Consider the following 230686-nt stretch of genomic DNA (forward strand, 5'->3'; position numbering starts at 1 on the left):
TCTCCATTAATGGCTTGTTGAACCAGTCCTATATCATAATTCATCTCTTCTCTCCCCCCTTTCACCAATTAGAGAAATTTCAGCGGGGCAAAAGTTTCAAAACAAGAAAATTCTTATGCAGATTTTGAAATATGAAAACCGATCCGTTCTCTATCACTTCTATAAGCCGCTGACTTCTGCATCACTTTTGATATTGGGGTATAATGAGAACAGCATAGCAATCTGAAGAACCGAATTTCGACTGTAAATGCCACATTCGGTGAGGGCACCGAACGGCCCTCCCCAGCCTGTTTTACACATTTGACCGGTTTTTTCGAAACGTATTTAAAACTAACTTCGTCCGAGGAAAAATTACTAAAAGAAGAGGTGAAAATGATGAGAAAGCCGGAAGGAGACAAAGTAATGGAGATTATGGTGTCCTATGAAAAAGAAGGGCTGGATAAAGGGTTGGAGCAGGGGTTGGAGCAGGGAAAAGAAATGAACAAAATCGAAACGGCGACGGCCATGCTGAAAAAGGATATGGATGTTCCTCTCATTGCAGAAATCACAGGACTCCCGCCCGAAGACATTCTGCGGTTAAAAGAAAAATAAACACTCTTCTATTCCGCTGCCATTATCGTGCAGCGTTTTTTATCCATCCATTTCCCGCCCGCAGAAATGGGTGGAACACTGCATGGAATTAAGACCGGTAATCGTCTGCCATAACGTCCTGAATAAAAGAAATGAATGTAAGCTGAGGGATCATCCTCGTTACCGTCTGTAAAAAATTTGTTGTCTCCCTGTTTGATGTCCGTCGTGGATCCCATCTCCCCTCCAACCATGTACTGTTTATGAGCTGCATTCATGACTGAGGTCGCAAAACGGCTTATTGCCGGAACGGCCGCATCCACAGAGAGAGGCGCGGAAGCACTCTATTTCTTCATGACCATCTGTAATGTTTAACGGTCCCCGGACATACATCACATCTCCAGAGTCCACTTCAACTGTCGTTTCATCGTTTGGCTGTTCGTTATCCGCCCCATCTTTTCTTACATATTCGAGGGCTCCGCTTGGACATGTTTCCACCACGTCAGCAATTTCACCGGCTGCCGCACCATCTGCATTCACCCAAGGACGTTCTTCTACATCAAAAACCTCCGGCAGCCCTTTCACGCATCGGGCGGCATGGATGCAGCGTTTGGGATGAAACAGCACGTCGATCTTTTCTCCCGTGTACCGTTTAGACGTATTATCCATTACACGCTTCCTCCTCTTTATAAAGTGTCTTATGATGAAGGGTTCCCTGTTTTTTTACAATACAGACGTTTTGACATATGTTTGGTTTAATTTTAAACTGACCGTAACAAAAGATAGAAAAGGTGACAACATGCCTAAAACAGTCGATGATTCATCCTACTTGACTTCTAAAGATAAACGGCTCGGGCTTTTACTATGGTTTCGTTTATCCCGATTCTTTAACCAGAGCATCCGCCGGAGTAATCAGCACCTAAAAGAATGGGAACTATCCGCCTCCCAATTTGATATTTTGGTTCAAGTTAAGACACACAAGCGCTTAACCCAAAAGAAACTCGGAGAAAAAATGCTGGTCACAAAAGGCAATATCACGCAGTCGATCACCAAATTGGAACATAGAGGGCTGGTGCAGAGAGAGCGGGACCGGAAGACAAAATATCTCTCCTTAACAGAAAAAGGACAGCGGCTTTATGAAGAAGTTGTTCCCGAGCAGGAACAATTTCAGGCGTCCCAGTTTTCCAATTTAACCCGGGAGGAACAAGTCCAGCTTCTGGAACTGCTGAAAAAACTCGGTCCTCTGAAGTGATACAGCCTGTCTCTATCCACCCCGCAGCGTCTCTTTTTTATGGTGGTGTAATCGGCACTGCAAGAGAGGCTCTTTTTTAGTACCGATTACGCCCCCTCAGCTTCTTTCCTTCCAGCATCCAGGAACGCATAAGCCGGAATCGTTCAAAACTCTCTTCATCCACCGAATCGTCCCGGACGCCAAGCAGGGCCGCCCCGAATTCCTTTGCTCGTCAGAAGAATATGTGGTATTCAAAATGTCTTCCCCGTCTTCATCCGCAAGCTAATACACTTCTTTTTTGCCGCTGTGATGATGGATGACAGTAGTATAAATACCGTCACGGTTGTTAAAAGTCATATTTTCCCAACTCCCGGGAATTCTTCTTCATGCATTCTCATGTTAGACCTTCTCCTGTAGTCGTTACGTTGTATCTCGGCTGTGAAAGGACAGATGTGATATCCCTTAAAAATACTCAGGTGTAAACTGTGTCGTACTCCGCGTCGTGTCAATCGGCCGGACAGATGCTTCAATTTCTTCCCGTTTTGGTTCCAGGGCAGGAGGAAGTGCCAGTTTTTCTCCTAATGTTTCGTAAGGTTCATCGTCCATAAACCCAGGGCCGTCCGTTGCAAATTCAAACAATATCTGCGGAGCCACTTTCACGTACAGGGACTCAAAATAAAAACGGTTCACGTACCCGGAGTTGGGGAGTCCGGTTTCCGACATCCGGTTGATCCACTCTTCCAAAGCGCTTCTGTCCTTTACGCGGAAGGCGGCGTGGTGCACTGCACCGTACCCTTGACGTGCCTCGGGAAGCGTATCGTTAAATTTAACAATAACCTGTCCCCCGTTTCCCCCGTCTCCTACTTCAAACAAGTGGAAGGAATCTTCTGTGTCGATTTCGTTAAATAGAAGGATTTTCTCCATCATTTCTTTAAAATAGTCGATATTATTAACGCGCACGTGCAACGGTCCGAGCCCCGTGATTCCGTATTCTTTCGGCACCGGTCCGTGCTGCCATGGAATACCTGGACGAACCCCTTCGATTCCTTCGTCTGACACCAATTCGTACGCTTGATCATCAAAATCCACAAATGGAAGCACTTTTTTGCCGAACCTTTTCTGAATCCCCTCATGTGTCACGTCATAATGATCGAAACGTTTCACCCAGTACTCCAGCGCCTCATCACTCGGCACACGAAAAGAAGTCCTCGATATTTCATTCGTTCCGTGGGTGCCCGCCGGTACGCCCGGAAAGTCAAAGAATGTCATATCCGTGCCTGGATTTCCTTCATCGTCGGAAAAGAATAAATGGTACGTTTGAATATCATCCTGATTCACTGTTTTCTTTATTAGACGCATACCGAGGACATACGTGAAAAACTCGTAATTTTTTTCGGCACTGCTTGTGATGGCTGTTACGTGGTGGATTCCCAGTAGTTCGTTCATTCCACACCCTCCTGTTTATTAGTAAAATGCGTGTCATACCACTCTATCGCTGCTTTCACTTCTGTTTCCAGTAACTCATGTCCTCCATCCGTCAGATGAAGCTCCACTTCGGCTCTTGTGTTTCCTGGAATTTTTTCCATTCCATCGATACCCCGGGCAGCACCATAGAATCAACGGCCCCCGCACTGATGAATATATTCATCCCCAATAGATCCGGCAGGGGGCATTTCTTCGCGGCACAGCAGGGTGGAACAGAACCTCTCCTTTTAAAGCCTGTTCATGCTGCATCAACAAGTTACAAGCTATATTTGTCCCATTCGAGTAACCACGGGCTATAACATCCTCACGGTGAAAGTCATGCTGCTTCGATGCTTCCTGGAGAAAATCGTATCATTCATGCGTTTTCGTCACTAAGTCCGCTTCAACCATCGAACCATCCGCCAGTCAGTGAAAATAGCGCCATTCTCCGTTTTCCTTCACGGTTCTTTATCTTGACACATTTTTCAGTTTAAAGCTAAACTGATTATAACAAAATGAAACACAATCCACAATAACCTTGGAAGAAGGAGATAGCATGAGCCTGAAAGGTAGTCACCACGTATCCTCCCTACAGATAAGGACCCGGCGCGTCTCGGAGAAACCCTTGCTCTGCCCCCGTTTTTGGAATCAAAACGAGAAGAAATCGAAGCTAAACTAAAACCATTGCACACTCGTTAAATAAGTGTCTGAATAGGCTGAAAACCCCGTATCCTTAGAATGCTCCAGGATACGGGGTTTCTCTTTCTTGACCGGAACGCGCCTGTCTGCGGGGATTATCTCTCCCTTTTTACATAAGTACGCGCTTCAAGGAGGGTGCTGCGCCATGTGTTTTTTCCTTCATAGCGGGGCTCTTCTGCTTCGGTGGTGACAGCGTCATAGATCCGCTGCTTCGCGTCTTCCGGCAGTGCGCTCGAGGAAACGGCTGCGGCCTGTTTCAGAAGCTCGAGGCTGTTGTTGATAACAACCACCGGTTCTCCGACTGTTTCGTCGAAGGAATCCAGCGCGTCCACCACGGTACCAAGGACGACCAACGCCCGCTGCACCGCTTCTTCGATCCTGCCTTCTGCTGCGTGTTCCTCTACTTTTTCAAGCACCTGGTGTGCGCCTTCAAGTGCCATGGGAACGTCTCCGGCGGCGATGCTTCCATCCTGAACCCGCGCATCGATATAAGCCTGCACTTGTTTTTGGGCGGAAACAAGAGGTTCTTTGTTTTGATGAAAAAGCGCGAAAATACGGCTTCTGATTTCCGGATACTCCGATGCAGCGCTGCGCAGCAGATTTCGAAGATCGACCTGATCAAACGACGCGAGTGCTGTTTCCACATCGGGCCCCTCCGGATCCGGAACCGGCTCCTCTTCTTCTTTTTCTTCGCCGAGGGCAATCAGCGCCGCAGCGGTATGTTCGCAGTATCCGTCATTCTCAAGGCAGTCGCAGAACGTGCGCACGACCTCCAGAGAGTCGTCCAGCACCACGTCCACACTGACATTTCCGGCCACTTCCACGACAAAGTGGTGGCGGTACGGCTCGCTGATTTTGGTCACTTCATCTTCAGCCATGTACATCATACCGCGCGAAAACGTATCCTCGTTTATCTCCTCTTCCATATCGAACAAATGCATGAATGCTGCCTCCCCAATCATTGTCATCTCGTGTTCCACAAACGTGAATGATTCATGAATACGGATGGCAGGCGCCGCTATCAAGTCCGCCTGTTTGAGCCCGCTCATATTTTTTTATTCCATTTTCTGTTTACTCAATCCTGCCGGTACTTCGCTCTGGAAATACGGATAAGCCTCGGCCCGCTGCCATATTCCATCTGTTTTATGTAAACCCGGTGGAAACTACACCAAATCGCTCCTCATATCTTTGAATTCTGTATCGTTTATCATGTCCCCTCCTCGTCCTCTTCTCCCTTTCATTTTAACAAAAAAAGTCCCGGTAGTTTTCACGGAATGTTTGGAACGACGAACAAAAGGAAACAGGGTATTACCTGTATTATAGAAAAAGGAGAGCTGTATCTTATCACTGCTGGCATTTCTACTACCATTTTTATTGTTTCCGCTCTCATATCCGCTTTTTGTGCGGTCCGATTGTCCACGTACGCCAACCTAATCAGCCAGCACACAAAAATAGGCGGTCTTGTAGCCGGCACCATGCTGCTGGCAGCCGCCACTTCGCTTCCGGAACTGACCGCAACGGTTTCTGCCGGTATCATTGGGAATGCTGATATTGCCGTGGGGAATGGACTCGGAAGTATTATTTTTAATATCTTCTTTTTGTTTCTGCTGGATGTTCATTTCCGTCACCACCGCCTGTTCTTGAACGTCTCGGATCATCACCTTTATACCGGTGTAATCGGCCTGCTGTTATGCGCCATCACAAGCGGCGGGATGATTCTCCATCTCCCGCTTTCTCTTTTCTGGATCAGTCTCATCAGTATACTGGTCGCAATGGTGTATGCTGCCGGGATGTGGTACATTTCACAAAAACAAAGCGTCACGTCAGTACCATCTACTACCTCTTCCGGCGTTGAAACGATACATGTTCCCCGCACGATTCAAAAATTCATCTTCTTTGCCGCTGTGATTTTCGTTTCAGGCAGCATGTTGTCGATATCAGGAGATAGTATGGCTGGGACAACAGGAATCAGTGCTACAGCCGTAGGCAGTATTTTGGTCGCGACGGCAACGTCCATTCCGGATGCTGTCAGCGTTTATGTTGCCCTCCGATTAGCCAACGTGAACCTCGCTGTCGGCACCATTCTCGGCAGTAACGCCTTTAATGTGCTCATGACAGCCATCGGAGATCTCTTTTATACAAACGGAAGTATCTGGAAGAACACGAGTGATCAAACCATCATTATTGCTGTGGCCGGCTTTGTACTGACTGGTATTGTAATGGCCATTATCAAAAGGGATCATACCAGAAATACGCTCACGTATGTCGTGCCGTCACTGATCATCGTCGCGAGCTACATTGTCGTTATTACTTCGATTTTATTCTATAGTGAAAGTAGTTAAAACATACGGCAGGACCGCTCCTACACAGAGGAAGGCTTATTTGGGGGAAGAAGCTTCGAAGTAAACGTCATCGTCATGTCCCTCGTTCTCCACCATATTCATGATGCAGCAGACATTCTGCGGCAGCTGTTTCGCGTGTTACGACAAGGCGGGCGGCTGCTGATCGTTGATTTTGATAAAGACGAGACGATGGATCAGCATGACCATATCCACAAGACGCTCTCCCATGACGAGCTGACAGCGTTACTTACCGAATCCGGCTTCTCCTCCACAAACATCAGAACATTCCATCACGGAAAGGGCCTATTTAACGAACAGGACGCCTCCCTGTTTCTCGCGGACAGTGTTAAAGAATAAACGGCGGAAAAAGAGACTCTTACGAAAAGAGTCTCTGCATCGCTTTGGCGATTTCATGTATCGTATCTTCGGCCTGCGGGTAGCCGCCGATTTTATCAATATACCCGTGATCCATGCCCTGGTACTGGATACGCGTGACAGGTACCCCGGCAGCGGCAAGCTTTTCGGCATACGCTTCCTCTTCCAGCCGGAGAAAATCATATTCGGCGCTGAAGATGAGCGCCGGAGCCATCCCGCTCACATCCTCCGCTGCCAGCGGGGATACATAAGGGGTGTCCGGGTCTGTTCCCTGCAGATACGAGGAACGGAACAACGGTCCCAATGCCTCTAAGGCACGTATTCTCTGTTCGACAAGCTCCGGGTGATAGTTTATCTGATAACGGTCCAAGCTCCATGTGTAATGCTTTGACTCGGCGTATGTCAGATGAACGACCGGATACAGCAGTGCCTGAAACGCGATCATTCCGGTGCCGCGTTCGTTATCCAAGAGCGCACATACGGCAGCCAGGTTACCGCCGGCGCTGTCTCCGGATACCGTTAACCGGTTCTGATCCGCCCCCAGTTCCCCGGCACGGGCATGCACCCATTCCACCGCGGCAAAACTATCGGTCACCGCCGCCGGATAAGGGTGCTCGGGAGCCAGCCGGTAATCCACCGCCACGACGACCGCTCCGGCTTTTTCCGCCAGCGCTTTACACGGATTCGCTACGGCCTCCACACTGCCGCCGATGAACCCGCCTCCGAAAAAATACACGACAACCGGACGGGGCCCTTCTTCCTGCGGAGTATACACCACCGCGGGAATCATTCGATGTTCGGCAGGTATCGAGATATGTTTCTCTGATACCGTTCCTCTCGTCACGTCTTGATTCGGCCGGCCCATGTTCTCCCGTATCGTCTCAATAGAAGGTACTTCCTCATTCTCCCTATCCGGCATATGCTCCGCATCGGCAAGCACCCGCGGATCGAGATCCCCTGTTCGGTCGAGATCCGGAATCCCTTTGTATACCTCATTCACTCCATGGACCTTCTGCTTTTCTGTCATCTCTGCCAACCGCTGCACCATCGTTTCATAAGATGCCATACGTGTGTCCTCCCTCTTTTGGTTTCTTCTGCCGCTTAGAATATTCCCCGTGCTACCGACAGAAGAAACATCACGCGGCACCGGTCCCCAGGACCAACCCGAATCATTACAGCTTGATAGGTATCGGAACATTCCATACAGCATCTGCCATTCTTTCATGCTATGATTAAATCAACGCAGGTAATCTCCCATTTTTCAAAAGGATGGTCCTTCTTATGACAAAGAAACGCTGGATGTTTTTCCTTCTGATGACAACTGCCGCAGCGATTGCGGGAAAAAGCTATTACGATACCAACGTGTTCCTAACGAAGTACGTCACGTTCACAACCAGGAAACTACCGGCGGATAAATCAATCCGACTGCTCCAAATCAGCGACATACATAATAAACAGTTCGGCCGGCATAACAAACGGCTTATCAACGCGGCCATGGAAGCCGAGCCGGACATGATTGCCGTCACAGGTGATCTCATCGATGAAGACACACCCAGTATCACGCCTATGCTGCACCTGATGGAAGCGTTGACTGGTGTAACGAAAAACATTTATTTTGTTACCGGCAACCATGATTGGGAGCATCCAGAGGTAAAGTCCTTTCTCCACGGCCTGAAAGAACGCGGCATCACGGTTCTGGATAACAGGAACACAATGGTCGAGGTGAACGGCGCCGTCATTAAACTTGCCGGCATCGAGGACCATTACACGAACCGCCACAATCTAAGCCGGGCGTTCCAGGGAATAGACGAGGAGTATTATACTCTTCTGCTCTCCCACGCACCGCTTGTCTTCCAAAACGAAAAAGCCTCCCGTGCCGACCTTATTTTAAGCGGGCACACCCACGGCGGCCAGATACGGTTTCCCTTTATTGGCGGCGTGGTCTCTCCCGGTGAAGGTCTGTTTCCAAGCTATGAACAGGGTACGCATTTTTTCGCCTCCGGCAGCTGGATTTACATCTGCAAAGGTCTCGGAACGAGTACGATACCCGTTCGGTTTATGAATCAGAGCCAGATGACGGTGGTTACCATCGAAGGAGAAGAACAATAGATATAACAGCACTTGACGATAAGCCGGGAAAGAAAAACACTCGGCGGCAGGATAAAGAGAAGCACTTTGAGGGAGAGGCGGAGGGGATCAGGTTCGGAGGCTTTTCAGGTATTCGATGTCTGCTTCATGATGAAGAGACCGTTCCGATAACTTTTCGAGCGTACGCTGCTGACTTCCTATGAACGCCTCAAGTTTTTCATAACTTTCCGGAATACTCATGAGTTTTTTCTCTATGCGCTGCTGTCCTTCTTTTAATTCTTCACGCACATATCCTATTTCTTCTTTTAATTCTGTACGCACATATCCTATTTCTTCTTTCCATTCAATGCGTACTCCGCCTATTTCATCCTTTAATTCTGTGCGTGTTCCACTCATTTCATCTTTTAATTCGGTATGCATCCCGCTCATTTCACTTTTTAACTCGTGGTGCACACCTGCGATATCGTCTTTGAGCTCCATGCGCACACCTGTGATATCGTCTTTTAACTCTGTACGCACATCCGCGATGTCGCTTTTCACCTCGTTACGGACACTACCCATTTCTTCTTTTAATTCTATACGCGCACTCCCTATTTCATCCTTGAACTCCATGCGTAGATTCTCATTATCATCTTTGAATTCCGTACGCACATCCGTTATCTCTTCTTTTAATTCGTTCTTCGTGCTTGTGATGTCTGCTTTCAATCCAGCTTCCATCGTTGACATGCCGGTTCTTACCGCAGAAAGTTCATTCAGAATACGGTACAGCATTTCTTCCATCTTTCGTCTTCCCTTCTTCTTGAAGTTATCCGTATTATACCACACCCCGGATACAAAAATAGAAATTCTTTTTATGTCTGCCGCATCACCGGTATCCGTGCTATCATACAATCAACGCAGGTCATTTTCTATTTTTCAACAAGGATGGTCCTTTTTATGACAAAGAAACGCTGGCTGCTCCTGATTCTGGTCATTGCCGCCGTGGCCATCGGGGCAAAAAGTTATTACGACACGAATGTTTTCCACACCGAGCATGTGACGTTTACAACCGGGGAAATCCCGGCTGATACATCGATCCGCATGCTCCAGATCAGCGATGTACATAATAAACAATTCGGAGGGGACAATCAGACCCTTATCCACGCCGCAGAGAACGCAGATCCGGATATGATTGTGGTCACAGGCGATCTCGTCGATAAGGGAACCTCCAGCATGGAGCCGATGCTGCAGCTGATGGGATCTCTGACCAATGTGACGGAGAAGATTTATTTTGTCACGGGCAATCATGAATACGATAACCCCCACACTCAACCTCTACTTCAAGGTTTGAAAAAACGCGGCATCACGATCCTCGACAACACGAACAGGCAGGTCGAAGTGAACGGTGCCATCATCAACCTCGCCGGTATCGATGACCATTACACGAACCACGACAACGTAACCAGTGCGTTCCAGGGCATCAACGAGGAGCATTACACGATTCTCTTGTCCCACGCACCGCTTGTCGTCCGGGATGAAACGTCCGGGCGTGCCGACCTTGTCTTAAGCGGCCATACCCACGGCGGTCAGGTCCGTTTTCCTATCATCGGGGGACTCATCTCACCAGGTGAAAAACTGTTCCCGACATATGATAAAGGAACGTATTCCTTCGCGTCCGGCAGCCATCTCTACATCGACAGCGGCCTCGGCACCAGCGTCCTGCCGATCCGCTTTCTAAATCAAAGCCAGATGACCGTCGTGACGGTGGAAGGACAAACGTAAAGAAGACATTCTGATAATGGATGGCCGCGGCACTTGCACTAAGGGGCTCAAGGTTATTGATCAATGATATACATAATGGAAGACGTGAAAAAAATAAACGAATGGGAGACTGGTTATGCCGATGCTGACACTGCTGATTGTTGTCTTTGTGCTCTTCTTTTTATTCGCTACTATAGTGATAGTCAGCAGTAAAGAAGAAAAACACAGGAAACCAAAAATCGTTTCGACCCTGGCCATCGCGTGTGTCCTTGCCATATTTCCAACAGCGGTGCTTGCTCTTTTTCTATTTGCTATGCTCGGCTCGTCCGTCTTCGTCCAACAGCTATTTTCATTGGATGTCAGCTTTCAACAGATCCTGACAATCACCGTCTGTCTCTTTATCTATTGGTATACCGTCGACAGTATCATTGAGAAAATCGTCCAACACGTGATGGGCCCCGCCATGCTGCATCGTGTGGTAGTACTGCTCACACGGATTTTTGCGTTTTACACGATAGGTGCCATAACCGGAATCAACCAAACAAGCAGCCTGCTCATCGCAGCCGCCGTATCATTGCTCCTCTTGCTGATCGAGCTGATTTTTGCTGACAAAGAGCAGAAAATTCCCTCCTAATCCAATGCCACATCTCTTCCTCCTCTTTCCTTTTATGTGTTAATATTTCCTTTGATTCATATCTTTTGAGAACACGAGCTTTTGGAGGGAAAATGGGAGGGATTTTTTTGCAAAAAGTGATAGAATGGATGTTTGGTAAACCCGATAAGAGCAGCACTGTTTCACACATAAGTTATTGGATGTTTATAATAGGGTACATAACGATACTCATTCTAGCCGTGCTGTCTCCCGTTCATTGGGCGGCTGTGCTTTTCGGGGCTGTATTACTTCCTGTTTTCTTTCGACTTGTCAACAGATTGAACCGTCTTATACGCCAACATATCAACATGAAGGTATTTTTCATCACAGCGTCGGTATTCAATTTTCTTCTCGCCATCGGTATAACGGCATTTCTGTACTTTTATGCTGATAATGTAACCGTAAATGCCAATAAGAGAATGACAAATGGTACCGTTACAGTATCCATTGGTACGCTCCGGGGGAATTATGGTGTAACGGAAGTCGGGACAACTGAAGGAGGAGGAACGCTTTTCATTCCCTATACAGCATCGGTTGGCGAAGGAACCATCACCTTGTCCGCTGAAACAGAGGACCAGGTATTATGGGAACAGGAAATCTCCGACTCCCGGGACGGAACCATGCAGATCCAGGGATTCATCACAGACGGCTCGTTTGATATACAAGTCGCCGCCGAAGAAGCAAGCGGGGTCTCCGTTGAACTCAGGAACCCTTAGATCACAGGGACAAACGGCCTTGTCCCTGACAAAAAGGGGAGAAAGGGAAAAGGATTAATTTCAATTAAATTACGCCGACTCCTGGATCATTAGTTACTGCATGTAAAGGAGTATTTATTGTACGGATGAATAAAAAACGTGATTATTATCCAATCCCTGCCAAGCTGCTTTCGGAAACCATTCCGAAATAAGAATCTGCTGCCGGCTGACATCCGCCGTCTTTTATTTTTTTGAAAAAAGAAAAAATTCCTTGCTTTTCCCGGATGGAACAGCTATCCTTAAGGAGAACAAAAGTTCCCGAACAAAAGTGGAACAATTTTTGGAACATATATCTGCCCCTTACTCCTTCGAAAAAAATGCAGGGAGAGGTGAATTATATGGAAGAAAAGCTGGAAGAAGAGCTGGAAGAAGCACTAGAAGAACTTAAGATTTCATGCAGGGTACAGGGATATGTAAAAGGTATGGATGTGGGTAAATACATGGAAAATCAAAAGGTGAAAAAAGAAATCGCTGAGAAAATGCTGAAAAAAGACATGGATGTGGAAACGATAGCTGAAGTGACCGGCCTCACAACAGAAGACGTGCTTCGATTAAAACAATAAAAGCGTTATAAACACTTAAAAAGATGGATGAAACCCTTGATATAGTTCACAAAGTAATCTTCCTATATATGTGAAATACGTTATATCTCCCTATACTATATTATTTCTGTCAGAAGCGGTGTACTGACCACCTCAGTGTGACGGAACATTGAACCATTCCCAGAGAGAATTCCGATGCAATGGTAGAAGACAGCACTATTCCACCAAAATCTTTTTGGCTGTTTTATTGTGAATTTCACCATCCGGACCGACATTGATCACCCAAACCTGTACCCTGTCGCCTTCAGCAAGATCACGGAATGCATCGGCACTTCCAGTAAACTCCGTATCTTCATTTACGTTGACGGTGTAAACAGGATAAGATGCATCCGGATTCCTATCCTCTTTTGGGTACACTACTTCTATACTATTTTCATTAACCTTCTCAATGTCGCCGGTATAGTCGGACTCTTCCTTTCCACAACCAAATAACGAAAGCAGGAATACGAAGCAGAAAGCCACCATTATTTTATTCATGTTTCTCTGCCCCCTTTATGAGTATAAACAGCCCGAAACCTTTTTCGCTATAATACAGTATTCCCGCAACCTTAAATAAGACCCCCGTCTCTTTGCGGACGCAAAAGAGACGGGGGTGTTAAAAGTGTCAGCCGAACCGCTGATGGATAAACCTAGTTATTCAATGATGCGTATTTTTGTATCATTTCCGCTCTATTCCTGCTTGTGCAGTTCGAGTTCAAGGTTCACTTTCACATCTTCCCCGACAAGAACGCCGCCGGTTTCCACTGCGGCATTCCACGTGAGTCCGAATTCTTTGCGGTTAATCGTTGTTTCGCCGCTGAAGCCAGCGACCATGTTCCCGCTGATCGGATCCTTACTCTGCCCTTCAAAGGTGACATCCAACGTCACTTCTTTTGTCGTACCGAGCATGGTAAGATCGCCTGTGACATCAAAACGGTCATCCTTTTTCTTCTGAATATCTTTCCCAACGAATGTGATGGTTGGATAGTTCTCCACATCGAAAAAGTCACCCGATTTCAAATGGCCGTCCCGATTTTCATCGTTCGTATTAATACTCGCAGCATCAATGGACGCTTCGATTTCGGCATTCTCTAAATCGTCCACATCCGCTTTTAACGTACCCTCGAAGGTGTCAAATGCGCCTTTCGCTTTTGAAATCATCATATGCTTCACGGAGAATCCAATTTCACTATGTACAGGATCGATAGACCACACTATTTTTGCCATACCTGATTCCTCCTCATTACATTATCTTTAATTCAATATAAATGTAGCATGAACAGACGGATCAAGTAAACTAAAACATACTAAAAAATTCGATAAATCAGAAAATATATGCACAGTGTCCCTTTACGCGATGAAACGACTGCGTCACTTTTGTTCGTCCACCGCGTCTCTTATTACCTTCATCCCGTATTCCATGTCCCTCAGAGACGAACTGGTGAAAGACAGCCTGGCATATTGATTGTGGTAATAGCTGTAGATGAAGCCTGGATTTATTAAGACGCCCCTGTCGACAAGCGCAGAAAACAGCCTCCGAACGTTTATGTCATCTGCAAACCGCACCCAGATGAACATGCCTCCTTCGGGAATCTCCCAGGTTGCAGCATCAGCTATGTATGTCTCCAAAAGTTGGGCCAGCGTGTCTCGTCTGTCCCGAAGTTCTTTTCTCAGCGTGTTCATATGCTCATCGTATTTTCCTGTTTCAAGAAAATCATACATGGCAAGCTGCGGGAGATAACTGGTGCCGTAGTCCAGCTGCATCCGCAGATCACTCAGCTTCTCCATGACATCTGCCGGGCCTGTCATCCAGCCGACTCTAAGCGTCGGCGCCATCGTCTTGGAAAAACTCCCAATAAACAGCGTATGCCCGTTGTGATCGAAAGATGCGATGGGTGGCTGCGGCTCCTGGTCGATCCATAAATCCCGGAAGATATCATCTTCTATAACAGGCATTTGATAGTCCCGCGAAAGCTCCACCAACTCTTTTCGGCTTTGGCCATCCAGCGTGGTCGTTACCGGGTTTTGAAACGTCGGATTGACGTATAACATAGACGATCCCTTGTTTCTGCACAAATCGTCACGCAGGTACTCCGTATCCAGCCTCTGCTTCTTAAACGGAATGCTTTTCAGTTTCATACCGGATGTTCGAAAAACATGCAGGGAATGAACATACGAAATCTGCGGTGTGTAGACGGTGGACCCCATCTGCAGTAAACCAAGCGTTATTAACTGCAGCGCCTGCAGAGCTCCGGATACCGGTAGTATAGTGTCCGGACTGGAAGCAATTCCCCGCTCCTTCAAATAGGACGAGACCGCTTTTCTGTATCTATAGTCCCCCGTGCCGTCATCATATCCATAATGATGATACGTCGTCTCCAGCGAGCGGAGCGATTCATCAAATAAACGCTTGGGAAACAGCTCCTCGTGAAGCTCCCCCTTGCCTAATTGTATGATCGAATCATCCAGCTCCAGCTTATTTATTTTTCTCACGATGTCGTGGTTCGTTGGATGAAGACTGTACTTTGAAAAGTCCGTCCAGTTGACGAAGCGCTGTGATAAGGTGGAGGCATCATAGTCCGAAACGTACGTCCCGCTGCCTGTTTTGGATTCTATGATTCCTCTCTCTTTCAACACATCCAGCGCATGAATCACCGTGCTCCGGTTCACCCCGAATGCAGCGGCCAGCTCCCTTTGGGTCGGAAGTTTCCGCCCGGCGGACCACTCCCCTTCTGCTGCTTTCTTTTCTATGCAATTCACAATATCCTTATACGTCGTTGACCGGTTATTCATTTTTTCACCCTTGATTGGTTGGCATGGCTTTCATGGAAATGGTTGATTCCAATGCTTCGTACGTATTTTATCATAAGAGCTGTAAGATCAAATATACTTTCCAATCGTAAGGATGACGAACAAATGCCTCTTCGTGTACTATCCGCCTATGCAGCAGCGATTATTCTATGGGCTTCCGCGTTTCCAGCTATACGCGTGGGATTGGAATCGTTTGACCCGTTCCATTTATCGATGCTACGGCTGCTGATTGGTTCCACCGCCCTGGTCATCGCTGCCGCAGTCACCAAAATGAAACTTCCGGAACGAAAAGACCTTCCCGCCATTTTGATGCTCGGATTCCTGGGCTTTTCCGTCTATCACACGTTTCTTAGTATCGGAGAAAAAACCGTCAGTGCCGGAGCAGCGAGTTTCCTCGTATCGACCACGCCGCTCCTTTCCGCGCTGCTTGCCAGGCTTTTCTTAAAAGAAACCTTTGGTACATACGGATGGACCGGTTCTGTCACGGCATTATTCGGAGTATTTCTTATCTCTCTCGATGCATGGGGAAGTTTTACCTTAGAATGGGGGGTGCTGATGATTGTAACAGCGGCTCTGGGGGAGAGTGTTTATTTTGTGCTGCAATCGAACTATCTGACGAAGTATGGATTCATCCCATTTACGACGTACACCATCTGGGCCGGAACCCTCTTCATGCTGGTTTCCGCCCCCGGCGCCGCGGAAGCTGTGCAGCAGGCCTCCATGGAAAGTTTACTCACCGTTTTGTATCTCGGACTGTTCCCAACCGTGATTCCTTACTTCGCCATCGCATACGCCACATCAAAACAAGGCGCATCGGAAGCCACCAGTTCCTTGTACCTCACCCCTGTCCTGGCCACCATCATCTCCTGGGTGTGGATAGGCGAAACGCCCGCCCTTCTATCGATCGCGGGCGGTGTGATCGTTTTAGCCGGTGTTTCCCTTGCCGGTTTGTACAAAGAGAAAAACAAAAGATGATTCATCAATGATTCAAGCTTTATCTGAAACTGCATCGCCATGCTCCTGGTCGTATTTGCGTGCACCGGCTACCAATAGGATGATTCCTGCAATAAGAAAAGGAGGGTAAAGATAAAAGATAGTAAATGCCGCAAATGCATTATGGGCATGTAATGCATACATAACGGCAATCGTCCAACCAAGAAACGGACCTATCAAAAATATAAGACAAATCCCCCACGACAACCATTTCCTCTATGTTCGAATAAAAAGGACGCACTATTCAATTAGCGCGTCCATTTCTGGAGGAATTCTTTTAATTGTCTAAAGTCTTTAGTAAAGTGTAAAAATACGTTGCGTCACCCGTATTAAAGTAGTTATACCATGCCTCAAGGGTGTCTTCAGCAAATACATCTAATTTCTCTAATACTATTCCAGCGAAAAGTAAACCACCTGCTGAACTGCCTGTAATCAACTCACCATCCGCAATTGCTTTCACGTCTTTATAATATTGCTGCCCATTATAATTTGAAGATACCATGTTAAGGTATTCAAGACTATTGCTGGTGTGAATACGTCCGTCCAATACTCCGGCTTCGGCAAGAGCAGTTGTCGCCCCACATATTGCAGCAACGATTGCCCCACATTCTAACAATTCCACCGCCTTTTCAATAATCGGAGTATGCTTTTGATCATCCCAAGTATCTGCTCCTGGTAACAATAAAACTGCGGAAGGCTCAGCAATAATTTCATCAACAGTTATGTCAGGCGCAACTGTTAACCCCCCCATTGTGGTTATGGGGTCCTTTGTAGAGCCCACAGTTTTCACTGAAACATGGGGACTTTGCTTTTTAAAGTATCTCCCGGAGTGCAGTTCGGCCGTCACATATCCAAGTTCCCAATCTGATAAAGTTTCCAACACGTAATAGTAAACGTTAAACATGATATCCCCTTCCTGGACAACCACTGTCAAATGCATTTCTTATTCCGTTCTTGCGCCCTTTAACAGACTAAGAACAACGTTGGTCGCTGCCCTTACTTTATAAACCTTTTTTAATCTTCAACATGGAATTAGCGTTTACCTGAAATTCATATGATACTTTAATTTCTTCAACGGAACATCCATTATTAGTAAGGTGATCCAGCAACGTATCTAAATGCCTATATCTTTTCCCTTCCAAATCAACTAAGGGAAAAATGCGGATTTCCTCTTTAGAAACTCTTAATAACTCATTTATTGTTTCGATATGAAATGGATAATCTAATCGGTCCGCATACATAAATAAAAAGTGAGCGGAAAGAAGAACATCAAACTCTCCATCTTTAAACGGCATGGAAGGTAAGGTGACGGGAACGTATCGTTCGCCAAAGTTCCTCATATCATTAGAACATTCCTCTAATGCGCTTAAGCGGTATCTTCTAAGGCCATCTATGTCTTTGAAATAGTCCCAAATATAATTCTTTTTTGCTTTTTTCATGTGTTCCATCGCATGTTCGATATCTTGTAGTCCTTTATTTTCAAGTTCTTCTCCTGCATGATCGTATGCAATATCACATGCAGTGACATCTAATCCATTTTTTTGTCCCATTGCAGTAAAAGAACATGCTCCTGCAGGACAATCAAGTATTCTTTTTCCTCTCAGTTCTTCCACCGAAAGAGAAAACATATCCAAATACTCTTCGTAGGTTCTCCCAATAAAAACGATTTTCTCTAAGTCTAACTTTGTACTCTGCTCAACTCTGCTCATCTATACTCACCTCTATTCAAGATTATACTCATAGTAGCATAAGCATCGTCCTAAAAACACCCATCCTTGAATGAGGGAATAGAGAAATCAGAAAACCGCAGGGCGGCATGAATTATTGCATGAGACGGATGAGTTTAATAATTTCTTTATCCTCCCCGGGGTTGATTCTTATTGTTTCTGTATTGTCGATAATCTCTGTATAAACTTCTCTGCCGGCGGGATTCTTACCGTCCCAGCGTAACGGCACATTATACTTATTAATCGTGCCGTCCCCATTACTGCTGTAGGTAACGGATCCGTCCACCAGGCGGGCTCCCGATAACTGCACCACATCTTCCGGGTACACCGCGCTCGTTTCATCGTCAGGGTTCAACGGCTCCCCCGATGAAATATGCTGGACGTACAAAGCCTCTATCTCCTGATTCGCGCCCAGCTGCCGCCACACGCGGGCGTATTCGATTTCTTCCGAAGAAAACTCCGACAGGGCATCGTCTTCTTCCCTCTCAGGCTGTTCGGCAGCTTCTTCCGCTGCATCCATAGAAGCTTCTGCATCAACATTCTCTGATTCTGCGGCGGCCGGCTCCTGCTGCTCTGTTGTTTCGTTATTATCTTCGTTCTCATTGCTGCTTCCTGCCTCGTCGCTGCATGCCATAAGCAGGAATGCCGTTGGAAGCAGGATCGTTCCTGCTATGACTAATTTTCTCATTTCCATACACCTCGTCCTGATTTGTGCTGGTTTATCGTTGACCACTCAGTCCCTTCAGGTATCTTTCAAAGGAATAAACGACTCAATTCAACATAGCCAGAAGAAGGAGAAGAATGATAAGCCAGCTTCTTTTACTCAGGTCCTTAATCTTTGTCTTAATCCTTTCATTTCCTATTTTAACATATCCTCCCTTAACTTTTTGAATTTCTTTATCATGAGGTTCTTTCATTAAGCCGCCTCCTCCATAAACATAGACCACAGCATCAATACACCATCTTCCACTTACAATTATTTCAAACTTTTCTCTTTGGAACAATAAGATATTCCATCTCATACTGCATGGACAATGGGCAACTGCCGATGTATCTGATCCTTACTTCTTCGGAAAAGGGGAAAATCCGAAGAGATACTCCAACTAAAGCTACTGTTCTTTACGGCGCCTTTTACCATAACAAAACATAGGTGCCCCCTCCACTTTTAACGGATGGGGCACCTATGTTTTTGATCTGTGAGACGTTATTCTTCTACTTTCGACAGTTCGATGATTTCGCATTGATACTCTTCATTTAATTGCCATATAAGTCCATGATTCATCCAAAACGCACCGGTGGCCGTTGTACCATCAGAGGAGTAATAGCGAGCGTTTTCGTCCAGACCTTTTACCTTCACCTGAACCGGATGAGGACCGAAAGATAAGCCATTTTCCAACAGGAATACAACAGAACGACTGCCATCTTCACTCACGTACTGCATGATTTCCGTTTCTTTCTTTGGATGAGTTGCCGTCAAGCGGTAAGCAAGGCCTTCCTGAATCACCGGCCGGATGTGTTTGTAAAAAGTAATCCAGCGGTCGGCCTCTTCCTTTTCTTCCTTCGTCCATTCATGCAGATTCCCACCAATACCAAGACCGCCCATCATAGCGGAATGAAACCGGTATTTCAACGGAACCGTGCGCTGATTCAGCCAGTTAGGGGCATCGGTGACCCAGCACATCATGGTTTTCTGGTGATAGGCGTAGGAACACCCGCGCTGAATGGAAAGCCGGTCCCGGGCATCGGTGTTATCGCTGGTCCAGAACTGGTCCGTCCGCTGCAGAACACCGAGATCAATGCGGCCGCCTCCTCCGGAACAGGTTTCCACCAGCACGTGCGGATACGCATTCTTAATGTAGTCAAACACGTCATAAAGGCCTTCGACATGTTCATGCCATAACTGCTTTTGCTCCTGCACACCCGCGCCTATCCGGCCAACTTCAGACAACGAGCGGTTCATGTCCCATTTAATAAAGGAAATATCATGGCTTCCCAGGAGCTTGTCGAGCATATTTTTGACATAAGTACGTACATCTTCCCGGCCGAACTGAAGCACCAATTGATTGCGGGCTGTCGTCTGATCCTTTGTCGCAAAATGATACACCCACTCCGGATGCTCCTGGAACAAGCGGCTGTCTTCGTTCACCATTTCCGGCTCCAGCCAGATACCAAAATCCATCCCCTTTTCTTTGACATAGGAAATCAATGGATCGAGGCCGTTCGGAAATTTATCCTGATTCACTTCCCAGTCTCCAAGACTGGATTGATCCGAGTTTCGTTTACCAAACCATCCGTCGTCCACAACGAAACGTTCACACCCTATAGCTGCTGCTTCATCTGCCAATGCTTTTTGGTTTTCTTCAGAAACATCAAAGTACGTGGCTTCCCAGGAGTTATATAACACTTTTCGTTCTGCTTCCCTGTGCAGCTCCGGCATTATATGTTTCCTCTGAAAACGGTGCGCCTGATGGCTCATACCCGTAAAGCCTTTCGAGGTATACCCGAGATAAAACACCGGTGTTTGAAACGACTCCCCCGATTGAAGCACCTTCATAAAATCAAAATCATTAATGCCTCCGCACACATGAATAAATCCATGGGCATCCTTTTCTACATGAAGATCCCAGTTTCCGGAATAAGCGAGGTGGCCGAACCAGACATCTCCACTGTCTTCTCCAGCTCCTTGATCAATCGCAAACCACGGGTTCGCGTGGTGGGACGTGTTTCCGCGGCGGCTGTCGATCGTTTTCCTTCCTTCCCGGATCTTTTCCTGAATAAGCTGAAACTCCCCCACCCATTTCCCTGCAAGATGGGAGAGGTTATACCACGCGGCAGGCGGCAGAGAAACCTGCATGGAACGGGCCGCTTCTATATATAATGCTTCTCCTTTTATGTTTGTAATGGTCTGACTTCTGGCAATCATGTCATCCTGTTCAAAGACATCATACGTTACGTCCACTTGATACCTGCCGAGGGAATCCTGGAGCTTGATAACAACCTGCTGCTTCCCTGAATCTTCGGCGCCTATATCCAGACCGGCATATTCCCACTTAAACCCTCGTTCTCCCGATGCAGAAGATGCTTTAAGAGTGGGTTCTGTATATACCATTTCTCCCCACGGAATATAATCATACCCCATCACCCCGCGCGTTGCCTCAAAAGAGGAGGGAGAAAAGACAATGGACTGCAGCGCCTCGTAATCCGCTTTTTCCGGAAGCTTTTCCCCCCAATAGACATGTTGCAGGTGACCATGTTTATGAATATCAATAACATACGCCGTCTCTTTGGTTTCCAGTACCAGACGCTGTTCGTTCTTTAACTGAAAAATACCCATTTGCTCCACTCCCCATTTAATTTTCGCGATGTTGCACCAGCAGCATACTCCCGAGAGCCGGAAGCACCATCCGCTCCTGAAAATATTCACCTGTTGCTGGTTCCGTCCACGTTCCAGGTGGGAGTGTTATTTCACCGGCTTTTTCTGTATCGTGATTCATGATAGAAATAAAATCCTCCGACTTTCCTTCACGGCGGACCATCTCCACGTTCTTCGGTGTCTCCATTACTGATACACCAGCATCTTCAAACATATCGCGGTACAGCGTGTAAAGGAAATCCGTATTTACTCCGCATCCAATATAATAAACCTTTCCTTCTCCAACGCTGTGTTTCGTAATAGCTGCCCGCTCATCCACCCATCCGTCCCGGTAAACGGCAAGCGTTTCCGCTGTATCAGGTACCAAATAATCACACCATACGTGTGCCTCCGCTTTTTCACCTGCTACAGCCCCTTTTACTCCTTCAATAACAGCACTATTATTCTCACGGATCGATTCGTATTCATGTATTTCCGCTCCAACCAGTGCAGCAAGAGACCCTGGAAGTGTCTTTTCCGTCACAATATTATCAGCGTCTTTCACCCCGGTCCGATACGTAAATACAACTGTTCCGCCGGAGCGGACGTAATATTCGAGCTTCTCCTGAAATCCAGGCTTTGTCAAAAAGTAGAGCGGAACAATGATCAGGCGGTACCTGGAGATATCTGCATCCTCCCGGATCATATCCACCGGTACGTTCCACGCGAAAGCCGGCTCATAAAACCGCAACGCTTCCTGCGCATAATCAAACTGATCGGACTGAGGCTGAATCTTCCATGCCCATTCGTTTTCCGGATCGTGGTAAAAGCCGATGTCAGCCGTTACCTCCGCTGCTATCCAGCGGTCTCCGACTGTTTCCAGAGACTCTATCACTTCTTTTGTTTCATCAAACTTTCGGCGCGGAACACCGTCATGGTCCAAAATCCCGTGACAAAACTGCTCCGTCCCAAACCGTGCTGCACGCCAGCGAAAATAAACAATCGCCTCTGCCCCACGGGAAATCGCCTGGTACGTCCACAGCTTCAAATGCCCGGGGCGCGGGAGGTAGCCGATTTGACTCCAGCCCTGGGCACCGGACAGCTGTTCCATGACCCAGTAGCCGGTTCCCTGTTTTGTACCACGGCACAAATCAAGCTGGCGGGCTATTGCGGCCGGAGGTATCGGCTCCGCCAGCCCTCCCCAGACCGGATAATTATCAAACGAAATGAAGTCCAGGCTCTCTGCCATTTTTTTCTGATCCAGGGCCAGACCGGAATAGACAAAATTATGTGTGATAAACTGAGAATCAGGAATCCAGGTACGAAGCGCATTCACCTGTAATTGATTATAGAAGTCGTAAGCATCCGCACAGAACCGATCAAAATCCAGCAGCAGGCTTGGATTGTGTTCCTGATAGACCGGAAGAGGAACAGGGATCTGCTCCCAGCTGGTGTACACCTGGCTCCAGAATACCGTTCCCCATCGTTTATTCATGTTCTCCAACGTGCCGTACTTTCTTTCAAGCCACTCCCGGAATGCACGCGCGTCTTCCTCCCCGTAACTTCTGTCGGAAGCTTCATGACCGTATTCATTATCCACCTGCCAGCCTATAAGGGCAGGATGATGACGAAAATGCCGTCCCATCGCTTCTACAATCTGACGGGTCTTCTCTTGATAGGTTCGGCTGTTCACCGTGTAATGGCGTCTGGCACCAAAAGAAACGGTTCTGCCGCTTTTATCGACCGGCAGAATATCCGGATACGCTTCGACCATCCACGCCGGCGGAGTTGCAGTCGGTGTACCCAGTACTACAGCAATACCAGCTTCATCAAAACGATCCATCACATCGTCAAAGAGGCTGAAATCATAACTCCCTTCTTCCGGCTCCATGAGAGACCAGCCGAATTCTGCCATCCGGACGACATTGATCCCCAGTGTCTTCATTAACTGTATATCTTTATCCCATTGCGTCGCCGGCCACTGCTCTGGATAGTAATCGACTCCTATATACACATTCAACCCCCTGTAAACGGACCTGAAACCCCTGCGTTTTTTTACGATTGGCGGAGCTGCAGGTCGCTATTTAAATAAACTTTCTTCGGAACCTTTCGCTCTTCCTGAATCCGCTCAAGCACAAGATCTACTGCCGTTTCCCCCATGAGCTCCGTATAAATTTTAACGGAACTGAGAGGAGGAAAGAGATATTTGGAAACCGTGATATCATTGATTCCGATCAGGCTGACGTCATCAGGAACGTTTAAACCCGATTCATGCAGGGCACGCAGACAACCGACAGCCATCGGATCATTCGCTACATAAAAGGCACCCGGGAGCTCTTCTCCCAGCGTGCGTATTGCTTTTTCCATCTGCTGGTACCCGGAGTCTACGGAAAAATCGGCGACAAAAATGAATTTCTCCTGGAGCAGACCAAGTTCAGCCATATAAGATCTGTAATACCGCTCCCTTAAATCTGTCATCGGTTCTGTTGTATCTTTGAATGTTTCATAGCCGCCGATAAACCCAATTTCTTTATATCCCTGTTTCACGTAGTGATCGATAATCATCTTAGAAATACGCTCGAAATCTACCAACACAGCGTCGGATGCTGTTTCATCGGGATTTGAATCGACAAACACTATCTTTTTCTCCAACCTTTTAAGCGCTTGAACCTGATCTTGATTAAAGTGGCCGACCGCAATAATCCCTTCCACATCTGTTTCAATCTGCTCCAATTCGTCTTCTCCGTATTTCACCAATTTCACATTCGACATGTCGGCTCTTTTTTCAATACCAAAGCGGATAGCCATGTAATAGATATCATCGAGTTCTTCCTGATCATCCACCCAATGCAGAAAAGCAATGGTACGAACCTCCGTCTTTTTTCCACGGACTTTTTGATAGGACAGTTCTTCTGCCGCTTCAAATATTCGTTTCTTCGTCGTATCTGCCACGGATAGAGCTTTATCATAGTTCAGTACTCTTGATACGGTGGAGGGAGATACTCCTGCTCGGTCTGCTATTTCCTTGATCGTGGCCATGTTTTCTCCTTTCCATGCATCAGCATTTACCCGAGATCCGGCTCCGAAACAAGGGAAACCGATGGTGTGGAATGTCCCTCAAGTTCCAGGACCTGTATTTTATTATCTCCCTTCTGGAGCAACGGACCTGGAAGATACAAGGTCTTTTGAGGACCTATTTCCCAGTAGCGCCCCAGGTTGAACCCATTAATCAGGACATTTCCCTTTTTCCATCCATCTAACCGGACAAAGGTGTCAGCCGGGGTCTCCACGGAAAAGCTCCCTTCAAAAAATTTAGGGAACCGTTCATCTTTCTGATGGTGAAAGTCCAGCACGGGATCTTCCAGCTCAATGGAGTACATGTCCCAGTCAAACGTGTACCTGTTTCCAATCCACACGTTTTGAATAAGCCCTTTTCTCTCGGATAAATACTTTCCATAATTGACTCTTCCCATATTCTCTATAAAGATTTCGAAGGTGTTGCTCTCCTCTGGAAAAAAGAGATCCACCACTTTTTTTGTATCGTTTCGGTAGTACGTATATTGATACACTCCGTTAATATAGAGAAAGGCGCGGTCCTGCATCGCATCCAGCTCTACCGAAAACATCCCTTTCCCTTCAAACGTCGTGCGGTAAAGGACAAATCCGTAAGACTGATCCAATTCTTCCATCGTTAATGGAGTGACGTTCTCTCTCCTGGCAGCAATGCTGGGAAGGGTGTCAAACAGACTCACGGACTGGGACAGTTCGACCTTACGTTCCGAAAGCCGGGCAGGTTTTTCTTCGGGAATCTTTTCGATGTCCTGTCCTTCTTCCGCCAGGATACGCTGTACCGTTCTGAATTTTTCCGTGACCTCTCCGGACTCGGTCAGCAACGCATCATAATCGTAGCTCGTAATCGTTGGTTCATATGTGTCATAGTGATTGGCCCCGTTGTAAAATTGAAAATTAGTCCCGCCGTGAAACATGTAAACATTCATGGATGCGCCCAGGTTCAGCATCCGTTTCAATACATCGCCGGTGCTTGCCGCATCACGTGTATGATGCGGGTAGCCCCACGCGTCAAACCAGCCGATCCAGTATTCCATACACATGCGGGGTTCACCGGGTTTCCACTCTTCCAGTTCCTGAAACGCTTCGTCGGGCCGGGAGCCGAAGTTTAACGTCGTCCACTCGTCACGAAGGGAACCCGGTTTGATCATATCCGGGCCGTCTGACGTAAACAGCAGCTCCCGTATGCCATGCTCATGATACATGCGGCGGATGGCTTCTAAATACGCTTTGTCATCCCCGTATGCTCCGTACTCATTCTCTATTTGAAAGGCAATCACCGGGCCTCCCTCTGAGTACTGATATGTCTTGAGTACCGGAAGCAGATGATCATAATACTCCTTCAAATGGGATAAAAACACCGGATCCGAGCAGCGGAAGCGCAGATCAGGATCTTTCAGCAGCCATGCGGGAAGGCCGCCCATCTCCCATTCTGCGCAAATATAAGGCGAAGGACGTAAAATCACATACAGTCCAATCTCCTGCGCCAGCTGCATGAATCTTTCTACATTACGCATCCCTTCCAAGGTGAACCTTCCTTTTTTCGGCTCGTGAAAGTTCCACGGAATGTACGTCTCCACTGTATTGAATCCGCCTGCTTTTAACTTTTCCAGACGATCCCGCCAGTGTCCCTCTACGATGCGGAAGTAATGAATGCTTCCGGAAATGATGCGCACCGGTTTCCCGTCTAAATACAAACTTCCTTCTTTTGTTTCAAGCATGTGTCAAACACCCTTCCTACTTCACAGCACTTCCCAGCATGCCGGAAATAAAATGCTTCTGCAGTATAAGAAATACAATAATAATTGGAACTGTAGCTAAAGAGATTCCCATCATCATCTGGCCGTAGTCCGTATAGGAAACCCCGTTCAACGTAGACAGCGCTACCGGGAAGGTATACATTTCCTCCGAACGTATAGCGACAAGCGGCCACATAAAGTTATTCCACTGATACATAAACAAAAAGATAGACGTTGCCGCAAGAGCCGGCTTCATAGATGGAAGAACAATCTTTAAAAAGATTTTAAACTCGTGCGCTCCATCCAACCGGGCGGATTCAAGCAGCGAATCCGGAAAGGCTAAAAAGTTCTGCCGCATGAGAAAAATAGCAAACGGATAGCACAACTGCGGCGCGATCAGCGCGAAATACGTATCCAACAAACCGTAAGCAGCCATCATTTGAAACAACGGAATAATCGTCGCCTGGTATGGAATCATCATAGAAAGGATCATGATAATAAAAATCGTGTTCTGCCCTTTAAACCTGAATTTTGCAAAGGCATAGGCAGCCGCCGTACTCACAATGAGCGCAATCACTACGTACATCCCTGCTACAAAAAGGGAATTGAACATGACACGCCAGATCCCCACTGAATTATTCAGATTCACCAGATTCTCCATGAACTGACCACCGAACGTGAGGGTAGGCGGACTTGAAATCATTTTATCCGATGTATTCGTCGAGCCGACAATCATCCAATAAAACGGGAAAACGGAAATAATCAAAAATACGGTTAACAGCGTATACATTCCCAGTTTTGCCAGCAATCGCTGTTTAGTAGTGGACTGTTTCATGATTTATCCCCCGTAATTTTAAATTGGCCGTATGAAAGGATTGCTACTAAAACAACCACAACATACGCTACAGCACTGCCATAGCTGAAATCAAAGTACTCAAAACCGTTTTCATAAATGTACAGGCCTAGTGTCATGGTTGAATTTCCCGGACCGCCGCCTGTCAGGTTAAACGGTTCATCAAAAAGCTGCAGCGTTCCGATCGTTGAAAGAATCCCTGCAAAAAGAATAATAGGTTTTAAACTTGGAACCGTAATAGAAAAGAACTGGCGGATTTTCCCCGCCCCATCAATGGAAGCAGCTTCATACATTTCTTCAGGAACATTCTGTAATCCCGCCAGGAAAATGATCATGTTGTATCCGACCCAGCGCCACGTCATCGCCAGTACTATCGAAAATTTTGCCCACGCGGAATCAGACAACCACGGAACCCCGTTCAATCCGATGAAACGGAGCAGTTCATTAAACAGCCCGTTATCCTGCATCATGATAGAAAATAAAAGCGAATAGGCGACAAGAGAAGTGACCGCCGGCAGGAAAAATGAAACCCTGAACAGTGCCTTCAACCTAAGCAATTGACTATTCAGCACACTGGCAAGAATCAGTGCCAGTATAAGCATGAGCGGCACCTGTAAAATAAATATAATGAAGGTATTGGACAATGCCGTCCAAAAAATACTGTCATTTAAAAGACGTGTATAGTTGGACAGTCCTGCAAACGTATACGTCCCATTTTCCTGTTGGTGAAAACTTAAATAAAGAGAAGCAATAATCGGATACGCCGTAAAGATTAAAAATAATATTACTGCAGGTGCAATAAAATAATACGGAGCTTTTGTCTGTTTCATCATTCACCCAGCCTTTTGCGCAGATTGTGAAATGGAAGAGAATAAAGGGCAGGAATTCACGCCCTTTATTCTCTAATCTCTTAATTGTTAATCCGGTTCGAAAGACGGTCTTGCGCACTTTCAAGCGCTTGTTCTACATCCGTCCCTTCAGCTGCTTCAGACTGGGCTGTTTCCGCCTCATCACGAGCCAGACTGTAGTCACCGGTATAGTTAGCCGGTGGAATCTCATCCATCATGCCGGCAAACGTTTCCCAAATCTGCTGATCGTTGAAATAAGGAACGGACTCGGTAAACGCCTCTTCATCGTAAATCGTATTCAGCGAAGGAAACAGACCACCTTCCATTGCTGTCAGCTGTACATCTTCAGAGGTAGAAAAGAATTCCATAAATTCATACGCCAGGTCCGGGTTCTCTGTATCAGCATTAATCATAAAGTTACTTCCCCCAAGGTTCGCGGCCCGATTGCCACCTTCTTCAAAGGCAGGCAGAGGGAATACACCCCAATTTCCTTCCAGATCCGGCGCCTGTTCTGTCAACGAACCCGAAAGCCACGCTCCGCTTGGTGCCGTAGCAACCTCCCCGGAAGCCAAGCCGCCAAGCCAGGCATCCCAGCCGACTAAATTCTCATTCAACCCTTCTTCATCAAGCGTCTGAACAACTTCCATCGCCCGAACGGATTCCTCCGATGTTAAATTGATGTTATCTTCCTCATCAAAATAGAACGTTCCCTGCTGATTCAGCATCATGCGGTAAACACCATCATCATTATTAATATCGATTCCTGTCATCGCCACATCAAGTTCATCACGCAGAACGTGCCCTGCTTCGATAAAATCATCCCACGTTTCGATCTCATCCGCGTTAATCCCAGCTTCTTCAAACAAATCCGTCCGGTAGAAAACCCCGCCCGGACCCGCATCAAAAGGAACGCCGTAGGTGCTTCCATCTAAAGTGAGCAGCTCGTTCTTAAATTCAGGAAACTTATCACTATGCGCTTCTTGAAATCCATACTCATCTAAAGCAAGAAAAGCATCTGAAAAATTATTCAAATATCCCTGCACGCGATCGTCTTCAATCAGCATAATATCCGGAAGACCTTCCCCTTGCGCCTGAAGCCCTGTGGTGATTTGTTCGTAAACATCAGGAGTACCCTGCTCCCTGATATCCAGTTCAAATCCCGGATTCTCTTCCGCGAACCGTTCCGCTGCTTCTTCCATCACAGGGATGTTTATATTCCATGCCCAGGCCGTCAGTGTCTTCGTAGAATCGCCGCCATCCCCATCAGAACTCGAACCTTCGCCGCCATTCCCACTGCAGGCCCCAAGAACCATCGCCGATGTCGATAAAGCCAGTATTAATTTTTTCAAATTACATCCTCCCCCTTACAATAATGAAAGCCCTTTCAACTATTATAGTAAACACATTGCGTAAATATGTCAATTAAATTTAGTAAATGTTTTATTTTATTTTTTACCTTGTCCACTCTGCATCACTTCCACGGACAAAAAAATGGATGAAACCACAACATTAGTGGCTTCATCCATCTCAGGAGTTTTATTGTGTTTATGATCCGTCAGGAAGCTCGTTATCACAGGAAGCGTGCAGACCGGCGTGGTGTACTGGTTTTACAACCTTCTCGTCCACGCCGGTGGACGGGGGCAACGTGCAGACTATTACCGGGAACGCCATGTTCACAGACCGCACAGCAGACGGATTTTTCCTCGACCCCTTCAGCCGAGCCCCCGCTTTTCGCACATCGCTGGGCTTTCCGGTCGGTATTTTCGCTTGCGATGAATCAGAAGGAGCCGTAATCAGAGTAAGTATCGGATACTCCGCCTTTCTTGTCGGTCCGCCGATTCTGGGGTTATTTGGAGAAGTCATGGGGCTGCTGCCTGCTTTTGTTTTTGTCCTTGTCGGACTCTTCCTGGCTGGGATCGCTTCTTCGTCTGTAAAAAAACGGCTTGAATAAGTCCTGCCGGCTTTACGGAACAGCTTCATGACGTATCAGCTATGCCAGGCCTGCTTGTGTGTTACTTTTCTTAATAAACCAGCGACCCATCATCAAATTTTCTTTCTCGGGGTTCTATGGTATACTTTTAGAAAAGCCGGCATATACTAGTACCATTTCTAATGAAGGTGGTATCAGCATGTGCAGAGATGAGGAGGATAAGTCTTTGTCCATCCCAACAATCAAGCCGATGAAAGTTAACTTTGACAGTGAAGAAGAACGTCAAAATTTTATTGACTGGGCGGAAGGAAAAAATAAAAAAGAACCTGAAAACATGGAAGAAGTCCGCAAAGGTGTGAAAAAAGCAAGAGAAATGAGAAAATGCGGTAATTTTAACGTCTAATGCATCTTGATCTCATTTCTAATATGCCAGCTGACACCGTTCAATCCTTTTCTTGTTCAAGCCCCAATAATTTTATAGAATCATTTTTAAAAGAAAATGCCCTCAGCTATCATCAGCAAAACCTTGCCAAAACGCATACTGTTCAGAATGACAGCGGCCATTTTATTGGCTTTTTCACCTTGTTTTCTGACTATATCCCCATACCAAAATCTAAATTAAAAAAAGAAGACTGGACAGTGCAATCAATTATAGGAAAGCAAATGTACCCAGCCATCAGAATTCATGCGATAGGCATTGATCATGCCTTTCAAGGAAACAATCACGGGAAGTGGCTAATGTATATCGCACTTGATATATGCAGAGAAATCTCTGAGTCTGTGGGAGTGGTGTTTGTATCCGTTGAATCCTTCACAAATACTATCGATTTTTATAAAAAGTGTGGATTTACCTATTTAAACAGAATGAGCCGGGATCTTCATAATATGGTTCTGAAGATTGATGATCTAAAAGACAACACCACTTTATAAATTGTAAAGCTGCCACTACGGGCAACCTTTTTTGTTTGCATACTTCTATACTTTATCTTGCAATCTTCTTAACTTCTATTTTTCACTAAACAATTAGTGAAAATCAGTTCTTGCAACCATTTTTTTCACATGTGATTCTAGCACTTGTATTAACCCAATGGCTTAAATGCTCTCTAGTATTACTTCCACAACCAGTTGTACCACCTTTTGATCCACTGTGCACAATTCCAGTAGGTTCATGTTTAACCGGCATATTTTCACCTCCATAATACAAGATTAGATATTTTTAACCTATTTCCCTAAAAAGCAACATGTAAACAATCTTTTACAAATCTTCAACATGTGAATTTAAGCGTTTAGACTACTTCTGCTTTTAAACCTATAAATTAAATCTGTGACTGCCGTTCATACACCCGCTTCATCATCTCGAGCATCATCATTTCCTTGAACTCGTCATCATCCATAATCTTGGAAAAAATGTTTTGGTCTTTATCCATACGTTCAATCCATTTGTTGATGAACTCTTTCTCGAAAGCGTACTGATAGTTGTCCATGGAGTTGGAACGGGCCTTCTGGGCCAGGTCCATATCGTTATACATTTCTTCCTCCACGGCTTCCATGGAAAGGCGGTCACTATCATCAAAATCTGTCGCGAAGCGTTCGTTTAAACGTTCGATGATAGAAGATAGATTATCCTTGTCGTCTTCGGACTTTTTGCTGCCGGATGCGACGTGGCCGCCTACAGCATAGTCTCCTCCGCTTTCCAGTGTAATCATACCTTCCTGCTGTTTCTGCAGCCGGTAGAAAGCCAGTTCCACTTCATTGCTGTCGATATGAAAGGTTTCGCGGTCTCCGTTGTCACGCTGGATTTTCTTGAGAAAGAAACGCCCAAAAGTGTGGAGCTTGTGCAGATCCAGATCCTGAAATGGAATGATCTGGGACAGGAAAGAATATAAACGTACAAACTTATTCAGTTGATCGCGGAAAAGTTCCTGTTCTTCTTCCGTTTTTTGATCAAAGCGTTCCACCGCTGGATCCAGCAGCCCGTGCAGACGGCGCTGATCCACCACCCGTTCAATATTAAAGTCCGGCTTGAAATAAAGCTGGCAGAAAGCATCTACTTCCGAATCTGTATACACCTGAGCTTCCTCAAGATCATCCACGAGATCATAAAGCATGTTAGGATCTGTTGTTTCATCGATCATTGTTTTTTCATAATACGGCTGAAACGCTTCCTGTATATCTTCCGCTTTATTGGCGAAATCCAGCACAAACGTATCTTCTTTTCCCGGGCATGTCCTGTTCAACCGGGACAAGGTCTGAATAGCTTTCACACCATGTAATTTTTTGTCGACATACATCGTGTGAAGTAGGGGTTGATCGAAACCGGTCTGGAACTTTTCAGCCACAATCATAACTTCGAATTCTTCTTCAAACCGGCGCGGCACTTCACTTTCCGGGAATTGATTCATTCCGGCTTCGGTATATTCCTGCGCGTATTCATCCTGAACCGTGCCGGAAAAGGCGACAAGCGGTTTGACATCTGTATATCCTTTTTCCCGGATGTATTTTTCAAACGCTTCTTTATAACGGACAGCATGTAGTCGGGACGACGTGACGACCATTGCTTTGGCATTTCCCTGAATTTTGTGCTGGGTGATGCGGCGGAAATGTTCAATCATGACTTCCGCTTTTTGAGAAATATTATGCGGGTGAAGGCTGACAAATCGAGCAATAGCCCGGGAAGCTTTTTTCTTATCCACTTCCGGATCATCTTCTATCTGCCTGGACAGATGGAAAAAGGTTTCATAGGTTGTGTAGTTTTCAAGAACATCCAGTATGAATCCTTCTTCTATGGCCTGGCGCATCGAGTACAGATGAAACGGTTCGGGAAGCTGCTCCACGTCTCTTGGTGTACCAAACATTTCAAGTGTTTTCTTTTTAGGTGTAGCCGTAAACAGCCGTAAACGCATAAAAACTTAAATGGCTCTGTTTCCCATGAGCCTGCATCGTCCGCAGCATTTCATCTTCAGCGTCCCGCTCCGATGGATCTTTTTCTTCCGCCTGTTCCAAACCGTTTGCACTCAGCACTTCTTTCATCGATTTGGCTGATTCACCCGTCTGGGAGCTGTGAGCCTCATCAATAATGACAGCGTAGCGGCTTCCTTTCAGATTTTCTGCTTTGTCCAGGATGTAAGGGAATTTCTGCAGCGTCGTAATAATAATTCTGGTGCCGGCTTCCAATGCACGCGCCAGTTCCTTGGAGTGGTTTTCAATTTTTGCAACGACACCCTGCTTGTGTTCAAACTGATAAATCTTATCCTGCAGCTGCCGGTCAAGCACTTTTCGATCGGTAATAACGATGACAGAATCAAACAAGGGATGATCCGTCTCATCATGCAGATTGGACAGACGGTACGACAGCCAGGCGATGGAATTCGATTTGCCGCTTCCTGCCGAATGCTGCACAAGGTAATTGGTGTCTAATCAAAACGAGTGAGGATGTGAAAGGGATGCTGGCAATGCCTGATATTAAGCATATCAAAAACTTACGAAATGAAAAATCCTTTTCTATTAATGCCATTACAAAACGAACTGGGATCAGCTGGATAACAGCCAAAAAATATGCCGATCAAGACCACCTTCCTTCGGAAGCTACTCCCCGAAAACGAGGAATGATGTACGATGAGAAATGGGGAGAAATCGTTTCAGACTGGTTATTTGAAGACCGAGCTTTACAGAAGAAGTTAAGAAGAAATAATAAAGGAATCTATTTGGACTTGAAAAAAGAAGGATTTCCAGGATCGTACCGAACGGTGTGTCACTTTATTGCCGACTGGAAAGATACGCATGGCCTGGAATCGGAAAATGGCGGAAAAGCGTTCGAGCGATTAAATCATCCTCCTGCGGATGCTCAGGTGGACTTCGGCCTCACCGAGGCCGTTCAGGATGGAAAGTTCAAAGATATTCACTGCTTAATCATGAGTCTTCCTTATAGTAATGGGGGATATGCTGTTCCGCTGCCGAGCGAAAACCAAGAATGTTTTCTCGAGGGACTCAAAACGCTTTTTGAACAGCTTGGCGCTGTGCCACGAAAAATACGAATTGATAACCTGGCTGCAGCTGTCGTCAAAGCGCGGGGAACCCATGGAGAAACAGTATTCACAGAATCTTTTGAACATTTCGCTCTTCACTATGGTTTTGAACCCGAAGCCTGTAATGCCAGGAGAGGAAACGAAAAAGGACATGTGGAGAACAAGGTAGGGTATATACGATATAACTTCTTTACTCCTTCCCCGACTATACGGGATCTTAAGCATCTCCGAGAGATGTTGTGGGACAAGACAAAAAAAGATCAGGAACGATGCCATTATAAGAAAGAGCAGCCCATTGCTGACCTCCTCGCAGAGGAACGAAAATATTGCTTAGCTTTACCTGAAGAGCCTTACCCTGTTTTCAAACAAACGACCGCAAAAGCCAATAAATATGGAGAAATAACCCTGGATAATGAATTAATCCATGTTCCGAATACCCATCATCACAGCTACATTCATTTGATAACATACTGGGATCGATTTACGGTTCTTTCTCCTCACGGAGAAGTACTCGGGGAAGGGTATCGCCCTTACATGAATCATAAGAGAGAGATCCCTTGGCAGCCGATATTGAAAAACTGGTATCAAAAGCCGCGTTCCATTCCCTATTCACGATATTTCAATTATTTGCCCGGACGCATAGCGTCCTATCTAAGTATTGAATCCAAGGAATGGAGAAAAGAACGAGTGAAAAGTATCTTAGCGTTTCTTTCGACTCATACCATGGAAGAAATCAATGAAATGTTTTACGAGTTGATCCCTCATGATAACGCGGAAGAAACAAGCGGGCCCCATCATCCTTACGATGTGAACTGGGATAAATATGATTCCCTTCAACCAGGCCATGTGGCTTCTACAGAGGAGGATCAGCATGAGTGACCGCCTGAAAGAAATGTGCAAATCGCTTCGTTTAGCTTATGTAGCCGACATTTATAAGACAATCCCCTTTGAAGATGAGTACGGCGGACGACTTTTACCACTTATGCCATCTTTTTTACCACCTTTTGCGGATAAATGTACCACTTTATGCGATTCTTTTTACCACTCTTCGAAAAACGGGTGAAACCAGTCTTTTTATGGTTTCACCCGTTTTCATTATTATTTTCTAAAAGAGAGTGTTGTTCTCTTCCTGTTCTTTTTCTTGTTGGACGCCGAAACGTTCTCGCATAGATATCTTTCCGTCAATGAAAATGTCATACGAATCATGGATAATACGGTCGAGAATGGCTTCTGCCAAGGTGCCGTCTCCCAGTTTTTCATACCATCCATCAATGTCGAATTGGGAACAAAAGATCGTAGATTGTTTAGCCTGACGCCTGGCATTAATGATTTCCAGCAGAAGAGCTGCTTCTTCATTGGTCAAAGCATGAAGCAGCCATTCATCAAGGATCAGTAGATCCACCTTCAACAGTTTTTTCATCAATTTAACGCAGCTGTCATTCTGCTGATATTTGGCTACTTTAAATGATTCTAATAAGTCAGGCAGTCGTGTATACTGAACCTGAAAAAACTGGCGGCATGCCTGTACTCCAAGAGCTGTAGCTATCCATGTTTTCCCGGACCCGGATACTCCTTTTAATATAACGTTTCGGCCATCCAGAAGATAGTTCCCCGCGGCTAAACGGAGCAGTAAATGTTCATCCAACTTCCGATCCTCATAATATAAAATATCTTCTATCGAAGCTTCTTCTGGAAAGCCAGCTTGTTTCAGAAGGCGGTGTAATTTGTTATTTTTACGTTGGGATTCCTCATGATCAATCAAAATGCCTAATAGCGTGTCAAAATCCATCTCTCTGTTTTCTTTCCTTAAGAGAAGCGTTTCATAGGCTTCCGCCATGCCTGATAGTTTTAGGGTTTTTAGTTTATTGATATTCTGCTGGTTCATTTACGTTTCCCTCCAAAGTAAGAAGCACCGCGGGTAAAACCGTGTTTCGCATCAACTTCTTGATTTTTCTGCGTTAACGTTTTCTGCTTGGTTTCTCTTTTATTGTTTCTGATTAAGGTCTGGATACTCTTGACCGTGGGTCGGTTTGTAACGTGACACGCCATGTGACAAGCTTGTTCTATCTCTTGAACGGAATAGTTGCGTTCCAGTTTCTTTAAGGCAAAAATGGACTTCATAGCTTGTTTTTCGATGGTGTAACTGTCCAGCAGATATGTCACAACCCGGAGGGTATACTCTCCTATTTTCGCTGCCCAGTCCAATGCTTCGGCCGGTGTTTGTTCGGCATACTGTTTATGATGAGCCGGCATGTGATCAGCCAGGGTGGAATATTGACCGTATTTCCCATATAATGTTGGATGAGAGGCTATTCTCATGTGATGAAAATACACTTCTACCACCGTGTCAGAAGCTCTTACATCGACCTGCTTACCAATATAGTCATAGGGAACAGAATAAAACATACTCTTCACTGAGATATGGTAATCGGGCTGAACCTTGGCCGTCCGCCATTCAGCCATCTGATATGGCTTAGCGGGAAGAGGGGAAAGGGCGAATTTCTCCTCCTCCATAAACGCTGACCATCTCGATCCTTCTTTTTTTGTAAAAGGACGATGATTAAACGCTTCAAGCTTTTGGTGAATCTCTTGATTCAACTCTTCCAACGTAAAACATTGACTGTTTCGTAAAGAAGCAATGATCCACGTGGAAACGGTATTAACGGAGCTTTCCACACTGGCTTTATCCTTTGGTGCCCTTACTCGGGCCGGCATAATAACAGATTGGTAATGACGTGCCATGTCTTCATATGTTTGGTTTAACACCAACTCTTTGAACGTGTGTTTGGTGACGCCGGTTTTCAGATTATCGGGAACGATGATTTGAGTCACCCCTCCCATGTAGGTAAATGCGCGCTGATGGAGCTTAATCCAAGCTGCTAAGTCCATGGATAAAGAACCCTCTACATACGAAAGCTGAGAACAAGGAAGTGTCGCTACAAATACATAGACTTTGATTTTTTCTCCCGTATCAGGGTCGGTGATAAACAACGTGGATCCGGCCCAATCCACCTCCAATGCTTCTCCCGGTTTTCGACGAATCCGCATCGTTGCTTTATATTTTTGGGCAAAGCGGTGATAGTGTTCGGTAAATGTCCGGTAGGCATAAGGGATCCTGCCCTGAGCCTGTGCTTCTCTCTTATATTCCTCGTGAAGCAGAGTCAAGGTTACATTCGGTTTAGCCAATTCAGCATACAAGTAGTCAAAATCAATCACGTGCCGTCCTGAAGCTTCTAATTTTTTCTCGGGATAAAGAAAGTCTTCAATCCATGGATCCGTCATCTCCTCATCTAATGGACACTTCAACCCCCGTTTTTCCGCAAGTCGGATGACTTCCGTCACCTTTTGCCGGGAGTGATGAGTCATAGCGGCAATGCTTCGTAAACTCCTTTCTTCTTCACCTTGTAATTCCAGTATTCGACGATAAGGAAACATAAAAAACCTCCTGTATTCCTAATGTCATGCCGTAAGGCATGCCCACTAAGTATACAGGAGGCAGTGGAATGGTAAAGACAAATGCAGAGAGTGGTAAAATACGCTGCATTCGTTGGTAAAAAAGATTGCATTGGTGGTACAAATCAAATGCCGTACTCAGAAGATCCAGAGCAATATTTAGAAACTCTTTTTCAGCAGGAATTTGACTACCGTGAAACAGCAAAAGGAGAGCGTCTTATCAAGAAGGCAAAATTCCTTCATGAAAAAGAGCTACAGGATTTTAAATGGGGGGACCAAATCAGATTTCCGCCGCATCTTGATCAGGAGGCTCTGACAGCACTGCATTTTGTCAAAAGAAAAGAGAATCTTGTATTAACGGGGTCTCCCGGCACTGGGAAAACGCACATCGCTACCGGAGTTGGACGAGAAGCGTGTAGAATGGGATATGAAGTACGCTTTTACCGCGTTGCAGATTTAGTGGATCAACTGGAAAAAGCCTGGCGGGAAGGCAAATTTCAAACCTTTCGAAACAAATTCAACAAGGTGGATATGATTATTTTAGATGAGATGGGCTATATTCCTTTCAGCAAGGATGGTGCCGAACTATTATTTCAATTGATTACAGACTGGTATGAACAAAAAAGCCTGGTGATTACGTCCAATCTGGAGTTCAGTCAGTGGAACAGAGTGTTCGTTGATGCGAGACTAACGGCAGCTTTAGTGGATCGGGTGATCCACCACGCTCACATATTAAGTTTTACGGGAGATAGTTATCGTGTGACACATGCATTATCCAATTCTTAATTGTTTCAAAAGGGCTGGCAGCCTTCTAAACTTTCGGCTGCAATATTCTTAAATTCTTGATTGCAAAACACACCAGGACCACGGGGGCCTTGCTACGTATATGCTTTATCATTCGCCGTTGCCTTCGTCCCATCACCAGCCTGGGTTTGACTTTGATGAGCAAGTGCTTCAAGTCGCGGTTCATACATTGGCTTCGATTATTGTCGAAGAACAACAGTAAAAAAAAACAGTCTGAGCTTGAAAGCTTGGGCTGTCTTTTTTCATTTATCCCCATTGTTTTTTAATCTCAAAACATGAAGAATACTTCTTATATTGAGATTAAAACAAGCAATTTCCGATAATAATGGGTATGTTAACTAATTAAAAATATCCGCTTCATTTGCCTGCTTGAATCCTTATCCATAAAGATTTTTTCTCAACCTACTTCTTGCGGAAATCGTTTTTCACGTTCAAGATTTTGCTCTTCTATACTTATACGAGCGTAACCAACATTTTTATCTGACATCTTCATCACCTTTACTAGTGATCGATATTTTTCATAAAAGTAATAACTTCAAACGCTGCAAATGTTGCATTAAATGTTTCATAAAGTAAATCTGCAAATTCTATTAAATATAGTTTCCAAGTGTTGTTTCCATTTTTAAAATTGATTAATTGATTATCGGGCTCATATATATAAGAGTGGTGACCAATACTGTTCCTAATAGAATTATCTAATACGTTTTCAATATCAAATACATCAATAAACAAATTTTCTTCTGTGAAATATTTCACTTTGTTTCCCTTATTTTTTACTTTTTGATGATAATCACCTATATCAGTTATGTTAGTAAATTGAGCTTGCATATTTGGTTCAAATGCATTTCTATCACTTCTCTTAATGATATTTTGTATACCTAAAAATACTGGTAACAAAGAACAAAGCGTTTCAAATGCTTCAATATAATAGTTTTTTATATTGTCGAAGTTCGTTGTCAAAATTCCTTTTTGCTCTTTTACATTTTGAATATTATTTTCGCTAAAGACATTAGATAGTATTACAGGCAACAAATAATGATAGTATTCTGCAAAGTTTTTAAGTAAGCTAATAATATTTTCATCAGCATAATTGATAAGTTCATTTAAATCTTTCTTCAAATTTATAATCTCGTCACGATTTTGATTTTTTGTCTGTTCTAATAGAACTTTTAGCTTCTTTAAATCGTTCATACGTTCATTGTAGGAAAGAAAAGGTTTGAAAGGATAATACACCACGTTATTCATAACTTCCTTATAATCAATCTTCAACATCTCCCCCATGAGTACAGGTTTAACGAATCCGTAAAGTAATAACTGGCGATTTAAATATTTATAATTCTCATTCTTATAGAGTTCCCATAGCCTCATTACTATCACTACATTACTGTCAAATTGCTCAGTCAATAGACTGGAAAACACAGACTTTTTTTGTTTAATTTCATGACTTGCAGGGTCTAGCATAAAAGGAGAAAAAAACGTTGAAGGATCTTCAAGTTGGAACTCCTTGATTTTATCTGTAAAAAATTCTGTGCCTAATTGCAGAACATGAGTCGGAGATTCGTCATCAGTAATATCACACCAATTTGCATTATTACTTTTAAATTCTTGGATAAACCCTTGCTTTAAATCTTCGTTCCATATCAAATGACCACTTATTGTTACTTTGCACTCAGGACAACTGTAAACAAAAGGATTTATTTTTATATAGCCGCCTTGTACTTTAAGCCTTACTACGTTTTTGCAAACTTCACATTCAAGATTTATATTTTGGTTCATTATGTTTCCTGCTTTCTATTTTTTATTATTTAAATGAACCATTCTTGTGAATCAGTTAAAGAGTTGAATTAATAGTATTTTGATTTTATTTCTTTAGGCTATACTTAAAAGGTCTTTTAAATCTTAAAAAAGGAAGCGTTCGTTTTTTAGCTTTCATTTTTTATCCAAACGAACACTTTTACAGACATATCATTAAAAATTTTTAATATACAATCTTACATCTTCGTCTAACGAGATGACAATTTTCTATTCATGCTCTAAGTAAAATACGGTTACGCTTTTGTCATAGTTTTGTCGGCAATAATCTAATTTATTTTCCAATGCAGAAGGAAGAAAATGATTCTCTGGTACATTCTGAAATCCAAAGCTTCCATAAAACGATTGTAACCCTTGAAAAGGAATGCAATATACTTCTTCCCAATTCTGTTTTTTAGCTTCCTCCACCAATGCTTGGACCAGCATGGAAGCTAGTCCTTTACCACGAAAAGACGATAAATACTTCCTATTTCCATTTTGCACCCCTCTATGGGAACTAACCGACCTACTCCTGCATAAGCATCGTTTTCTAAAACAATCATAACTACTTCATACAAACATGGTAAACACAAAAAACTAACTAGGACTTTTGATAATAAAAAGGAAGCGCAATTTTGGACTCTAGAGAATGAATTAGAGAAGGGAAATGGTAAACAAATTGCAAATAAATCTACAACTTTTGCTGACTATTTCGATCATTGTGTATTTGGCAAGAGAAAAATGCATATCGTGTCCCCGTCAACCACTCTGCTAAATTTTTCCGTTGTTTTCACACGTTCATTTTCCGTGGATACAGTTTCTTTTTCTTCTGCTTTATCTTTAGTATCGCCTAGCGCTGTCGTACTAGACGTTTTGTCTGTTCTTTTCTTATTTTTTTGTGATGTGACTAGCGGTTTCCTTCGATGCTACGGTTTTCTTATTTGTTCCACCATCGTTGCCTTTAACCTTTGTTTTTTCAGGTTAAGATTCTTTCGAAGCTTTAGATTCTTTGTCGGTATTAACAACTTCTTTTTACGCGGTATCCGTTTCTTTTATTTATTCTGGAGCAGTCATTCCAAACAAAATAAAGGACAGTATGATTAAAGCCGGATAAATGGCAAATATCTTTTTCCGTTTTCACCTCCTTAGGCAACCAACATAGAAGGCCTGCCGTTACCTACATTTTTAGAATGCCACAAACACGCATCGGTGAAATACAACCTTCATCATCTTGAAGTATTTCATACAGATAGAGGTAGTGAGTTTAAAAATCAACTCATCGACCAGGCCCTCGAAACCTTTGGCATTGAACGCTCATTGAGTGAAAAAGGAACACCCTACGACAACGCCGTAGCAGAAGCTACGTTTAAGACTATCAAAACGGAGTTTGTCCACGGTTCTAGCTTCTCTAACCAATACGAACTTGATCTTGAACTATTTGATTATGTTCATTGGTTCAATCATATTCGCATTCATGGATCACTAGATTATTTAACGCCAGCTGAATACAAGTCTAAGCACCTTTAAATATTTGTCCAGTTTAGTGTTGACATACCAACCTTGCCGTTAACACAAACTTATTGGCGGTACCTTTACCTATTACTATATAATATCTTCATATGCTATATTATATAGTTCGCATAAGTACTTATCTACTTCTGTTTTTTCCAAATTAATTAAGGTTTGTTTTTCAGTATCACTTAACTCTGGATATGAAAAATTAATTAAATAATTCTTAGCTGTTGAAAAATATCCATTATTGTATGGCTTGCTCGTTTTCTTTATATAGTACCAAAAAAGCGACGATTCCATAATTTTTTTTAAAACGTATAGAGTAATTTCATCAGAACAAAATAGTCCGTAACCACAATAAAAAATTAAATCTGTACTTTCACTGATTATTGCTATAGGTTGGTTAGCCATATAGGGTATTAAAAGTTTTTTTTCTTTTGGGTTGTTCAAGCCTTGTGTGCGACCATAGGAATACCAAGTAGGGTAATTACCTTTGCCTTTGTCCCTATTATCTAGTATGTTTTTGTGAGCTTTTAGAAAGTGCAAGCAATTGGGATAATTTTCTTCCATTTCTTCTTGTTTTATGACAACAACTGAGTTGTTGTCATCTAATTTATAAGGGAAAATCGCCTTTTCTAAATATCTCTCTAATTCCTCTTCATTCTTCATTATATTTGGTTTAGCCATGTTTACACATACGGACTTTTCTATTTTAAAATTTTCATTATAATACGTTCTATAGTAATATTTATCATCTTCATCATATGGGGTAAAGATAAATAAATCATTTTTTAAAGTGGCTATGCCATTTTTTATTAAAAAATCCCCTAACCTATTTTTTTGTGCTTCAATCTTTTTTATGTTCATTAGCTCATTTTGATCTCCGAAATTCCAACCTTTTTTATAATCATTCAGTTCAGAATATCGATTACTATAAAATTTTGTATTTCTCAAATCTTTTTCGCCATAATAGGGCGCATAATACAATTTATCATTTTGAGCCTCCTTATTTATTATAGAAATGCAAGTATAACTTGTGATCCTTTTAAACATTTGCTCTTCTTTAAAGTCAATTATGCTCATTTCATATTTATTTTCTAATAAAAGTTTTCTTAACTCTCTTCCATTTAGGCTTTTTAAAAATGTATTTACTGAAATAAATCCCAACTTCCCATTTGAGTTTAGGATACTTAAACCTAATTCATAAAATGGAATATATAAATCTGGTAATCCTACACTTGCTGTTCTCCAATACTTAAGTGAATCTTTAACTTCTTGACTGATATTTTTAGTCCTAACATAAGGAGGATTGCCAAGTACAACATCAAATCCACTGATTATTTCCTCAAAAATATCATCCCATAACAAATTCAAGGAATTTCCTTGTATCAAATTAAATTGCAAATTTGTTTTTTCATTATTTCGTAGTGCTAATAAAGAAAAAAGCATTTTAGTTTTTTCAATATTATGCTTGCTAATATCTACTCCATAAATATAGTTAGAGAATATCTCTTTGAAAGATAATTTATATTTATCATGCAAAAACAAGGCAGCAGATGCCAAAAAAGATCCACATCCACATGCAGGATCGCAAACTTTTGGAGTTCTTTTGCCAACAATAGTTTGAGAAAGAATATAGTCTTTTATTTTTGAAGGTGTATATACAACACCATTTTCCTTTTTTTCTTTCTCAGGAACAATTAACTCAAATAGCTCTACTAAAGTATCCAACTCTAATGTTATTTTGTTATTACTAAGCCATTCTTCTATTACAAAAACATTTTCTTCAGAAATTGATTCTAGATACCAATAATAAAAGTCAGAGTTTTTGTAATCGATTTTGTTCTGTTTCAAGTATACATATATAAGAGTGGCTTCTAGATTAATAATACCGATACTATCTTTTAAGTTTTTCATAGCTATTTTTATATTCATATTTCAGCCTCCAAATTAAATCAAATAGGAGTATTTCTGTTAGGGGAAAATGTGGTTTTTGAACAAAAAAGAGCCCCCTTGGTATAGTACGGAGTACCCGATGAAAAATCATCGACCTCGAATCCAAGAAACCAAGAAGGACTCACTATACATTATACGCAAAACAAAAAACTCACGCAAATAACCCCGAACACTCTCATAATTGGCATTGATATCGCGAAAACCAAACAGGTGGCTCGGGCCTTTGATGACCGCGGCTTTGAGTTTGGGAAGCGACTCATCTTCACCAATGACAGGAAAGGATTCGAAACATTTCTCAACTGAGCAGCCAGGCATCAGGAAGAGCATCAAAAGATAAACATCATCGTCGGCATGGAACCCACCGGGCATTACTGGCTCCCTTTGGCTTACTATGCAGACGAACGGGGGCGTTCCCTGGCCCTGGTGAATCCCATGCATACCAAGCGACTGAAGGAAATTGATGATAATTCACCAAGCAAAAACGATACCAAAGATGCCCAAAGTTATTGCGCAACAGGTAATAGACGGGAGGTACGCTGTCCCCAATCTTCTCGAAGGAATCTATGCTGAACTGCGGGAAGGCATCAAATGACGAGATCAACTCGTTCAGTTTCTGGCTCAAGTAGAAGGACGCATTTTATAAATTGGAAGAAGCGCTACTTCCCGGAGTTTGACAGCGTATTTAAGCAGTGGAATAGAATTATGGCTTCAGCCCCCTGCGGGTGGTTCCTCTGCCTCAGTTGCCAAACACATCACTTCAATATTTATAATAAATAGTCGTGATAAATCTCTAGGTAAGAGCTAAGACTCTTCTCCTGTGTAACTCTATCATATACTACATCGGAACGGACTTGTCTTGTTATGCAGAGTCGGCCGCTCCTATCCAGTCCCCACCTCACAATAGGCATGCTTCTTTATCTATATAATAAGTCAACTCTATTTACTCGTGAATAATTACTGAGAAACTCAACCTCATTTGATTCTAACCCATATAATTCGTTAGTAATATTATCGAGCTTCTCCCACAGTCTTGTTAATCTAGAATAAGTAACTCTTCTTTCTCTTACACTCTCTTGATGATATTTTCCCTGCAAATTTTTAATTTGATCATGCAAATCAGATAATAATTGTGTGTTACCTGAATTTTTTAAATTGTAGTAAGGAAACAAAGTAGGAACTAAAAATTGTTTATTAAACTTGTAGTTATCATTTTGCTGTGGATTTGCTTCTATCTTTGCCATCGCTGAAAATGAATTAGAGTTTATAATACAGGCCACTGCTTTTTTAAAATCAACCGACTCGCCTTCTATCAAAATCTGCCATATATTAGCGTTATCAGCAAACTCGTTTCCATTTACATAAGAAGCAAAAGTATCACGTGCGGTCATAGGTACCATGATTTTGTCTTTATTAAACAAATGATGATTTTGAATTCTCTTAAATCCATGCCATTGTTCAGGATCATTAATATATTGCCTATTATCCTTAATTAATTTCTCATTTTTCATTAAATATTCATATGCACATCTATAGTTATTTGCTAACTCACTAATACTTAATAAATCATTATTACTCTGACCTTTATAAGGAAAAAACAAATATGTATCTGGATTGAGGATTTTGAAGCAATAAAAATTTTCATTTAATATGACTTTTCTCATTAGTGATTCTTCGATTTCAACAGACTCATTAAAACCGTTAGTTCCAAATAAAATTCCATTACTCACCTTACAATCTTTCAAAACATACATTTTTTTCCACAAAGGTTGAATACCAGTGTTTATTTCAATGCCTGGTATATTTCCAAATTCAATATTACCTATATTTTTTAATCTTTCTTTGATGTTTGCAAGTAAGAAAGTATCGTAAGACCATGTTCTTTCTTTCAATGTTTCTGCATTTATAGTTGTTTTTTTCATAGCTGCTTCGTACAATTCATCTTTTTCTAAACCTCTTTGAACATCTAATCTTTTATTAGGTAGAAAATAGCTATATGTAACTTCCTCATTAACACTTTTGTTAACCTTTAAGTAAGCAATATAGGTGGCTCTATCTTTAAAAATTGCAGTACTTTTAAAATCAACAATCTCTTCTAGAAAATTGTTGTCAGCTAATGTTTCTCTTATCTTTTTTCCATATTCAGTTTTAAAAAAGCGCTTTTGCATGATGAAACCCAATTTCCCATGTTCTCTTAAAAAATTAATGGACCTTGCTATAAAATAAATAGATAAATCCGTTTTACCGTCTCCAACAAAATATTTGTTTTTTATATAATGATACATGTGTGGGTATAGGTTCACAAGATGTTTAGGTTCGACATATGGAGGATTTCCTATTATGTAGTTGAACCCCCCTTTATCAAATACATCTTTGAAAAAATATTTGATTTCTAATGGTTTTGTTTTATACAGTTCTTCCTCAGGTATATCATCCAAATCGAAAAAATCATTTTCCACTAGAGCATTACCGTCCACCATGTTAAGATCAATTTCTTTTAATATTTTTTCTCCAAGCACTCCTACTTCTTCTAGAAGTGGAAGTGGATTATTATCTATAATTTTTAAAGCTAAAGTCATTTTTGTAACTTCTAATGCTGTTTCATCAATATCAAGTCCATATAAACAATTTTTCATAATTTCTCTTTTAGCATCCACTTTTAAATAGGTTCCATTCAAGTCATTAACAAACCAACTTAAATACTCTGATTCTATTGAATTGTTATTAAATAACTCAACTAATTTTGATTCTAATAAGTTAAAAGCAGAAACTAAAAATGTTCCACTTCCACAAGCTGGTTCGAGAATTTTGTTATCTAATAATTCTTTTGCGGAAGTCACACTATTTAAATCCAATGTTTTTTTTACAATATAATTGACTAAATATTTTGGAGTACTAATTCCGCCATTAGTCTTTTGATAAAGATCTTTGTATATTTCCTTAACTTCACCATTAACTACTTCAATTTTTGTGCTTAAGAATCTTTCATAAATTTCAGCAATTAAGGTAACCGGTATTACATCGAATTTATATGGAGAAGGATAGTATAGCTTTTCTATATATTGATTGAATATATAGTCATCAACATGTAACCTTTGAAAGATTTTATCTTTTTCAAACATAGCTCCATCATAGTGTTCATAAAAATCAGCATAGCAACTACTTTTAAAATTCACCCAAAAACCTTTTTCTAAATAAGATTCTAGTAATCCTTGCTTTTCAATTCCTTTAGATTCAGCTACTCTAATAAATATTATTCTATCTAATATCAGTTGTGCATAATAATTTAAATCACCATAATCTTTGTCATTTCCTAGTTCTGGGTTATTAGTTAGTAAATTAGATGCCAGCTCAAAGCGGAAATTAGATAATATTTGCATAAATTTGTTGTCCAAAGTATTACTGCCTTCGAATCCCTGTTTATCATATAACTGCATAAGAGATCCATTATATATAGAGTTTTTATCTAGCAATTGATATAAAAAGTCAAAATTATTTATGTAATCTTCGAGACTAAGAAATTCAGCACCAATATTAGCTTCTTGATTAATATTAGGTTCAAATCTACAATCATACACTACAAACTCTCGAAAATTAGTTGCAAATGAACATGGGAGGTCTGAGCTATATCCATATGATTTGACTTGAAAAGCTACTTCCTTGTCATGTATTAAATCCGCATTTAAGTCTTTAGCATCTAGAAATGCTTTAGTTACTTTGCCATTAACCATTTTATAATCAGGTTTTGTATGAGTTGAATCAATTAATTTCAATTTTTCTTTTTGGCTATTATCTAAATGTTTCTCTTGTACTATTTGATTGGTGCTCCCAACATCCCAACCAAAAATCTCTAGCATTTTATTAATATAAAACCTTACTGTCTCTTCAGTCACGTCTTCAATGTTTATAACTTCTGAATTGGTATTTCGTTTAAAATCTTTAATTAATTCATTTAATTTATTCATAGTTTCTTCCTTTGAATTCAGCATCCTCACCTCATTCTTAACAAATAAAAGTTGACATACGTTAAATTTCAGATTACCGTTTATTTCTTTTTGTTGTTCATTTTAGCAGAATATTTGTGTTTAGTATAATTTTGAATTTCCATGAAGCTGATTTACATGGATCCCGTGTTCATAAGCGATCTGACTCATTTGTATTTGGCAAGAGAAAAATGCATAAAACGGCAAAACATTTATGTAGCCACTCGCTTGCATCCTTTTTACCTGTGCTTCAATGCGGTCGATTCCTTCAGCCGATGACTGTCACCATCGAATAATACCAGGTGAGAGTGGTGGATCAACCGATCCACGACGGCCTCTGTTAAAATGGGATCTCCAAAGACATGGTTCCATTCTCCGAACTGAAGGTTCGTTGTAATGATGATACTTCGCTTTTCATAACACAGCGATATGACTTGGAATAACAGCTCGGCTCCCTGCTTATGCAGAGGGATATACCCCAGCTCATCCAGGATCAATAGATCAAGTTTCTCGATCTTTTTGAACAGTTTGCTTCATACGCCTTTCTCGTTAGCGTCTAATAGTTCATTGATTAAGGAAGCCACGGTATAAAATTTCACGTGTTTTCCCTGGTGCTGGATAACGTTCAATCCTATGAGTGTGGCAAGGTACGTCTTCCCCGCACCAACACCTCCATAAAAAATGACATTCTCCTGATGTTCCATGAATCTACCGTTATATAAAGTGTCTTGGTCAAGATCCGCCCCCATACGTACCTCCTTACAAACGAAAGGTTTGCCGGACGCCTTTGGCAGGGTTGCCGCCTTTAATAATAGGTTGATTTTACGCTCTTCCCACTGTTCAATTTCTTTTTCAAACAGCTGAAGGAGAAATTCCTCGTGTGTTTCTGCTTGAATGTCTTGATAGTGAGCTCGTACCCAGCTGAGCTTCAAGCTTTTGGCATAGGCCTGGATTTTTTCATGCATGGCTGCTGCCCCCTTTCACCTGGAAAAAAGCATCATACTGCTTCATGCCTCGGTGAGCCTCCGGCATGGAGGGAAGCTGCTGCGGAACATCAACGGTTTCTCTGTAGCCACGTCCATGCATCTGCTGATGATACACCTGTTGAATCGCATCAGCCGAAGGGTGCCCCTGTTTCGAAGCCGTTTTCAATGCTTGAACCGCTTTGTCCATTTGTTGATCTTTCATGATGGTCGCTAAAAACTTCAAGGCTTCTTTCTTTTCGGAAAGCGTGCAGTCTTCGAGATACGCTCGCCACGGTTTCGGCAGTTGATCAAAAAACGTCGTATACTTAAGGGCTGTAGGCCGTTTGGCCATGAGAGACAAGTAAGGCACCCAGTCTATGGATTCTGTTTCTCCACCATACAATCGTTGATGAGAAACAATAACGTCGTCATCCTGAAAAATGATAATGCGGTTATACGAAATGCCCACCAAGACCCTTTGACTGGCGAATCGCGGCGATGTGGAATATTTCTTTTGGTCCACCGTGACAAATCCATATTTGTCAGCTTTCAACGACTCATATCTCATGGTGTCATAAGGAGTCGAAGGCAGGTAGTATAGCGAGTCGAGATCTTTTTGGTGCAGCTCGGCAATAGACGTTCCATGTTTGTAATGCGGGCGTTCCCGGTCCCCTTCCACTTCCTCCCATAACGCATCATTGAGAGCTTCTAGGTCATACACTGTCCGTTCTGGAAGGAAAAAGTTGTTCCTCACATATTTCACCATGGCTTCGACGTGTCCTTTCTCATTCCCGGACACAGGATTACAAAATTCATACTTAAATCCATAGTGAAGAGCAAAAGTGCGAAACCTCTCCGTCAATTCTCTTTCGCCACGCGGTAGTATTTTCTTAACGGCTGGTGAAAGATTATCAAAACGAATCGTATTCGGGACGCCGTCGATATGATGGAAAAACCGTTTTAAGCCTTCCAGAAAGCAGTCCTGATTCTGCGATTCGAAAACCTGCGTATAACAGCCGCCGCTGCCGGGAAAAGATAGGATGAGATACGGAAGATCAACGATCTTACCTTCGCGGGAGAAAAGACCTTCCCCAAAGTCTACCTGTGCTGTTCCTGGTTTATTTTCTAACGGTAGAGCTGCATCTTCGCTTTCTTCTACTAGTTCCATTTTTCTTCGGGAAACGTAATGGCGAACACTTCGCTCTGAACCTTTGAAACCATCCTTTTTTAACAATTGCCACATACGTGTGGCGGTCCTTCTGTACTTTTTCTTTTTCTTCCTATCCTCTTGAATCCAGGCATCAATGGTCGGTTTCACGGGATCCATGACCGGTGACGGCTGCTTCTTTTTCGAGGCGGTTGACGTTTGGAAATCTTCTTTGTCCGCGTATTTTTTCACGGTCCGATAATCCGCCTTCGTTCTTCTTGCCACATCAGCGTAGCTGTACCCTTTATTATTTACTTCCTCCTTGATATACTCCATACAAGTCACTGCTAACATCTCCTAGATGACCTCCTGTCCTTATAGGTTGCTTAACAGGAAGTCTATTGATTTTGGGGATGGCTAGCAAGTGGCTTTTTTTGTTTTTCACTTCCTTAGGCAACCAACATAGAAGGCCTGCCGTTACCTACATTTTTATAATGCCATAAACACTCATTGGCTTTTCTTCTTTCAAGATTTCCAACACGATTTGTGATTTGAATTCAGGAGTATATCGTTAACGTCTCATATACCTATCTTAACATCTCCTTTTTTCGTGTCTAAAATCTTGGATCCATTATAGAAGTCCGGGTAGGGATAGAAGTAGCCCTGGACCAGGATATGTTTTATAACGGGAGGTTTATGGAAAATCAGGAGAATGTCATCTTTTATGGAGGCGTAGGTGCCGGAAAAACGTACCTCTCTATGCTCATAGGGTTAAATGTTATCCAGAATCAGGGGAAACACGTGAAGTTTTACACGGTCGCTTCGTTGGTCAACGAACGATTAAACGCCAACGAAAAAGGACCCTTGAGCAAAGTGTTTAAAAAGATTGAGAAACTTGATTTATTGATTCTGGATGAGCTGGGGTATATCCCTTTGCATAAGCAGGGAGCTGATCTATTATTTCAAGTCATCAGTCTGTGTTATGAAAAGCGAAGTATCATCATCACAACGAATCTTCAGTTTGGAGAATGGAACCATGTCTTTGGAGATTCCATCTTAACAGAAGCTGTCGTGGATCGTCTGATTCACCATTCTCATCTCGTATTATTTGATGGCGACAGCCATCGGCTGAAAGAGTCTATGGCTTTTCAGCATACGTAAGATGCAGGGAAGCAAGTGGCTACATAAATGCTTTGCCGTTTTATGCATTTTTCTCTTGCCAAATACAGTCCTGGAATCCATTGATGGCGTAATACCCACTTTTTATGGTTGTGGATATGCGCTGCGACGTCACATTGGGAGCAATGATTGGGCATTTCAATAGGTAGTAAATCTGCAACCCTACGGTTGTCGTCGGATTTAAATAATTGATGTAAGTGGAAATCTTTTAACTCTAAAGTTGCATAATTAATAGAAAAAATTCCATGTATGTTTATAAAAAGACAGAACTCCCAAATCTGCGGTACGATGGATGCGCTGACAAACACGTACACAGAGGGGTTCTGTCATATGTCTATTCTAGCACAGTCATCATCTATCGACAATTTCTTAGACCAAATAAATGTATCGCTTCATGTGTCAAAACCGGCATACCAGCATCTTTCCCATCTCCTGCAGGGTATGATTCAAGAGCGGCGGAATGGAAGTATGACCGTACTACGGAACAGCAGTTTCTGGCAGCGCCATCTCCCATCGATAACGCGATTTTTTCAATATGGACAGTGGAACGAGCAGGGCGTTCAGCGAAAGCTGCAGAAGTCTATCTATCAACAGGTTCAGCAGATGTCCTCTTCCGAGGATCCCTTGATGCTTATCATCGATGACAGCATCTGTCCAAAAACCAAGCCTTCGTCCCAGGCCATGGAACCGACAGAAGGAGCTTCGTATCCCTTTGAGCGTAAACAGGGGAAGCCTGTTTACGCTCATCAATGGGTAACGACGATGATAGGAGCCCGCGACTCCTATCTTCCTTATGCCATGACACCTTATGGGAAAGAAGAATATTCGAAACTTGATATGACCCGGAACCATATAGATCAAATACCGGACGGTACGCGGGACGTCTATGTCCTGACAGGCAGCTGGTATGCTTCCAATCCTTGATTGACTACATTCAAGAACGTGGATGGCATTTCATCGGAGGTCTGAAAAGCAACCGTGTTCTGCTGGATGGCCGTATTCCTCAACCCGTCAAGGAATAGGCGCATCAAAAGGAAGACCAGCTATCCTGCATCGTCACCGTTGGAGACGTTTTTTACTGCGTTTATCGCTGTGCCGGAGCTTTGAAAGGCGGACTTCAGGGAAAGATGCTGGCGTGTCCATCTTATGATAAACAGGGAGCTAATCATCGGTTCGCTTTTCTTCTACACAGATTCCAGCTTCACCACCCAACTGATCCTGCATTTTTACGCCGAGCACCGGGACATTGAAACCTTTTTAAAATCTAGCAATACATTATTTTTCTGCAATTTGCTTGCTAATTATTTATACACAATAAATATTAGTATAATAAAGTAGAGTGATATTTTTCTTAAATGTGACTTCAATGTTATTAGTTAAATCCATATTTTCTTTCTCTTAATTCAAAAGCTTCTTTCCCGCCTTCTAGAATTTCACATACATGAGATTTAATCCCTTTAGATAGTAATTTATTTGTGTTTTCTTCATTTATGAAGTCACACTCTAAGGCCCCAGTAAAATATTCAAATCTCCGATTTTCATTTTCTTTTAATTGAGGGTCTTGATTGGCAACTATTACATTTTCTGCATCTGTCAACACCACTAGATTTGCGTTGTGTGTAACTATAATAATCTGTCTTTCTAAACTTTTTTTTCGTATAAAGTTAACTAAATCTTGTGAAATAGTCCGGTTATCAAGATTATCTTCTGGTTGATCAATAAGAATTGGATGATTCTCATTATTTATATCGAGAAAGAGTTCAAGTAAGACTAATCCCCTTTTACCTGGCGACATTTCTGAAATTATATCGTGGTCTTTATACAAATCAAATTTCACTTCAATATACGGCTCAAATAAAGCATGAATTAAACTTCTTTTGTTGTAATTCTTTTTTAACTTATTTTCAGTGATCTCTAAAGTAGTATCGAAAAGATATTTAATTTTATTTATGTGATTTTGTTCTTCAAATATAAACCTTTCTTCATCGTTGAAAATATTCATTTCGTAATTTCGGTCGAAAATATTATCTATCTTACCTTTTCTCATAAATTGACTTAAGAATTTTTCATTAAAGTTCTCTTTATTAAAAGTAAGATAGGCATAAACATTAATACCATTTAAACTTTCAATGCTCTGGAAATAACTAGCGATACTTTTTTGTATATCCATATATTCCTTTTTTGAATTAATTATTGTCTCACATAACTTAATTATATTTTCCTCTAGTAAGCCTAATTCATCTTCTAGAGAAGTTATTTTATTAACATACTCATTTTGTTTCTCCAAATTCTTTCTAAGTTGCTCTATTTCTTCGCGGTTGTTCATTTTTTCTATTAAAGGATGTAGTTCTTCATTTACTTGTTTAAGTTTTTCATCATAATCATTTCCTTTTTGACTGTATTTATTTTTCTCTTCAATTAACTTTAAATTTGCCATACTAAAAGATTCACCGATATTTTCCTGTAAATTTTTAATAATGAACATTATATTTTGATCATTTTCATCATATATTTCATTATTGTTTAAACTTTCATTAACTTGTTCATTAATAGATTGTAATTTCTTTGAGAGATTAGATATTTTATTTTGGGATGCTTCTAGATTCTTCAAACCTTCTTGTAAAGATTTTTTAGCTGTTTGTACTTGCTCAACTTTCAGCTCTTCTTCTTCGGTTAATTTAGATTGTTTCACCTTTTCTTGTAATTCACTATTTAATCTATTAACTTCTTTCTCAATTGATTTTTTATCTCCTATTTCTTCTATTGAATTATTTATTTCACTGCGCTTTTGGAGACTTTCAAATAAGTTTGTTATATTTTGTTCAATCTTATTTCTAGTTACTGTTAGTAATTCGTTCTTTTCCTTTAAGAATCTATAATGGTTTTCATCTTCTAGAAGAATTGATTTAATTTTTTCTTGCAACACTTCATTTGAAGAATCTTCGGACAATGAATTTATATACATTTGAGGAAGATAAGTAACCTTCCCACTGTTATTTTCAGAGTTTGTGTTGCTATTTTCTTCATTTCTCCATGTAACATTGAAAGGTTGTTCATTTATAAAAGTTTTAGTATACGGGTTTTTCCATAAATAATCTTTTTCTCTTAGATTAACTTCTTCTTCAGAAATTGCTTGAGCTATTTTATATAACAAAAGTGATTTACCTGAGGATTTTCCTCCTATTATAGTATTCAAACCAGGGTTAAATTCTATATCTGTTTCATTGAACAATGAACATGAATTGTCTTGAAAATTAACTTTAGATATTATATTATAATTGTTTTTGTTTTCAGGATGATGCGGTTGAATAACTACTCTTTGTTCAGGTTCATGTACTAGTTGTTTCAATCCTCTAAAAGTAGTCTCCGCCTTTATCCATGTATGTCTACCATAGTTTGGTTTACCCATACTCTCTAAAGAATGCGCATCCGAACCATGTACACAAGGCATTAGCTTTCCACATTGCTCTATTGTTTCACTATAATTATTTTTCCCTAAGAAAAAATTCTTATCTTGTGGATTGCCACTGAATATAAAATCTGCGAAACGATATATCTCTCTTCTAGTTGCAACAAATTGATTATCACGTATGCCAGAATTACCGTCTTCAGAACTATTCGGAACAATCGTTATATAATTATTTTTAAATATAGTGGAATGTCTTTTAAATATGTTTTTTATATTCTCCATTGATACCTTGAACTGTTCCATACCACATCTTAAAGCTGTTTCTTCGGAATCTTTTTCACTTACAAAATTTTCACCTAATTTGATCAAGTCGCTTTTTTCACATTTATATTTTCTATGATTATATTCGAATTCTAGTTCTCTCAAGAATTTATCTTCGATATCATCTGTACTTACCTCAGAATTGAAGATTACATGAAAATTCACTGGTCGATCTCTAGTAGTTGAAATATTCAATCTAAGTTCAATGTTGGGAAGAATTAATTCTATGTTATTTAAAAATCCATCTTCTTTATATTTTTTTACTTCTTTATATCCATCAATAGAATAATAATCTGTTATTCCTACAGCTTTTATATCTTCTAAATCATTTAATCTATCAATATAACTGTCCCAATCATTATTAAATTCATTGTGTAAGATTGAATATGGTGAGTGAATATGTAAATCCCATCGATTCCATGTTGAGCCTTGTGTGTTTAGTGATCCTGTCATATTATTCACCTCGTTAAGAAAGTTTTATTGCTTAAGGATCTATTAAAAATTTTTATATTATATTCCTACCCATTCGGTATGTTATATTCAATTGCCACCTGTTATCCGGAATAGCCGTGTCATTCAGCACCCGATACATGTGCAACATGGAGTTGTCCCAGGACCGGATTTCTCCATCATTCGTTCCACCTATTTTTTTCTTGTAGTTGTCCAGGATTGTCGACACTAGCTTATCCTGGTCCACATGATGCATAAAATCCTTCTTGCTTGCTTCATAGACGATCATATCTTTCTCTCCAATGCTGCGTGGTTAAGCCTATGATCATGGTCGTTTTGTATGATTATGTGCCTATTCTAACACATCCTTCCATTGATGGAAGAGGATTTTTCGAGAAATTTGGAGAAAATTAGTACAAGTTGGTATGTTCTTATTTTTCTTTTATAATAGAAACACAGGAGGGATAGGAGATGAGTATAGGTTGCTGCGCGCGTTTTCAATACATGAACCTATTCGGGAAGTCTGCCTGGGTGCTGCTTCTTCTTCTTGGTACCAGCGTGCTTTGGTATGTTGGGTTGTCGCTTCTGCCGGAAAACCTTGGTTTTTTGCTGTTCGTGTTTACTCCCTTTCTACTCGGCGGCCTGATAACTGGTTTGGTTTTGTATGGGTTGGCGCTGGGTGTGGTGAGGTTGTTGGAGTGTCAGAAGAAGTGAAGCATCGCGCGATGGGTGCCTTCTAACGTAGAACAACCTGCCTCTGTTCGTATATCTCAGTCGAATTAAACAAATACCGTTTAATTTTTCTGCGGTTCACCGATACAAAAAAGCCCTCGTTCAAGGGCTTTTTTTAACGTTACGCTGCTTTTGATGTGTGATGCTCTTTCGGCTTGCGGCCGATTTTTTCTTTCGAAGTGACAACAATGGTTAAATGTATCTAAAATTGAAGGTCTACATTCGTACATGGTTTTCTATTATGATGAAAACCCTGAAGAGAGGTATTGCTCCTGTTTGGATTGGCGCTGGGTGTGGTAAAGGGGTGGAGTAACTGAAGTTTCTACCAATAAAGTAGGAGGATGTTAGGTATGCGGCAGGAAATAGCGGGTATTAAGATTCCGGATTCGCAGCTGGCGAAGGATGCGGCGGATATTCTGCGGGAGAAGAACAATGATCTGCTGTGGAATCATTCCAATCGTGTGTTTTTGTTCGGTGCCGTTCAGGGGCAGCAGGCGGCGCAGCCTTATGATCTGGAACTTCTGTATGTGAGTGCGTTATTCCATGATCTGGGGCTGACCAAAGAATACAGCAGCCCGGATTTGCGTTTTGAAGTGGATGGCGCGAATGCGGCGAGAAGTTTTCTGCAGCAGTATCAGATCCCGGAGGAGTCGTTGAATCTGGTATGGGATGCGATTGCTCTGCATACGACGATCGGGATTACAGAACATAAGACGCCGCAGGTTTCTCTGCTTTATTCCGCGGTCGGCCTGGATGTGATGGGAGACAACTTTGATCAGTTCCCGGCGGAGCAGCGGGAAGAGATTGTCGAGGCGTTCCCTCGTAATAACTTTAAACAGGAGATCATCCCTGCGTTTTATGAAGGGTTCAAGCACAAGCCGGAAACGACCTTCGGCAATATTAAAGCAGACGTCATCTCCCACTACCAGCCTGAGTACAAGCACAAGAATTTCTGCGAATGCATTATCCACTCCCCGTGGTCGGAATAAAGAACAGAATCCTCTTCTATTTCAACGAAGCTGACAAACAAAAAATCACGTTCCACCGCAGCGTAACTGCCTGGAACGTGATTGCATACATACCTCTCTTCCATATTCCAATGGTTCATCCCCTAACGAAACCTTTTCCCAGATTACTTCTCTCATATTTATTTGTATAATTATAAATAGTGGGACTTCCGTAACTATTGCAATTATTGTTGCAATTCAAGGATTTTTAAGGTATTCTCTAGTAACTTGGAAAAAAACTGGAGACGGCGGTCAACGATTGGCGAAATTAAATAGTTATATCTAAAGAAACTACTGATTTTTCCCTTCTTTTTGGAAGCGTTTTCTTTAAGGAGAAATGACTTTAAGGGGGTGAACGAAATATTAATAAATCTACATATTACTTTGAGCACTAAAAGCTATTAATAAGAGAGGAGAAAAAATTATGAAAAAAGTATCTGGATTAGCATTATTGTTGTACTTAATCTTTAGCACCAGCTCATTTGTTTCAGCCTCAGACTCTTATGAAGTTGATTACGATAATTATGAACCTGGCGTAACTGTTGAAGAAAATGATGATTCCCCGACTGGCTATTATGCAACATTTATTTATGAAGATGAGACTGCAGCAGCAACAAAGGTGGAACTGTATAGCAATACATTCCTTCACTTTACACGAGAAGATGGATTTGAAAATCCATACCAACCGAAGGAATATGAAGCAGGTATGTTTCCTGCTGGAGGTAATGATGAAACTACTTATAATCAGTCCATGGAAAAGCTTGATGATAATTTGTGGGGAGCAAGAGTACCTTTGTCCAGCGGTGCTTTCACTTACAATTTCCGCATCACCAATCCAGATGGGACTACAACCGATAGATTGGATGATCCAAACAATTCGACGCTAACAAATACGGCGACAAATATTTCGAGCCTGTCCAGTATGGTCTATGTACCGTATAATTCGGATACAATGGGAACCGGAGAATGGCTGGATCGCTCGGTAGAGCTTCCAAACACAGACAATGCCGGCACAGTGGAAACTGTATCTTATACAGGAGCTGCTGGTGATGATCGCGGGCTGGCTGTTTATCTACCTGAAGGGTATGATCCGAACCGTGAGGAACCATACAAAGTGCTTTACATGTCCCACGGTGCGTCCGGTGATGATTATGGAAATGAGCTGCGTTGGATGAACGAAGGGGCAGTAGCAAACATTACGGATAATATGATTGCGGATGGAAAAACAGAGCCTTTTGTTGTAGTAACAATGAATAATCAAGACTTCGAATGGGACTTTGATAAAATCGAAGAAGACCAGTTTGAACATATTATGCCTTATGTTGAAACCAACTATAATGTAGGTAATACACCTGAAAACCGTGCTTATGCTGGTTTATCAATGGGTGGTATCACTACGAATCGAATGTATTTTAATCACGCAGACAAATTTTCATATTTTGGTATATGGAGTTATGCAGTTACTGAGGATGAACTGAAAAATATCAATACTCACAGCAACTTGGAGGATCCTTCCGTCATGATTGGAACAGGTATCTGGGATTTTGGCCTTGAACCTGTGAAAAATTTAAGTGAGGTATTAAATGAACAAGAAATCGATCACGATTATCTCGAGGTTCCTGGTGCGCATGATTGGGAGACCTGGCAATTGCTTTATACTGCTTTTGTAGAGGATCATCTGTGGAAAAGTGAGCAGGGAAATCAGGGTAACAACGGTGGTGACGATCAGAATGGAAGCGCTCAGGCTTTTGAAGATGTAAACAGTGATTATTGGGCACAGCCGTATATCAACAATCTTTATGAAGCAGGAATTGTAAAGGGCCATACAGACGGTACATTCGGTCCTTCTGAAGATGTAACAAGAGCCCAGTTTGCTGTCATGCTCAGCCGCATGCTCGGTCTAGATGTCTCAAGCGCGGAACAGACTTTTGAAGACGTACCGGCATGGGCAGCAGACGAAGTGAACGCATTGTATGACGTCGGCATCGTTACCGGAAAAACAGACGGCAGCTTTCAACCGCAGTCTTCTATTACAAGAGAACAAATGGCAGCGATGGTGGTGCGTGCTTACGAATACGAGGGCTCCACTGCAGAAACAGCTGATGTTTCCTACGAAGACAGCGAGAGTATCAGTAGTTACGCCCAAAGTGCTGTGGAAAAAGCAGCTTCTCTGAATCTGATGAACGGGACAGACGACAACCTCTTTCAACCAAAAGCAGAAAGCACCCGTGCACAAGCAGCGAAAGTCGTTTCTATGCTGTATGATACCCTCAATTAGAACAATTGCCATGGTGCATTGATAGAAAAAGCTGCCGATTATCTTAGTGATAAATCGGCAGCTTTTTTTTGGTGAGAAAGCAACAACTATTAGCTGCCTGTAAAAGTGGATTTGCTATATATCTACTCTAGTACAGTCATCATCTATCGATCATTTCTCAGACCAAATAAATGTATCTCTTTCTTTCACATCTTCTGCAGGGCATGATTCAAGAGCGGCGGAAGTGTCGTTCAAGGGCTTTTTTCACGTTACGCTGTTTTTGCTGTTGGCTGTTCTTTCGGTTTGCGGCCGATTTTTTCTTTCAAAGCGGGAACGAAACGGTCGAGTCCGATGGCACCGGCATTGCCTTTTCCAATGAGGATGAGGATGGCGGGAATCAACATCACCGGGTTGGTCGACACGGTACCTGCCAGCAGAAACGCCATGTTCATCGTACCGCCGAAGAATGCGGCCGTGGTTGTGAACAAGCCGACAATTAAGCCGGCACCTACCAGGACTTCGCCCCACATCACGAGGAAGCCAAAAACGTTGGCGTTCGGAACAGCGATGTGTTCCAGGAAGGCTGTGTACCAGGGATAAGCCGGAGCCGCTCCTCCCCCCTGCATGACGGGTTCAGCAACAGCTCCCTGCAGAAATCCGCCGGGGTTAAAGCCGTCTGTGATTTTTCCAAGTCCCGACGTGAGCCACGTCCATCCTACATACAAGCGGGCCGCGAGAAATAATACCGCTGCAATCATCGATTCCCTCAAAAAACGAATAAACATATTTATTCCTCCTTATGTGAAATCATTCACATTTAATATACTTTCATTATATCGCATTCTGCTGGTTTGTGAATACTTTCACATAAATGGACACAAAGTATTCATAACTCTGTATATCAGAGCCGGTCTGCTGGTAACCTGGTGAACAGTAGAACATGGATGGTATGTTTTTCATTTTCGTCTTATAATGAGCCTGGGAGAGGCACAATGTTCCCTTTCGTTTTGATTGGTATGGATCCAGCGCTGTGAATACAGCATTCATCCGCGGATTGATGCTGACACTGCCCTTTCCTTTTGCCAACGGAGACGTTCAAAAATTATGTACTATTAAGAAAATTTCAGGTCGAGGTGAAAAAACACCTCGGGAAAATACCTTGCGTGAAGCCGCAAAGAACTGCGCGTCTCATATGCAGCGGGGATTATTTCCTTCATTTTTCAGTTGATCTGTATCCAGGGTCCAGAAACAGAGATTAGGCGTCACGTCGTGGCAGCGGATAGAATCCGTTGTAGAGCTGCTCCCATAGCGGTTCGGGGAGGTGATACTTCGTCGGCTCATTTGGATCGAAGGTGGCGTTGATTTCCTGGTCGCGGCCCTCCTGGATTTTCCGGACAAACTGATAGTCGAGCAGCAGCTCCCGTCCGAGGCAGACTAATTCGGTGCCGGTCTCAAGAGCCTTCAGCGCATCCTCCGCTGTGAAAATGGAGCCAATACCGATTAATGGCATACGGCCGTCGATCCAGTCGTGGATCAATTGAATCCGTTTCTGTCCTGCATACGAACCTTCCCGTGTCTCAGCATGAATATCCATCAGGGATACGTGCAAATAGTCGAGTGGCTGCCCGGCTAATTGATTAATCAACTCTTTTGTTAAATCCATCGTTATTCCCGGGGATTCGGCTTCTTCCGGGGAGAAGCGGTAGCCGACAATGAAATCGTCGCCCCCATGCTCTTTCGCTGCGTCGGTTACTTCTTTCACCACAGCGAGAGGGAATTTAAATGGATCGGCCCATTCATCGTCCCGGCGATTATAATACGGGGAGACAAACTGCTGAATCAGGTAATGGTTGGCGCCGTGAATTTCCACGCCGTCAAAGCCGGCCTGAGCGGCACGTCTGGTGGCTTCCCCAAACGCCTGGATCGTTTCTTCAATTTCTTCTTGTGTGATTGGACGGGCCTGATGCTTTTGCGGCTCGCCAAAGCTTGCCAGCTCCATTTCGCTTGGCGCAGCCACATCACCGCCCGGGGTCAATGCCGGGAGGGACTGGGCCCCGCCGTGGTGAATCTGGGCCACAGCTTTTGCGCCATGTTTTTTCATCGCAGAGGCCTGCTCGCGAAGCCCTTCAATGTCTGAATCCCTGGCGATGGACGGCTGCCCGGGGAAGGCTTTGCCTAACGCTGTTACGTTGCTTGCTGCGGTGATGGCGAGCCCCACGTCCTCCGACCGTTTCTCGATATACGGGATCTCGCGGTCAGAAATGGTACCGTCTTCGTTAGAGGACACGTGGGTCAGTGGTGCCAGGACGAAGCGGTTTCTTAAGGTGACTCCATTCGGCAATGGTAACGGTTGAAATAGCGGGGTAAATTTATCATTCATGGTGTACATCCTCCTTCTGCCAATAGACTATAGCATGAGGCAACAGGGCTTCGCGAGCATACTGCTTATCATCGTCCGAATACAGCGAACGTACCAAAGCACTTGGTTGGCGGTAAGATACGTGTCTATTCAGCGAGAGACGATACCGTCATGTACATACAGATCATCATTGCGATTTTTGTCGTAATGATTGTTCTTATGTCGAGTCATCGCTTATTTATGGCTGGCTTTCCTTTCCTATGTTTCAATGTTTGTAGAAATGAAATCCGTTTTCGAACTGGAATGGATGGTTTAATATGAGATTGCTGGGTATTATCGTAGAGAAAATAGGCTTAGGTTTGTTCATTATTTATCAAATAATTTATTTGGCTCAAGGCACACCTGATGATTTTCCTGCGTACTTTTTATGGGTAATAGCTGGGATTGTTCTTGCAGGTGTATTGATTCAGTTTATTGATTTTGTCACGAAAAAGGTTAAAAATAAGTAACACACCTTATTTTTGAAAGCTTTTTGATTGTCTTTCTATAATGGACCCATAGGAAAGATAGAAAGTGAGTACGAGTTGCTGCGCATGTTTTAAGCGCATGAACGTTTTCGGGCAGTCTGCCTGGGTACTGCTTCTGTTTCTTGTCACCAGCGTGCTTTGGTTTTTTGGACTTCCGCTTCTTCTTCCGGAAGGAACCATTATGCTGGCTGCTGCTCATTGCACTGGCGGTGGGAAGGTGATTGTTTGCAGGCATCGATTAAAGACAACCTTATCCGTTGCCCTTTCATTCGTGGCACTTCATTTTATGGATATTACCATTACAAATAATCGGACAGAGATAGGTTGACTATACATATGCTTTTTATCCAGGAGGTCTTATTGTGATTAAAGGGTTATATGAAGCCCATTTACCAGTAAGCGACTTAAAGCGTTCGATAGATTTCTACACTGATCTTGGGCTTGAACTTGAACATATCGTGGAAGATAGACTCGCATTTTTGTGGATTGAAAAGGATAAAAGAGTTCCGTAAGCTGGCTCGAAAATAAAGGATGTCCACTCCGGGAGGCTTTTGGATTTGAACCAGTTGAACCTTTTGTGATGCCGAATAAGGATTATACACATGTCAAAATTCATTTTAATGACCTTGACAATAATAGTTTAGAACTTATTCGTAAAATGGATAATCCCAAATAACTCGCAGAACGGATGTATTTGAGTCATTGGGAAGAATTAAATAAATAACGTGGTTTTTCCCGTATGTTCTTCTTCCTATAAACTCGCCCTGGATACTGCCGGGTGATGCAGCCATGTGGAGTAGTAGATAATATCAACCAGATTAGTGTGAATACAATCTTACACTCCCTTTTCCCTTTAACTATAAATTATTTAAACAAGTAATAAGACCCTGGGTTCAAACACCAGGGCCATTCTTATCGCTTTATACTCTATATACCATGCAGCTTTACCCGAACAGACTGTTGACGACGACCAACATAATAAGAGAAACAAACCAAACGACAGTAGTTGGTATGGACCAAACAAGCAACTGCTCCTTCACATTCTTAATGCCGAGCATTCTGTTCACAACCCAGAACAAGCTGTCATTGAAGTAGGAGAAAATCGTCGAACCTAAGGTAGCTGCAATGGCAGCAAACACCATATTCACATCCATGTTTGCAATAATGGGGGCAGAAATCGATGCTCCTGTGATCATGGCAACAGTGCCGCTGCCTTGTATAAGGCGGACGGCAGTAGCTATGAAAAATGGAATTAAAACAGGTGGCAATGGAGTGGATGCAATCTGTTCTCCGATAAAATCTCCACTTCCGCTTTCTCTTAGTACTTGCCCAAGGGCGCCACCTGCACCTGTAACCAGTAGTATAATCCCGGCCGTCTGCATTCCTTCTTCCATCCGTTCCATAGCATCCGTTTGCCTCAATTTATTGAAAAGTCCATATATCGCAATAATCAGCCCAATGGCCACAGCTACAACTGGAGAACCAAAGAATGCTGCATAATCAGCAAATATACCTTCTATTCCCACTCCATCGAGGGTGGTGTTCATAAATATTAGGATGATAGGAATCACGATAGGAGCAACTGATATACCAAAACCGGGAAGGTTTTTTGATTCTTGAAGGTCATAATATTCTTCCAGGTTTGCTGGTGATTCGGGACGGACGAAATCTAATCCATCTTCTGTCGGCACTTGATGGATACGCTTCCCAATCCATTTTGCATAGAATACGCCGGAAATTATAATAGGAATTCCAAAGACAAGTCCCCATAACAACATCAGGCCTACGTCTATTTCAAAAATTCCAGCTACCCCAAGCGGCCCCGGAGTTGGAGGTACAGCATGGTGAGTAGCTGTAAGACCTACACCCAAAGCTACACCTAAACTGACAACCGATTTACCCGTTTTTGATGATAGCGCTTTCACTAAAGGCATTAATATAACAAAAGCGGAGTCCACAAATATCGGTATGGATACAACGTAACCCGCTAATGCCATCGCCCATTCTTCCTTCTTTCTGCCCAGCCACTTGATAAAAGTGTACGCCATCCGTTCTGCTGCACCTGAGACTTCGAGTACTCTCCCCATCATAACACCAAGACCGATGACAATACCAATCGTACTTAGAGTGTCTCCAAATCCAAATGTAATAGCTTCTATAACATCAGGGGGATTCATTCCACCAATGAGTCCTGTAATCGATGCAGCAATTAAAAGAGCTACAAACGCATGAATTTTTGTCTTCAGCACCAGCATAATTAAAACAAATATCCCGAGTATGAGACCAACAATCATTTGAGTACCTGACACTTCCATTTTCTCACCTCTCCCTTTTTATTAATTTTATATAGGAAAATCAAAAGCGGAAATGGAATCGTTATTCCGCTTTTGATTTAACCTCATTCCTTCACATTTCTTATTTAGGTTACTGCGCTTTTGAAATGTGGAGCATATTTAGCTGCTAGTTTAATGCATTCTTCCATGCTTACCGAGCTTGCAATACCTTCTCCAGCGATATCAAACGCTGTTCCATGGTCTACAGAGGTACGTAGAAACGGTAAATCATTAGTAATGGATATCGTTCTCTCAAAATCAGTCATTTTGGCGGCAATGTGCCCTTGGTCGTGATACAACGATAGGACAGCATCATATTTTCCTTGTAGAGCCTGATGAAAAACAGAATCCGCAGGCACTGGACCTTCTACGTCCAATCCATCCTGTTTGGCTTTCTCAATTCCAGGTGTGATTTCATCTACCTCTTCCATACCGAACAATCCATTTTCTCCACTATGAGGATTCAACCCTGCAACGGCCATCTTTCTGTTTTCAACACCTATTCTTTTCAATGCATTATCACATCGTTTTAAATAATCGTGTACTCGTTCTGACGTCATTTGATCAATGGCACCTTTTAATGATAGATGGCGGGTCAAGAAAAAGATACGAAGATTACGTACTTCAAACATTGTTAGAGGGTCATTAATATCTGTCATATCAGCCAGTATTTCGGTGTGACCAATATGAGGAACTTCTGCTTGCCTCAGAGATTCCTTATTAATGGGAGTAGTAGCAATGACATCTGCTTTTTTATCCTGAGCAAGTTCCACTGCTTTTGTTATATACTCATAGGATGCCCATCCACATTGAGCCTGCACTTCTCCATATTTCCAGGACGGAGTATCTACGTTGTTTAAATTGATAACATCTACCTGTCCAAACTTATAGTCTGCTTCTTCTGGATCAGCTATTTCGTTAATTTTAAGATTTACCTCTGTTGCATCCACAGCCTTTTGTAAAATATCTGTCTGACCAATAACGAACGGTTTTCCTGCTTCATAAACATCCTGCTGATTTAATGCCTTCACTGTTATTTCAGGCCCTATGCCGGCTGGATCACCCATTGGTATAGCAATTGCTGCTTTTTGTATCATGGTTATTTCCTCCTCTTTCCATTAATGTTGTCTGTAAAAATTTCAGCGATTTATACATGGCCGTATCATCTCCTATCATTCCCCCTTTAGTAATAACGGGAAGGCCATGAAAATATCCTCCAGCCAGTTGTCCATAGGCGGCAAGGGGCAGCACTTCATCTTTCAGCTCAATGCCGTTTGCCCGGGCAAAAGCACAGATAGAAGCCGTTACATCACCACCGCTGGAAAAACAGGCTGTTTTTGATAGGTCATTGTCCTGCATAATTTTTCTGAAGATGTTGCCCAACCCATCAGCTATTCGCTTCGCAAGTGCGTCTTCGCTGTATCCTTCCTTTGACGACTGTTTTTTTAAATCAATCAATCCAAACCCTGGTTTATGGGTTGTAATGATAAGAATTTCACTGGTGTGCAGCTGCTGGCCGGCTTGGGCAGCAACATGTTCTACTTCTTCTATCCACGTATCCGTGTAACTTGCAAGCATCTCTGCATCTGCATGTATTACTTGAGCTCCCATTTTTTCTGTAACGTACTCCAACTGCCTTCCTGTTAAAGCCGTGGCACTACCGACAAATGCTAAAACGGGATTCTTTTCCTGATATTTTTCATGAGAGAGCTGTTTCACATAATTTGCCGTCAACGGTCCTGGATCAACTGGAAAAAGGAAAGGACCGTCAATGTTTTTCATGGCTCCTGCTATTGTTTCGATATCCTTATTCGAAACAGCATCACAACATATAATGCGTGCCCCATTGTTTATTTTGTCTGTTAATACCTTGGTGGCGTGTTCTGCTGACTTCAATAAATCATCTAGATAGATAGAGTCGACCTTATAATCGCTTTGATTTGCTATAATACCGGGAACCCAGGATTGAGTTAACGGCTTTACAGGATCGGCAGCAACGTCGGTATTTTCTAAAGCAACATTCTCGACCAACATGTAGCCACCCGAAACAATCCTTGAGGAATCCGGAAACGAAGGAGCTATTACAGCAACTGCATTATTTTTCTGCTGTAGAATTGTATCGATTTCCGCTCCGACATTTCCACGAAGTGTACTGTCCATTCGTTTGGACAACACTTCTGCTCCCCATGTATCAAGCTCAGCAAGAGCAGCTTCAACTCGGTGTTTTGCTCTGTTTTCTTCCATGTACCTGCTGTCCGTATCCATTATAATCGCATCATAAGGTTCTTCCGGAATACCAGCACTGTACATGATGGTCGACGTTCGGAAACCTTGTTTAGATAATCGAACTCCCGACGCATTCGCCCCGGTTAAATCATCGGCTATCATTCCAATCTTCATCCTCCCACCCTCCTTTACCATCAGCAAGCATTACATTCTCATGGTACAAATCAATGGATTCTGTGTTGCGTAATCCATCATCTGAAATAATTCCATCCAGTTTATTCAAAGGGCTGACATGAGCAAAAGATTTTTGGCCGAATTTACTGGAATCTGCCAGAAGCCACGTTTTGGAAGCGGATTCCATCATGAGCTGTTTAATTCGAGCCTTTTCCAGTGTCGGAGCTGTAACACCTGCTGTATCCACGGAATGTGCACCAAGAAAAAACTGATCGACATGCAAAGATGCTATCAGATCCTGGGTATACGTACCGAACATTGCCCCTACATCCCTCTGCAGTTCGCCGCCTGCCACAATGACATCGACAGGGCTGTAGAGTAGTTCAGCAGCAATAAGAATATCATTAGTGATAATTCTGAGATTCTCTTTTTCCTTTAGACACTTTGCCAGTTCCAGCGTTGTAGTGCCGGAATCAAGAATAATGGTGGCATGAGGATGAACCAGCCCCGCTGCTTTGGAAGCGATTATTTTTTTCTCTTCCTTATTAGCACTTTCTTTTTGAATGTAGGGGGTCTCTTCTTTTTCACTATCTGTAGTAACAGCACCGCCGTGGGTACGAATGATTTCGCCATCCTTTTCTAGTTGAGTCAAATCCCGGCGGATGGTCATCGTCGATACATCAAAAAAATCGGTAAGATTCTCGATATCCAGTCTTTTCTTCTGATTTAACATTTCAATAATCTTTGCTCTTCGTTCATCTACGTTCACTATCTTTCTCCTATTGTTTATTTTTATCATTATGTGAGTTAATTATGTTCTATTCAAACAATTTTGTCAATGAAATGTGTTTAAATCGAACATTAAGTCCAATAAAAGCCGTTCTTCCACTTCTATCATATAAATCAGTTTGGGAGACACAGGACAATTTTTTATCAGAAGTTCTATGCTAAAATAAATATGAAATAAAAGTGCATGAGTAGTTTTCTTAAAATTTCTTTATGGATATTGCGGGCATTCGAAAAACATGCAGGAGGCTTTACACTGAGCTCTGAAGAGATACATCAACATTTAAGGAGAAGATGTTCATGCCGTGTTTTTGCGAAAAAAATGATAGAACGGAATTACGAGTGGAAGCGGATGTTGCCGCAGATCCTGTGTGGTGCCACCGTTGTTCGTGTAATCTGGAATTGGAGGACCTTCCCCTTTCCAAGAAATTAAGGACAGAATTGATGAATTGGGTGCTTCGGTACGGGGAATGGATCGATTGGGACCATGACGACCGGTTGGTTCCGGGAGGTTTGGTGCTGGAGACGGCCCATAATAAAGAAGGGAAACGATTAACGGAACGCATGCAGCAGGAGCTGGGAGCGGATTTTCGTGTCGTATTCCGGTCTTCCGTATTCGGCTGGCTGATGTACAGAAAGCCGGTACCGGCTGAAGCAGTGTACAGTCTTTATGGTATTCTTCCCATCTACCCACCTTGGTTGTTGAGTATGTAGATTTTTAAAATAACAAAACAGAGGAGAAAAGGTCATGGATATTACGATCAGACAGGAGACCCTTGCAGATTACAACGCCACGGAAACTTTGGTAAAACGGGCATTTGGGGATGAGACCTACAGCGATCCGACGGAGCACGTGCTCGTTGAGAACCTGCGGGAGTCAGAGGCATTTATTCCGGAATTGTCGCTTGTGGCGCTCGACAGCGGCAAGCACATCGTCGGTCACATTCTGCTCTCGCGGATCACTATTGAGGATAACGGGTCCGCTGTGGATTCGCTGGCGCTTGCGCCTGTGTCGGTGGCGCCGGAACGTCAGAATCAGGGCATCGGCACGCAGTTGATGCGTGATGCGCTGAGACGGGCCCGAGAACTTGGGTTTTCGTCGGTCGTGGTGCTCGGGCATCCGGAGTATTACGCCAAATTCGGCTTCGAGCGGGCGAACCACTGGGACATTCAAGCGCCGTTTGAGGTACCGCCCGAAGCCTTTATGGTGCTGGAGCTAACAGAACATGCCCTGGACAAGGCGCAGGGCGGCGTCGTGCAGTACTCCTGGCCTTTTTGGGAGGAATAAAAAAACGCGCAGCCACGCTGATGAATCGGCGGCTGCGCTGTCAATATCGGCGCTTTTTTTCATATATCAGCGGTTTCGGTTGTGGAATCGGCGGTTGCTTCGATTTTATCGGCGGTTCGGCGCAACTTATCGGCGACTTTCCAATCCCGGCTGCTTCGTCTAGCTTCCCAGCGTCATCCCGCCGTCGACCACAATCTCTGTTCCCGTGCAGTACGAACTTTCATCCGAGGCTAGAAATGCAGCAGCGCTGGCGATTTCCTCCGGCTGGCCGATGCGTCCGAGCGGAACCGATTGGTACGCATCCGGAACTCCCTGGCCTTCGGTGGCCATTTCGGTCTCGATCCCTCCTGGATGAATCATGTTAACCCGGATACCTTTCTGCCCCATTTCCACAGCCGCAGCTTTGGACATCGCAACAACCGATGCTTTTGTCGCCGCGTAGGCGGACGATTGAGGGATGGGCGCAAACGCCGAGACGGATACATTGTTAATGATGGACCCTTTCTGCTGTTTCTCCATATACGGGGTAACGGCCTGCATCCCCATGAATACGCCGAGCTGGTTCACATTGATCATGTGCTGATAATCCTCCGGGGTGAGGTCCGTGAATGGTTTGCGCGTCAGGGCTCCGGCATTATTGACGAGCACATCGATGGTACCGAATGCCTTGACCACCTCGTCCACTGCCGCTTTCCACTCGGATTCCTGCGTGACATCCAACTGCACCGGATACGCGTGATCCTCTCCTATTTCCGCCGCCACCTCACGTGCGCTGTCATAATTCCGTGCACCGATCACGACTCTGGCCCCGAGCGTGGCAAGATGCTCCGCGATCACTTTTCCCTGACCACGATTCGCGCCTGTTATAAGAATCACTTGATTTGTTACATCCGGCATTGTTTCTCTCCTTCCACCCTGCCTTCTGACACAAGGTTACGCAACTTGATTATGCCTCATCATAACACGCCGGCACACCACAAAGCGATGTATGGAAGAAGCCGCCGGTAATGCGGTTGATGACCCTGCGCATCCAAATAAAATTGGATGTTTTTTTATTGTATCGGCGGTCTGCTGTGACATACCGGCGCCATTTTGGTTTTATCGGCGTTCAACGATTTTTCCGATGCAGCCTGCGAAAAGCCTTTTTGTCCCGCGGCATACATCATGCCCTATTCTTCGTTCTTATGATGAATGATCCTTTCAACCTCTTCCACGATGTACCTAGCCCCCGCGATGGTACAAAAGATAACAGTGAAAATGAGTGTAATGAGCAAGGCATGGGTCGTTAAATGATAGCTGGATTCAGCAGAATCATACCCTATATTAGATAGGATAGGAGACACTATGAATATTGTTGCAAAAAATAAAATGACAGTGGCCAAAGCCGCATAGCCAAATGCCTTCATACCTTTCAACTCCTTTAAAAAATGGAAGCGTACCTGGTTACAGGAAAAGTAAGAATAAATATGATATAATCAGCATACACTATACACATCATCTCTGTACAAGAGGGGCTTGTGTATATGGCAAAGAATGCAAAGGGTGATAAAACAATGACCACTCTTCATCTAAAAGATATGGAAAGCCGGGTACATAAAAGTTCTAAAGAAAATCAAGACACAATAAACCATGTCACTGCTCAAATCAAGAATAAAAATTTACGGCAAGGACGCGTCCGCCCAAAAGATTCCGCAGAAACTCGGATTCTTAATAGGTTTAACCGGAAATAGATGAATTCTGTGAACTTATTAATTCAGAAGTAGATGCAGGCATCAATTATAAATAGTTATTCATTCAGCTGGTTATAATCTCATATCTCTCCAGAAAATCTATAACTCCGGTAATATCCATTTCGTGAGCAGCGTGCATACATCGTTGTAAAATACTTGGCAAATAAACTGAATATTTGGAAGAAAACCATTCATCTTCTTTGATGTATGGGAATAAATCATCAGGCTGCCACTTCTGCTTTTTAATATCATACAGCTGATCAAGAATTTCCTGCTTATCGGATCTTAGTTCAATTCTGCCAAGTTGGTCAATTGAACTTACAGATATGTCTTTGGCTCGCAACATCCATACCAGCGTCTGCACAATGGTGGAACCGGTATACGTTTCAAATAGAAGGTTTTCAGCGCCCTCTGCTTCCCATATAACCCGCTGTTTAATGTTCAAATTTAACATGTGATATTTTTTCCTCATGTCGTTTAGAGTGTCATTGGCATCTTCATTCACATAAGTGAAGGTTTCATTTGAACAAAGAATAGCAAAGGCTTTCTCCGCAATTTTTGGATGAGTTTTAGCAGCGCCGCTTGTGAATTTCGGCGGTTTTCCATTTACAGCAGTACTCACATATATTTTATTTTTCTTTTCGTCGATCTCTTGGATTGTCCACAAGTTTCCAGCTAATATAATATTATCACCTGGATTGTACATAGGATCTTTATCAATACTCCCTATTTTTTTCGCGCCTTGTCTCACTTCATATTCTTCGGAAGTTTTAAAAGCGGAATAAAACTCATGATGTCTCAGGATTCGTTCTCCCTCCAGTCCAACGATCATTTCATTACTTCCGTGAATAATTTCTATGTATTCTTCCGTCACCATGCTCTCCAGCATTACATTAATATATTCTTCTTCTATATCCTGAAAAATCTCGATATAGGCTATCAACTCTTTTAAAGCAGATGAGGTCATCCCGTTCTTTTCCTGGAGTATAGACAATATTTGATGAAATAATATATCAAAAGGCAGATGATATCCTATTGCGGGCTCTACCCATTTCTCTAAATTCAATTCCATCACAGCTAGAGATTGGAGCAGGCTGTCCTCACTTGTCGTATACATTTGTAGTATTTGATTTGTGTTAATTTTTCTCCCGGACCGTCCCAAGCGTTGCTTTAAAGAAGAAACGGTAAACGTGTTATCCAGTTGAATAATTATATCTACTGATCCTATATCAATGCCCAGTTCAAGAGAACTAGTGGCAACTATGCTCTTAGGTGATTGGGATTCTGACATAACTTTTTCCACATGCTCCCGTTCTGCTTTATCAATAGAAGAATGATGAGCATAATAAGGTTTTGTTTGATTTTCTTGATCTGACAATCTATTTAACATATGCGTTGCTTCTTCTACTTCCCCACGACTATTACAAAATATGATAGCTTTCATCGTTTTTGTGAGCTTTCGTATATCTTCGAACAATGCAAGAGGTTTCTTCCCAGATTCTTTTGATTCAAGATGTATTAAGTTATATAATAATTTTTTATCACTTTCGGCAGATTCTATCATTTCTACTTTTTCGGTTTGTTCCGGGTTCACCCAGTTTTTGACTAACTCGGAATTATTGATGGTTGCAGATAATCCTATTATTCTGGGCCGCTGAATGGCGTATGCCTGCATGCGGTATAACAAAGAACGAAGCTGCACTCCTCGCTCTTTATCGATAAAAGCATGAATCTCATCTATCACAATGAAGGAAACGTTTTGAAACATTTTCTGAAGCAGCTCTGTACGATTGATGAACAGGCTCTCGATAGATTCCGGAGTTATCTGCAAAATGCCGGCAGGTTTTTTTGTCATTTTTCTTTTTTGACTTTGAGAAACATCTCCATGCCAGCGGTGAATCGGGATATAGCTATCTTCACAAAGCTTCTCTATTCTCTCAAATTGATTGTTGATTAAAGCCTTTAATGGAGAAATATATATTATCTTTAATTGTTCAACTGCTTCTCTCTCTACCAGAGAAATAGCAGGAAAAAATGCTGCTTCTGTTTTACCTGAAGCCGTGCCTGAGGAAATAATTACGTCTTTATCACTGTTCATCACTACGGGAATTGTTTTGTCTTGAACGGGATAAAAGTTGGTCCACTGTTCTTCCCATATCTTTCGTTGAATATTCTCCGAAAGCAATTGGAATGTATTCATAGTTCCTCCTAAGATTGTGAAAAACGATTCATAATGTCATCATTAGATGATGGTGTATCCTGATTTTCCTCAAGGTCTGCTGGCTCATGCTTGGTTTCTTCTACTTGTTCCCTTGTATTAGATATGGATTTATTATCTTTAGAATCAACGTTTTGTCCAAATATTTCATTCCTATCAAAATCCGGATTTTGATTCATAATATTTAAGCCATCAATAAAGCGTTTTACAATGTGCCCCACGGTTGTGAACTTTTCAGCTCCCGGGACGGAAAATTCTTTTATAATAAAACCTTTTAAGTCTTCTTCTGTCACATCCGAAACATAATTAAAATGGTGAGCATGAATCTCATTTATCTTTTGCAAAAGTACTAGAATTTCTTCGTGCTTCAATGGAGATAGTTGAATTACCGGCTGTGATAAATCACGAAATTGCTCTGTTTCATATTTATTTACTTCCAGGCGCCTCTTTAATGCTCCGTAGCTGTAGAGACCCTTCCGTTCATCTGTAAGAAATTCTTTCGTTCCGCTAAAGGTTATATAAAGTCCTTCCAAACTTCCTTGCAGCGCATCATTAAACATATTCAAGATCGTTTCATAATTTTTCTCCCGTGCCTGAGCATGGTTTATTTTATAAAGATTAATGGCTTCATCGAAATTAAGAATCAAACCTGAATATCCAATTTCTTTTACGAATTGAGACAATACTTTTAGATAGGAATAGTAATTACTATCATCAATAATATCGCTGACTGAGAGATCTTTCTTCGCTTCCGTTTTATTAGGATACTCTCCTCGAAGCCATCTTAAAGCATTCCGGCGATCTTCCTGGTTATCTTCGACATAACCTTTATAATAAACTGATATAATCTTTGCAAAGTCGAATCCACCTGTTAATTCATCCATTTCAGAAACAAGTTTCGTTATTTTTTCTTCGACTTCTCTCACAAAGGCTCTATTTGAAAAATCTATCCCATCATAACCACGTTCTTGTACAACTTCCATTTGAATCGTATTGATCCACTTTTCAAGAATGACCGACAATGCGTTCCCCTCAGGAGAAGTAGATGTTGCCAAATTTGACATTAATTCTGAATATAAATTAAGAGCCATGCCGTTTCTTCCATAAAGTCTTTTTTCCGGCGAAAAATCCGCACTGGTAACTACAAACTTTTGTTGAAAACCTACTTGTTGAATAAGTCCTTGAATAAAACTTTTACCGCTGCCAAAATCACCAATGAAAAACTTTACAATGGAAGCTCCTTCTTTTACATTTTCCAAATCACTGAGTATTTGATTGGCTTCCTCTGCTCTTCCCACCATGATGTGATGGATACCTCTGCGTGGCACAACTCCACTTGAAAGAGAGTCTATGACTGCCGATGAGTCCCGCTTCTTAATTTTCATGCTGCCATTCCTCCTTCATTTCATTTAATAGATCAGAATAGTCTTCCATTATCACGATTGAAGAGGTACCTAGTTCTACGATATTGTCCTCTAAATGTTCGTTAGATTTTTCATTAATACCTGCTATAAACACATTCAGCATTTGATTGTTCTGCTTGATGAATGATTCTGCATCAGCGATGTCCAGAACATCATTATGAAAGAGGTTGAAGAACTGCAATTCTTCGTATAACAAGGAAGAAAAGAATGCTTTCATATCTTCCGCCTCTGATTCATCATCGTTAACATCAAACATAGTTTGAAAAGCAGGCTCAGTTTCATTATTGGATGGAACCCCGCTGTTTTCAGTGCTTGAGTAAGAAACTGCAGACTGAAAAGTGTTTGTTGCTTCTTCCTCTTTACGTTCTTCCCCCTCCATTTCTTCCACAGTGTTTACTAGATCGGTCGTATCCGAAACGGTTTTACTAATCAATGCAGCATCAAACGTTACTTCAGCTTTATCCTCATTAGGGGTTTCCGTTTCTGTATTGTTTTCACTTGGCTTAGCAGGTATTGCGCTCCCTTGTTCCTCCTTCGTTTTTTGTTCTTTTAATGAAGAAGAAAAGGATGTTTTCATATCTTCCGCCTCTGCTTCGTCATCGTTAACATCAAACATAGTTTGAAAAGCAGGCTCAGTTTCATTATTGGATGGAACCCCGCTGTTTTCAGTGCTTGAGTAAGAAACTGCAGACTGAAAAGTGTTTGTTGCTTCTTCCTCTTTACGTTCTTCCCCCTCCATTTCTTCCACAGTGTTTACTAGATCGGTCGTATCCGAAACGGTTTTACTAATCAATGCAGCATCAAACGTTACTCCAGCTTTATCTTCATTAGGGGTTTCCGTTTCTGTATTGTTTTCACTTGGCTTAGCAGGTATTGCGCTCCCTTGTTCCTCCTTCGTTTTTTGTTGAACAACTTGAAATCGGTCTTCCTCTTCTTCGTAATCACCTGTGATAAAGTTTGATTCCATATTTTCTTTCAACCCGCTCGGTAAATTTTCTTCTTCTACTTTTATTTGCCTGTTTACTCCATTCATCTTTCTTGTAATATTCTCTGAAAGTCGAAATAGGTTGGTTATTTCTTCATTCAATGCATTTTTAATACTAAAGGAAGTCACATAAATATGAGTGTCATCTACGTCCCTTTCAACAACGGCAGAAGTAAATAATCGTCGAATCTCTCTGGTTTGATTAATCTCAAACCACTCATTAAGCAGTGTGCTGTTATTTTCTTGATGAATGGATTGAAGCATTAGAATACTTTTTTTAAATGTCTTGTAAATTTTATTTTTATGTTCTTGAAAGAATTTTGTCTCTTTATAATTGTAAATATATTTGTGCCATATGTTCATTGAAATTTTGTCTGCTTCTTTATGCTGCAATTCATTGTACAATTTCGGCACTCTATAAAAGGCTTGATTATCCTCCCATACGTCAGCCAATTCCGGTTCCTTTAATTCATAAAGCATATCCGCTATCCAGGTAGAGAAATATTTTTCAAGTTTGGGATGAAGCTCTTTATAATTTTCGAGTAAATGAACCATCATAGAGACATTAAATGCCGCTTTGCTGTTAAATGAATAGTTAATAAGTTCATAACCAAACAGTATTATATAGCTCAAGTCCACTTCCATAAAATTTAATTTTAGTGCTTCCTGTCTCCAATAAATGTACCACTTAAATTGCTTTTCATTAAGATGATCAAAGGTAGTCCAATAGGCTTGAAGGGGTATCTCTTTACATTGCTGCTGTGTTCTATTGTTATATTTTACTGATTTTTTTATGAATTCGTTTGAAGAGGTATGATAGGTAATGGTAATACCCTTTGATGACGAAGAGTTTCTATTTTCTTTTTGTGCTTGCTGCACAGATTGAATAATTGAAGCAGGTGTCTCGAGGTGATTGTATGTTGGTAAAATGATATCAGTTTCAGAATAAAAAATAGATGGATGTCTTACTACTGGTTTTTCTCGGTTTCTCTTTTCTTTCTTCATTGATACTTTCTTCTTAGAGTTTTGTCTTTCCAATCTTTTTAGTAAAAGTTCAGGATCTGTATGGTATGATTTATATAAGGTTACGATGTTGTCATTTCTCAGACATTTTTTTCTCCATCTATGTATGTATATCATGTCTATCCACCCTAATATCATAGGGATAAATGAAAGTTGGAGCATTGTAAGTAAAAGGTATATGGTGCCTCTTATATATTTTTCATAGTAAAAACAATGCACTCCTATAAATCCTAAAAAGATGGAAAATACGTATCCTATCCAAGCCGGCCTTTGCAATCAAATCACTTCCCGGAATTATATTTTCATTATTATCTGTGTTTATCTAAAGCTCCATCTAGTCCTAAATCATGAATATAATTTATTCTGATTTTAACACATTGCCTTTCCTTGAAAGAGGGTAAATAAAAGAATACATAGAAAATTGAGATATATTATTGCCATCGTGCCCGTATCACCGAATTCAAAAATCGTTTGCGGCGATTTTCTTATTCATATCCAATGCCGGAATTGTCTTTATTCAGCACACTCGCCTTCTCCATCGTTAAAGTGTTCGAGCAAGTTTGGAGGAACGGACTCGAAGACCAGTAACTCACGATTTAATTAATGAGAATATACTTACATATAGGTGGAGGTGACCCTGATGCATTCTAGGTTCAAGCACAAGAAATGGACCATCGGGAATCTAACGGATATTATCGATTCTAAACATCAAGGCGTCTATGCTTATCCTCCTGACTCGGAAAAAGAACGGGAGGAAACCCGTCGTCTGATGCATGATTTTATGAAAAAAGATAGAAAAAGCCGCCGGTGAAGCGGTTGATGACCCTGTGCATCCAAATAAAATTGGATGTTTTTTTATTGCATCAGCGGTTGAAGGAAGTTTATCGGCGCCACGGCGGTCAGGTTACATCCTGTTCTCCTCCACTACGCAATGCGGCGGGATGTTGGTGCTGAGCCATACGCCGCTGCCGGCGCGGAAAAAGGTGACGCCTGCTTTTTCGGCAGCAGCGGTGTCGATGGTCAGCAGTACCGCCTGCCCGCGCCGCTGTCCGGCGATCTGGGCAAAGTCTTCGTTTTCGCTCAAATGCACGTAGCGTCGGTTTCTCCGGGTGATGCCCTGCCCGCGGATGGCGGGTAGGGCATCAGCATGCGTGCCGTGCAGAAGGTACGGGGGAGGCGTCTCTTTGTCGTGCGGCTCCACATCCACGGAGTGGCCGTACCTTGCGCGAATGTGACCGGACACGATTTCAAACCGCTGTTTGTCGCTGTCGGCTGCGATGGTGTGAATCTCTTCCTTCGTTGCACGCGGAAAAGATCCCTTGCGGCGGAGCGCATGCACCACGTCCTCCAGCGGCGTAAATCCTTGATGATCCAGGGTAATGCCAAAGGCCTCCGGTTCATGCCGCAGCATGAGGCTCAGCACCTTGCTGTACCGTTTTTTCTCTTTTTGCTGCATCTTTTATCCTCCTGTTATCAGCGGGGTGACAAGCAATCAGCGGTTGCCGCCGGAATATCGGCGCTTTTTTCATTATATCAGTGGTGCTCAGGAATTTATCGGCGGTTTGGGGCCATTTATCGGCGCCTGAGCCTCAGATATCAGCGCCTCGATGCTGCTGTTCCCCTTTTTCTCCCCGATAACACTTCGACCAGCACCTGCAGCAGGACAAACACAAGGGCTGCAGCAGCACCGAGCAGTGTTCCGGCCCATACCGGTCCAGAGACAAAAATCAGGCTGATACTTCCTGCAGCAGCGCCCGCTCCGGTGTGAAGAAGCACCCCGAGGCCCCTATTTGCTCCTGTACCTCTATGAATCCAGAAAGAGATGGGGATCCCCAGTATCAAAAAGACCGGGCACGAATAGACGAGCAGCAATCCATACGTAAGGGCACTATTGGCTCCGGACTGCAGCAGGCTGTGCAGGCCGCTTCCCATCGCTGCAAACACAAATGGAGCAAGGAACGCGGATAACAGAATACTATATATACTCATTACGCCACTCCTAACTTGTTCGTTGGTGCTGAGTAACAAAGCGGAGGCTGCGCGCCTCCGCTTTGTGTGTATTCCATGCCATGCCTTATGAATCCTGCTGTTTTTCAAACCTCAAATCAAAAAATTGATTCGTGTTGTTGAAGCAGATGTTTCGGATGATATTCTCCCACTGCGGGTCGTTGTCAGGGAGTTCTCCGTTTTCGATCCAGCCGCCTATCAGACTGCACAAGATTCTTCGGAAATAATCGTGTCTCGTGTAGGACAGGAAACTGCGGGAGTCTGTCAGCATGCCGTTAAACGCGCCGAGCTGGCCGATGTTGGCGGCGGTCTGCAGCTGTTTTTTGATGCCTTCGACATGGTCATGGAACCACCAGGCTGCACCGAGCTGAACTTTGCCGGCCAGACCTTCTTCGGAAAAAGAAGAGCCGATGGTGCTCAGCACGTCGAAGTCTTTGCTGTTCACCGAATATAGGATGGTTTTTGGCAGCTTCCTGTCTGTATTCAAGTCGTTGAGCAGGTGCGTCAGGTGCTCGGCGGTATTCAATTCATTAATCGCGTCGAACCCGGCGTTTTTCCCGATTTCCTTTGTTCCGCGTTGATTGGCGTCGCGCAGCACGCCGATGTGAAGCTGCATGACCCAGTTGTGTTCATGATAGTGCCTGGCTAGAAAGCTCATGATCCAGGAGAACCATTGGTGCTGCTGTTTTTCGCTGATGGACTGTCCGCTTCGAAGACGCTCGAAAATGGCTTCGGCTTCTTCTTTCGTGCAGTCCGCCCAGACTAGCTGTACGATGTCGTGGTCGGAGGAACGGCATCCTCTTTCATGGAAAAAGGTAATCCGTTCAAGCAGCGCCTGCTTAAGCGCGGCTGCACTTGATATAGTGCTCTGCGTCACGCTTTCCAACTGGTCGACCCATTCATTAAACGCCGTTCCGGTTTTGAACACGTTGTCCGGTCGGAACGTAGGCAGTACCGATACATCGAACGACTCATGTTCTGCCAGGAGGTCGTGGTACGCGAGAGAATCGACCGGGTCGTCGGTCGTGCCGATCATCTGCACGTTTTCCAGTTGAATAACGTCCCGCGGCGCGAGCGCGTTCTGCTCGAGTTTTCGCTGCACTTCTTCCCATATGCCTGGAGCATTGGATGCGTTTAATTCGCGGTCGACACCGAAGTACCGCTTCAGTTCCATGTGGGACCAGTGGTACAGTTGATTCCCGAGCAGGTTCGGCATGACAGACGCGTAAGCCTCGAATTTCTCATAGGGGGAGGCATCCCCGGTGATGAAACGTTCTTCGATGCCGTACATTCTCATCGCCCGCCACTTGTAATGGTCTCCGGTGAACCAGACTTCAGACAAATTGGCAAACGGTTCATTTTCCCATATTTCTTTTGCAGGCAGATGACAGTGATAATCCAGAATCGGCAGTCCTTCTGCTGCGTTTTTGTACAATTGATAGCCTTTGTCGTTATGAATCAAAAAGTGGTCATTCATAAAAGATTTCATTTAAACACCTCCGATGGTGGGTTACAGCAGGCCGAACAGATCCGGCAGAAATAGACTCAGCTGCGGGAAGAATGTGATGATCAGCAGCATCACAATAAGAATCACGAAATAGGGCACCAGTGTTTTAATGACTTTTTCAAAATTGGCTTTTGCCACGCTCGTCCCGACAAACAACACACTCCCAATCGGCGGGGTAATGCTTCCGATACACAGATTAAAGGCGATGATGATACCAAAGTGAACCGGGTCCACGCCAAGGTCCGCCGCCACCGGGAAGAAAATCGGGGTGAAAATAAGAATCGCCGGTGTCACATCCATAAAGGTTCCCATAAACAACAGGAGCAGATTCATGATCAGCAAAATAATAATCGGATTATCGCTGATAGAGAGCATCACGTTACTAATGCCGCTCGGAATCTCAAGGTACGACATCATTAAGGAAAACAAAGACGAACTAATAATTAAAAACAGGATCATCCCGGTCACTTCAAATGTTTCTTTAAAAATAACATCAATCTGTTTGATGCTGATTTCCCGGTATATCAGGGATAATACTGTTGCATACACAACCGCGACCGCAGCGCCTTCCGTTGCGGTGAAGACACCGCCGACAATGCCGCCAATCACAAGAACAATAAGCAGAAGACTTGGAACAGCATCCAGTACGATAAATGTTTTATCTTTCCAGCTTATTTTTTCGGAAACCGCGTAGCCGTTGCGTTTGGCAATGAAATAAGCGATGGTCATAACCACCAGTCCCCACAAAATCCCGGGGATGTATCCGGCAATAAACAGCGCCGCAATCGAGGTCCCACCGCTTACAAGGGAATACACAATCAACATCGAGCTCGGCGGAATCAGAAGTCCTGCCGGGGCCGAGGCAATGTTGGCGGACGCTATATAATTGACGGGGTAGTTCTGCCTTTTGGCCATAGGGGTTATAATTTTACCCATCGCAGCTGCGGCAGCCACACTCGAGCCCGAGATCGAGCCAAACAACATATTCCCGACCACGTTCGTGTGGGCCAGCGTACCGGGCAGCCGGCCGACAAATAGTTTCGCCAGGTTTATGAGCTTAAAGGCGATACCACCGTTATTCATGATGATACCGGCCAGCACAAACAATGGAATGGAGAGAATCGTGAAATTATCCACACCTACCGCCAGCTGCTGCGCCGCGGTTGTTAAGCTCTGATCAAAGGGAAGAATCCACAGCATAGTGAATATGGCGCTTAACGCTGTCGCAAGCGCTATAGGTGTTCCTATCAATAGTAAAACAATTAAAGAGCCGAATAGTAGAGTTGCAGCGAGTGCTGTCGTCATTCATTTCCCTCCATTTCCTCCATGGTACCGGCGGGCATTGCCAGGTACCACAGCGAATAAAAAGCGATAAACAATCCTGCTAATGGCAGGGCCAGATAGACATACATCATGCTTATACCAAGCGCGGCAGATGTCTCCTGGTTGGTATACGTGATCAGAATAATTCCTCCGATGATGAGAGAACCAGTGCTGAGCAGGAACCAAAAGACCTGAATCAGTTTGAAAATCACACGCTGCATACGCTCCGTGAAGCGTTGAAGCAGTACCGTGATGGCGATATGTTTTTGCTGCCCGAACACATAAGCTGTCGTAAAGAGCGCAAACCATATTAATAAGAAACGAACCATTTCCTCACTAATGGTGCTTGGTACATCCAGAAAGTATCTGGTAAATACCTGATAGATGGACAGCACAGTCATCGTTACAAGCAGCAGTACATTGATACCAAAAAGAAGTTTATCTACGGATTGTTTGACCATCTGCATATTACTTCACCTCATTTATGGTTTGATAAATGTCAGAGGTGGCGGGGTCGTTTTTGAACTGTTCATGCATAGGCTGCACCGCTTCAATAAAGGCCTGTTTGTCCACTTCCTGGAAGTTCACGTTCATTTCTTGTTTGGCGGTTTCTTTTGCATCATTGACCGCTTTCTGCCACAGCTCTCTATGATGGTTGGTGGACGTTGACGCAGCCTCCTGCAGAATCCGGCGGTGTTCGTCTGACAGCTGATTATAGGTTTTATCACTGATGATCAGCATGTCCGGTACGATGGAGTGTTCGGTGTAGAAATAATTCTTGGCGACTTCCCCGTGATTGCTGCTTGTCAGGGCCGTGGCGTTGTTTTCCGCGCCGCCGATCACACCGGACTGCAGGGCGGTATACACCTGACTGTAACTCATCGGAGTCGGTACGCCGCCCATCGCGTTAATCATCTGAACGCTCGTTTGACTGGCCTGAACCCTGATTTTCAACCCTTGCATGTCTTCGGGACTTTGAACCTGCCGGTCGGCGGTATACACATTCCGTACACCGCCGCTGTAGTACGACAGCCCCCGGAAGCCGCTGTCTATCGTTTTGTTATACAGTTCTTCGGTGATAGCAGAGCTGGTCATCACTCGGTGAAACTGCTCTTTGTTCTCAAACAGATACGGCAGGCTGAAAATCGCGTACGAAGGCTCAAAGCTTTCGAGACTGCTCACACTGACTTTGGCGATATCTACGGTGCCGATCTGGGTTCTTTCGATGACTTCCCGTTCCGACCCAAGGTTGCCGTTAGGATATATTTTTAAATGCAGTTCATTGTTTGTTTTCTCCTCTACTTCCTCTTTCAGTACTTCCATCGCCTTGTGAATGGGATGGCTCGTAGGGTGGCTGTGTGCCAGTATTAACGTAGACGTATCCTTTTCCCCCTGTGCGGTCTGGCAGGCGGAAAGAACAATTACAAGAAGGATGATTTTAATTCCTGCTAACCATTTCATGGTGGACGGCCCCTTTCTCCTCTCAGCAAATGCTGTGATGTATGATGCGCGGATATGTACTTCCAACCCGAAATCTAAAACGCTTTCAAACGACATAATGAAAAAAGACACATGCCGCGCTCAGGCGGGGAAAGGGCTGCATCCACCTTCTTTCCCGCCTGCCCGGCATGACAGCACGCGGCCGCCTTAGTTGATCTTAAGCGCCTGCTCCTGTGAATCCAGTGCCAGCTCGGCTGCTTTGAAAATGTGAGCCTGCGTCATCGCCTTTTCGGTTTGATTCAGGCAGTCCAGAATCATTTCGCCAAAGAATGGATAGCCGATTTGACCGGACACATTCTCGTATCTCTCTTCTTTGTCATTGACAACGTAAACATGATCTTCTTCCGCGGATTTCGCAATGTCCACGTACTTTCTCAGCTCAATATAGCCTTTTGTTCCAAGGATAATGGTTCTGCCGTCGCCCCACGTTCCAAGGCCGTCCGGTGTGAGCCAATCGACGCGGAAATAATTGGACGCTCCATTGTCTGCTGTAAGCGTGGCATCGCCGAAGTCTTCGAATTCAGGATAGTCTTTATGCGCGTAGTTCCCTACTTTGCTGTGGATGACTTTGGCGTCGTCGGCCCCCGCGTAGAACAGAAACTGCTCCACCTGGTGGCTGGCAATGTCGCAGAGGATGCCGCCGTAATGTTCTCTCTGCCAGAACCATTCGGGTCTTGAAGCAATGTTACTGCGGTGCGGACCTGTTCCTAGTACCTGCACCACGTCGCCGATTTCGCCGCTTTTGATAAGGTCGCCGGCATAGACGGCGCTTTCCACGTGCAGTCTTTCGCTGTAATACACAAACCAGCGCAGTCCGGTCTCGTCGACTTTCTTCCGCGCTCTATCCAGCTGCTCTTTCGTCGTGAACGGTGTTTTGTCCGTGAAATAATGCTTTCCGGCATCCAGCACTCTCAAACCGAGGTCGCCGCGCTGGGATGGAATTTTCGCCCCGGCTATCATTTGAATCTCAGCGTCGTTCAGTACACTTTCTTCAGAATCCGCTTTTTTTACTTCAGGATGCTCCTGAATAAACGCTTCCACTTTTTCACTGTCTTCATCGTACACCGCGGTCAATTGCGCTCCTGCTTCTTTCAGCCCGTTGCTCATGCCGTAAATGTGCCCGTGGTCGAGGCCGACGATTCCAACCTTGAACTCCCCGTCCTGCACTACTTTTTCGCTTTTGCCTTTTGGAGCATAATTCATTCCATCGTTGTTACTCATTTTTGCGTTCCCTCCTTCGTTGTATTATTCGTAGTCACCGTGTACAGAAATCTCATTATTCTGGAAATTGTCGACGCTGTTTTGTTTCTCATAAAAATGCGGTGCATGGTTCAGCAGGCTCTCTCTGGAGTAGAAGCTGCTGTCTTTGGTGAGCGGCAGCGTTACATGTTTCTTTTCTGTCGCGGCTTCGTAAATCGCCATGATGATTTCCAGTGTTTTGCGTCCTTCTTCTCCGGTAACAAGAGGAGCCTTGTTCCCTTTCACGGCCTGTATGACGTCGTGAATCTGGCCGGTGTGGCCTTCATACCGCAGTGGTTCGAGCTGATTATAGGTCTCAGTGATCGACTGCTGGAGTGTTTCGTTCGTCTCCGGAAAGCCGTTTTCGAGCTGGGTATAGGCTTTTACATCAAATGGGACTTCCAGCTTTGCTTTGTCTCCCTGGAATATCAGCTTCTGTTCTTCTCCGTGATGCACTGCAGAGCTTGTTACCTGCGACAGTCCTCCGTCCTCGTGGCGGAATATAGCAATCGACAGGTCTTCTACTTCTGCGTTGGTGTGGGCGGTGTTGGACATAAATGCCGATATTTCAGCCGGTGCGCCGCGGAGCCACTGGAAAATATCGATATGATGGACCGCGTGATTCAGCGTGCAGCCGCCGCCTTCTTTCTCCCAGGTTCCTCTCCACCACAAGTCGTAGTAGTTGAACCCTCTCCACCAGTGCGAATCAATCTGCGTGTGATTAATGCTTCCAATGGTCTCGTCGGAGAGCAGTTTCGACAGTTTCATCATCGGATTCTTGAAGCGGTTCTGCGCGATGACCGACAGAATGACGTCATATTTTTCGCTCGCCTCCAGCATCCGGTCGCATTCTTCGAGGGAAGAAGCCATCGGTTTCTCCACCAGCACATGTGTGCGGTGCTCCATCGCTTTAATTGCTATATCGCTGTGGGTAAACGGTGGTGTGCAGATGGATACGAGATCCAGTTCTTCGTTTTCCAGCATCTTCTCGTAATCTGTGTACACTGATGCGTTCAGTTCATATTTTTTATTAATCGTTTCCGCTTTGTCTTCATACAAATCGCATAAAGCCGCGATTTGAATCTCTTCATCCACTTCCAAATACCCCTCTACATGCGACGAACTAATCGCCCCGACACCTATAACACCAACTTTAAGCATTGTTACCCTCCTGATAATTAGAGAATGTATTTTTTAAAATACTAACATACTTGTATACAAGTAGCTAGTTTTTTTTAAAAATAGTCCGGGAATTTTTCTTCTATCTTCTCAATATCAATCGTCAGCCGGCTTAAGTGGTCTTTCATCACAGTAATTCCCTTTTCCTCATCTTTCTCCTTAATGGAGTTAAATATTTCTTCATGCTGGTTGATTAAGAGCTGCCAGTTCACTGAAGATATTAAGCTGAGCATCCGGATTCGGTTGTAGTTCACCATAGAGTTCTCAATAATACTCCAGGAATAAAATTTGTCCACGCCGGCGAACAAGATTTCATGAAACTCCTGGTCAAGATCAAATAATTGAACGTATTCCGGGGAATCCACGTATTCTCTCTGCTTTGCCAGGTTTTTTTCCATCATGAACATATAATATTCATCGAACTGCTGCAGCGCCAGTTTCACGATGGCAAGCTCCAGATTTTCTCTGATAAACACCGACTCTTCGACGAGTTTCTTGTTGATAAGAGACACGTACGTCCCTCTTTGGGGATAAACTTCAATCAATCTTTCTTCTGATAGTTTTAAGAAAGCTTCTCTTACCGGTGTCCGGCTCACATTCAGGTGATCGGATACGACATTTTCCGTAATCCGCTGGCCGGGCTTATAGATTAATTTCATGATGTCGCTTTTTAACTTGTCATAGACATAACTTCTAACGGAGACATTCTGTGCGGAGTTGTTTTCCATAACCTTCTATTATCCACCTTACTTCTTTTTGTACCAGTATACAGAAACATCATAGACGATAAAACAGGCGTTTCGGATAAACCGGCCCGTTTATTCCTGGTCTGCCTTATTTCAGAAGATGTGAAAACAGGAATAAAATGAAATCAACTATAGATACTTGTATACAAGTATGTTAGCATAAAAGCCATAATTAGTTCAAGCAAAGGCAGGTGACGGTCAATGGAAATGGGGTTCCGCTGGTTCGGAGGGAATAATGACAGCATCTCTCTGGCAGACATCCGGCAGATACCAAATACAACCCAGATTGTATGGGCTCTGCATCAGAAAGAAGCCGGGGAAGTGTGGCAGAGAGATGAAATCGCGGAAGAAGTAAAGAACATCACATCCAAAGGATTCAAGGCTGACGTCGTCGAAAGCGTCAACGTACATGAAGATATTAAGCTCGGCCTTCCTTCCAGAGAACAATACATCGAAAATTATAAAGTAACGCTGCAGAATTTGGCGGCCGAAGGGGTAAAAACGGTCTGCTATAATTTCATGCCTGTATTTGACTGGATACGAACCGACCTTCACAAAGAATTAAACGACGGATCGACCGCTTTGTTTTATGAAAACGAACAGGTGGAACACGCCACGCCGGAAGATATTATTAACAAGGTGCTGGCGAACCCGGAGTTTACGATGCCGGGCTGGGAGCCTTCGCGGCTGCATCACATTTCATCTACCATCAAACAGTACGAGCACGTCACGGAAGAAATGCTGCAGGAGAACCTGAAGTATTTTCTCGAAAAGGTTATTCCTACGTGTGAAGAGTGTAATATTGCGCTTGCGGTGCATCCCGACGATCCGCCGTGGGAAGTTTTCAATCTGCCCCGCATCGTGTCGAATTATGAGCATCTGGAGACGATTACCGGCATGGTGGACAGCACATATAACGGGCTGACCCTGTGCAGCGGAGCACTCGGATCCTCAAGCGGCAATGATATACCTCAAATGATTTACGATTTCCAGGATAGAATACACTTTGCCCACGTGAGAAACGTGCAGCGCTTTGATAATGGAGACTTTATTGAAACGTCGCACCGCGAAGACGACGGATCGGTCCCTGTTCTTGATATTTTAAAAGCCTATCATGATATCGGTTTTCAGGGTGTTATACGTCCCGATCACGGCAGACACCTCTGGAAGGAAAACAGCCGTCCGGGCTACGGCCTTTATGACCGGTCTCTTGGCATTATGTATCTGCACGGCAGCTGGGACACGTTAAACAAAAACTGATTCCACGCGGAAAAAAGGAGGAAAATCATGTATCACGAAACACTGAACGGGAAAGTAGCAGTTATTACAGGAGGAGGCGGCGTTCTCTGCGGCAAAATGGCGGAAACGCTGGCAGCGCAGGGAATGAAAGTCGTCGTTCTCAGCAGAAAAGAAGAAAACGCGCAGAAGACCGTCGATCAGATCATCGAGCAAGGCGGGGAAGCGGTTGCCTTTGCCTGCGATGTGACGAAAAAGCAGGACATTGAAGAAACGAACAAAAAAATCCAGCAGCATTATGACAAATACCACGTTCTCATTAACGGCGCCGGCGGAAATCACCCGGAAGCCAAAACCACCAATGAAGAGTTCAGTATGAAGGACGTCGAAGATGCAGAAACCAGTTCTTTTTTCGATGTCACCGAAGAAGGCATGGATCACGTATTCCGGGTGAACTTCACTGGCGCGGTCCTGGCCACACAGGTCTTTCTTCCGCATATGATCCACGATGAAAAAAGCACGGTCATCAACATTTCATCCATGAGCGCCCCAAGCCCGATGACCAAGGTTCCTGGCTACAGCGCAGCCAAAGCCGCGGTCGAGAATTTCACGCAGTGGTTTGCTGTGCATATGGCGAAAGAAAACATCCGCTGTAATGCGATAGCTCCCGGCTTTTTTCTCACCAAGCAGAATTATTCTCTGCTGATGGATGAGAATGATCAAATGACTCCCCGTTCCCAAAAAATCATGAATCAGACGCCGATGGGCCGCTTCGGACAGCCCGATGACTTATCCGGCACGCTTCTGTGGCTCGCAGATCCCGCCTACTCCACATTCATCACCGGCGTCACCGTACCGGTCGATGGCGGATTCATGGCCTACTCCGGGGTATAAAAAATTGATTATGCAAAAGGTCAGACTACAGGCAGAACGCCTGATATCTGACCTTTTTTTATTAATAATACGGATAGCGTGGATACGGGTAAACATAGTACGGTTCGTGGTACGGCAGGGACTGCGGCTGGGCGGGTTGGTTGTTTTGCTGCATGGTGCCCTGGACCTGCTGTTGCTGCTGCTGGGCGCATGCATCGGTTGGTCCGATGATGATCGTCTCGCCCTGCAGCGGCGCGATCGCTTCCTCCCAGGTATCGGGGTCGATGCAGTACGTTTGGGCCATCACATCCGCCGGCGTTTTCGAGAGCAGGTCGGAGTAGAGAATGTATTCGGGGTACGGCGCGTCAAAAATGGCGAGAAGATGGGTGTTATTTTCCTCCGCGATCTCCCAGTGCCACCAGCCCTGCGGAAGATTGCCCACTTCCCCCGGTGTGATCCGGAACGTGGTGATTTCATTGGTGAACGGATTGATCAGCGAAATCCGCGCGGCCCCGGATATGCAGTACACGAGTTCCGACGCGTTCTGATGATAATGCGGTTCCACCACGTGCGCATTGCTCAGATAAATGTCGAGCAGCGACACATCCCCCAGCGTATTCAGATTATCCCGACCCAGCCTGTTAATGTAGTTCTGCGCATTCCGCGTGAACAGACGATTCGTATTCAGATTGAAAAAATACTGCGGTTCCGCCGCCGGATGCTCGGTATACGGATCTCTCATCATATCAATACCCTCCTGTTTTTTTATCACGTTATGTGAAACAAAAGAGAATGTGACACCCGCCTACCGCCGCGTGCATTGACCTGCATTTGGTTTATGATATCATAAACGTAAAGAAATTCCATCGAATCGTATTCCTTTTTCATGAGCTCACTTCGAAAGGATGATACCGGTGACCGTTCCCATGCTGTTTATTTATATCTTGATTGGTTTAATCGGAAGTTGGATTTACTACATCGTGGCGAAAGTGAAAAACGAGAAATCGGGTGTGGTCGATTCCGGAAAAGCGCTGAACTATTACCGGTTGAGTTACCGCAGAAGACTGCGCCGCTCATTATGGACCCTGCCGGCTGGTATCGTCATCATCGCTGGATTATACTTCGTCCCCGTCATGACAACAAACGTCTACATCGCTCTCGCCGCCATTTTCATCATTGCCTCCGCCATTGAAATCGGGTACACCTATATCAAATGGAAAAAAACAAGTATTGCATCAGAGTAATAGAAAACAGGAGGCCGCACCTTGGTGGAGAGTATAAGAACTGTCATTATCGTACTTGGTTCCTTTATTATCATGACCGGTCTCGTGAGGAAACTCGCTGACATCATCGGAAACCAACTGGATTTCTACGGTCTGCTGCAGCAGGCATGGTATAAGGTGAAAAAGAAATAAGACCTGAGTGTTTCACCATACGAAAAACATTACGGCCGCTGTGTCTGTGGAGACATGCGGCTGATTTTTTAGATCAAGCAGATTTTATCCCTGTATTTTCTCCTACTTACGTTTAGCTGTACTTTTCTCCAATAAACGTCGTTATGACTCATGCCCAGTTACGTTTGATCGGCCACCAGCTGCCTCAAACTGTCTTATGAACCGTTTAACGTTACGTTTGCGGTATGGCGCCGCCGACTTTTGGCCGCATGACGGGCACTCGACAAGAAAACGGCCGGGAGCACGCCGGCAACCGCCTCGTTCCTCTGCCATACATGCCGTTCCGGGGCAGATACACGCCAAACGTTGTCGAATACATGCCAAACACACCCCAATACAAGCCGGCGCCCCTGGTACCAGCCAAACTCGCGCCTTTACATGCCGAATCACCCCAAATACATGCCAAACCGACCTCTTTACCAGCCAACTCCACTCCACTCAACCAAGAACGGAGCACATCCCGGACAAGATGCGCGAATTGTTCATAGGTCGAAGCCACCCACCGGCGACAACAGCTGTTTAAGCTCCGACGGCTCCACATACGTTTTCGAAAAAGCGAGCAGCACCTTCCGACATTCTTCCCGCATACACCACCCCTCCTTTTCTATCACGTAGTACACGCCACTCTCTACACGGGATAAACAGAACGACAACTATTTAAGTTTATTGTATAATTTAAGTAGTTTGAAAGGAGGTTGTATGCTGTTTGAAAGGTAAAACACTAAATGGATTAATGAGACATTTAAGAGATAAACATGGAATTAATATAAGAGGCAGTAGAAATAAAAAAGACCTGCTGAATATGGGATACTACCATGGTTATAAAGGATACCGTTTCATTCGTCGGTCTCAAGATGAAATTCCTTACACTGATTTTGACCAAGTAGTCAGCGTGTATGAATTCGATGCTAATTTAAAAGCGATATTGTACCCAAAGTTAATGTTCATTGAAACCGCTATTAAAAACCGCACATTAGATACTTTAATTAACTATGGACCAGTTGATTTTGAATCTGTTTTCTCTCATTTCTTAAATGACTACAAAAGTGAAGATACCGGGAACCGAAAATACAGAGAAAAAATGAAAAAAAGATTGGATTTACGAAATAAAATTCATCAAGCTATAAGTTTAAACTATAATGAGGGAAAACCGGTTATACAACACTTCTTTCACAGCAATAAACCTATTCCGTTATGGGCAATCTTTGAAGTTATCAGCATGGGAGAGTTTGGCTTTTTCTTACAGTGCTTGAACCTCGAAACCAGAAAAGAAATAGCAAAGGTATGAATGTACATACAACATCTCATAATCAAAATGGAAGAATCATGGAAGACGTTATTTTCTTAATAAAAGATCTTCGAAATGCAGTAGCTCATAATTCTGTCATTTTCGATTGCAGGTTTAAAAAAGCTGATCCTCCATCTAAAGTGACGGAATATCTTCAAACTCAAACAACTATTTCAAATATTACATTCAATCATATTGTTGATTACTTTATTATTTTGGTGGTGTTATTAAGAAAAGTAGGAGTTACTAGAACAGAATGTTAACGATTTGTTCGAATACTTTTTGAAGAATCCGAGAAATTAAGAAATTCAGTTCCAGTTTCCGTACACACTTCTATTATGGGGTCAGATTTTAGAAATAAAATAAAAACATTAAAGAATACAATATAGTTTCTGCTTTACGAATAAATGAAAATGTAGTAACATAAAATATAATCAATAGCGGTGTACAGCTTCGGCGTGCACTTAAGGGGATTGGATGCGTCCAATCCCCTTTTTCATTTAAGCAATGTTCATTCTTTTAAATCACTTCCAATCTAATATGAGCCAATCCTTCCCTTCACATTTCAAATCAAGCCGACTACATGCCAAACCCACCCCGTTACCAGCCAACTCCACTCGACCCAGCCAAGAACAGAGCACATCAAAAAACCGGCTGGAGCGCGTCCAGCCGGTTTGATCCATCAATCGTTACAGGTGTTATTTATACAGCGGCGCTTTACTGAAATGCTCGATCTTTTCTTTCACAATATTCTTGACCCGGTTGTTGCACGGGATGAGGACTTTCCGGAGAGAGTTTTCAAGCGGCGATTCCGAGAAAGTTTTCTTTCCCTCTTCGATGTAGCGGACATTCAGTTCGGTCCCAATATTTATTTTCGCAATCCCGTAATGAATAAGCTCCTGAATGTCATCGTAAGACACGCCCGTGCCGCCGTGGAGAACGAGCGGTACCTCTACCCGTTCACTGATTTCCTGAAGAACCGCGAAGTTCAGTTTGGATTTGGAACGGTACTGGCCGTGGGAAGAACCGATGGAGATCGCTAAGGCGTCTACCTTTGTCTGTTCGTAAAAATACGCTGCATCGTTGGACTTCGTAAAGTCTACGTCTTCTTTCAGACTGACCCCGTCTTCCGTTCCGCCGATAGCTCCTACTTCCGCCTCCACAGAGACATTGTACGGTCTGGCAAAATCCACAACTTCTTTTGTTACTGCAATGTTTTCTTCCAGAGGAAGATCGGAGCCGTCTATCATCACTGAGGTGAATCCAGCTTGGACCGCTTTTTTAATAAAATTCACATCGCTGTTATGGTCCAGGTGCAGCGCAACTTTCACATTCGATTTCGCGGCGAGCGTCTCCACCATCGCTTTGATAAGATCGAGGCCGATATAGTTTGCTGTTCCGTGCGAGATCTGAATGCTGATCGGAGAATGCTGTTCTTCCGCGGCTTCTATAAAAGATGGCAGCATTTCCATGCAGTGCAGATTAAAGGACCCGACAGCATACCCTTCTTTTTTCGCTTCGTTTAAGATTTCATGTAATGGTACTAACATTGATACAATCTCTCCTTTTTTAGTTGTTATAGCGGATAGAGTCTTTATTTGTTTTCATCAGCCCGTCGATTTTGGCGGCGTAATATTCGCTTGCTTCGTCATCTCCGGTTTTCCAGGCGTTGGTTTGTTTTTTCGTATAGGCTTCCATCAGCTTACCGTGGGGATAGCCGGGTTTTTCATAAAACCCAACGCTCTCTTCCCATACCTCTATTGCTTCAGAAACTTTTCCTGTTTGAAAGAGCACCGCTCCCAGCTGATTCAGTTTCTCTACCCTGGTGTCCGGTTCCGTGTCACTCTCCAGCGAATGCTGCAGGTCTTTGATCTCCTGTTCTTTTTCCTCCATATTGATTTCCGGGTATGCCGTTTTTTCCTCTTCCTGTTTTCCACCTTTCAACCATTGCATCAGTCCCATGCTTATCCCTCCTGATTAGAATAATTCCAGGAACCATCCGAGCAGAATGCCTATCGTGATGACGTCGGAGTCACTGAACGTGACATTATCAATACCGTAGCCGCCCAGCACCGTTACAAACACCGCCGGCAGCAGGGTAATGAATAAACCATGAGCCAATCCTCCGATAATCGTCCCCCGGATGCCGCCGACAGCATTGGCGAAGATGCCGGCTGTACCTCCTGCGAAAAAGTTGGTCATCATTCCTGGTATAATTAACGCCAAGCCAACGAGCGGGAAGAAAAGGAGTCCTATGATGGTTCCAACGGTGGTTGCCAAAAATCCGATGATGACCGCGTTCGGCGCGTAAGGAAATAGAACCGGGCAGTCCAGCGCGGGTTTTGCGTTCGGTACAATTTTAATGGCAATTCCCCGGAATGCCGGAACAATTTCAGCCAGCAGCAGACGAACCCCTGACAGTACGACATACACACCGGCGACAAACTGAATAGCCTGCAAAAATGCATACACAAAATAGTTCGTTCCATCTGTGAATTCTGAAGCGATTTCAGGTCCGGCAACAATGGTTGGTATGAGATATACCGGAACCATAAGCACCATCATAGATAAATAGGTATCCTGCATGAATTCAAAGCTTCTTGGAAGCGTGAAGTTTTCTGTGGAGCTGTTTTTGTTGCCGACCACTTTTGCCACGCCGGCCTGAACGATATAGCCGAATGTACAGTAGTGGGCAAGAGCAAGATCATCTGTCCCCGTGACTTTTCGTACGATCGGCTGGGCGATAGCAGGCATGATAACGGCCATAATACCGGCAATCAAGCCGCCTGAAATAACTAATAGGGGTCCCCGCAGTCCTCCCATGTATCCTACTAGTGCAAAAACAGTTGCCATCCAAAGAGAAGCCTGCCCTGTTAAGAATATATATTTCAATCTTGTGAATCTTGCGATAATAATGTTTACAACAAACGCTATCACCATGATTAAGGCTGTTTCCTGTCCGACCATCTGCTGGGCGATACCCGCGATGGCGTTCACATCTGTTACGGTTCCCTGGATGTTAAAGCCTTCTTGAAATACGTTTCCCAAAAAGCCCAATGTCCCGGTGAGAATCTCTGTCCCGGCGATGAGGACCAGAAATCCAAGAAGGGTTTTCATCGTCCCGGTAATGATCTGCCCCGGTGATTTTTTTAAGGCTATCAGCCCTACCATGGCCACCAACGCAACGATGATAGAAGCCTGACCCAAAATATCATTTACAATGAATTGTATAATCTGCATCTTACCGCTCCCCTTTCAGTGTTTAAAGTTTTTCAAGCTCCGGCAGCAATTTGTCCCGTATTTCGTTTTTGTCCACCATCCGCTGCAGATAAATGATTGGAATCTGGATGTCATACTGCTTAAACTGTGACTCGAAATTCGCCCCGGTTACAATGACGTCCGCCGGGGTGGAGCTGGCGGTTGAAATATCACAATGAGATAATTTGGCTTCAATATTCTGTTCTTTCAATACATCTTCCACGTTCATTTCGCACGCAAAGCTGCTTCCAAGTCCAGCTCCACATACCATCAATATTTCAGGTTTTTTACTCATCGCTATCCCTTCTTTCTCCTGGAATTAAATGCTGATACTTTGCTGCCTGCGCGAGTTCTTCATCCAGCCCCTCTTTCTTGCGCACATTTTCAAGAGGAACGGCGCAAGGACTTCCGTCTTTCCATCCCGCCATAAATGAATACGTCTCTTCTTCCAGTTTCTTTCGGACAAAATCGCCTAAACGTGCAGCACAAAGCTGATCTTCCATGTTGGGATCTCCGCAGCGCTGCGTGTACCCGGGAATCGACTGCCGGATTCTCTCACCAAGCAGAGGCTCGAGTTCCTCACTTATTTTTGAAATCACGCCCTGATCTCCGTTTTTGTATTCGTCCGGCTGGAAGGCGGATTCTGTACAGAGAATAATGACGGAGTCTCTCCCTGCCTGTTTTTCTTGTGAGATACGTGCTGCTATATCGTTGATACTGAAATCGTATTCAGGAAGCAGCAGAATGTCGGCGTTACCTGCGATGCCGGATGCCAGCGTTAACTGACCCGACATCCCTCCGAACGTTTCCATAATGAAGACCCGGCCGCCCAGGTTTCTCCCGGTCTGTCTCAGACGAATAATCTGCTGTTGAATATACTCGACAGCGGTCTTGTGGCCGATCGTATAGTCGGTTCCCTCTACATCATTATCGATTGTCATAGGGACATGGATCACGTTGACACCGCTCTCTTTCAGTTTCAAAGCGCCTTTGGCCGAACCATCGCCTCCAAATACAATCAGAACGTCCACCTGCTGCTCCATTAACGCCTGCTTGACCTGAAGAGGACCTGTTTCTGTTTTCATTAAGTCGGTTCTTCCGCTTCTCAGGAACAAATCGCCGCTGTTATACCAGGAAATCAAGTCTTCTTTGGTAAACGAGAAAGGAGTCTCATTCACTATCCCTTCGAATCCGCCGTGATAGCCTATATAATCGAGATCAACACTGATCATCATGCGGATCGCGGCGTTCACACCGGAAGCATCCCCACCGCTTGTTATCACCGCTGCTTTCAACATTCATCCCCCCTTTTTTATAGTAAACTCGCTTCTTTAATAGTTTGTAAAATATCTTCGCTATCTCCTGTCATAAAGGTGCTTTTGGAATTCTCTTCATTTAAAGCGGTTACCAATTGACGCAGGGCCCGTAAATGAGTCTCGGCATCGGTGCTTCCAAGACAGAACACGAGCTGGACCGGATCATTGGCTTCATGTCCAAAATGAACGGGTGTTGATAACCTTACGAAACTCAAACATAACTCATTTACTCCTTCTTCCGGCCTGGCATGGGGCATTGCCACCCCTTTATCCAACACAACATACGGCCCGTTTTCTGTTACCATTTGAATCATGGCGTCAATATACTTCGGTTCTACCATGTGATGCTTGAGCAATGGCCTGCTTCCGATTCGAATGGCATCCATCCAATCTTCAGCCGGCACATCCAGTTGAATGAATTCAGACTTAAGAACGTTTTCCAACACAGGACCAGACTTCCTTTCTTGCTTTTTTATGAGTAGTTCCGATATCTTCTGTTGATCCCTTTCCTCTATCATTGGGTTAATGGTGATAGAAGGTATGCTGCTTTCTTCAACCGGTGTCGTTGAAAATATAAAGTCCGCCCCTTCCGTACTGCGTGCCTGCTGAAGCTTGTGATACGGAATCACTTCCGTTACCATAATTTCAGGAAACAGGCGCTTCAATCTGCTCTTCATCAATTGCACGGTTCCGATGCCGCTTCCGCAGACGAGTATCACCTTGGTCAGCGTACGGGACTCTCTGCGTTCGATGGCGGCTGCGAAGTGCAGGGTGAGAAAACAGATTTCATCAATATTAAATGAAATCCCGAATTCTTCTTCTATTTCATTTAGATTCCAAGTGATCCATTGGGAGAGACGATCATATTCATCTTCGATCTGATGTTTCATAGGATTGTTCAGACCGAGCTGGAACCTTAAACGGTAAATGGCAGGTTTTAGATGAATGATTAACCCCTGGTCCAGCTGCGTATCATCCATAAAATCAATCCCGCTTTGAAAACTGATTTTTGCTATTAACCGCTGCACCAGCTGCTGTAATTTGTGATCTTCCTGATCATCTATATGACGCAGGGTCTTAGAGCTCAAAAGATGCAGCGTAATAAACGAAGCCTCTTCCTCACAGATGAAGTCATCCGCGAATTCTTCCATGACAGCAATAATCTGCTTTCCTGTTTGGAATTCTTCATATTTCTTCAACTCTTCTATTTCGTAAGGCGGAAGCTGAACTGTTTTGTTCTGCTTCAACCGCTGCAGCGACAACACACTATGAATAATAATCCCCTGAAGCGCAAAGTCCGTAAGCTCCGGCATTTTCCATTGAAGCAGCCTGGTAATTTTGTACCGCAGAAGCAGAATGTCATGTTCCGGGATATTCAAATGTTCCAGCAGCCATTCGAATGTTTTGTCGTCTCCGAACTGATTCGATAACTCTTTATAAGACCGGCGGATATTCAACTCCCGGCCGTCCAGAATAAATCCTTTATTGCTTTTATACTGAATGCCCACCTGGTGGCTTTCGAGATAATCTTCGAGTTTCCGCAGGTCATCCAGGACGGTTCTTCTGGTGACATGCATAATGTCAGATAACGTTTTAGAAGTAACAGGCTGTTCATACTGAAAAAGGATTCCCAGTATGGTTATCATCCGCTCCAACGGTGATAACCGGATGGTATATTCACCAGCTTGCTGCAGCCACTGCTTCACCTCCTTTTTCTCCGGAGCATTGATCTTCAGCATCACCCCCTGCGACTTATCTCGTTCCACCTTCGATTTGTACTGAGTGATAAAATACTCTACTTCATTCACATCATTGCGGATCGTTCTCTCGCTGACGCTGTAGAAACCGGCCAGTTCGTGAAGCTTAATGTGTGATTCTTTCTCGAGAAGCAGTTGCATGAGACTGCGCTGTCTTTCATTTAACATGGTGAGCTCACCTCTTGATTTATATTCTAAACAAAAACAGTCCGGCATAGATGAGAAATCGCTTACAAAATAAAAACGGAAATATTTCATATCTTTTCGTGGAAAAAATCGAGGTGCCGGTAGACCGTTTTTTCTCATAGTCTACCATGAGGGAACTTAGAAATAGTAGAAACAAAACGCAGCAAATTCATGATCACCGACATCGGCAGGAAACCCGAAGGCATCATAAAAATCATCCGGCTTTCCAAGTTATGCTTCAGCAGGTTTGGTTCAAAGGGGAAAAAACAATAGGACCGGCTTATAGAAGCGCTTCACATGCTGGTTTTGTCATTTTCTTAGATGGTTCATGATCCCATCTTTTGCTATGTAACTACAGAACGGATCCCGAACCGTCCTATTTTTCTTCATACTTACGTTTAACTACTCCTGATTACCATAAACGTCATTATGACTCATGCTGAGTTCCGTTTGACCAGCCACCAGCTGTCTCAAACTGTCTTATGAAGAGTTTAACTTTACGTTTGCACTGTGCTGCCGCCGACTTTTGGCCGCATGATGGGCATTGGACAAGAAAACGGCCGGGAGCACGCCGGCAACCGCTTTGTTCTTCGGCGTTACATGCCGATTGCGGGCAGATACATGCTGAATTTTGTCGAATACATGCCAAGTAAGACCAAATACAAGCCGCCGCCCCGGGTACCTGCCAAACTTGCGGATTTACATGCCGAATCAATGCGAATACATGCCAAATCCATCTCTTTACGAGCGAAAAAGCAAGCCGGCTGAACCAAGGATCAGCCGGCTTGCTTTATATGACGAGCGAACTCTAAATGTCTCAGCTTGTCACTGCTGCATGGACGCTTTCATTTCTTCGACGCTTTCCACCTCAAAACCGAGGTCGGCAAGCATTCTGTGATCTTCTGCATTGTTCTGCCCTTCGGTGGTTAAGTAGTCTCCGATAAAAATGGAGTTCGCGGCATAGAGCGCCAGCGGCTGCAGGGAACGGAGATTTTCTTCGCGTCCTCCGGCGACGCGGATTTCTTTGGACGGATTGATAAAGCGGAACAGCGCCAGTACTTTCAGGCAGTACAACGGATTCAGTTCATGGACGCCTTCGAGCGGTGTGCCGTCAATGGCGTGCAGAAAGTTGACTGGAATCGAATCCGCATCGAGCTCTTTTAAACTCTCCGCCATATCCACCAGATCCTGTTTTGATTCCTTCATGCCTGCAATGACTCCCGAGCACGGGGACATCCCGGCGTGTTTTGCGGTATCAACGGTGTCTACTCTGTCTTCATAGGTATGAGACGTGGTGATGGCGGAATGGTTGTTTTCCGATGTATTCACATTATGATTATAGCGGTCCACGCCGGCTTCCTTGAGACGCCGGGCCTGTTCCGGTTTTAACAGCCCGAGACAGGCACATATTTTCATGCCGTACGTGTTTTTTATGTCTGTGACAGCCTCCACGAGATGATCGATATCTTTATTTGCGGGGCCGCGTCCGCTTGCCACGATACAGTACGTGCCGATATTCTGCTCATACGCGCGTTTGGCTCCTTCCAGCAGCGTCTCTTTCGTGACCATACTGTACGTATCCACCGGAGCGGTCGACACAGCGGACTGCGCACAGTACCCGCAGTTTTCCGGGCAGAGCCCTGATTTGGCATTCAAGATCATATTCAGCTTCACTTTTTTCCCGAAATGCTTTTTCCTGATGTGAAAGGCTGCATGCATGAGCGGCAGTATGTCGTCATCCGGGCAGTCCAGTACCGCCAGGCTTTCCGCTGGACTCAGACTGCCGCCCTCCAATACCTTATCCGCAAGTTCCATCCACTGATTCATCGTATGTCCTCCATTCTTCATGTATATTGTAAACCTAATATACTATAAGGTTTACAATATAACAATACGAACAGCTGGAAAAATAGCTGCAGTGTGATACGAGAATTTTCTTTTATGAGCCGGGTTCCTTCGTTTACATGCCGTTTCCAGGCAGGTACATGCCAAACATTGTCGAATACATGCCAAGCACGCCCAAATACAATCCGGCGCTCCGGGTACCTGCCAAACTTGCGGATTTACATGCCGAATCAAGCTGAATACATGCCAAAACCACCCCTTTACAAGCGGAGCAGGTCACATGAAAAAACCGGCTGATTCAACCGTTCAGCCGGTTTTTTGTTCTTTTTTCTGTATATCATGGGTTTTCCTGTTATAATTGGAAGGGAATTTGAAACACATCAAAAAGGAGAGGCAGGATATGGGTCTTTTTACGTTTATCTTTCTCTGGATTCTTTTTTTCACTATTCTATATTTTGTAGTGAAGGGCGCGGTGAAAAATGGGATGGATCACTCCCACACCCATCGAATAATGCAGGAGTATATTGATGCCGCCATCCCGGATCAAGCGGACCGAAAGCCCGTTGATCACGAAACCTTCATCAGAATCCACAATTTCTCAAAAAAACAGAACATCCCGATCAACGAAATCATCCACACCCCGTTTGAGAACATATATTTGATGAAAAGCGGAGAAGAAAACCATTTCGTCCACGTCGGAGAACGCGTGACGCTGATCGACGAGGACGATGTGAAAGACGAATGGAAACAATGGATGGAGCGTCTGTAATGAAAACCGTGTGGAAAACAATCATCTGTATCACCGGAATCTACTGTCTGGCACACCTTCTTTTTGGATTCGACACCAATCAAACGATTGCCGTATTTGGATATGATACAGGAGTTACATTCAGTCTGTTTACCAGAATCACAGGAGCCATTTTCTTTGGAAGTTTATTCGTTCCTGCATCGACATAATGTTTATTTCTTCTAAAAATAATGAAGGAGAGAGTTCTCATTGGGACGTTACGTTTGAAATTCATCACGGATTGTTACCATAGAAACCTTTCACCAGTTCATCCATCACCCGGTTCGTGCGCAGTGCTGTTTCTCCGGTGCTTGGGGCTGTCGTTCCTTTGCCGGTCAGCTCTTCCACCACCGCCTGAATCAAGTAGCGCTGAATGGGCTGCGGCTGTTCGATGATATAGTTCTTCGTTTTTGTTTCGGTCCTCAGTGTTACCGGTTCTTCATCAAACGAGGAGAAGATAATTTCGCCTTTTGTACCGACGATCCGGTTCACGTCTTCTTTCTTATAGGAAGAAAAATTCCAGATGCCGGTGCCGGCCGCGCCGTTTTCAAACAGGAACGCGCCGCTTACGGTGTCTTCGACCGGATAGGCGCCGGCCTGATTACGGGCAAATCCGGTGACATCGCGAACCGGTCCGAGCAGGTAGTCGAACAGGTCGAGGGTATGCGACGCGAGGTCGAAAAACAGGCCGCCCCCGCTCACCTCCGGCTGCAGGCGCCACGGCCATTCTCCGTTCTCGTCTTTTTCGGCAAGCGGCTGCGTGTGCTGCATCGTGACAAAACGGACGTCGCCGATCGCACCGGCGTCCAGCAGTTCTTTCACCTTGAGAAAACGCGGGAGCGTGCGCCGGTAGTACGCAACGTACAGCGGCACCTGCTTTTCGGCGCAGAACGCTGCCATTTCTTCGCATTCCAGGGTATTAAGTGCCATCGGCTTTTCGACATACACCGGCTTGCCCGCCTCCGCCGCCATCATTGTGTATTCTTTATGAAAACCAGGCGGTGTGGCGATGTAAACGGCATTTACGTTCTCGTCCTGAATCAGATCTTCTGCCTTATCATACCACACCGGCACTCCGTGGCGCTCCGCGTAGTCCCGCGCAAGCTCCCCGTTTCGCCGCATAACGGCAACCAGCGAACTGTCCTCAACCATATTAAACGCCGGACCGCTTTTCACTTCCGTTACATCGCCGCAGCCAACGATGCCCCAACGCACATCCTTCATAAGCTCCCTCTCCCTTATTAAAAAATTATAATCCTATTTATGTTTTCTATGAAAAGCGGCATAAGGAGACAAAACCTTATACCGCCTGATTCCTTTATTCTATCTAATAAAAACATCGGTCGAAACACCGAATGGCATCCTGCACGCAGCATTCCAACCCGTATTCGTCGTAGGACCTGCATGATTCGAGGCATTTGTTTAACCGCCGGCTGCATTCCAGCAGGCACTCCCGCCTGGATTTACAGCCATGACCATGATAGCCCAGTTTGCCCAGGTTATCTTCACATCCGCATTGCGGCCTGCGCCTGTGATGGTGACAACAGCACTGTTCTCTCACGATCTGTCACCCCCTTTCCCAGCAGAATATGCCGGTGGGAAAGGGAGTGCTTGTATTCTTTCATCAGGAAAGTGAAATCTATAAATGAAACGTTGCCGGCTCCCTGATGTCATTCTATTCCAACATCACTGCGGTATCTATTAGTTAATGACGGGAGACGTGATCCCGGCAACAATGATAAGAAGGGATATAGAAGCAGTGATGGCCGGTTTCAGTGATGCCGTATCGTCTTTGACTAAAGTAGAAATTGCATAAACCAGGGAAAAAACAAATACAAACGGCCAGATAAACCAAGTCCAATAATAAAAAGTCCCTATCCCCTGCATTAAACTAATCAACAACTAATTTTCTCCCCCCTCTTTTATGTACGAAACGCAGCCCCTTTTTATTCTCCTTCCCCGCGGAAGGCTTTCGGGTGGTTAAAAAGGTAGTGATCGAGCAGCGCATACAGGATTCCTGCCGCTGCAAAAAAGAACACCGCGCTACTGCTGTTCAAGTCGTACTGCTCTCTGAATGGTTCATAAGCGCCGTTAAAATACCACCATCCGCTTAGCCCGCTGATCAGACCGTACGAGAGGATACGGATCATCAACCGGTTGGTGGTTTTATTTATCAAGAGCGTCAGCGGCAGAAAGGTAACAGGATACACGAGAACCGACGTGAACCAGATCATCAGAGGAAAAACGCCACCGATATGATAGGTTGTTGTAACCTTACTCCCCTCCACCAGTTCTACAGCAAAACCGGCTCCGAGGCAAAGCAGCGCAAATGGAATCCACATGATAAGACTGTGCCGCAGTATTCTTTTCATCGTAATCCCCCTTGTTCATTTTCCCATTTTATCACAGAAATTGTCTTTGTCTCGTGATAAAATAAGGTAGGAAAAATCGTTAAATGAGGAGGAAAAGCTTGAAAAAACGGAAAAAACTCATGACGTTTTCTATGATAAGCATAGCAGTAATATTCGCCGGCTTTTTTTCTTTTATTCTATTCAATCCCCCATTAGTTAAAGGATCGGTTGGTTCGTTAAACAACTACCATGCCCTAGTCATAGCAATCGGCAATAAAGGGTTCAGCGACTTACATATTAATGACGTATCGGTCAATGGTAATGAAGAACCATCAAATGTCAAAGTGCAGGTCAGTAATCCGTTAAAGGGATTTATTGTAAAGGACACTTTTAATCAAGAGGCTGAAGAATTTAACATACACGATGTGGAAAATGTGACCATCAAGACGAATACATCCCCTGCTGAACAACGGGAAAAAGTAAATAATGACACAACATCAACGGATGATAAAAGTTATGGAATGAGTGTTGTTCATAACAAAGAGATCGAAAACGTAACCATAACATACAATTATTTAGGAATATCTTTTGACAAAACTCTGAGAGTGAATGAGTGAAGTTGAATCTATGAGGCATTGGTTTCATAGGACTGATATGTACAACGGTACCTCCATAGAAAGGCTGGATAAGATGCACGAAACTGAGTGGGATATCCAAGAAGTGAAGCGTTCAAAAAAGCTGGAGTTAGTCCAGCACAATCTTGTGATGCTGCTGTTATTCGTATGGTTTGTTCAGTATGTTCACAACGGTGCCTCGGCTTCTGTACTTCTTGGTTTATGCAGCGTGCTTTTATGGATTACAGCAATCCCTTCCCTGTACAAGCTAAAGAGAGGAAAGGCATTCGGAACAAAGTCAAGCCGGATCGTTCAGAATTTTGACAGGCATCTTAAGGGCGGGAAGCGGTGGAAGCGGAGAACAATGATAGAGGCTTGCTTTATCATTTTTATCAGCACTGTTTTCACCGTGCTTTTGTTTGTGATGGATGTTGACTCTGTAAGATTAGATTCTCCTATCGATATTTTCCCATTTATCGGAGGCTGGGCAGGTTTTAATGTAGTAGAGATGATAAGATTGAATAATCTATGAGGATTGGACGTGCTGTCCCTTCCTCTTTTCTAATTGTTATGAGCCGGGTTTTCTGAAATACATGCCGTTTCCAGGCAGATACACGCCAAACGTTGTCGAATACATGCCAAGTCAGCACAAATACAAGCTCGCGGCCCCGGCACCTGCCAAACTCGCGCATTTACATGCCGAATCAAGCCAAATACATGCCAAATCCACCCCTTTACATGCTGTCTAATAAATTTATCTGCGGTTTCGGCCCATTTATCAGCGTCCGCCTCTTTTTCGGGAGCTCGCTTCAAACGAGCAGCGATCCGCGGAATCCGCGGCCTCCGTAGTAGGACTCGGCGCCATTGTGATAAACGAAAACATGCCCGAAGCGGCGGTCGCAGAATAGTGCCCCGCCGCGTTCCCTGATATCAGCGGGTGTCTGCACCCAGCTCGATGTTTTCACATCAAATTCGCCGAGCTGCTGCAGCGCGCGGTACGCGTCTTCGGTGAGCATATCGATGCCCATCTCCTCCGCCATCTCCACGGCACTGTTCTCCGGCTTGTATTTTTTTCTCGACTCCAGCGCCTTTCGGTCATAACAGACACTGCGGCGGCCCGCCGGACTCTCCGCCGCGCAGTCGGCAAACACGTAGCCGCCCCTCTCTTCGTCGTACCAGACAACATCCGGTTCGCCGCCCGTCTGCTCCATCTGATAAAGCGATTCCCATTTTGAAGGATCCTTCTGAAGCTTTGCCTCAACTTCTTTCCAATCCAGCCCCTCATGCCGGTGCATATGTTTCTCAAAACGATGTTGCAGCACCGCAGGCAATTCTTCCAGGGACACCTCATTACTGTTGTTTCTATCTCCTTCAGCCATCGACGCTCCTCCCTTTTCTAACTCATAGTTTCATTGTAGAGTACCTTCACAGAAAAATCTAGAACAACAGCCGCGATGCGTAGATGACGATGGTGACGGTGACGCTGCTGAGCAGGGTGGAGATGAGCACGGCCTGCGCGGCGTATTCCTGGTAATTGTCATACATGAGCGCGAACTGGGCGCTGTTTCGTGACATCGGGAAGGCGCTTGCGATAAAGAGAGCCTGCGCGATCGTACCGTCTATGCCAAAGAGCGAAATGACAGCAAGCGCGGTCAGCGGCGCGACGATGAGCCTTCCGGTAAGTCCCAGAAAAAAAGCGGCAGAAAAGTTCTCCAGCTTCGGATAGGCGACCTGCGCGCCGAGCGTGAGAAGCGCTACGGCGAGAAACGCGTCGGCGATGTTTTCAAGCGGTGTCCAGATGAAGCCCGGGATCGGAATCTGAAAGCCGTAAAACAGAAAACCGAGCACGAGCGCATACAGAATCGGGGTCTTCAGAATTTCTTTGAAGTTCATCGTGCCTTTTCCCTCGGTGGACGCCGCGTTCATGAGACCGTAGGTATACGTCATAATGTTTTGAAACATCATGACCATAATCTGCACCGATGCGCCGACCGGATTCGCCTGGAAGACAAGCTGGCTGACCGGCAGACCGAAATTGCCGGAATTGTTCAGCACAACACTGTTTTTGAACGTCGCAGACAGCTTTTTGTCCATTTTCATTCCTTTTGCCGTCACATGGGCAAGCGCGCCGAGCAGCAGGAACTGAATCAAAAGAAACCCGCCGATTTCAAGCAGCAGCGACGGTGTCATGTCGTTTTGATAAATGTTCACAAAAATAACCGTCGGGAGAAGCAGGTATGTCAGCAGCCGCGATAATGTTTTCATGTCGAACTGAAGCAGGCGGTGCAGCAGAGCGCCCACCCCCAGTAAAAAGAAAACAGGAAATATAATTTGAAGCAGAATCTGAAATAATACCGCCATGTGCTATCATCCGTTCCGGTTGCAGGGTTCAGAGTGAGGTTCGTTCCTCCTTCTCTTATCTTACAACGCTTCCTCAGCGACATGCTATCCCTTTCATGTAAAAAAAGGAATAGTCCCTGTACGTGTAGAAGAGTCTTGGAAAATATATATGGGATGGGGGAATAACCATGCGTCGCTTCGGATTGTGCAATACATTTACAGCTGTAGACGGAGAACGCGATACACTGGCAGGACTGCTGCTGGAAGCTTCGAAGGAAATGAAAAAGCTGGAGGAGTGCGAGTTATACATTATCAATTCCGATGACAATAACCCGGACGTCCTCTACGTATTTGAAGTGTGGTCCAGCGAAGAAGCGCATCAGGCTTCGTTATCGATGGACGTCAACCAAACGTTAATCAAAAAAGCACGGCCGATCCTGTCCGGAGTCGAGAAAACAGGCCCGTTCACTCCCCTGGGCGGCAAGGGAATATCCGCTTCATCACTGGAAAGCTGAAAAAACGGCTCTCTCATCAAAAAAACCGGCTGATCGAGTCAGCCGGTTCTCACCTATATTTGCGGTTCTTTCAATACATCGGCGGCTTCAGCGGATATATCGGCGGAAGGTCTTCTTTTATCAGTGCTTGGGCGATACCGGTCCTCTGACAATATCAGTGCTCGACCGGTGTGAGCAGTTTGTGCAGGACGGCGGCGTCGCGCAGAAACTGCTCCGGGTCGTCGTCCTGCACGAATTCGAGCATGGCATAGCGGTCCCCGCTGTCTGGAATCTGCTGAAAATAGGCGCGCCATTCCTCCTGCCCGTCCTCGAGCGGGTACCGGGTCGTGCCGCGCCAGAAGAAGACGTGCACGTGTCGGAGCCACGGTTTCACGGTTTCAATGGAAGCAAGTCTTTCCTCCAGCGACAGACCAACCGCCGGCTGCCAGTAAAGCTGGACGTTCGGGTGTTGAAGCTCTTCCATCAGATGCCGGGCGCTGTCCGCAGTATCGGTAAGCGTGCCTCCGTGATACTCAAGATGCACGCCGATCCCTTTTTCTTTCGCAAGCGAAGCAGCGTCCTGGATATCGCGGATGACCTGCTGCCGCTCCTCCGGCTCTATGTCGTCCGAGCCTTTCACGCCGGCCCAGATCCGGATGGACGGAGCACCCAGGGCGGAGGCCGTGTCCAGCACCGTACGAAACGGATCAGCATTTTCCACCCCGGCCTTGTAGTAGGATCCGTAAGAGGAAACCTCCAGCCCGGCTTCTTTTGTTTTCTCCGCCGTACGGGCGGCAGCCGACGTGTCACCGGGCGGGACGTGCACATCACCGCCCCATTCAATACTGTGAAGTTCGGCCTGCGAGGCCAGTTCTATGATCTCATCCACCGACTTCTCCCGAAACGTCACGGAACACACTCCTGTTTTCCACATCGCTTTACTCCTCCAATCTCGATCTCAGTGTCGCTTCTGTCTTCCCGTCATACACAATCTCCGCTGATCCACCGGAGGGACGGATCATGTCCGGCACTTCATCCGGCATATTGCTGCCGGCATACACGGCGGTGCCGTACCAGACCGGACCGTCCTCTCCGGAGAGACGTGACACGGCGGCAGGCAGTACGGCCGGCGCGGCATACAGCAGGTTCGTATTCGGCTCGGTCCGGCCCGCTTCCAGAAGACGTTCCCCGCTTAAGTCCGCGACCACACTGATGCCCGCGGGCAGCTCAACAGACAGGACGTGATCGTTCTCTTCTATGTCCGGCTGTATATCCGGAAGCGGCTTTTGTCCGTCCACATCGATCGGCACCGAAAAGCCTCCATCTCTGGCATCAAGCGGCCGCCGGGCATGAATCCGGTGCACCCGCACCTGCCACGGCCACGCCGCCAGCAGCCACGTTTCCACGTCAACATCACGCCACGGCTTCCAGTGCGAATACAGCACGCCGTCCTCCCAATCGGTCACCTCGGTCCGCCGCCGTCCGCGGTAATACCCATCCTCTTCGCTGAAGGCAAGCATCGAATCAAACGCCCCCTGCTCCGGGCCGAACACTCCCTTAGGCACGTGAAATCCAAACCGGGTCGAGTAGGCGAACTTCGCGTACTTGCTGTCATTGTGGGCGTGTTCGCTGGACAAGTACTGCCCCGACACAAGACTGAACACATGACTGCCTTCCCTCATCATCGTCATCCGCGGCGCGGCAAGCTTTTTCACCCGCTCAAGCTGCGGCATCGGCTTTTCCTCCGCCTGCCAGAACGCATGCTCTTCCGGGAGCGCCAACACAAGAAATGTTTTCAGCGCCCAGTACGGCGACCCGGGGGAATTATAATTTTCAGCCATGATCAGGTTCGGATACACGTACCCAATCGTGAGCAGCCCATCGCCAGAGAAAACCGGCTGCTCCATCCACCACCGTATATGCCGCATGATAAGCCCTTTTGCCACACCAACGTCCACCTCCGGAAGCTCCGCATACACACACGCACTCCAAAACGACACCTGCGCAAAACGATACGTCAAGCTGCGCCCGAACGGCAACGCCGAGCCATCATCTGAAAACCAATAAATAAAATCATCGGCAAAACGCGCTGCGCGCTTTTTATACAGTTCCGCCCGCTCCGGATCCTTATCTTTCTGCAGCGCCGCATACAACAGACCATAAAAGTGGAAGCCAAACGATATATAATAGTCCCACTGCTCCACCGGTCCATCCGAGTACCAGCCGTCCCCTTGATAACAGGACTCGATGAAATCAAACGATTCCTGCTGTTTCTCCTCATCGATCGGCAGGCCGACCGCGTCAAATCCTGTATTCACGAGTATACGGAAAAAATGCCAGTTATTGTCCACTACATCGTATTGATTAATCTGGTCGAGCCACTGATAAAGATTATGCCGCTCCGTTTCCGTAAGCGGTGTCCACAGTTTTCCCGGAATCATGGCAAGACCAAACCCGATTGCCGCCATCTCCACCAGCCGCTGATCAATGCCGTGCACCCAGCCCCAGAATTCAGGGTGCTCCGGATTGGTTCCGTTTTTGATTCCTTCCAGATGGCGCTCCCAGTAATCGTTCCACACTCCGCCGGCCGCAGCCGGAACAAGACCCCACAGCACCCGCGAGAACGCTTCCATCTCCGCGATATCAGCCCCGAAATGGGCACTCGTCGCACCGAGCGGTATCCTTGCTTTCCCTTCGCTGAAGTATGGGTCCAGCGGTTCAAGGATACGCTCCAGCAGCTCTTCCATATCCCGGCGCGACTGTATTTTGTTTTCTTTCATTTGCTTCACCTCATTTGTCTTTTCGGTATTGTTTCGGCGGCATTCCGCTGAATTTCCTGAATAATTTGGCAAAATAACTCGTGTTATCATACCCGATGGATAGGGCGATATCATCTACGGTATGGTTGGTATACAAAAGATCATGCGCCGCCTGTTCCATCTTTTTCTTCGTCGTGTATTCTACAAAGGTCTCCCCGGTTTCCTGCTTAAAGATCCGGCTGAAGTGGCTTGGATTGAGATGGAGGTGGTTGGCCGCGCCTTCCATCGTGATTTTCTGGTCCAGATGGGTCTCCACGTACTTTTTCGCTTCCCAGATTTCCCGGCGGTCCGAGCTTTCCCGGAGATGGGCGGCGAGCATCATCTTCTTTTTGATATAGGCGTCCAGGTACGCACGCAGTTCGCCGATATGACGCAGCGCATGGATCTCGCTGTACAGCACGGACGACGGCTTGTCGCTGTAGTGCTGCAGCGACTGATATTTGAGATCGATATCGATCAGGATTTTGTGAATCCAGCTTTTCACCTGTTCGGGATTCCATGCCTTATCCCTTATCTCGTTCATCCATGACTGCAGCCAGTTCTCTGCAGCTTGTGCGTCTTCTTCGGTAATCATTTTCTTCACGTCATATAATGCTGTCGTATAATGCATGAAAATATCATCATGACCGGATTTCAATGTCAGCTGATCCACGGTGAAAACACCCGGTTCCGTAATGTAAAACCATCCGCCGCCCGACGGGGCTACCTGCTCAAGCGACGTCCGCAGTTCCTCCCAGCTTCCGGCATGCTCTCCTGTCACAAAGACAAGCGACTGCCCGGTTTCGCGCTGGACGTACCGTTGTATCTTCGTCAGCTGCATCGAGACTTCCTCTGCCGTCATACCGCGGTGATAAGGAAAAAACCAGTACATCTCACCAGGGGAAGCGATCACGTAATCGCCATACCCTTCCTCAAACATGGCATGGCCGGCCGCCTCGACGATGGATTCCGTCCCCTCTTCCTGCACCTCGAGAAACCTCCCGGCCACCGGCACGTAACGGGTGGTATCAAACGAGAGAGACAGAACATCCGACCGTTCTTCCGTACCTTGCAGGAACGAGTGAATCCACTCTTTTTTCAGCGGCTTTTTCGAATACTCCACGAAAGTCTGGAGTGCATCGATATGCGTCCGGTCCGCCTGCTGTTCTTCCAGCTTCTTTTTCAGCTGCTGCACGGCTTCAAGCAGCATGCCGGGTTCCAGGGTTTCTTTTAAAATGTAATCCCCAACGTACAGCCGCAGCGCCTTTCTCGCATACTCGAAATCATCGTGGCACGTAATGATGATGGATTCGAGTGCCGGATTGACGGCGCGTACCTTTTCAATCAACTCGAGACCATCCATCCCGGGCATGCTGATATCGGTGATGACCATATCCGGCATATCTTCACGGGCCGATGTCCATGCCTCCATCCCTGTTGCACATCGGGCCGTTACCTCAAGTCCGTGTTCTTCCCAGGGTACGCATTGATACATAAACTCAAGCATCTGGTAATTATCTTCTGCCAGCAGTACTTTCATCACCCATCAACCCCCTTTGACTTCTTGGAAAACGCATGAATACCGTGGTCCCTTCCCTCTCTTTACTGTCGAGGTCCATAAACAGGGCAGTTCCATACGTTAATTTCATTCGATCATATACATTTTTCAACCCAATGCCGAACATGCTGTTTTTCTGATTCATATAATCGCGGACGATATCCTCTTTGTTTACAAACAGTGCCCGCTTGATTCCTGACAGTTTCTCCGGTTCCAGCCCTTTGCCGTTGTCGGTCACCTCGATGCAGAGCATGGCGCCTTCGGTCCACGTCCGGATCCGGATACGGCCCGGCGCAGCGGGAAGGCCATGATAGCATGCATTTTCAATGACAGGCTGCAGAATGAACTGCGGGACTTTTTCTCCCAAGGTGTCGGCGTCCAGTTCCTGCTCGAGCTCCACCGGATACTTTCTCATCGGATTAATCAGCTTTACGTACTCGTCCAGCTGTTTGGACTCTTCCTCGAGCGTCACCCATTCCGATCCGCGGTAAATCGCGCGCAGCAGTGTACTGAGCGAAGTGATCAGCTTCGCGTTTTCGGTGCTGCCGTCTTTGAGCATCTGAATCCGGATCGTATTTAAAATATTAAATAAAAAATGCGGCTGAATCTTCGACTGCAGCACTTCCATTTCCGCTTTGCGTTTCATCGCCTGCTCGGTTTTGGTCTCCTGGATCGTTTCCTGGATCCGGTCAAGCATATGGTCAAACGACGTCGACAGTCTCCCGATTTCATCGTTTCGCTGCAATTCGTTGCGCATGTCAAGATGTCCCTGCTCTACTTTTTCCGCCGTGTACACAAGACGCTGAATCGGCCGGAAAAAGCGGTGGATCACAAACAGCATAATCAGGATAAACAGCAGAAACGCACCTGCCTGGATGAAGAAATTCTGCTGGTAGGCCCGGTCGAGACTGCTTGCGGCCTGCTGGTACGGCACGTAACTGACAAGACTCCAGTCGCGCTGCTCGAATCCCTGTCTGACGAGCACGTGGTCTTTCCCTTCTTCCATAGATGTGATGAAGGTTTCCGCTCCGTTGTGCTCTTGATCTCCATAAGGAAATTCCTGCCCCGGCACGTAGTCTTCATTTCCATACAACACTCTTCCTTCACGGTCCAAAAGAAGATTACGGCGTCCCACGTCTTCATCTGCCAAAAGCGCCCGGTCCAGCTCAGTACGACTGATACGTGCGAATAAATAAGCCGTCGTCTCGCCGTTATAGTCCGTCAACCGGCGCGCAAGCAGCAGCGGAGAATTCACAGACTCTTCGGAAAATGTACTCTCTCCGAGCAGAGCGGCAGGTCCGAGCCAGCGCACCTGAAAGGAGGAGAATTCCTCCATCTGGCTTTGAAAATCTTTATAAAGCGGCTTCTCCTCCGTAAAAGCCGGTTTCCAGCCGGATCCCGACATCACCTGCTGTTCATCCGCACTTACAATCGATAGCGAAATATTATGATTTCTCGCTAATGAACCGAGGCGGTTATTGATTTCAAGAATCTGCCTCGCCCCCAGTTTGTCATTGCGGAGGTTTGAAATCATCGGCTGAATATCATTATTGAATGTGGCATCATTCATCGTCTGAATGACGTTATCCATCAAGTTGGAGACATTCGCCTCTGTCAGTTCCGATGCATTCTCTTCACTCTGGATCAGCCGCTCCCGTAAAATCTGGGAACTGGAAATGTTCAGATTGATAACACTGAATACCATCGGCAGCAGCATACAGATGACAACCCAGATGAACAGTTTCTGTTTAAAAGAAAAACTGTTGCGGAACCAACTCACGACCCTTTTCATACGGATACCCCTCTGCCTCCTGTTCAGGAAAATGAAAACGTTATCTTTATTATACCTGTTTGCGGCGGGTAATGGACATGCAATTTCAATAATTGATAGAATTCTTTCCTGCCGCTGTGATTAATGAAATGCTCCCTTGTCATCACCGGGCGTAGCTGAACAGGGTCATAGCGGATCTGCATGCCATCTGCAGCAATAACTCCCGCTTCCTCTTCTTTCCAGGGCAGATCCCCTAGAATAAACTGTTCCGTGACACCGTTCGGAGGGGTTTCAAGTTCATAGGCATCCAGGATTTCAAGCACAGGCTTCTCTTTTTTGTACCAGCTGAACGTCCGGTGAAAGGAGGTCAACCCCGAAACGGGGTACGTATCTTTGAGCTCGAGCCCGTAAAGAAGAAGTGATTCGTCCTGCACCGTCTTTGTCTGCACGGCTTTTCTATCCCTGCCTTGTGTCTGCCAGCTTCCGTTTATCACCGGCAGGGAGTGGCCGAGGGCGTGATTCGTGATAAACGTGTACCTTTTCTCGTCAAAATACCCTTTTTGGTATAACCCCGCTCCCAGATCTTTCAGAAACGTCTCCCCGTTTTTCATCATGATCATGTGGCCGACGTCATTGTGGTTATGCGGTTCATCGTTATGCCCGCCTTTTGCCGCGAATGCATAGTGATCTTCTCCCGAACGAAAGCGGGACACCACCCACTGGGAAGCATCCATCACTTCGTCTTTTTCTTCCCACTCCCTGCCCTCGAGCGTTTCATCCAGCCATATCCACTCGCGCAGAAGCGGCGCCCACCGCGCGCAGTGATCAGCCGTATAGGGCTTGCGGAGATGGTAATCGGGAACCGTTACATCTGAGAAGCATTGGTGCAGGTAATGGCTCAATCCAAGAGGTACCGACTGCTCCGGCACGCAGTCCGAAAAAGGAATCACTTTATTACGGTATAAAAACGCGTTCTGCTGAAAACGCGCAATCTGATGGACTTTCTCCTTTTGGAACAGGTCGATCCGCCCTTGCGTTTCTGCAAGCAGCAGATCGGCAAAATACACGAAAAATCCAAAGCCGTACTGCCAGTATTGGCAGCCTTCCAGGCACACGCCGTCTTCGTTGAATCCGCTCAGAAAATAGTCCATCGTCCGTATATTCCGCTCAAGGATGGCATCCAGCACCTCCCCGTCCTCCAGCAGATGCATCGCAGCTGATCCGACCGAACCGGCACACACAGCCGCCCAGTTATGATCCACGGTCTCCCAGTGATGTGTATGCGAAAGAAAAGGGTGCAGCACCCGTTTCTGCACCTCTTCTTCGATTCTCCGGCAGAGCGGTTCTCCCAGGCTTGTCCCAAGGATGCTTTTTATTTCGCTCAGCGCAAACCCTGTCTCTGCTGCGAACAGATCGATTGTATACGGATCGTCGTCTTTGATATGGGCGGGCAGACACCACGTGTATTCTGAGCATACTGCTTTTATTTCTTCCCGGAGACCTTTCTCAAACGGCTCTTTCTCCGGATGAAGCAGGGTCATCAAGGCAAACGTGTTCAACCGGTGCCTTCTATGAAAATAAACGGCTTCGTATTCCTTACGGGACCCGGTCTCTTCAAACAACCGGAATAAATCATCGGTTAACGGCGGTGTTCCGCGGTTAATGAGTTGTTCGGCTTCGCTTTCCACTTCTGCGGCAGGTGCCTGCCAGGCCGGATAGAACGGACGCTCGTTCCACCATTTTCTCTCCAGTACGTTAGATGGCAGAAGCCGTTCTCCCTTTTTTCGTGAAAACAGCATGGTTCACCTTCTCTCTAAACAGGAGGAAGGATCAGGGTCGTATGGACCCTCATCCTTCGTTTTGTTATTCTGCGTTATTATCGATAATCTCCTGTGCTGCTTCGTCCGCATTCTGTATCGTCGTCTCCAGATCCTGTTCCCCGAGAAGGAAGGCGTCCGTTTCGCTCATGTAGGCGTCTTCCACCTCTCCGATATAGGTTGGAGGGATGTTAAGCGGTGCAGCTTCCGATGTTTCCAGCACGTTGATAAGAGATTCCGTGTCGACTTTGTCCGGAGCAGCACCTGCCTGAACAAGGTTATCGACGACTTCCTGCAGATCAGCGTCCTTGTAGGCCGGCAAATATTTTCCCTGTTCCTGGATACCTTCGGTCGTGTACCAGCGGATGAATTCAAACGCTGCGTCCTTGTTCTTGGAGCCGGAATAAACGGAAAGGAAATCAGCACCGGCCGGCGTCGTAACCGGATCTCCCTCTTCCGCTTTCGGGTACGGAGCAAACGAGACATTGAACGGTGACGGACTGCCGTCAATACCGCCTGCTTCACTGATCATCCAGCTTCCCGTCAAGATACTTGCCGCAGACTCGTTGAAAAACTGATCCCGGTACGACAGTTCCTGGGATATTGTGTTGTCATACGGCACGGCGGATCCATCTTCATGACCCCGCTGCCTGATTTCAAGCGACTGTCTTATCTTCTCGCTGTCGATATTGGACGTCGTTCCGTCATCTTTGACAAGGTTGCTGTTTTCCGGCTGGTTGAATGCTGCCAGTTTGACGTAATCGACCCACGTATGGAAGTACGTGCCATACATCTTATTGGCGCCTTCGCCTTCAGACAACTGGTCGGCATAATCCATGAAGTCGCTCCACGTCCATTCGGTCGGAAGTTCCAGATTATTTTCGTCCAGTTTATCCTGGTTCATCATGACAAAGTGCATATTATATTTTCCCGGCAGCGCATAACGCTCACCGTCCACGGCTGTATTGACACGGTAATCTTCATCAAAATTGAACCCTGCTTCATCAATATAACTATTCAGTGGTTCAAACATGCCTTGGCTCACCCGCTGGGCATAGTTGGAGGCATCGTTGACCATGATGACATCGAGCTGGTCCCCTGACGCTGCAGCGAGGTCAATCTGCTGCATCGTTTCGTTGGCATCATTGTTTTCCGGTGTCACCGACTCCACGTTAATGTTCGGATGATCTTCCTCAAATGAGGCAATCACGTCGTCCCAGTTGTCCTGTTCTTCATTGTACCAATGGTGGAGACGAATCGTGACTTCCTCCCCGGAAGATCCGCCATCCCCGCCGTCTGATGAATCAGAAGCTTCCTGATCTCCGCCTCCGGAACATGCCGCCAGTGTCGCAAGTAGAAATGTCCCCGACAGTGTTAACAGTGATTTTTTCATTATAATTCCCCCTTCATTATAGTTAAAAGGTTACCCTTTTACTCCCCCTCGTGCGATTCCTTCAATAACGTATTTCTGGCCGATGATGAAAATAATGATCAGCGGCAGAATGGCCGACACCGACCCTGCCATAATCAAACTGTATAACTCCCCGCTGCTCGTCGAGAAACGCTCAATCGCCAGCTGAATCGTTGACAAATCGTCCGACCGCAGAAAGATAAGCGGCCCCTGATAGTCGTTCCACGTCCAGATAAACCGGAGAATGGCGTAGGTCGAAATCGCTGGAATCATCATCGGCACAACAACTTTGTAAAAGATCGTAAAATGCGAAGCTCCGTCCATTTTCGCCGCATCAATGTAGTCATCCTGAATACTGGAGAAAAACTGCCTCAATAGAAACGTTCCAAGCACACTGAAACTGTTCAGCAAAATCAACCCAAGGTGCGTGTCAAACAGGTTGAGCACCCGGTACATCATGAACTGCGGCACAAGGATAGCCTGCGCCGGAATCAAAAAGGTAGCAAGCACGATCAGAAACAGCGCATCTCTTCCTTTAAAGTGAATTTTGGAAAATCCGTACGCCGCCAGCGCGGAAACGGTTACAGAAAGCAGCGTTGTCAGCACCGTTACTTTGATGGAGTTCCAGTAGTACAAAATGAAAGGCTGCTCCCCGAACCACACGCGGCGGTAATTGTCCCATTTCCAGTCCGACGGTATCCATTCAATCGGATACGAAAACACATTCGTTTCTGCCTTCAGGGACGCGGACAGCATCCAGATAAACGGCATCAGAAACAACAGTCCGATCGCGAACATAATAATGGTAATGATAACTTTTTTCGTATTCAGCCTGCGCAGACGATTCACTATCTTTCACCCCCTTAATAATTCACCCATTTTTTCTGCCCGATCCACTGAATGGCTGTGATGACAAGCAACATACCGAGGAGGGTAATCGCAATCGCCGACGCATAACCGGACTTCAGATTTTCAAAGGCCTGCTCATACAGGTAATACACAATCACCGACGTGGAATATCCCGGGCCGCCTTCGGTCAGCACGACAATCAGTTCAAACGATTTGAAACTGTAAATGATTCCTGTGATTAAAAGGAAAAATGTTGTCGGCGACAGCATCGGTACGGTGATGTTTTTGAATTTCACCCAGGCCGACGCGCCGTCTATATCCGCTGCTTCGTACAGATCCATCGGGATATTCTGTAGTCCGGCAAGATAGATAATGAGATTAAACCCGATCGACGTCCACACCGTGATGATAATAACTGACACCAGCGCCCAGCTGGAGTCAGCCAGCCATCTCGGCGGATTGTCGATGCCGACCGACATGAGGAATTCATTAATCGGGCCGTACGACGGGTGGAACAAAAGCTGGAATACAATGGCGATCGCTACGATACTGGAGATATAAGGCATGAAATAAATAACCTTGAAAAATCCCTTAAAGTACACATTTTTGTTAATAACGACAGCGAGCACGAGCGACAACGCCATCGTCAGCGGAACGGCCAGAATCAGCCAGATGTTGTTCACCACCGACTGGATGAACGGTTCATCCTGCACCATCGTTTTAAAATTCTCCAGCCCTACAAAATCTGCGCTCTGAAACCCACTGATAAAGACCCAGTCCGTAAAGCTGACAGCCAGCGCGATAAAAATAGGAATAATGATTAAAACAGTTGTTCCGATCAACATCGGTGCCACGAACATATAGCCCGCGAAGTTTTCTTTGAACTTCGTGCTTTTGAAGCGGCCCAACTGTTGTTTCTTCGTATTGCTTTGATATGCTGTGGTAGCTTCATTCTCTGCCACATCCATCACCCCCCCATGCTTTAGTAAGCGGTTTCAACTATAGATATATTGTATGCGTTTTCAACGCTGGAGACATGGAACAGATTTGACTGAAATGAAAAGAATTTTGCTTTTTGCGGAAAAGGTGTTTTTCTGAAGGTTAGTCATTTAGTGGACACTATCGCATTTTTTCGCGCGGTTAGTGGTTACACCCCTGCCCCTGGGAACCTCTAATCCTGTTTTTTCATATCTTAGTGTCCGGTAAACCTTCCTTTTTGGACACTATCATTTTCTTTCACATAACCAGTGTCCATAACCGTAGTGGATTGCATTGTTCTGCACCAACCATAAAAAGCCGGCCCGGTATGGCAGCGCGGGCCGGCTTTTTATTTACGGATATCTGGATCTGTCTCTGCTGCCTGTTTTTTTCTATTCCTTTTTATATAGATGGCGATGAAGATAATAAGCATGAAAAGAAATACCGCCAGTAGGTAATAGTCGGTCCATGACTGTTCCCCGAAGAAAAACGAAAAAAAGAAAGATGTCCCGACTATGGCGAGAATCACCCAATACATACCGTGCGCCTCCCTTTTTTACCTATAGTATAGCATAGAAAACCTACGACCGTTCCCGTGCGCTGTTTTTCAAGCAGAATTTTATATTATATCGACGGTTGTTTGTGGTTTATCGACGTGAACGTGACACCCCTTCCATTTAACATGGTCTTTCTCCGCGGAGTCAGTCAAATTATTTTCAGAATAAGCAAAATAATTATATGAAAGCGCATACAAAACAACGTACAATGATAACCGATATGGACACCTATAGAAAGGAGGATCGTACGTCAACGCAGCATTATAATGAAAAAAAGGGGTTTTGAATTTAATGATTGGAAAAAAACAGCTGGCATCCGCCGCTCTTCTTCTCGTTTTACCGGGACTTGCCACCATGACAACAGGTGACGAAGCACTGGCGGATGAAGAAAGAGAAACCATTACCATCAATGGGAATGATGTCGATGAAGATCACCGGTTCAAAGGATTCGGCACGGTTTCTGCCAATAACACGACACGGTTGATGATGGACTACAAGGAGGAAAATCCAGAAGCATACTGGGAGATTATGCATCAATTGTTTGATCCCGAAACCGGTGCGGGGCTTGCCCATGTAAAAGTGGAACTGGGGGCGGATGTGAACTCTTCGTCCGGAACAGAGCCTGCCACCAAACGTTATGAGGATGAACCTGCCAATGTCCTGCGCGGAGCTGGATTTCAGTTCGCCGCCGATGCGAAATCGATCAATGAAAATATTACAACCGAAATCCTGCGCTGGGGAGAACCGCGGTGGACGTGGGAAGGCGTGGCCAATCAAAATTATGAAAAAAGATACCAATGGTACAAAGACACGATGGATGCCGTGGAAGAAGAATACGGCTTCAAACTCGATTATGTCGGTGTGACGCAGAATGAACGGGCCCAGAACGGCAACGGAAGAATTGACGAGGAATGGCTGCAGTATTTCACTTCTTCTTTAAAAGAGGAAGCCAATTATGAGGAGGATTACGAGGACATCAAACTTGTCGCCGCCGATGGATATCGTGATACATCTTCCATCAGCCAGACCCTTCTCGATCATGAGAACCTGCGGGAAGATATCGATGTGATCAGTACCCACTATGAAATTTCCGGTTCGGATGCATTAACAGAACTTCAGAACACCCTGGAAGATAACGGAAAAGAACCAAAAGACATCTGGATCTCCGAAGGTGTTGCCCCGATGGTGAACGCACGCTACCGGGAAAACATGGAGCCGCAGTACAACGGGCTCGGCGGACAGTACGGTATCGTGGATGTCACGTCCCGCATCATTTCCGCCTACTCCTGGGAAGGAGCCGGCGAGAATCCGCTGAACGCGGTATCTTTTGATTTCCAGCCTTCCGTGAGTGCTTTCTACGAAGGTGCGTCGTACAATCCAAAACATTTAATCAGCGCGAAAGACCCCTGGTCCGGTTTTTATGAAACAGACGGCGGTCTGCAGGGCGTGCGCCATGTTATGAACTTTGTCGAGCATGACGACCGCTCCACAGAGAAAAATGAGCGCTGGCAGTACGTGCAGGGCGCGACGACGAGTAACGGAGAATTTTTTGACGGCGGTATCGAAGTCGATACGGCCACGCGTAATCATATGACGCTGAAAGACCCGGAAACCGGCGACTACTCCACTATTTTCGCCAACAATACAGAAGATACCCGGCGCTACACGATTCAGGCGGAACAGTTAAATGGAAAGGAAAATGCCCCGGTTCATGTCTGGGAAACAAAAGGTTCAGAGGATGGCAGAGCGATTGATGAAAACTGGTTCCAGCACAAAGAAACAATCACACCCGAAGACGGACAGTACAGCATTAATGTAGAACCTTACTCGATTGTAACCATCTCCACATTGGACAAGCAGGCGGAGGTGGAAGGTTTCGAATATGAATCGGATCCGGTTGATACCTCTGAAGACACGATTCTTTCTCTTCCCTACGAGGATGATTTTGAATATGACGAGTACGGCACCGATGAAGAAGGAAGAGATTACATGGAACGCCGCGGCGGCACCCCGCGTTATACCACCGATCAAACCGGGGCATTTGAGGTCGTAAAAGAAGCGACGAAACCAAAAGAACAGGGCAGCGCTGAGCGGGTGGAACGTACGATTCCGCAGGCGGACGAGCACGGCAGCATGATGCAGCAGAAGATAACACCTGACATTATTGGTGCGGAATGGGCTGTCTGGGGTGGCACAGACGGCGCAAAGACCGACCGCAATCCGACAACCAATATCGGGGACCACCGCTGGGCGAACTATAAAGCCTCGTATGATTTTCTGCTCGACACCCACACCCCGAAAGCGGAGGACAGAAGCAATTATGCCTTGATCGGCGTCCGTCAGGTGAAAGCGGGCGGTGGTGATTCCCAGGCTCCGTATAATGCGAAAGTGTATGAGGATGGAAGCTATGAAATACTGAAAATGGGAAGCGTCGTTAAAGAAGGAACGGTCGACGGCTTCGACAGCAGCAAGTGGCACAATATAGCCCTGGAAGCCAAAGAAAATACGTTCACGCTGTATCTCGATGAAAAAGAAATCGCGAGCTACACCGATGAAGAAAAAACAGTCATGGCCGGACGGGTATCGCTTGGCTCCGGTTATTATGAAACACTCTTTGACAACCTGAAAGTCGAACCGCTGGACGGCTATGCCTATGAATCAGACAAAATAGACAACGCACAGGGACATGTCTACGATTCGAAAGAGGAAGCCCAAAGTAACGAAGACGACGTGAATCCAATCGGTTACGTGGGCGACTGGACCTACAGCCGTACCGGCTATGATCATTTCAACCGTACATTGATGACTACAGAAACCGATGTTCCGGTCTGGAACGGCGTGGACATTGACCACCAGGATACAACCGACACCCAGGGCACGTTAAATAAAGTCTACTATTCCGGAGACTGGTCCTCCAATGGATCAAATGCCTGGGGGTCCGGCGGAGAATCGTTTGAAATTACGTTTGAAGGAAATGAAATCCGGTTGTACGGCATCACAAATCCTTCCAACGGAACCGCCGATGTCTATCTTGACGGCGAACCGGCCGGAGAGGCAGATTACCTGAACAACAGCGAAAAAGAGCAGATGGTCTGGTCGGCAGAAAATCTGGAAGAAACCGAGCATACGTTGAAAGTTGTTGCAAACGACGGGTATGCGAGCTTCACCCACGCTGAGGTGGAAACATCGGAAGAGCGTCCGCTTACCACAAAGGACACCCTGGCTCCCGATGATTTCACGGCCGTATCAGAAGAATCAGCGATTGACGGGAACGATAACACTGTATATGCCTACCGTGAAGGGGAAAATGACTGGGGCGCCAACAGCACCAATGCGTGGGCAAATTTTGACGACAACCCGTACATTCTTGTCCATTTCACCGGAACCGGCATTGACTATTTAGCGGGCACCGGCGAAGAAACCGCCTATCAGGTGGAACTCGACGGCGAAGACATGGGGAGTCACACCGTCGACTCCGACACCGGCATCCGCTATTCCGTGCGCAACCTCGAAGAAGGACAACACACGTTGAAGGTGTCGCTTGGAGACAATGAAGCCAAAGAAACGTATATGGATTACCGCGGCGTCAATATTTACAGCACCCCGGATACAGAAGAACAAACAAACAGCATGGTGTTTGATTTTGAAGGTACAGGCTTTAACCTGTTCGGTGCCACGCCGGATGCGTTAATTGACGTGTACGTGGACGGCACCCTGATGGAGGAAGATCACCGGATTCATGCTACCGGCGCGAGGCAGACGTCCTACGTACTGCGGGGGCTCGAAAACAAAACCCACAGCGCCGAAATCGTCGTGAAAGGCGGAAGCTTTGTGCTGGACGGCATGGATGTGATTACTGGAGAAAATAACATCAGCGTCGATAAATCCTCGCTGCAGGAATTGTTTGACGCCCAGCAGGACAGAAACCATAAAGACTATACAAAAGACAGCTGGAAAACGTTCCATAAAACCAGGCAGAACGCAAAGCAGATACTGAAAAATCCGAACTCCACCCTGATTGAAGTCCATGCTGCAGAGAATTCCCTGCAGCAGGCCGTAGATGGACTGGTGGAAGCATAGGAACCGGGTCAGATCTCCGCTCCTCTTTTGAGGGGCGGAGGTCTTTTTTTGTGAGGGAGGATGCTGCATGTTATCGGCGCGAAGCTTTCTTTAAAACATGATATCATTGCGCACGAGAAAGCGGCCGTTGAAGGTCATCGGCACCCCTTCGCCGTTTCGTTCCGCGTGTATATGCAGATGGGGTTCGCTCGTGTTGCCGGTGACTCCGATTGGATCGCCTTCCTGCATGTGGGCAAGAAGCAATAATAGAACATGTGATTTCGCTCGATTTCGACAACGTTTCGCTTGCTTTCGACACGGTTTCGCCCGCAATCAACATAGATTCGCTCGTAACCTGCCTCATTGCGCCCGCATTCAGTGTGCTTTACTTCTATGTTAAAATAAAACATCAGCTAACGACAACGCAGCCGAGGAGTGAACCGTAATGGAGAAAAAAGACGTAGCAAGCCTGCGCCGGCAGTTCAAAGTGGACAATGATACCCTTACGATTTCCGAGATTTTTCATGTTTATATTATGAGAGACACGTCCGAGATCTATCATCACCAGAGTCAGCCGTTTGAGATGCTCGACCGCGAGCAGCAGGAACTTTTCATGAACAATTTCAAGAAAGTCCTGACCGGACAGCTCGATGAAAAATTGTTCGAGTTGAAGTTTCAGCGGGATGTGGAGAATTCCAGCCAGTTGATTCTGCATAAAGGGCTCTTAAGCACGGAGACCGAAGACTGGAAAGAACAGATGCTTCATATGACGCAGAAGATGATGGACAACCACACGTATGACAAAGATATCGTCATCACCTTTATCCGCGCGGAATACGCCATCCCGGCGGGGCGTCGGAGCGCAGACAGTGAGGAAGGCGGGACGGATACGATGTATTCCAACCCTTTTATTCTATGCAGCATCAACCAGACTGAAGAGCCGAAGCGGGAAATGCAGTTCGATTATATCGAAAAAGAATTCAAGTATAACGTTGCGACCGATCCGGTGATTGATCTCGAGCATCCGATGTCGGGATTTCTTTTTCCATCCATCACAGACGGGGCGGCTGATGTGAACCGTGTTCTCTATGCGGCAGGAAAAGCCAATGACCCTGATTACCGGTTCACCGAAGAGGTGTTAAATGGAGAAACGATCGTAACGGCTAAAGAAGATAAAGCCGTGTTTGAGGAAGTGATCAAAGACGTCACAGGCGGACAAGTCAGCCCTTCCACCCTCGCCAATGTGTACGGGGAGATTCACCGCGTCGTGGAAGAAAATGAAGAAGAAACCGCGCCGACTCTCGACTACAAAGACGTCGGACAGGTGTTGAAACAAAGCGGTGAAGATGTTGATCCCGAACAAGTGAAGACAGCGTTTCAGCGGGCTGTGGATAATGACACCCACGAACTGAAAGCAAGCAGTGTCGTCCCGAAATACAACTCAAAGTCAATCAAGATTAACACTAAAATTGCCAACATTTCCATCAGCCCGCAGGATCTCGAGTACGTCCGGCAGGTTAATTACAATGGGAAACGCTGTATTATGATTGAAGTGGAAGAAGACGCGGAAGTCGACGGGTTAAAAATGCTTCCGGAATCTTTTAATCCGTAATCCGCTTACAGCCAGACCCTTAACCCCTCCAGTACGTGCCCTATCACTTCCATAATCAGAGATCCTCTCTCCCTCTCTTTGCGGAGGGTCTTCTGCCCCTCCACCGTTATCATATAATACACCGCTCCGCTGGTCTGCTTCTGGTCGTCATACCAATAGGAACGTATCTGTTTTTTTTCTTCAAGCTTTTGCAGCTTACGATCCAGGTTTCTTTCGTTAAACCGGTTCATTGATTTCAACCGGAGACGCCTGGCCAGTTCCCTGCTCTGCATATCCTCGTGATACAGAAGCTCCAGAATGAGTGTGTTGCGGTTCGACTTACGTGCCACTATGTCTTTCCTCCTCTTTTACATCCGGTTTATGCTGAAACGCCTTCGGGTGGTTGAAAAGATAATGATCAAGAAGCGCGTACAGGATACCTGCTGCTCCAAAGGACAGAACCGCGGTCATGCTTCTCAGGTCATAAGCATCGATAAAAGGGGCGTAGGCGCCGGTAAAATACCAATATCCTCCCAATGCTCCGGCAGCCGTGTACATCAACATCCGCGGTATCACACGGTTCATAGTCCTGTTAACAATAAGCGTAAGCGGCAGAAAGGTGAAAGGATATCCGAGAATCGCAGCGAACCAGAGGATCACAATAAAACCTCTGCCGGGATAAGCCGACGTCCCTATTTTCGAACCTTCTGCCAGCTCAACAGCAAAGCCTGCTCCAAGACAAAGCAGCGCAAAAGGAATCCACATCATAAAACCCTGCCGTAAGATGTTCAACGTGTGCCTCCCTTTTTTTCTAGTTCCATACTATTTTATCACAAGACTGATCACATCTGGAATTTGGCTTTTGATCAATCTATATCTATTATAGATATAATGACTCTTTTATAGGGGTGAAAGAATGAAGTTTTCCAAAGCGACCAATTATGCGCTGCATACAGTCCTGTATTTTGTGGTGACCGACCCAAAAAACAGCAGCTGGGTGTACAGCCGCTGGCGGAGAAAATGGAGATTTCGCCGACGTATCTGTCCAAAATTTTAACCCAGCTCGTTAAAGCGGGTTTGGTGGAATCGGCGTCCGGAGCCAAAGGGGGATACCGTCTGCCGCGCGGATGGGAAGATATATCGTTTCTTGATATCATTCATGCCGTGGAAGGACCTGTCTCCCTTTTTGACGGCTGCCTGAATGATAACCCGGACTGCATGGTAAAGCAGGTGATGGTATCAGCCGAAGATACAATGGAAGAAGAACTGAAACAGAAGACATTAGCGGATTTTGCGGAACAAGTGCCGGCCGCTCTCTAAGCTGGTGCTGACTTTTTTCTGCTTATACAGGGTAAAAAAAGCTCCATCCGTGTTGAAAACGGATGGAGCTTTTTGTCTGTTCTATTATTCTGCCGGCTGCAGGTCTTCGATGGATTCGATATCCATATATGTTGGTACGGCAAGACCTGTTTTGGCGCCTTCCAGGTTAGCACCGAGATCTACAATATTATCTTTGTGTTCTTCATAGAAGGTGCCGTGTGTTTCCGGCATCCAAGCTGCTGTTGATCCGTCCACATCTCCATTGGCAACTGCCTCAAACACGACAGATGGATCCACTGGTGTGAGCGTTACGTCATACCCTTTCTGCTCCAGTGCCAGTTTAACAACGGCTGAGGATGCGCGCTCGGAATCCCACGGAGTAAGTGCCAGTTCAACTTCCTCACCGTCTACGGATTCCACGCCGTTGATCCATTCATCTACTTTATCCTGGTTGTTATCCACCCACTCCTGGGCTACTGTCTCAATATCCTTTTCCTGGGCTTCAAGAAGGAAGGATTCCGAATCCTCCAGTGTCCATTCGAAACGGTCCAGGATTTTGTAAACTCCCGGCATATCTTCTTCCAGTTTCGTTCTTGCTAACGTTCTGATTTCTTCGGCTTCCCCATACACGTTCTGCGGATCTTCCAGATACTTCAGATCAAACTGGGCAAACTTATAGTGTGGGTTCCAACCGGTAATCACAATAGGTTCTTCATTATCATATCTTGTTCTGAGTTCCGACAGCATAGCTGCGGTTGAAGAAGCATTCTGCTCCCAGCCGGCAAGACTGTCATACTCGGAGAGGGCATCGTCTGTAGATTGTGTAATTCCTGCTCCCGGCTCGATACCGGTAATTGTGTATTCCACGGCTTCTCCTACATTTGCAGAAGATTCTGTCTGATCACCGGAACTTTCGCCGGATTCTTCTCCTGAGCTGCCGCTTCCTTCTCCTGAACCTTCACTGCCGCTTTCTCCTGATTCATCCTGACCACATGCAGCCGTCAACATCGTTAACGACATACCTGCTGTTAAAGCTATTTTCTTCCAATTTTTCTTGAACATCTTGTACTTCCACTCCTTCTGCGCTGTTTTAACTTTTGAAGTTATCCATATCGACCTTTTTTAATGTCTCTGTTAACAGCTGATTTAATTCTACTCGATTGCTTATTTTTCCTCAAACGGTATATATCATAATTTTCGGACATATAGAGCTCTTAATGCAGACTTTACAAAATTTTAATAGAGTATCTATAAATATCTTCTTTATAGTCGTTATATGTATTTTAAAATCCATTTTTGCGAAAGGGAGACGATTCTTTTTACCCATGTTCATGGTAAAAAGGAATCAATAAAACACGTAATTACTCCAGTGCGTCGTATATTCTTTGGTTCTTTTTTCATTTAATGCGTCCCGCGACGCCAACGCGTTATAATGAAATTATCCTGAGCCGATACGGAGGTCGCTATGATAGTTCATTATCACCTGGGCGCGGTTAGCGTCATCATCCTGCTGTTCGCTGTCGTCCATTACCTTTACAGCAGACAGATGAAAAAAACAGCCTTGATTGTCCACAATCTGCTTCGGCTCTTTTATCTCGCAGCTATTATGACAGGGTTCCTGCTTCTTGGTCTCGTTCCCGTTAACCTTGGAGGTCTCGGCAAACTGGCGCTCGGCATCATCAGCATCGGACTGATCGAAATCTATTTCAGTCATTATAAAAAAAATGACGCCCCAAGACCCTTTCTCGTCGTCGTCCTTGTTATTCTCACACTGACCGTTCTCACCGGAATGCTGCTGCCGCAGGGAATTTCCCTGTAAATCAAAAAGGCTGTTCCTTTTGTGATGAACACACGGAACAGCCTTTTTCATCAGATTTTCTGTTATGTGGGGAACAGGCTGCGAAAGGGAACATGTCAGCGCAGTCTGACGTTCTGCAATGCTTTCTGATGACGGAGGATGTCGCGCAGTTGCTGTATCTCAGTTTCGCCTGCGAAGAAATGTTTCGGCACGACAACAGCCCGCTCCTTCGTAAGGTATAACTGAAAAAAGTCACGGCGCTCACGTACTCCGTGAAGCCGGCGCCATTCCATAAAGGGCTGCTCCTTCGTCCTTTTTTCATAAAAGCCGTCCTGCTGGAATATGTACGTTACCCCGTCCTCCATCATGGAGTTACTTTGATTTTGTTTTTTCAATTTATATTTTATGATCATCCATCCTGTAAGCATGCCCGCCGCTTCAACCAAAAGGGTGATGGCAGCCGTACCTATCACTCCCATCGCAAACTGCAGGTGAAATACGATGTAAATGGGAATGAAAGCAATGACGCCGATGACCACCATTTTTCTCATCGTATGAAGACGAAAATGCTGCAGCGCATCGTGAAAGCCGAGCCTCCCCTCTGCTGTGACGGTGGATTCTTCTGTGGTATCCATAGTTGTTACTCCTTTGCTCGTTGTATTCGTGTTTCGCTCGAAAACGTTGGGTTTCCGCCCGCTTTCGACATGGTTTCGCTCGTTTTCGACAGGAATCCGCCCGAAACAGCCGTTTTTTCGCTGGAAACGTCCGAGCTGGTTACATTCAACTAATCGTATTTATACGTTTTTTGGTGCCATAAACAAGAACAATCCCGAACCACTACAGAAAAAATGACTCAGACCCTGTATCCAGAACTATCCCCTCATATTTACATTCAATCATTCCTATGATAATTTTTCCATAATCTATTTTCTTTTCAGATAGGAGGAAGAGTATAATACCCTTCTTCTTTGTCTTAAACGGGAAACAAAAGTATGGAGGAAAAGGAGTATCAAATTGAACTGGCATGAGTGGAAGCCCTATGAATACCCCGGCACAAATTTTGCGAGAATCTTTTGTCTGGCAGTTATTGCTTGCGGCATCCAGGTGATTCTCGATCATGTTATGCCTTTTCTGCATGAATACTATACCACCATGTATCATGGTGCTGAATTTGTACCTGAAGGGTTTCCTACTGGATTTGATATTTATTATACTGAACTTCCTCATGTATTGCTGGCTTATCTCTTTTTTATCGTACCATTTTCGATGTATGCTTTTACGATAAAGAAGACTAAACTCTTTCAAAGTATATTCTTTACAGTGACGTCCCTTGCTCTTTTGTCCTTGCACGATTACAATATAGTGATTTCTTATTTAGGGCTGTCAGAAACCATCCATCTGTTTAGAAATGCTTATATATCACTGCCTGTCATGGCCGCACTGCATTACTTTTTACCACAGCCCAATCCCGTTTTCTCCCCTGAAACCAAGAAAAACATACATAGTAAAAAGAGCCCTCAAACAGAATAACATCCTTTTACAGTAAAAGGGAAAGCACACCCTGCTGCTAAGAGTGTGCTTTCACGCTATACTCCCAATCTCTATGTCATCAGGGGAAAATCTTTCAAACCAAGTGGCTCAGTCACATTCAAGATCTCGTCTAACATATCACTGCCATTGTATTCACAACCATCCCAACATGGTTTATCCGTTGCTTGAATCCCTTGTTTTTCATCAAAATTTGAATGGTCATTCGAACGTTCAGCGAATGTTTCTGCTTCCTTTAAAGCATGGTTCAGCGGGCTGTCACTGCTCTCCCCGGCCAAGCTTTCTTGAGCAGCTTTATTATATTCATTCTCCGAAACATTTGAGAAGAAAAAGTCCGTTTTTTTGCCGCCATATGATATACCGATACCAACCAAATTTCCGTCCTCTTTATAACCCGCTCTACCTTCTATTAAAGCACTGACTGTTTGCGGGTCCATTTTGTCACCGTTGTTATGGATAAATGTATAGTCTGACGAAAATGAGAAAGAATCCTTTTGGACATGAGATAGCTGTAATTGTTCAACAGACACTTTTTTAAATTCATCTTCAGGCAGATCTACTTCGTACAATTCTTGTGCTGACGCACTGCCGCTAAAAGTTCCGCCAAGAACTAAAGTAAACACAGCACAAAGTAAAAGTTTAGATTGTCTAGTAAATAACACTATGTTTCCCTCCTCTCGGGTTATATGTAAAATTCCATATACGGCTTTTCTTCTTTATAATAATCCAATCTATCCTGCAGGGTTCCTGTATGAAATTCAAACTTGTGCCCATCCGGATCCGTAAAGTAGATGGATTTCTTATCCCTCTCCTCCCTTTCGCGTCCCGGTAAAATCGTGACACCCAGATCCAGAAGCTTTTTGTACACCCTCTCAAAATCGGCCTCTTCAATGGAGAAGGCGATATGAGTATAAGACGCGTGAATGTCACCGCGGGGGATATTTTCTTCCACATTCAATGCGAGCCACATTCCGTTCAAGTCGAAATAAGCAGTGTGTCTGCCTTTTACCAGCAATGTTGCCTCAAACACGTTTTGATAAAAACGAATGGACTTCTCCAGGTCAGACACTGAAAATAAAAAATGATTCAGACCCTTTATATACACTATCTCTATTGCTTCTAATAAGTCATGAATACGCATATGATTTTTCATTTTACTCACCTTTCGTTTCCCCCAGACCAGCATTTATAGTTCCTTTTAGTATAGCTGATCAGAGAGGGATTAGTAACGAAAAAGTGCTAACTCTAATCTAGCAGTTACACCATAACGCTTTCTTAACAAAAACCCCTACTATTTAGGCAGGGGTTTTTAGCATCTAATATTTAATTTTCCTGTTTTTCAGGCTGCTCTCCGTGCTCTTTCCCAAAATTCTCCATCATATCTATGATAGGTAATAACTGCTTACCTTTTTCTGTTAAACCGTAAATAACTTTTGGAGGCACTTCAGGATAAGCAGTCCTATTTATAATACCGTCTTTTTCTAATTCTCTTAGTTGTTTTGTTAATGAACCTTGGGAGATACTTTCAAGAAATTTTTTAATCTGATTATATCTTCTATCTTTTTCCTTCAAATACCATATAATTAAATTTTTATAACGTCCTGAAATAATATTTTGTGTATAAGCGATACCATAGATGTCTCTGTGTTCTTCTATAACCTTTTTATCAAATCCATAGTTACAAATCTTAACCATCAAAAAGCCCCCCACTGTACAATAGTACAATATTTAGTACTATGTCTTTTTTTATTGCCTTCTTCCATAGATATGCTAACAACTTTAATATAGTGTATATCAAAAATAATAAAAATGAAAGAAGGATAAATATGAACGAAACAATTTCGTTATTACAAAATCATAGTTCAGTGAGAAGTTTTAAAAATAAAAAATTATCAGAAGAACAAGTTAACCATATATTTAAAGCTGCAAATCAAGCATCTTCATTCAGTTTGTTGCAAGCAGTATCCATAATTCGTATTACAGATGAAAAAGCGCGAAAAGAAATTATGAAATTATGTGGGGATCAACAATATATTCAAGACGCTTCGGAATTTTGGATATTCTGTTCTGATTTTAATCGTAATCACCAAATTGCTCCACATGTCGATATCTCTTATACAGAGTTCCTACAAATAGGCGCTGTAGACGCTGGGTTAATGTCACAAAATGCTATGGTAGCTGCTGAATCAATGGGACTTGGTGGTGTATATATCGGTGCTGTTAGATTAAATATCGAAGAATTAACAGAATATCTTGAATTACCAGAGTATGTTATTCCAATTGTTGGGTTATGTATCGGTTACCCAGCTGAAGAAAAAAGTGACTTAAAACCACGTCTTCCTCAGTCAATCGTAATGCATACAAACAAATATGAACCATTTAATTTAGAAGATATTGAAAAATATGATGAAGAGATGAGAAATTACTATGAAAATAGACCAATTAGAGCACCATTCACCGCTAGGAAAGTCAAAGGTTGGAGCGATCATATCGATGATCATTTAGAAAGAAGCATACTACCTAACATGCTTCGCTTCTTAAACAAGCAAGGTTATGCCAAAAAATAGAGATGATAGATAGAATGTTAGAAATTCAATTACTAAATGAAATTTGCACTGCAATTTAGTAGTTGGTTATGGTGGAGAATTTAAATCTTGGAGATTTTAAAATGGATTATTATGTGAATTTGGACTATCCATATAATATAGCTGGTATTTAAAAGCACCCGATGTCGTCAGTCATGGTTTTGTGGACTAGTATATGTAACAGAAACATTCAATACGTTTTTAATATCTATTGAATATATGTTTACCGTTTGATAAACATATGATTCAGAATAATTCTTTATATACAAATTCTTTAGGAGGAACAATAATGAGGTTTGGAATTATAGGTGCAGGGCCAATTGGGTCAATTATTTCGAAAAAATTAGTTAATAATGGACATGATGTCAAAATTGCAGATGCACGAGAAATTGAACGTTTAGAAGGAAAAGAGCTTGGCGGAACACCTGTTCATGTAGAAGATGCAATTACAAATATTGATGTTCTTATCACTTCTCTCCCTGTAAAAGCAATGCCAAGCATTCGGCACATCATCGATCAAGTCGGGGAGGAAGTGATCATTGTAGATACTTCAAATTATTATCCTCATAGAGACGGCAAAATTGAAGAAATTGAGAACGGGATGGTTGAAAGTGTTTGGGTTTCACATCAATTAGGCAGACCTATCATTAAAGCTTTTAATAACTTATTAGCCCATACTTTAGAAAATGAAGGAACATCCGAACATTCTAGTGGACGAATTGCTATTTCAGTTGCTGGTAATGACCTATCACAAAAACAAGTAATCATGGACGTAGTAAACGAGCTAGGCTTTGACACAGTAGATAGTGGTTCTTTAAGTGATTCTTGGAGACAACAGCCGGGAACTCCTGCTTACTGCACGGAGCTAACAAAAAATGAACTGACGGAAGCGTTGAAAAAGGCAAACAAAGAAAAAGCACCATTACTACGAGACAAGGCGATGGAGCGGTTTGCAGAACTCTTTGCAGAAAACAAGGAAGGGGAAGTATCACATAAGGATATTGTGAATATTAACAGAGAAATATACAATTCATAAAAACAAAAGGTGCACTCAATCAGAGCGCACCTTTTTGTGTATCCATTTATTCTCATAACTTGTGTAGATATATGTTTACCTATTTCTTTTTTTCCTCCAAATAAGCATGAATATTATTGGTAATTCTGAGAACTTACAAAAATCCTTCCAGTTCGATCTCAATTTTTTTCAAAAACAGAATCTAAGTATGACTTTTTTCCACTAACCTGACCATTCGCTTAAGTACATTCTTTCACAAGGTTACCTAAAAATGAAGACCGTTACACAGTATATGTTTACTACGTAATATAAGAGTTACTCAATAATCTGGCCTTATAACGGAATCAAGCGATTTTTAAAATTTGACGGTTTGTCAAGCTAAGTGTAGCACTTCCTCCTCAAACGCTTCGTGGGCGGTTTTTCAGCCCAAACATTTTCTCGGACGTCCGTTGATAAGGGCTGGTGCTCGTTCCAGCTCTTTTTCGGTAACCTGGGCTACATCACTTGCTTTGGGAAAGAATTCGCGAAGGAGGCCTTTTGCCTATTCATTGCCCCCTCGCTGCCAGGATGAATAAGGATCGGCAAAATAAACATCGATGCTGCATTCCTGCTCGATTGTTGGATAACAGGCGAATTCTTTTCCCCCGGTCCACCGTGGCCGTTTGAAAAGCCTGTTCCTGAGTACAAGTGGACGGTGGTGCCGAAGGCCCCCTAAGGAATAAAACATTATCAAATTAATAAATGAATTTCAATGTGAAGAAAGAGTATATACTTTTCTTTTAAAATAACGGTCATTTCATCGCATAAATCGTAAGAGGTTTTATAAATACTGGCGTTCACCGGTTTGTGCTGCTTTTTCTACTGCATCAAGAAGCTGATGAAGTTTTACCGCATCCGCAAAACCAGGAGTTAGGGATGTTCCTTCTTGTATATCTTTAGCAAACTTACTGTGCGCCTGAGCGACATTCAGCACTAACCCTGCATCGTTTTTAAGGGAATCTGGTATCCAGTAATAAGTATCTGGGATTGTTAATTCATGAAGCTCTTGATCCGTAGGGCCTGCACCTAGTACTTGGTGTGATCCAAATTGAATGGAACCAGGCGCATTGAGTACGATTGTGCCCTTGTCTCCGAAAATTTCAAGAGTAAGCCCTGTTTGGTGCTTAACCCCTCCTTGTACATGAACGCTGGCTGCTGCGCCGTTGGTTAATTTTCCTGTAATCATTATTTGATCATCTGTCGTTTTTTCAATGACTTTTTGGACATCCGTCAATTCGACTTCAGGGAATTGTTGCGCTGTGACGGCTGACAGTTCTTTAAATTCACCAAGCATATAGGTGAAGGCATCAAGATTATGGCCGCCAACAATCGTGAGCAAGTTTCCTCCTATCTTCCGATCAAATAAGTACGCAGTAGCCTTGTCAGCCACTCCACCCATTGCATCAATAGACATCTTTAAGTTGGCTGACAAAACGTTTCCAACATAGTCTTCCGCCAATAAATCTTTCACATAATTGATGGCTGGTGCCTGTCTTGCCTGCAATCCAATCGCATTGGGCAATTGCCGGGAATCCACCCATTCCTGCATTTCAAGCGCTTCCGTTGTATTTGAGCCCAGAGGCCATTCACAATAAATCGGTTTGCCGGCAGGAATAATAGCTTTTACTGCATCATAATGTTCCTTTACGTTGATGCTGACGACTGCCATATCCACATCGGAATGTTGAGCCAAATCCTCCACTTTATCAAAAGCATGAGTTGCCTTGAAGGCCTCAGCGCTTTTCTTGGCACTGTCCATATTGCTGGTTCCAACTGCTTTAAGCTCAAGCTCATTCAGGTGCTCCATTGCTGGAATATGTGTCCCTCTAGCCCATCCGTTATTAATTGATCCGCCTATAATACCTGCTCGTACTTTTTTGTCCATGAGAAACAACTCCTTTTTCATAATCAACGCTGTAAACCATTGAAATCTTTTTTCCATTTCCAAAAAACAAACGACGTTATTTGGTTATCTTCGCGGACGATCTTTTTGTGAAGCGCTCGAGCGCTATCATCGATGCCTCCCCATTTTCTTCCGTTAAGCCGTAAACTTCCACAAAATCAGGGAAAAATAAATGCCGGAGCCCGGTGCATTCTTCTTCGATTTGATAAAGAACCGCAAGTGCCTCCTGGTAGTCCGTTGGTAAATAGTCTCCCAGTACGGTGCTGATGCGGCGTATCCTTTTTTTAAAGGGCAGCCCTTCCCACCCTCCGCCGTCACAGCTTCTGCGAAACGTTCCGCTTCAAAGGCAGGATACACCCTCTGAACGTTGGCTCCGAACGAAAATAAAAATTGTTTGTTGAAGCCATATTTTATTACATCAGCCACCTGACATCTCTCCTTATGCATTAAAATATTCCTTATACAGATTTCCCAGTCCGTAAGAACCAGATAGCTTTTCTTTTCAACAAGCAAACGATTGTAATTTCTTATTCCAGGTGTCGGGAAGTCTGCATCTATTTAGGAATGCTTATATATCATTGTCTATCGTAACCGCCTTGTATTCCTTTTTCCACAACCAAACACAATCCCTTTACAGCAGCATTAAAAACACACCCTGCTTCTAAGGGTGTGTTTTTAAGCTCTTGGCATAGTCCCCATTTATCTTCCCTGCTCATATACTAATCACAAAGAGGTTACTAATAATGCGGTGAGTTATTCTAAAGCTTTAAAAAATTCTGTTGCATGTGCTCGGGTCAATTCTCCATCCGCATCATAACGTTCTGTTTCCGTTTCCCCTTCGACACGTCCTGTTGTTATATCGTTCTCATACATCCACTCAATCGCTCGTTCTTGCCCGTATTCATTTCCATTCATATGGGCGAGTACTTCCGCTACCGTTCCACGCGTAACTGAATTGTTCCTTGCTGACTCGTTTGTGTACCCATTTAATGGAGGCCCTTTCTCTTCTAAAGCGTTATAGATACCGTCCGCCCAATGACCATCCGGAGAGCCAACTTCCGATTCCCCGTAAAATTCCAATAGCATTTTCGCAAACTGCGCCTCTGTTAACGCATTACTCGGACGAAACGTTCCATCGTCATACCCATCAATCAGACCCCTTTGATCTGCCCATGAAAGTGATTCAAAAGCCCAGTGACTATCCGACACATCCGTATATGACATTGTTTGCTTGTTCTCTTCTTTCTCTCCGCTTTCCGTCACTTCCTGGATTTTATTTCGGATTTCGGTGTTATCGAATACCCCGTTAAATGACTCACTCCCTTCTCCTGTGGCAAAGACAGGAACAGCATTACCAGTGTGACCCCCTGTACTGCTTTCGCTGCGGACATTCGAGTCAACAACACCAACTTTATATTCTTCGGCTATCAGACTGCCGATTTCCCAGCCTACTTCGTGAATCGGGCGGATGCTGCCTTCCTCGTTTTCGATTCTTTCAAGTAATGAGGCTACTTGTTCTTCAGAGATTTCCATGTTGGCATATTCAGAGAACACGTTTCTAATGCTTTCCTCGGTAAACGTTCCCGTCTCATCATCCATTTCGAGTTCCTGTGCCATATACTCCGGAGACACATCAATATCTCGAAGGCTTTCGACGTCCATCGGTTCCGTCATGGACATCCCCATCGTGTCATGATCAGAAACCACAAGGACAAGGGTGTCACCCCGTTCTTCCGCCCAATTGGTGACCTGCTCCACAGTACGATCGAATTCCATGGTTTCCTGCCAAACACCGGTGGCGTCTGCAGCATGAGCGGCATGATCAATGCGGGCTCCTTCCACCATCAGGAAAAACCCTTCGTCATCCTGTGAAAGGACATCCAGGCTTTTGCTTGTCATTTCTTCAAGAGAAGGTTCTTCGCTATCCACGTTATCCCGGTCTGTTTTGTAATTCATGTAAGAATCGTTGAAAAGACCAAGAAGTTTATCCGGCGTTCCAGCCTCGTTCAGGCTTTCTTCATCTGTGACATACTCATAGCCGTCCTCCACAAATTCTTGGGTTAAATCCGTGCCGTCCTGGGCTTCAGCTGAGAAATAATCTCCGCCGCCTCCCAGCATCACGTCATACTGAGCTTCGTACTGCTGGCGGGCAATATCCGCCTGGCCGCTTCTATCAGAAACACTTGCGGTAAAAGCGGCAGGTGTGGCATCCGTTACGGTATTTGTTGAAATAACCCCTACCTTTTTTCCATCCTTTTGATATTGATCCAGTATGCTTTCGACCTCATCACCATCTTCATCAACGCCGATGCCACCGTTATACGTCTTAGAGCCGGTGGCAATAGCTGTACCGGCAGCGGCAGAATCCGTTACGGCGTTATCATCTGAATAGGTCCTCATCATACCCACATCATCCAGGGATTCCATAAACAAATCCGTATCTTTACCGCCTTCAAGGTTTCGGGCAATTTCCATTGGACCGGCGGAAAGACCGTCTCCAATCATGACAATGACATTTTCCGGACTGCTGTTTTCTCCGGAAGAAGGCACCCCGGATGATTCATCAGCTTCGGTTAGATTTGAATACCCCAGTATACCCCCTGCTGCAACTACAACGGATGTCAAAGCAGTCATCCACTTTGTCTGTGCTTTCATTTTTACATCCTCCCCCCTCATTATTTGCTGAATGTTTGAAATTTTCCTTAATTTTAAGAAGGATTTCCCGCCCTTGTCAATTGGAACAGATGGAAAACAATAAGTTCTGTTCAGCTGATTTAATGAAGAAAACGCTTTCAAAAAATTCGCATCAAACTCCTTTCTAAAGGAATACTATACTAATCATAAAGGTTAGACGTCCAACAACGCAACATTTTTTTTGGAGACGGTTTCTCAACCTACATGCAACACTTCCTGCTCAAACGCTTCGTGAGCGGTTTTTCAGGCCCTCGTGCGTTTTTTCTTTCGATAACGGGTTCCAGTGATGTTTTGTAAGCGTAAAAAGGTGCTGCCCTTTTGGAGCGACAGCATCTCACATTTACATTCAACCATTCCTATGATAATTTTTCCAGAGACTATTTTCTTTTTTCAGAGGAGTGTGCTGATACATTGGAGCGGATAGTACTAAAAAGCAGTCTTTATGGATTTGTCACCGGCTTATGTGTAATGATTCTTTTCACCCCTTATAAGCACGTGGATAGAAATGCCCCGTCCCCTGGTGTAACCGTGACGGAAACAACCACCTCCAACCTCGGTGAATATGTCTTACTGCTGCTTAAAGGCGGCATTATTTCTGCTATCATTTTTGTGCTGATTGGTTTCGTCCTCGTAAAAAGGAAAGAAAGCAATGAATAAGGATAACACAATCAAAGAGAGCCCGCTGTGATACATAACAAGGATGGAGATGAGCATGTTGTTTTCCGCTCGAAAACGTTGGGTTTCCGCCCGATTTCGACATGGTTTCGCCCGATTTCGACAGGAATTCGCTCGAAACAGACGCTTTTTCGCTGGAAACGATTCATAACTAAGCTGGCTCTGTCGTTCAGCTGCCCCTGCAGGGCCCCGGACGCATTCCTCCTCTTAAAAAACTCCTGTGCTTGCTCAGCACAGGAGCGTTACCGGTTATTCCGGGATATACGGCAGGTCGCCGTTGTTTGGGATGTTGATGACGTGGGTGTCGGTGTAGGCGAGCAGGCCTTCTTCGCCGTATTCGCGCCCGATGCCGGACTGTTTCACACCGCCGAATGGGTACCGGACATCGAGCCCCTGGACAGCCGCGGTGTTGATCATGGTGGTCCCGGCCTGAATGCGGCGCGCGACCTTCACTGCATGTTCTTCTTCACCCCATACCGAGCTCGTCAACCCGTAGATACTGCTGTTGGCGAGTTCAATACCGTGTTCATCTCCGTCAAACGGCAGGATCGGTACGGTCGGTCCGAATTGCTCTTTTTCCACAATCGGATCCTCGTGATCCACGCCAAGTACCATCGTCGGCTGCATAAAATACCCTTCATGGAATACATCCTCATCCAGAATGGTGCCAAGCTTTATGACCTCGGCGCCGTTATTTTCCGCCTGATCCAGCAGGTTCTGCACGTGATCGACCTGCTGTTTGTTATTGATCGGCCCGATCGTGACGTTTTCGTCAACCGGGTCACCGACTCTGATCCATTGATCCGCCGCTTCTTTGTACTTTTTGACAAATTGATCGTAAATCGAGCGGTCCACATAGATCCGCTTGGCAATCATGCAGATCTGACCGGCGGTGAGAAAATTGGAAATGACCATGCGGCGCATCGCCCGCTCATCGTTCACATCAAAGTCGCTCAGTACGACGGCGGCATCATTTCCGCCCAGTTCAAGCGTCATATTCTTGATTGTATCGGCGGCTGCTTTCATAATATGTTTGGCTGTTTCTGTCCCGCCGGTGAATGCAATCTTCGCCACTTTTGGATTGGAGGTTAATTCCTTCCCAACATCGGCATCCCCGTGAACAAGGTTCAACACCCCGTCCGGCATTTCTTCGGCGATCATTTCCGTCACTTTGGTCACTGCAAGCGGAGCGTAAGGACTTGGCTTGAGCACCATCGTGTTACCGGCGAGCAAAGCCGGCGCGATTTTTATGGTGGATAGAGACAGCGGATAGTTCCAGGGCGAAATAGCGGAAACGACACCGATGCCGTCGCGGGCGATGATGGTTCTGCCGTTTTCGTCTTCGTTCACTTCGCTTTTCAGCACGTCTTCCACGTTGTCACACGCGAATTCCATCCACGCGAGCGACACGCCGATTTCGCCTTCCGCATCATACAACGGCTTCCCGTGTTCTCTCGATAACAGTTCCTTGATCGCCGGCGTGGTATCTTTTATCTTTTGAATCGCTTTTCTCATCCGCTGAATCCGATCGTTCACCGGACGGTTCGTCCAATCGAGAAACGCGTCATCCGCTGCATCAATTGCACGGACGGCATCCTCTTCTGTATTGACGGGGGAAAACCCGGCCGTCTGCTTTGGATGAGCAGGATTTTCCCGCGTTTCATACGTCTCGGCTTTTATTTTTTCTCCATTGATAACTCCATCTACGGTCAATTCCTGTTCATACATAGGGGAGTCCCTCCTTTTTTATTTAAAGCAAAGCCAGCGTGTATGCTGTGGGGATTTTTCTCAGACGCTCGTTGAGGAAGGTATAAGCTGCATCCGGTTCCTGTTCCTTTATCAATGCCATGACGTAGCTTTCCAATCCCCGTTCTGCTTCTATGTCTTCGGGTGGGCTGTCACCATGTCCTTCCACGTACACGGCACGCCGTGCAACGGCAGAAAGTGTCTTTTCGAATGTAATGGTGTGCTGCCAGTCATCTCCGAAATCATACTGGTAGGTGATGTCTGTGTAATCCGGCAGTATGTCTTTCAGTGGAGTGATATGTTCCAGTCGTACTTCCGATTTGCCGGTATCCATAACATCCAGCATATCCAGCGCGCCGTCCATGACAATGGTCATGGGTTCCTGTCCATTTCTGCCTGCAAAAAATTGATGAAGATGCGAGTCCTTCCATTCAAATACGACCTGGATGACCTGATGGAGATGTTCAAACGTAAATGTGGCAGGCACATACACCCGTCTCCAAACGTTATGTTTCTTCAATGGCAGCTCAATATGCAGCTGATACAGCTCCACATCGAGTACCTCCGCCGTGTCATACATCCGGCCAAGGCACTCCACCATCCGCTCCGCCGGGAAAAATGCGTCCTGTTCTCCTTCCGATTGTATCATCCGGGCTGCCTTCATGCTGAGAGGTCGTTGGATTTTTCGGTTTTCTTCGATATAGGACCCCTCAAATTCCACGTCCACCGCCGCACGATTCATTTTCCCAATCCAACGTTGATCCGATGCTTTCGAGATAACTAAGCCGCCGCCCTCTGACATATAGCGCTCCAGCACGTCTTCCCGGACTCCTTCCATCCGCAGAACCTCTCGTATCGCTTCAGCCATCAGGTCCGGCATTTCCGAAAAATCTTCATCTTCCACCTCGCCGATAACAATCGGATATCTCGATTCATCATTCATTAGCAAAACAGCAGGACGGTCCCCTATCATGATCACATTCGCATGCCACCCCGTAAGAAGGTCGGAACGGTCCCGGGGTTTGTCCGCCGCAGCCAGATCTTCATCCTTTATCTCCATTTCTTCACGCAGTGCTTTCGTGCACTGAATCAGCATAGGATCCCTCCATCTATGAAATGGGTACTACCCGTATATGGATGTAGAATATTCAAGGTTCTGTGTTTCCTTTTCTACATTTATATCACATTTCCCTTTAACCAATCATAGATAACGTGTTCAGTGATTTTTGTAAGCATCAAAAAAGTGCTGCCCTCTTCGAGTGACAGCACCTCACAACTACTTAAAATTTGCCACTTTATTTGAAATGAAATAGGCTGAAGTGGCAATCAACAGCCCCATCATTATAGGGAAAGAACCTAAACGAGTCCCAAAAGTTATTTCTTGACTTGAAAAACTTCCCCCACTCGAGAAATCAGGAGTAAACATAGATGTTAGTATCGTGCCCGATAAAATCTGAAACACGACGTATAGCAGCCCAAAACTAACTATAAACACCAAATATTTTTTCATATTTGCCCTCCCCCTTCAATTTCCATACCTTATACTGATTTGATTGTAACAAAAAAGGACAGCACCTTAAACGTTACTATGAAGTTGTCCTAATTAAACTGCTTTCTTTCAAAATTAAATGGCCACTAAGATTTAGTTCTTGAATTGGGAACGGCATTTCCTGAGAAAAAAGATATTCCGGGACATTGCCGGATCACCTATTCCGTATTCCCTAACTTACTAATCGCTTTCTCCCTAAACTCACCATCTTCCACCATCGCGTTTAAGAAATCATGAAAGACTTTCCGTATCCACAACAATTCATACCGCTTTTCATCTTGAACAAACACGGAAAGAGCTGCCGAGTCTTGACCATCCGTTTGATACATCGCTGAAGTCAGTGTAAACGCTGTTGATCCTCCCTTAAACCACCGCCGCTTTCCGCTCTCGTTTGCTCTTCCAAGAATGCGGTCAACCAATTCCTTGTCATTATCCGATAAATCATCCGATTCGCCTGCCCTCATCATAAACGCTGCGTATTGTTCTGTCGTGGAAGAAGGTAATTTATCCATCAAAACACGCTGAACAGTCATATCGTTAATGGTCGACAATTCCTTGAGATAGGGACCTGCCTTTTTGTTTAACACGTTATGTAACATCGTATTGGACAAGTTCTCGAATTCGTTTTGATTCATCTCTTTTATCGTCTGAGCCATCTGTGCTTTCTTCCAGCCATACTCAACTTTTAAATAGGCAGGAATCAACATTGCTGAACTAAAAGCATAAATCGCTGAATGAGGATGGAGACTGTACTTTGTAAGAGTGTGATTAATACGATCTGCACCTAACTCATGAAAAAGAAAGTCCGTACACGCATTTGAACTAAACTGCATCATACCCTGTGCGATTTGAAACAGATTGACCTCATCCCCTATATTATTCTCTGTCTTCCATCTTGGATGAGCTCCTCCATCCGTATTCTCGAAATAGAGGTCATCAAGATCCTCTACTTTAACCTTCTTATCAAGCACGACTTTCTTTTCTTTTACCGCTTCAACCAAGGTGAAAAGGTAAATCAATTTAACAGTACTTGCAAGCGGCATTTCTTTATCTTCATTGAAGGTGAGCAACTTACTCTTATTTTCCAATAAAGTTACTGAGCAGGCGTCTCGGTGTTCTTCAATATAGGTGAGAAGGTCTTCTTTTGTTTTTGATAAGTGTTTCATTTTTACTACATACACCATAATGGTTGGAATAATGATTAAAAGCATCAACACTCCGACGATTATTACTAAAAGTAATTTCATCGTATACTCCTTTTAAAAAACGCTTCTGTGCTCAGCACGGGAGCGTAATGATACAGCTTCAGAGTTTCACTTGAGCTTTTCCAGACGTTCATCTAATGCTTTCCTGTCTTCCTTATCTTCGGCGGTCGCAAGCCCCTTTTCATACAAAACCTGTGCTTTATGATAATTCATCCTTCCTAACTGAACAACTACCGGGCTGAATAAATTCCTTTAAGACGGAGCCCGGGAAACCTCCCGCGCTCCGTTTTTTTATAAAAAATTTTTCTGTGTGAAGAATTCTCACATTCGATGGGTGAAGTCTGAATATCCGCGGAAATCCAGGAGATTATTCGTGAACACCTGTCATGGAGTGATGTGAAGCGGAAACTGATACGAATACGACTATTAAACAGAGGAAAATCAAGATTATTTATTAGCCTTTTCAACCAAAGAAAATCGCGGGTTTTTAGATAATATACACAATGACGAGGGGGAGAAGTAACCTTATAATATCTGTCAGAAAAGTTAATAAAATTGAAGATAAAATGCTGAAAGAAAGGCTGGGTATCAGTTTTGATTATGATTTATTTTACGGAGGGGGCTTTTTATACATAAAAAAATAGCAGCTTTCAAGCAGGTTTTGGATTTCTATGCAATGTTAAAAAGAAGGAGCATATAGAAAAATACCATTGATTCTATCTAAGGGGAAATGCTTAAAATGGTTGATACAACCCAAAACATACAGTCCAGCGGTTTTAACCAAGAAAATTTAACACCACAAAAACATCGAACGCTCGATAGGGTTTCTTACCTGTTACTGCTTATTGGAGCTGCTGTAGCCATCAATGCTTTTATGCTGGGAGCAAGCGTCATTGTCCCGGATGGGGAATTGAATTTAGTGCAGGGAACTTTAGCTGCTGTCGTGGGATTAACGATTGCAACCATTGCTATGAGTATCAACGGACGTCCAGGTCATAAATATGGAATTCCTTTTGTTGTACAGTTACGGACATCTTTTGGAATGACAGGAGCAAAAATTCCCGGTCTTATTCGGGCGGCGCCTGCAGTCTTTTGGTATGGTATACAAAGTTGGATAGGTGCATCAGCTATGAACGCTGTATCCATCGAACTCATGGCTTACGATAATATCGTTTTATATTTTATTACCTTTCAAATTCTACAAATTGTTCTTACGGCCACTGGTTTTAAAGGGGTCAAATGGTTGGAGAACATTGGTGCCATCGGCTTAATCATAGGGCTTGGATATATGTTCTATGTCGTTTATACAAACTTTAATGCTGAAGTGGGACAGCTGATAACTACTGAAGGGACCTGGGGATTAGCCTTTTGGGGAGGTGTTACCGCGTTTTTGGCAAATTTTAATACGGTGGCACTGAACATTAGCGATTTAACCCGGCAGGTAGATACTAAAGCAACACCTACTTTAATGTCTATTTTACACTGGGTTGGTTTTGTTCCTATTACAACGTTCATGGGAGTTATTGGAATTATGGTAGCTGGAGCGACAGGCTCCTGGGATCCTGTCACAGTCTTTGTGGAGGTAATGCCTAACAGCACTGTACTTATTGTTCTATTATTCTTTATTGCCCTGGCGCAAGTAACAACGAACGTCGTCAACAATGCCATTCCTGCAACGTATGTCATTATGGATGTTTTTAGAGCACCATATGTGAAAACATCGATTGGCATTGGGATCCTGGCGGTACTTACGTTTCCTTGGATCATTCAAACCTCGGATGTATTTCAACTTTTTGTGCAAATCTATTCAGGATTTTTGGGACCAATATTTGCTGTTATGATTGTTGACTATTACATTGTCCGCAGACGAAACTTAAATATAGAAGAGCTCTACAACAGCAATGGATTTTACAAAGGTATTAACTGGCCGGGAATCATAGCAATTATCGTTGGAGCACTTGTTGGCTTTACCGTTGTTGAGATTGCATGGTTTATCAGTTTAGTTCCAGCTGGATTATCTTATTATTTACTCATGAGGTACCTGCCAATTAATAAAAACTTTTTAAAAGATTCCATATTTGAGGATAAGTCAGATGGGTGGATGAATGGAACAGAAAAAACAAAATCAAAAAATCTATAATATGGAATAGAATGGGTCATGAAAATCACTATCCTTTCTATAAGTTGGTAGTGACTTTCATGGCCTTTTTTTGGTGCAAACCTAACAGCTGCCAATTTCCGGGCTCCAAATAATTAAGCAGGCCGACTAGGTTGAAACCACAGGAGTCCAGGACGAGAAGCGACAATACCGGCTGACTCATTTAAAGCAGTCTGACCCTATCCCGATTTCGCGGCGTTTTTTCAGGTTTATTTTCACAAAAGAAAAAGGGCGGCAGTGAAGGAGCAGGATCTCAGGAATCCGCCCCTTTTCCCCGCTTCAATCAAACACTTTTCTCAGCTCTCTTTTCCAGCCGGGTCACTGATTCGATATGGTTCGTCTGCGGAAACATGTCAACGGGCTGCACTTCTTTGGCCGCGTACCCGCCGTCTTCGAGAATCTTGAGGTCCCGGGCGAGTGTCGCCGGGTTGCAGGAGACGTAGATGATTTTTTCCGGCTGCATGTCGATCATGGTCTGTAGAAGCTTTTCGTCGCAGCCTTTGCGGGGCGGGTCGACGACGAAGACATCGGGCTGGAGACCGTTTGCTTGGTGCCACCAGGGAACGAGTTCTTCGGCTTCTCCGACGGCAAAGGTGGTGATGTCGTCGAGCTTGTTCAGCTCGGCGTTTCGTTTGGCATCGGTGACTGCTTCCGGAATGGATTCGACGCCGTAGACGTGACGGGCCTTTCGCGCGAGAAAGAGAGAAATCGTGCCGATGCCGCAGTAGGCGTCGATGACGGTTTCGTTACCGCGCAGGTCGGCGTATTCCAGTGCTTTGTCGTAGAGTGCTTTCGTCTGCTCCGGATTCACCTGGTAAAAGGAACGCGCCGATATGGCGAAAGAGATGCCTCCGATCGTGTCGTAAATGTGTTCGTTCCCCCAGATGAGGGTTGTTTTTTCTCCGTAAATGGCATTGGTCCGTTTCGTGTTGATGTTCTGCATGATCGAGGTGACGTTTGGCATCGCTTCGGTGATATCGCGGACGATATCCTTTTTGTGCGGCAGGTCGGGGCCGTTGGTCACGAGCACGATCATAAGCTCTCCGGTGGTATGGGCCTGGCGCGTAACGACGTGGCGGAGCGTGCCGCGGGCGTTTTCCTCGTCATAAGCTTTGATGTTGTGCTGATCAGCGATGCGTTTGACGGTCTGCACCGCTTCATCGTTCGCTTCTTTCTGGATGATACAGCTTTCCATGTCCATGATGCGGTGCGACCGTTTCTGAAAAAAGCCGGCTTTCAGATGACCGTCGCTGCGTGTGCCGACCGGGACCTGGGCTTTGTTGCGGTAACGCCACGGGTCTTCCATGCCGATCGCCCGATGAACGGGGATGTTATCGATCCCGCCGATACGGGTGATGGCGTCCTGCACCTGTTTGTGTTTGAACCGGAGCTGGGCGTCGTAAGTCATGTGCTGCAGCTGACAGCCGCCACATTGGTAATAGATCGGGCACGGTGCTTCGGTACGTTCGCTGCTTTCTTCGATCCGCTCTATAATCCGTCCGAAGCCGTAGCCTTTTTTCGTTTTGAGGACTTTGATCTGCGCGGTTTCGCCGGGGAGGCCGTACGGGACGAAGAGCGCGTACCCGTCCACCTTCGCGACACCGTCCCCTTCATGGGTAAGGTCCTCGATCACCGCGGTGATAACGTCATTTTTCTGTACCGGCGCATCCGTGTGCTGCTTCTTTGCCATAATAGTTGATCCTTTCTCTCGATGAATCTGTGCTGTCCGCTATTTTAACACATATGGAAGAGGGCTGGCTCGATGGGGATTCGCTCGAAATAATGTGGTTTTCGCTCGAAACGGGAGTCATATCGCCCGCTTTCGACATGATTTCGCCCGCAATCGACAAACATTCGCCCGATTAAACATACTGCCGCCTCCCCTCTTCCCTGATTTTCAATCCAGCAGAATCTTGTATTTCACCGCCCGACCGGATCCAGATGCAGGATAAGACAGAGAGCCTAGCAGCCGCTTCACGGTAGAAGGAGATGAAATATGGAGAAAAGAGGCCGCTTCCTGATTGGAGATACTGGGGTGAATAAGAAATGCGTAATCCTGCAGTGCCTGGTGGTGGGCATTTTTCGAGGTATACCCGCAGTGTGGACACAGCCAGTTTCCGTGGATGCGCTGCATGACCGTTTTGCCGCAGGCCTGGCAGAACACGCCTTTCACCAGATCCGAAGAGGGGATATGATGGCGGTGCAGCGGGTTCTGCGGAGATTCAGAGTTTGCAGCAAGGAGAAGACGGGTAAGTTCGCGGACATCCGCATCGGATAAGACGGGAGCTGGATAGTGACGGTGCAGCTCATGAATTTTATCAGGCAGCAGGTAAGCGGGGATCACTTGGGGATACATGCCGGCGGTGCCGTTTTTACGTTTCAACACGGATCGTGGATGAGCCATAACAATAAGGGTCTTTATAGGAAGAGAAGGTATCTGATTCCGCTCAAGCCACCAGCCCATCTGCATTTTATGTCTGTTTGATTGATGAACCGGATGCTGAAATGCTTCTTCTTTTTCATTATCGAACCGGATCAGCTGATGGAATTCAGCGTCCAAGGTGAGAATACCGGTGATGTTTTTAACTTCAACGAGGATGATGCATGAGGTCGTGAGGAGGAGTGTATCAATCTGAAAAGAGCGCGTGCCGTCGTGCAGGCGGAGGTTATGGAGAATACGCCAATCCTCGTTCAGAAATCCGAGATGGTAGTCTATCGACTGTTCTCCTTTGAAACCGGCCCTCCACCTGGCAAGTTCATTTTCCACTTCGGCTCGTTTCGGATGAAGAGCTGGAAGACGCCGGTCGAGCGCCTGAAGTTTCTGGAGATAAAGAGGCATGGTTCGGGGTTTTTCAATCAAGCACATCACGTTCCTTTCGTTTCGCCGGCTAATGTTCATTTCCGCTTGCAATCGACATGGTTTCGCCCGCTTTCGACACGATTTCGCCCGAATCCACCGGCAAATCGCCCGTTACGCCTACTAATCCGCATACACCGATCCGAGCTGCTTTCTTATTATAATAAAAATATCAAAATTGTTCCAATCTTTTTTTTCAGGTATGATGGACAAAAGGAGGTATTTGTCATGCAGTATCGGAGACTTGGAAACAGTGGACTCAAAGTGAGTGAAATCGGGCTCGGCAGCTGGCTTACGTACGGATCCACCGTGGAGGACAACAACGCGGCCGATATTATCCGCACCGCCTATGAACGCGGGATTAATTTTTTTGATACCGCTAACGTGTACAACCGCGGGGAAGCGGAAAAAGTCGTAGGGCGCACTCTCCGCGAATTCGAGCGCGACAGCTATGTACTGGCGACGAAGGTCTATTTTCCAATGGGAGACGGCCCGAATGACAAAGGCTTGTCCCGCAAACATATTATGGAGCAGTGCGATGCCAGTTTGAAACGGCTCGGTGTGGACTATATCGATCTCTATCAGTGCCACCGTTTTGACACCGAAACGCCCGTCGAAGAAACGTTGATGGCGCTCGATGACCTCGTCCGGCAGGGCAAAGTGCTGTACTACGGGTTCAGCGAATGGTCGGCGGCCCAGATTACCGATGCCGTGCATACCGCAAAAGACCGCAACCTCCATGCGCCGGTTTCAAATCAGCCGATTTACAACATGATCAAGCGCTACATCGAAAAAGAAGTGCTTCCCGTCAGCCAGAAATCCGGTATCGGCCAGGTCGTCTTCTCGCCGCTTGCCCAGGGTGTTCTCACCGGAAAATACAAACCGAAGGAGAAATACCCGGAAGGCAGCCGTGCCGCCCATGAAGATATCGGAAAGTTTGTAAGCGGATTTCTCGCCGAACCGATTCTTGAGCAGGTCGAACGGCTCGAAAAGATTGCCCATGAGGAACTCAACGTCAAACTTTCCCAGCTTGCGCTTGCCTGGATTCTGCGCCAACCCGGCGTCAGTTCCGCCATTGTCGGTGCCAGCCGCCCGTCTCAGCTCGAAGAGAACCTGCAGGCCACCGAAATAGAGCTGGGTGATGATATTCTGGAAGAAATCGAAGAAATTCTAAAAGTCATTGAAGAAATTAAAACCTAACACAGGATGCACAGGCACCACGACGCCGCTGTGTCATCCACGAACCTGTTCCGGTCCGGCCCGGAACAGGTTTTTCTTTCCAAAGACTTATTTCATTTCTATCCCTGCCTGTAGTAAAATGAATATGACAGCGGTTTCATAAAGAAAGGAGCTGATTCTTTCTCCGTCTATGACTGAACTGTAAGTCATCATTTATGACCAGGCTCTTCAACCCTATTTTGAAAGGAGACATTTCATTATGCGCTATGATGCACCGAACACACCCGGCAGTCTCGTGCAGTTCAACGAACGTTATGACCATTTTATAGGCGGGGAATACAAAGCTCCGGCCAAAGGAGAATATTTTGATAATGTCTCCCCTGTTACCGGCGAGGTATTCTGCCAGATCTCCCGCGGCACAGCTGATGATGTGGAAGCAGCAGTCGATGCAGGCGAACAGGCAATGGACGCCTGGGGCCGCACGTCGCTTTCGGAACGGGGGAATATTTTAAATAAAATCGCAGATCGTATCGAAGAGAATGCGGAAATGCTTGCGGTGGCCGAAACGTGGGACAACGGCAAGGCGGTCCGGGAGTGCCTGAATGCCGATATTCCGCTGGCGGTCGATCACTTCCGCTACTTCGGCGGTGTCATCCGGGCCGAAGAAGGCTCGATCAGCCAGATTGATGATGATACGGTGGCGTACCATTTTCACGAGCCGCTCGGGGTGGTCGGACAGATCATTCCGTGGAACTTTCCGATTCTGATGGCCACCTGGAAAGTAGCACCCGCGCTTGCGGCAGGCAACTGCGTCGTGTTGAAACCCGCAGAGCAGACACCGGCATCCTTCCATGTACTGCTTGACCTTATAAAAGACCTTCTGCCGCCGGGCGTATTGAATGTCGTGAACGGATTCGGCGCAGAAGCCGGGAAGCCGCTTGCCTCCAACAGCCGCATCGCTAAAATCGCCTTCACCGGCGAAACGACAACCGGACGGCTCATTATGCAGTATGCCTCGGAAAATATCATTCCGGTCACACTTGAGCTCGGAGGCAAGTCACCGAACATTTTCTTCTCCGACGTGATGAAAGAAGACGATAAATTTCTCGATAAAGCCGTAGAAGGTTTCGTCATGTTTGCCCTCAACCAGGGCGAAGTCTGCACGTGCCCGTCCCGCGCCCTCATTCATGAATCCATCTATGATGAATTTATGGAACGGGCGTTGAAGCGGGTGGAAGCCATTCAGGCCGGTCATCCACTCGATACGGAAACGATGATGGGCGCCCAGGCCTCCAAGGAACAAATGGACAAGATTGTCTCCTACCTTGATATCGGAAAACAGGAAGGCGCCGAGCTCCTTACCGGCGGTGAAGTGAATGAACTGGACGGCGAGATGTCAGGCGGTTATTATGTGCAGCCGACCATCTTTAAGGGCAACAATAAGATGCGTATTTTCCAGGAGGAAATTTTCGGACCAGTACTTGCGGTGACAACATTTAAAACGAATGAAGAGGCGCTTGAAATCGCCAATGATACCCTGTACGGCCTCGGGGCCGGCGTATGGACCCGCGACATGAACACCGCCTACCGTTTCGGACGCGAAATTCAGGCGGGCCGGGTCTGGACGAACTGCTACCATGATTATCCGGCGCATGCGGCGTTTGGCGGCTACAAAAAATCCGGCATCGGCCGCGAAAACCATAAGATGATGCTCGGTCATTACCAGCAGACGAAAAATCTGCTCATCAACTATGGAGACACCGGGCTCGGATTTTTCTAACCCTTGATACAGAAAGGATGAATGCAGATGACAGTTGACAGGGTCACAGCGACAGAGGAAGCTCTCGCGTTCATCAGGACACTGGAGGATAAACACGGACCGCTCATGTTCCATCAATCCGGCGGATGCTGCGACGGCAGCTCCCCGATGTGCTTTGCAGAAGGTGAATTCCGTATTGGAGACAGTGATGTCTACCTCGGCGATATCGGAGGCATGCCGTTTTATATGTCCCAGGATCAATACGAGTACTGGAAACACACCCAGCTCATCATTGACGTTGTGGACGGCCGCGGCGGCATGTTCTCCCTCGACGGCCCGGAAGGCAGACGTTTTCTCACCCGTTCGCGCATGTACTCACAAGATGAACAAGAAGCCATGAAAAAGGAAGAAACCGCGTACTGAGCAGCCGGGGTGGTATACCTCGCTGCTTTTTTTCTGATACTAAGCACACGTTCGTGTTGATTTTTCACCGCTTTCCTACTATTCTTTACAGTAAGGAGAATTCTGCTATTTTTTTCGAAAGGAGACGGTCTGACATGCCGCACTGGTTTATTATTTTCACGATTATTGTATCAGTAGGTACGGGAATCTGGTCGTTTTTGAACATCCGCCGCGGGTATTAATCCGTTATACTAACAGATAAGATTCAGGAGGAGATGAACGGTTGAAAATTGCAGCAGGATTGCTTCTAGGAGCCGGGCTGCTTACTACCCCGTTCTCCGACTTTTCCATTTCAAACAACATGTTCTTTCAGAAAGATACCAAAGAGCAGCAGGAAGAAACATCGGAGGAAGTCCCGGAGGAAAAGCAGTGGGAAGAGCGCTGGGACGAAGCCCGGCAGGCAGCAGAAGAAGCTGGTGAAGATACCCGGACCGAAGAAGAAAAACTTGAAGATTTTGATGAGAACTGGAATCAGTTCGGGCAGGACAACACATCCAGCTCTTCCGGCGGTACTGAAAGCAGCGGATGGAGCGGACTGCCCTCCATAGGAATACAGGAGCCCGACTCAGACGGGTCTCATTCGGAGACCGCGGAGGAATCGGAAGAAGAATCTTCCTTTAACGAAACTTGGAACGACTTCGGCCAAAAGTTTGATAATACATACGAACAAACCGAAGACAGCTTCGACTGGGAAAGCTCTTTTGACAGCCGCTCGGGAACGTATCAGATAACCGAACAAACTTCAAAGCCGGAGTAATCCGGTTTCTCCACGCGAAAGCACCGCCATGAGCGGTGCTTTCATTCTTCCGCCGTACTTTCTTCCGGGCAGAACAGATGGAGGTGCTGGTGGAGGTTGACGAACTCGCCGGGAAGCTCTCCGCCGTACTCGCCGTCCAGGTTCAGTTCCATATCCCCTTCCACATGAATTTTCACCCGGTTGGCCTGCACGTACATTAATTTTTCGTGCTGCAGGTGTTCCCCGTTTAGTGCCTGCGTGCCGATCCGGATTAATTCCGGGATGGTCGTTTTCGTGATGATAATCATATCAAACATGCCGTCGTTATAACTCGCCTCCGGAACAAGCTTCTCAAATCCGCCGACGGAGTTCGTGTTGGCAATTAGAAACAACATGATTTCCCCTTCAAACCATTTCCCGTCGTATTCAATCTGTGCCAACTTCGGCCTCAGAAAGCGAAGCTTCTCAAACCCTTTGACATAGTAAGCAAAATGACCAAGTGTTGTCTTCAGTTTGCTGGGGGTGTCATAGGTCAGCTCCGTCAATTTTCCGCCGGCTGCTATATTGATGAAGTACTGGCCGTTTACCCGGCCGATGTCAATCGGTTCACTGTGCCCCCCGCTTATAATATCGCACACTCCGGCGATATCGTTGCGCTGGATGCCAAGTGCCCGGGCAAGATCATTGGTAGTACCGGCCGGAATAATACCGAGCTTCGGCCGTTTCTTCTGCTCGGCCAGGCCGTTTACAACCTCAAAGATGGTACCGTCTCCTCCAGCAGCCACTACAACGTCAAATCCACGCTCCGCTGCGCGCGCTGCTTCGGCTCGTGCATCACTTTCATGTTTTGTCTGGTGGGCAGATGTTTCATACCCCGCCTGCTCCAGACGGTCGAGGATGTAGGGCAGCTGCTTTTTCATCTGTTCTCTTCCAGCGGTAGGGTTATAAATTACTCGTGCTTGCTTCATGGCGTTTCTCCTAAGTTATTATTAAAATTCTTCTTTCTTCTATCTTACAGGAAAGTAACGCTTCTGACGAGAACATCACCTGGTTTGGAAGATCAAGGGAACGACAGGCATCTCTTCGTTTCTACTGTGGAAAAAATGGGAATCATACAGGAAAGACATTTGTGAGGGAGGACTATCATTGACACGGGATATTTACATTTCTGATATTCATGGACAGTTTGAAACATTTGTATCTCTGTTGAACCGTATCGATTATCAGCCGGAGCAGGACCGTCTTTTTCTGCTTGGGGATTTTATAGACCGCGGACCACAGTCGTTTGATGTTATCCGCTATGTTATGGAGCTCAAGGAGCAGGATGGTGCCGATATCACCTGCCTTCTTGGCAATCACGAAGTCATGATGCTGCAGGCGTTTCAAAACGAAGATACAGGCGGGTTTTCCCTGTGGATGGAAAACGGCGGGGAGAGCACGCTGCAAAGCTACCTCGGAGAGGACCTCGTGGACAGTCCGCTTGATGAAATCATTCACGCCATCCGCCGGGATTTTCCGGAGCACCTCGATTTCATGGAAAATCTGCAGCGGTTTGAAGAAACGTCCGAACATATTCTCGTCCATGCCGGAATTGATCCATCTGCCGAGGACTGGAAAGAATCAGAGCCGCACACTTTCGTCTGGATCCGGTCGCCTTTCCTCGAAAAAACACACGGTGCGGGAAAAACGGTCATTTTCGGACATACACCAACCCCGACCCTGCACGATAACGCCGGACCGTGGTTTCAGTCCGATAAAATCGGCATTGACGGCGGAGCCGGGTTCAACATGCAGCTGAATGCCCTGCTCTACGAAAACGGCAGTTACAACGTTGTATCAGAGCCGGTGCAGGGGTAAAGGACAGAATCGGTCGTCATATGTCCTTTATACCACAGTTGGAGACACTTTTTCATCTTTTTGGTGAAAAAGTGTCTCTTATATACGGATTACAGCCACTTTGCTCTTGATGACGCTTCCTTTTGTCTGTAATCTGCAGATAATGGACAAGACGTTTCCTGGACCGTCCGTAAAACATCCAACCTGGGTAAAAAAAGCTGCTTTCCCTCCGTCTAAAGGGAGAAAGCAGCTTTTTGTCTATCAGGCATCCATGCCCATGCCTTCCATAATCAATTGGTTAACCATCTGCGGGTTGGCTTTGCCTTTCGTTTCTTTCATCACCTGGCCGACGAGGAAACCGATGGCTTTGTCCTTCCCGTTCTTATAGTCTTCAATGGACTGTGGATTGTTCTCAAGAATCTTGTCCACAATCTGTTTCAGTTCGCCTTCGTCCGAAATCTGAACAAGCCCTTTGTCCTGCACAATCTGTTCCGGATCGCCGCCTTCTTCCATGAGATCGGTAAAGACGGTTTTGGCGATTTTACTGGAAATGGTTCCTTTATCAATCAGGGTGACCAGTTTGGCAAGAGAGGCAGGGCTGAGCTCTGTAGCGGCAAGCTCCATGTCATGGGAATTCAGGTATCCATTGACATCCCCCATCAGCCAATTGGCAGCCTGCTTGGCGTCGGCGCCTTCATCGATAGCATCCTGGAAGAAATCCGCCATGTTCTTCGACTGCGTAAGCACTCCTGCGTCGTACGCCGGAAGGTCAAATTCTTCCATATAACGTTCGCGGCGGGCATCCGGAAGTTCCGGAATAGTCGCTTTAATGCTGTTTTTCCAGTCTTCATTGACGTAAAGAGTCACAAGGTCCGGTTCCGGGAAGTAACGGTAGTCGTCGGATCCTTCCTTCACACGCATCAACGTCGTCTCTTTCTTCGCGTCATCCCAGCGGCGGGTTTCCTGAAGAATTTCACCGCCGGAGAGCAGTTCCTGTTCCTGGCGCTTCTCTTCATAAGCCAGACCTTTGTGAACGTTTGTGAAGGAGTTCAGGTTTTTGAGCTCCGTTTTCGTTCCGAACTCTTCCTGCCCCGCCGGTTTCAGCGAAATGTTCGCATCACAGCGGAGAGAGCCTTCTTCCATCTTGCAGTCGGATACTTCCGTATACTGAAGTACGGCTTTCAGCTTTTCCAGGTAGGCATACGCTTCTTCCGGTGTTTCAATGTCCGGTTCGGATACAATTTCAATCAGCGGCGTGCCGACACGGTTGAAATCAACGAGACTGTGGTCGTCGTAATCGTCGTGTGTCAGTTTGCCGGCATCCTCTTCCATATGGATCCGGGTAATGCCGATATTCTTTTTATAGCCGTCCACCTCGATTTCAAGCGATCCATTTTCACCGATCGGCTTATCAAACTGTGAAATCTGGTAGGCTTTCGGACTGTCGGGATAAAAGTAGTTTTTGCGGTCGAACTTCGTTTCCCCTGCGATGTCACAGTTCAAAGCGAGTGAGGCTTTCATGGCGTATTCCACAGCGCGCTGGTTTAAAACCGGGAGCACCCCGGGATGGCCGAGACAGACCGGGCACGTGTGCGTGTTTGCCGGTGCCCCGAATTCCGTCGAACAGTTACAGAAAATTTTCGTATCGGTTTTCAGTTCGGCATGGACTTCCAGGCCGATGACGGTATCAAATTTCATCGTATATCCCCCCTTACAATTCCGGCTTGGCTTTATAATGTCCGGCTGCCTGCTCGTAAGCATGAGCGGCGCGGTAAACGGTGCTTTCTTCAAACGGTCGTGAAATAATCTGCAGTCCGACCGGCAGTCCTTCAGAGAAACCGCACGGCACAGAAATGGCAGGCACTCCGGCAAGGTTAACCGGAATCGTGAGAATGTCATTGGCGTACATCGTGAGCGGGTCGTTCACTTTTTCCCCGATTTTAAAGGCGGTGGTCGGTGCGGTTGGTCCGACAATCACGTCGTATTTCTCCAGAATCTGATCAAAGTCACGTTTGATAAGGGTACGGACTTTCTGGGCTTTCTTGTAGTACGCATCGTAATAGCCGGAGCTGAGCGCAAACGTGCCAAGCATTATCCGGCGTTTTACTTCGTCTCCGAACCCTTGGCTTCTCGTCTCTTTGTACATATCAATCAGGTTGTCCGCATTTTCGGCGCGCACGCCGTAACGGACACCGTCAAAGCGGGCGAGGTTTGCGGATGCTTCAGAAGAGGCGAGCAGATAATAAGCTGCCACCGCGTACTGCGAGTGCGGCAGGGAAACTTCTTCCCACTCTGCGCCTTGCTGTTCGAGAACCTTCAGTGCTTCAAGCACCCGGTTCCGGACCCCTTCATGCACCCCTTCGCCAAGGTATTCTTTCGGAACAGCAATTTTCATGCCTTTCACATCGCCGGTGAGCGACGACAGATAATCCGAAATACCAACATCAGCAGACGTGGAATCTTTGCGGTCGTGTCCGGCAATCTGCCCGAGAACGAGCGCATTGTCTTCCACGTTTTTGGTCAGTGGTCCAATCTGATCGAGTGAGGACGCAAAAGCAATCAGTCCGTAACGGGAAACACGGCCGTACGTTGGTTTCAATCCAACCACGCCGCAGTAGGATGCCGGCTGCCGGATCGAACCGCCCGTATCGGAACCAAGGGAAAAGCTTACTTCTCCTGCTGCAACGGACGCAGCTGCGCCGCCGCTTGATCCGCCCGGAACATAATCAGTGTTCCACGGGTTGCGGGCGCTGTAAAATCCGGAGTTCTCGTTAGACGATCCCATGGCAAATTCGTCCATATTCAATTTTCCTATCGTGAGAGCGTCCGCCTCTTCCAGGCCGTCCATGACGGTTGCATTGTGCACCGGATCAAAGTTTGCCAGGAGCCGGCTCGCGGCGGTCGTGCGGAGCCCATTTGTAACAATGTTGTCCTTAATGCCGGCGGGAAGGCCGAACAGCAGCCCACGCGTGCTATCTGTTTCGAGCGCCTCGTCCATCTTCGCCGCCTGGTTTCTGGCTGCTTCTTCATTCAGGGTGAGAAACGCCTGAACGTTGTCATCCACCTCTTTGATGCGGGAAAATGATGCATCAACGAGTTCGGATACTTTCAGTTCTTTATTATGAAGCTTTTTATGTATCCCGGAAAAGCTTTCTTCAAGTATCGACATTCTGTTTGTCCCTCCTTTACTCTAACACCGATGGTACTTTCACCTGCCCGTCTTCTTGATCCGGCGCGTTCTTCAACGCTTCTTCCCGGTCGAGAGACGGACGTTTTTCATCTTTGCGCAGCACGTTATGAATATCGAGAACGTGGGTCGTCGGTTCCACATCGTCCGTATCCAGTTCATTCAACTGCTCGGCAAATTCGATAATATTATCAAGCTGTTCGGTAAATGTATCCACTTCCTCATCCGTTATAGAGAGTCTTGCCAGATGCGCCACATGCCTGACCTGATCTTTTGAAATCCGTTCCATGATCTGTCACCTCCGCTAAAACAAATCTTCACAATACCTAGATGATACCAAATAAGGCAGCAACGGGCAACGCATGCCCGCTTTCTCCTTTAATAAACATGAGTATAGGATTCTTCTCCTGCATCTTTCACCACAAGAGCCTCCTGTCCCTGCGAGGAGCGTATCCGGACTTCGACATCCAGATTCGGAAAATGCTGCTCCACTTTATCGGTAACGTGCTGGGTGAAGGCTATAACTTCCGTTTCACTGTAAAACGTGATGGGGATGTCCACTGTAAGCTCCCGCCACTCATCATTCTGGTAGTACCCTTCACCGACAACACCGACAAAATTCTCGAAAAAGGTGTTTACTTCATCCCTGAACTGATTAAATGCTTCCGCATCACTGCGGTGATTATCGCTTGCATCGGTAGAAGGAAACAGCACGTAATCTTCATTCAAATTCTGCCAGTTGTTCACTCCTTCTCCGGGTGCCGCGGTTCCTGTTGCAATGAAATTGCCCGGAACAGCTGCATCACGCGGGGCTTCACGGAAGATGGTGAACATAATCGGGATGTCCTGAAGGGCGCCGTTTTCTCTGTCTTCACTCCGCAGCCTTTCGAGAATCCGGGAGGCCGTCTCTTTCGCTGCCTGCATGCTTTCTTGTCTGCTGATGGATTCACTGAGCCACGGGCCGTAGGTTCCATCATCATTTTCCTGCCTGAAATAATAGAGGTTGTTCATCGAAAGTCCGATAACCATGCCTCCGAGCTGCAGGTTTCCGTTGTCATTTTCGACCATATAATTATGTTCAATAATGTTGGACAACGGGCGCGGGTTGTTTCTTTCCCGTTCTTCAAAATTATCAGCATCCGCAAGCGGCGGGTTAAGTCCGGCCTCATTATCTTCAGACTGCCGCATCAGCCAGCTGTTCAGTTCACTGCTTGAAATGAGCTGACCGGCACGGAAGAAATAATTTTCCTGGCTGAATTCGCCGGCAGCCAGTTCCTGCATGCCGACTGACATCCGTTCAAGATCCATCCGGTTGTACATGACGTCCCGGTGAAATGTCCGCGCCGCGCCGCTTATATATTCTCCGTCCTGCAGTACACTGCGGTAATAATTATCAAGACTGGGGACTTCCGGACTGACTTCCACTGCATCTTCTTCTGTCGTCTGTTCGTTCTCTTCTGTGTCCACCCCTTCTTCCTGCTGATCCTGCTGCAGGCCCGGAATACACCCGGTCAGCAGAAGAAACGAGGCAGCCGTCAGAACCCCGGTTTTTCTCCACATTCTCCCATCTCCTCATTCATCCGAACATTGTATCGTTCCGGTTTCCATCTTACATGATGATGACACGTTTATCCATCGCCCGCTTTTTACGGAAAAAAGGAGTCAGGAACCAGCTTCTCTCAAAAAAGTGTCTTCGTCCCAAATGACCACTCCAAGTTCTTCGGCTTTCGTCCGCTTGGATCCGGCATCTTCCCCGGCCACCACAATATCAGTGCTGCGGCTGACGCTGCCGGTCACTTTGCCGCCGAGCGCCTCTATTTTTTCTTTGGCTTCGCTGCGGGTGAGCTGCTGCATTGTCCCTGTGAGTACAACCGTTTTGCCGTTGAGCGGAGAATCACCGGTGACGTCTTCTTTTACCGGCCCTTTATACTCCATATTCAGCCCGAGACGCTGCAGTTCGTCCACCAGTGCATTCACTTCCGCCATTTCAAAGTAACGGACAACAGCTTCGGCCATTTTGTTCCCTATTTCATTGACGGCAAGCAGGTCCTCCGTTTCCGCGCTGCGCAGATTATCCATCGTGCGGAATTCTTCAGCGAGTGTGCGGGCTGCTTTCGCTCCAACAAAGCGGATACCCAGGCCGAACACAAGCTTTTCCAGCGAATTAGCTTTAGACGCTTCTACTGCCTCCAGCAGATTCTGAACAGATTTGTCCCCCATCCGTTCCAGCTTCAGCAGTTCCTCCGGCTGCAATTTGTACAGATCGGCAATCCCGGTGACAAGCTGATGGCTGAAGAGCTGCTGGATCACTTTTTCACCGAGTCCGTCAATGTCCATGGCATTGCGTGACACAAAATGAATGAGCTCTTCCTGGATCTGGGCCGGACACTGCGGATTAATACAGCGCAGCGCAACCTCTTCTTCGAGATGAACGAGCTCACTGCCGCAGGCCGGGCAGGTCGAGGGCATGGAAAATTCCTCTTCGGTTCCGTCGCGCAGGTCATCCAGCACCCGCACAATCTCCGGAATGATATCCCCCGCTTTTTTCACAATCACCTGATCCCCGATTTTAATATCCTTCTCGCGGATCAGGTCTTCGTTGTGCAGGGAAGCGCGCTGTACAGTCGTGCCCGCTACCTGCACTGCGTCGAGAACAGCTGTCGGCGTGACAGCCCCGGTACGGCCGACAGATAAAATAATATCCCGGAGCCGGGTCACTTTCTCTTCGGCCGGAAACTTGTAGGCAATCGCCCAGCGCGGACTTTTCGCCGTGAATCCGAGCGTCTCCTGCTGTTTTAGACTGTTTACCTTCACGACAATACCGTCCACCTCGTACGGGAGGGAGTTCCGGTGTTCCACCCACCCGTTCACAAATTCAATCACTTCTTCGATATCCCGGCACCAGCTGCTTTTTGGATTTGTCTTAAAACCCAGATCCGTCATATACCGCACCGCTTCGTAATGAGTCTCTGTGTTCATCTCCCCGTCATTGCCGATGGCGTAGGTGAAGATATCAAGATTCCGGTTGGCTGCGATTTTCGGGTCGAGCTGACGAAGCGAACCGGCGGCAGCGTTTCTCGGATTCGCAAATACCGCTTCACCGGTTTGTTCTTTCGCTTCATTCAGACGTTCAAACGACCGTTTCGGCATAAACACTTCTCCGCGCACTTCAATATCGACGGCGCTATGTAACCGAAGCGGGATGGAACCCACCGTTTTTAAGTTGTTTGTAATGTCTTCACCGGTCGTTCCGTCCCCTCTTGTAGCCCCCCGCACAAAGCGCCCGTTTTCATAGGTTAATGATACAGCGAGACCGTCGATTTTCAACTCACACACGTAGTCCAGGGATTCACCGGTTCCCTGCCGGGCGCGGCGGTCAAAGTCACGGAGATCCTGTTCATGAAAAGCATTCCCCAGACTCATCATCGGGATGCTGTGCTGTACTTTGACAAACGCATCGAGCGGTTTCCCGCCGATCCGCACTGTCGGAGAATCGCCGCTCTGAAGTTCCGGGAACTGCTGCTCGAGTTCCAGCAGTTCCGAAAGCTTTTCATCGTATTCGGCATCCGGAACAATCGGATCGTCCAGCACGTAATAATGGTATCCGTATGTCTCAAGACGCTCCCGGAGTTCGTTGACACGTTCTTCGGCTTTTGCTTGATCCATCTCTTTCTTCCTTTCTGCCTGCTACACTTTTGTAATCGGAGCGAATTTGGCGTACAGACGTTTTACTCCCTCTGTCGGAAATGCGATATCAAGCTCGACGTCTTCTCCTTCACCGTGGAGGCTGACTACCGTGCCGGTCCCCCATTTTCCGTGTTCGGCTTTGTCCCCGACTTTCCAGTCATACTGGTTTCCGCCGCCTTCCGCTGAAATAGAGCGTCCTTTCGAAGGGGAAACAGCAGCCTGTCTGCGGCGTTCAAACGGAGAATCACTCTTACTCTGCCCGCCGCTGTTCATCCAGTCGGGTTTGTCTTCTTTCTCCCGGTCGATGACATCTTCAGGAAGCTCTTCGATAAACCGGGACATCGGGTTTACCTGGGTGCGTCCGTACAGCTGGCGCATGTTCGAATGCGTCAGATGGAGCTCCTGTTCAGCTCTTGTAATCCCGACATAGGCAAGGCGGCGTTCTTCTTCCATTTCCTCCTGTTCAAACAGAGAACGGCTGTGGGGAAAGATGCCTTCTTCCATGCCGACAAGAAAAACGAGCGGGAACTCCAGCCCCTTGGCGGAGTGAAGCGTCATCATCGTGACCGCGCTTTCTTCATCCTCCTCATCCTGGTTCATATCAGCAACAAGCGCCAGGTCCGTCAAAAACGCGATAAGAGAGACATCGTCATTTTTCTTCTCAAAATCCTTTGTCACGGACAGGAATTCATCGATGTTCTCAAGGCGGCTCTGCGCCTCCAGCGACTTGTCCTCTTTAAGAGAATCACGGTACCCCGTCTTCTCAAGAAGTTCTTCCACAAGCTCTGTCACGCTTAAGTATTCCTGCATCTGAATCCAGTGCCCGAGCTGTTCGGCAAAGGCCTCCAGCTTCTTCACCGGGCGGGGGCTGAGACCAATCTGATCCGCTTCCTGAAGGGCCGCAAACATGGAAATATCCTGGGCATCCGCATACGCGCCGATTTTATCCACGGTTGCAGCCCCGAGTCCGCGTTTTGGGACATTAATAATGCGCCGGAGGCTGATGTCATCATTCGGATTCGCAACAAGTCTGAGATACGCCAGCACATCCTTGATTTCTTTCCGGTCATAGAACTTCGTGCCGCCGATCATATTATAGTTCACATTGGATTTGAGAAACATTTCCTCAATAATCCGGGACTGGGCATTCGTCCGGTACAGCACAGCGGCATCGGAATAATCAAACCGGCCGCTCTGCACAGCTTCTTTGATGCGTTCCACGATATAGGCCGATTCTTCACGTTCATCGGCGCCGCAGAAGTAATGAATACGGGCCCCGTCGTCATTTTCAGTCCAAAGTTTCTTCGGCTTGCGCCCCATGTTGTTCTGGATAACATTATTGGCCGCTTTCAAAATCGTCTGCGTCGACCGGTAATTCTGTTCGAGTATAATCGAACGCGCTTCTTCATAGTCCTGTTCAAAAGACAGGATGTTTTGAATATCGGCTCCGCGCCACTTGTAAATCGACTGATCGGAATCGCCGACAACGCAGATGTTACGGTTCTTTTCGGCAAGCAGATTGACGAGCACATACTGCGCCCGGTTCGTGTCCTGGTACTCGTCCACGTGAATATACTGAAACTTGCGCTGGTAAAACTGCAACACTTCCGGAACCTGACGGAACAGCTGAATGGTCTTCATGATCAAATCATCAAAATCAAGGGCGTGGTTGGAGCCAAGACGCCGCTGGTATTCTTTATAAACATCCGCTGCCGTCTCCTCAAACGGCCCCTCGGCCCGCTCTGCAAACTTTTTCGGCGGTTCGAGCACGTTTTTCGACGAAGAAATCATTCCAAGCATGCCGCGCGGGTCGAATTTTTTCGAGTCGATATTCTGGTCTTTCAGAATCTGTTTGATGACAGACAGCTGATCGGATCCATCGAGTATCGAAAAATTACGGTTAAAACCGATGCGGTCGATATCGCGCCGCAGAATCCGCACACACATCGAGTGGAATGTAGACATCCAGATGTCCTCAGCCGCCGGTCCGACAAGTTCAGATGCCCGTTCTTTCATCTCACGGGCTGCCTTGTTTGTAAAGGTGATCGCAAGAATCGAAAAAGGAGGCACCCCTTTTTCCCGGATAAGGTAAGCCATCCGGTGGGTCAGCACTCTTGTCTTCCCGCTTCCCGCACCTGCCATGATCAACAGCGGTCCTTCGGTATGCTGGACCGCTTCCCGCTGCTCGGGATTCATTCCGTTAAGCATTTTTTCCACGATTTGTCGTTGCAATCCTTCCACCACCTATGAAACGTATGTTCGATTCTTTCATTATACGTTATTTCGTTCATTTCCGCTACTATTTTTGACAGCTTTTACGGTAGACAGTGCTTTGTTCAGGTTTTCATATACGATATTTCCTACAACGACGGTGTCGGCAATAGCTGCCATTTCACGGGCCTCTTCCGCTGTGCGGATGCCCCCCCCGTAAAACAGGCGTGCCTGCTCGAGGTTGTCAGCCGCCGCTTTCACGACTGCCGGATCTCCGTACATACCGCTGTATTCCAGATAAAACACAGGCAGATGAAAAAGGCGGTCGGCCATCAGTGCAGCCGCCTGGACATCTTCCTCATCAAAAGAAGTATCCGCTTCGGTTAACGCCGCGGCTTTGGCGTCGGGATTCAGGATGCAGTATCCTTCCGCCAGGATGGTCTCCCAGTCCATGAGCATGCCGTAGTCTTTCAGTGCCTGATGATGAAGCCCGGTCACCCAGCGGGTATCGCCGGCGTTCAGGACGGTCGGGATCAAAAAGTAATCAAAGCCGGGTGTCACAGCCTCAAGCGTTGATACTTCGAGTGCGCAGGCCACCGCGTACCGACGGACTTTCGATAACAGGGCCAGCGTGTTGTCCAGAGTCACATCGTCACTTCCTCCGACAATGACAGCATCGGTTCCTGATTCGCAGATTTTCTCAAGAGAGGTATCATCAATTTCGCGCGCCGGGTCCAGTTTGAACACATGACGCCATTCTGTATAGTCAAGCATTGCTGCTCCTCCACTTACGTCTTACTTGCATTTCCAACGTCTAATTATAGCAAAAACGAGGCCCTGCCTCAAAAGGCCGATCGTCCCTGCTTTGTCCTTTTCTACCTTGGATAATCCAGCAGTGCCGCCGGTTCATCCTCCGAAATCTGAATGTCTCCTACTTCTATATAGGATAAAGCATCCCGGTCATCGATATTGGAAAAGATGAGAAAAATATCGTGCGGGGAGCGTTGATAAAGGACGCGGATTTCTTCTGCATTAGCGTCTACATTTAAAAGGTCGGGGCTCCCTATGTTTTTTTCGATGTCTTCAAGTGCCGGGTCCCACTCGTCTGTACTGCGTCCCGCTGCATACACCTCACCGGAGTCGGTATACCGGGAGCAGCCTTCTCCAAGGTTCAGTTCTTTGTTCTGTTGTTCAGTATCAAGCAGCTTTCCTTTTTCTACGATATTACATTGCGGCAGAACAAGATCGTTTCCATAGGTTCCGTTTTTTACATTGGTCAGCCATTCCATCCAGTCTGCATCCGTCAGACTACCTTGAACCATACCATTTTCGATGGATGATTCAGAAAACGGGGTCCCCGGCACCAGAAAAATAATGGCAAGAAGGGCGGCGGTTAAAGTGATACCCATACCCGGGAGAAGCAGACGGCGTCGCTTTCGCGGCTTTTCTGCAGCCTCGTCCTCTGTTCCGGCCATGGACCGTCCTGATTGTTCCGGCTGCTCCATAAGAGACACCACGTCTTCTTTCTCCAGTACGCCTCTCTCTGCCGGCGGAGTATCCTCTTGGGGCTTTTCTGAACCGTTCTGCAGGACACCAGGATTCTCTATGACCGGCGGGGCAAGCGGAGAAGCAGGTTCATTAAAAATAGATTCCCTGCGTACGGCTGTCATCCAGGTATGCAGCGCCCACACAATCAGTTCCTCCGAATCTTCATATGTGCTGAACTGTATTGACGTCCAGTCCGCCAACCAGCCGCTGTCCCTCAGGTTTATCGTTTTCATCTCATCGACTGTACCGTTTTCAAGCATGGCAATCAACAGGAGGATATCTGTTCTTCCTTCTCCATATAACGATTCGAGAGCCTGCTGCAAATGCTTCCTGCACCAGTCCAGTCCAAATTCATCTGTAAAAGACTGTACACTGTTCGTCATAAAATCCTTCATTGTATATTCCCCTCCTTCTCCTCCTTTTCCCGATTTTCACCGTTATCCATCTTTATTTCATAAAAAAACTGTCTTCAAGATGACGTATCCACCTTGAAAGACAGTTCATTTTATTGCTCCTTTTCCTGTTTTTCCTGTTCACGCACTCGGTCCAGAGTCAGCTGGTAGCTGTCATTGCCAAAATTAAGGCAGCGTTTCACTCTGGAGATAGTTGCCGTACTTGCCCCTGTCTCTGTTTCAATCTTGTGGTAGGTATGACCATGCTGCAGCATCCGTGCCACTTCCAGCCGCTGCGCGAGCGACTGGATTTCATTAATGGTGCAGAGATCATCAAAAAATTCATAGCATTCTTCTACACTTTGCAGAGACAAAATGGCCCGGAACAGCTGGTCCAGTTCATTTCCTCGTAATTTATCAATCTGCAATGGGATTACACCTCGTTTTCTGCAAATACTTGAACGGGTTCTGGTAAAAAAACGTTACGATTCCACGCCTTCTACGCTTTCTTCCAGCCCCGCAGAGGCCGGTATCACATTAATCCACGTTTTGCCGGGTTGAAACGGAACTTTTTCTCCGTCTTTATACGGAAGCAGCCTCCCTCCCTCGTTTCTCCATTGGACATCGAGTGCTTCACCATTCTGAAGCATCAACCCGGAGCCGCCGTCGGCCAGATTAATCTGCCTGCGCCCGGCTTTGTCAACGACACGGTGGGGGGCTTCTACGATCAAGACATTGGATGCCTCTGTCTGCTCTGCCGCATTTTCCCCTGCAAACGCGGTATTATCGCTGGAACGTTCATACGTTCCGTCCTCTTGGTTATATGAAAATTGTACAACATATTTATCGCTGTACCAAACGGAAACGTCTTCGGCCGTATCAGCCGAAACAGCAGAAAACCCTTCTTCCCTGTAAAAATTGGCAGGGACGTCTTTTTGCAGCTCGTACCCTTTGCTTTCCAGTCCACCGAGAGCATCCTCATAGCTTATGTACGAATTATGGGGTGCCCGCCTTTGTGTCGACCTCTGAAATAACGTCCCGTCGTGAAAGAGACCGTTCAGGTAAGGAACAGCGCCTCCCTGAAGCGTTCTTTTTGCTTCCGGACTCCAGCCGTGAGCCACATACATTGCATCGTACCCTTCCGCAAGATCGATGAAATACCCTCTCGCACTACGGACCGGTCCGAGTTTCTCCGGGTGTCCGCTTTGGTAAATCGCGAGAAATCTCGTGAGTTCACCCTCGGTCAATACTTCGTAGACGATATCGGCTTCAGTCAGTCCCGTCTGGGGTCGCGCGTCAGGATGATTATTTATCATGACAGCAAGAGGACGCGCCGCCGGAACTTCGTTTGTCCCCTTCCCCGTCAACGGTTCCACCGCTTCATACGAAGGCTCTTCTTCTTCCGGATCCTTCACAGGCTCCTTTTGTTCCTCCTCTTTCTCCGGGGTCGTTTCCTCTTCTGCCGCCGATTCTTCTTCATGAGACGTCCCGGTTTCAGCGGGAGCTGTTGAACTTTCCTGGGAAGTACACCCTCCCGCCGTAAGAACAAGCGCAGCCAACCCGCTCCACATCATTTTTTTCATGTCATTTCCATCCTTCTTCTCATGCTTTTTCTTCTTAGTCTAACGCATCTCAGCGCATAATCGAAGGAAAGAGTACCGTTTTTTTGTGTACATCAAAGATTCCCTTCTGGGTGATACGTATATACGGCAGATGCGTCGATGAGAAAAAGAGCATGCTGTACACCGGATCCGCGTGGGGATAACCGCGTTCTTTCAGAGCCTGGTCCATTCTTTCATGCTGTTCGATGACATTACCCATCGGCTCGAGAGACATAGCGCCGAACAGTTTCAGTGGAATGCTTTCAATAACCTGTTCATCTTCGACGAGGAACATCCCTCCGTCATGGTTTTTCAGTTCATTGAACGCCTTCACCATATCTTTTTTCTTTTTACCAATCAGTACAATGTCACCTGTGTTGGAAAAAGTTGTGGCAAATCCGCCGATGCTGGTGCCGAATCCTTTTATCACTGTGTTAATGCGCCATTTACCGAAACGGTCAAGCATGACAAAAAAGCACTGATCATGGTCTTCATTCAGCTCTTCGGTCGTTACATCAATCGTCATCTGATACGGCTTCAGAATAACCGAATTCACGAGTTCAATACCCATAGGCATGGAAAAATGAAGGTCTTCCTCATTCAGATGCCAGTCGATCATGAATGGATGCACCCCATAGGAGGACCATTTGAAATCGCGCGGCGGGTAATAATTTTCTCCATCTTTAAGGATCCAGCGTCCTTTTGCCAGGACAGCTTCCGGAACCGGATTCTGCGGGCTTTCCAGAATGTTTAGATGCGCAATGCGCCCGGGTGCGATCATACCGATTTCATCGTCAATTCCGAAATGGCGTGCATTGTTGTAGCTTCCCATCTCGTAAGCTTCAATCTCCGGTACACCTTTCTCCAGTGCAATCGAGATCGTTTTATCAATGACACCCTGTTTGTAAAAGGACGGTGTCGAACCGTCGGTGTTGAATGTGAAACGACTGAAGTCGGTGACACCTGCTTCCAGCAGTTCTTCAAGAATCACCGGAAGATCGGGCCGGATGGAAGAATAACGGAGCGATGTCGTCATCCCTGCATCCAGACGCCGCAGTGCTTCTTCTCCGGTCATGGCTTCGTGGTCGCCGCTCACACCGAGCAGCGCCATTTGATTGATGGTACGGGCGGACGCACCCGGCAGATGGCCTTCAATCGGTTTGTTCAGCTCTTTTGTATACTGCATCCAGTGAAGAACTGTATCATCGCCGGTCATCACTTTCGGCCAGGCCGTGAGCTCTCCGCCCTGAAGAACGAGTGGATGCTCGAGCCACGCCTTCATCTGTGAAGGAGAAAAAATCGAGTCCTCTTCTTCGAGTTCCGTCTGCGCATCATAGCGCGCCCACCAGAACATGGACGTTGGCAGTTGGTTAAGGTCCTCTATAAGTGTAAGCGCTTTCTCTTTCTCTATATTTAAAAAGAAAAACATGTTGTCATTTACCAGGGTGGTCGTTCCACGCAGGGATGCATATTCAGCCAGAGTATGGGGATTATATAACTGAAACGGATGGGCATGCGGTTCAATATAGCCGGGAACGACATATTTTCCGCTGCAATCTACAATTTCGGTTTCTGTTGTTACGGCGGGCCAGTCATTTCCCGCATATACAATCCGGTCTTCATAAATCCAGATGTGCCCTTCAAGCCAGGCTTTACGGGCGCTGCTTAAGTACGTTGCATTCTGCAGCACCTTGCTCGGTGCCTTTTCGCCGCGCAGGACGGAGAGATGGCGCCGGAGCGTTTCTTTATCCCAAGGAAATAATTGCTGTGCAGCCAACCATTTCACCTGCTTTCTGTCTGTCGAGTTTTGGTTATCGTATTCATCTATCCATCTGATTCTGGATATTTTCATTCTACCATGTTTTAGCTCGTTACTCTATAAAAGGAAAGTGACAAGAATTTTAATTTTCCGTAAAGAAAGGAGTTCACGTGATGCAGCCTAATATAGGTACCGCTCAGGCATTCTGCCGCATCATTATCGGTATTGTACTTCTCTCCTGGGCCAATAGTCGTTCTTCCCGGATGCGCAGGGATCCGGACAATCATATGATCTGCATGGTGCTTGGTGCGATGAAGGTCGCTGAAGGCATAACCCGGTTCTGTCCAACGATAAGACTTTATGACATGGTCACCGGCGGCAGTCATTCCCCGGAAAACACACCGGAACATCATAACATGCATGAATCATAAGTCAAGCTGATGTTACGATTTTAACAGATGAGAACTGCATTTCATGCTGTTTTCGTAAATAATCTGACAAAAATATTTGCGTTTTTTGAGCGGAATCAAGAGGAAAGCGGGCGGAGTGTTGTCGATAGCGGGCGGAATTACCAATAAATCGAGCGAATTATTGTCGAAAACGGGCGAACCCGGCATCAATCATTTAAACCAATAGAAAAAACGGAGCGGGATGTTATCCCTGTCTCCGTTTTTTCTTGATTTCAGATGATGCTTCGTTAGTATTTGATAACATTACGACCGATATCGGTGCGGTAGAAGAGATTGGTCGTATCCAAGCCTTTCAGTTTCTCATAAACAGCGGTTTGAGCTTCTTGGAGCGTGGCTGCTTTTTCAGCAAGCAGCAGGACTCTGCCGCCGGCTGTGACGTACGTGCCGTTTTCTTCTCCGGCTCCGGCAAAAAAGAGCAGATCAGAGTCGGGAACGTCTGCAATCGGCACTCCTTTATCATACGGACCTGGATATCCTTTGGATGCAGCCACAACGCCGAGCACCGCATCACCGGACCAGCTCAAAGAAGGACGCCCGCCGTCCAGCAGCTCTGTTATGACGGCTGCAAGATCTGATTCAAGACGCGGCAGCACGACCTGGGCTTCCGGATCCCCGAACCGGGCATTGAATTCCACCACTTTCGGTCCCTCCCCGGTCATCATCAGTCCCGCGTACAGAATGCCGGTGAAAGAACGTCCTTCCTCGGCAAGCCCGTCTGCCGCCGGCTGCAAAACATCACGAACCGCACGCTCGACGTCTGAACCATCGAACTGCGGAACCGGGCTGTAAGCGCCCATACCGCCTGTGTTCGGTCCCTGATCGCCGTCAAAGGCGCGTTTATGATCCTGCGCTCCGACCATCGGCACAACGGTTGTGCCGTGCACGAACGCCATCAGCGAAAGTTCTTCGCCCTCTAGGTATTCCTCAAGCACAACACTTGCCCCGGCTTCCCCGAATTTATCATCGAGCAGTATGTCGCGGAGCGCCGCGTCTGCCTCTTCTTTTGTGAAGGCAACAGTTACTCCTTTGCCGGCAGCAAGACCGTCGGCTTTAATGACAATCGGAACACCTTCGTTGTCCACATGCCGAATCGCCTCGTCATAATCCGACGTCACCTTGTACGTGCCGGTCGGAATGCGGTGACGCTCCATAAATGCTTTCGCAAATGACTTGCTGCCTTCAATGGCCGCCGCTTCCTTTGTCGGTCCGAACACGGTAAGTCCGGCTTCCTTAAACGCATTGACGATCCCCTTAAGAAGAGGGGCTTCCGGCCCCACCACCGTCAGACCGATATCGTGTTCTGCGGCGAACGCCGTGAGACTGCCGGCATCCTCTTCGTTTACATCTACACATACAGCCGTCTGTTTCATACCCGCATTTCCCGGTGCCGCGTACACGGTATCCACCTCCGGGCTTTCTGCAAACGCACGGGCCAGCGCATGTTCACGCCCGCCGCCGCCGACAATCAGCACGTTCATGAGTGCGACTCCTCCTTCATCGTGTTGCTTTAGTGTTTAAAATGACGCATGCCGGTAAAGACCATGGCAATGCCGAGTTCGTTGGCTTTTTCAATCGATTCTTCGTCCCGGATGGAGCCGCCCGGCTGGATAATGGCGCTCACACCAGCTTCCCCTGCGGTTTCAACCGTATCTTTCATCGGGAAAAAGGCGTCGGAGCCCATGGCGCTGCCCTCAGCTTTCTCTCCCGCCTGCGCGGCGGCGATTTCGGCGGAGCCGACCCGGTTCATCTGCCCGGCGCCCACGCCTACGGTCTGCTGGTCTTTGGCAAGCAGAATCGCATTGGACTTCACGTGTTTGACAACTTTCCAAGCCAGTTTCAGATCCTGCCATTCGTTCTCTGTCGGATCACGGTCGGTCACAACTTTGATGTCAGCATCGAGAAACCCTTTGCGGTCTTCGTCCTGAATCAGAGCGCCGCCGTGAATAGACGTAATCTGCGAGCGTTCGCGCGGTGTTTCTTCTTCCATCGCGATTTTCAGCAGGCGGATGTTTTTCTTTTGAGTCAGAACATCAAGCGCTTCCTGGCTGAACGACGGAGCGATAATGATCTCAAGAAAAATCTCTTTGAGATGCTTTGCTGTCTCCTCATCCACTTCGCGGTTGAATGCGGTAATGCCGCCGAAAATGGAAACAGGATCGGAGTCGTACGCTTTTTCATACGCCTCGGTGATGGACGCGCCAATTCCAACCCCGCAAGGATTCATATGTTTAACAGCAACAGCAGCGGGCTGGCTGAATTCCTTGATGATATCAAGAGCGGCTTCGGCATCGTTGATGTTATTATAGGACAGCTCCTTGCCGTGCAGCTGGATAGCATTCGCAACAGAGCTCATCGGTCCAATCGGCTCCCGGTAGAAAGCTGCCTGCTGATGTGGATTCTCCCCGTAGCGGAGATCCTGTTTTTTCTCGTAAGTAACGGTGAACGTTTCCGGATACTGTTCACCTGTATGGTCGGTTAAGTAATTGGCAACGAGGGAATCATAGGAAGCCGTGTGACGGAATACTTTTGCGGCCAGACCGGCTTTCGTCTCTGCCGGAATATCTCCGTTTTCTTTCACATCTTCCAGAATCCAGTCGTAGTCGCCGGGATCGGTGACGACCGTGACATATTTATGGTTTTTGGCTGCGGCCCGCAGCATGCCGGGACCTCCGATGTCAATGTTTTCAATCGCTTCTTCAAATGACGTGTCCGGCTTTTCAATCGTTTCTTTAAACGGATACAGATTCACGACGACGAGGTCAATCGGGGTGATTTGATGTTCCTCGAGCTGTTTTTGATGTTCCTCGTTGTCCCTCATGGCCAGCAGACCGCTGTGAATATACGGATGCAGCGTCTTCACGCGCCCGTCGAGGATTTCCGGAAATCCGGTAACATCGGAAATCCCGATCACGTCGACACCTCCCTCTTTCAGCACGCGGCTCGTCCCGCCTGTTGAAATGATCTCCACGCCGGCCGCTTCAAGCTGCTTGGCAAAAGGTAGAATACCCTCTTTATTGGAAACGCTGATCAGTGCTCGCTTGATGCTCATTTGTGCATCGCTCCTCCCTGCGTAAATCGCTCTTTGAGTAAAAACTGAATCGTATCCGGATACAACCGGTGTTCCACGGCCTGTACCGCCTTGGAAAGGGAAGCGGGAGAATCGGTCGGCTTCACAGCTACCGCTTCCTGAGCAAGTATCGTACCGGTATCCATTCCTTCATCGACTTCATGAACAGTAACGCCGGTCACTTTCACACCGGCTTCCCACGCCTGCTCCACAGCATCCAATCCTGGAAAAGCCGGAAGCAGGGAGGGATGGATGTTTATCATACGTTCCTGAAACGCTGTCAGCAATGTATCTCCGACAAGGCGCATATAACCGGCCAAAACGATCAGGTCAACTTCCTTCTTCTGCAGTTGTTCCACAATTTCCTGCTCAAATGCCGCTTTGTTTTCATATTGCTTCGGACGAAATGAAAAAACCGGGATGTCCATCGCCTCCGCCCGCTGCACGGCATGAGCATCCGGCTTATCACAAACGAGCAGGGCAATGTCAGCTTCCAGCCTGTTTTCTGACGCGGCGTCGGCGACAGCTTGGAAGTTGGATCCGCTGCCCGATGCAAAAACAGCCAGTTTCATTCAGGCGTCCTCCTTTACGAACTGCAGTCCTCCGCCGGATGTCACTCGTCCGATACGGTACGCCGTTTCTCCGATTGCTTCGAGAGAAGACAGGGCTTCTTTCTCTTCGCCGGCATCTACTACTACAGCCAGGCCGATACCCATATTAAACGTGCCGAACATGTCTTCATCGCTCAGACTGCCATGCTTTTGAAGAAACGAAAACAGAGCCGGTGCATCCCAGGAAGACGAATCGATGGCGGCCCCGGTTCCTTCCGGCAGCATCCTCGGAATGTTTTCGTAAAATCCGCCTCCGGTCACGTGAGCCATGCCTTTTACCGGCACGCGGCGGCGCAGTTCCTGCACAGCTTTTACATAAATACGCGTCGGCTCCAGCAGCTCTTCGCCGAGCGGCCGCTCAAACGGCGCATACGTTTCCTTTAGATCCAGTCCCGCTTCATCAAGCAGAACATTGCGGACAAGCGACAAGCCGTTGCTGTGAATCCCGGAGGACCGAAGACCGATCACGACATCTCCGGGGGTGATGGTTTCCCCGGTAATAAGCGATGATTTGTCCGCCGCCCCGACTGTAAAACCGGCGAGGTCATATTCGTGCGTGTCATACATGCCCGGCATTTCCGCGGTTTCCCCGCCGATCAGCGCGCAGCCGGCCTGTTCACATCCATCGGCGATTCCTTTGACGATGGCTTCGACTTTTTCAGGAACGGCTTTTCCGCAGGCCAGGTAATCCAAAAAGTAAAGCGGATCCGCTCCCTGAACGGCGATGTCATTGACACACATCGCGACCGCGTCCTGTCCGATCGTGTCATGCTTGTCCATCATGAAGGCAAGCATCAGTTTCGTGCCGACTCCGTCTGTTCCCGACACGAGGACGGGGGATTCGTAAGGAAGCGCGGACATGTCAAACATGGCGCCGAATCCACCCAGACCTCCCATCACTTCCGGACGCATCGTCCGCGCGGTATGCTGTTTCATCCGCTCTACCGCTTCGTAGCCGGCCTCAACATCGACCCCGGCCTTTTTATAGGCGTCCGACATGGCGGCTGCCTCCTTTCTCGTTATCCATTGATGACTTTGTCATGGGGATGAAGCGTATCTTCATAAATATCAGTCGGATAATTCCCGGTGAAACAGGCGAGACACTGCCCGCAGTTAGAATCATTGTCCTGTCTTCCGATGCCGCCCAGCATCCCGTCGATGCTGATAAACGAAAGCGAGTCGGCTCCCATTTCCTCCCGCATCTCCTCAAGCGAGTGCGTTGCGGCAATAAGTTCTGACTTGGTGGACGTATCAATGCCGTAAAAACAGGGGTGGGTAATCGGCGGAGAGCTGATGCGGACGTGCACTTCCGCCGCCCCGGCTTGTTTCAGCATCGTAACAATACGGCGGCTTGTTGTGCCGCGTACAATGGAATCATCCACCATGACGACCCGTTTTCCTTCAACGACGCCGCGTACCGGTGACAGCTTCATCTTCACGCCCTGTTCACGCAGCTCCTGTGACGGCTGAATAAACGTCCGGCCGACATAGCGATTTTTAATCATCCCCATTTCATAGGGAATTCCGGTTTCTTCGGCGTACCCAATAGCAGCTGAAATGGAAGAGTCCGGTACACCGGTGACAATGTCCGCTTCAACCGGCGCTTCTGCGGCCAGTTTTTTGCCAAGGCTTTTGCGCGCAGTGTGGACGTTTATCTGGTCAATATTGGAATCGGGACGCGAAAAGTACACATATTCCATGCTGCACATCCGCCGCTCGGCTGGTTTGGCGTATAGTTCCGAGTGCATACCGCTTCGATCGAATGTAATGATTTCACCGGGCTGTACTTCACGTTCATACTCCGCTCCGATGACATCAAACGCACAAGTCTCGGATGCCACCACATAAGCCCCGCCTAGTTTTCCGATGCTGAGCGGCCGGAGGCCATGTGGATCCTGGGCAACCAGGAGCTTATCTTCGGTCATGATGGCGAGGGCATAGGCCCCTTCCACCATGGACAGGGCGTCACTTAATTTATCTTCCATCCGCGGGTACACGCTTCGTTTAATAAGGTGCGCGATCACTTCTGTGTCGGAAGTCGACTGAAAAATACTGCCTTGGTCTTCGAGTTCGAGTTTCAGATTGTGCGCATTCACCAGGTTGCCGTTATGGGCGATAGCCAGGCTGTCGGTCTGAGAGCGGAACATAAGAGGCTGGCAGTTGTCGAGACCGCCGCCGCCTGCTGTTGCGTACCGGACGTGGCCGAGGGAAGCATGCCCCTGGAGTGCTTCAAGATCGCCTTCTTTGAACGCATCATTTACGAGCCCGAGTCCTTTGTGAATGTGCAGATGCTCTTCGTCACTGACCACGATGCCTGCGCCTTCCTGCCCGCGGTGCTGCATACTGTGGAGCCCGTAATAGGAAAGCTGGGCCGCTTCTTTATGCCCCCACAATGCAAAGACGCCGCATTCTTCATTTAATCCTTTGATTTCACCAAGCATGGAATGGCTCCTTTCCAGGCGTTTTCCATTTCTTCTACATCCGCCTGCAGTACCTTTTCACCTGTTGACTGATGGACTTCAAGTGTCGGTTTATTGGTTACCGTGCCGATGCGTACGGCATCAGCAGCTGTGCGTTCAAAGGCTTCGGTGTGTTCGGGAGACACGGATACAAGAAAGCGGGACTGGGTTTCAGCGAATAATGCCGCTGCTGTATCGCCCTTAAGCGTTACATCAGCGCCAAGACCGGCGCTGTCGATGACACTTTCGGCAATTGCGGCGGCAAGGCCCCCTTCGGCGAGGTCATGGGCGGAACGTACAAAACCGCTCCGGATGGCTTCGAGCAGACTCTGCTGCCTTTCTTTCTCGAGGTTGAGATCAAGCTCCGGCACTCTTCCGGAAATACCGCCTTCCACCATCTTCTGAACTTCGCTGCCGCCGAATTCCGGTGCTGCTTCCCCGATGACATAGATAACGTCTCCTGCCTGTTTGAAGGACTGGGTCGTAATATAATCCAAATCTTCTATGAGACCAACCATACCGACGACCGGTGTCGGGTATACTGCGCCGTGCTGCGTTTCATTATACAAAGAGACATTGCCGCCGATGACCGGCGTATGAAGAACGGAACAGGCTTCACTCATGCCGTCCGTCGATTTCTCCAGCTGCCAGTAGATTTCCGGTTTTTCCGGGCTGCCGTAGTTCAGGCAGTCCGTCAATCCAAGCGGTGTGCCGCCGGAGCAGACGATGTTGCGCGCCGCTTCAGCTACCGCAATTTTTCCGCCGGTCTCCGGATCAAGATAGATATAGCGCGAATTACAGTCGGTTGTCATCGCAAGGGCCTTATTCGTCCCGCGCACCCGCAGAACAGCAGCATCCGACCCCGGTTGAACGGCCGTATTCGTCTGCACCATATAATCATACTGATCATATACCCACTCTTTGCTTGCAATCGTCGGCTGACGCAGGAGATCAAGCAGCGTCTGTTTCATATCGCCAATTGGCAGACTCGATGCCGGAAGCTTCTGGTTTTCCGTGAAAACCCGGTGTTCTGTGGATTCCGGGTGATACACAGGAGCCTCTTCGGCAAGTGCATCGGCTGGAATGTCCGCCGCGACCTCCCCTTCAAAAAGAAGACGGAGGTTCTGTTCTTCGATGACGTGACCCACTTCGGCTGCGTACAGCCCCCAGTGATCACAGATGTCACGGACTTCCTGTTCATGCCCCTGCTTGACGACAAGAAGCATCCGTTCCTGGGACTCGGAGAGCATCATTTCGTACGGAGTCATGCCGCTTTCGCGCTGCGGTACTTTGTCGAGATCCATTTCAATACCAAATCCTGCTTTGCTTGCCATTTCTGAGGAAGAGGAAGCAAGACCGGCCGCACCCATGTCCTGGATGCCGACGAGGGATTCGAGCTGTACGAGGTCCTGACAGGCTTCCATCAGTAGTTTTTCCATAAACGGATCGCCGACCTGGACGGAAGGGCGTTTGTCTTCCGAATCTTCGCCCAGTTCTTCAGAGGCAAACGTTGCCCCGTGTATGCCGTCGCGACCTGTACTCGCACCGACATACATGACGGTGTTTCCGGTTCCTTCGGCCACACCTTTCTGGATGTCTTCGTGGTTAATCAGCCCGACACACATCGCATTCATCAGCGGATTCTCTTCATAGCATGGATCGAACTGTATTTCACCTCCGATGGTCGGAACACCGACACAGTTGCCGTAGCCTGCGATACCGGCCACGACTTCTTCAAACAGGTAGCGTCCTCTGGCGGACTGCAGCTCTCCAAAGCGGAGGGAGTTCAGGAGCGCGATCGGTTTGGCCCCCATCGAGAACACATCGCGGAGAATCCCGCCGACACCTGTCGCCGCTCCCTGGTACGGTTCGACCGCGGACGGATGGTTGTGGCTTTCGGCTTTAAAGGCAACCGCCTGGTTGTCGCCGATATCAATGATTCCGGCGCCTTCGCCCGGTCCCTGCAGCACCTTTTCCCCTTTACTCGGAAATTTCCGGAGCAGTACCTTGGAATGCTTGTAGCTGCAGTGTTCGGACCACATAACGGAAAACACGCCCGTTTCGGTGTAGTTCGGAAGACGGCCGAGAATGTTTTCCGCCATGGCAAATTCTTCGTCTGTCATTCCCATGTCGTGATAGACTTTGTCCTCTTTTATTTGCTGCGGAGACGGTTCAAGCGCGAGCGACATGTGATTCCCTCCAGTTTTTCAGCATCGATTGAAAGAGCCGGCGGCCGTCCGTGCTTCCAAGAAGATCCGAGACAGCACGTTCGGGGTGCGGCATCATACCGAGTATGTTGCCTTTTTCGTTTGTTATACCGGCAATTCCGGCAGCAGAGCCATTAATGTCATCCTGGTACGTAAAAACGATCCGTTCGTTTTGTTTCAGCATGTCAAGTGTGTCGTCGTCACAGTAATAATTTCCTTCCCCGTGAGCAACGGGAATCGTGACAGTGCTGCCCTGTTCATATTCGGTCGTGAACATCGTACCCGCGTTCACAACGGTCAGCGGGGTGGGACGGCAGATAAATTTCAGGTTTTTGTTGAACTGCATCGCACCCGGCAGTAGACGCGCTTCAAGAAGAACCTGGAAACCATTGCAGATACCAAGAACAGGCATGCCCCGCTTCGCTTCTTCGATGATGCTTTCCATCACCGGTGCAAAACGCGCGATTGCCCCGGAACGCAGGTAATCCCCGTACGAGAAACCGCCGGGAAGCAGGACGGCGTCATATCCCGAGATATCGGTTTCGGTGTACCATACTTTTTCCACTTCTTCTCCAAGCGTTTCCTCAATGGCATAATACATGTCGTCGTCACAGTTCGATCCTGGAAATACAATAACGGCGAACTTCATGAAGACACAGCCTCCCCGATCGTATACGTGTAATCTTCAATGACTGGATTGGACAGCAGTTTTTCGCACATTTCTTCGATGCGCTTCTCCAGGTTGTCCGTATTTTCGACTTCAAGCTCCAGGTATTTGCCGATCCGGACGCTGTTCACCTCGGTGTAGTTCATGGCGTGCAGCGAATCGGTGACAGCACTTCCCTGCGGGTCGAGCACTCCTTCTTTCAGCGTTACGTACACATGGACTTTAAACATCTGTTTATGCCCCTCCCAGTCTTTTTAGAATTTTTGTATAGCCTTCCTGAAGAGACCCAAGGCCGTAGCGGAACACATCTTTGTCGAATTTTTCCCTCGTCTTTTCGTCCCACAGACGGCATGTGTCCGGTGAAATCTCGTCGGCAAGCAGAAGGTTTCCGTCCGCCGTCGTACCAAACTCCAGCTTGAAATCGACGAGCAGAAGTCCGTGCTGCCCGAAATGATGCTTCAACGCTTCGTTAACAGCCAGCGCCTGCGTTCTCATGCCGCTCAGCTGCTCCGGCTGTGCTGCCTCGAGCATGCGGATATGATCTTCGTTAATAAGCGGATCACCGAGCTCGTCGTCTTTGTAGTAAAACTCCACCACCGGCTCTTTCAGCTCGATGCCCTCCGCTGTGCCGGTACGGCGGTGCAGACTGCCCGCCACGACATTGCGGACGACAACTTCAAGTGGGATGATATCGGTTTTTCGGACGAGCTGTTCCGTATCGGACAGTTTCCGCTCAAAATGGCTCGGAATTCCTGCCTCATCAAGGGTTGCAAAAAGCATCGACGACAACACGTTGTTCAGCCGGCCCTTGCCTGCGAGCACTTCCTGTTTTTCGCCGTTAAAAGCGGTCGCATCGTCTTTGTATTCCACCCATAGCAGGTCCGGATCATCTGTTTCATACAGCTTCTTCGCTTTGCCCTCATACAGCAGTTCCTTTTTCTCCATGCCCGGCGCCCTCCTTTAGTCTTCCAGTCCGGTCCGTTTGAAGACCGTATCGATTTCACGAAGGTGATGGTTGTAGTCAAAACAGCCGTCAAGTTCTTCCGGCGTAAGTGTTTCGGTGATGCGTGGTTCCTGTTCGATCACCGCGCGGAATGATATGCCTTTTTCCCAGGATTCCATCGCTTTAGGCTGTACAAGGTCGTACGCTTCTTCGCGCGCCATCCCCTTGCTGATCAGGGTTAAAAGCACCTGCTGCGAGTAAATCAGGCCGAAGGTGCGGTCCATGTTCGCCTTCATGTTTTCCGGAAAGACGGTAAGTTTCTCGATAATGCCGGAAAAACGGTTGAGCATATAGTTAAGCGCCGTCGTCGCGTCCGGCAGAATAATCCGTTCCGCGGAAGAATGGGAAATATCGCGTTCATGCCAAAGCGGCACGTTCTCATATGCTGTCATCATATGACCGCGGATGACGCGGGCCAGGCCTGTCATGTTTTCTGAACCGATCGGATTACGTTTGTGCGGCATGGCCGACGAACCTTTCTGTCCTTTGGCGAAAAATTCCTCCACTTCCCGCGTCTCGCTTTTCTGAAGACCGCGCACTTCCACCGCCATTTTTTCGATGGAGGAGGCAACGAGCGCCAGCGTGCTCATGTAATGGGCGTGGCGGTCTCGCTGCAGGGTCTGGGTGGAAACCGGCGCCGGTTCAAGGCCGAGCTTTTCGCAGACCGATTTCTCAATAAACGGTGGAATGTTCGCAAACGTTCCGACGGCACCGGAGAGTTTACCGACCCGGACCGTTTCAGCCGCCTGCTTGAACCGCTCGATATTGCGTTTCATTTCTTCGTACCAGAGCGCCAGCTTCATCCCAAACGTGGTCGGTTCTGCATGAACACCGTGGGTACGGCCCATCATTACCGTATACTTGTGCTCCACTGCCTTTTTTTTCAACACAGCGAGAAAATTCTCAAGGTCCCTGAGCAGAATATCGTTCGCCTGCACGAGAAGATAAGACAACGCCGTATCCACCACATCGGTGGACGTCAGTCCGTAATGGACCCATTTCTTCTCTTCTCCAAGCGTTTCCGACACCGCCCGCGTGAAAGCAACGACGTCGTGGCGTGTTTCGGCCTCAATCTCCTGAATCCGCTCCACGTCAAATCCTGCATTCCCGCGGATTTTGGCGGCGTCTTCTTTGGGAATATCCCCGTAGTCCGCCCAGGCTTCACAGGCGGAAATTTCTACTTCAAGCCAGGCATTAAACCGATTTTCCTCCGTCCAGACCGCACCCATTTCCGGGCGGGTATACCGTTCAATCATTCGATTTCCTCCACTCTCTATCGTTTATTCGGGCCATACTCGGCTTGTTTTTTCCAGCGCATCGTCCTGCCCGCTGCCAAGAACGGTCCAGTGTCCCATTTTCCGGCCGGTCTTTGCTTCTGGCTTGCCGTAAAAATGAACGTGGCCGCCTCCTGCAAACGAAGCGAAATGATCCTGCACATAAGGCACATGCTCTCCGAGAATATTCGTCATCACGACGGGTTTCAACAGCTGTGTCGAGCCAAGGGGCAGACCGCAGACAGCGCGCACATGCTGTTCAAACTGTGACGTTTCGCAGGCTTCTATCGTATAGTGGCCGGAATTGTGCGGACGCGGCGCCACCTCATTGACATACACCGTGTCTTCATCGAGCACAAACATTTCCACCGCAAGCGTTCCGACGAGATCAAACGCTTCAGCCAGCTCATACGCCATGTCCACGGCTTTCTTTTCTGTCTGCTCCGCTATATCCGCCGGTACAATCGTCTGGTGTAAAATATTGTTTCGGTGTCTGTTTTCCCCGGCCGGAAACGTTGTTGTTTCGCCGTTTGTGCTGCGCGTCACGATAACCGATATTTCTTTTTCAAACGGGATCCAGGCTTCCAGCACAAGATCTGTCGTCTGGGCACCGAGTTCATCAAAAGCATCCTGAATGTTCGTGTCCTCCCGGATGACAACCTGTCCTTTTCCGTCGTATCCGCCTTCACACGTTTTCAAAACAGCCGGACAGCCGATGTCCTGCATTGCTTCTTCCAGAGCAGCAGCACTTGATACAAGACGGTACGGGGACACATCGACGCCAGCGCTTTGAATGGCCTGTTTCTCACGTCCTCTATGTTTCGTTGTATGCAGCAGACTGCTGCCCTGCGGCAGATACATTGATTGTTCGAGAAACGAAGCCGTATCCGCGTCAATATTTTCGAATTCATATGTGAGCACATCACAGTGATTGGCGAGTTCCCGGGCGGCCGTGCGATCATCGTACGCCGCTTCCACGGATACATCAGCAATTTGTGCCGTCGGGGCATCCGGTTTCGGTTCGAGCACAGCGATCCGGTACCCCATCGCGCGCGCTGACAGTCCCATCATCCGGCCAAGCTGTCCGCCCCCGAGAATTCCTATTGTCTGTCCGGGTAAAATGGAAGGTTTCATGATAAATCCCCCGTTTCCATTACTTTCTGCCGCATGGCTTCACTTCGCTGTTCCAGCCGCTCGGCAATGGTTTCATCAAATGCGCCGAGAAAGCGGGCGGCAAGAAGTCCTGCATTGACGGCGCCCGACCGGCCGATCGCCGTGGTTGCCACCGGTACGCCCCCGGGCATCTGTGCAATCGACAGAAGAGAGTCCATGCCGTTAAGGGCATTGGATTTTACAGGAACACCAATAACCGGAAGTGTTGTCTTCGAAGCGGCCATGCCGGGCAGGTGGGCCGCTCCGCCTGCTCCTGCGATAATCGTCTTCAAGCCTCTTTCTTTTGCCGAGGCGGCGTACTCAAACATGTAATCCGGTGTGCGGTGCGCCGAAACGACCTGCTTTTCGTATGGTATCTCCAGCTCTTCCAGTACATCGACTGCATGTTTCATTGTTTCCCAGTCTGATGTACTTCCCATGATGACGCCTACTTGTGCCTCCATATCAGGATCGACTCCTTCCTTGAACAGTAAAATACCCCGGCGCCTGGGCCAGTTTCTTCCAAGAGAAAGTGGTCCGGGTGCCGGGGTTGTCCCTGCCGGCAAAACAGTGGACGCAGCTGATTCCAAAGCGGTCCTTGTGCCGGCTCCCTGCCGTTCTTTCTCTCATAGTCCGGCCATTTACGGTCGCCGGGTAGAAACGTATCAGGCCGTATTCCCGATGATATATGAGAGTATTGATTTATCGTTTTATTCCTTTTTCAGCTTAACAGTATGTGATGAAATCTGTCAATTAAAAATCGAACGTTTCAACTTTATGAAAATGAAATGTTCGGTTATTGCGGACGTGCCTCAAATATTATCTTCTGTTTCACCGGTATGTTCTCTATTTTACCGTTTTGCTTCACTTCCTGGAATACCGGTTCCTCCCTGCGTCCGACCGGTGCAAACCCTTCTTTCTGGATGCGCTCCAGGCATTCTTCAATCGTTTCTCCATCCTGCACTTCGAACCGTTTCTTTTTTGCCATATCTGTTCTCCTTTCAAGAGCGGTAGTTCTGTTCTTGTCTGCTTTCATTATTCTATAATACCTGTTTCCTTCATAGAAATGGAAGGAACAGCAGGCACAGTGCTTGTGTAAATTTTCCTGCTTTGCTAGGATTTCATTAGAGGATGAGGGAAGGAAAAGGAGTCTTTGCATATGAACGATATTGGTCTTGTACTTGAAGGCGGAGGAATGCGCGGCGTTTATACGGCGGGGGTTCTTGAGTATTTTCTCGACCAGGACATACACTTTCCCTACGTTTCCGGCGTTTCATCCGGTGCTTCGGTTGCGTGCTCTTACCTTGCCAGGCAGAAAGGACGCAACAAGAAACTCCAGATCGGGATGGCCGGAGACCCGCGTTTTCTAAGTATTCGAAACCTATGGAGGGAAAAAAGTCTGTTCGGCATGAATTTTTTATACGACGAAGTGCCGAAAAGTCTCGTCCCATTGGATGTGGATCAGATTAACAACAGCAGTCAGACGTTTGTCATCGGGACAACCGATATCAAAACAGGAAATCCTCATTATATTTATCACCAGCGTGATGAAGACATACTGACTGCCGTCCGGGCCTCAAGCAGCCTGCCGATGCTGGCCCCGGTTGTGAACTATAAAGGGTGGCAGCTTCTCGACGGCGGCGTGGCCGATCCGGTTCCTGTTGAACAGGCAATCGCCGACGGCTGCGAACAAAACATCATCGTTCTCACCCGCCCCAAAGGCTACCGCAAAGAGCCGTTTAAACTGAGTCGTCTCGCCCGCCGCTTTTACAAAAACTATCCCGGCTTCGTCCAGGCCCTGATCAATCGACCCGCTGTTTATAACAAGACGATGGACCAGCTCGAGGATTTGGAAGAGCGCGGCAGGGTGAAAGTGCTCCGGCCCGACGCTTCCCTGAACGCCCACCGAACCGAAAAAGATCCGTCCAGGCTGGAAAAAATGTATAACGCCGGCTACCAGGATGCTGCCGATCTTCATCATGATTTTCCCGAGTGGCTCAACCACCCGTACTCATCGGCTACATAAGATACGTAAACCACCCATGCCTTCAAAGCATCCCTTTTTCAGCTCCGGAACTGAAAAAGGGATGGACAGCGTGCGATTTGGAGAACTACGGGGTGTCCCAAAAATAAAATTAGTGCCCGCGGAACACCATGCCGCGGACACTACCGTGCCGATATCTGGAATTAGTGACTGCAAGCTGATGCCGGCCGGTATGAAAGATATAATCCGCACACTAAGTGTCCACGCCTAAACATGCACCAAAAAGTACAATCTTACAGGAAAACAACATATCCAGCGCTCCGCCGGCGATTATCCGCAAAAGATCTTCCCTCCACACTACTATCCAGCGTTTTTCTCTTTTTAATTGCCGACTATTTTAAGCGTTTCAAACAGCAGTGCGGTGCCGTCCAGGCAGTCTTTGAGTTCCGTGAACTCTTCCGGACTGTGACTCCTTCCCTCTACACTTGGCACAAAAATCATACCGGATGGAATATACCTCCCAAGTATCATCGCATCATGCCCGGCGCCGCTCGGTAAATATTGATACGGCAGCTCCAACGTCTTCGCGGCTGTTTCCATTTGGTGCTGCAGCCACTGCGGAACCGGAACCGGAGGGATACGAACCTGAAGAAGCGTTTCCGATTCCACGTTTCTTTTTTCGGCGATATCAAGCACCACCTGTTCGATGCGTCGGATCATCTCATCCCTCGTGTCTTCTTCTATATCCCGGATATCCACGATCAAATCCGCCCGTCCGGCAATGACATTCGATCCATTCGGAGAAAGAGTCAGTTTGCCGACCGTGGCAACAGCCGTACTGCTGATTTCGGCCGGAACAGCTTCCACCGCGGTCATTATTTCTGCGGCTGCAGCTGCGGCATCCCGTCTCATATCCATCGGTGTATTACCCGCGTGATCTGTTTCTCCCTTTAACGTAATTTCCAACCAGGAAGGTCCTGCTATCCCGTTGACGATACCGACACTGCTGTCCGCCTGTTCAAGCTGCTTCCCCTGTTCCACGTGCACTTCAAGAAAGGCTTCAATCGCCTCGGGAGGAAGAAAGCACTGGTTCAGTTTGTTGGGCGTGTATCCTGCACGCTTCATCGCTTCAGCTGCCGTTGTATCGTAATCATCTTTCATCTGAAACAAGTCTTCTTTCGTCACTTCCCCCATCGCGATACGGCTTCCAAGCAGTCCGCCGCCAAAACGGGCGCCTTCCTCATCGATAAAGACTACCACTTCCACCGGATGAGTCAGTCTCCCTTCCTGTTCGATCACCGCCTCCACGGCCATCAGAGAGCTGATACAGCCAAGTGCCCCGTCAAAAGCACCACCTTCGGGCACCGTATCCAGATGGGAACCGGTCAAAACCGCCGGCAGGTCCGGGTTCGTACCTTCAAGCCTTCCGTATAGATTTCCAACTCCATCCTCCCGTACGATCAATCCGGCCTGTTCCATCCAGGACCGGAACAACGCTTTCGCCTCAGCGTCTTCATCTGTGTACACAAACCTGGTCACCCCATCGTTTGTCGTTTTCCCTATTTCCGCCATATCCGACAGCCGCTGTGCAAGAATACCAGGATCCAGGGAAGGATAATCCCGGCACACCGGCTCCGTTTCAAGCAGTCGTTTTTTTACATTCATTTTTTCCCCCATTCTCCCGTGTCCGTTCTGCTTTGCCTATAGTGTAGGAAACAACAGACCCGGGTTCAACCCTGCACGCTCTGCTGATCCGCAAAACTTAGAACCGTGACAGGTATACTATGATCATGTTCCCGACAATGTTTCCGATTGCCAGAAGACCATTTTGTACAGATTCCCTGTTGTTTTTTCTCTTTCCAGAACAGTCGTTTCCTTTCAGCATACACCATTTCCTGTCCATTACGACATGTTATACAGGAATTTTTATTGAAAAAGAGAGAAGTACCTCTGACAGCGGGATGCCAGTTAAAATGTACATGTCCTTCAGGAGCGGAGGTTGGTTACGTTTTTTCCGCTGCGGAGTAGAAAAACGAACGTATGAACCATATCAGGTGACGTTTTCTTCATATCCACGGGACAAAAAGGAAGGGCAGCACCGCTCCTGCCCAATTAAAAACCGCTCCCCTTCTACGTCAAAAGAGAGAGCGGTTCTGTGCCTGTCAGGCAAAGGTTACGACTTTTCTTCCCTGCACCCTGCCGGCGAGAATCTGATCAAGTACAGCAGGAAGCTCATGCAGCGAAACATGATCTGCTATCTGCTTCAGTTCCTCTCCGACTTTCAGATCGGAAGCGAGCCGCTCCCAGACGTCCAGCCGGCGCGGCATCGGACAGTTGACCGAATCGATTCCGGCAAGTGTCACACCCCGCAGTATAAAAGGAAAGACGGTGGTCGGCACCTTTGTTCCCGCGGTAAGTCCACTCACAGCAACGGCGCCGTCATACGCCAGTGTACTCAAGACGTAGGAAAGCGTCTCGCCGCCGACCGGATCGACGGCGCCGGCCCAGCGCTGTTTGTCGATGGGGCGGATGCTTTCGGGCTGCACGTCGTCCCGGCTTAGAATTTCTGAAGCTCCCAGGCTTTTCAGAAAGTCATGCTCCGAAGATTTACCGGTGCTCGCCGCCACGCGGTATCCAAGATTGGAGAGCATTGTGACAGCCATACTGCCGACACCGCCTGTCGCACCGGTGACAAGAACCGTTCCGTCTTCAGGCTTCACGCCTTCTTCCTGAAGCCGCATCACCGACAAACCCGCTGTAAATCCAGCTGTCCCGTAAATCATAGCTTCTTCAAGCGTCATCTGTTCCGGAAGCGGTACGACCCAGTCCACCGGAACGCGGGCGTATTCCGCGAATCCTCCGTAATGAGAGACACCGAGCTCGTAACTTGTGACAATAACCGGATCGCCTTTGGAAAACCGGTCGTCACGGGATTCTTCCACCACTCCTGATAAATCAATCCCGGGTACCATCGGATAATCACTTACAATATTTCCATCGGTCATTGCAGCCATGCCGTCTTTAAAGTTCACGCTGGAATAACGAACCTTCACGAGCACTTCACCTTCAGGGAGGTCATCAAACGATAACGTTTGTATATCTCGCGTCACCGTGTTGTCTTCTGCTTTATCCACGATCAATGCTTCAAATTGACTCATTGTAACCGTCCTCCTTTTTTATCATTCTTTTTTATTTTCCCATGTGCAGCCGGATTCAATCTAATGATTTGCCTTACCGGGAAGTGGCTATACTAGGAACAGACCACGGATAAAGGAGAACGACCCTTATGACTTACTGGCTGCGCGGCCTGCGGCTCACGAATTTTATCCTGATCGCAATCGGCGCCTTTATTTTCGCATTCGGCATCATTCACTTCAATCTCCAGAACGGTCTGGCCCACGGCGGTTTCACAGGCCTCAGTCTGATTCTTTATTACCTTCTTTCCATCCCGCCGTCGATATCCAACATCGTCCTGAATGTGCCGCTCTTTATCATAGGCGGAAAGCTGCTTGGACGCAAAGTCTTTATTTACAGCCTGTACGGCACCTTGATGATGTCGCTTGCTTTGTCATTTTTTGAAAACATCTGGCACGCCGAGGTCTTTCTGAAAAATGACATGATTCTTGTTTCCCTGTTTGCCGGCGTTTTTGCCGGAACCGGCCTCGGTATTATTTTCCGTTCCGGCGGCACCACCGGCGGCGCTGACATTATCGCCCGGTTGTGTGAAAAGTATCTCGGCACCGGAATTGGATCGACGATGTTTTTCTTCGATGCCTTTGTCATTACATTCTCTCTCGTTCACCTTACGCTGCCGGAGGCTATGTACACCCTGGTAGCGGTATTCATCGCGACACGGGTGATTGATTTCATCATTGAAGGGGCTAACGCCGCCAAGTCCGCCATGATTATCTCCAATCACACCGATGCCGTTTCAGAAGCGATCACACACCGGATGCGCCGCGGCTCCACCGTACTGACCGGCAGGGGAAGTTACACGAAAAATGAGCGGAATGTATTGTACTGTGTCGTTAACCGAAACCAGCTTATTCATCTGAAATCCATCATTTCCGAAGTGGATCCCTATGCCTTTGTGTCTGTGCATGACGTGAAAGAAGTAGCCGGCGAAGGGTTTTCGTATGAACCGGAAAAGCGGACATAAAACGTTGCCGTCCTCTTTGCATAATGACGTTTACACTGCTGCTTGGTATGGTAAACGTCACTATGACCTGTTCTATGTTACGTTTATGCGGAGCGCGCCCCTCCTAAACTGTCTCATGAATCATTTATACTTACGTTTAAAGCGTTTTCACCTCTCCTTTTGGCCGTCGTCGTATGACCAAAACCAACGTCAACTTTCACCGCGAATGTACAGACGATCTTCTATATAAAGGGGCTGTATCAAAAGCCGTTAAACGTTAAGGCATCCGCTGCAGGCGGACGCTTGCCGCGGGCAGCGCCTCAGCTACATGGTAGTAAAGGAGGATCGGCTAAGTTCGGCACGTCCTGTGCCGACGCCGATCTGACTCACATCGTGTGAGCCTCCGTTTGATGGGATCTTCGGCTGCTGCTTCGACGAACAGGATGTTCTAGTGCCGGCGTTGGTCACAGGACGTGACCGGTTTTAGCCGGCGAACTGCTGAAATGGCGTCGCCGCCCTCCGCTTCTGCCTGGGGTGAATTTTCTATATTACAGAAAAGGAGCTGCACCTTTTGATACAGCTCCGTTAGTTATGGAAGAAAGTGCATGGATTAAGCCCCTAAAAAGGCAAAATAAATGATAAACACAAAGAACAGCGCGTACATGATCGGATGAATGTCGCGGCCTTTTCCTTTCAGCACCATCGTGATCGGGTAAAAGATAAAGCCCAGCGCGATCCCGGTGGCGATGCTGTAGGTCATCGGCATAGCCACCACGGTTAGAAAGGCCGGGAGCGCCATTTCGAGTTTATCCCACTCAATCAGGCGGAGGGACGACGCCATGAGTACACCGACGATAATGAGTGCCGGACCTGTCACCTCGTCTGTGACCACGGTAAGAAGCGGGGAAAAGAACAGAGACAAGAGAAACAGCACACCGGTGATAAGGGATGCAAAGCCAGTTCTTGCCCCTGCTGCGACGCCGGATGTTGACTCAATGTAAGCAGTCGTCGTGGATGTACCGAGCACTGCCCCGATGGATGTGGCTGATGAATCCGCGAGAAGTGCCCGGCCTGCGCGCGGAAGCTTATTGTTTTTCACAAAGCCGGCCTGATTGGCGACCCCGTACAGCGTCCCGGCTGTATCAAAAAAGTCGACAAACAAAAAGGTGAGAACCACAATAGCAATCTGCCCGGTCATCTGGGCACTCCACTCCAGTTCCCCGAGGAAGGTAAACGCCGTTCCGAATGTCGGCGCAAGACTCGGCACGGAACCGACGACAGCATCAGGAAGGCTGATGACGCCAAACAATATACCGGCAGCAGCGGTGATGACCATTCCGTAAAAGATGCCTCCCTGAAAACCAAGAACCATCAGTACAACCGTGACAAGCAGGCCGAAACAGGCGAGAACCGTCGTCGCCTGCGTCATATCGCCCAGCGCCACCATGGTCGATTCATCCGCAACCACAATGCCGGTATTCTGAAAACCGATAAACGCAATATACAGCCCGATACCGGCAGCAGCCGCGTATTTCAGCTGAGATGGAATCGCGTTGATGACTTTTTCACGAATCCCAAATAGCGTAATAAAGATAAAAATAACACCAGAGACAAAAACACTGAAAAGCGCGATTTGCCAGGGTATCCCCATGGTTAACACAACCGTGTAGGTGAAAAAGGCGTTAAGCCCCATGCCGGGCGCCAGTGCGATCGGATATCTGGCAAGAAGCCCCATAATTAATGTACCTACGGCGGCGGACAAGGCCGTAGCCGTAAAGACAGCTCCTTCGTCCATCCCCGCTTCGGACAGAATGCTCGGGTTTACAAACAGGATGTAAGCCATCGCCAGAAAAGTGGTCAGGCCGGCCATGCTTTCCTGTCGGTACCCCGTCCCCCATTCTTCAAATTCAAAATAACGTTTCACAAGCTATTCCCCCATTTTCTACTAGGATGTACGTGTACACCCGGTATAATTAGAAAAAGCTCCAGGTGCATGATGCTGCACCTGAAGCTTCAACCACAAAAGACGGACGAAAGACACTGCTTCTTTCGGTCCAGAATTCGTAGTCAAGCTATTTACGGCAGCCTGTAGAAACCAGCGGACCCTATTACCGCTGTTATACGAAACGCTTCATATATAGACAGCCCATCTGTTTTATTATTCTACCCCGGACAGATGGCAAAAGCAGTCATTTTGTTACATAATTGAACAAACATCCGGCGGGCCGGGTAAAGGATACCTTCGTTTTACTCCCACTCAATCGTGGAAGGCGGCTTGGACGTGATATCATAAACAACCCGGTTCACATGCTGGACTTCGTTCACAATTCTCGTGGAAATGGATTCAAGCACGTCATACGGGATTCTGGCCCAATCCGAGGTCATGCCGTCCACCGACGTTACCGCACGGACGCCGACCGTATAATCATAGGTCCTCGCATCTCCCATAACGCCAACGCTCCGCATATCCGGAAGGGCGGTGAAATACTGCCAGATCTCCCGGTCAAGCCCGGCGTTACTGATTTCTTCTCTCAGGATAGCATCCGACTCGCGCACAATTTCAAGCTTCTCTCCGGTAATTTCACCGAGCACCCGGATACCAAGTCCCGGCCCCGGAAACGGCTGGCGCCACACAATCTCATCGGGAACGCCGAGTTCGGTTCCAAGTTGGCGGACTTCATCTTTAAATAATGTATTCAGCGGTTCAATAAGATCCATATTCATGTCTTCGGGGAGCCCGCCGACGTTATGGTGGGACTTAATCGTCTGGGCGGTGTCCGTGCCGCTCTCAATAACATCGGTATAAAGCGTTCCCTGCGCGAGAAAGTCCATGTTTTCGAGTTTTTCCGCTTCGTCTTCAAACAGGTAGATGAACTCATTGCCGATTATTTTCCGCTTTTCTTCCGGATCGGAGACCCCGTCCAGTTTCGTCAGAAAACGGTCCTGCGCATCAATTTTTACCATGTTCATGTTGAAGTCGCCCGCAAAGGTGTCCATTACACTTTCCGCCTCGCCTTTGCGGAGAAGCCCGTGGTCGATGAACATGCATGTAAGCTGGTCACCGATGGCCTGGTGGATTAACGCTGCGACCACAGAAGAGTCCACCCCGCCGCTCAGCGCGCAGAGTACGTTTTTGTCCCCTACCTGTTCGCGGATCAAGGCGGTCTGCTCTTCTACGAAATTGCTCATCGACCATTCTCCGGCACAGCCGCAGATCGTAAAAGCAAAGTTCTCCAGAATAGCATCGCCGTGCTCGGTATGGCGGACTTCCGGATGAAACTGTACGCCGTAAATACCGCGTGCTTCATCACTCATCCCCGCCACCGGGCAGGAGGCATTGCCGGCGTCGGTTTGAAATCCTTCCGGTGGTGTTGTAATCAGGTCTCCGTGGCTCATCCAGACCGTCTGCTCGTTTGAAAGGCCCTGATAAAGCGCGGAGCTGTGCTTTACCTGAAGTGCTGCCTTTCCGTATTCGCGGTGATTCGATGCTTCCACCCGGCCGCCGTAGTGCTGTGTCAACAGCTGCATGCCGTAGCAGATTCCAAGAATCGGAATCCCGAGTTCATAAATGGCCGGATCGGCAGCCGGGGCTCCTTCGGCATACGCACTGCCGGGGCCGCCGGAGAAAATAATACCCGACGGCTCCATCTCTTTCAGCTGCTGCGCCGTGACAGATCCCGGATGCAGCTCACTGTAGACACCAAGGTCTCTGATGCGGCGGGTGATCAGCTGATTGTATTGACCGCCGAAGTCAAGAACGACGATCTTCTCCGTTTCGTTTGACATGTCCCCAATCACCTTTCTCCTGTTAAGTAAAGTATAAAAAACCGGAACCCATCTCCGGATCAAGAAAAACGAAGACAGATTCCGGGATATACGTATCTCCGGTTATCCTGTCTTCGTAGTCCAATCTGAAACGACCGGGTAGAAACTCTTTCACTTGAAAGATATACGAAGGAAAGTTATCTACTGCTGAAACATGCCTATTATTTTAGCAGTCCGCCTGTGAAACGGTCAAGTTCCAATGCGGTGTACCATTTTCGCCCAGACAGCAGTGATATGATCCCAGTTTTCTTTTTGGGGCTTCCCGCCGTAATGGATTTTTTCATACTCGTGAACGAGCGTACTCATATCGTTGACCGTAAACCATTCATCCATCCGCTTCCCGTATTCACGGAGCGTTTCGCCGTCACGCCGGCCGAATCCGGCATGGCGCAGGAGACGCAGGAGCGAATGAAAGGCTTTCGTGAAAGAAGCCGCGTCTTTTGTATGCCGGAACCGAAGCAGCATCCCTTTTTTCACGAGCGTAAAACGGAAGATGTACAGAAGAGCGGCAAAGACGAAGGCACCACCTGCGATAAACGGCCACAGCGGCAAAACGGAGGATGAAGCAGCAGCCTGCGTATCGTTTTCTTCCTGGTTCTGCTGTTGTTCTTCCTCTTCTGTATCCTGCTGTTGTTCCTGCTGTTCCTCGCTTTCCGGCGTTTCGTTATTTTCTTCTGTATTCTGCTGCCGGGAGTAATCAAATTCCGAGGCAAACCCTCTTGTCGGCTCAAATGGAACCCAGCCCGTACCCGGAAAATAAACCTCAACCCAGGAGTGGGCATTGGCGCTCGTTACTTCGTAAACGGTGCTGTTCTCCCCGGCCTGGGATTCACTCCCTTTTGTAAAACCTTTCACCCACCGTGTTGGAATACCAACCGTACGGAGCATAACTGCCATGGAGGTGGAAAAATTATCGCAGTAGCCGCGCTGCGTATCAAACAGAAACTGCTCCACGTAATCCTGCCCTTGTTCCGGGACTGCGATATTGGAGGTATCATACGTGAATTCCGGGCTGTTCAAATAACGTTCCACGGCCCGCACCTTGTCGTACCGGTTATTCTCACCGGATGTCATCTCTTCGGTCTGCTCCTGGATGGAGGAAGGGAGATCATCCGGAAGACCGAGATAGTAATCCTCGATGTACTGCGGGTCATTCGTCGATGCACTCTGCATTTGTTCAACAGAAAATTCAGGGTATCCATACGTAAGCTCATAGCGTCTGGGCGTAACGGGTTCCCCTCCGGACATCGTCGATGCTCTGCCGGTATGCCGATCCACCTCAAGAGACACATCCCCATTTGGAACGTCTATATTCTGAAGACTTCCGGGATAAAACGCGAAGTCAAACGAGCCGGCATGTTCTTGTGCTATCTGCACCGTAACGTTCTGCTGAGCGGTCTCCACCGAATCATCATAAAACCCACTGGTGGAGGAAGGCCGTTCCGGAGTATCCGATACCCAGCCGCTTCCGGTATACACGTTCTTCGACTCTCCGCGCCAGTATCCTACTTCTCCTCCTGAAGCGGTGAATACAGGGGTCTCATCCATCTCAAAGCCGCCGCCGAGCTGTTCATCATTTTCACCGTATCCGATTTTCTGTACGGTTTCACCGCCGCTTCCGGCAGGCGTTTCAATTCCTGCCGTACGTTCCATGAACGGTACCGGGTCCGGCCACTGCGGCTCCGCCTTTGGCAGAACAAGTCCGACAGCCGTCGAACATGCGAGCAGAAACAAAGCCAGCATCGTCCAGCGGAACCACACCAATCTCGACTGCACCGCACCGGGGTAATAATAGACGAGGCGGTCCCACTGCAGAAGCGCCATCAAAATAAAACCGAGAACGAAAACCCGGATAACCGCCGTGGTACCGTCATAGACGAAAAAGGTATCCATCACCCCGATATAGATGACAGTAAACAAAAAGAAGAACAGAATCCGCCTGGCCTGCACGATCCAGAAATACAAAAGATAGCTCATAATAGACAAAAGCAGCATAAATAAAAAGCTCCGGAACATATCACTCAGGCCGTACCAGCGGCCCTCCAGCATATAACTGATATTCGTGGTCCCTTCTATGTATAGAGCCTTCCACCACTGCGTGCTGAACAACGTCTCATCAAGAAAGATGGAATGAATGCTGAATAACATGCCCCCTGCCATCAAAAGCAGAGCGGCCCACCACGGGAACTGTAAAAACATAACCAGAAAGAAGAAACCCGCCGATGCCATAAAGACCGGAACGTATCCGGTGTTTGTCACTTCCGGAAGAGGGATCAGCCATTCCATCAACAGAAGATACCCGATCATATACATTAAAAATATTTTTGGTGTCTGTTTTGTCCGCTGCACAGCAGGTCCTCCTTCTAGGACGTTAAGTCAAAGGCGTTGTCCTCCATCCATACATAAGTCGTGACCGCCCCGCTTCCCCGGAGCTTATCCATACGGATCCGCTCCTGCTCGTCCATCGCATCACGTCCACAGAACGCAATGACCAGCTCATTGCGGTTCTTCAATACCTGCTGCAGTTCTTCCATGCGCTGTACTGACATGGCAGAGGTAATATAAAGTAGGGAACGTCCATGAAACGGCTGCCGGAAAAACGCCGCTTCATCAAACGAAACGCTGCCCGGTTCCAATTTCGCCAGTTCCTGATAGATGCTTTGGAAATGGGCCCGTTTCGACTCTTCCTCGAGCAGCACCTCTTCTCCAGTGGAAAAACCCAACCCGGTCGGCACCCCTTTTTTATAGCAGTAATCCGTGAAGGAGGCGGCAAACTCAATCCGTTCCTCCAACGCATCCCTGCCCTTTTCCATCGTGTTATCGAGGATGACGAGATGACCCTGTCCTTCCTGCGATTCAAATTCCTTTGTCACCAGCTTGCCGGCCCGGGCGCTGACTTTCCAATCGACACTTGTCATTTTGTCGCCTGGTATATAATCCCTTACACCGGCGACAGAATAACTCTGATCCATCATTCTTACAGCGGAAGGAGTGGTTTCCTGATTCTCATTGCGCAGGCCGTTCCACCGCTTCAACAGCCGGAGACGGGGAAGCACCGTTACAGGCTGGGAAAGATCAACTTCATACTCCTTGGTAATAAATCCAAATAAATCCCCTGCTCTGAGCATGACGGTGGAAAACCAGTACTCGCCCCGGCGTCCGCCCCGGATCTCATAGGAGTGCGACAGAGACCTCGCTGGAGAGAGAAAAAAAATAGTACCGGCATCCTGCCCCAGTCCTTCAATCCCGGACGGAACATTATCCTCCACACTTAAGAACAGAAATGGAAAAGGTAGTTTTTTTTCAACATGAAGGGTTACCTCCATGCTTTCATTGTGGGACAGCATCGTACGGCTGACGTTTCTTGTTACCCGGAGAAGGCGGAGCGGATAAGCGATAAACAGTGCATTTAGAATCACAGCCGACAGTACACTGTAAAAAAGAAACCAACTCACAAATCCACCCTGAAACATTGCATAGGCGTAAAGGACCGCCAAGACTGCAGCCAGCAGCAATGCTTTGCCCGTTTTTACAATTATTCGTCCCGGTCTCATTTACTGCACCATTTCCTTACCGGCAAGCGGGACACGCAGTGTAGATAGAATATCACGAATCACATCTTCCCCGTCTTTTTCCACCATCTGCAGATCCGAGCGCAGGATAATGCGGTGGCTCAGCGCAACAGGTGCAAGATGTTTAATATCGTCGGGAACAACGTACTCCCGCCCCTTTAAAAAGGCAAAAGCCTGCGAAGCTTTCATAAGGGCAATGGATCCGCGCGGACTGACGCCGAGCTGTACATCCCGGTGGGTTCTCGTTTCATTCACGATGGAAAGGATGTACTGTTTCACAGAATCATCCACATACACAGACGAAACCTGCTTTTGCATCTTGAGAATGTCTTCCAGACTAAGCACCTCTTGCAGTTCCTGGATTGGGTGGTTCTGCTCCACTCTTTTCAGCACACTGAGTTCTTCTTCGTATGTCGGGTAGCCCATCTTCAGCTTAAACAGAAAACGGTCCAGCTGCGCCTCCGGAAGCGGATACGTGCCTCCGTATTCGATCGGATTCTGGGTTGCCATCACAAAAAAAGGCTGCTCCAGATCGCGTGTCTGCCCGTCGATTGTCACACTTCCTTCTTCCAGGGCTTCCAAGAGCGATGACTGTGTTTTCGGCGACGTCCGGTTGATTTCATCTGCAAGTACCACATTGGACATCACCGGTCCCGCCCGGAATTCAAAAGACTGCGTTTTCTGGTTATATATCGACACCCCGCTTACATCAGAAGGCAGTAAATCCGGTGTGAACTGAATTCTTTTAAAATCTGCTCCAATGGAACGGGCAATCGCCCTTACCATCATCGTTTTTCCAACCCCCGGCACATCCTCAAGCAGAACGTGCCCTCCCGCAAGCAGGGCGGTCAAGCTCAATTCTATTTCTTCGCGCTTGCCTACAACGACGCGTTCTATGTTCTCTATCACTTGCTGCAGTCCGGAACGTTCCGTCTCCACTTTCATTCCTCCCATTTCCTCTGCTGATGCCCTACGTTCTTTCTTTCATATTATCACAAATGGGAAGGGTTTGTGGGCATGATAATCTTTTTCCGGGTTCTGTCATTTCCAGTATATTTCTTTCCAGATATTCTTTTCAATCGGATCTTATTTATAGTAACATTTTCCTTGTTGATGTTTTTAAAGGAATTTTCAGGAAAAAATAGAGGAGAGATTCGATGGATGATCAAAGACGGTACCGGCACCGCTATGCCAAGTTATCCCTTGCCGCCGTCCTCGGTTTGTCCTGGGCTGCAGGCGCAGAGACCGGTCAGGCTGCTTCTGAGGACGAAAGGAAAGTGACCATTAATGCAGAAAACAGTCATTCCACCATTTCAGAGGAAAGCAGGCAGGTCAGTACCAGTGAAGCTGATCCCGCAGATGCCGAAATCACAAAGGATGAAGCCGTGGAAAAACTCAGAACTGTTCTTCCGGCACTTGAAGAAGCTGAAGTTCAGCAGATAGAGCTCCACCGCGATTCAGGCACACTAAGCGGCAGCGGACAGCTTGAATGGGATGTACGATGGGAATACAGCGAAGGCAGTTCCAGCTACGGTTTTTCAGGAATTGTGAATGCGGTGACAGGAGACGTTATCCGTGCAAGCATTCTCGGCCCGATGAACGAAGACACAAAGGCGTATTACCCTCCGGACATTTCTGAAGAAGAAGCTGCTGCTAAAGCAGAAGAAGTAATCAAAACCGCGGTTCCATCCGTGGATATCGAGCAGCTCAAGCGTGAGGGGAATACGACAACACCCCTTGAATCTCTGTTTGGAGACGTCGGATACACCATGAATTATGTCCCATACATAAACGGCGTTCCTGCTTCAGAACAAGCGATCCAGGTAGGCATTAACGGAGCCGGTGAGGTGACGAGCTTTTCCAACACCACCTCCCCTTCAGCAGAGTATCCGGAATCCGAACCCGCAGTCACAAAAGAGGAAGCCCTTTCTACGTTTCAGGATAATGTCAATATAAGATTGGCTTACTACACTTCCCCTTCAAGAGCAGAGGAAGAAGTGTTTCTTGGGTGGGGACCAGCCCCCGCAAACAATCCCATGTACATCGATGCAGCTGCAGATGAATTCCTGGACCGCCAGGGAAAACCATACGAGCAAACGGACCGTTCCTTTGAGGAACTCAACGCAGCCTCTACGTATGAACCACTGGAAACAGGAGAAGACGGTTCCATCTCCGAATCTCAGGCTGTTAGCGTTGTACAGCAGCAGATGGATAAACTGAAAGACCGTGAACCGGAGCAGGCTTCTCTTCGGCAGCAGCCGGACAGGGACACCTCCTCCTGGCAGTTAATATGGCAGGGGCAGCAGGGAACGGCCGGTGCTATCCAGACTGAAGTAGATGCTGCGACCGGACAGATTCTTACCATCAATCAATTCAGAGCAGGGGCCCCTCAAACAGGATCAGGGGATGGAGAAGGAGTATCGGATGAAGCCTTGAAAGAAGAGGCCGTTTCCATTCTGTCCGCCCTGTACCCGGACGCCTCGGAACAATTTAAACTGGCTGATTCCAGCGGATCACCGGTTTCTGCCGCACAGAATATGAACAGATTTATGTTTCAGAGATTTGCCGGAGAGATTCCGGTGCAAAACGATCATATCACCATTACGTTGAACAACAGTGGAGAGCTGGTCGAATACCGCAGAAATCTGACGTCCAACCTTGAAGAAAAGATAGAAGGATTGTCCGATGAAATCGGAGAAGAAGCCGCAGCAGGAAAGTACTCGGACTCTATCAATGCGTCGCTTTCCTATCAGTCCTTTCCGGTCGGAACGCATGCCGGATCAGAAGAAACCGAAACGAAACTCGTATATCAAAAACAGCTGTCCAGTCAATCGGTAGTAAGCCCTGTGGTGAATGCACAAACCGGGAACTGGCAATCACCCGTCCCGGCGGCCACAGGAATACCGGAGGAGAATGCTCCTCCTGCAAAGGACATCCAAGGCCATGAATCAGCGGATGCGCTTCAAACCTTAGTAAAATACAACGTGCTCACTCCAGATGCAGAAGGAAGTATCCACCCGGATGAAACACTCACTTACGGGGACTGGCTGCATATGGCAGCAAGTGCTGTCTCCCCAAGGTTTGACCGTTCCTCTTACAACGCAAATGAAAGACGGGATGTGAAAGAAATATCAACGGACAGCCCTTCCTATGCTGTGGTTTCTTTCGCTGATGAACGAGAGTGGCTCGACAGCAGCCGTGACACGGTGGATCCTGATTCGGCGCTGACCCGTGAACAATTCGTTCAATCGATGGTCCGTATTCTCGGCTACGATCAGTTTGCCACCCACATGACAGACGAGACTCCGCCTTTCAACGATGCACAAGCCATCACAGATACCGGATCCATTAACGCCGCCCTGCAGCTCAATCTGATAGACAGCAGCAGAGACGCATTCGGACCTGAAAGGGAAGTAACAAGAGCTCAGGCAGCCGAACACATGATTAACATGGCCGACCTGCAGAGCAGCATTGACCAGGACATCGACAACCCTCGGACACCTTAAAGACAAAGAGTCGGGGACAAAACCTCTAAAAGAAACGAAAAATGCCGAACGGTTTAAAAAAATCGTTCGGCATTTTTCGTTCCTGAGACAAGCCGCTGCGCCAACATGCTTTGCTTTCTCTCCAGAGTACAAGGGGGGACATCGATTCGCCGGGGCTCCACCGGATCAGCTGCCTGTCGAAACCGGCGGAGCCCGGCCGTTCCAGGTCTCTGATCACGACGCCGGCCGGTATAGCGCAGTATAAAGGCAGACAAAGGCATGGCGGATGTACGGGAGGTTTAGAACATGGAGGCGTTTGTGCGTGTCGTTCGGGATGGGTCGACGGGCGTTGTTCGTTGGGAATGGGTCCGAAGGCACTTCAGGAGGTGGTGCGTCCCCATAAACGTCGTTCGGCCCATCGCCTGAAGCACTTCAGTATATAGGGCTCCCCTCAAAACGTCATCAGACATGATTCATAAAGCACTTTAGAGGATTTCGTGCCCCTGTAAACGTCACCCGGGAACCAATCTACGCTGCGTTCAGCGGGAAAAGGAAAAAAGGAACGAGCCGACACAGCCAAGAGTCCGCGCCGCTGCCTGAAAAGAGAAAGGAATCGTTCATAAGCCGGCGCGCCCTTCAACGTCATGGTCCGGTGGAAATACGTCACGGGCACCCCGCTTCTGCGGGGTGCCCGTGACTCGTGCTTTCCTGCGCCTATTTTATTTTTGTACCAGACTCTTTTTATGCTTGTGCTGCGAGCTCCTTTTCCTGTATCTGTCCGATGATGTCCGAAAGCGTCTCAGCTGAGGAGGACACTTCCTGCATCGAGGCGTTCACCTCTTCGATAACGGCTGCGCTGTTCTGAAGGGTGCCATTGGAGTCGCTCACAATGTCCGACACTTTTTCAAGAGAGCCGGCTACCTGATTTATATTTCCTGTTACTTCACCAATTGCTGTGGATATGTCCTGAATAAACTCATCCATTTCTTCCATACCCGAATGAATGTTTTTAAATACACGCCCGGCGTTTTGGTTTAATTCTTTCCCTTCTTCCACCGAATCGCCGCCTTTTTTGATGACACGAACAGCTTGATTCGTATGGTCCTGGATTTCATCAACCAGATCCCGGATGTTGCCGGTTGCCTGATTCGTCTGCTCAGCCAGTTTCCGAACCTCATCTGCCACGACGGAGAAACCTTTCCCATGCTCTCCTGCTCTTGCCGCCTCAATTGCCGCATTCAGCGCCAGCAGATTCGTCTGATCCGAGATGTCAGTAATTAACGTAAGGATACTGCCGATTTCATCCGTTTTCTGTCCAAGGTCACCTACCACATGCACAGACTGATTCACGTGGTCCCCGATTACATCCATGTGATCCGTGATTTTCCGGACAGCTTCATCTCCTTCCCGGAAACGCTCAATAGACTCTTTGGAAGATTCGGAGACGAATGTAATGCTTTCTGAGATCTCCTGAAGGGTGAAAAATATCTGTGACGAGGTGCCGTTGATGTCCTGGATGGTTTTCACCTGTTCATCCGTCCCGGAAGCAAGCTCCTGCACAGTCGTCGCAATCTCATCGACAGCCTGACTCGTTTCCTTCGTCGACGCTGTAAGGTTGGAGGAAACGGCAATAGTCTGCTGTGCCAGCTGATCGAAGTCTTTCCCCTTTTCACCGGACACAGAGGACGGTACTTCCCCCTGAGGCTGCACTTGAATATCCCGCACAGAGCGCAGCACATGGCGCAGATAAAACCAGGCCGCTGCGAGCACAATAATCAGGCTGATGACACCCGCACTCCAGACAGCAGCTGTCCCAGTGGAAACAGCCAGAACAACCCCGACCGGAATAATGGCTGCCGCGGCGGAAAAAAAGAATAATTTCACGAGTAAACGTTGGTGTAAAGAATAATCATTTTGCATCGTTATCGTACACTTCCTGACTATATTAAATTTTCATTTCGGGTATATCCATGAACTGGAGCGCATCTTCAAGTGTTGTGAACGCTCGAACTCTTTCGTATGTTTCTGCCTCTTTGGACAAGCGGTTGAGCTGCATCTTCAAGGCGACGTTCGGCGCGACCGTGGCGTTTTTCTCTACATTATCCGACACCCAGCTCATCAATTCGCTCCATATTTCATTCACTTCCGGTTTCGCCACCGAATGAATATTGCTGTTGTCATTTAAAAACTTATTGATGCCCGGCTGGTTTATCGCCCGTCTTACTACTTCCGCCTGCTGCTTCGCTTCTTCGACAGTTTCCGCCATTTCATTGTATTTGAAATAAAATACATCTTTATATGTCTTCGTCTCATATTTCTCCATGGTTACATCCCCTTAAATGTCTTCTTCCTGAAGTACCTCTTTAAAAATAAACAGCGCATGAATCGCTTTGGGAAAACCCGCATAAGCACTGCAGTGATGCACGGTTTCCATAATTTCCTCCTGCGATACACCTACGTGCAGAGCTGCTCTGAAATGATACGCAAGACCACGCCCGGCATCCCCCTGGGTAATTAAAGAAGAGAGCGTAATGAGCGCCCGCTGCTTCAAATCAAGAGCATCATCTGCGTAAACCTCCCCGTACCCGAATTCGAGCGCAAGCTTTGCCAGTCTCGGTGAAAATTTCTGAAGCTCCTCCATGGCGGCCAGGCCGTTTGCTCCAGCCATTTCCTCTATCTGTTTCCAGCCTGCCTGTTCTTTGTCTGTCATGCTTTGTCCTCCTTCAGATATTCAGGCTCTTGCCATCGTCGGCGGCATTTCTTCCTTATCTACCAGTACTTCGATTACCGTAGGACCTTGTCTGTGTAAGGCAGAGCGGCAGGCCGTAGCTATCTCTTCCATTGTCGTGCAGCGGGCAGCGTCTGCGCCAAGTGATTTCCCAAACAACGCTGCGTTCATATCTGTGTCATAACGGACGCCGGCTGATCTGCCGAGATTATTCTTCATTCCCTTGTCTACCATGTCCAGCATACCGTTATTAAACACGAAAAACAAAACGCCCGTCTGCTGATTCACCGCGGTGGAAACTTCAGTTCCATGCATCAAAAAGCAGCCATCTCCGGTAAAACAGGCAATCTTCTTTTCAGGTGCAGCTATCTTCGCTCCTATCGAAAAGCCGATGCCGTGACCCATCGCCCCGAACACATCGTCAAAGAAAAACGTGCCCGGCTGCACGGTATCAAAATACTTGATACCGTAAAAGGTATGGCTGCCGTCATCCCCGTAAACGATTGTCTCTTCCGGTATCAGTCTGCGCAGCTCTGTCATCACGGCTGCGATGGAAAGTCCGGCATGCCCGGACCCCCGATTTTTCACCGCAGCTGCAGCCGCCTCTGTTTCTTTTGCCCAGTACGGTGCCAAATCCCGCATAACAGAGCCTTCCACGGGTTCTGCCTCGTCAAGAAGGCGGCGCAGGTTTGTTTTGGCATCCCCTTTCACAAACATCGTTTCAACAGGAAGAGACTTCCCGGCAAATGCATCACTGCAATCAAGCTGAATGACTTTTTGTGGATACATCGATTCATTCATTCCCGCGATGGACATGTCGCTCAAAGTGGATCCGACGACAACGAGTACATCTGTTCCCTCCTGAAGAAAAGCACTTGCGGCTTCTGTTCCTCCCAAGCCGAATCCACCAAGTGATAAGGGATGTTTCGTTGGAAACGTTCCTTTGCCGCCGGGAGTTGTCATCACCGGCATATTCCACTGCTCTGCTGTGTGCCGGACTTCTTCATAGGCGTTTGAAATATGTACTCCTTTACCTAAAAGCATCACCGGTCGCTCAGCTCCGTGAATTTCTTTTTCCATTTCCTTCAGTTTCATAGATACCATATGCTCTTCGATTTCAAAGGCGGGAAGCTCAAGCGGTTCTATTTCAGTAGTCAGCACATCCAGCGGAATGGAGAGATGAACCGGCCCTTTCTCTCCGGTAAGTGCTTTTTGAAATGCATGCTGTAAATAATTTTTCAAAGAACGGCTGTCTTCCACCTTGGCACTGAATTTCGTTACGGGTTTGAAAAGCTCTGTTAAATCTGTTCCGAACATGCTTGAATCCTGTCCCAATGCCTTCCCGGTTTCATGTAAAGGAGGGTGTCCTGTGATCATCAACACGGGGGCATGATAGGCTTTTGCCTGACCGGCAGCCGTTAAAAGATTCGTGCCGCCCGGACCCGACGTTCCTACAGCAACTCCGAGAGTCTGGTTCTGCATCGCATAGCCTGCGGCCATATAACCGCCGCCTCCCTCATGACGGGTCAACACAAAATCCATGCCCTGCGCCTCCATCTCCAGTATCAAAGGAACAACAGGTTTCCCCGGAATTCCAAACGCGTGCCTGCATCCCATGTTCTTCAACTGTTCCACAATAACAGATGAAACTTTAGGCATATATCTTCTTTCCCCCTTCTGTGTAATGGTATCATGTAGTACTAATAATATCCCCCCTCTATTATCGGACAAAATATTACATTTTCAAGGAAAAAAGTCCACTCTCAGCGAAAATTCCGTATTCTTGAAGGAGGGGATGGAATATAAAGAGTCACCGCCTTTTTTTTGATTAAGTGAATCATTTTTCCTGGTTTTTTATGCTTACTTCATTAAAAATCCGGGTATGAAAGATAGAACGAACATATAAGTTGGAGGGTACAACATGAAAAACGGATGCGACATCTGCATGCCGCAGCACAAAGGATACACTGTAACACTTAAAAACAAACAGAACATGGAGCCGCTCCTCCCTTATTTTTCTTCCTTCGACAGCAGCAGGTGGATGAAAATAGATAATAGCTCGTTCTGGGCAGAAGAATCGATTGTTTTTGATATGCTGGATTACCTTGAAGCACACTTTGACACCTCAAACATACTGGCGGCACCTGCCAAAAAAACCGACCAGGACGTTCATGAGTCAACGATGCTGCCGCTGTCTGTACTGCATCAGGAGAAAGAAGCAAGCTGGATTGACACCATCATAGAGGAAGAAAGAATCTTATCCTATTTCCAGCCGATTGTCCGTAAGAACGGCGGGGGTCTGGAGGTTATCGGACATGAAATTCTGGCCCGCGGGATGGCCGAAGACGGTAGTATCATTTCACCGTTTCACATGCTGGAGGCAGCCCGCACAAGAAACCGGCTGTTTTCGCTGGACCGCGCCTTCCGCATCAAAGCCGTGGAAAACGCCGCAGCGATAAAGGACAAAATGATATTTATCAACTTTATCCCCACCGCCATTTATGTTCCCGAACACTGCTTGTCCTCGACCATTGAACGAATCAACACACTCGGCATCCATCCCGGTAATGTTGTGTTTGAAGTCGTGGAAAGCGATGAAGTCCAGGATCTAACGCATCTAAAAAACATCCTCAACCATTACAGGGCCTCCGGCTTCCAGTATGCCCTGGATGATGTCGGGACCGGAGTCAATCATATTGAAAAGACCGACTACCTCCAGCCTGACATTGTAAAACTGGCACGGGAGTATGTAGACGGCATTACCGGGGACACCGGTAAACAGAAGGCGGCCCGCTCTCTGCTCGAAACGGCTGCCGGAACCGGTGCAAAGACCCTCGCTGAAGGGGTGGAACGAAAAGAAGATATGGACATGCTTTCGGACATGGGGTATGAACTTTTTCAAGGGTATTATGTTGCCAAACCGCAGACAGAGCCGGTGCACGCAGTAAGGGAGGCTGGTGATGACTACTTATAAGTGGAACACTCCCGGCATTCTATACATTGTCCAGTTTCTGCAGACAAGAAGCCAGATTGCTTTTCTATACATTCTATATGGTATTTTCGCGGCTGTGATGATTCTTGACAGCGTTGTGTTGATTGACGTTTCCCTTTCTGTAGTAGGAGCATGGGGTGCCTTTGTCGGCGGAGGAGCTGTGGTTCTCCATTATGTATTCAAACAGCAGCGGACAGGCCTTCTCAGCATTTATCTACTCTTGTGCATGGTGTGGTGGTCCAGTGCCGTCCTCTGGTCCGGAGGGCTGAGCAGTCCCTTATTCTACTATGCCCAGGTGGTTCTGCTGTTGTATGCCTTGTCCTGTTCTCTGCTTTTATTGACAGCCGGCGCTGTCTTCTACAGCCTGACGACAATAGGAAGCCTGCTTTTTTATTCCGTCGGAACAAATAACGTCGTTGAGCCGCTGAGTATGATTGTCGTACATCTTCTCACACTTGCTGCCGGTTTTTTTCTGTTGTATGCTGTCGAACATTACCAACAGATGTGGAAGCACTGGAAGTACAGAGCAAACACCGATTATTTGACGGAACTTTATAACCGGGAAGGTTTTATGGAGCGGTGGGACCATACCGCGCCGATAAGCGGCATATTCGGTGTTCTGGACCTGGATGATTTTAAGACCGTTAATGATCAATACGGCCATGAAGCCGGTGATGTGATTATTCAGAGGGCCGGGGCTGCGTTATCGAACGTTGTTGATGATAAAGGGGCGGCCGGTAGAATCGGCGGGGATGAATTTGTCATGTTCCTGCCGGCTGATATGTCGGTAGAGGAAGCAGAAGCAGCGGTGGAGCATGCCATTTCCTCTGCCGGCACAGACCTGGACGCTTTTGCTGGTGCATCTGTCGGGTTTGTTCCCTATCACAAGTACACACATGACTTTCAGATGCTGTACAGCGCAGCGGACCGGAAAATGTATGAAAAAAAAGCAGCATCCTTCCGTTGATTTAGCAGCATCTATCACTTTTTCTGCGCCTTTAGGCAGCGGAACACGGAAGCCCGATTCCATTTACTCTCCTGCTCACACAAAACAAATAAAGCCTTCGGTCGATACCGAAGGCTTTATTTGTTTTGGTTCAGGTGTTCTGTTCAAATGGCATATCCTGCTACAGAGAAACGTTTTCTTCCATGTATTTTTTCAGGTTATTGGAGGTTTCGTTCAGCTTTTCGATCTCAGCCATGAAATCGGTAACCAACTTTGCTTCTTCCTGGGTGGAAGTGGCAATGTCCTGAAAATCATTTTCCATTCTGCTGATGGACTGTTGAATTTCATTCAGCGTGTCTTCAATGCGGACTGTTGCCTCTTTGGAATCATTCGAGAGCTTGCGGACTTCATTGGCAACCACCCCGAAACCGGCTCCTTCCTTGCCGACACGTGCCGCTTCAATGGCAGCGTTCAAGCCAAGGAGGTTGGTCTGATCGCTGATTCCTTTAATGGTGGATGTCACTTCCGTAATATTAGAGGAATGTTCGACCGCGGCTTTGGTGTTTTCCGAAATTTGTTCGGTTGTCGCCGATAACTGCTCGGAATGCGCCGCAATGTGCTGAACCTTGCTGACCAGTGTTTCCGAGATCGAATCCATCGACTCGATGATCGACGAGAATTCTTCCTTCTGCTTTGTGCTGACCGCCGCATTCACCCCGGCCACAATTTGTCCATTTTCCTTGATTGGAAAAGAAATACTGTCAAAGGGAACGCCGAATTCCTCCGCCCCTACTTTCACCACTGTCGTGCCTTCTGCATTCACCTGTTTGAAATTCTGGTAACCTTCCGGCAGTGGATCCCCCGGTTTGTGGCCGAAATTCAATTCCCGGCTCGGGGCATAGTAAAGATACTTTTCATGATCAAAAACCGTAATCATCGTATCCCCGCGCAGAATTTCCTTGATATAGGGAATAGACGTAATAAATGCCTGAACTTTATCGGTTTCCTGTGTGGTTTCCATCGTAAAAACACCTTTCAACATGTTATCGATAATTATATCGACATGTTTCGTACAGGACTTAACATCTAGTTCGGTTTCTATCAAGAAAAATAAAAGACAATACATAAGAATCATTTTTAAGGAAATTAATTCCATTATAAAACCCCCGTCACGTGTCTTGTGCGGGGGTCCGGGGTGCCAAGGATTACTTTGTATTGGTAAAGCCGCCGTCGATACGGATCACTTCTCCATTAATGTACTGAGCCGGGCTTGTCAGCAGGAAGGTAACCAGTTCCGCCACTTCTTCCGGAGTTCCCAGCCGTTTCTGCGGAATACCGCCGGCGGCGTTTTCTTTCATTTCCGGATTCGCTTCATAAAATTCCTTTACCATCGGTGTTTCCGTCGGCCCGGGCGCGATCGCGTTGACCCGGAGGCCGTCCTTGGCATACTCAGCCACCATACTTTTTGTCAATCCGACGATGCCGTGTTTCGTCGCAGAATAAGTGACAACCGAATCCTGCCCGATTACACCGGCACTTGATGACGTATTGACGATCGCACCGCCGCCGTTATTGATCATCACTTCCGCCACGTAGCGGACTCCATACATCGCACCAAGCAGGTTAATACCGACAATCTGCTCGATTTCTTCCGGTTCCGTCTCGAGAAAATAGCCGCCGCTTCCGGAAATCCCGGCATTGTTGAAAAAGTAATCAATGCGTCCAAAATGCTCCATCGTCTGATCCACATATTTTTTCACTTCTTCTTTTTTGGAGACATCGGCTGTGACCGCGATGGCCTCCACCCCTTTTTCCTTCACTAATTCCACGGTTTCCAGGGCGGACGCTTCCTTCACATCCACTACCGCAATATGAACACCTTCCTGCGCCATCCGCAGGGCAGCTGCCTGTCCCAAGCCGCTTCCACCGCCGGTAATAATCGCTACGTTACTCATTGTTGTGCCTCCTGTCATGTTAAGAATCATTTTAATCGTACACCTTCACAACCACCAAGAAAAGCATAAAGCTCCCGCTTACGTAAGCTGTTTTGTTAAATCGATAATATAGAAAAATGGAAAAGAGAATGAGATACTGAAAGAAAAGAAAATGCTTTGCATAAGAGGAGGACAAAAAGTGGACATCCAAAGGCAGCGGAAACTCTTTGACCGGCAGGCAGAAAAGTATGCGAAACGCGTTGGAAAAAGGGGAGCTGATCACAAGTGGCGGAAGCGGCTGTTGTCGGAAGCAGAAGGAAATATTTTGGAAATATCCGCCGGGGCGGGAACAAATTTTCCGTATTACCCGGGAGATGCCTCCATCACTGCGGTTGATTTCAGTCCGGCTATGCTGGAAAAGGCCCGGGAGACGGCGCAAAAAGAAAACAAAAAGGTGACAGCATTTATTTCCGGCAACGTCGAAACTCTGGACTTCCCTGAACATTCGTTTGATACGATCGTTTCCACCTTGTCCATGTGTGCTTACCCGAACCCGGATCACGTCCTGCGTCTGTTGTCGACATGGTGCCACAAAGACGGCCGGATTCTGCTCCTTGAGCATGGGGTAAGTTCCAATCGCGTACTTGCCAAGCTTCAGGATGCATTCGACCCTGTTTTCACAAAGAGAGTGGGCTGCCATATCAACAGAGATCTCATGACCCTTGTGCACCAAGCCCCTGTAACCATACAACGGGAAGAACACGCTCTTTTCGGAGCGGTTCATCTCATTTGGGCCAAGCCGAATCCTTAACAGCAAAGACCGGAATACAGCCAAAAAAGAAGAAGGCACTCCCTTTTGAAAGAGGCCTTCTTTATAAATTATTTTATTTCGCTTTTTTTCCTTTTTTCTGTTTGATGGTACCTGTCTCGGGTTCATGGACGCCGTGACGGTAGAAATCAGCATCCTCAGGCTCCAGCGGCTGCCGTCCACGGATCAGATCTGCTGCCTTTTCCGCCAGCATCAGGACCGGTGCGTGAATATTACCGTTTGTTATATAAGGCATGGCGGAGGCATCTACCACCCGCACATTGTCCAGCCCATGAACCTTCATGGTAGTTGGATCCACCACAGCCATAGGATCGGATGCCGGCCCCATTTTAGTCGTGCATGACGGATGAAGGGCTGTTTCTGCATCTTCTTTTACCCACTCCAGAATCTCTTCCTCTGTCTGCACGGACGTTCCGGGTGAAATTTCTCCCGAATTGTAAGGAGCGATGGACGACTGAGCCATAATGTTGCGTGTAACGCGGACTGCTTCCACCCACTCACGTCTGTCCTGCTCGGTGGAAAGGTAGTTGTAGACCATGCTCGGATGCTCTTTAGGATCTTTGGAACGAATCTTCAATGATCCCCGTGCATCAGAGAACATCGGTCCGACGTGAACCTGGAATCCGTGCTCTGTTTCCGCCTGCTGTCCATCGTAACGTACGGCTACCGGCAGGAAGTGATACATCAGGTTAGGATAAGGAACGTCTTCGTTCGAACGGACAAAGCCTCCCCCTTCAAAGTGGTTCGTTGCGGCGGGGCCTTTGCGGCCAAGCAGCCACTGAAGACCGATCCAGGGCATCCGGGTTTTTTTCAGGTTAGGCTGTTCCGATACCGGTTTCGGGCAGGAATACTGGATGTAGGCTTCCAGGTGATCCTGAAGATTTTCCCCCACACCCGGCAGATCAACGACAGGTTCAATGCCGAGAGAGCGCAGGTGTTCCGACTCGCCTACTCCTGACAATTGAAGCAGCTGCGGCGTATTGATAGCGCCGCCGGCGAGGATGACTTCCCCTGCCGATACGTGATGGGTCGTTTTGTTCCGGCGGTAAGTCACGCTTTCCGCTTTCGTGCCGTTGAAGTTAATACTCGAAACAAACGCACGTGTTTTCACGGTAAGATTCGACCGTTTCATCACCGGACGCAGATAAGCCCGCGACACAGACATGCGTCTGCCTTTGTACACATGTTTATCAAACGGGGCGAATCCTTCCTGGCGGAACCCATTCACGTCCGGGATCCGGGAATAACCGGCATCCTCCGCAGCATCAAAAAAGGCTTGGAATAATGGATTTTTGGCCGGGCCGCGCTCCAGCTTAACCGGACCGTCATGACCGCGGTATTCATCATCTTTATCCGCTGCCAGCGCATTCTCCAGGCGTTTAAAATACGGAAGGCAATGAGCAAAATTCCATTCCTCCATGCCGGGATCGCCTCCCCAGCGTTCATAGTCCAATGGATTGCCGCGTTGATAAATCATACCGTTGATGGAACTCGATCCGCCAAGCACCTTCCCGCGGGCATGCTTCACCCGGCGTCCATCCATGTATGGTTCAGGATCCGATTCATATCTCCAGTCGTAAAAGGGTTTTCCTGCGGGAAACGGCAGAGCTGCCGGCATTTGAATCAACAGGTCCCACGGATAATCACTACGCCCTGCTTCCAGAACAAGAACACTGCTTTTCCCATCTTCACTTAGACGGTTGGCAAGGATAGAACCCGCACTGCCTCCGCCGATCACAACATAATCATATGTTTCGCCCATCTTCCAGACCTCCTCGAATATCAAAAATATCAGTTTACATAGTACCTCGATAAATTTATTAAATTTTTATTTAACGTTTTTAACATAATTAATTTACCACGGCTGATTTCTTTTGTAAAGGAGGTCCCGGAGAAAGAACGGAGGAAATGGCCTAAAAAAGGACAGTACAGATCTCCGTGCAGCACATTTCAGGGAATCAGAGTACATTGTCAGGATGACACGCATGCTACGGGCAGAAAGTAAGGCTCAGCTGCCGCTATAAAAATAATCAAGAGAGCAGGTGCAGAAAAAAGGACGCTCCCCCCTCAGAAGTTTTAAAGTTCATCCTTATCTTTTTGTAAAACATTACTCAACACTCCATCATAATCATCTGCAAAATTCTTCAAGAATTTTCGGTAGGGAGTGACTCCTTTTTCTTTCATCTGACCAAGTGCCTGCAGATACCCTGTTACCACGTTCATTTCTTCCCGGGAGATATCCCCTTCCATCTCCGTCAGCTGCTTTTCTATTTCTATGTGTGATTTCTCCGCTTTTTCATGTTGAAATGTTTCCACCTGCTTTCGGTACTTCTGGAACCCGGCACGCAATTCTTCTTTTTCCGGAATCGGCACATAGCCTGTTTTTTCAATCAAGGACTGTCCCTGGTCCGACAAGATCCATTGAATAAAATCATCGAGATGTGGATTGTCCGACCCGTTTGTGATCGCATAAAATTCGCTCGTTAATGGATATTTATCCTGCTGGATCGATCTCTCATCCGGTTTTACGTTGTCCACTTTCAAAAGCTTCACGCCATTGTTTTCTACCATCTCCGTGGCGAAATATCGGTAGGAAAAACCGATGGCATTGCGGTGATTCCGGTAATCGGACGTCTTCTCCACAATCCCGCCCATGCCGCTGACCTGCTGATCGGCAGGTGGATCCATGATTGGTTTTTCCCCCATCATGTTTTGAAGACCTGTCTGACTTCCGCTCCCTTCCGGTCGCTGAAAGGCAATAATGTTCTGATCGGGGCCGCCCACTTCTTCCCAGTTCGTAATATTGCCGGCATAAATCTGCTGTAATTCTTTCACCGTCAAGCTGTTTACAGGATTACTCTCATGCACAAAAAAGACAAACGCTTCTTTTCCTATAGGAGTCTGTTTTTTCTCCGGTCCAAGCTTTTCCTCCTGCTTATCGGACGGCCCCGCAGCAAAGATCATATCCACCTCGCCGTCCGCCAGACGCTGGTAGGCTCCGTTTGTTTTGGAGACAACCACTTCACTGCGCCGCGTACTGCCGTGGGGATAGGAATCTTCCGGATAGACCGCACGCGCAAAGGCCGCATACACCGGGTATAACGCGGTAGCTCCATCTAAAGCAGGGAGATGTTCTTCTATCGTATAGTCAGACGTTCCATCAAGCGAAGCTGCTTTTGTATTTTCATGAAAGGGTTCATATGCTGTTAAATCTATCTCCGCACGCTGGATTTCAATATGACTCATATAAGCATCGTACCCGGCATACCCCGCATTAGGCACAACAAGCAGAAGCAGTGGAATAAGAATTTTCATACGTACCGATACACGGTAAAATACTCCCAGTATCCATAAGTCCCCTGATATTAATACCGCGCCAGCAGTAATGCCGACATATATGTAGACGCTCCGGGGAAAAACGAGTAAGGAAAAATATACTGCAAAGAAAGCCGCAAAACCAAAAATAATAGTAAAAGCCAGCATCCCGATGATTCGTTTGGTCACTTTCTGTCTCTCCTTTCCTGCTGTCAGGAACCCTGATATTTTAGTTCATCTAAACGTTTTTCCGCGTCTTCCTTATGAAATGTGCTGTACCGCCGGTAATTTTCTTCGTCCAGAATACGGTAATGATTACTGATTACATTTTGCTGCAGGCGGTAAGTGTCTTCTCTCGCAATCTCCTTCCACCATACGGTTCCTCCCATTGTTTTAGCCTTTGGTGCTTCATCATTTTGGAAACCAACCAGTTTAATAAACTCTACCGGGTCATCGCCCAGAAGCGACAGCAGTACTTCACTGTGATTGAACAACCCGCATACTGCTACAACCGTGGTCCAATTTGCGGTCGTCCTCCCTTTTTCTATCTGGACGAGCGTCTTCTTTGAAATGCCAAGTATTTCTGCCATCCTATCCTGGGTGTAGTCCTGTTCTGTTCTTATAAGTTTTATCTTTTCAGAAATAAGAGTAATGGCTCTCTGCTGATCCATCCCAACTCTCCTTTTTCACTTTTAGTGTAATTACACACTTTTCGTTTAATTTTTCAAATCTCATTGTTGAGAAAATTCCATTCGTTCGTATTTCACTTAAGACAGGCAGGAACAACTTCGTTTCAAAATTTGAAATCATATACCAACATTAGTCACAAAATTGATTTTTCATATCAGGAGGGGTACTATGACAGGGAAAGTACTGATGCTGATAGTCAAAGGAGGGATTCATACTGGAAGGCGTTCTTTACAAAATAAGAGAGTCATTCAACTATGTTAAACCGTCAGAAGGAGCTGTAGCATCTTTTATTCTGGAAAATCCGGAAAAGGCTGTATCCGTGACTGTTAAACAGCTTGCGGAGGCAAGTTATGCCAGTCCGTCAGCGGTTATGCGTTATTGTCAAACCCTTGGATACAATGGATTTAAAGATTTTAAATTGAAATTATCCGGTGATCTGACCGTCATCAACTTACACGATCTGGAACCGGAAAGTTATTTTTCTCTGCCTGATCGAGTAGGAGGGGGTGACTAACCCCCTCCTACTCATTTCCTCTTTCTGGTTTTCGGTGTTTTCCTTTTTATTTTTTTCTACTTGTCTTTGTGGTAAATAGTAGTCCCAGCCATAAACCCAGTCCGACGAGGAAAAAGATTATGAACGAACTAATAGCAATAAAGAGTTCACCAGTGGCCAATCCGGACGTGCAAGCGACGAAAATACTGAAAAGAGTAATACCAATGGCCAAGGTATAAAGCAATGCGCGGCCCTTAATCATCGCGTATCGAGTTGTTGTCTCTCTCGTGAGCAGGCTGTATGTGAATAACATTCCGCCGCCTACGATGAAGATGGATGGTCCTGTCACTGCTTCACCCGGAAGTCCCATGAAATACAACATAGTTGTCGCCAGACCTCCGAAGACCATAACTAAGATTCCAACAATGAAGCCCGCGGTTGAAATCCTCGATACCGTGGATGTGTACACATCTCTTTTGGATTGATCATCCCCAATTTGACGCATGTCTTCTTTCAGGCCGCTCATATCGCCCATCGAGTGGATTACCTCTTTAAGGGCTGCGTCTTCTGATTTTCCTTCTTTTACTAAATCTCGTGCTCTTTCTTTTAGGTTGACGGTTAGTTCTTCTTTCAGTTCATAAAGCTGCTGACTTGTTCCTATCCCGGAAAACTCCCGCTCGATGAAAGCTTTGATTTTCTTATCCAGATCAATTTGACGCTTCATTCGAATCGTTTCCCCCTTCAATTAATTTATTTAATATTTCTTTTGCAAACACCCATTCTTTTTTGTTTTGATGCAATCTCTCTTTTCCTTCATTCGTAATCTGATAATATTTGCGACGGCCTCCCTGGCTTTCGTCTCCCCAATAAGAAGCGATGCATCCTTCTTTTTCAAGACGGCGAAAGGCGGTATAAAGCGTGGCTTCTTTCAATTCATACTGCCCATTACTCATTTCAAGAATGGTTTTATAAATCTCATAACCGTAACTATCTTGCTGGTACAGGACGTTGAGCACGATCGTATCGGTGTGCCCGCGAATCAAGTCATTCGATATTTTCTTTTCCAATGTTTTTTCACCTCCTGCAGATTGCAGTATATAACACATTACTATTTCTGTCAAAGTAATTTATGTGAAATAATAATTGTTGAGAAAATCCGCATATTACATTCGGCATTTTACTAATGGAAAATTTTCAGTTCATTTCTTCTTGATAATATGAAGGGAAGGAAAATGAAGGGCATTTAAAATTGACAGATTAAATAAGGTGGAATGAAGAACCAGAAGAAGGGGGCAAACTAGTGAAAATATAACGAGAACCACGCGGGCTCTACGCAGCACATTTCAGAGAGTCAGAGTACATTGTCAGGATGACGCGCATGCTATGCCTCTCTTTTTCTTTTCCTGATTACGATTGTGACGTTAAAACGACATCTAGGCCTTACTTTCTTCCCTGGATAAAGAAAAAGTAAGGCTTAACTGCCGGTTGAGGTATGATAATAAATAAAACCCCGGCTGCCGCAGCAGCCGGGGTTTTGTCATGACCAGCATGTTTTAATCCATTCTTTTTTCCCATCCGCCTTTAATGTCCACACCAGAAGCTGCAGCGGTTTCTTCGAGTTCACTGATTTCCTGGTCGGACAATGTCACGCCTGCAGCGGAAGCAGCGCCGTCCACGTGGTGTGGTTTGGTCACACCGACAATCGGTACGGTGCCTTTGGCGATCGCCCAGGCCATCGCAATTTCAGCCGTTTCTACATTATGTGTTTCGGCTGTCTTTTTCAAGAGCTGAAGCAGATCATCCAACTGTGCCATTACGTCGGCATTGAAAGCATCTCCGCGTCTAGTTCCGGCCTGCATCGGATGATCTTTATCGAATTTGCCGGACAACGCGCCCTGCTCCAGTACCATATAAGAGAAGAAAACAACGTCGTTTTCGCGGCACCAGTCGATAATACCGGCATCCTCGGATGAACGGAACAACAGACTGTAATGGTTCTGTACCGCAGACAGTCTCAGTCCTTCCGCCTCCAGAATCGAAGCAGCCTGCTTCACTTCTTCGAGATTATGGTTGGATACACCGGCATGCTTGATTTTACCGTTTTTCATTAACGGAATCAGTTCTTTCGTCCAGCGATCCACATCTGTTGGATTATGAATCCAGTAAATATCGGTGTGATCGATATCAAGGCGCTCCAGCGTGTAGTCGAGAGCCTTCTCTACCGGTTCCACGCTCATGCCCGGTGTGAATTTCGTCGAGAGAAAAAGATCGCGGCGGCCCTGCATGAACCGGCCGAGTATCGTCTCAGCATCTCCCATGCCGTACACCGCTGCCGTATCCCAAAGGGTGAAACCGGCATCCACTGCTTTCTCAAATACAGGTCTTAGATCATCTTCTCTAAGGTGGTTGCCGAAAATGTCCTCGCCGCTGTTGGAGCCTGTTCCCCACGACCATGTACCGAGTGCAATCGATGGAATATTTTCTTTCGTTAATGGTGTCTGTGCCATAAGTGACGCTCCTTTCGTTTCTCACGTGAATGGCTAACGTATCACTTCAGTCTGTATTTCCTCAAAATAAATGCTCAAAACGTTTATCTGCAGTCGGTGTGTTTCCTGCTGCAGGCTAAAACAGGGTGATTACGAGCGATATGGTGTCGATTGCGGGCGAAACTATGTCGAAATCGAGCGAAACTCTTCCTCTTTCGGGCGATTCCCCGAAACATACTATTTTTACTGCTCCACCATCTGAATCAAATTGCCGCACGTGTCATCGAACACAGCGACTGTGACACCATTCATTTCTGCCGGCTCCATCGTAAATCTCACGCCTTGCTCCTTCAGCCGCCGGTGCTCCTGCCAAATGTCATCCACACCGAACATAGTCATCGGGATACCGTCCGCGAATAACTTCTGTTGATACTCCTTCGCAGCGGGATGCCCGTTTGGTTCAAGGAGAAGTTCCGTCCCTTCCGGATTCTCCGGGGAAACAAATGTCAGCCAGCGGGCCCCGCCTGCCGGCATATCATGCTTCTTCACAAAACCCAGTTTGTCCCTGTAAAATGCCTCTGCCTTCTGCTGGTCCTCAACAAAAACGCTGGTTACTACAATCTTCATACAGTTGTCCTCCCTGGAAGGCTGAGATCAACCTTTTTTCCGCTTGTTCCCAACGACTCATTCAACATTTTCCCTTCATCTTAACATACAGGATTACACCGGCGTCCTTTTTCCAAAACCATTGGGAAACCGCCGTGGTGCCGCCAGTCCACACTGCCATGTTATCCTCTCCTATCTGTCAAAAAAAGATACGACAGAAAACGATTCTGCCGCACCCGTCTTTGTGTCAGATTAAGGAAGGGGGTCGTCCATCTTATCTTCTAATTCTTTTATCGTTTCTCCCGGCATCAGCACCGGCCGGTAATACGTTTCGTTCGGCAGATTTTTCGCTCCCTGCAGTTTTTTGATGACCCAGTCCGCTGCGTCGCGTCCCATCTGCTCCTGGGGGTGGGTCAGGGTGGAAAGATGGATGTTTGCGTTCTTGGCAATATAGGAGTTGTCCTGACCTATGATGGACAGCTCTTCCGGGATGGCAATCCCCAGTTCTCTGCACACCCCTGCCACCTCCAGGCCCACTTCATCGTTGTAGCAGACAACACCCGTCAAAACGTCTTTATTTTGAAGCAGAAACTCTTTTACGTTCGTATATAATTCCGACTTTGACTCTGTTGTATAAGACAGCACATGCTCCGGTTTAAATTCCAGTGCTGCTTCTCCAATCGCCTGAATATACCCTCTCATTCTATACTTTCCCTGCAGATCATCCATTTTGGAAATGAGTCCGATTTGCGAGTGTCCTTTTGAAATTAATTCATTGGCTGCTAGATACCCTGACTGTACATCATCAAGACATAGAAAAGGGACATCCAGTTCGTCGTAATAAGCATTAATCATGATGATAGGAACCCCTTGTTCCTTGAAAGCCATGTAATAAGCAATGTTCGGATTGTACAGGTTGCTTTTTGTAGGTTCAATAATCAACCCATCCACACCAAACGAAAGCATCGTTTCGAGCGCATCTTTTTCCTGTTCCACGTTATTGTTGGTACTGGCGAGCAGCAGGGAAAACCCATCATCGTTTAACCTGCTTTCAATACCACGGATGATGGAAGGAAAGATGTAATCAGAGATGTAGGTAGTGATGACACAAATCGTTTTTTTTCCGGCTTTCCATCTCTGGTTTAAATGATACCGGTTATTCACATACGTCCCAGATCCCTTTTCACTTCTCAGAAATCCTTCATTCGACAGTTCGGCAATCGCTTTACGGACTGTCTGCCGGCTGACGTCGTATTGTTCCTGCAAAATAGATTCTGTGGGGATTGGTTTATCCTGAGGATACTCCCCGGAAAAAATTCTGCTTTTGATATCATCTATAATGATTTGATATTTCGGCTTCATGTCATCCCCTGCTTTCTTGAAACGTCCATCCCCTTGGTGGACATATTCTATCATGGCTTTAAAGGTATGAAAATGTAATAAACCGTTTATTCTGATTAATTTGTACGTACAAATATTTATATTATTGACAAATGTACGAACATAAAATACACTAAAAATCGAAATTTATCAACGATATGAATAGATTACGGTGAATAAATAGTTGTTTTTTTCACCAATCTATGAAATCGTTATCAGAAAGGAGGAATGCTCAAATGAACAATTTGGATCATAAGCAGGCCATTGCGGATGGGGAAACGTCGCTTGGTATTGAATTTGGATCAACACGTATCAAGGCAGTGTTAATTGATAATCACTTTGAAACCATCGCCTCGGGCAGTTATGAGTGGGAAAATCGGTTGGAAAATGGATTCTGGACGTACAATCAGGTCGATATGATTACCGGCCTGCAGGAAGCCTACAGCGACATGAAACAAAAGGTGGAAAGTACGTACGGTATCACGATACGAACGATTGGGTCCATTGGAATCTCAGCCATGATGCACGGATATATGCCTTTTGACCATACCGGCGAGCTGCTCGTTCCGTTTAGGACCTGGCGTAATACGACGACCAGTCAAGCCGCTGATGAATTAACAGATTTATTTCAGCACAATATTCCGGAACGCTGGAGCATCGCCCACCTTTATCAGGCCATCTTAAATGAAGAAGAGCATGTACCGCGTATCGACCACATGACAACATTAAGCGGATACATTCACTGGCTTCTCACGGGCAGACAGGTCATCGGAACCGGCGACGCTTCCGGAATGTTTCCACTCGATGAAAACACCCTGGACTATAAAGCGTCCATGGTCGATCAGTTCCATGAACGAATTGCGTCAAAAGAGTATCCGTGGAATCTGAAGGAGATTCTCCCCGAGGTCGTGGATGCAGGCGGAGAAGCAGGAACATTAACCAGTGCCGGGGTAAAAATCCTCGACCAGTCGCAAAACCTGCAGCCAGGCATTCCATTCTGCCCGCCGGAAGGTGATGCCGGAACCGGAATGGTTGCGACAAACAGTGTCCGAAAACGCATCGGCAACGTCTCTGTAGGCACTTCTGTTTTTGCCATGATTGTATTGGAGCAAAATCTATCAAACATACATCAGGAAATTGATTTGGTGACAACACCAAACGGAAGCCCGGTTGCCATGGTCCATGCCAATAACTGCTCCAGTGATTTGAACGCCTGGCTCGGACTGTTCCGGGAATTTGGAGAAGCCATGGGACAGGATGTTGACTCAGACAAGTTGTTCTCGGTAATGCTCACAAAAGCACTGGAAGCGGATCCGGATGGCGGCGGTCTGCTCAGCTACGGTTATTTCTCCGGCGAGAACATCACAGGGCTTGAAAGCGGCCGGCCGTTGTTTGCCCGCTCTCCTGAAAGTACATTTAACCTGGCCAACTTCATGAGAACCCACCTGTTTTCGGCGTTTGGAGCACTCAAAATCGGAATGGATCTCTTGACCAAAGAAGAGCAGGTGACCATTGATAATATGTTCGCTCACGGCGGTTTGTTCAAAACCCCGGTTGTCGGGCAGAAAATCGTCGCTGCTGCTATCAATGCTCCGGTTTCCGTTATGGAAACGGCTGGTGAAGGAGGAGCATGGGGAATAGCCATCCTTGCTTCCTATATGAAGAACAAAGATCAACAGGAGAGCCTGGAAGATTTCCTGGATGAAAAAGTATTTAAAGATATCGACAAACAGGAAATTTACCCGGATCATCGTGATGTCGAAGGGTTCGAGACATTTATTGAACGCTATAAAAAAGGACTTATCATCGAACAGACCGCGGTTGATCATCTGGCTCCGGATAACCCGTAGAGCTGACCGGGAAAAAAGACCCCTGTTTCGGGGCAGATTGGAGAGCGTTAACCATCTGCCCCGGCTTTTTCCATTCAACTTGTACGTACATTCTATAACAATAGACATACAGGCTTTTTAATGTCCAACAAGCACCATCTTATACGTCTTGAGAAACCGCTTCCTGCGTTACAAGATAATTCGTACTTACTTTATAAAAGGAGTGACCATTATGGAAACTATATATAACCCTATCGTATTACAAAGAGCAGACCCGTTTGTTTATAAACACAGTGATGGTTATTATTACTTCACCGGGTCGTACCCTTCCTACGACCGGATTATTCTGCGGCGCGCCAAACATCTGAACGACCTGCAGGATGCGGAGGAACATGCAATTTGGCATAAACACAGCCAGGGACCGCAGAGTGACTTGATCTGGGCTCCCGAACTTCACCGCATAGATGGGAAATGGTATATCTATTACGCTGCTTCTCCCGACGACAAGATTGTGGATGACACGTTCAATCACCGGATGTATGTTCTCGAAAATGAATCGGATAATCCAATTGAAGGGGAGTGGAAGGAAAAGGGACAGATAGATCCAGGCTGGTCCACCTTTGCTCTGGATGCAACAACCTTCGAACATAAAGGGACTCAATACTACGTTTGGTCGCAGCAGGATCTCGATATTACCGGACATTCCAATATTTATATTGCTGAGATGGAGAATCCGTGGACATTAGCGGGCCCTCCCGTTATGCTCACCAAACCTGAGTTACCATGGGAAATCAAAGGGTTCTGGGTGAATGAAGGCCCTGCCGTTCTGGTTAGAAACGGGAAGGTTTTTATTACGTACTCTGCAAGCGCTACAGGCGTTGATTACTGCATGGGCATGCTGACAGCTGATGCGGACGCGGATCTGTTGAACCCGGAATCATGGACGAAAAGTCAGGAGCCGGTCTTTGAAAGCTATACACCAAATGAACAGTACGGCCCGGGACATAACAGCTTCACTGTGTCCGAAGACGGAAATACCGATATTTTGATTTATCATGCCCGGAATTATACAAAGATCGAGGGCGACCCGTTATATGACCCTAACCGTCACGCCCGTGCGCAAGTTATCACATGGAATGAAGATGGCACCCCTCATTTTGGAGTCCCCGTTTCAGATGACAGATGGACCCCTGATACATCAAAGATTTTAACGAAAGAGGATTAAAATGAATAGTTTAAAAAACAGAACCTTTTGGAATTTCGGCGGCATCAACTTTTTCTATTTTACCGTTTGGACACTCATCATCACGTTTCTGCCATTATGGTTAAATGACGAGGCAAATCTAAGTACAGCCGAAGCAGGCATCGTATTTTCCACGATGTCTGTTGTGGCCATATTTTTGGAACCGGTTTACGGGGTTATCCAGGACAAGCTGGGACTAAGAAGACATTTATTTGCCTTTGTTATTTTGTGTCTGCTTATGATTGGACCTTATTTTGAATTTGCGTTCATTCCCCTTCTTCAATTTAACGTTGTTTTCGGCAGCATAGCCGGAGGGGCATTCTTAAGTCTGTGTTTATACAGCGGTGTCGGCGTTGTGGAAGCATATACAGAGAGATCCAGCCGCGCCAGCAATTTTGAATACGGCCATGCCCGTTTATTTGGGTCTCTTGCAGGCGGGGCTTTTGCCTTTATCGGTGGTATCATGTTTGTACGTGACCCCTTCAGTGTTTTCTGGGTATGTACCATCTCCGGCATTCTGCTTGGAATCCTGCTTTTAATGGTAAACGTTAGAAAACTGGATTCCCAGCGAAAAGCCAATGAATCAGTAGATACCGGCAGCGAAGATACGAAAAAAGATGAAGGATCCCACGTCAATAAAGACAGTATTTTGAGTGTTTTTAAGAAAAGAAGTTTCTGGGGCCTTTGTCTTCTGATTATCGGCAGTGCCAGTCTGTATGACGTCTTTGATCAGCAGTTCCCCAACTACTTTGTAAGTTTCTTCCCCGAAGAAGCAAACGGGGAATCCATTTTCAGCAGATTGGCTTCCGTGCAGATATTCATGGAAGCAGGGTTTATGGTCCTTGCTCCTTGGTTTATTAATAAAATCGGAGCGAAGAACGGACTGATTCTATATGGGCTCATTTTATTTGTAAGGGTGATTGGAACCGCTTTTTCGACCACACCGGCGCTTCTCGCACTTTGGAAGCTGCTCGCGGCGATTGAGATGCCTCTCATGCTCGTCTCGATTATGAAATACATTGTGAATGTGTTTGATGTCCGCCTTTCCGCTACAGTCTATATGTTAGGCTTCAATGTGGCAAAACAGCTTGGTGTCGCCTTCTTCTCCTTATTTATGGGCAGTCTTTACACCAGCCTTGGATTCCAGAATGCCTATATCATTATGTCGATCATTGTCCTGGCCTTGGTCATCCCCGGCGGTTTGTTAATGAAAAGTGACAAAACACCCAGGAATCAGGAGCCTAACACGATGGAGAATTATCACAGCGCTTAATAAATGATTCTTTTCATTTAAATAAGAGCACCTGCACCTGTGCAGTTTTCACAGACGCAGGTGCTTTTTTTGTTGTTATCTACATACAATACCACCGTCTGTGATGATGGATTTCAGACTGTCATCATAACTTACCATTTTTTCATCGATCCGGGGTTAGTCATCGTCATCATCTTGATCCTGCTCTGTTTCCATCACTTTACCAGTCTGACCGTTCACTTTGATTTCATATTCTGTCGTGTCATTTTCCATCTCTATTTCATAATGGCCGTCATCAAGCTCCAATTCGGTCACTTGACCTGCGCCTTCTGCTTTAGCAGTTTCCACCGCCTGCTGCTTTGAAACGTTCATATTACCATTGTTCTCCTTTTCATCGTCATCATCGCGGTCGATTCTGATGACTTTTCCGGAATTGGCATCGATATCCATATCCATATCTCTTCCATCCGTTTCCGTACCGTCCAATTCATATAAGATCCCATCTCCCGCTGCGGAACTGTTCGATTCCCTCCAGCCCGTCATGCGCTTTAACCACGCGGTACCCTTCGTACTCAAGCTCGAGCTCCAGCACCCGGGCAATTTTCTCCTCATCTTCGACTACCAAGATAGATGGCTTTCTCATAAACATCCCTCATTCGTCTGCATCATCTATCGATAGTGTAGCACAGCTGACAAAAGAAGGTCAGATGTCCTTTCCTATTCTTATGCGTTGAATCTTACAGCCGGAGACGCAAAAAAAACAGGCACCCTTTACCGGGTCCCTGCTTTTTGTGTTCGGACTAATTTTGTGACGGCCTCCACGTGCACGGTCTGCGGGAACATGTCCACCGGCTGTATTTCTTCTACGTTGTACCCGTTTTTCTCCAGATATTCAAGATCACGGACCTGCGTTTCCGGGTTGCAGGAGACGTAGACAATCCGTTCCGGCTGAAGCTTTACCACACTTGATAAAAAGGCTTCGTCGCTTCCTTTCCGCGGAGGATCCATCATAACGACATCAGCATTCTCTCCACGCTCTGCCATCTCGACCATGAACTTTCCGGCGTCGCCCTGATAGAACCGGGCGTTTTTCACACCGTTTCGCTTGGCATTGCGGATGGCGTCGCGGACGGCATCGTTATTCATCTCCACCCCGATGACCCGTCCGGCTTTTTTCGCGGCAATCAGACCGATCGTACCAACACCGCAGTAGGCATCGATCACGGTTTCTTTTCCGGTCAAATCTGCCATTTCCATTGCTTTATCATACAATTTCTCCGTCTGGACCGGATTGACCTGATAGAATGATTTCGCCGAGATCACGAACTCCATCCCGCCCAGTGTATCGGTGATCGTCCCCGGGCCGAACAATACTTTTTCGTCGTCCCCGAGTACCATGCTCGTGTCTTTATTGTTCACATTATGAACAAGCGTGGTGATCTCCGGGTGGGCTTTGCGCAGCGCTTTGACGAAATTATTTTTTCCCGGAAAGACAGGTGATGCGGCAACGAGTACCACCATAATCTCTCCGCTCGTCTTCCCGACCTTTATCAGCACATGCCTCAGGAAACCATCGCCGGTATCCTCGTTATATGGCCGCAGTTTGGTGGATTTCATGATGCCTTTAATGGTTCCGGCAATCTCGTCGGCTTTCGGATCGTGAATGAGACAGCGGTCCATCGGGATAATCTCATGTGAGTTCCGGGCGTACAGGCCGCCGATGATCTGCCGGTCTCTGTTCATCCCAAACGTTGTGTGGCTCTTGTTGCGGTACGCATACGGATGCTCCATCGTCAGCATGGCTTGCGGTTTCCCGAACGGTTTCATCAAGGCATCCACGGTTTTCTGCTTGAATCCCGCCTGCGCCTGGTTGGTCATATGCTGCAGCTGACAGCCGCCGCACTCGTAGAAATAAACGCAAGGCGGTTCCACGCGGTCGCTTGAAGGCTGGATGACCCGCTTCAGTTCCGTCGTCGTATGCCGCCCCTTCGTTGAAACAGCGACTTCCGCTGTTTCCCCGGGTAGAAGGTGCTCCACCTCCAGATTCTTGCCGTCCCACTGGATGATGCCTTTTCCCTCATTGGTCAATCCAGAACAGGTTACCTCGGCGATTACCGGTTTTTTCCCGCCCCCTGCTTTGCTGTTCTTCCGACCCTGCGGAGCAGGGCGCTGTTGACCGGACGGTTTATTCTTTGGAGACTGCTTCCCGGCTGATTTTTTATATCCATGGTTCTTTTGTTTACTCATAAGCACTTCCTATCTACATGTCTTTCCTGACCCTTCATTATAGACTACTGGAAGCAGGCCGTAAAATGACCGGCGGGGTGTTGGTTACGTTTGACAGCTTGTTCATGCTGCAAACGTCGTGATAAAAGGGTCATAGTGACGTTTACAGCACGCCGAACAGGTAAAAACGTAAGTATGAACCATTCATGGTTACGTTTAGACGATATGAAACAGACGTTTTGGCCTTATGAACGGGTGTATGCATGCTATGACCTATGTTTCGAAAAAAAAAGACACTTCGCAGAGTAAAGATCTGCATGGAAGTGTCTTTTCTTGTCTCGTTTCGCTGGGTTCGTTCTCAACGCGGTGTCATGAACAATTGGGTCCAATACGTTTGATACGGCCCTGATCCTTCCACATAACCTACTCCCATATGTGTGAACTCCTTATGAAGAATGTTGGCACGGTGATCTTCACTATTCATCCACCCTTCCACTACTTGTTCAGGTGAACGCTGGCCTGCAGCTACATTTTCCCCCGCTGCGCGATAAGTGAAATCAAAGGCTTCCATCATATCAAAAGGGGACCCGTAAGTTGGTGACGTGTGACTGAAATAGTTGTTTTCAGCCATATCCTGTGATTTTATATGAGCGAGACCACTAAGCCGGTTATGCATTTCCAGAGGTTCGAGCTCCCGTTTTGCCCGTTCCTCATTGACGAGCGTTAACACCTCCTGCTCAAATTCGCCCGGTTCATAGTCCGTAATCGATTCTTTTGAAACAGAAGCCTCCTTACCCGGGGAACTTTGTTCCGGCTCTCCTTCTTCCTTTTGTGTTTCGTCCGGGTACTGCCATTCCACACTGTTTAAAAAGGATTCAAGATTCGCTGTCCACTCCTGAAATGTTTGTTGTATATCACGGTCTTTTGTCCACTCCTTGATATTTTCTGTCACTTTTTCATACGATTCTTTCGGTGCTTTCCACTTCCATATATCCTGGGCGGATACGGGGGAAACGACAACGATAAATAGAAGCAGACACACTATAACAACGAAAGATTTTTTTATCATGCCGTAAGCTCCTTTTGCATAAAATTAGTCGCTTCATACTTCGTATCAACGCATTCCTCTCTTCTTCACTAATCCCGTTTTGTTCTTAGAACATTGATGAAACTCCTTTTTCTTCTCACTTCTGCTTATTATTATACATTATAGTTACTGTCGTTACTTTTAAGTCAAATACCTCATAAAATATTTCATATCGTGTATACATTTTATTATTTTACAGGTTGGGAAACAAAGGTGAGAAAGGTTCATAGAAACAGTGGAGAAGATGTTGAGAAGTAAAACGTAAGCATGGTTCAATCACACTTACGTTTTAACGATTCTACGTTTGATCCTGTCATGAACAAAGAGGATACCGGACAGACGGAAAAGCCTTTAGTCAAGGAAGACTCAGCTGGGTTGTTCTACCGCCGTCCACGGTGTACACCTGTCCTGTGATAAATCCAGCTTCATCTGCTGCGAGAAACGCGGTGAGCGCTGCCACTTCTTCCGGGGAACCGGTGCGGCCGACAGGGTGAATACGGGCAATATCGTCACGGAAAGCCTCTGCATCATCTGAGTTCTCGATCATTTCCTGATTCAGCTCGGTGTCAATCCAGCCGGGCGCCACCGCATTGCAGCGGATGCCTTCATGGCCGTGATCCACCGCCACCGAACGGGTCAGCCCATGAAGACCGGCCTTTGAGGTGCAGTACGCCGCATGTCGGGGATTGGCAGCAATACCTTCTGTTGATCCGGTATTGACGATGCTTCCTTTCGTCTGACGAAGATGCGGGAGTGCCGCGCGGATCAGCAGAAAAGGCGCTGTCAGATTGATACTGATGTTACGCTGCCATTCCTCTATAGTCGTCTCTTCGATAGACGCTTCCTGCATCATTCCCGAGTTATTGACAAGCACATCAAGCCGACCTTTACCGGCAGCTACTTCTTCCACAAGCCGCTCCGGTGTACGCGGATCCGAGAAATCAGCCTGAATCGATTCAAATTCCTCATCTTGGCCGCGCTGTGCGGTAATCACGACTGCTCCCTCGTCACGAAGACGACGGGCTATGGCACGACCGATTCCCGAACGACCGCCTGTTACCAATGCTACCTTATCTTCAAAACGCTTCATCTGCATGGTCATCCACCTCCATATGTGACACACCAACCTGTTTGAATCATACTGTTGTATCAGCCCGCAAGCATACTTCCATTACAATAACATAAAAAGGGCGTCCACGCAGAAATGGACAATTTCTACATGAACGCCCTTTTTACATGGGATTTCCGCTTACATGGACACATCCTGTGATAAAAACTCAGCCCGTTGGTTTTCATGCTTGTCGAGCATAATCTGTTCCGGTTGGATGCCCTTCTCACGCAGTACGTTAATGTTCTGCAGGAGGAATTCGTCACTGCCGACAATATAGAAGACTCCCTCTTTGTCAGCCGCAAGAGCTTTCACCTGCTCGTAGTAGTCGCCGCGGTTATCGACAAACTGGGAGGTGAATGTCTTGTCAGGGGCGGAGGTAAAAATATCAGAGAACAAGAAATCATCCGATGAATCAATGTTCAAAGAATGCATGTGACCGACGTTGTCAGCCCGTTCGAAATAATCCAGTACAAGCGGCCTGAACGTTGCCAGCCCGACTCCTGATGACAATAGATACACATTTTTGTCTTCTCTTTTCAGCGGCACATTCGAATGCGTTTTGAATATGGCAACGTCACTGCCGATCTCTAGATTTCTCAATATCGTTTTGAACTCGGAGCACTGCTCTCTAATACGTGTCGTGATTCCGATGGAACGCTCGTTCGGTAACGTAGAGATGGACATGTGGCGGATCAGGGCGCGGTTTGGCTGTTCTCCGGCATTAAAACCCTCCAGGGCAAAATGGGTGTGTGCGCCTTCCTCCCATGTGAAATCTTCCGGGCAGTCGAGCATGAACGTTTTCACTTCCGATGTTTCTTCGATAATATTATTTATTTTCGTCCAGTATATCTGCATCATAGATTCTCCTTGTTTTATTCTATGTTCTGTCATTTACAGTATATAATAATTGATAAAAATTCTCAATTAAAATGGATTGGTGGTTTATATAATCAGAACCTATCTATCTGGTTCAATCCGCGAAAGTTGATTCAGTCCCTTTTTTAAAAATTAATAGTAAGAACATGGAAAACATGGTAGAATGACAATACCTTATTAAAAGGAGGTGTGATGCATGAGTAATGTAGCATTAAAGCAGGACCTTACCAGCGAACAACAATCCATTGTGGCGAGTGAATTTGAAAAAAGAAAGAAAAGCCCTCTTATTCTCATTCTTTTATGGTTTTTCCTTAGTACGTTTGCGGCTCATCGATTTTATATAGGTCCTACCGGACGTGCTGTAGCTATGCTGCTTCTTGGATGGCTGACGCTGTTCATCTGGAATTTGATCGACATCTTTTTTGCCTGGCAGGGAATGCACGAAAAAAATGAGCGAATCGAAAAAGAGATTATTGAAGAAGTAAAAGTACATAGCAAATAAAGAGCAGGGATTTTCCCTGCTCTTTATTATTCTCTGGATATACACTTTTTTCGTTTTCCCGAATATCTTTTACATTCTTTTCTTACGTTCTCTGGAAAAGAGTATGGTAAAAATAACAAGTTATGAAAGCAATGGTATCAGTAAATCAGTAGAGAAAACCAAGAACAAATATTTACGTTACTTTTTTGTGACTTTTCAAGCCATAAAAAAGATGTGACAGGGCATTAACCCCGTCACATCAGTATTTGGGAGGGCGCATTACATCATGCCGCCCATACCTCCCATTCCGCCCATGTCAGGCATGCCGCCGCCGGCAGCACCGCCGCCTTCGTCTTCGCCTGGTTTATCAGCAATGACAGCCTCGGTAGTGAGGAACATTGCGGATACCGAAGATGCGTTTTGCAGCGCGGAACGGACGACTTTCGTCGGATCGACAACGCCGGCGTCAATCATGTTGACCCATTCGCCGGTGAGGGCGTTGAAGCCGTTGCCGACAGCTTCGCTCTTCATTCGCTCCACAACAACGGAACCTTCGAGGCCTGCGTTGTGCGCAATCTGACGGAGCGGCTCTTCAAGGGCGCGGAGCACGATGCTGACACCTGTTGCTTCGTCACCTTCTCTTGCGTCTTCCAGCTTCTTGACCGCTTCATGGACGTTCATGAGGGCGGTACCGCCGCCGGAGACGATGCCTTCCTCAACAGCTGCGCGTGTGGAGTTGAGGGCGTCTTCGATGCGGAGCTTGCGTTCTTTCATTTCCGTTTCAGACGCTGCGCCGACTTTCACGACAGCGACACCTCCGGCAAGCTTGGCGAGGCGCTCCTGCAGCTTTTCACGGTCGAAATCGGATGTTGTTTCTTCGATCTGTGCTTTCAGCTGGTTCACGCGATTGGTGATTTCTCCCGGGTTGCCTTCGCCTTCTACAATAGTGGTGTCATCTTTGTTGATGACGATTTTGCCGGCTTTACCAAGCTGATCGATGGTAGCATTCTTCAGGTCAAGGCCGATGTCTTCGGTAATAACCTGGCCGCCTGTGAGCAGTGCGATATCTTCGAGCATTGCTTTGCGGCGGTCGCCGAATCCTGGTGCCTTCACGGCTACCGCGTTAAAGGTCCCGCGCAGTTTGTTCACAACGAGGGTTGCAAGTGCTTCGCCTTCCACGTCTTCTGCGATGATCAGGATCGGTTTGTTCTGCTGCACAACCTGCTCAAGAAGCGGAAGAACTTCCTGGATATTCGTGATTTTCTTATCTGTGATAAGAATGTACGGATTGTCCAGTTCAGCGGTCATTTTATCAGAGTCTGTCACCATGTAAGGGGAAGCATAGCCGCGGTCGAACTGCATACCTTCCACAACTTCAAGTTCTGTTTCAAGGCCGCGGGATTCTTCTACCGTAATGACACCATCGTTGCCGACGCGCCCCATCGCTTCAGAAATAATCTCACCGACTTCGTCACTGGAAGCAGAAACCGAAGCCACCTGGGAAATTGCTTCGCTTCCTTCGATCGGCTTGGAGACTTTGCGCAGCTCTTCAATAGCTGTTTTCGTCGCTTCTTCAATACCGTAACGGATTCCCATCGGGTTCGCACCGGACGTTACGTTTTTCAGACCTTCCTTAATCATTGCCTGAGCAAGAACAGTCGCGGTTGTAGTACCGTCGCCGGCCAAGTCGTTTGTCTTGCTGGCCACTTCGCTTACGAGCTGGGCGCCCATGTTTTCAAAGTTATCCTCAAGCTCGATTTCTTTAGCAATGGTCACCCCGTCGTTTGTGATAAGCGGGGACCCGTATTTCTTTTCAAGAACAACATTGCGTCCTTTTGGTCCAAGCGTTACTTTTACAGCATTCGCCAGTTCGTTCACGCCGTCGAGCATAGTCTGGCGCGCGTCTTCACGGAATTTAATATCTTTTGCCATCGTTTCGACCTCCTGTAAATGAGAGTATGTAGGGGATGATCCCCTATTTATTAACCGATAACAGCAAGAACATCGCTTTCGCGGAGAATGAGGTAGTCATTTCCTTCATACGTTACTTCTGTGCCGGCGAATTTGGAGAAAATGACCATGTTTCCTTCACTGACTTCCGGAGCGATCCGTTCGCCGTTATCCGCTGCACGGCCGTTTCCGACAGCGACTACTTTGCCTTCCTGCGGTTTTTCCTGGGCGGAATCCGGAAGGACAATACCGCTTTTTGTTGTTTCTTCCTGTTCAATTTGTTCAATCACAATGCGGTCACCAAGAGGCTTTAACAAGGTAAACACCCTCCTTTAGTATTAGCGCGGCATCCCGGCCGATAGGGCGGGGAACCGACATGTTTCGTGCTTATTAGCACTCTTAGCAATCGAGTGCTAACACCAATTCTTATGATAATCAATCCGCTTCCATTTTGCAAGGGGAAAGCCTGAAATTTTTTCATTTTTTCCCCAGTCCGGTCCGCAGGCTTGATGCCGCAGACCTTCCTGTTAGAACCTACCCGTTTTTGTATGGAGCTGAAACGCTTCATTTCATTATTTCATCACAACCGTTTCCCGCCCCTTCTCCCCGTGCATTATGATACAATACGTACGTATACATTGTATTATTCAAACGATAAAGAGGAGTGGAACAAGCTTGACTAAACGTTATTGGTGGATTCTCATCGTTTACATACTGATGCAGCTGTCCGGTTTTATCGGTGCGCCTATTTTGCTTTCCCTCGGATTCGGGATTCGGGAAAGTTCCGTCATATGGAGCCTTATCAGCTTTGCTGCGGCGCTCGTTGTGATGCTCTTCCTGCTTTTACCCGAGCGGCAGACCGACCGCCATCCAAAGCTCACAAAAACATCGGGCAGACATGCAGCGTTGTGGGCTGTTCTCGGGATATTCCTCGTATTTGCCGCCCAGTACGCGGCGATTCTGATTGAAATGGCGGTCGGTATCGAACCCGGTTCCGAGAACACGCAGCAGATTCTATCCATGGTGGAAAAGTTTCCTGTATTTGCCTTACTTGTCGCCGTCATCGGGCCGATTCTGGAAGAACTCGTGTTCCGAAAGGTTCTTTTCGGCACCTTTTACAGACGTTTTAACTTTATCATCGCTGCACTGCTTAGTGCCCTTATCTTTTCGCTCGTGCATTTTGACATCACGCACGTGTTGATTTATACCGCCGTCGGATTCGCCTTTTCCTATCTGTATGTGAAAACGGGCAGAATTCTCGTGCCGATCATTGCACACGTGGCAATGAACAGTTATGCCATTATTGTACAGGTCCTGTTTGCGGATCAGATCCGCGAAATCCAGCAGCAAATGGAACAGGTGAACCTGATTCTGGGAGGATTCTTTTTATGAGGGGCGGCACAACCATGATGGGGCTTTTCTATTTCGGACTTGCCGCTGCTTTCATCTGCTTTGCCGTCCTTAATGTGAACAACCATTCATGGAATTTCCTGACGTTTCTGTACGCAGGCCTCGCAGCTCTGGATGTTCTGATGGGCCTCCGCTTTTTGCGCGCCGGCAGGCAAAGCGGATCCAGCAGCTGAACCACAAACATCACACCAGACCTCATACAAACAAAAAAAAACAGGAGCGCAGTCAAATGGACTGCGCTCCTGCTTTATTTGTCCTGTCCGGCTTGCTCCTGCTCGGCCTGCAGGGCTTTCTTGTAGGAAAACCGGGAAATGATCACACTTCCTTCGTACAGCAGAAAGAGCGGCAGCGTTACCATCAGATGGGACACAATGTCCGGTGGTGTAATAAAGCCGGCTATGACAAGCAGCACAAAGTAGGCATACTTCCGGATGTGACGGAGCCATGCCGGCGTAATCAAGCCGAGTCTGGTCAAAAACATGACAACTACAGGCAGCTGAAACAAGAAACCAAATGGTATCGTCAGTTGAAACAAAAAACTGAAATATTCATTGGCCCCGTACTGCTCCGTTAAATTCAGCCTCTCGGACAATCCGCTCAAAAACCGGATGACATTTGGAAAAAGAACAAAATACGCAAAAGCAAGTCCTCCGAGAAACAGAACCGTAGCGATAGGTATGTAGGAGAGCGTTACTTTTCTCTCCTTTTCCATCAGACCCGGTGATACAAACGCCCACAACTGATACAAGAGGACAGGAAATACGAGAATCAGCCCGATGAAAAACGCAAAATTCATGTAAAGCTTGATTGGATCGGTCAATTTAAACACGTTCATCGGGAAACTCTCGGCTTCCGGGATATTCTGCAGGTACGTTATCACCCCCGGCGCGATAATAAGACCGGCGATAAATGCCGCCAGTAAATAGACCGCTGAGATAATGATGCGCTTCCGCAGTTCTCCAATATGATCATATAAAGTCATTTCATTCTGCGCCATGCCTGTCCCGTCCTACTCTTTACTTATCGGATTCATCCGTTGACTGCTGCCGGTTTTTCTTTTTCTCTTCTTCTTCCACATCATCAGCAAGTCCTTTGGTCGCGCTCTTGAATTCCCGCAGCGTATTACCCGCGGCTTTTCCGAGTTCCGGAAGTTTTTTCGGTCCGAAAATCAAAAGCGCGGCAAGAACAATCAGTCCAATGCTTATAGGTCCCAGATTCATTTTCAAAACACCCCCTGCATGTGCTATAAAGGATAATTTTTCAGAAAGTACACCAATGTCTGAAGTTCCACCGACAAATCAATATGATGAACCCGTACGTTTTCGGGCACCGTCAGACGTTCCGGAGTAAAATTCATAATACCGGTGATTCCCGCCTCCACCAGTTGTTCCGCGGTTTCCTGGGCGGCCGGGGCCGGGACGGTGAGAATCGCAATCGAAGCGTTCCGTTTCTTTTTTACGTCCGGCAGGTCATTCATGTGATATATCTCAACCCCGCTGATGTCCTGCCCGATCAAGTCCGGATTGACATCAAAGGCGTTGACAATCTGTGTGTTGTCGCTTTTTGTGAAATTGTATTTCAAAAGCGCGGTGCCAAGGTTTCCCACCCCGACAAGAAATACTTTGGTCACTTCGTCCTGATCCAGCGTTTTGCGGAAAAAGGAAAGCAGATACTGTACATTGTAGCCGTAACCTTTTTTGCCAAGTGCTCCGAAGTAGGAAAAATCCCTTCGTATCGTGGCTGAATCCACTTTGACCGCATCGCTTAGTTCTGTAGAGGAAACCCTCTGCTTCCCCGATTGATAAAGATTTTCAAGAAACCTGTAATAAAGAGGCAGCCGTTTGGCGGTTGCCTGCGGTATCTTCTGCTGGTCTATGTTCATGGCAGCCTCCAACTTTTCCTTTCATGTTTCTTTACAGTATAACATGATAAGCTATGCTGTCGTCACATCGTAAAGCCTGTCCTGCTTGAGACAGCATACCGGAGCCATCTGCGCTTTCTTTCATTCTACACGAAAAAACGGAAATTTGTAATAGTTGAAAGCATTTTCGCCGGGCATTTTCACACATGATCCATATTCTCTGTTTCGCGTTTGCTTTAAAAATACGATACACTAAGAGAGGAGAAGTTTTGAATAAAAGGATGAACAATAATGATTGTGCTGCAATGCGCGAATATAACGAAATCTTACGGGGTTGAAACCATTCTTGATGGGATTAAGCTCGAGATCAAAAAGAATGAAAGAGCCGCCCTCATCGGCCGTAACGGCTCCGGCAAATCAACCCTTCTGAAAATCATCGCCGGGGAACTTCCCTACGACGAAGGAGAAGTTACCACACCAAAAGGAACAAGAATCGGCTATCTTGATCAGCACACCGGTCTTGATTCCGACCGCACAATCTGGGACGAGATGCTTTCTGTTTTCGATGAACTACGGGAAATGGAAACGCAGCTGCGCAGCCTCGAGAATGCCATGGCCGATCCGGATGTGTACAATGACGAACAGAAATACGAGAAAACCTTAAAAGACTACGACAATCTTCAATATGATTTTCAGGAGCGCGGCGGTTATCAGTATGAAGCAGATATCCGCGGGATTCTGGCAGGGTTGAAGTTCGATCAATTTGACTACAATACACCGATTACAACGTTAAGCGGTGGGCAGAAAACAAGACTCGCTCTCGGTAAACTGCTGCTCTCCAAACCCGAAGTGCTCATTCTCGACGAACCGACGAACCACCTTGATATTGATACGCTCCGCTGGCTGGAGAACTTTTTGTCCAACTACGAAGGAGCGGTTCTGATTGTTTCGCACGACCGCTATTTTCTCGACAATATTGTTTCCAAAGTCTATGAAATGTCACGGTCGGAAGCTCGGTTGTTTTACGGCAAT

General features: G+C 46.6%; 211 protein-coding genes, 8 pseudogenes and 2 riboswitches (2 of these 221 cut by a window edge). Of the genes and pseudogenes, 70 read left to right on the forward strand and 149 right to left on the reverse strand.

The annotated features are described in order from the left end of the window. Positions 1 to 44 carry the beginning of a sigma-70 family RNA polymerase sigma factor gene (locus ACFSUB_RS14785; protein ID WP_380714030.1) on the reverse strand. It extends 502 nt beyond the left edge of the window, so 44 of the gene's 546 nt are visible here — the first part of the coding sequence; its start codon is at positions 42 to 44; its stop codon lies off the left edge, out of view. A gap of 328 nt (positions 45 to 372) precedes the next feature. Between ACFSUB_RS14785 and ACFSUB_RS14790 the strand changes: the two genes are divergently transcribed. After that, the gene (locus ACFSUB_RS14790) at positions 373 to 591 is read left to right on the forward strand and encodes a transposase (RefSeq protein ID WP_380714031.1); all 219 of its coding nucleotides are present in this window, start codon (positions 373 to 375) and stop codon (positions 589 to 591) included. 237 nt (positions 592 to 828) lie between these two features. On the opposite strand, the gene ACFSUB_RS14795 is transcribed toward ACFSUB_RS14790, so the two are convergent. Then, positions 829 to 1236 carry a (4Fe-4S)-binding protein gene (locus ACFSUB_RS14795; RefSeq protein WP_380714032.1) on the reverse strand — a complete coding sequence of 136 codons (408 nt, stop codon included), beginning with the start codon at positions 1234 to 1236 and terminating at the stop codon, positions 829 to 831. Between the two features lie 130 nt (positions 1237 to 1366). On the opposite strand from ACFSUB_RS14795, the gene ACFSUB_RS14800 reads away from it, so the two are divergent. After that, a complete protein-coding gene (locus tag ACFSUB_RS14800) occupies positions 1367 to 1819 on the forward strand; it encodes a MarR family winged helix-turn-helix transcriptional regulator (protein ID WP_380714033.1) in 453 nt (150 codons plus the stop codon). A gap of 441 nt (positions 1820 to 2260) precedes the next feature. Here the strand turns inward: ACFSUB_RS14800 and ACFSUB_RS14805 are convergent, their stop codons facing one another. The 3 genes from ACFSUB_RS14805 to ACFSUB_RS14815 all read right to left on the reverse strand — a co-directional run bounded on the left by ACFSUB_RS14805 (position 2261) and on the right by ACFSUB_RS14815 (position 5010). Then, positions 2261 to 3244 (reverse strand): ring-cleaving dioxygenase, encoded by a 984-nt coding sequence (locus ACFSUB_RS14805; RefSeq protein ID WP_380714034.1) that lies wholly within the window; start codon positions 3242 to 3244, stop codon positions 2261 to 2263. Next, positions 3241 to 3384, reverse strand: a complete 144-nt coding sequence (locus ACFSUB_RS14810; protein ID WP_380714035.1) for a hypothetical protein — start codon at positions 3382 to 3384, stop codon at positions 3241 to 3243. The genes ACFSUB_RS14805 and ACFSUB_RS14810 overlap by 4 nt, the downstream gene beginning before the upstream one ends. A 672-nt stretch (positions 3385 to 4056) precedes the next feature. After that, on the reverse strand, positions 4057 to 5010 hold the full coding sequence (locus tag ACFSUB_RS14815) for an SWIM zinc finger family protein (protein WP_380714036.1): 954 nt from the start codon (positions 5008 to 5010) through the stop codon (positions 4057 to 4059). Between the two features lie 225 nt (positions 5011 to 5235). Here ACFSUB_RS14815 and ACFSUB_RS14820 point away from each other — a divergent pair, with 225 nt between their 5' ends. Next, the gene (locus tag ACFSUB_RS14820) at positions 5236 to 6303 is read left to right on the forward strand and encodes a sodium:calcium antiporter (RefSeq protein WP_380714037.1); all 1068 of its coding nucleotides are present in this window, start codon (positions 5236 to 5238) and stop codon (positions 6301 to 6303) included. A gap of 75 nt (positions 6304 to 6378) precedes the next feature. Further along, positions 6379 to 6660: a class I SAM-dependent methyltransferase gene (locus tag ACFSUB_RS14825; RefSeq protein ID WP_380714038.1), complete on the forward strand. Its 282-nt coding sequence runs from the start codon at positions 6379 to 6381 to the stop codon at positions 6658 to 6660. A gap of 19 nt (positions 6661 to 6679) precedes the next feature. On the opposite strand, the gene ACFSUB_RS14830 is transcribed toward ACFSUB_RS14825, so the two are convergent. Next, positions 6680 to 7744: an alpha/beta hydrolase gene (locus tag ACFSUB_RS14830; protein WP_380714039.1), complete on the reverse strand. Its 1065-nt coding sequence runs from the start codon at positions 7742 to 7744 to the stop codon at positions 6680 to 6682. A gap of 215 nt (positions 7745 to 7959) precedes the next feature. On the opposite strand from ACFSUB_RS14830, the gene ACFSUB_RS14835 reads away from it, so the two are divergent. Next, positions 7960 to 8787: a metallophosphoesterase gene (locus ACFSUB_RS14835; RefSeq protein WP_380714040.1), complete on the forward strand. Its 828-nt coding sequence runs from the start codon at positions 7960 to 7962 to the stop codon at positions 8785 to 8787. An 87-nt stretch (positions 8788 to 8874) separates the two neighbouring features. Here the strand turns inward: ACFSUB_RS14835 and ACFSUB_RS14840 are convergent, their stop codons facing one another. Then, a complete protein-coding gene (locus ACFSUB_RS14840) occupies positions 8875 to 9546 on the reverse strand; it encodes a hypothetical protein (protein WP_380714041.1) in 672 nt (223 codons plus the stop codon). Between the two features lie 156 nt (positions 9547 to 9702). Here ACFSUB_RS14840 and ACFSUB_RS14845 point away from each other — a divergent pair, with 156 nt between their 5' ends. The 4 genes from ACFSUB_RS14845 to ACFSUB_RS14860 all read left to right on the forward strand — a co-directional run bounded on the left by ACFSUB_RS14845 (position 9703) and on the right by ACFSUB_RS14860 (position 12476). After that, complete coding sequence (locus tag ACFSUB_RS14845; protein WP_380714042.1) at positions 9703 to 10527, forward strand: metallophosphoesterase; 825 nt, start codon at positions 9703 to 9705, stop codon at positions 10525 to 10527. Between the two features lie 115 nt (positions 10528 to 10642). Then, on the forward strand, positions 10643 to 11140 hold the full coding sequence (locus ACFSUB_RS14850; RefSeq protein ID WP_380714043.1) for a hypothetical protein: 498 nt from the start codon (positions 10643 to 10645) through the stop codon (positions 11138 to 11140). A 107-nt stretch (positions 11141 to 11247) separates the two neighbouring features. Then, on the forward strand, positions 11248 to 11874 hold the full coding sequence (locus ACFSUB_RS14855; protein WP_380714044.1) for a hypothetical protein: 627 nt from the start codon (positions 11248 to 11250) through the stop codon (positions 11872 to 11874). Between the two features lie 377 nt (positions 11875 to 12251). Then, positions 12252 to 12476, forward strand: coding sequence for a hypothetical protein (locus ACFSUB_RS14860; protein WP_380714045.1), 225 nt, complete (start codon positions 12252 to 12254; stop codon positions 12474 to 12476). A 195-nt stretch (positions 12477 to 12671) separates the two neighbouring features. Here the strand turns inward: ACFSUB_RS14860 and ACFSUB_RS14865 are convergent, their stop codons facing one another. From ACFSUB_RS14865 to ACFSUB_RS14875, 3 genes are all read right to left on the reverse strand, one after another. Then, a complete protein-coding gene (locus ACFSUB_RS14865; RefSeq protein ID WP_380714046.1) occupies positions 12672 to 12992 on the reverse strand; it encodes a hypothetical protein in 321 nt (106 codons plus the stop codon). A gap of 192 nt (positions 12993 to 13184) precedes the next feature. Then, on the reverse strand, positions 13185 to 13721 hold the full coding sequence (locus tag ACFSUB_RS14870) for a YceI family protein (protein WP_380714047.1): 537 nt from the start codon (positions 13719 to 13721) through the stop codon (positions 13185 to 13187). Between the two features lie 144 nt (positions 13722 to 13865). Continuing rightward, a complete protein-coding gene (locus ACFSUB_RS14875) occupies positions 13866 to 15287 on the reverse strand; it encodes an aminotransferase-like domain-containing protein (RefSeq protein ID WP_380714048.1) in 1422 nt (473 codons plus the stop codon). A gap of 123 nt (positions 15288 to 15410) precedes the next feature. Between ACFSUB_RS14875 and ACFSUB_RS14880 the strand changes: the two genes are divergently transcribed. Further along, positions 15411 to 16280 carry a DMT family transporter gene (locus tag ACFSUB_RS14880; RefSeq protein WP_380714049.1) on the forward strand — a complete coding sequence of 290 codons (870 nt, stop codon included), beginning with the start codon at positions 15411 to 15413 and terminating at the stop codon, positions 16278 to 16280. A gap of 295 nt (positions 16281 to 16575) precedes the next feature. On the opposite strand, the gene ACFSUB_RS14885 is transcribed toward ACFSUB_RS14880, so the two are convergent. The 11 genes from ACFSUB_RS14885 to ACFSUB_RS14935 all read right to left on the reverse strand — a co-directional run bounded on the left by ACFSUB_RS14885 (position 16576) and on the right by ACFSUB_RS14935 (position 29235). After that, positions 16576 to 17202: a DJ-1/PfpI family protein gene (locus ACFSUB_RS14885; protein WP_380714050.1), complete on the reverse strand. Its 627-nt coding sequence runs from the start codon at positions 17200 to 17202 to the stop codon at positions 16576 to 16578. A 97-nt stretch (positions 17203 to 17299) separates the two neighbouring features. After that, positions 17300 to 18007: an SAM-dependent methyltransferase gene (locus ACFSUB_RS14890; RefSeq protein ID WP_380714051.1), complete on the reverse strand. Its 708-nt coding sequence runs from the start codon at positions 18005 to 18007 to the stop codon at positions 17300 to 17302. A 112-nt stretch (positions 18008 to 18119) separates the two neighbouring features. Beyond that, on the reverse strand, positions 18120 to 18713 hold the full coding sequence (locus ACFSUB_RS14895) for a hypothetical protein (RefSeq protein WP_380714052.1): 594 nt from the start codon (positions 18711 to 18713) through the stop codon (positions 18120 to 18122). Positions 18714 to 18795: 82 nt separating this feature from the next. Continuing rightward, on the reverse strand, positions 18796 to 18942 hold the full coding sequence (locus ACFSUB_RS14900; protein ID WP_380714053.1) for a hypothetical protein: 147 nt from the start codon (positions 18940 to 18942) through the stop codon (positions 18796 to 18798). A 287-nt stretch (positions 18943 to 19229) separates the two neighbouring features. Then, positions 19230 to 21359, reverse strand: a complete 2130-nt coding sequence (locus ACFSUB_RS14905; RefSeq protein ID WP_380714054.1) for an alpha-galactosidase — start codon at positions 21357 to 21359, stop codon at positions 19230 to 19232. Between the two features lie 16 nt (positions 21360 to 21375). After that, the gene (locus tag ACFSUB_RS14910) at positions 21376 to 23391 is read right to left on the reverse strand and encodes a beta-galactosidase (protein ID WP_380714055.1); all 2016 of its coding nucleotides are present in this window, start codon (positions 23389 to 23391) and stop codon (positions 21376 to 21378) included. 41 nt (positions 23392 to 23432) lie between these two features. Continuing rightward, positions 23433 to 24416 carry a LacI family DNA-binding transcriptional regulator gene (locus tag ACFSUB_RS14915; protein ID WP_380714056.1) on the reverse strand — a complete coding sequence of 328 codons (984 nt, stop codon included), beginning with the start codon at positions 24414 to 24416 and terminating at the stop codon, positions 23433 to 23435. 26 nt (positions 24417 to 24442) lie between these two features. Next, positions 24443 to 26167, reverse strand: a complete 1725-nt coding sequence (locus ACFSUB_RS14920) for a glycoside hydrolase family 35 protein (protein ID WP_380714057.1) — start codon at positions 26165 to 26167, stop codon at positions 24443 to 24445. A 16-nt stretch (positions 26168 to 26183) separates the two neighbouring features. Next, positions 26184 to 27020: a carbohydrate ABC transporter permease gene (locus tag ACFSUB_RS14925; RefSeq protein WP_380714058.1), complete on the reverse strand. Its 837-nt coding sequence runs from the start codon at positions 27018 to 27020 to the stop codon at positions 26184 to 26186. Continuing rightward, entirely contained in the window at positions 27017 to 27868 is an 852-nt protein-coding gene (locus ACFSUB_RS14930) for a carbohydrate ABC transporter permease (RefSeq protein ID WP_380714262.1), read from the reverse strand. The genes ACFSUB_RS14925 and ACFSUB_RS14930 overlap by 4 nt, the downstream gene beginning before the upstream one ends. Before the next feature lie 80 nt (positions 27869 to 27948). Next, positions 27949 to 29235: an ABC transporter substrate-binding protein gene (locus ACFSUB_RS14935; RefSeq protein ID WP_380714060.1), complete on the reverse strand. Its 1287-nt coding sequence runs from the start codon at positions 29233 to 29235 to the stop codon at positions 27949 to 27951. 296 nt (positions 29236 to 29531) lie between these two features. On the opposite strand from ACFSUB_RS14935, the gene ACFSUB_RS14940 reads away from it, so the two are divergent. The 3 genes from ACFSUB_RS14940 to ACFSUB_RS14950 all read left to right on the forward strand — a co-directional run bounded on the left by ACFSUB_RS14940 (position 29532) and on the right by ACFSUB_RS14950 (position 30746). Further along, positions 29532 to 29837 carry a hypothetical protein gene (locus ACFSUB_RS14940; RefSeq protein WP_380714061.1) on the forward strand — a complete coding sequence of 102 codons (306 nt, stop codon included), beginning with the start codon at positions 29532 to 29534 and terminating at the stop codon, positions 29835 to 29837. Between the two features lie 205 nt (positions 29838 to 30042). Continuing rightward, positions 30043 to 30219, forward strand: a complete 177-nt coding sequence (locus ACFSUB_RS14945; RefSeq protein WP_380714062.1) for a hypothetical protein — start codon at positions 30043 to 30045, stop codon at positions 30217 to 30219. Then, positions 30219 to 30746, forward strand: coding sequence for a GNAT family N-acetyltransferase (locus tag ACFSUB_RS14950; RefSeq protein ID WP_380714063.1), 528 nt, complete (start codon positions 30219 to 30221; stop codon positions 30744 to 30746). The genes ACFSUB_RS14945 and ACFSUB_RS14950 overlap by 1 nt, the downstream gene beginning before the upstream one ends. 386 nt (positions 30747 to 31132) lie before the next feature. Here the strand turns inward: ACFSUB_RS14950 and ACFSUB_RS14955 are convergent, their stop codons facing one another. Together ACFSUB_RS14955 and ACFSUB_RS14960 are read right to left on the reverse strand one after the other, a co-directional pair. Then, the gene (locus ACFSUB_RS14955; RefSeq protein ID WP_380714064.1) at positions 31133 to 32671 is read right to left on the reverse strand and encodes a type I restriction enzyme subunit R domain-containing protein; all 1539 of its coding nucleotides are present in this window, start codon (positions 32669 to 32671) and stop codon (positions 31133 to 31135) included. Positions 32672 to 32687: 16 nt separating this feature from the next. Beyond that, positions 32688 to 33215 carry a DEAD/DEAH box helicase family protein gene (locus ACFSUB_RS14960; RefSeq protein ID WP_380714065.1) on the reverse strand — a complete coding sequence of 176 codons (528 nt, stop codon included), beginning with the start codon at positions 33213 to 33215 and terminating at the stop codon, positions 32688 to 32690. A gap of 44 nt (positions 33216 to 33259) precedes the next feature. Here ACFSUB_RS14960 and istA (ACFSUB_RS14965) point away from each other — a divergent pair, with 44 nt between their 5' ends. Further along, positions 33260 to 34720: an IS21 family transposase gene (istA, locus tag ACFSUB_RS14965; RefSeq protein WP_380714066.1), complete on the forward strand. Its 1461-nt coding sequence runs from the start codon at positions 33260 to 33262 to the stop codon at positions 34718 to 34720. Next, the gene (locus ACFSUB_RS14970) at positions 34713 to 34904 is read left to right on the forward strand and encodes a hypothetical protein (protein ID WP_380714067.1); all 192 of its coding nucleotides are present in this window, start codon (positions 34713 to 34715) and stop codon (positions 34902 to 34904) included. The genes istA (ACFSUB_RS14965) and ACFSUB_RS14970 overlap by 8 nt, the downstream gene beginning before the upstream one ends. A gap of 42 nt (positions 34905 to 34946) precedes the next feature. Here ACFSUB_RS14970 and istB (ACFSUB_RS14975) read toward each other — a convergent pair whose 3' ends face one another. Both istB (ACFSUB_RS14975) and istA (ACFSUB_RS14980) read right to left on the reverse strand, forming a co-directional pair. Continuing rightward, positions 34947 to 35726 (reverse strand): IS21-like element helper ATPase IstB, encoded by a 780-nt coding sequence (istB, locus tag ACFSUB_RS14975; RefSeq protein ID WP_380714068.1) that lies wholly within the window; start codon positions 35724 to 35726, stop codon positions 34947 to 34949. After that, positions 35723 to 37276 carry an IS21 family transposase gene (gene istA / locus ACFSUB_RS14980; protein ID WP_380714069.1) on the reverse strand — a complete coding sequence of 518 codons (1554 nt, stop codon included), beginning with the start codon at positions 37274 to 37276 and terminating at the stop codon, positions 35723 to 35725. The genes istB (ACFSUB_RS14975) and istA (ACFSUB_RS14980) overlap by 4 nt, the downstream gene beginning before the upstream one ends. An 81-nt stretch (positions 37277 to 37357) precedes the next feature. On the opposite strand from istA (ACFSUB_RS14980), the gene istB (ACFSUB_RS14985) reads away from it, so the two are divergent. Further along, complete coding sequence (istB, locus tag ACFSUB_RS14985; RefSeq protein WP_380714070.1) at positions 37358 to 38080, forward strand: IS21-like element helper ATPase IstB; 723 nt, start codon at positions 37358 to 37360, stop codon at positions 38078 to 38080. A gap of 519 nt (positions 38081 to 38599) precedes the next feature. Here the strand turns inward: istB (ACFSUB_RS14985) and ACFSUB_RS14990 are convergent. Then, a complete protein-coding gene (locus tag ACFSUB_RS14990) occupies positions 38600 to 39874 on the reverse strand; it encodes a hypothetical protein (protein ID WP_380714071.1) in 1275 nt (424 codons plus the stop codon). A gap of 246 nt (positions 39875 to 40120) precedes the next feature. Continuing rightward, positions 40121 to 40393: a GNAT family N-acetyltransferase gene (locus ACFSUB_RS14995; protein WP_380714072.1), complete on the reverse strand. Its 273-nt coding sequence runs from the start codon at positions 40391 to 40393 to the stop codon at positions 40121 to 40123. A 702-nt stretch (positions 40394 to 41095) separates the two neighbouring features. On the opposite strand from ACFSUB_RS14995, the pseudogene ACFSUB_RS15000 reads away from it, so the two are divergent. Then, positions 41096 to 41416, forward strand: a pseudogene (locus ACFSUB_RS15000) (transposase); the annotation flags it as partial. Between the two features lie 75 nt (positions 41417 to 41491). On the opposite strand, the gene ACFSUB_RS15005 reads toward ACFSUB_RS15000, so the two are convergent. Next, positions 41492 to 43336, reverse strand: coding sequence for a class I SAM-dependent DNA methyltransferase (locus ACFSUB_RS15005; protein WP_380714073.1), 1845 nt, complete (start codon positions 43334 to 43336; stop codon positions 41492 to 41494). Positions 43337 to 43483: 147 nt separating this feature from the next. On the opposite strand from ACFSUB_RS15005, the pseudogene ACFSUB_RS15010 reads away from it, so the two are divergent. Then, positions 43484 to 44050, forward strand: a pseudogene (locus ACFSUB_RS15010) (IS110 family transposase); the annotation flags it as partial. Positions 44051 to 44271: 221 nt separating this feature from the next. On the opposite strand, the gene ACFSUB_RS15015 reads toward ACFSUB_RS15010, so the two are convergent. The 3 genes and pseudogenes from ACFSUB_RS15015 to istA (ACFSUB_RS15025) all read right to left on the reverse strand — a co-directional run bounded on the left by ACFSUB_RS15015 (position 44272) and on the right by istA (ACFSUB_RS15025) (position 49803). Then, positions 44272 to 47319, reverse strand: a complete 3048-nt coding sequence (locus ACFSUB_RS15015) for an Eco57I restriction-modification methylase domain-containing protein (RefSeq protein WP_380714074.1) — start codon at positions 47317 to 47319, stop codon at positions 44272 to 44274. A gap of 257 nt (positions 47320 to 47576) precedes the next feature. After that, positions 47577 to 48302: pseudogene (gene istB / locus ACFSUB_RS15020) on the reverse strand (IS21-like element helper ATPase IstB). Further along, positions 48295 to 49803: an IS21 family transposase gene (istA, locus tag ACFSUB_RS15025; RefSeq protein ID WP_380714075.1), complete on the reverse strand. Its 1509-nt coding sequence runs from the start codon at positions 49801 to 49803 to the stop codon at positions 48295 to 48297. Before istA (ACFSUB_RS15025) ends, istB (ACFSUB_RS15020) begins: the two are co-directional and overlap by 8 nt. Positions 49804 to 50136: 333 nt before the next feature. Here istA (ACFSUB_RS15025) and ACFSUB_RS15030 point away from each other — a divergent pair. Both ACFSUB_RS15030 and ACFSUB_RS15035 read left to right on the forward strand, forming a co-directional pair. After that, a pseudogene (locus ACFSUB_RS15030) lies at positions 50137 to 50610 on the forward strand (ATP-binding protein); the annotation flags it as partial. Positions 50611 to 50958: 348 nt separating this feature from the next. Next, positions 50959 to 51552, forward strand: a complete 594-nt coding sequence (locus ACFSUB_RS15035) for a hypothetical protein (RefSeq protein WP_380714076.1) — start codon at positions 50959 to 50961, stop codon at positions 51550 to 51552. Between the two features lie 448 nt (positions 51553 to 52000). On the opposite strand, the gene ACFSUB_RS15040 is transcribed toward ACFSUB_RS15035, so the two are convergent. Then, positions 52001 to 54811, reverse strand: a complete 2811-nt coding sequence (locus ACFSUB_RS15040) for a TrlF family AAA-like ATPase (protein WP_380714077.1) — start codon at positions 54809 to 54811, stop codon at positions 52001 to 52003. Between the two features lie 468 nt (positions 54812 to 55279). On the opposite strand from ACFSUB_RS15040, the gene ACFSUB_RS15045 reads away from it, so the two are divergent. The 3 genes from ACFSUB_RS15045 to ACFSUB_RS15055 all read left to right on the forward strand — a co-directional run bounded on the left by ACFSUB_RS15045 (position 55280) and on the right by ACFSUB_RS15055 (position 58825). Then, positions 55280 to 55522: a hypothetical protein gene (locus ACFSUB_RS15045; RefSeq protein ID WP_380714078.1), complete on the forward strand. Its 243-nt coding sequence runs from the start codon at positions 55280 to 55282 to the stop codon at positions 55520 to 55522. A 368-nt stretch (positions 55523 to 55890) separates the two neighbouring features. Next, complete coding sequence (locus ACFSUB_RS15050) at positions 55891 to 56529, forward strand: HD domain-containing protein (RefSeq protein ID WP_380714079.1); 639 nt, start codon at positions 55891 to 55893, stop codon at positions 56527 to 56529. Between the two features lie 442 nt (positions 56530 to 56971). Continuing rightward, a complete protein-coding gene (locus ACFSUB_RS15055) occupies positions 56972 to 58825 on the forward strand; it encodes an S-layer homology domain-containing protein (protein ID WP_380714080.1) in 1854 nt (617 codons plus the stop codon). 248 nt (positions 58826 to 59073) lie between these two features. Here ACFSUB_RS15055 and ACFSUB_RS15060 read toward each other — a convergent pair whose 3' ends face one another. The 3 genes from ACFSUB_RS15060 to ACFSUB_RS15070 form a co-directional block, all read right to left on the reverse strand. Continuing rightward, the gene (locus ACFSUB_RS15060; protein WP_380714081.1) at positions 59074 to 59589 is read right to left on the reverse strand and encodes a DoxX family protein; all 516 of its coding nucleotides are present in this window, start codon (positions 59587 to 59589) and stop codon (positions 59074 to 59076) included. A gap of 46 nt (positions 59590 to 59635) precedes the next feature. Continuing rightward, the gene (locus tag ACFSUB_RS15065) at positions 59636 to 59890 is read right to left on the reverse strand and encodes a hypothetical protein (RefSeq protein ID WP_380714082.1); all 255 of its coding nucleotides are present in this window, start codon (positions 59888 to 59890) and stop codon (positions 59636 to 59638) included. Positions 59891 to 60059: 169 nt separating this feature from the next. After that, on the reverse strand, positions 60060 to 61184 hold the full coding sequence (locus ACFSUB_RS15070; protein WP_380714083.1) for an NADH-dependent flavin oxidoreductase: 1125 nt from the start codon (positions 61182 to 61184) through the stop codon (positions 60060 to 60062). 296 nt (positions 61185 to 61480) lie between these two features. On the opposite strand from ACFSUB_RS15070, the gene ACFSUB_RS15075 reads away from it, so the two are divergent. Then, positions 61481 to 61672: a hypothetical protein gene (locus ACFSUB_RS15075; RefSeq protein WP_380714084.1), complete on the forward strand. Its 192-nt coding sequence runs from the start codon at positions 61481 to 61483 to the stop codon at positions 61670 to 61672. Between the two features lie 380 nt (positions 61673 to 62052). Next, a complete protein-coding gene (locus ACFSUB_RS15080; RefSeq protein WP_380714085.1) occupies positions 62053 to 62202 on the forward strand; it encodes a VOC family protein in 150 nt (49 codons plus the stop codon). A gap of 432 nt (positions 62203 to 62634) precedes the next feature. On the opposite strand, the gene ACFSUB_RS15085 is transcribed toward ACFSUB_RS15080, so the two are convergent. The 4 genes from ACFSUB_RS15085 to ACFSUB_RS15100 form a co-directional block, all read right to left on the reverse strand. Then, positions 62635 to 64005 carry a GntP family permease gene (locus ACFSUB_RS15085; protein ID WP_380714086.1) on the reverse strand — a complete coding sequence of 457 codons (1371 nt, stop codon included), beginning with the start codon at positions 64003 to 64005 and terminating at the stop codon, positions 62635 to 62637. Between the two features lie 104 nt (positions 64006 to 64109). Next, positions 64110 to 65120, reverse strand: a complete 1011-nt coding sequence (gene pdxA / locus ACFSUB_RS15090; RefSeq protein ID WP_380714087.1) for a 4-hydroxythreonine-4-phosphate dehydrogenase PdxA — start codon at positions 65118 to 65120, stop codon at positions 64110 to 64112. Further along, complete coding sequence (locus ACFSUB_RS15095) at positions 65083 to 66423, reverse strand: four-carbon acid sugar kinase family protein (protein ID WP_380714088.1); 1341 nt, start codon at positions 66421 to 66423, stop codon at positions 65083 to 65085. The genes pdxA and ACFSUB_RS15095 overlap by 38 nt, the downstream gene beginning before the upstream one ends. Next, a complete protein-coding gene (locus ACFSUB_RS15100) occupies positions 66398 to 67192 on the reverse strand; it encodes a DeoR/GlpR family DNA-binding transcription regulator (RefSeq protein WP_380714089.1) in 795 nt (264 codons plus the stop codon). The genes ACFSUB_RS15095 and ACFSUB_RS15100 overlap by 26 nt, the downstream gene beginning before the upstream one ends. A gap of 317 nt (positions 67193 to 67509) precedes the next feature. On the opposite strand from ACFSUB_RS15100, the gene ACFSUB_RS15105 reads away from it, so the two are divergent. Together ACFSUB_RS15105 and ACFSUB_RS15110 are read left to right on the forward strand one after the other, a co-directional pair. Then, entirely contained in the window at positions 67510 to 67923 is a 414-nt protein-coding gene (locus ACFSUB_RS15105) for a hypothetical protein (RefSeq protein ID WP_380714090.1), read from the forward strand. A gap of 34 nt (positions 67924 to 67957) precedes the next feature. Next, entirely contained in the window at positions 67958 to 68497 is a 540-nt protein-coding gene (locus ACFSUB_RS15110) for a GNAT family N-acetyltransferase (protein ID WP_380714091.1), read from the forward strand. 159 nt (positions 68498 to 68656) lie between these two features. Here the strand turns inward: ACFSUB_RS15110 and ACFSUB_RS15115 are convergent, their stop codons facing one another. Together ACFSUB_RS15115 and ACFSUB_RS15120 are read right to left on the reverse strand one after the other, a co-directional pair. Beyond that, the gene (locus tag ACFSUB_RS15115) at positions 68657 to 69394 is read right to left on the reverse strand and encodes an SDR family NAD(P)-dependent oxidoreductase (RefSeq protein WP_380714092.1); all 738 of its coding nucleotides are present in this window, start codon (positions 69392 to 69394) and stop codon (positions 68657 to 68659) included. A 272-nt stretch (positions 69395 to 69666) separates the two neighbouring features. After that, the gene (locus ACFSUB_RS15120; protein ID WP_380714093.1) at positions 69667 to 69903 is read right to left on the reverse strand and encodes a hypothetical protein; all 237 of its coding nucleotides are present in this window, start codon (positions 69901 to 69903) and stop codon (positions 69667 to 69669) included. Positions 69904 to 70020: 117 nt separating this feature from the next. Between ACFSUB_RS15120 and ACFSUB_RS15125 the strand changes: the two genes are divergently transcribed. Then, complete coding sequence (locus ACFSUB_RS15125; protein ID WP_380714094.1) at positions 70021 to 70227, forward strand: hypothetical protein; 207 nt, start codon at positions 70021 to 70023, stop codon at positions 70225 to 70227. 64 nt (positions 70228 to 70291) lie between these two features. Here ACFSUB_RS15125 and ACFSUB_RS15130 read toward each other — a convergent pair whose 3' ends face one another. The 4 genes and pseudogenes from ACFSUB_RS15130 to ACFSUB_RS15145 form a co-directional block, all read right to left on the reverse strand. Then, positions 70292 to 72427 (reverse strand): DEAD/DEAH box helicase, encoded by a 2136-nt coding sequence (locus ACFSUB_RS15130; protein ID WP_380714095.1) that lies wholly within the window; start codon positions 72425 to 72427, stop codon positions 70292 to 70294. Positions 72428 to 72435: 8 nt separating this feature from the next. Next, positions 72436 to 73830, reverse strand: coding sequence for an ATP-binding protein (locus ACFSUB_RS15135; protein WP_380714096.1), 1395 nt, complete (start codon positions 73828 to 73830; stop codon positions 72436 to 72438). After that, positions 73820 to 75859: a TerB N-terminal domain-containing protein gene (locus ACFSUB_RS15140; RefSeq protein ID WP_380714263.1), complete on the reverse strand. Its 2040-nt coding sequence runs from the start codon at positions 75857 to 75859 to the stop codon at positions 73820 to 73822. The genes ACFSUB_RS15135 and ACFSUB_RS15140 overlap by 11 nt, the downstream gene beginning before the upstream one ends. Positions 75860 to 76000: 141 nt before the next feature. Then, a pseudogene (locus ACFSUB_RS15145) lies at positions 76001 to 76153 on the reverse strand (NINE protein); the annotation flags it as partial. 364 nt (positions 76154 to 76517) lie between these two features. On the opposite strand from ACFSUB_RS15145, the gene ACFSUB_RS15150 reads away from it, so the two are divergent. After that, the gene (locus ACFSUB_RS15150; protein WP_380714097.1) at positions 76518 to 76688 is read left to right on the forward strand and encodes a hypothetical protein; all 171 of its coding nucleotides are present in this window, start codon (positions 76518 to 76520) and stop codon (positions 76686 to 76688) included. Positions 76689 to 76781: 93 nt separating this feature from the next. On the opposite strand, the gene ACFSUB_RS15155 is transcribed toward ACFSUB_RS15150, so the two are convergent. From ACFSUB_RS15155 to ACFSUB_RS15195, 9 genes are all read right to left on the reverse strand, one after another. Beyond that, positions 76782 to 77333, reverse strand: a complete 552-nt coding sequence (locus ACFSUB_RS15155; RefSeq protein WP_380714098.1) for an RNA 2'-phosphotransferase — start codon at positions 77331 to 77333, stop codon at positions 76782 to 76784. Between the two features lie 140 nt (positions 77334 to 77473). Next, positions 77474 to 77866, reverse strand: coding sequence for a hypothetical protein (locus tag ACFSUB_RS15160; RefSeq protein ID WP_380714099.1), 393 nt, complete (start codon positions 77864 to 77866; stop codon positions 77474 to 77476). Between the two features lie 85 nt (positions 77867 to 77951). Further along, on the reverse strand, positions 77952 to 79373 hold the full coding sequence (gene uxaC, locus ACFSUB_RS15165) for a glucuronate isomerase (RefSeq protein ID WP_380714100.1): 1422 nt from the start codon (positions 79371 to 79373) through the stop codon (positions 77952 to 77954). A 21-nt stretch (positions 79374 to 79394) separates the two neighbouring features. Then, positions 79395 to 80696 carry a TRAP transporter large permease gene (locus ACFSUB_RS15170; RefSeq protein WP_380714101.1) on the reverse strand — a complete coding sequence of 434 codons (1302 nt, stop codon included), beginning with the start codon at positions 80694 to 80696 and terminating at the stop codon, positions 79395 to 79397. Then, positions 80693 to 81181: a TRAP transporter small permease gene (locus tag ACFSUB_RS15175; RefSeq protein WP_380714102.1), complete on the reverse strand. Its 489-nt coding sequence runs from the start codon at positions 81179 to 81181 to the stop codon at positions 80693 to 80695. The genes ACFSUB_RS15170 and ACFSUB_RS15175 overlap by 4 nt, the downstream gene beginning before the upstream one ends. 1 nt (position 81182) lies before the next feature. Then, the gene (locus ACFSUB_RS15180) at positions 81183 to 82175 is read right to left on the reverse strand and encodes a TRAP transporter substrate-binding protein (protein WP_380714103.1); all 993 of its coding nucleotides are present in this window, start codon (positions 82173 to 82175) and stop codon (positions 81183 to 81185) included. Positions 82176 to 82361: 186 nt separating this feature from the next. Next, positions 82362 to 83435 (reverse strand): Gfo/Idh/MocA family protein, encoded by a 1074-nt coding sequence (locus ACFSUB_RS15185; protein ID WP_380714104.1) that lies wholly within the window; start codon positions 83433 to 83435, stop codon positions 82362 to 82364. Between the two features lie 24 nt (positions 83436 to 83459). Continuing rightward, a complete protein-coding gene (locus ACFSUB_RS15190; protein WP_380714105.1) occupies positions 83460 to 84614 on the reverse strand; it encodes a Gfo/Idh/MocA family protein in 1155 nt (384 codons plus the stop codon). Between the two features lie 74 nt (positions 84615 to 84688). Beyond that, positions 84689 to 85360: a GntR family transcriptional regulator gene (locus ACFSUB_RS15195; RefSeq protein ID WP_380714106.1), complete on the reverse strand. Its 672-nt coding sequence runs from the start codon at positions 85358 to 85360 to the stop codon at positions 84689 to 84691. A gap of 219 nt (positions 85361 to 85579) precedes the next feature. Here ACFSUB_RS15195 and uxuA point away from each other — a divergent pair, with 219 nt between their 5' ends. Both uxuA and ACFSUB_RS15205 read left to right on the forward strand, forming a co-directional pair. After that, the gene (gene uxuA, locus ACFSUB_RS15200) at positions 85580 to 86638 is read left to right on the forward strand and encodes a mannonate dehydratase (RefSeq protein ID WP_380714107.1); all 1059 of its coding nucleotides are present in this window, start codon (positions 85580 to 85582) and stop codon (positions 86636 to 86638) included. 27 nt (positions 86639 to 86665) lie between these two features. Beyond that, positions 86666 to 87508 (forward strand): SDR family oxidoreductase, encoded by an 843-nt coding sequence (locus tag ACFSUB_RS15205; RefSeq protein ID WP_380714108.1) that lies wholly within the window; start codon positions 86666 to 86668, stop codon positions 87506 to 87508. A gap of 61 nt (positions 87509 to 87569) precedes the next feature. On the opposite strand, the gene ACFSUB_RS15210 is transcribed toward ACFSUB_RS15205, so the two are convergent. Beyond that, positions 87570 to 88229 carry a cupin domain-containing protein gene (locus ACFSUB_RS15210; protein WP_380714265.1) on the reverse strand — a complete coding sequence of 220 codons (660 nt, stop codon included), beginning with the start codon at positions 88227 to 88229 and terminating at the stop codon, positions 87570 to 87572. A 172-nt stretch (positions 88230 to 88401) separates the two neighbouring features. Here ACFSUB_RS15210 and ACFSUB_RS15215 point away from each other — a divergent pair, with 172 nt between their 5' ends. From ACFSUB_RS15215 to ACFSUB_RS15230, 4 genes are all read left to right on the forward strand, one after another. Next, positions 88402 to 88731, forward strand: a complete 330-nt coding sequence (locus tag ACFSUB_RS15215; protein WP_380714109.1) for a hypothetical protein — start codon at positions 88402 to 88404, stop codon at positions 88729 to 88731. Positions 88732 to 88755: 24 nt separating this feature from the next. Then, a complete protein-coding gene (locus ACFSUB_RS15220; RefSeq protein ID WP_380714110.1) occupies positions 88756 to 88902 on the forward strand; it encodes a hypothetical protein in 147 nt (48 codons plus the stop codon). A gap of 745 nt (positions 88903 to 89647) precedes the next feature. Beyond that, the gene (locus ACFSUB_RS15225) at positions 89648 to 90229 is read left to right on the forward strand and encodes an Abi family protein (RefSeq protein WP_380714111.1); all 582 of its coding nucleotides are present in this window, start codon (positions 89648 to 89650) and stop codon (positions 90227 to 90229) included. Positions 90230 to 90267: 38 nt separating this feature from the next. Next, positions 90268 to 90492, forward strand: a complete 225-nt coding sequence (locus tag ACFSUB_RS15230) for a hypothetical protein (protein ID WP_380714112.1) — start codon at positions 90268 to 90270, stop codon at positions 90490 to 90492. 435 nt (positions 90493 to 90927) lie between these two features. Here the strand turns inward: ACFSUB_RS15230 and ACFSUB_RS15235 are convergent, their stop codons facing one another. From ACFSUB_RS15235 to bioB, 7 genes are all read right to left on the reverse strand, one after another. Then, positions 90928 to 91779 carry a class II fructose-bisphosphate aldolase gene (locus tag ACFSUB_RS15235; RefSeq protein WP_380714113.1) on the reverse strand — a complete coding sequence of 284 codons (852 nt, stop codon included), beginning with the start codon at positions 91777 to 91779 and terminating at the stop codon, positions 90928 to 90930. Positions 91780 to 91798: 19 nt separating this feature from the next. Next, positions 91799 to 92191: a hypothetical protein gene (locus ACFSUB_RS15240; RefSeq protein ID WP_380714114.1), complete on the reverse strand. Its 393-nt coding sequence runs from the start codon at positions 92189 to 92191 to the stop codon at positions 91799 to 91801. 15 nt (positions 92192 to 92206) lie between these two features. After that, entirely contained in the window at positions 92207 to 93469 is a 1263-nt protein-coding gene (locus ACFSUB_RS15245) for a PTS sugar transporter subunit IIC (protein ID WP_380714115.1), read from the reverse strand. Positions 93470 to 93491: 22 nt separating this feature from the next. Beyond that, on the reverse strand, positions 93492 to 93782 hold the full coding sequence (locus ACFSUB_RS15250) for a PTS sugar transporter subunit IIB (protein ID WP_380714116.1): 291 nt from the start codon (positions 93780 to 93782) through the stop codon (positions 93492 to 93494). Further along, positions 93775 to 94785, reverse strand: a complete 1011-nt coding sequence (locus tag ACFSUB_RS15255; RefSeq protein WP_380714117.1) for a 6-phosphofructokinase — start codon at positions 94783 to 94785, stop codon at positions 93775 to 93777. The genes ACFSUB_RS15250 and ACFSUB_RS15255 overlap by 8 nt, the downstream gene beginning before the upstream one ends. A 14-nt stretch (positions 94786 to 94799) precedes the next feature. After that, entirely contained in the window at positions 94800 to 96728 is a 1929-nt protein-coding gene (locus tag ACFSUB_RS15260) for a BglG family transcription antiterminator (protein ID WP_380714118.1), read from the reverse strand. Between the two features lie 843 nt (positions 96729 to 97571). Further along, a complete protein-coding gene (gene bioB, locus ACFSUB_RS15265) occupies positions 97572 to 98573 on the reverse strand; it encodes a biotin synthase BioB (protein ID WP_380714119.1) in 1002 nt (333 codons plus the stop codon). 418 nt (positions 98574 to 98991) lie between these two features. Here bioB and ACFSUB_RS15270 point away from each other — a divergent pair, with 418 nt between their 5' ends. Continuing rightward, complete coding sequence (locus ACFSUB_RS15270) at positions 98992 to 99360, forward strand: hypothetical protein (protein WP_380714120.1); 369 nt, start codon at positions 98992 to 98994, stop codon at positions 99358 to 99360. Continuing rightward, on the forward strand, positions 99360 to 99548 hold the full coding sequence (locus ACFSUB_RS15275; RefSeq protein WP_380714121.1) for a hypothetical protein: 189 nt from the start codon (positions 99360 to 99362) through the stop codon (positions 99546 to 99548). Before ACFSUB_RS15270 ends, ACFSUB_RS15275 begins: the two co-directional genes overlap by 1 nt. A 64-nt stretch (positions 99549 to 99612) precedes the next feature. Here the strand turns inward: ACFSUB_RS15275 and ACFSUB_RS15280 are convergent, their stop codons facing one another. The 3 genes from ACFSUB_RS15280 to ACFSUB_RS15290 form a co-directional block, all read right to left on the reverse strand. Then, a complete protein-coding gene (locus ACFSUB_RS15280; protein WP_380714123.1) occupies positions 99613 to 100602 on the reverse strand; it encodes a Gfo/Idh/MocA family protein in 990 nt (329 codons plus the stop codon). A 477-nt stretch (positions 100603 to 101079) separates the two neighbouring features. Then, complete coding sequence (locus tag ACFSUB_RS15285) at positions 101080 to 101280, reverse strand: hypothetical protein (protein WP_380714124.1); 201 nt, start codon at positions 101278 to 101280, stop codon at positions 101080 to 101082. A 44-nt stretch (positions 101281 to 101324) separates the two neighbouring features. Continuing rightward, the gene (locus ACFSUB_RS15290; protein WP_380714126.1) at positions 101325 to 101750 is read right to left on the reverse strand and encodes a hypothetical protein; all 426 of its coding nucleotides are present in this window, start codon (positions 101748 to 101750) and stop codon (positions 101325 to 101327) included. A 98-nt stretch (positions 101751 to 101848) separates the two neighbouring features. Between ACFSUB_RS15290 and ACFSUB_RS15295 the strand changes: the two genes are divergently transcribed. After that, a complete protein-coding gene (locus ACFSUB_RS15295) occupies positions 101849 to 102346 on the forward strand; it encodes a hypothetical protein (RefSeq protein ID WP_380714127.1) in 498 nt (165 codons plus the stop codon). Further along, positions 102339 to 102875 carry a hypothetical protein gene (locus ACFSUB_RS15300; protein ID WP_380714128.1) on the forward strand — a complete coding sequence of 179 codons (537 nt, stop codon included), beginning with the start codon at positions 102339 to 102341 and terminating at the stop codon, positions 102873 to 102875. Before ACFSUB_RS15295 ends, ACFSUB_RS15300 begins: the two co-directional genes overlap by 8 nt. Positions 102876 to 103152: 277 nt before the next feature. Here ACFSUB_RS15300 and ACFSUB_RS15305 read toward each other — a convergent pair whose 3' ends face one another. Together ACFSUB_RS15305 and ACFSUB_RS15310 are read right to left on the reverse strand one after the other, a co-directional pair. After that, positions 103153 to 103722: a DUF4256 domain-containing protein gene (locus ACFSUB_RS15305; RefSeq protein ID WP_380714130.1), complete on the reverse strand. Its 570-nt coding sequence runs from the start codon at positions 103720 to 103722 to the stop codon at positions 103153 to 103155. A 58-nt stretch (positions 103723 to 103780) separates the two neighbouring features. Next, positions 103781 to 104704, reverse strand: a complete 924-nt coding sequence (locus ACFSUB_RS15310) for an AEC family transporter (RefSeq protein ID WP_380714132.1) — start codon at positions 104702 to 104704, stop codon at positions 103781 to 103783. Between the two features lie 167 nt (positions 104705 to 104871). Here ACFSUB_RS15310 and ACFSUB_RS15315 point away from each other — a divergent pair, with 167 nt between their 5' ends. Continuing rightward, positions 104872 to 105198 carry a putative quinol monooxygenase gene (locus ACFSUB_RS15315; RefSeq protein ID WP_380714133.1) on the forward strand — a complete coding sequence of 109 codons (327 nt, stop codon included), beginning with the start codon at positions 104872 to 104874 and terminating at the stop codon, positions 105196 to 105198. 154 nt (positions 105199 to 105352) lie between these two features. Here the strand turns inward: ACFSUB_RS15315 and ACFSUB_RS15320 are convergent, their stop codons facing one another. The 9 genes from ACFSUB_RS15320 to ACFSUB_RS15360 all read right to left on the reverse strand — a co-directional run bounded on the left by ACFSUB_RS15320 (position 105353) and on the right by ACFSUB_RS15360 (position 116897). Further along, positions 105353 to 106111 carry a sugar phosphate isomerase/epimerase family protein gene (locus tag ACFSUB_RS15320; RefSeq protein WP_380714135.1) on the reverse strand — a complete coding sequence of 253 codons (759 nt, stop codon included), beginning with the start codon at positions 106109 to 106111 and terminating at the stop codon, positions 105353 to 105355. A gap of 4 nt (positions 106112 to 106115) precedes the next feature. Beyond that, complete coding sequence (locus ACFSUB_RS15325) at positions 106116 to 107957, reverse strand: DUF2264 domain-containing protein (protein ID WP_380714136.1); 1842 nt, start codon at positions 107955 to 107957, stop codon at positions 106116 to 106118. 10 nt (positions 107958 to 107967) lie between these two features. Continuing rightward, positions 107968 to 109515: a response regulator transcription factor gene (locus tag ACFSUB_RS15330; RefSeq protein WP_380714266.1), complete on the reverse strand. Its 1548-nt coding sequence runs from the start codon at positions 109513 to 109515 to the stop codon at positions 107968 to 107970. Next, positions 109490 to 111325, reverse strand: a complete 1836-nt coding sequence (locus ACFSUB_RS15335) for a cache domain-containing sensor histidine kinase (protein WP_380714137.1) — start codon at positions 111323 to 111325, stop codon at positions 109490 to 109492. Before ACFSUB_RS15335 ends, ACFSUB_RS15330 begins: the two co-directional genes overlap by 26 nt. Positions 111326 to 111348: 23 nt before the next feature. Beyond that, positions 111349 to 113103 carry a hypothetical protein gene (locus ACFSUB_RS15340; RefSeq protein WP_380714138.1) on the reverse strand — a complete coding sequence of 585 codons (1755 nt, stop codon included), beginning with the start codon at positions 113101 to 113103 and terminating at the stop codon, positions 111349 to 111351. A gap of 64 nt (positions 113104 to 113167) precedes the next feature. Next, positions 113168 to 114514, reverse strand: coding sequence for an ABC transporter substrate-binding protein (locus ACFSUB_RS15345; RefSeq protein ID WP_380714139.1), 1347 nt, complete (start codon positions 114512 to 114514; stop codon positions 113168 to 113170). A gap of 30 nt (positions 114515 to 114544) precedes the next feature. After that, the gene (locus ACFSUB_RS15350; protein WP_380714141.1) at positions 114545 to 115381 is read right to left on the reverse strand and encodes a carbohydrate ABC transporter permease; all 837 of its coding nucleotides are present in this window, start codon (positions 115379 to 115381) and stop codon (positions 114545 to 114547) included. 14 nt (positions 115382 to 115395) lie between these two features. Beyond that, a complete protein-coding gene (locus ACFSUB_RS15355; RefSeq protein WP_380714142.1) occupies positions 115396 to 116349 on the reverse strand; it encodes a carbohydrate ABC transporter permease in 954 nt (317 codons plus the stop codon). A 359-nt stretch (positions 116350 to 116708) separates the two neighbouring features. Then, a complete protein-coding gene (locus ACFSUB_RS15360) occupies positions 116709 to 116897 on the reverse strand; it encodes a hypothetical protein (RefSeq protein ID WP_380714143.1) in 189 nt (62 codons plus the stop codon). A 310-nt stretch (positions 116898 to 117207) separates the two neighbouring features. Between ACFSUB_RS15360 and ACFSUB_RS15365 the strand changes: the two genes are divergently transcribed. The 3 genes from ACFSUB_RS15365 (at position 117208) to ACFSUB_RS15375 (ending at position 122587) form a co-directional block, all read left to right on the forward strand. Continuing rightward, positions 117208 to 120996 (forward strand): S-layer protein, encoded by a 3789-nt coding sequence (locus ACFSUB_RS15365; RefSeq protein ID WP_380714144.1) that lies wholly within the window; start codon positions 117208 to 117210, stop codon positions 120994 to 120996. Positions 120997 to 121056: 60 nt separating this feature from the next. After that, a complete protein-coding gene (locus ACFSUB_RS15370; protein WP_380714145.1) occupies positions 121057 to 121242 on the forward strand; it encodes a hypothetical protein in 186 nt (61 codons plus the stop codon). A gap of 178 nt (positions 121243 to 121420) precedes the next feature. Then, positions 121421 to 122587 (forward strand): DUF4317 domain-containing protein, encoded by a 1167-nt coding sequence (locus ACFSUB_RS15375; RefSeq protein WP_380714146.1) that lies wholly within the window; start codon positions 121421 to 121423, stop codon positions 122585 to 122587. Positions 122588 to 122592: 5 nt separating this feature from the next. Here the strand turns inward: ACFSUB_RS15375 and ACFSUB_RS15380 are convergent, their stop codons facing one another. Beyond that, positions 122593 to 122916: a hypothetical protein gene (locus tag ACFSUB_RS15380; protein WP_380714147.1), complete on the reverse strand. Its 324-nt coding sequence runs from the start codon at positions 122914 to 122916 to the stop codon at positions 122593 to 122595. Further along, positions 122906 to 123358 carry a hypothetical protein gene (locus tag ACFSUB_RS15385; protein WP_380714148.1) on the reverse strand — a complete coding sequence of 151 codons (453 nt, stop codon included), beginning with the start codon at positions 123356 to 123358 and terminating at the stop codon, positions 122906 to 122908. The genes ACFSUB_RS15380 and ACFSUB_RS15385 overlap by 11 nt, the downstream gene beginning before the upstream one ends. A gap of 124 nt (positions 123359 to 123482) precedes the next feature. On the opposite strand from ACFSUB_RS15385, the pseudogene ACFSUB_RS15390 reads away from it, so the two are divergent. Continuing rightward, positions 123483 to 123886 (forward strand): annotated as a pseudogene (locus tag ACFSUB_RS15390) (RrF2 family transcriptional regulator). An 84-nt stretch (positions 123887 to 123970) separates the two neighbouring features. Here ACFSUB_RS15390 and ACFSUB_RS15395 read toward each other — a convergent pair. Then, positions 123971 to 124948 carry a glycine betaine ABC transporter substrate-binding protein gene (locus ACFSUB_RS15395; RefSeq protein ID WP_380714149.1) on the reverse strand — a complete coding sequence of 326 codons (978 nt, stop codon included), beginning with the start codon at positions 124946 to 124948 and terminating at the stop codon, positions 123971 to 123973. A 403-nt stretch (positions 124949 to 125351) separates the two neighbouring features. On the opposite strand from ACFSUB_RS15395, the gene ACFSUB_RS15400 reads away from it, so the two are divergent. Then, positions 125352 to 125705, forward strand: coding sequence for a DUF1516 family protein (locus ACFSUB_RS15400; RefSeq protein WP_380714150.1), 354 nt, complete (start codon positions 125352 to 125354; stop codon positions 125703 to 125705). A gap of 95 nt (positions 125706 to 125800) precedes the next feature. Here the strand turns inward: ACFSUB_RS15400 and ACFSUB_RS15405 are convergent, their stop codons facing one another. After that, on the reverse strand, positions 125801 to 126319 hold the full coding sequence (locus ACFSUB_RS15405) for a YcxB family protein (RefSeq protein WP_380714151.1): 519 nt from the start codon (positions 126317 to 126319) through the stop codon (positions 125801 to 125803). A 379-nt stretch (positions 126320 to 126698) separates the two neighbouring features. Here ACFSUB_RS15405 and ACFSUB_RS15410 point away from each other — a divergent pair, with 379 nt between their 5' ends. Continuing rightward, a complete protein-coding gene (locus ACFSUB_RS15410; RefSeq protein ID WP_380714152.1) occupies positions 126699 to 127214 on the forward strand; it encodes a hypothetical protein in 516 nt (171 codons plus the stop codon). Between the two features lie 71 nt (positions 127215 to 127285). Here the strand turns inward: ACFSUB_RS15410 and ACFSUB_RS15415 are convergent, their stop codons facing one another. The 3 genes from ACFSUB_RS15415 to ACFSUB_RS15425 all read right to left on the reverse strand — a co-directional run bounded on the left by ACFSUB_RS15415 (position 127286) and on the right by ACFSUB_RS15425 (position 128927). Further along, positions 127286 to 127894 (reverse strand): hypothetical protein, encoded by a 609-nt coding sequence (locus ACFSUB_RS15415; RefSeq protein ID WP_380714153.1) that lies wholly within the window; start codon positions 127892 to 127894, stop codon positions 127286 to 127288. Between the two features lie 20 nt (positions 127895 to 127914). Next, positions 127915 to 128373 (reverse strand): FosM family fosfomycin resistance protein, encoded by a 459-nt coding sequence (gene fosM / locus ACFSUB_RS15420; RefSeq protein WP_380714267.1) that lies wholly within the window; start codon positions 128371 to 128373, stop codon positions 127915 to 127917. A gap of 182 nt (positions 128374 to 128555) precedes the next feature. Then, complete coding sequence (locus ACFSUB_RS15425; RefSeq protein WP_380714154.1) at positions 128556 to 128927, reverse strand: winged helix-turn-helix transcriptional regulator; 372 nt, start codon at positions 128925 to 128927, stop codon at positions 128556 to 128558. 131 nt (positions 128928 to 129058) lie between these two features. Here ACFSUB_RS15425 and nfsA point away from each other — a divergent pair, with 131 nt between their 5' ends. Together nfsA and ACFSUB_RS15435 are read left to right on the forward strand one after the other, a co-directional pair. Further along, a complete protein-coding gene (nfsA, locus tag ACFSUB_RS15430) occupies positions 129059 to 129799 on the forward strand; it encodes an oxygen-insensitive NADPH nitroreductase (RefSeq protein WP_380714155.1) in 741 nt (246 codons plus the stop codon). 307 nt (positions 129800 to 130106) lie between these two features. Beyond that, positions 130107 to 130853 carry an NADPH-dependent F420 reductase gene (locus ACFSUB_RS15435; protein WP_380714156.1) on the forward strand — a complete coding sequence of 249 codons (747 nt, stop codon included), beginning with the start codon at positions 130107 to 130109 and terminating at the stop codon, positions 130851 to 130853. Between the two features lie 400 nt (positions 130854 to 131253). Here the strand turns inward: ACFSUB_RS15435 and ACFSUB_RS15440 are convergent. From ACFSUB_RS15440 to ACFSUB_RS15450, 3 genes and pseudogenes are all read right to left on the reverse strand, one after another. Continuing rightward, positions 131254 to 131503 (reverse strand): annotated as a pseudogene (locus ACFSUB_RS15440) (IS30 family transposase); the annotation flags it as partial. A 149-nt stretch (positions 131504 to 131652) separates the two neighbouring features. Continuing rightward, complete coding sequence (locus ACFSUB_RS15445; RefSeq protein ID WP_380714157.1) at positions 131653 to 132756, reverse strand: Gfo/Idh/MocA family protein; 1104 nt, start codon at positions 132754 to 132756, stop codon at positions 131653 to 131655. A 771-nt stretch (positions 132757 to 133527) separates the two neighbouring features. Further along, positions 133528 to 135429 (reverse strand): alkaline phosphatase, encoded by a 1902-nt coding sequence (locus ACFSUB_RS15450; RefSeq protein ID WP_380714158.1) that lies wholly within the window; start codon positions 135427 to 135429, stop codon positions 133528 to 133530. Between the two features lie 357 nt (positions 135430 to 135786). Between ACFSUB_RS15450 and ACFSUB_RS15455 the strand changes: the two genes are divergently transcribed. Further along, on the forward strand, positions 135787 to 136125 hold the full coding sequence (locus ACFSUB_RS15455; RefSeq protein ID WP_380714159.1) for a hypothetical protein: 339 nt from the start codon (positions 135787 to 135789) through the stop codon (positions 136123 to 136125). Positions 136126 to 136392: 267 nt separating this feature from the next. Here the strand turns inward: ACFSUB_RS15455 and ACFSUB_RS15460 are convergent, their stop codons facing one another. The 4 genes from ACFSUB_RS15460 to ACFSUB_RS15475 all read right to left on the reverse strand — a co-directional run bounded on the left by ACFSUB_RS15460 (position 136393) and on the right by ACFSUB_RS15475 (position 140685). Continuing rightward, entirely contained in the window at positions 136393 to 137871 is a 1479-nt protein-coding gene (locus ACFSUB_RS15460; protein ID WP_380714160.1) for an aldehyde dehydrogenase family protein, read from the reverse strand. Positions 137872 to 137893: 22 nt separating this feature from the next. Beyond that, positions 137894 to 138985, reverse strand: a complete 1092-nt coding sequence (locus tag ACFSUB_RS15465) for a plasmid pRiA4b ORF-3 family protein (RefSeq protein WP_380714161.1) — start codon at positions 138983 to 138985, stop codon at positions 137894 to 137896. A 180-nt stretch (positions 138986 to 139165) separates the two neighbouring features. Continuing rightward, on the reverse strand, positions 139166 to 139399 hold the full coding sequence (locus tag ACFSUB_RS15470; protein WP_090927273.1) for a hypothetical protein: 234 nt from the start codon (positions 139397 to 139399) through the stop codon (positions 139166 to 139168). A 197-nt stretch (positions 139400 to 139596) separates the two neighbouring features. After that, positions 139597 to 140685: a serine hydrolase gene (locus ACFSUB_RS15475; protein WP_380714163.1), complete on the reverse strand. Its 1089-nt coding sequence runs from the start codon at positions 140683 to 140685 to the stop codon at positions 139597 to 139599. Positions 140686 to 141382: 697 nt separating this feature from the next. Between ACFSUB_RS15475 and ACFSUB_RS15480 the strand changes: the two genes are divergently transcribed. Further along, positions 141383 to 142783, forward strand: coding sequence for an NCS1 family transporter (locus ACFSUB_RS15480; RefSeq protein ID WP_380714164.1), 1401 nt, complete (start codon positions 141383 to 141385; stop codon positions 142781 to 142783). A gap of 301 nt (positions 142784 to 143084) precedes the next feature. Here the strand turns inward: ACFSUB_RS15480 and rlmD (ACFSUB_RS15485) are convergent, their stop codons facing one another. Both rlmD (ACFSUB_RS15485) and ACFSUB_RS15490 read right to left on the reverse strand, forming a co-directional pair. Next, positions 143085 to 144491 (reverse strand): 23S rRNA (uracil(1939)-C(5))-methyltransferase RlmD, encoded by a 1407-nt coding sequence (gene rlmD / locus ACFSUB_RS15485; RefSeq protein WP_380714166.1) that lies wholly within the window; start codon positions 144489 to 144491, stop codon positions 143085 to 143087. Between the two features lie 207 nt (positions 144492 to 144698). Continuing rightward, a complete protein-coding gene (locus tag ACFSUB_RS15490) occupies positions 144699 to 145661 on the reverse strand; it encodes a nuclease-related domain-containing protein (protein ID WP_380714168.1) in 963 nt (320 codons plus the stop codon). Positions 145662 to 145886: 225 nt separating this feature from the next. On the opposite strand from ACFSUB_RS15490, the gene ACFSUB_RS15495 reads away from it, so the two are divergent. The 4 genes from ACFSUB_RS15495 to ACFSUB_RS15510 all read left to right on the forward strand — a co-directional run bounded on the left by ACFSUB_RS15495 (position 145887) and on the right by ACFSUB_RS15510 (position 149815). Beyond that, entirely contained in the window at positions 145887 to 146858 is a 972-nt protein-coding gene (locus tag ACFSUB_RS15495; RefSeq protein WP_380714170.1) for an aldo/keto reductase family protein, read from the forward strand. 238 nt (positions 146859 to 147096) lie between these two features. Further along, positions 147097 to 148617 carry an aldehyde dehydrogenase gene (gene adh / locus ACFSUB_RS15500; protein WP_380714172.1) on the forward strand — a complete coding sequence of 507 codons (1521 nt, stop codon included), beginning with the start codon at positions 147097 to 147099 and terminating at the stop codon, positions 148615 to 148617. Between the two features lie 27 nt (positions 148618 to 148644). Next, complete coding sequence (locus ACFSUB_RS15505) at positions 148645 to 149019, forward strand: DUF779 domain-containing protein (RefSeq protein WP_380714173.1); 375 nt, start codon at positions 148645 to 148647, stop codon at positions 149017 to 149019. Between the two features lie 262 nt (positions 149020 to 149281). Continuing rightward, complete coding sequence (locus ACFSUB_RS15510; protein WP_380714174.1) at positions 149282 to 149815, forward strand: hypothetical protein; 534 nt, start codon at positions 149282 to 149284, stop codon at positions 149813 to 149815. Positions 149816 to 149856: 41 nt separating this feature from the next. Here ACFSUB_RS15510 and ACFSUB_RS15515 read toward each other — a convergent pair whose 3' ends face one another. After that, the gene (locus ACFSUB_RS15515; RefSeq protein ID WP_380714175.1) at positions 149857 to 150762 is read right to left on the reverse strand and encodes a diacylglycerol kinase; all 906 of its coding nucleotides are present in this window, start codon (positions 150760 to 150762) and stop codon (positions 149857 to 149859) included. Positions 150763 to 150940: 178 nt separating this feature from the next. On the opposite strand from ACFSUB_RS15515, the gene ACFSUB_RS15520 reads away from it, so the two are divergent. Beyond that, entirely contained in the window at positions 150941 to 151651 is a 711-nt protein-coding gene (locus ACFSUB_RS15520; RefSeq protein ID WP_380714176.1) for a metallophosphoesterase family protein, read from the forward strand. A gap of 240 nt (positions 151652 to 151891) precedes the next feature. Here ACFSUB_RS15520 and gatB read toward each other — a convergent pair whose 3' ends face one another. The 11 genes from gatB to ACFSUB_RS15575 all read right to left on the reverse strand — a co-directional run bounded on the left by gatB (position 151892) and on the right by ACFSUB_RS15575 (position 166033). Then, positions 151892 to 153328: an Asp-tRNA(Asn)/Glu-tRNA(Gln) amidotransferase subunit GatB gene (gene gatB, locus ACFSUB_RS15525; RefSeq protein ID WP_380714177.1), complete on the reverse strand. Its 1437-nt coding sequence runs from the start codon at positions 153326 to 153328 to the stop codon at positions 151892 to 151894. 13 nt (positions 153329 to 153341) lie between these two features. Then, positions 153342 to 154799 carry an Asp-tRNA(Asn)/Glu-tRNA(Gln) amidotransferase subunit GatA gene (gatA, locus tag ACFSUB_RS15530; RefSeq protein ID WP_380714178.1) on the reverse strand — a complete coding sequence of 486 codons (1458 nt, stop codon included), beginning with the start codon at positions 154797 to 154799 and terminating at the stop codon, positions 153342 to 153344. 16 nt (positions 154800 to 154815) lie between these two features. Then, positions 154816 to 155106 (reverse strand): Asp-tRNA(Asn)/Glu-tRNA(Gln) amidotransferase subunit GatC, encoded by a 291-nt coding sequence (gatC, locus tag ACFSUB_RS15535; RefSeq protein WP_380714179.1) that lies wholly within the window; start codon positions 155104 to 155106, stop codon positions 154816 to 154818. Positions 155107 to 155195: 89 nt separating this feature from the next. Then, positions 155196 to 156377, reverse strand: coding sequence for a CamS family sex pheromone protein (locus ACFSUB_RS15540; RefSeq protein ID WP_380714180.1), 1182 nt, complete (start codon positions 156375 to 156377; stop codon positions 155196 to 155198). Positions 156378 to 156479: 102 nt separating this feature from the next. Then, the gene (gene ligA, locus ACFSUB_RS15545) at positions 156480 to 158483 is read right to left on the reverse strand and encodes an NAD-dependent DNA ligase LigA (RefSeq protein ID WP_380714181.1); all 2004 of its coding nucleotides are present in this window, start codon (positions 158481 to 158483) and stop codon (positions 156480 to 156482) included. A gap of 21 nt (positions 158484 to 158504) precedes the next feature. Next, positions 158505 to 160712 (reverse strand): DNA helicase PcrA, encoded by a 2208-nt coding sequence (gene pcrA, locus ACFSUB_RS15550; protein WP_380714268.1) that lies wholly within the window; start codon positions 160710 to 160712, stop codon positions 158505 to 158507. Positions 160713 to 160775: 63 nt separating this feature from the next. Further along, positions 160776 to 161489 (reverse strand): heptaprenylglyceryl phosphate synthase, encoded by a 714-nt coding sequence (locus ACFSUB_RS15555; protein WP_380714182.1) that lies wholly within the window; start codon positions 161487 to 161489, stop codon positions 160776 to 160778. Between the two features lie 101 nt (positions 161490 to 161590). After that, positions 161591 to 162658 carry a hypothetical protein gene (locus tag ACFSUB_RS15560; RefSeq protein ID WP_380714183.1) on the reverse strand — a complete coding sequence of 356 codons (1068 nt, stop codon included), beginning with the start codon at positions 162656 to 162658 and terminating at the stop codon, positions 161591 to 161593. A gap of 110 nt (positions 162659 to 162768) precedes the next feature. Then, the gene (locus tag ACFSUB_RS15565; RefSeq protein ID WP_090927364.1) at positions 162769 to 163083 is read right to left on the reverse strand and encodes a YerC/YecD family TrpR-related protein; all 315 of its coding nucleotides are present in this window, start codon (positions 163081 to 163083) and stop codon (positions 162769 to 162771) included. Between the two features lie 54 nt (positions 163084 to 163137). Then, positions 163138 to 164238, reverse strand: a complete 1101-nt coding sequence (locus ACFSUB_RS15570; RefSeq protein WP_380714184.1) for a DUF3048 domain-containing protein — start codon at positions 164236 to 164238, stop codon at positions 163138 to 163140. 49 nt (positions 164239 to 164287) lie between these two features. Next, a complete protein-coding gene (locus ACFSUB_RS15575) occupies positions 164288 to 166033 on the reverse strand; it encodes an adenine deaminase C-terminal domain-containing protein (protein WP_380714185.1) in 1746 nt (581 codons plus the stop codon). A 155-nt stretch (positions 166034 to 166188) separates the two neighbouring features. On the opposite strand from ACFSUB_RS15575, the gene ACFSUB_RS15580 reads away from it, so the two are divergent. Continuing rightward, positions 166189 to 166446: a YgaP family membrane protein gene (locus ACFSUB_RS15580; protein ID WP_380714186.1), complete on the forward strand. Its 258-nt coding sequence runs from the start codon at positions 166189 to 166191 to the stop codon at positions 166444 to 166446. A gap of 266 nt (positions 166447 to 166712) precedes the next feature. On the opposite strand, the gene purD is transcribed toward ACFSUB_RS15580, so the two are convergent. The 13 genes from purD to ACFSUB_RS15645 all read right to left on the reverse strand — a co-directional run bounded on the left by purD (position 166713) and on the right by ACFSUB_RS15645 (position 179913). Continuing rightward, on the reverse strand, positions 166713 to 167963 hold the full coding sequence (purD, locus tag ACFSUB_RS15585) for a phosphoribosylamine--glycine ligase (RefSeq protein WP_380714187.1): 1251 nt from the start codon (positions 167961 to 167963) through the stop codon (positions 166713 to 166715). A gap of 29 nt (positions 167964 to 167992) precedes the next feature. Then, positions 167993 to 169534 (reverse strand): bifunctional phosphoribosylaminoimidazolecarboxamide formyltransferase/IMP cyclohydrolase, encoded by a 1542-nt coding sequence (gene purH / locus ACFSUB_RS15590; protein ID WP_380714188.1) that lies wholly within the window; start codon positions 169532 to 169534, stop codon positions 167993 to 167995. Beyond that, entirely contained in the window at positions 169531 to 170124 is a 594-nt protein-coding gene (purN, locus tag ACFSUB_RS15595) for a phosphoribosylglycinamide formyltransferase (protein ID WP_380714189.1), read from the reverse strand. The genes purH and purN overlap by 4 nt, the downstream gene beginning before the upstream one ends. Beyond that, positions 170125 to 171162: a phosphoribosylformylglycinamidine cyclo-ligase gene (purM, locus tag ACFSUB_RS15600; protein ID WP_380714190.1), complete on the reverse strand. Its 1038-nt coding sequence runs from the start codon at positions 171160 to 171162 to the stop codon at positions 170125 to 170127. 20 nt (positions 171163 to 171182) lie between these two features. Then, positions 171183 to 172604 carry an amidophosphoribosyltransferase gene (gene purF / locus ACFSUB_RS15605; protein ID WP_380714191.1) on the reverse strand — a complete coding sequence of 474 codons (1422 nt, stop codon included), beginning with the start codon at positions 172602 to 172604 and terminating at the stop codon, positions 171183 to 171185. Then, positions 172580 to 174811: a phosphoribosylformylglycinamidine synthase subunit PurL gene (gene purL, locus ACFSUB_RS15610; RefSeq protein ID WP_380714192.1), complete on the reverse strand. Its 2232-nt coding sequence runs from the start codon at positions 174809 to 174811 to the stop codon at positions 172580 to 172582. The genes purF and purL overlap by 25 nt, the downstream gene beginning before the upstream one ends. Then, complete coding sequence (gene purQ, locus ACFSUB_RS15615) at positions 174795 to 175478, reverse strand: phosphoribosylformylglycinamidine synthase subunit PurQ (protein WP_380714193.1); 684 nt, start codon at positions 175476 to 175478, stop codon at positions 174795 to 174797. The genes purL and purQ overlap by 17 nt, the downstream gene beginning before the upstream one ends. After that, on the reverse strand, positions 175475 to 175726 hold the full coding sequence (gene purS / locus ACFSUB_RS15620; protein WP_093335694.1) for a phosphoribosylformylglycinamidine synthase subunit PurS: 252 nt from the start codon (positions 175724 to 175726) through the stop codon (positions 175475 to 175477). The genes purQ and purS overlap by 4 nt, the downstream gene beginning before the upstream one ends. Before the next feature lie 4 nt (positions 175727 to 175730). Then, entirely contained in the window at positions 175731 to 176441 is a 711-nt protein-coding gene (gene purC, locus ACFSUB_RS15625) for a phosphoribosylaminoimidazolesuccinocarboxamide synthase (protein ID WP_380714194.1), read from the reverse strand. Positions 176442 to 176456: 15 nt separating this feature from the next. Then, entirely contained in the window at positions 176457 to 177755 is a 1299-nt protein-coding gene (purB, locus tag ACFSUB_RS15630) for an adenylosuccinate lyase (protein WP_380714195.1), read from the reverse strand. 24 nt (positions 177756 to 177779) lie between these two features. Further along, positions 177780 to 178910 (reverse strand): 5-(carboxyamino)imidazole ribonucleotide synthase, encoded by a 1131-nt coding sequence (gene purK / locus ACFSUB_RS15635; RefSeq protein ID WP_380714269.1) that lies wholly within the window; start codon positions 178908 to 178910, stop codon positions 177780 to 177782. After that, positions 178904 to 179389 (reverse strand): 5-(carboxyamino)imidazole ribonucleotide mutase, encoded by a 486-nt coding sequence (purE, locus tag ACFSUB_RS15640; RefSeq protein WP_090927413.1) that lies wholly within the window; start codon positions 179387 to 179389, stop codon positions 178904 to 178906. The genes purK and purE overlap by 7 nt, the downstream gene beginning before the upstream one ends. 145 nt (positions 179390 to 179534) lie before the next feature. After that, a riboswitch (purine riboswitch) is annotated at positions 179535 to 179637 on the reverse strand. An 84-nt stretch (positions 179638 to 179721) separates the two neighbouring features. Beyond that, complete coding sequence (locus ACFSUB_RS15645; protein WP_090927379.1) at positions 179722 to 179913, reverse strand: NETI motif-containing protein; 192 nt, start codon at positions 179911 to 179913, stop codon at positions 179722 to 179724. A gap of 171 nt (positions 179914 to 180084) precedes the next feature. Between ACFSUB_RS15645 and ACFSUB_RS15650 the strand changes: the two genes are divergently transcribed. Beyond that, on the forward strand, positions 180085 to 180951 hold the full coding sequence (locus tag ACFSUB_RS15650) for a patatin-like phospholipase family protein (protein WP_380714196.1): 867 nt from the start codon (positions 180085 to 180087) through the stop codon (positions 180949 to 180951). Positions 180952 to 181290: 339 nt separating this feature from the next. On the opposite strand, the gene ACFSUB_RS15655 is transcribed toward ACFSUB_RS15650, so the two are convergent. Both ACFSUB_RS15655 and ACFSUB_RS15660 read right to left on the reverse strand, forming a co-directional pair. Beyond that, positions 181291 to 182574 (reverse strand): Zn-dependent hydrolase, encoded by a 1284-nt coding sequence (locus ACFSUB_RS15655; protein WP_380714197.1) that lies wholly within the window; start codon positions 182572 to 182574, stop codon positions 181291 to 181293. Between the two features lie 497 nt (positions 182575 to 183071). Further along, a complete protein-coding gene (locus ACFSUB_RS15660; RefSeq protein WP_380714198.1) occupies positions 183072 to 184067 on the reverse strand; it encodes an acrylyl-CoA reductase family protein in 996 nt (331 codons plus the stop codon). A 128-nt stretch (positions 184068 to 184195) separates the two neighbouring features. Between ACFSUB_RS15660 and ACFSUB_RS15665 the strand changes: the two genes are divergently transcribed. After that, positions 184196 to 185068: a YitT family protein gene (locus ACFSUB_RS15665; protein ID WP_380714199.1), complete on the forward strand. Its 873-nt coding sequence runs from the start codon at positions 184196 to 184198 to the stop codon at positions 185066 to 185068. 589 nt (positions 185069 to 185657) lie between these two features. On the opposite strand, the gene ACFSUB_RS15670 is transcribed toward ACFSUB_RS15665, so the two are convergent. From ACFSUB_RS15670 to ACFSUB_RS15690, 5 genes are all read right to left on the reverse strand, one after another. Continuing rightward, positions 185658 to 186971, reverse strand: coding sequence for an NCS2 family permease (locus tag ACFSUB_RS15670; protein ID WP_380714200.1), 1314 nt, complete (start codon positions 186969 to 186971; stop codon positions 185658 to 185660). Positions 186972 to 187091: 120 nt separating this feature from the next. Then, positions 187092 to 187192, reverse strand: a riboswitch (purine riboswitch). Between the two features lie 102 nt (positions 187193 to 187294). Beyond that, complete coding sequence (guaA, locus tag ACFSUB_RS15675; RefSeq protein ID WP_380714201.1) at positions 187295 to 188833, reverse strand: glutamine-hydrolyzing GMP synthase; 1539 nt, start codon at positions 188831 to 188833, stop codon at positions 187295 to 187297. Positions 188834 to 189061: 228 nt separating this feature from the next. Continuing rightward, positions 189062 to 191221, reverse strand: a complete 2160-nt coding sequence (locus ACFSUB_RS15680) for a transglutaminase TgpA family protein (RefSeq protein WP_380714202.1) — start codon at positions 191219 to 191221, stop codon at positions 189062 to 189064. 14 nt (positions 191222 to 191235) lie between these two features. Further along, the gene (locus ACFSUB_RS15685) at positions 191236 to 192426 is read right to left on the reverse strand and encodes a DUF58 domain-containing protein (RefSeq protein WP_380714203.1); all 1191 of its coding nucleotides are present in this window, start codon (positions 192424 to 192426) and stop codon (positions 191236 to 191238) included. Beyond that, positions 192427 to 193389 (reverse strand): AAA family ATPase, encoded by a 963-nt coding sequence (locus tag ACFSUB_RS15690; protein ID WP_380714204.1) that lies wholly within the window; start codon positions 193387 to 193389, stop codon positions 192427 to 192429. 212 nt (positions 193390 to 193601) lie between these two features. Here ACFSUB_RS15690 and ACFSUB_RS15695 point away from each other — a divergent pair, with 212 nt between their 5' ends. Further along, positions 193602 to 195950 carry a YcdB/YcdC domain-containing protein gene (locus tag ACFSUB_RS15695; RefSeq protein WP_380714205.1) on the forward strand — a complete coding sequence of 783 codons (2349 nt, stop codon included), beginning with the start codon at positions 193602 to 193604 and terminating at the stop codon, positions 195948 to 195950. Between the two features lie 720 nt (positions 195951 to 196670). Here ACFSUB_RS15695 and ACFSUB_RS15700 read toward each other — a convergent pair. The 4 genes from ACFSUB_RS15700 to ACFSUB_RS15715 are packed head-to-tail and all read right to left on the reverse strand — an operon-like array spanning position 196671 to position 200316. Continuing rightward, positions 196671 to 197849, reverse strand: coding sequence for a methyl-accepting chemotaxis protein (locus tag ACFSUB_RS15700; RefSeq protein ID WP_380714206.1), 1179 nt, complete (start codon positions 197847 to 197849; stop codon positions 196671 to 196673). Between the two features lie 25 nt (positions 197850 to 197874). After that, on the reverse strand, positions 197875 to 198252 hold the full coding sequence (locus ACFSUB_RS15705; RefSeq protein WP_380714207.1) for a hypothetical protein: 378 nt from the start codon (positions 198250 to 198252) through the stop codon (positions 197875 to 197877). Between the two features lie 12 nt (positions 198253 to 198264). After that, a complete protein-coding gene (locus ACFSUB_RS15710; RefSeq protein ID WP_380714208.1) occupies positions 198265 to 198639 on the reverse strand; it encodes a carboxymuconolactone decarboxylase family protein in 375 nt (124 codons plus the stop codon). A gap of 21 nt (positions 198640 to 198660) precedes the next feature. Next, on the reverse strand, positions 198661 to 200316 hold the full coding sequence (locus tag ACFSUB_RS15715) for a thiamine pyrophosphate-binding protein (protein WP_380714209.1): 1656 nt from the start codon (positions 200314 to 200316) through the stop codon (positions 198661 to 198663). A 262-nt stretch (positions 200317 to 200578) separates the two neighbouring features. Here ACFSUB_RS15715 and ACFSUB_RS15720 point away from each other — a divergent pair, with 262 nt between their 5' ends. After that, positions 200579 to 201631, forward strand: coding sequence for an EAL domain-containing protein (locus tag ACFSUB_RS15720; RefSeq protein ID WP_380714210.1), 1053 nt, complete (start codon positions 200579 to 200581; stop codon positions 201629 to 201631). Continuing rightward, positions 201618 to 202616 carry a GGDEF domain-containing protein gene (locus ACFSUB_RS15725; protein WP_380714212.1) on the forward strand — a complete coding sequence of 333 codons (999 nt, stop codon included), beginning with the start codon at positions 201618 to 201620 and terminating at the stop codon, positions 202614 to 202616. Before ACFSUB_RS15720 ends, ACFSUB_RS15725 begins: the two co-directional genes overlap by 14 nt. A gap of 160 nt (positions 202617 to 202776) precedes the next feature. On the opposite strand, the gene ACFSUB_RS15730 is transcribed toward ACFSUB_RS15725, so the two are convergent. After that, positions 202777 to 203616 (reverse strand): methyl-accepting chemotaxis protein, encoded by an 840-nt coding sequence (locus ACFSUB_RS15730; RefSeq protein ID WP_380714213.1) that lies wholly within the window; start codon positions 203614 to 203616, stop codon positions 202777 to 202779. Positions 203617 to 203800: 184 nt separating this feature from the next. Then, positions 203801 to 204550: an SDR family NAD(P)-dependent oxidoreductase gene (locus tag ACFSUB_RS15735; protein WP_380714214.1), complete on the reverse strand. Its 750-nt coding sequence runs from the start codon at positions 204548 to 204550 to the stop codon at positions 203801 to 203803. A gap of 178 nt (positions 204551 to 204728) precedes the next feature. On the opposite strand from ACFSUB_RS15735, the gene ACFSUB_RS15740 reads away from it, so the two are divergent. After that, positions 204729 to 205340, forward strand: a complete 612-nt coding sequence (locus ACFSUB_RS15740; RefSeq protein WP_380714215.1) for a class I SAM-dependent methyltransferase — start codon at positions 204729 to 204731, stop codon at positions 205338 to 205340. 73 nt (positions 205341 to 205413) lie between these two features. Here ACFSUB_RS15740 and betA read toward each other — a convergent pair whose 3' ends face one another. The 3 genes from betA to ACFSUB_RS15755 form a co-directional block, all read right to left on the reverse strand. Then, on the reverse strand, positions 205414 to 207120 hold the full coding sequence (betA, locus tag ACFSUB_RS15745; RefSeq protein WP_380714216.1) for a choline dehydrogenase: 1707 nt from the start codon (positions 207118 to 207120) through the stop codon (positions 205414 to 205416). Between the two features lie 314 nt (positions 207121 to 207434). Then, positions 207435 to 208862 carry a PstS family phosphate ABC transporter substrate-binding protein gene (locus tag ACFSUB_RS15750; protein ID WP_380714217.1) on the reverse strand — a complete coding sequence of 476 codons (1428 nt, stop codon included), beginning with the start codon at positions 208860 to 208862 and terminating at the stop codon, positions 207435 to 207437. Positions 208863 to 208885: 23 nt separating this feature from the next. Then, positions 208886 to 209344 carry a helix-turn-helix transcriptional regulator gene (locus ACFSUB_RS15755; protein ID WP_380714218.1) on the reverse strand — a complete coding sequence of 153 codons (459 nt, stop codon included), beginning with the start codon at positions 209342 to 209344 and terminating at the stop codon, positions 208886 to 208888. A 233-nt stretch (positions 209345 to 209577) separates the two neighbouring features. Between ACFSUB_RS15755 and ACFSUB_RS15760 the strand changes: the two genes are divergently transcribed. Beyond that, positions 209578 to 209877 (forward strand): MurR/RpiR family transcriptional regulator, encoded by a 300-nt coding sequence (locus ACFSUB_RS15760; RefSeq protein WP_380714270.1) that lies wholly within the window; start codon positions 209578 to 209580, stop codon positions 209875 to 209877. Between the two features lie 46 nt (positions 209878 to 209923). Here the strand turns inward: ACFSUB_RS15760 and ACFSUB_RS15765 are convergent, their stop codons facing one another. The 5 genes from ACFSUB_RS15765 to ACFSUB_RS15785 form a co-directional block, all read right to left on the reverse strand. Beyond that, positions 209924 to 210580 (reverse strand): permease prefix domain 1-containing protein, encoded by a 657-nt coding sequence (locus ACFSUB_RS15765; protein ID WP_380714219.1) that lies wholly within the window; start codon positions 210578 to 210580, stop codon positions 209924 to 209926. Further along, positions 210564 to 210962, reverse strand: a complete 399-nt coding sequence (locus ACFSUB_RS15770) for a PadR family transcriptional regulator (RefSeq protein WP_380714221.1) — start codon at positions 210960 to 210962, stop codon at positions 210564 to 210566. The genes ACFSUB_RS15765 and ACFSUB_RS15770 overlap by 17 nt, the downstream gene beginning before the upstream one ends. 447 nt (positions 210963 to 211409) lie before the next feature. Next, positions 211410 to 212363 (reverse strand): aldo/keto reductase, encoded by a 954-nt coding sequence (locus ACFSUB_RS15775; RefSeq protein ID WP_380714223.1) that lies wholly within the window; start codon positions 212361 to 212363, stop codon positions 211410 to 211412. Positions 212364 to 212585: 222 nt separating this feature from the next. Next, positions 212586 to 212969 carry a VOC family protein gene (locus ACFSUB_RS15780; protein WP_380714225.1) on the reverse strand — a complete coding sequence of 128 codons (384 nt, stop codon included), beginning with the start codon at positions 212967 to 212969 and terminating at the stop codon, positions 212586 to 212588. A 231-nt stretch (positions 212970 to 213200) separates the two neighbouring features. Continuing rightward, complete coding sequence (locus ACFSUB_RS15785; protein ID WP_380714227.1) at positions 213201 to 214310, reverse strand: GntR family transcriptional regulator; 1110 nt, start codon at positions 214308 to 214310, stop codon at positions 213201 to 213203. Positions 214311 to 214564: 254 nt separating this feature from the next. Between ACFSUB_RS15785 and ACFSUB_RS15790 the strand changes: the two genes are divergently transcribed. The 3 genes from ACFSUB_RS15790 to ACFSUB_RS15800 all read left to right on the forward strand — a co-directional run bounded on the left by ACFSUB_RS15790 (position 214565) and on the right by ACFSUB_RS15800 (position 218673). Further along, complete coding sequence (locus tag ACFSUB_RS15790) at positions 214565 to 216178, forward strand: xylulokinase (RefSeq protein ID WP_380714228.1); 1614 nt, start codon at positions 214565 to 214567, stop codon at positions 216176 to 216178. A gap of 211 nt (positions 216179 to 216389) precedes the next feature. After that, positions 216390 to 217382: a glycoside hydrolase family 43 protein gene (locus ACFSUB_RS15795; protein WP_380714229.1), complete on the forward strand. Its 993-nt coding sequence runs from the start codon at positions 216390 to 216392 to the stop codon at positions 217380 to 217382. Between the two features lies 1 nt (position 217383). Next, on the forward strand, positions 217384 to 218673 hold the full coding sequence (locus ACFSUB_RS15800; protein WP_380714230.1) for an oligosaccharide MFS transporter: 1290 nt from the start codon (positions 217384 to 217386) through the stop codon (positions 218671 to 218673). A 156-nt stretch (positions 218674 to 218829) separates the two neighbouring features. On the opposite strand, the gene ACFSUB_RS15805 is transcribed toward ACFSUB_RS15800, so the two are convergent. From ACFSUB_RS15805 to ACFSUB_RS15830, 6 genes and pseudogenes are all read right to left on the reverse strand, one after another. After that, positions 218830 to 219108, reverse strand: coding sequence for a PepSY domain-containing protein (locus ACFSUB_RS15805; RefSeq protein WP_380714231.1), 279 nt, complete (start codon positions 219106 to 219108; stop codon positions 218830 to 218832). Between the two features lie 34 nt (positions 219109 to 219142). After that, positions 219143 to 219295 (reverse strand): annotated as a pseudogene (locus ACFSUB_RS15810) (DNA-binding response regulator); the annotation flags it as partial. 128 nt (positions 219296 to 219423) lie between these two features. Next, the gene (gene rlmD / locus ACFSUB_RS15815) at positions 219424 to 220899 is read right to left on the reverse strand and encodes a 23S rRNA (uracil(1939)-C(5))-methyltransferase RlmD (protein ID WP_380714232.1); all 1476 of its coding nucleotides are present in this window, start codon (positions 220897 to 220899) and stop codon (positions 219424 to 219426) included. A 337-nt stretch (positions 220900 to 221236) separates the two neighbouring features. Beyond that, complete coding sequence (locus ACFSUB_RS15820; protein WP_380714233.1) at positions 221237 to 221947, reverse strand: CAP domain-containing protein; 711 nt, start codon at positions 221945 to 221947, stop codon at positions 221237 to 221239. 373 nt (positions 221948 to 222320) lie between these two features. Continuing rightward, on the reverse strand, positions 222321 to 223061 hold the full coding sequence (locus tag ACFSUB_RS15825) for an SDR family NAD(P)-dependent oxidoreductase (protein ID WP_245737050.1): 741 nt from the start codon (positions 223059 to 223061) through the stop codon (positions 222321 to 222323). 153 nt (positions 223062 to 223214) lie between these two features. Next, positions 223215 to 223931 carry a dihydropteridine reductase gene (locus ACFSUB_RS15830; protein ID WP_380714271.1) on the reverse strand — a complete coding sequence of 239 codons (717 nt, stop codon included), beginning with the start codon at positions 223929 to 223931 and terminating at the stop codon, positions 223215 to 223217. A gap of 217 nt (positions 223932 to 224148) precedes the next feature. Between ACFSUB_RS15830 and ACFSUB_RS15835 the strand changes: the two genes are divergently transcribed. Continuing rightward, positions 224149 to 224454 carry an NINE protein gene (locus ACFSUB_RS15835; protein ID WP_090928318.1) on the forward strand — a complete coding sequence of 102 codons (306 nt, stop codon included), beginning with the start codon at positions 224149 to 224151 and terminating at the stop codon, positions 224452 to 224454. Between the two features lie 258 nt (positions 224455 to 224712). Here ACFSUB_RS15835 and groL read toward each other — a convergent pair whose 3' ends face one another. Continuing rightward, entirely contained in the window at positions 224713 to 226365 is a 1653-nt protein-coding gene (groL, locus tag ACFSUB_RS15840; protein ID WP_090928316.1) for a chaperonin GroEL, read from the reverse strand. Positions 226366 to 226415: 50 nt separating this feature from the next. Further along, entirely contained in the window at positions 226416 to 226700 is a 285-nt protein-coding gene (groES, locus tag ACFSUB_RS15845) for a co-chaperone GroES (protein ID WP_090928314.1), read from the reverse strand. A 358-nt stretch (positions 226701 to 227058) separates the two neighbouring features. On the opposite strand from groES, the gene ACFSUB_RS15850 reads away from it, so the two are divergent. Both ACFSUB_RS15850 and ACFSUB_RS15855 read left to right on the forward strand, forming a co-directional pair. Beyond that, a complete protein-coding gene (locus ACFSUB_RS15850) occupies positions 227059 to 227775 on the forward strand; it encodes a CPBP family intramembrane glutamic endopeptidase (RefSeq protein ID WP_380714234.1) in 717 nt (238 codons plus the stop codon). Then, a complete protein-coding gene (locus ACFSUB_RS15855) occupies positions 227772 to 227966 on the forward strand; it encodes a DUF4305 domain-containing protein (RefSeq protein WP_380714235.1) in 195 nt (64 codons plus the stop codon). The genes ACFSUB_RS15850 and ACFSUB_RS15855 overlap by 4 nt, the downstream gene beginning before the upstream one ends. 74 nt (positions 227967 to 228040) lie before the next feature. Here the strand turns inward: ACFSUB_RS15855 and tatC are convergent, their stop codons facing one another. From tatC to ACFSUB_RS15870, 3 genes are read right to left on the reverse strand one after another with little or no spacing between them, the layout of a single operon-like run. Next, positions 228041 to 228790: a twin-arginine translocase subunit TatC gene (gene tatC / locus ACFSUB_RS15860; protein ID WP_380714236.1), complete on the reverse strand. Its 750-nt coding sequence runs from the start codon at positions 228788 to 228790 to the stop codon at positions 228041 to 228043. A 19-nt stretch (positions 228791 to 228809) separates the two neighbouring features. Next, a complete protein-coding gene (locus tag ACFSUB_RS15865; RefSeq protein ID WP_380714237.1) occupies positions 228810 to 229013 on the reverse strand; it encodes a twin-arginine translocase TatA/TatE family subunit in 204 nt (67 codons plus the stop codon). A 23-nt stretch (positions 229014 to 229036) separates the two neighbouring features. Then, the gene (locus ACFSUB_RS15870) at positions 229037 to 229675 is read right to left on the reverse strand and encodes a redox-sensing transcriptional repressor Rex (RefSeq protein ID WP_380714239.1); all 639 of its coding nucleotides are present in this window, start codon (positions 229673 to 229675) and stop codon (positions 229037 to 229039) included. A 270-nt stretch (positions 229676 to 229945) separates the two neighbouring features. On the opposite strand from ACFSUB_RS15870, the gene ACFSUB_RS15875 reads away from it, so the two are divergent. Then, positions 229946 to 230686, forward strand: the start of a protein-coding gene (locus tag ACFSUB_RS15875; RefSeq protein ID WP_380714240.1) for an ABC-F family ATP-binding cassette domain-containing protein. 1200 nt of this gene lie beyond the right edge of the window; 741 of the gene's 1941 nt are visible here — the first part of the coding sequence; it begins with the start codon at positions 229946 to 229948; its stop codon lies beyond the right edge, outside the window.

This window comes from Salibacterium lacus, assembly GCF_042684865.1.
Classification (GTDB): domain Bacteria; phylum Bacillota; class Bacilli; order Bacillales; family Marinococcaceae; genus Salibacterium; species Salibacterium lacus.

Excerpts from the sequence above, each read along its gene's own strand:
- ACFSUB_RS15115 (WP_380714092.1), bottom strand. The coding sequence starts at position 69,394 with ATGCCGGATGTAACAAATCAAGTGATTCTTATAACAGGCGCGAATCGT.
- ACFSUB_RS15270 (WP_380714120.1), top strand. The coding sequence starts at position 98,992 with ATGGGTCTTTTTACGTTTATCTTTCTCTGGATTCTTTTTTTCACTATT.
- ACFSUB_RS15785 (WP_380714227.1), bottom strand. The coding sequence starts at position 214,310 with ATGAAGCCGAAATATCAAATCATTATAGATGATATCAAAAGCAGAATT.
- ACFSUB_RS15435 (WP_380714156.1), top strand. The coding sequence starts at position 130,107 with ATGAGGTTTGGAATTATAGGTGCAGGGCCAATTGGGTCAATTATTTCG.
- ACFSUB_RS15570 (WP_380714184.1), bottom strand. The coding sequence starts at position 164,238 with ATGAAAAAAATGATGTGGAGCGGGTTGGCTGCGCTTGTTCTTACGGCG.
- ACFSUB_RS15335 (WP_380714137.1), bottom strand. The coding sequence starts at position 111,325 with ATGAAAAGGGTCGTGAGTTGGTTCCGCAACAGTTTTTCTTTTAAACAG.
- ACFSUB_RS15365 (WP_380714144.1), top strand. The coding sequence starts at position 117,208 with ATGATTGGAAAAAAACAGCTGGCATCCGCCGCTCTTCTTCTCGTTTTA.
- ACFSUB_RS15655 (WP_380714197.1), bottom strand. The coding sequence starts at position 182,574 with ATGAATGTAAAAAAACGACTGCTTGAAACGGAGCCGGTGTGCCGGGAT.
- purF (WP_380714191.1), bottom strand. The coding sequence starts at position 172,604 with ATGCTTGGTGAAATCAAAGGATTAAATGAAGAATGCGGCGTCTTTGCA.
- ACFSUB_RS14880 (WP_380714049.1), top strand. The coding sequence starts at position 15,411 with ATGCCTCTTCGTGTACTATCCGCCTATGCAGCAGCGATTATTCTATGG.
- ACFSUB_RS15140 (WP_380714263.1), bottom strand. The coding sequence starts at position 75,859 with ATGAAGAAAGAAAAGAGAAACCGAGAAAAACCAGTAGTAAGACATCCA.
- ACFSUB_RS14810 (WP_380714035.1), bottom strand. The coding sequence starts at position 3,384 with ATGGAAAAAATTCCAGGAAACACAAGAGCCGAAGTGGAGCTTCATCTG.
- ACFSUB_RS15445 (WP_380714157.1), bottom strand. The coding sequence starts at position 132,756 with ATGGACAAAAAAGTACGAGCAGGTATTATAGGCGGATCAATTAATAAC.
- gatB (WP_380714177.1), bottom strand. The coding sequence starts at position 153,328 with ATGAAATTTGATACCGTCATCGGCCTGGAAGTCCATGCCGAACTGAAA.
- ACFSUB_RS15055 (WP_380714080.1), top strand. The coding sequence starts at position 56,972 with ATGAAAAAAGTATCTGGATTAGCATTATTGTTGTACTTAATCTTTAGC.
- ACFSUB_RS15400 (WP_380714150.1), top strand. The coding sequence starts at position 125,352 with ATGATAGTTCATTATCACCTGGGCGCGGTTAGCGTCATCATCCTGCTG.
- ACFSUB_RS15560 (WP_380714183.1), bottom strand. The coding sequence starts at position 162,658 with ATGAAGGATTTTATGACGAACAGTGTACAGTCTTTTACAGATGAATTT.
- groL (WP_090928316.1), bottom strand. The coding sequence starts at position 226,365 with ATGGCAAAAGATATTAAATTCCGTGAAGACGCGCGCCAGACTATGCTC.
- ACFSUB_RS14900 (WP_380714053.1), bottom strand. The coding sequence starts at position 18,942 with ATGAAAGAACCTCATGATAAAGAAATTCAAAAAGTTAAGGGAGGATAT.
- adh (WP_380714172.1), top strand. The coding sequence starts at position 147,097 with ATGCGCTATGATGCACCGAACACACCCGGCAGTCTCGTGCAGTTCAAC.
- ACFSUB_RS15855 (WP_380714235.1), top strand. The coding sequence starts at position 227,772 with ATGAGGGGCGGCACAACCATGATGGGGCTTTTCTATTTCGGACTTGCC.
- ACFSUB_RS15170 (WP_380714101.1), bottom strand. The coding sequence starts at position 80,696 with ATGACGACAGCACTCGCTGCAACTCTACTATTCGGCTCTTTAATTGTT.
- ACFSUB_RS15865 (WP_380714237.1), bottom strand. The coding sequence starts at position 229,013 with ATGAATCTGGGACCTATAAGCATTGGACTGATTGTTCTTGCCGCGCTT.
- ACFSUB_RS15835 (WP_090928318.1), top strand. The coding sequence starts at position 224,149 with ATGAGTAATGTAGCATTAAAGCAGGACCTTACCAGCGAACAACAATCC.
- ACFSUB_RS15355 (WP_380714142.1), bottom strand. The coding sequence starts at position 116,349 with ATGGATGTGGCAGAGAATGAAGCTACCACAGCATATCAAAGCAATACG.
- ACFSUB_RS15150 (WP_380714097.1), top strand. The coding sequence starts at position 76,518 with ATGCATTCTAGGTTCAAGCACAAGAAATGGACCATCGGGAATCTAACG.
- ACFSUB_RS15345 (WP_380714139.1), bottom strand. The coding sequence starts at position 114,514 with ATGAAAAAATCACTGTTAACACTGTCGGGGACATTTCTACTTGCGACA.
- ACFSUB_RS15580 (WP_380714186.1), top strand. The coding sequence starts at position 166,189 with ATGCAGCCTAATATAGGTACCGCTCAGGCATTCTGCCGCATCATTATC.
- ACFSUB_RS15495 (WP_380714170.1), top strand. The coding sequence starts at position 145,887 with ATGCAGTATCGGAGACTTGGAAACAGTGGACTCAAAGTGAGTGAAATC.
- ACFSUB_RS15235 (WP_380714113.1), bottom strand. The coding sequence starts at position 91,779 with ATGTTAGTACCATTACATGAAATCTTAAACGAAGCGAAAAAAGAAGGG.
- ACFSUB_RS15735 (WP_380714214.1), bottom strand. The coding sequence starts at position 204,550 with ATGAGTAACGTAGCGATTATTACCGGCGGTGGAAGCGGCTTGGGACAG.
- ACFSUB_RS15795 (WP_380714229.1), top strand. The coding sequence starts at position 216,390 with ATGGAAACTATATATAACCCTATCGTATTACAAAGAGCAGACCCGTTT.
- ACFSUB_RS15405 (WP_380714151.1), bottom strand. The coding sequence starts at position 126,319 with ATGGATACCACAGAAGAATCCACCGTCACAGCAGAGGGGAGGCTCGGC.
- ACFSUB_RS15125 (WP_380714094.1), top strand. The coding sequence starts at position 70,021 with ATGGCAAAGAATGCAAAGGGTGATAAAACAATGACCACTCTTCATCTA.
- ACFSUB_RS14970 (WP_380714067.1), top strand. The coding sequence starts at position 34,713 with ATGAGTGACCGCCTGAAAGAAATGTGCAAATCGCTTCGTTTAGCTTAT.
- istA (WP_380714075.1), bottom strand. The coding sequence starts at position 49,803 with ATGTTAGCAGTGACTTGTATGGAGTATATCAAGGAGGAAGTAAATAAT.
- ACFSUB_RS15515 (WP_380714175.1), bottom strand. The coding sequence starts at position 150,762 with ATGAAGCAAGCACGAGTAATTTATAACCCTACCGCTGGAAGAGAACAG.
- purN (WP_380714189.1), bottom strand. The coding sequence starts at position 170,124 with ATGAAACTGGCTGTTTTTGCATCGGGCAGCGGATCCAACTTCCAAGCT.
- ACFSUB_RS14840 (WP_380714041.1), bottom strand. The coding sequence starts at position 9,546 with ATGGAAGAAATGCTGTACCGTATTCTGAATGAACTTTCTGCGGTAAGA.
- ACFSUB_RS15155 (WP_380714098.1), bottom strand. The coding sequence starts at position 77,333 with ATGCAGCAAAAAGAGAAAAAACGGTACAGCAAGGTGCTGAGCCTCATG.
- purM (WP_380714190.1), bottom strand. The coding sequence starts at position 171,162 with ATGTCGGACGCCTATAAAAAGGCCGGGGTCGATGTTGAGGCCGGCTAC.
- ACFSUB_RS15190 (WP_380714105.1), bottom strand. The coding sequence starts at position 84,614 with ATGCTTAAAGTTGGTGTTATAGGTGTCGGGGCGATTAGTTCGTCGCAT.
- ACFSUB_RS15830 (WP_380714271.1), bottom strand. The coding sequence starts at position 223,931 with ATGCAGATATACTGGACGAAAATAAATAATATTATCGAAGAAACATCG.
- ACFSUB_RS15110 (WP_380714091.1), top strand. The coding sequence starts at position 67,958 with ATGGATATTACGATCAGACAGGAGACCCTTGCAGATTACAACGCCACG.
- ACFSUB_RS14905 (WP_380714054.1), bottom strand. The coding sequence starts at position 21,359 with ATGGGTATTTTTCAGTTAAAGAACGAACAGCGTCTGGTACTGGAAACC.
- ACFSUB_RS15230 (WP_380714112.1), top strand. The coding sequence starts at position 90,268 with ATGGAAGACGTTATTTTCTTAATAAAAGATCTTCGAAATGCAGTAGCT.
- purD (WP_380714187.1), bottom strand. The coding sequence starts at position 167,963 with ATGAACGTGCTGATTGTCGGCGGCGGCGGGCGTGAACATGCGCTGGCC.
- bioB (WP_380714119.1), bottom strand. The coding sequence starts at position 98,573 with ATGAATCAGTGGATGGAACTTGCGGATAAGGTATTGGAGGGCGGCAGT.
- purE (WP_090927413.1), bottom strand. The coding sequence starts at position 179,389 with ATGGAGGCACAAGTAGGCGTCATCATGGGAAGTACATCAGACTGGGAA.
- ACFSUB_RS15360 (WP_380714143.1), bottom strand. The coding sequence starts at position 116,897 with ATGTATTGGGTGATTCTCGCCATAGTCGGGACATCTTTCTTTTTTTCG.
- ACFSUB_RS15130 (WP_380714095.1), bottom strand. The coding sequence starts at position 72,427 with ATGAATACATTCCAATTGCTTTCGGAGAATATTCAACGAAAGATATGG.
- ACFSUB_RS15195 (WP_380714106.1), bottom strand. The coding sequence starts at position 85,360 with ATGGAAAACAACTCCGCACAGAATGTCTCCGTTAGAAGTTATGTCTAT.
- ACFSUB_RS15820 (WP_380714233.1), bottom strand. The coding sequence starts at position 221,947 with ATGATAAAAAAATCTTTCGTTGTTATAGTGTGTCTGCTTCTATTTATC.
- ACFSUB_RS15240 (WP_380714114.1), bottom strand. The coding sequence starts at position 92,191 with ATGGGACTGATGCAATGGTTGAAAGGTGGAAAACAGGAAGAGGAAAAA.
- ACFSUB_RS15320 (WP_380714135.1), bottom strand. The coding sequence starts at position 106,111 with ATGTGGAAAACAGGAGTGTGTTCCGTGACGTTTCGGGAGAAGTCGGTG.
- ACFSUB_RS14870 (WP_380714047.1), bottom strand. The coding sequence starts at position 13,721 with ATGGCAAAAATAGTGTGGTCTATCGATCCTGTACATAGTGAAATTGGA.
- gatC (WP_380714179.1), bottom strand. The coding sequence starts at position 155,106 with ATGGAACGGATTTCAAAAGATCAGGTCAGGCATGTGGCGCATCTGGCA.
- ACFSUB_RS15245 (WP_380714115.1), bottom strand. The coding sequence starts at position 93,469 with ATGCAGATTATACAATTCATTGTAAATGATATTTTGGGTCAGGCTTCT.
- ACFSUB_RS15050 (WP_380714079.1), top strand. The coding sequence starts at position 55,891 with ATGCGGCAGGAAATAGCGGGTATTAAGATTCCGGATTCGCAGCTGGCG.
- ACFSUB_RS14825 (WP_380714038.1), top strand. The coding sequence starts at position 6,379 with ATGTCCCTCGTTCTCCACCATATTCATGATGCAGCAGACATTCTGCGG.
- rlmD (WP_380714232.1), bottom strand. The coding sequence starts at position 220,899 with ATGAGTAAACAAAAGAACCATGGATATAAAAAATCAGCCGGGAAGCAG.
- ACFSUB_RS15825 (WP_245737050.1), bottom strand. The coding sequence starts at position 223,061 with ATGCAGATGAAGCGTTTTGAAGATAAGGTAGCATTGGTAACAGGCGGT.
- ACFSUB_RS15370 (WP_380714145.1), top strand. The coding sequence starts at position 121,057 with ATGCTGCATGTTATCGGCGCGAAGCTTTCTTTAAAACATGATATCATT.
- ACFSUB_RS15450 (WP_380714158.1), bottom strand. The coding sequence starts at position 135,429 with ATGAAAGCACAGACAAAGTGGATGACTGCTTTGACATCCGTTGTAGTT.
- ACFSUB_RS15255 (WP_380714117.1), bottom strand. The coding sequence starts at position 94,785 with ATGTTGAAAGCAGCGGTGATAACAAGCGGTGGGGATGCTTCCGGTGTG.
- ACFSUB_RS15645 (WP_090927379.1), bottom strand. The coding sequence starts at position 179,913 with ATGGCAAAAAAGAAACGGTTCGAAGTGCAGGATGGAGAAACGATTGAA.
- ACFSUB_RS15715 (WP_380714209.1), bottom strand. The coding sequence starts at position 200,316 with ATGCCTAAAGTTTCATCTGTTATTGTGGAACAGTTGAAGAACATGGGA.
- purB (WP_380714195.1), bottom strand. The coding sequence starts at position 177,755 with ATGATTGAACGGTATACCCGCCCGGAAATGGGTGCGGTCTGGACGGAG.
- purS (WP_093335694.1), bottom strand. The coding sequence starts at position 175,726 with ATGTTTAAAGTCCATGTGTACGTAACGCTGAAAGAAGGAGTGCTCGAC.
- ACFSUB_RS15870 (WP_380714239.1), bottom strand. The coding sequence starts at position 229,675 with ATGAACATAGACCAGCAGAAGATACCGCAGGCAACCGCCAAACGGCTG.
- istB (WP_380714070.1), top strand. The coding sequence starts at position 37,358 with ATGCAGAGAGTGGTAAAATACGCTGCATTCGTTGGTAAAAAAGATTGC.
- ACFSUB_RS15180 (WP_380714103.1), bottom strand. The coding sequence starts at position 82,175 with ATGAAATGGTTAGCAGGAATTAAAATCATCCTTCTTGTAATTGTTCTT.
- ACFSUB_RS15035 (WP_380714076.1), top strand. The coding sequence starts at position 50,959 with ATGTCTATTCTAGCACAGTCATCATCTATCGACAATTTCTTAGACCAA.
- ACFSUB_RS15425 (WP_380714154.1), bottom strand. The coding sequence starts at position 128,927 with ATGGTTAAGATTTGTAACTATGGATTTGATAAAAAGGTTATAGAAGAA.
- ACFSUB_RS14845 (WP_380714042.1), top strand. The coding sequence starts at position 9,703 with ATGACAAAGAAACGCTGGCTGCTCCTGATTCTGGTCATTGCCGCCGTG.
- ACFSUB_RS15045 (WP_380714078.1), top strand. The coding sequence starts at position 55,280 with ATGAGTATAGGTTGCTGCGCGCGTTTTCAATACATGAACCTATTCGGG.
- tatC (WP_380714236.1), bottom strand. The coding sequence starts at position 228,790 with ATGGCGCAGAATGAAATGACTTTATATGATCATATTGGAGAACTGCGG.
- ACFSUB_RS15280 (WP_380714123.1), bottom strand. The coding sequence starts at position 100,602 with ATGAAGGATGTGCGTTGGGGCATCGTTGGCTGCGGCGATGTAACGGAA.
- ACFSUB_RS15085 (WP_380714086.1), bottom strand. The coding sequence starts at position 64,005 with ATGGAAGTGTCAGGTACTCAAATGATTGTTGGTCTCATACTCGGGATA.
- ACFSUB_RS14820 (WP_380714037.1), top strand. The coding sequence starts at position 5,236 with ATGTTTGGAACGACGAACAAAAGGAAACAGGGTATTACCTGTATTATA.
- ACFSUB_RS15185 (WP_380714104.1), bottom strand. The coding sequence starts at position 83,435 with ATGAGTAACAACGATGGAATGAATTATGCTCCAAAAGGCAAAAGCGAA.
- ACFSUB_RS15695 (WP_380714205.1), top strand. The coding sequence starts at position 193,602 with ATGGATGATCAAAGACGGTACCGGCACCGCTATGCCAAGTTATCCCTT.
- ACFSUB_RS15375 (WP_380714146.1), top strand. The coding sequence starts at position 121,421 with ATGGAGAAAAAAGACGTAGCAAGCCTGCGCCGGCAGTTCAAAGTGGAC.
- guaA (WP_380714201.1), bottom strand. The coding sequence starts at position 188,833 with ATGTCAAACGAAACGGAGAAGATCGTCGTTCTTGACTTCGGCGGTCAA.
- rlmD (WP_380714166.1), bottom strand. The coding sequence starts at position 144,491 with ATGGCAAAGAAGCAGCACACGGATGCGCCGGTACAGAAAAATGACGTT.
- ACFSUB_RS14890 (WP_380714051.1), bottom strand. The coding sequence starts at position 18,007 with ATGAGCAGAGTTGAGCAGAGTACAAAGTTAGACTTAGAGAAAATCGTT.
- ACFSUB_RS15650 (WP_380714196.1), top strand. The coding sequence starts at position 180,085 with ATGAACGATATTGGTCTTGTACTTGAAGGCGGAGGAATGCGCGGCGTT.
- ACFSUB_RS15160 (WP_380714099.1), bottom strand. The coding sequence starts at position 77,866 with ATGAGTATATATAGTATTCTGTTATCCGCGTTCCTTGCTCCATTTGTG.
- purL (WP_380714192.1), bottom strand. The coding sequence starts at position 174,811 with ATGTCGCTCGCGCTTGAACCGTCTCCGCAGCAAATAAAAGAGGACAAA.
- ACFSUB_RS15005 (WP_380714073.1), bottom strand. The coding sequence starts at position 43,336 with ATGAATATAAAAATAGCTATGAAAAACTTAAAAGATAGTATCGGTATT.
- ACFSUB_RS15710 (WP_380714208.1), bottom strand. The coding sequence starts at position 198,639 with ATGACAGACAAAGAACAGGCAGGCTGGAAACAGATAGAGGAAATGGCT.
- ACFSUB_RS15705 (WP_380714207.1), bottom strand. The coding sequence starts at position 198,252 with ATGGAGAAATATGAGACGAAGACATATAAAGATGTATTTTATTTCAAA.
- ACFSUB_RS15205 (WP_380714108.1), top strand. The coding sequence starts at position 86,666 with ATGTATCACGAAACACTGAACGGGAAAGTAGCAGTTATTACAGGAGGA.
- ACFSUB_RS15340 (WP_380714138.1), bottom strand. The coding sequence starts at position 113,103 with ATGCTGTTTTCACGAAAAAAGGGAGAACGGCTTCTGCCATCTAACGTA.
- purQ (WP_380714193.1), bottom strand. The coding sequence starts at position 175,478 with ATGAAGTTCGCCGTTATTGTATTTCCAGGATCGAACTGTGACGACGAC.
- ACFSUB_RS15135 (WP_380714096.1), bottom strand. The coding sequence starts at position 73,830 with ATGAAAATTAAGAAGCGGGACTCATCGGCAGTCATAGACTCTCTTTCA.
- ACFSUB_RS15770 (WP_380714221.1), bottom strand. The coding sequence starts at position 210,962 with ATGTGTTATATACTGCAATCTGCAGGAGGTGAAAAAACATTGGAAAAG.
- ACFSUB_RS15555 (WP_380714182.1), bottom strand. The coding sequence starts at position 161,489 with ATGCTTGACTATACAGAATGGCGTCATGTGTTCAAACTGGACCCGGCG.
- ACFSUB_RS14955 (WP_380714064.1), bottom strand. The coding sequence starts at position 32,671 with ATGTTTGGTACACCAAGAGACGTGGAGCAGCTTCCCGAACCGTTTCAT.
- ACFSUB_RS15175 (WP_380714102.1), bottom strand. The coding sequence starts at position 81,181 with ATGCAGATGGTCAAACAATCCGTAGATAAACTTCTTTTTGGTATCAAT.
- ACFSUB_RS15685 (WP_380714203.1), bottom strand. The coding sequence starts at position 192,426 with ATGAGACCGGGACGAATAATTGTAAAAACGGGCAAAGCATTGCTGCTG.
- ACFSUB_RS15765 (WP_380714219.1), bottom strand. The coding sequence starts at position 210,580 with ATGAAGCGTCAAATTGATCTGGATAAGAAAATCAAAGCTTTCATCGAG.
- purH (WP_380714188.1), bottom strand. The coding sequence starts at position 169,534 with ATGAGCATCAAGCGAGCACTGATCAGCGTTTCCAATAAAGAGGGTATT.
- ACFSUB_RS15095 (WP_380714088.1), bottom strand. The coding sequence starts at position 66,423 with ATGAAGATTGGAATGATAGCCGATGATTTAACCGGGGCGAATGCGTCG.
- istA (WP_380714069.1), bottom strand. The coding sequence starts at position 37,276 with ATGTTTCCTTATCGTCGAATACTGGAATTACAAGGTGAAGAAGAAAGG.
- ACFSUB_RS14885 (WP_380714050.1), bottom strand. The coding sequence starts at position 17,202 with ATGTTTAACGTTTACTATTACGTGTTGGAAACTTTATCAGATTGGGAA.
- ligA (WP_380714181.1), bottom strand. The coding sequence starts at position 158,483 with ATGGATCAAGCAAAAGCCGAAGAACGTGTCAACGAACTCCGGGAGCGT.
- ACFSUB_RS15210 (WP_380714265.1), bottom strand. The coding sequence starts at position 88,229 with ATGAGAGATCCGTATACCGAGCATCCGGCGGCGGAACCGCAGTATTTT.
- uxaC (WP_380714100.1), bottom strand. The coding sequence starts at position 79,373 with ATGAAATCTTTTATGAATGACCACTTTTTGATTCATAACGACAAAGGC.
- ACFSUB_RS14875 (WP_380714048.1), bottom strand. The coding sequence starts at position 15,287 with ATGAATAACCGGTCAACGACGTATAAGGATATTGTGAATTGCATAGAA.
- ACFSUB_RS14865 (WP_380714046.1), bottom strand. The coding sequence starts at position 12,992 with ATGAATAAAATAATGGTGGCTTTCTGCTTCGTATTCCTGCTTTCGTTA.
- ACFSUB_RS15665 (WP_380714199.1), top strand. The coding sequence starts at position 184,196 with ATGACTTACTGGCTGCGCGGCCTGCGGCTCACGAATTTTATCCTGATC.
- ACFSUB_RS15120 (WP_380714093.1), bottom strand. The coding sequence starts at position 69,903 with ATGAAGGCATTTGGCTATGCGGCTTTGGCCACTGTCATTTTATTTTTT.
- ACFSUB_RS15260 (WP_380714118.1), bottom strand. The coding sequence starts at position 96,728 with ATGTTAAATGAAAGACAGCGCAGTCTCATGCAACTGCTTCTCGAGAAA.
- ACFSUB_RS14860 (WP_380714045.1), top strand. The coding sequence starts at position 12,252 with ATGGAAGAAAAGCTGGAAGAAGAGCTGGAAGAAGCACTAGAAGAACTT.
- ACFSUB_RS15470 (WP_090927273.1), bottom strand. The coding sequence starts at position 139,399 with ATGAAAAAATATTTGGTGTTTATAGTTAGTTTTGGGCTGCTATACGTC.
- pdxA (WP_380714087.1), bottom strand. The coding sequence starts at position 65,120 with ATGATACAAAAAGCAGCAATTGCTATACCAATGGGTGATCCAGCCGGC.
- ACFSUB_RS14950 (WP_380714063.1), top strand. The coding sequence starts at position 30,219 with ATGCATCTTGATCTCATTTCTAATATGCCAGCTGACACCGTTCAATCC.
- ACFSUB_RS15755 (WP_380714218.1), bottom strand. The coding sequence starts at position 209,344 with ATGGATCAGCAGAGAGCCATTACTCTTATTTCTGAAAAGATAAAACTT.
- ACFSUB_RS15800 (WP_380714230.1), top strand. The coding sequence starts at position 217,384 with ATGAATAGTTTAAAAAACAGAACCTTTTGGAATTTCGGCGGCATCAAC.
- ACFSUB_RS15480 (WP_380714164.1), top strand. The coding sequence starts at position 141,383 with ATGGTTGATACAACCCAAAACATACAGTCCAGCGGTTTTAACCAAGAA.
- ACFSUB_RS14850 (WP_380714043.1), top strand. The coding sequence starts at position 10,643 with ATGCCGATGCTGACACTGCTGATTGTTGTCTTTGTGCTCTTCTTTTTA.
- gatA (WP_380714178.1), bottom strand. The coding sequence starts at position 154,799 with ATGTCGATACTTGAAGAAAGCTTTTCCGGGATACATAAAAAGCTTCAT.
- ACFSUB_RS14915 (WP_380714056.1), bottom strand. The coding sequence starts at position 24,416 with ATGGCCACGATCAAGGAAATAGCAGACCGAGCAGGAGTATCTCCCTCC.
- ACFSUB_RS15720 (WP_380714210.1), top strand. The coding sequence starts at position 200,579 with ATGAAAAACGGATGCGACATCTGCATGCCGCAGCACAAAGGATACACT.
- uxuA (WP_380714107.1), top strand. The coding sequence starts at position 85,580 with ATGGAAATGGGGTTCCGCTGGTTCGGAGGGAATAATGACAGCATCTCT.
- ACFSUB_RS14805 (WP_380714034.1), bottom strand. The coding sequence starts at position 3,244 with ATGAACGAACTACTGGGAATCCACCACGTAACAGCCATCACAAGCAGT.
- ACFSUB_RS15660 (WP_380714198.1), bottom strand. The coding sequence starts at position 184,067 with ATGAGTCAATTTGAAGCATTGATCGTGGATAAAGCAGAAGACAACACG.
- ACFSUB_RS15105 (WP_380714090.1), top strand. The coding sequence starts at position 67,510 with ATGCCGTGTTTTTGCGAAAAAAATGATAGAACGGAATTACGAGTGGAA.
- ACFSUB_RS14930 (WP_380714262.1), bottom strand. The coding sequence starts at position 27,868 with ATGAAACAGACAAAAGCTCCGTATTATTTTATTGCACCTGCAGTAATA.
- ACFSUB_RS15780 (WP_380714225.1), bottom strand. The coding sequence starts at position 212,969 with ATGAAGATTGTAGTAACCAGCGTTTTTGTTGAGGACCAGCAGAAGGCA.
- ACFSUB_RS15315 (WP_380714133.1), top strand. The coding sequence starts at position 104,872 with ATGCGTCGCTTCGGATTGTGCAATACATTTACAGCTGTAGACGGAGAA.
- istA (WP_380714066.1), top strand. The coding sequence starts at position 33,260 with ATGCTGGCAATGCCTGATATTAAGCATATCAAAAACTTACGAAATGAA.
- ACFSUB_RS15300 (WP_380714128.1), top strand. The coding sequence starts at position 102,339 with ATGAGTGAAGTTGAATCTATGAGGCATTGGTTTCATAGGACTGATATG.
- ACFSUB_RS15460 (WP_380714160.1), bottom strand. The coding sequence starts at position 137,871 with ATGTATGAACAGGAATTGACCGTAGATGGAGTTATCAATGGAGAAAAA.
- ACFSUB_RS14830 (WP_380714039.1), bottom strand. The coding sequence starts at position 7,744 with ATGGCATCTTATGAAACGATGGTGCAGCGGTTGGCAGAGATGACAGAA.
- ACFSUB_RS15790 (WP_380714228.1), top strand. The coding sequence starts at position 214,565 with ATGAACAATTTGGATCATAAGCAGGCCATTGCGGATGGGGAAACGTCG.
- ACFSUB_RS15505 (WP_380714173.1), top strand. The coding sequence starts at position 148,645 with ATGACAGTTGACAGGGTCACAGCGACAGAGGAAGCTCTCGCGTTCATC.
- ACFSUB_RS15725 (WP_380714212.1), top strand. The coding sequence starts at position 201,618 with ATGACTACTTATAAGTGGAACACTCCCGGCATTCTATACATTGTCCAG.
- ACFSUB_RS15060 (WP_380714081.1), bottom strand. The coding sequence starts at position 59,589 with ATGTTTATTCGTTTTTTGAGGGAATCGATGATTGCAGCGGTATTATTT.
- betA (WP_380714216.1), bottom strand. The coding sequence starts at position 207,120 with ATGGGCGAAACATATGATTATGTTGTGATCGGCGGAGGCAGTGCGGGT.
- fosM (WP_380714267.1), bottom strand. The coding sequence starts at position 128,373 with ATGCGTATTCATGACTTATTAGAAGCAATAGAGATAGTGTATATAAAG.
- ACFSUB_RS15805 (WP_380714231.1), bottom strand. The coding sequence starts at position 219,108 with ATGGATATGGATATCGATGCCAATTCCGGAAAAGTCATCAGAATCGAC.
- ACFSUB_RS14895 (WP_380714052.1), bottom strand. The coding sequence starts at position 18,713 with ATGAGAAAATTAGTCATAGCAGGAACGATCCTGCTTCCAACGGCATTC.
- ACFSUB_RS15465 (WP_380714161.1), bottom strand. The coding sequence starts at position 138,985 with ATGCTGATTCAGTGCACGAAAGCACTGCGTGAAGAAATGGAGATAAAG.
- purC (WP_380714194.1), bottom strand. The coding sequence starts at position 176,441 with ATGGAGAAAAAGGAACTGCTGTATGAGGGCAAAGCGAAGAAGCTGTAT.
- ACFSUB_RS15250 (WP_380714116.1), bottom strand. The coding sequence starts at position 93,782 with ATGAGTAAAAAACCTGAAATATTGATGGTATGTGGAGCTGGACTTGGA.
- ACFSUB_RS15040 (WP_380714077.1), bottom strand. The coding sequence starts at position 54,811 with ATGACAGGATCACTAAACACACAAGGCTCAACATGGAATCGATGGGAT.
- ACFSUB_RS15775 (WP_380714223.1), bottom strand. The coding sequence starts at position 212,363 with ATGGCACAGACACCATTAACGAAAGAAAATATTCCATCGATTGCACTC.
- pcrA (WP_380714268.1), bottom strand. The coding sequence starts at position 160,712 with ATGCTTAACGGAATGAATCCCGAGCAGCGGGAAGCGGTCCAGCATACC.
- ACFSUB_RS15700 (WP_380714206.1), bottom strand. The coding sequence starts at position 197,849 with ATGCAAAATGATTATTCTTTACACCAACGTTTACTCGTGAAATTATTC.
- ACFSUB_RS15275 (WP_380714121.1), top strand. The coding sequence starts at position 99,360 with ATGAAAACCGTGTGGAAAACAATCATCTGTATCACCGGAATCTACTGT.
- ACFSUB_RS14800 (WP_380714033.1), top strand. The coding sequence starts at position 1,367 with ATGCCTAAAACAGTCGATGATTCATCCTACTTGACTTCTAAAGATAAA.
- ACFSUB_RS14790 (WP_380714031.1), top strand. The coding sequence starts at position 373 with ATGATGAGAAAGCCGGAAGGAGACAAAGTAATGGAGATTATGGTGTCC.
- ACFSUB_RS15730 (WP_380714213.1), bottom strand. The coding sequence starts at position 203,616 with ATGGAAACCACACAGGAAACCGATAAAGTTCAGGCATTTATTACGTCT.
- ACFSUB_RS15395 (WP_380714149.1), bottom strand. The coding sequence starts at position 124,948 with ATGTTCAAGAAAAATTGGAAGAAAATAGCTTTAACAGCAGGTATGTCG.
- ACFSUB_RS15325 (WP_380714136.1), bottom strand. The coding sequence starts at position 107,957 with ATGAAAGAAAACAAAATACAGTCGCGCCGGGATATGGAAGAGCTGCTG.
- ACFSUB_RS14835 (WP_380714040.1), top strand. The coding sequence starts at position 7,960 with ATGACAAAGAAACGCTGGATGTTTTTCCTTCTGATGACAACTGCCGCA.
- ACFSUB_RS15330 (WP_380714266.1), bottom strand. The coding sequence starts at position 109,515 with ATGAAAGTACTGCTGGCAGAAGATAATTACCAGATGCTTGAGTTTATG.
- ACFSUB_RS15290 (WP_380714126.1), bottom strand. The coding sequence starts at position 101,750 with ATGAAAAGAATACTGCGGCACAGTCTTATCATGTGGATTCCATTTGCG.
- ACFSUB_RS14795 (WP_380714032.1), bottom strand. The coding sequence starts at position 1,236 with ATGGATAATACGTCTAAACGGTACACGGGAGAAAAGATCGACGTGCTG.
- ACFSUB_RS14990 (WP_380714071.1), bottom strand. The coding sequence starts at position 39,874 with ATGAACCAAAATATAAATCTTGAATGTGAAGTTTGCAAAAACGTAGTA.
- ACFSUB_RS15305 (WP_380714130.1), bottom strand. The coding sequence starts at position 103,722 with ATGGCTGAAGGAGATAGAAACAACAGTAATGAGGTGTCCCTGGAAGAA.
- ACFSUB_RS14925 (WP_380714058.1), bottom strand. The coding sequence starts at position 27,020 with ATGAAACAGTCCACTACTAAACAGCGATTGCTGGCAAAACTGGGAATG.
- istB (WP_380714068.1), bottom strand. The coding sequence starts at position 35,726 with ATGAACCAGCAGAATATCAATAAACTAAAAACCCTAAAACTATCAGGC.
- ACFSUB_RS14815 (WP_380714036.1), bottom strand. The coding sequence starts at position 5,010 with ATGAGCGGGCTCAAACAGGCGGACTTGATAGCGGCGCCTGCCATCCGT.
- ACFSUB_RS14920 (WP_380714057.1), bottom strand. The coding sequence starts at position 26,167 with ATGCTTGAAACAAAAGAAGGAAGTTTGTATTTAGACGGGAAACCGGTG.
- ACFSUB_RS15070 (WP_380714083.1), bottom strand. The coding sequence starts at position 61,184 with ATGAATGATAAATTTACCCCGCTATTTCAACCGTTACCATTGCCGAAT.
- ACFSUB_RS15540 (WP_380714180.1), bottom strand. The coding sequence starts at position 156,377 with ATGTGGAGAAAAACCGGGGTTCTGACGGCTGCCTCGTTTCTTCTGCTG.
- nfsA (WP_380714155.1), top strand. The coding sequence starts at position 129,059 with ATGAACGAAACAATTTCGTTATTACAAAATCATAGTTCAGTGAGAAGT.
- ACFSUB_RS15015 (WP_380714074.1), bottom strand. The coding sequence starts at position 47,319 with ATGAATAAATTAAATGAATTAATTAAAGATTTTAAACGAAATACCAAT.
- ACFSUB_RS15075 (WP_380714084.1), top strand. The coding sequence starts at position 61,481 with ATGAGATTGCTGGGTATTATCGTAGAGAAAATAGGCTTAGGTTTGTTC.
- ACFSUB_RS15310 (WP_380714132.1), bottom strand. The coding sequence starts at position 104,704 with ATGGCGGTATTATTTCAGATTCTGCTTCAAATTATATTTCCTGTTTTC.
- ACFSUB_RS15690 (WP_380714204.1), bottom strand. The coding sequence starts at position 193,389 with ATGAAAGTGGAGACGGAACGTTCCGGACTGCAGCAAGTGATAGAGAAC.
- ACFSUB_RS15475 (WP_380714163.1), bottom strand. The coding sequence starts at position 140,685 with ATGAAATTACTTTTAGTAATAATCGTCGGAGTGTTGATGCTTTTAATC.